Raw genomic sequence first — 230,686 nt, 5'->3', positions numbered from 1 at the left:
CATTTCGCACCTGCCTGATCCAATTGGAGATTAACTGAGCACGCAGATGTGCGCTCGTGGAGATATGGTCCGAATAAACTGGGGCATTCACAGTGTCGAGTGCGTTTTTGAGATTATTGGGAAGGCTGGGAGAAATCGGATTTTGGAGCGCCGAACGTGCGCTGATCTCCTGCCCTTCATCTGAGGCTGCATACTGCACAAATTTTTCCGCTAATTCAGCATTAGGTGCGTTGCGGAGTCGTGAGATACCGCCGATCTCATACCCAGTTCCATCACTTGGGTACACTGTTTTGATCTTAGCGCCCCGCACTCGTTCACGTTCGCAATAGGGAGCGAAGGTAATGCCAACGTCGGCTTTCTTGCGAGCAACCAATTTTGCTGGTGCAATACCTGAGTCGGTGTACGTAGATACTTTCTGGTCAAGCTGTTGTAGAAAACGGTTCATTTCGGATTCTGAGTGTATCCGTAAGTATTGCACCCAGAGCATTGTGCCGGCAGTGCCTGATGTTGCAGGATTAGGTGCTGCTAAAGAGATGGAATCGGTGCGAACCAGCTCTTCCCAGCTCTGCGGAGCGTCGATTGAATCAGATACGCAAAATGCCAAGATTCCGCCATAGATACCCACCCATGTTTGGCTAAGGCCCTGCACATTACTCGCAGCAAGCAGTCCGGCTTCATCGGCCAAAACGTAAGATTCAGTGGGGCCGCCGAACCATACGTCAAAATCATTTTGGTATCGCACGTTTTTCAAGTGAGCAAGAGCTTCTGAGGTAGGCAAACGCACGATGGAAACTTTGGTACGGGTCTTTTCTTCAAAGGAATGTGCCAAGGCTTCGCAGGAATCGAGATTATTGGAGCAGATAACGTTGAGATCGGCGCCAGTTGGGCGTGCCACAATACCCAGCACCAAGAAAAACACCAGCACTACACTCGCGATGGCAAAACGCGGAATCATAGATTGGAGCCAGCGGGACTTGACCATATTCTCAAACGCTCCTCCCTATTAGTTGCCGAATGAAGCCAATATTTCGCTATGCCACACTGATATTTCGCCAAATCAGACCAGTATTTCACCGACCGAAATCGACATTTTGAGGTGCCGTGTGGCCCAACACCTCATTGCTCATGCGCCCGCACTGATATTTATTCGCAAGTCTACCTCTACGCAGTTACTTCGCGATTGGCCAACCAACCGGCTGAGTATACGGTCTACCGCGTTCGGTTGCCTTTTTCGCAAAATAATTTGCTGATTCGATATAGGTTTCAGACTGCTTTCGCATGAGCTCCTCGTGGCTCCACGCTGCAGTATCAGGAAATTTTCGGAGCATCGCACCGAGTACCCGCAAAGTGACAAGCACATCAGCTTCAGCATTGTGGAAGGAATCATCATCCCAGACGCCATAGTGTTGAGCGACGAGTTCAAGGGTACGTTTTCCTTTTCGCCACCGATCGAGAGTTTTGTCGAGAATAAAAGGATCAACGACAGGGGAAAGGGGGCGTTCAAGCCGTTCTTCGAGCGTGGGCAGACCATGCCGTGCGAGTTCAGTTTCAATAAGCGTTAAATCATAGGATGCATTGAATGCCACAATGGCGTGATTTTGCTGGAGGTGGTGGTGAAGGAGTTCAGCCAGTTCGCTCAAGACTTCACGCACTGGCCGGCCCTCTCGCTGCGCTTTTTCAGTGGATATACCGTGCACATTTTGTGCATTCAAAGGAATCTCAACGCCCGGATCTGCCAGCCAGTAGTGTTTCGTGATGCGCTCGTCGTCAACGATCACCACCGACGCAGTAACAAGCCGCGCTTCGGTAGGATCAACGCCGGTAGTTTCAGTATCAAAACCTACAATTGGATTGTGTGACCACATGATTCCTCTTTCTTTTCGTGTATGTAATTATACGCCGCAGCTCCCGCCAAATTTCATTGCCGATGATCTCAGTGCCTTGTTCTTACTTATCAAACCTCGTTATTGCCGCACTTCTAACTGCCATATCTCCGCCTTTCTAACCTCGTCATCTCCACTTTTTCCCACGAAAACGATAGGCTAAAGATGTGAGTAATGAAGTTGAAATCGGCCGCGGGAAACGCGCCAATGTTGGATATTCTTTCGACGACATCGCCGTCGTTCCTTCTCGACGCACGCGAGACGCCGCAGACGTTTCGGTATCTTGGCAGCTTGATGCCTATCTTTTGGACGCGCCTATCATCGCAGCTCCAATGGACTCGGTTACTTCGCCTGCGACTGCAATTGCCATGGGCAAAATGGGTATGGTGGGAGTTCTCGATCTCGAGGGAATCTGGACGCGTTACGAGGATCCTGAGCCTTATCTCGAGGAGATCTCTACGCTGCCTGAGGAGCAAGTTTTCCAACGTATGCAGGAGATTTACCGCGAACCAGTGAAAGCTGAACTGATCTCAGCCAGACTCGAAGAGATCCGCAACGCAGGCGTGCCGGTGGCGGGAGCGCTCTCGCCGCAACGCACACAAGAGTATTGGCGTACGGTGGCCGACGCTGGCGTCGATCTCTTCGTCATTCGTGGCACAACAGTTTCGGCTGAGCATGTGTCGTCCAATCGCGAGCCGTTGAACCTCAAGCGATTCATTTACGAACTCGACGTACCGGTTGTTGTGGGCGGCGCGGCGTCTTACACTGCGGCTTTGCATCTGATGCGCACCGGAGCTGCTGGAGTTCTCGCCGGTTTCGGAGGCGGGGCGACGACGGCAAATCGCCGTACCGTGGGCGTTGCTGTTCCGATGGCGACGACGGTGGCTAATGTTGCGGCTGCCCGTCGGGAATATATGGACGAGACTGGTGGTAGGTACGTACACGTTATTGCTGATGGGCAGATTTCCACGTCGGGTGATTTGGTTAAGGCTATTGCCTGTGGCGCAGATGGCGTGATGCTCGGTACGGTGCTGGCCCGTGCAGATGAAGCGCCTGGTCGAGGGTATCATTGGGGTGCGGAGGCGCACCATAAGTCTCTGCTGCGTGGCGAACGAGTCAAAGTTGAGCAGGTGGGAAGTTTGGAGACCATTATTAATGGTCCTTCTCAAGATGCGTCAGGTACTACGAACTTGATTGGTGCATTGCGGCACGCCATGGCGATGACTGGTTACTCGGATGTGAAAGAATTCCAGCGAGTGCCAATCTCGGTGGGGCAGTAAGATTCTGAATAAGGGGCAGTAAGGGGCCAGCATAAGCAGAGTTCTGCTGAAGCTGAACTCTGGATCAGACCTAAAACTAGGGGCGATTTTTGCAATATCGCAACATATATAGAGATGTTGCTCAAATCGCCCCTAGTTTCGTGCGCTATCGCGCCTTAGGCTACATACCTGGACGCTTACCTAAGGTCACGCTGATCTCTTGGGATCCGGCGAAGAAGTCGTTGCCTTTGTCATCTACCACGATGAATGCTGGGAAGTTCTCAACTTCAATGCGCCAAACAGCTTCCATACCAAGCTCTGGGTACTCAAGCTGCTCAACTTTCTTGATGCAATCCTCAGCGAGCTGCGCTGCTGGGCCGCCGATTGAACCGAGGTAGAAACCACCGTGCTTGTGGCAGGCGTCCGTAACTTGCTGAGAACGGTTTCCTTTGGCGAGCATCACCATCGAACCGCCCAGAGCCTGGAACTGATCTACGTATGAATCCATGCGCCCTGCCGTGGTTGGACCAAACGAACCAGATGGCTTACCTTCTGGTGTCTTGGCTGGTCCGGCATAGTACACAGGATGATCTTTCAGATACTGTGGCATACCTCCACCGTTTTCGATGCGCTCGCGAATCTTCGCGTGAGCGATATCGCGTGCCACAATCATCGGACCATTGAGCGAGAGTCGCGTCTTAACGGGGTATTTGCTCAGCTCAGCAAGAATATCTGACATCGGCTGGTTCAGGTCGATAGTCACCACGTCATTGCTCTCGGCGTGCCCGATCTCAGCATCCGTAGTAGCTGGCAAGAACTGCCCAGGATTGTGCTCAAGTTCTTCGATGAAGATTCCCTCTGGGGTGATCTTTCCCTTGGCTTGGCGGTCTGCCGAGCAGGACACCGCGATAGCTACTGGCAGTGAGGCGCCGTGCCGCGGAAGGCGAACCACTCGCACGTCGTGGCAGAAATACTCGCCACCAAACTGTGCGCCAATTCCAATCTTGCGTGTAATATCAAGAACTTTTTCTTCCATCTCGAGATCGCGGAATCCATAGCCTTCTTCGCCACCACAGGTTGGAAGTTCGTCTAGGTACTTGGCAGATGCATACTTCGCTGTTTTGAGCGCAAACTCCGCCGAGGTTCCGCCAATAACGATGGCCAAGTGGTAAGGCGGGCAAGCGGCGGTGCCGAGGGAACGAATCTTGCCTTCGAGGAATGGCATCATCGAATCAGGATTCAAAATAGCTTTTGTTTCCTGGTACAGGTACGACTTGTTCGCTGAACCGCCGCCCTTAGACATAAACAGGAAGTGGTATTCGTTTTCGTGACCTGGGTGAGTGTCCGCATAGAGTTCAATTTGAGCCGGAAGGTTTGTGCCGGTGTTTTTCTCTTCAAACATCGTCAGCGGAGCATTTTGAGAGTAGCGCAAATTGTACTTCTCGTAGGTGTTCTGTACGCCTTGCGAAAGCGCTTTCTCGTCGACGCCGGGGGTGAGCACGCGCTGTCCGCGTTCGCCCTTGATGATGGCAGTGCCGGTGTCTTGGCACATCGGCAATTCTCCTTGCGCAGCGATGTTTGCGTTGCGAAGTAGCGTTTTTGCCACGAAACGATCATTTGGTGAGGCCTCTGGATCCTTGGTAATCTTGGCAACCTGCTTGAGATGTTCAGTGCGCAGAAAGTGGTTGATCTCGTAGAAAGCCGTTTCCGCAAGTAATTCAAGCGCGCTTTCCTCAACTTTGAGGAAAGTCATACCATCGGGGCCTTCCACAGTGCTCACGCCCTCAGTAGAAATGAGGCGGTACTGCGTTTTATCCGGACCAACCGGAAGCATATCCTTGTACTTGATTTCAGTCATGGAACTCTCCTGATGACGATACATTTATTTCATATACAAGAATAGTGATGGGGCGGTTGAAATACTGGGTACAACCGCCCCATCACTAGAGAAATTTTGGCTCGAAAGGTTGAAATCTAGCCGTTATAGCGATAAACGTTAGTCTCGCGTTGCGTAAAACCAGCACGCTGATATAAGCGATTTGCGGCTTCACGGCTTGGGCGCGAGGTGAGGTCTACCGACTTCACGCCTTTCTTCTGTGCGAGATCGATAGCCGCTTCCACAAGCTGCTGGCCAGCGCCCTGACCGCGAGCTGCTTCATCAACGACCACGTCCTCGATCCATGCCCGCCAGCCAGTAGGAATCTCGAACGTCACCAAAGTGAGCATTCCGAGAATCGGTTTGACGACGGCGTCGCCGCGCTTGCTCTCAGCCGGAAGGTTGCGAGCGTCGTCGTGAGCTTCGCTGGGCTTCTCGCCGCGATAGACGAACAAGTAGATGTTGTCTTGCGCCAAGAAATCCTCAAGCTGTTCGATGTTCATCGGTGACGATGAACGTGAAAGCTGGGGGATAAGCGTGGCGAATGCGGCTTCAAGCTCTGGTGAAGCATCTTCGACTAATTCGACCGGCATGTTAATCCTTTCGATCTACGCAATCAGATGAGTTCCATTGCCTGCTGAGCGATAGCAAGCTCTTCGTTCGTTGGAACGACCATTACGCGCACCGATGAATCTTCGGTGGAAATCGTGCGTGGCTCCTTCGAGCGTACCGCATTCGCGGAGTCATCGATAGCGATTCCGAAGCTAGCTAGGCGTTTGCACACAGCTGCACGGAGGCGATCGTCGTTTTCACCTGCGCCGGCGGTGAAAGTGATGACGTCGAGTCCGCCCATGACCGCAGTGTATGCGCCAATGTAGTGGAGTAGGCGGTGTACGTACACCTCGAGAGCTTCTACTGCGTTAGCATCGCCCGAATCGGCGCGCTCCCACACCTTGCGCATATCATTATCGCCGGTGAGGCCCTTCAGGCCCGACTTCTTGTTGAACAGGGTGTCCACCTCGTCGGTGGACATTCCTGCCACACGCTGCAGGTGGAATACAACCGCCGGATCAATATCGCCGGTACGGGTGCCCATCACCAAGCCTTCTAGCGGCGTCAATCCCATCGAGGTATCCACTGCGTGGCCGTTGACGACGGCGGAAACGGACGCGCCATTGCCCAAGTGCAACACAATTTGCTTGAGGTCATTGCGGCCGAGGATTTCGCTAACTTTCTCCGAAATGTACTTGTGCGAGGTGCCGTGGGCGCCATAGCGGCGGATTTCGTATTTCTCTGCCACTTCGCGGTCGAGTGCATATACAGCGGCTTCTGCAGGAAGCTGCTGGAAGAAAGCGGTATCAAAAACGGCTACGTGCGGCACATTGAGCAGCTCGCGAGCAACTTCGATTCCCTTCAAGTGGGCAGGGTTGTGAAGCGGCGCGAGCGGGCAAAGCTCTTCAATCTTGGCTTGCACAGCGTCGTCGATTACGGCAGCTTTGCTAAAGTACTTGCCACCTTGCACAACACGGTGACCCACAGCCTTGATATTGGCATCGGCAAGTTTTGGTCCTACCGAGTCGAACAGATCGAGAACCTTGCGCAGACCATAACCATGATCTGGGATCGTTTCGTCAATATTGATCTCTTCGCCATTGTATTTATGCTCGATATGGCCAATTTCTTCGCCGATACGCTCAACGAGGCCGGATGCGAGGGAAGCTCCAGATTCAGGATCAACAAGCTGGTACTTGATGGAAGATGAACCCGAGTTAATAACGAGGACAGTCATGAACACACTTTCTATTTTTCTCAGCCTTGCGCTTGAATCGCAGTAATGGCAACAGTATTGACGATATCTTCAACGAGCGCTCCACGGGAGAGATCGTTGACAGGCTTATTGAGACCTTGCAAAACAGGTCCGACGGCGACTGCGCCAGCAGAGCGCTGCACAGCCTTGTATCCGATATTTCCAGCGTTGAGGTTCGGGAAGATGAAAACGTTCGCCTTGCCCGCAACTGGGGAATCAGGGAGCTTGGTGGCTGCAACTTTCGCGTCCACAGCGGCGTCGTACTGGATCGGACCTTCGACAACGAGATCGGGACGACGCTCACGCACGATCTTGGTGGCTTCGACGACGGCGTCCACGTCCGGTCCTTTTCCAGACGTACCCGTGGAGTAGGACAGCATGGCGATACGCGGATCAACACCGAACTGAGCTGCGGTTTCTGCCGAAGAAATAGCGATTGACGCAAGCTGTTCCACCGTTGGGTTCGTGGTGACGGCGCAGTCTCCATAAACGTAGACGCGATCTTCCATGAGCATCAAGAAGCAGGAGGATACGAGATCGGCGCCCGGCTTCGTCTTTATGATCTGGAATGACGGAACGATTGTGTGAGCAGTGGTATTGATAGCACCAGAAACCATGCCATCGGCGTCGCCCATGTGAACCATCATGGTGCCGAAGTAGGAAAGATCCTTGACAGTCTCATAAGCCTGCTCGTAGGTAACGCCCTTCTTTTCGCGCAGACGGGCAAATTCTGCCGCATACTTATCCAGCAGCTCAGGATCGTCGTTTGACACGATAGTTGCCTGCGTCAGATCGAGCTTGAGTTCTGCGGCGCGGGCGTGGATCGCTTCTGCATCGCCAAGTAGCGTAATATCAGCGACTTCGCGGGCAAGCAGTTCGTCGGCTGCGAGCAAGATACGATCGTCTGTCGATTCAGGCAAGACGATACGCTTGCGGTTTGCGCGGGCGCGCCCAATGAGGGAAGCGGTGAAGCTCAGCGGAGTAATCACGTCTGAACCATGTTCCATAGCTGCTTTGAGTGATTCCACAGCTTGTTCGTCAAGTTCGCGTGGACCGCCGTCAGGGAGCGAGATCACCGTATTGTGATCGACGTCGTGCGGAGTCTTATTCGTGAAATCGGCAGGGGCGTCGGTGATGATCATGCCTGAAATTGGAGCGTGCTCCTCAGAAATTTCATTCGCGACCAAGTGTGCAATGGTGCCGATTTGTTCGCTCGAGCGAAGTGCGCCAGAGAGGATGGGAAGAACCGAGGTGCCCAAATTAGCTGCTGCGCGGCCAGTACGTGCAAGTACACCAGGGAATAGCGGATCGCCGTCGAGCACACCAACGATGAGCACAGCATCGTAGTTGTGGGCGAAATCGGTGTAGCGCTTGACGAGGGTGTTCATTGCTTCGTTTTCGTCGGCAGCCAAAGCCTGACGAGTGCTTCCCCATGCAACACCAAGATCTTCGGTACGGCCAATGGTTTCAAGGAGCTCGCGGAATGCGATATCGTCCTCAATTGGACCGTTGGTGAAAGCGCGGAATACGCCCAAATTTTCGTAGTGCTCATTGAGTTTTTCGAGGCATGCTTGAACTACTCCGCGGGTTCCAGCATTTCCTTCTGCCGCGGTCAAATAGACGCTCTTCGTCACGAGATTTTCCTCCCTGAAGCGGGATCCGCTTCAATAAATGTGAAACCGCGGGTAGCTTATGCACACTCCTTGTGCACTGCTGGCAGCTATCTTGCGCTGCTGGTCGCCGCCACTGCGCATGTGCGGTGCGAGTGGTGAAGCTACGCTCGGCTTCCTATTTCTCTTCCATCTTCGCACCAATGTCCTAGAAAATGTGTGTTAAGTTGGAAATTCTGTGGTTTCTCACGTATTGCGTGTGATTTGCGTGATACGCTTCGGTGGAGTTTTGAAGGGGAGAGTATGCGTAAAAAGCGGAATTTGCGGCGTTCTCGCAGGCTACGTGAGGTACGACCGCCATTGCGGGGCGGTGTTAATGCATCGCGGATTGTGTTGCCCGAAGGGGACTGGCAAACGCTGGGGCAATGGGCACATTTTCGCTTTGGCGACGACGTGTGGGAGGCCTTTCGTCACGGGGATTTTCTTGCCGACGGCGGAGTGGTTTTGGGTCCGGATGAGCCTTACGTGGCGCGTTCCCGAGTGTGGATATTTCGGCCGGTACTTGATGAACCTGATGTGCCGATTGAGCTTGACGTTGTTTATGAAAACGAACGTTTTATTGTGGTGGACAAGCCGCATGGGATGGCGACGATCCCGCGTGGCTCGCACGTTGCTAATACCGTGACTGTAGCCGCGCGTCGACAGTTTGCCAATGATGAGCTGGTATGCGCGCACCGTTTAGACCTCGAAACCGCAGGGCTCGTGCTACTCACAAAGAAAATTGAGTATCGCAGCCTGTATCAAGATATGTTTCAGCGCAGAGAAATCGCAAAAGAATACGAGGCGATTGCGCAGGCTGGTGAGTTGTTTGCGGATCGTCAGTGGCATCATTTTCAGTTCCGACTTGATCGGCCACAGGGGCAAATGCACGTTGACGTAGTTGATGATTGTGCTCCGCTTGGAGTGGCAAACGGCGTTACTGACGTGCGGATGCTTGATTATGTTGACGATGAACACCGTTACGCCCGTTTTGTGTTAAAACCGACGACGGGTTACACCCATCAACTGCGCACTACAATGAACCATGTGGGAGCGGCGATTTTTGGCGACCCACTCTATCCAGTGAGATTGAGTATTGAAGATGAAGCGAATCGTGGTCACTTTTTGAAGCTCTTAGCTGCGCGTTTGAGTTTCGTTGATCCGGTTGGTGGGCGAACGTGTAGCTTTAACTCTCGGCAGGAGCTGACGTTGTTGGCGGAAGAAATAGCAGGTTTGTCATGAAGAAAATTATTCATGTAGTTGGTGCAGTATTTATTCGTGACGGAAAAATACTCGCAGCTCAGCGTGGTGAGGGGCGTTCTCTTGCAGGATACTGGGAGTTTCCGGGCGGAAAGATTGAAGACGGCGAGACTCCACAGCAAGCATTGGTGCGCGAGCTGCGCGAAGAACTTCTGACAGACGCCGAAGTTGGCGATTTCGTGGCGCGTTCTGAGTATGAGTACGACTTCGGCGTGGTGCGTTTAGATGCGTATTTATGCGCGATACTTGGCACTGCGCCCCGCCTGACCGAGCATCAAGCAATCCGATGGCTCAGCGCAGCTGAGATTTTCGACGTGCAGTGGGCGCCGGCCGATATTCCGATTATTGAGGAGCTGCGGCGGAGACTTGAGGTTAGCAAGACGGCGAAGGCTTGAGGCTGGCAAGACGGCGCAGACAGCTTGTCAAGACGCCGTAGCCCAGCTGAAACCCAAGGAAGACGGCGGGTCATCCACCTTGTGACACAAAACCAAGTTCACATATGAGATTTTGCGAAATTATTTCGCACTCGTCGGTGGCCTCCGATAGGCTAGTTCTGTGAATTTAGATGAACTTCGCCCAGTTGTAGTGGTTGATAATGGCGCCCAATACGCCCAGTTGATTGCACGCCGCGTGCGTGACGTTGGATATTACTCGGAATTGGTACCGCATTCGTGGCCGGTTGAAAAAATTCTCGCCAAGGATCCCGCAGCGATTATTCTTTCTGGTGGTCCGGCATCGGTTTATGCCGAGGGGTCACCTGCTCTTGACCCGCAGCTTTTGCAAGCTGGCGTGCCTGTGATGGGTATTTGCTACGGTTTTCAGCAGATGGCGCAAGCCCTTGGCGGCGTCGTCGCCCAAACCGGACAGCGTGAATACGGTGCCACCGAAGCGAACGTCGTCGCCCCTAACGTATTGCTTCCGAGCGACGACGGCATCGAAAACGTGTGGATGAGTCACGGAGACGCCGTCACGGTTGCGCCGCAGGGTTTCACCGTCATTGCGACGACGCCGGGCGCTCCCGTTGCGGCCTTTGAGAATGTTGACGCGAAGTTGTTTGGCGTGCAGTGGCATCCTGAGGTCGTCCACTCTGAGCGCGGCAATGAGATGATTTTGCGCTTCCTGCGCGATGGCGCCGGATTGGAACCGAACTGGGATTCGTCAGGAATTATTGAAGACCAGATTGAGAAAATTCGTGCTCAAGTGGGGGATTCGCTCGTGATTTGCGCACTTTCGGGTGGTGTGGATTCCTCAGTTGCGGCAGCGCTCGTGCATCGTGCGATTGGCGATCAGCTCACCTGTGTGTTTGTTGATCACGGTTTGTTGCGCGGCGGTGAAGCTGAGCAGGTCATTAATGACTATGCAGAAGCTCGTGGCATGAAGATCATGGCCGTGGATGAATCAGAGCGTTTCTTGACTGCGCTCGCGGGCGTAACGGAACCTGAGGAAAAGCGTAAGATTATTGGCCGCGAGTTTATTCGTTCGTTCGAAGCGGCGCAGCGGAAACTGATTGCGGAAGCCGGTGCGGAGGGACGCGAAGTTAAGTTCCTCGTGCAAGGCACGCTTTACCCAGACGTTGTTGAGTCTGGTGGCGGCGAAGGTACAGCAAATATTAAGTCGCACCATAATGTGGGCGGTTTGCCAGAGGATCTTAACTTTGAACTGGTTGAGCCATTGCGTGATCTTTTCAAGGACGAAGTTCGTGCCATTGGTGCTGAGCTTGGGCTTTCAGAGAAGCTGGTGTGGCGTCAGCCGTTCCCAGGGCCTGGTTTGGGAATCCGCATCATTGGCGAAGTGACGCGCGAGCGTTTGGAGATTTTGCGGGCTGCAGATCTGATTGTGCGTGAAGAACTGACAAATGCAGGGTTGGATCGCGAGATTTGGCAGTGCCCAGTGGTATTGCTTGCGGATGTGCGATCAGTGGGTGTGCAAGGTGACGGACGTACTTACGGGCATCCCATTGTTTTGCGGCCGGTGTCGTCTGAGGATGCTATGAGTGCCGATTGGAGCCGTTTGCCTTACGATCTTCTTGCCAAGATTTCGAATCGTATCACCAATGAGGTTGCCGAAGTGAACCGAGTGGTGCTGGACTGCACGTCCAAGCCGCCAGGGACAATCGAGTGGGAGTAGGTTGCTCGTTAGTATTAATGCCATGCTGAACGCATGGCATTAATACTATGTGGGCCTTTTGCAAGCGGTGGGGGAGTTCTTGCGGGGCGTGAGACGACGCGAATCCTCCGAAAAAGTGTTGCAATTGTAGGTTTATAGCCTACAATTGCAACATGGGTAATTCGAATCATGTGAAAACTATTACACACCTCTCGGAGTCTGAGGGGGTCTTCACGACTGCCCAAGCTGAGCGTATGGGAATACCTCGCGATGCGCTACATGATGCCGTGGAAGCACATCTTATCGTGAGGATTATGAGAGGAGCCTACCGTATGGTTGGATCTGGCTTTTCGTATACAGATGAGCTCGCAGCGGTATGGAAACTTACCGCACCGGAAAAATTTACCCACGAGCGGATGGGTGTTGCTGAATGGGATGGTATTGCTGTTGGCGGCTCCACAGCGTCGTCTCTGCTTGAAATTGGTGACTTGCACCTATCTCCGTATCGCCTTTATACGCCGAAGAGAATTAATACGAGAAAGCTCACGGTAAGCTTTGCTAAACGTGCCGTTCCACGCAGTGATGTGATGTTTGTTCAAGGTTTGCCTGTGACACGCCCCGAACGTACAGTATTTGACCTCGTTGTTGATGACGAAGATCTTTCTCTCGTGGCTGACGTGCTGCGGGATGCTTCATATGTAAACCGCGATTTCGACTTCAATAAGCTCTTAAACCTCCTGAAAGACCACTATGAAGAAGGTGAAGCCGTCGAGATCTATCGAGGACTACTTGTGGACTCAGGACTACAGGGTAAGGGGCGGCAAAATGGTGTATAAAAGCGCTGCGGCACTTGAGATGGCTGTCAAGGCTACTGCTTTGACATCTGTCCAGGATACTGGCCGTGTCATTTCATCTTTCTATTTTCATAGATTTCTCTGCCGCATATTCAATGATGGTAATGATTCGTTTATACTCAAGGGCGGACAGTCTTTGCTAGCTCGTACCGCCGATGCAAGGATGACGCGTGACATTGACTTGCTTGGGATACAGGATGACCTCGATGCGGCGTTGGAAACTCTCGTTGGATTGGCTGAAACTGATCTTGGTGACTTTCTAACATTCGAGTTTGTGAGTGCGCATCCAATCAAAATGGATGACGAGTATCGTAGTGGTCTCGCTGTGAAGTTCATACCGGTTCTTGGGGTTAAGCGTATGCAACTGATCTCTATTGATCTTGTCGTTGACGCCCTGTCTCTTGAGACTGCAGAATTAGTTACCCCTGCTGATCGAATTGAAATCGATGGGCTTGTCACGTGTGACTATCTAGTTTACGCCGTTGAAAACGCGCTCGCGGACAAGCTCTGTGCTTTAACTGAAATAACGATGGACGACCCTCATCGCGTGTAAAGGATCTCGTTGATATCGCCGTCTATGCCACTACGTGCTTGGTTGATGCTCATAGACTCAAGGAATGTGTAAGCCGTGAAACTAATGTGCGAGGAATTACATTGCCGAAAATGTTTGGCGTTCCGCGTGAGTGGGGAATTGCCCAACAACGGCAGTTTACAAAACTCTGTGCTCAAACGCGGTTGCCGAGTTCGTTTAGAACAATTTCCGCAGCATCAGATCTGGCCCGTATGCTATATGAACCCATTTATGGCGAGTATTTAGAGAACGGAGTTTGGGATCCGTCAGAATTAAGGTGGACAAGGAAATAATAGTTCTTAGTTCACGTTTTATTCGCAGAGCCCCAGTGGCAATTAATTACTTTGAACCCTCCACGAACAGCGAATCAAACGGATAAAATGAACCCAAACGTACCGAAGAATGGAGGATAGGTGAGTCTTCGCAACGTTATCAAAGGAGAACAGCCGCTCTTCATCAAAATCAAAGCCTCCATCGACAGAGGAAAAACTGTAGACACCGGTGAAATTGGCGAGTACCTCATAGAATATGCCTTAGAGAAAGGTTCTGTGCCTGGGCGGTATCGTACATTTTGCAATATATACGTTCCCCATCGTGGACGTATGGCGGAAATCGACGTGATCATGCTGCACGAAAAGGGCATCTTCGTATTTGAAAGTAAGAATTACTCAGGGTGGATTTTCGGCTCCGAGAATCAAACGCAGTGGACCACCAGTCAAAGCAGCAGCACCAAGCACCGATTCTATAACCCAATCAAGCAGAATCGATCCCATATAGAAGCGCTCGCTTCCGGTCTGGAAATCGACAGAGAAAGCTTTCATTCCGTCATTGTGTTCTCTGAGCGATGCGAACTAAAGAAGGTTCCGCAGAATACTGAATCGTTCACCATTATCCAACGTCAGCATACAGTCCGAACGATGAAGATGTTGCTCGAGAGCCGGGATATTTGTTTCGACGATGCCCAATTCGAGAAAGTTGCGGCAAAGTTGGAGACGATGAAGAAGACGGATGACGTCGCTGCCAAGCATCTCGAAGTTGTCCAAGCCATCCAAGCCGGACAGGTCTGCCCGTGGTGTGGTGGCGAACTAGTCGAACGTAATGGACGCAACGGCACATTCCGCGGCTGTTCAGGGTTCCCTAAATGCAGGTACACGGCCAAGATCAAATAGTCCTTGGGTAGCACTCACCCGACTGCATCAACCCACTTTTGCACGAGCTCGGCACGCACCGGGCGGTCAAAACTCCCGCCGTCACGCACTTTGGATCCGACGTGGAAGTCGCGATAACCCGCCTCGAGCAGCGACGGTATAAACTCAAGACTTAGCCCACCGCCAACGAGCACGCGTTGGGCAGCCCAAGGGTTCGTCTTTGCAAGGCTGAGCAGATTATTCATTCCTGCCGCGACTCCGGCTGCTGAACCAGCTGTGAGCACAGTGTCGGGAGCAAAGTTCAAGCTCTCGAGATCTTCCCATGCTTGCTGATAGCTGCGTGCATGATCGATTGCCCGGTGGAATGTAAACGTTGGATTTTCACTGTCAACCGAGCTCAGCAAAGCATCAATACGAGTGCCGTCTACACGACCATCCCGCAGGAATCCGAGCACGAGCCCTTGTGCACCGGCGTCGTAAAAATCTTGTGCAAGAGCAGCGAGCTGTGCAACCTCCGCGCTCCCATCCACATCGAATCCATCGCGGGTACGTAACATAACACGCACCGGAATGTCGACGGCGGAGCACACCTCACGTACTAGCTGTGGACTTGGCGAAAGGCCGTCCATCTCCATTGTTCCAACTAGTTCGATGCGCTGAGCATCACCTGCTTGGGCAGCAATCGCATCCGTACTATTGAGGCAAATAACTTCGAGCATTTGGGCTCACCTTTCTCGCCGTTTGCACCTACTGCAACGTTGCGTCCACCCAAGCGGGTTTTCACACCGGCACGATGCAGCTCGCACATCTACAAACGCGCCGAATCCTACAACATGCTGGCAAATAACGAGTATAGCTGCTGATCGTCGTCAAGCTCGGGGTGGAAAGTAATACCAATCTGATTCTTGTATTGAACAGCCACGGGCGTACCGTCAGCTAGGCTCGCAATAGTGTCCACACCGTCGCCAATGTCGGAGATATGGGGTGCGCGAATGAAGGTCATGGGAATGGAGACTTCCTCTGATGAACCCGACGAACCCGAACTGTGCAGTACGCCAGTAGCGTGGAAACTTCCCAGCTGGCGGCCGTAAGCGTTGCGAACCACCGTCACCGGCAGACTCGCGAAACTTGTGATCGGTACGCGAGACGTCGTCGTCGCACGTTCCAAGCCGCTCCCGTTGCCGTTTTCCACCTTGTGTGCGAGCAAAATCAGCCCAGCACACGTGCCAAGCACGGGTGTTCCATCCGTGATTTTCGCGCGCAGTGGGTCAAACATGCCCAGCTCGTTTAAGAGCTTGCTTTGCACAGTGCTTTCGCCGCCTGGAAGAACGAGGCCGTCTAAATCTTGCGCGGCATCGGTATGATTTCGCAGTTCAACTGCGTCGAACCCCATGTCTTTCAAACGGTGACAATGCTCTATGAACGCGCCTTGTACAGCGAGTACTCCAATCCTTTTCACGCCAACTCCTAGTAAAAATAACGAACTCCGGTTGCGGGAAGTGCTGCGAGGCTGCTTTTAGTGCTGGATATAGCGTGTTATACCCGGCGCACTATCCAGCTACCTAGCGCAATACCCAACACAATATCCAGCACTTTTGCGTCACTTCCCGCATAAACTGCTAAACGCTTGTGGCTCTACTTGCCACGTTCCGCCATGAGAAGTTCAATCTCGGATTCGTTAATGCCCACCATCGCTTCGCCCAGATTTTCCGAAAGCTGCGCGATGAGCTTGGCGTCCTCGAAATTGGTCACTGATTTGACGATCGCTTGTGCACGTTTCGCTGGGTCGCCGGACTTGAAAATGCCTGATCCTACAAAAACTCCCTCAGCGCCGAGCTGCATCATCAATGCGGCATCGGCAGGAGTGGCCACGCCGCCAGCGGCAAAGTTCACCACTGGGAGCTTGCCGTTTTCATGCACAAATCGCAGCAATTCAACCGGCACTTGCAGCTGCTTGGCCTCTTCGAAGAGCTCGTCAGCGCGTAGGCTTTGCACTTTGCGCATTTGGGATTGAATGAGGCGCATATGCGTAACTGCTTGTACGACATCGCCGGTACCAGGCTCTCCTTTGGTGCGGATCATTGACGCGCCCTCGGCGATGCGGCGCAATGCCTCACCAAGATCTTTGGCGCCGCATACAAACGGCACTTTGAAGTCTGTTTTATTGATATGGAAAACATTGTCGGCAGGGGAGAGCACTTCAGATTCGTCAATATAGTCGATTTCCAGCGCTTCAAGGATCTGAGCTTCCACAAAATGCCCGATTCGCACCTTTGCCATCACAGGAATGCTCACGGCGTCTTGTATTTCTTTAATTAGGCGCGGATCGCTCATACGGGAAACGCCGCCAGCTGCACGAATATCTGCTGGAATACGCTCAAGTGCCATTACGGCGCAGGCTCCAGCTTCTTCAGCGATTCGTGCCTGCTCCGAATTGGTTACGTCCATAATGACGCCGCCTTTGAGCATTTGTGCGAGCTGTTTGTTGAGTTCATAACGTGACTGGGTCATGGTGCACTTCCTTGTGTTGAGTTAGTACGTCATGTTGTGGCAGTGCGGAACACAAACAACTGATCGCGTTGTCGCCGTCATGACGTACATAGGGAGGGAAAACTCGCGCGGATACGCGATACCGATACCCGCAATCCTATATATAAACTGATCTTGTAAAAAGATTCAGAATAGATAGAATTTATAGGGTCAGATATAAGACCAGACTCTTGAGTTCAGGTGAATAATTCGGTGGCAGAACGGCAAATACTTACCTACACGCTCGAAGAACGTGGTGCAGAGAGTCTGTATTCTTTTCTCTATAACCAGATTAAGTCTGACATTCAACGAGGGAGGATTGCCGCAGGTCAAAAGTTACCCTCGAAGCGGCGGCTCGCACAGCATCTTGGCGTATCTGTGATTACGGTGGAAAATGCCTATGCGCAACTAGTCGCTGAAGGATACGTGGATGCGCAGGTGAGACGTGGATATTTCGTCAATTCGCTCGGAAATTATCTGGATTCTCCAGCTAACCACCAATCCAATAGTGTATCGTCACGTGCTCGCCTCTTGAACTATGCTGAGAATGACGACGACGCTGCGCGAGCGACGTCGGATACCGCAGGGAAAAGCGTGGAAATACGTGCCGATCTGTGCTCAAATACCATGCCCACCGGTGTCTTCCCGTATAAAACCTGGGCAAAGACGATGCGTGAGGTTGTTGCGCAAACTGAGGAATGTGAAATTCTCGCGCAGCTCGATCCATGTGGAGCGCCTATCTTGCGGGAGCGAATCGCACAGTATCTCCACGAATTCCGTGGAATGGAGGTCGATCCGCGTCAGATAGTGGTAGCGGCAGGTGCTCAGACCTTATATAACCTACTCATTCAGCTATTGGGCCGGAATCAAGCCTACGCGGTTGAAGACCCTGGTTACTCGCGGCTTACCGATATTTACCGTGCCAACGATGTGCAGCTTGCGCATGTTCCGCTCGACGACGACGGCATCCGCACCGATATTCTCCAGCTCATGGGTGCCAATATTGCGCATGTGATGCCTTCACACCAGTATCCAACTGGCATTGTTACGTCGATCAGTAGGCGTTATGAGCTGCTGGCTTGGGCGGCGCAAGAAGGCCGCTATCTCATTGAAGATGATTACGACGCCGAGTTCAGGCTTGCGGGCAGACCGATACCGAGTCTCTTTGGTATGGATACCACTGATAGCGTGATATATATAAATACTTTTTCGAAGAGCTTGGGTGCGATGTTTCGAATGGGCTATATGGTGTTGCCAATGCACTTGGCACAGCGCTTTCGTCATGAGCTGAGTTTTTATAGCGGCACGGTATCGACCATAGAGCAGCTCACCTTGGCGCGCTTCATTCAGACGGGTGCTTATGACCGCCATATCAACCGGCTGCGCAGTATGTATCGAACGATACGCGATTCTTTGCTCGGTGAACTCGGTGCCAGTGGGCTTGGTGATCTGTGTGGTGTCAAAGGGCAGGATGCAGGTTTGCACTTCGAGCTGCGAATAGAGGTACTCGCCGCAGAGGATGCTATTTGTGAGCGGATGTTGGCGCGGGGGATACGGTTGATGCCGATGAACCGCTTCTATCAAAAAATAGACGATAACCAGCGCGAATCTAGGTTTGTTGTGAGCTATGGAGCCTTGGTGGCGAGTGAAATACCCTATGTGGTGAATTGCTTGAGCGAAGTAGTACACGAGCTCCAAAACGAACTAGTCCACGGAGTGGCCAAAATCTGACCGAGTTTTGAGACGTGAGGAAAGTCCGGTGTGCTTCGATTAGCCTTTTCGATGTGCTCATCGACTCCTACACGCTAAGAGGTAATCTATGAACGGCGACGGTCTCCTCACTCATGTGCTTGATCCCAGTGATAAAGGTCAGGATGAATGTGGAGTGTTTGGCGTTTGGGCGCCGGGCAAAGAAGTAGCACATTTGGCATATTTTGGTCTTTATGCGCTTCAACATCGTGGTCAGGAAGCGGCCGGAATTGCCACGAGCAATGGTGAAAATATCCTCATTTACAAGGATATTGGCCTGGTATCCCAAGTTTTTCACGAAAAAGCCCTCGCCTCGCTTGATGGACATTTGGCCATTGGGCACGTCCGATATGCCACCACAGGTCAAGGATCATGGGTAAATGCCCAGCCTACCTTGGGAGCAACTGAATTTGGCACAATTGCTTTGGCTCACAACGGCAACCTTGTAAACGCGCCAGAGCTGATCTCGCTAGTCAAAGAGGAATCAGGCGCGGATTTGCGCGGAGAGATTGGCCATGGCTCCTCAACCGACACCGCCGTCGTCACTGCTCTCTTTGGAGCGACGCGCGGTGAGGCGAGTATCGAAGACGTGGCGATGAAAACTTTACCGCTGCTCAAAGGCGCGTTTTCACTCGTTTTTATGGACGAACACACGCTTTACGCCGCGCGAGATCCGCAAGGTTTCCGCCCTCTGGTGCTCGGAAAAATTGACGACGGGTGGGTAGTTGCGTCCGAAACTGCAGCGCTTGACATCGTGGGGGCGAAATTTGAGCGCGAAATTGAGCCAGGTGAGTTTGTGGTTATTGACGGCGACGGCGTGCGCTCGCGTACCTTTGCGGCGTCGAAACCGCGAGGTTGCGCTTTCGAATACGTGTATCTTTCCCGCCCTGACACCGTGATTTCTGGACGAAACATTAATTCGGTTCGCAACGAAATGGGCAGAATTTTGGCGCGTGAGCACAAAGTTGATGCGGACATCGTCATTGCAACTCCTGATTCGGGAACGCCTGCCGCGATTGGTTATGCACAAGAATCTGGAATTCCCTACGCGCAGGGCTTGGTGAAAAACGCCTACGTTGGGCGCACGTTTATTCAGCCCACGCAAGAGATGCGTCAACGTGGAATTCGGCTCAAGCTCAATCCGCTGCGTGAGGTCATCCAAGGGCAGCGCATTGTGGTGGTTGACGATTCGATCGTGCGTGGTAATACACAGCGCGCTTTGGTGAAAATGCTACGTGAAGCTGGAGCAGCGCAGGTGCATGTGCGCATTTCTTCGCCACCTGTGCAGTGGCCGTGCTTCTTCGGTATCGACTTTCCAACTCGCGCTGAGCTCATTGCGAATTCTTTGAATCTTGACGAAATTTGCGAGCAGATAGACGCCGATAGCTTGGGTTATCTCTCGCATGAAGGTATGGTTCGGGCAATCGGTTTACCCGCAGAAAAGCTTTGTTTCGCTTGCTTTAACGGGGATTATCCTATTCCTGTTGACGTGCACACTGCGCGCATTTCTGGTTGCTAGTACAGTCGCACGCAAAATTGGCGGGAGCATTAGCGTAATCTTGTAGTTGTTATGAACGATTCACACAATTCTCAAGATGCTTTTTCGGCTGCGATGGAACGGCTTCGTGCGCGCGTTGCGGCTGCTCAGGAGGCGGCGGAGCCGTCGTCGTCAGGTATTGGGGTTAATGCTAGTGCCAGCTCTTCGGTAACGCAGGGGCAGCCGGGCGTTTTGAACTCGAATTCGGCTGTAAACGCCGCACATGGCGACGGCGCTGGTGGCGAGAGCTGGCGTACGGCGTGGCAACGCGGAGAGCTTTCACATGCTCAACAAGAACATCTTGAGAGTTTATTGGCAGGGCTCAATTCGCGTCAACGAGAAGCTGTGGTTCACACTGGCGGGCATTTACTGGTGATCGCAGGTGCAGGATCAGGAAAAACACGTGTGCTCACTACACGTATCTCCTACCTCATCGCTACTCGGCAAGTGGAAGCGGGGGAAATCCTTGCGATCACCTTCACAAACAAAGCCGCCAAAGAAATGCGCGAGCGCTTGGAGACGATGCTCGGTCCGGTAGCGAACCGAATGTGGATTTCCACTTTCCATTCTGCGTGTGTGCGAATTTTGCGTGCCGAGCATAAAGCTATCGGCATGCGCTCTACTTTTACTATTTACGATGCTGCTGATTCGCAGCGGTTGATGAAAATGATTTGTGCTGAGGAAAATATTGATACCAAGCAATTTCCTCCCAAAACACTCTCGCATAAGGTGTCGGATCTCAAGAATGAGATGATTGGTCCACACGAATTTGCTCAGCAGGCTGTGGATCGTGATGAGCTCGTGCTTGCCCAGGCATATATGGCATATCAGCAGCGGCTTCGTGCTGCTCATGCGATGGATTTCGACGATCTCATTATGCAAACTGTTGTTTTATTGCGGGAAAATCCGCTGATCGCTGAGCAGTATCGACGCCGATTCCGGCATATCTTGATTGACGAATATCAAGATACCAACACTGCGCAGTACCAGTTGGTGCGCGTATTGGTGGGAGACGAAAGCGAAGCGATTCACGGGGAGCTCACGGTAGTGGGCGACGCCGATCAGTCTATTTACGCATTTCGTGGTGCCACAATCCGCAATATTGAGAGCTTCGAAGAAGATTTTCCCAATGCCACCACTATTTTGCTTGAACAGAATTATCGCTCCACCCAAAATATTCTCACTGCGGCTAACTCAGTGATTGCACACAACGAGAGCCGGCGGGTGAAAAAACTGTGGACTGATTCGGGCGATGGGCACAAGCTGGTTGGCTACGTGGCGGACGCAGAATCAGATGAAGCAAGCTTTGTAATCGACGAAATTGATCGTTTGCATGAGGAGGGCTATAAATACTCTGACATGGCAGTTTTCTATCGAGCGAATGCGCAGTCTCGTTCGATAGAAGATTTCTTGGTAAGGTCCGGCATTCCTTATCGGGTAGTGGGTGGCACAAAGTTTTACGATCGCAAAGAGATCAAGGATGCTGTTGCATATCTTCAAGCGATTGCGAACCCAGACGACACCGTTTCCTTACGGCGCATCATTAATGAGCCCAAGCGAGGTATCGGTGCAAAAGCGCAGGATATGGTGGCTTTTCATGCAAATCGTTGGCATATATCTTTCGGTGCTGCTCTTGGTGATATTGTGCGGCCCGATCCGCAGCGAGGAGAAGTCGGCGGTTTAACACCGCGCGCTCGTAACGCAATGACTGCATTTGTTACGATGCTTGAACAAATGCGTGATAAGGCAGCGGCGGGCGGCGCACCAGCAGATATCCTTGACGAAGTCATGGATGCTTCAGGATATTTGGAAGCCTTGCAGGCTTCGGCTGATCCGCAAGATGAAGTTCGGGTGGAGAATCTCGCCGAACTGCACTCGGTTGCTTCTGATTTCCGAGTGCTCAATCCTGATGGCACGCTCGGCGATTTCCTCGATCAAATTTCCTTGGTGGCAGATTCTGATCAACTTCCTGATGAAGCGGGTGAATTTGAGGGCGAAGTCGTGCTGATGACCATTCACACTGCTAAAGGCCTCGAATTTCCAGTTGTATTTGTGACGGGAATGGAAGACGGAACGTTCCCGCATATTCGTTCCTTGGGGTCAAGCCTAGAGCTTGCCGAAGAGAGGCGTTTGGCCTATGTGGCGTTGACTCGTGCACGGCAACGCTTGTATATATCGAGGTCAGCTACCCGCTCGCAGTGGGGTGCTCCACAAGAGTTACCGCCGTCGCGATTCCTCGAAGAAATTCCTGAGTCAGTAATTGAGTGGAAGCGGGAAACGTCGTCGCTGGACTCGCTGCGAGGTTCGGGCTACGGCTCGTGGGGAATGCGCTCTGGAGGCGGTTACGGCGGCGCTGGTAGTTACGGGAGAGGAAAGTCGGCTCGATTCTTGGACGACGACGATTTTGCACCTCCGGTGGGAAGCGGGAAATTCGTGCCAGGTAAACTTGGCGAAGAAATTGAAATCCACGCTGCACGTGCGGATCGCGCTTCTGATCAAACTACTGACAGTGCGAAATTAACGGATTCTGCCCAAGGGCCTGACAGCGGCGCAGAGCGCACTGGAGTTATTGACTCAGGCGGACTCAGCGTTGGCGATAAGGTGCGTCACAAGTCGTTTGGTGAGGGCATCGTTATTGCATTTGAAGGACAAGGAAAATCCACCGTTGCCAAAGTTAAGTTCAAGAATGGAGCTACAAAGCGCTTGATGTTGCGCTTTGCCCCACTTGAAAAGTGCTGAGTGATGGGAGGAATTCCGAAACTCACAGAAGAAACATGCGAAAAACTCCCAAAAGTTAGGCAAAAAGTCCTATGCTATAAGTGTTGAACGGTTGAACTCATGTGGGGAATGCCGCCTAGACGTAATGTAGATCGGAAGGAATATCCGTGGATTTATACGAGTACCAAGCCCGCGATCTCTTCGCGGAGTACGACGTTCCCGTTTTGGCAGGCATCGTTGCCTCCACAGCGGACGAAGCAGCTCAGGCAGCGCAGCAACTACTGGAAAATAGTGATCTGGTTGTTGTAAAAGCACAGGTGAAAACCGGTGGGCGTGGAAAAGCTGGGGGAGTGAAGTTAGCTCGATCAGTGGAAGAGGCTCGCGAGAAAGCTCAGGAAATCCTGGGTATGGACATTAAGGGCCATACGGTGCACAAAGTCCTCATCGCTGCTGGTGCTGATATCGCCGACGAATACTATTTTTCGGTGCTTCTCGATCGATCAGAACGACGCTATCTCGCTATGTGCTCCAAAGAAGGAGGCATGGAAATCGAAAAACTCGCTGTAGAGCGACCTGAGGCTTTGGCGAAGATTCCTGTTGATCCACAAGTGGGCATCGATCGGGCGAAAGCGGAAGAGATCGTTTCCCAGGCTGGTTTCGAGGCGGACTTGGGCGCCAGGATTGTGCCAGTTATCGAGAAGCTCTGGAACGTTTACACTGGCGAAGATGCCACGTTGGTGGAAGTAAATCCACTGGTGCAAACGGCGTCGGGCGAAATTCTTGCGCTCGATGGCAAGGTGACTGTTGACGACAACTCTCGCTTCCGCCACGAAAATCATGCACAGCTCGTCGATAAAGCCACCGAGAATCCGCTTGAGGCCAAGGCAAAGGCATTGGGCTTGAACTATGTGAAACTCGATGGTGGTCAGGTTGGCATTATTGGCAACGGAGCTGGCTTGGTGATGTCTACGCTCGATGTGGTTGCTTACGCAGGCGAGAAATACGGCGTCGGACCTGCAAACTTCCTCGATATCGGCGGTGGCGCGGACGCTACCGTGATGTCCAATGGACTTGATGTTATTTTGAACGACGACGACGTTCACTCAGTTTTCGTCAACGTTTTCGGTGGCATCACAGCCTGTGATCAGGTGGCTGAAGGAATCGTCAAGGCGCTTGAGATCTTGGGCGACGAAGCGAAGAAGCCAATTGTGGTGCGACTTGATGGAAATAACGTAGAGCATGGGCGTGAGATTCTGGCACAAGCTAATCATCCGCTCGTCACTTTAGTCGATACAATGGACGGTGCCGCTGCTAAAGCCGCCGAATTAGCTGCGAAGTAGGGTGAAGTAACGATGGCAATTTTCCTATTTGAGAACGATAAGGTAATCGTCCAGGGTATGACGGGATCGGAAGGTTCGAAGCATACTCGCAGAATGCTTGGTGCAGGCACCAAGATCGTGGCTGGAACAAATCCGCGCAAAGCTGGCACATCTGTAGATTTTGAGGTTGAGCCAATCGGATATGGCAAGGAAAACCGTACCGCTGGTGTTGTGTCCGTGCCGGTCTATGGCACGGTGGCTGAGGCAAAGGCTGCAACTGGTGCGGAAGTCTCAGTGATTTTTGTGCCCCCGGCTTTCACCAAGGCTGCAGTGACTGAAGCTGTGGACGCCGGTATGCGGCTCGTCGTCGTCATTACGGAAGGCGTTCCGGTCAAGGACACGGCTGAGTTTTTCGCGTATGCGCAGGCACACGGCGTGCAAATGATTGGACCAAACTGCCCTGGAATCATTTCGCCAGCGCAGTCAAATGTGGGAATTACTCCTCCTGATATTACAGGTCCAGGAAAGATTGGGTTGGTGTCTAAATCCGGCACGCTCACCTATCAGATGATGTATGAGCTCTCGGATATTGGCTTCACTACCTGTATCGGTATTGGCGGAGATCCTGTTATTGGCACAACGCATATTGACGCTTTGCAGGCTTTTGAAGACGATCCAGACACAGAGCTCATTGTGATGATTGGTGAAATCGGGGGCGACGCCGAAGAGCGAGCCGCCGCCTACATTAAAGAGCACGTGACTAAGCCTGTGGTGGGCTATGTAGCAGGCTTTACAGCTCCAGAAGGGAAAACGATGGGTCATGCAGGGGCAATTGTTTCGGGATCTTCTGGAACGGCTGCTGCCAAGAAAGCTGCACTTGAAGCTGTGGGAGTACGGGTTGGAAAAACTCCTACTGAAACAGCCAATCTTGCTCGTGAAATCCTGAATAAGAGCTAAAAATAGCGGCTAGGTAGTGCATTTACTGCACGAGAATATGCTTGCTTCGGCTTGGGTGGGGTGCGAGCGCGTCGGGATATTTTGAAGCGTCCCGCGCTCGCACCCCACCCCAATTGCTACTATTGAAGCTAATAGCAGCACTCATCCACTGTGAATGTTGCCGTTTGTTGCCGTGCTGGTAGGAGAGCTTCTGGCAACTTTTGGCAACATCATTTTCTCCTTTTCTCACCATGTAAGGATTGTTGGCAACAGGGCACACACAGCTGTGAACTGCCCTAAGTCGATCAATACTACGCATCGAGCAGTGATGCTCACTTCTAGCTAACCACCATAGACGGTGAATTCAGGAGGAAGAGGATGGCAACTACGCCGGCACTCAACGGACGCACTATTCGTCCCTTTGGTTTCCGAGACAAAATCGGCTACATGTTTGGCGATTTCGGAAATGATTTCACGTTCATTTTGCAGGCCATGTTCTTCATGGTTTTCTACACCACAGTGGTGGGCATCAATCCAGCTCATGTTGGCACATTGCTGCTCGTTGCTCGCATTGTTGATGGCTTTACCGACGTGGGAATGGGCATCCTCGTTGATCGCCTCCCAGTCAAAGATGGCGGCTACAAATTCAAGCGGTGGATCAAGTACATTGCAATTCCTGTAGCTGTAGCTTCGGCATTGATGTACATGTCGTTCGTTGGTGATTTCTCAAGCTACACCCTCAAGCTGGTGTGGATGTGTGCAACATACTTCCTGTGGGGATCTATCTTCTACACTGCTATTAACATTCCTTACGGCTCAATGGCTTCAGTGGTTTCGGCTAACCCAGATGATCGCGCACAGCTGTCCGTTTACCGTACCACTGGTGCCACACTTGCACAGCTGGTGATTATGACGGTGCTTCCTTTGGTTGCATTCACTAAGAACGCCAAGGGCGTTGCCGTGATGGATGGAAGCAGCATGACGGTTTCCGCAGCTATTTGTTCCGTACTCGCAGTGGTGTGCTACGCCCTGTGCTATTTCAACGTCGAAGAGCGTGTGCCTTCAACTGTGAAATCTAAGTCTGAAGGTGGCAATGGCATCGGTAAGATGCTTTCGGCAATCTTCACCAACCGCGCACTGCTCGGTCTCATTGTGGCAGCCCTGCTCTTGCTGGTTGCCAACTTGTTCCTCGGCGGAATGCTCTCGTTCTTGTTCATGTCGTACTTCGGAAACGGCAAAATCCAGTCTGCAGCTACGTTAGTTGGTTTGCTTCCAGCGCTGTCACTAATCTTTATCGCGCCATGGGCTTCGAAGAAGTGGGGAAAGACCGAAGTAGGCGCAGTTTCCATGCTCATTGCTGGAATTGTCTTGGTGTCTGCCAACTTCTTGCATATCAAGAGCGTAACGGTTTGGATTATCTTCTACGGTGTGGCGATGTTCTTCATCTCCGTGTTCAACTACTTGGTGTGGGCATTCATCACCGACGTAATTGATTACCAAGAGGTTCGTACTGGTCAGCGCGACGACGCCACGGTCTACGCCGTCTACTCGTGGGCACGTAAGCTCGGGCAAGCACTTGCCGGTGGCCTTACCGGTTGGGCGCTGGGTTGGATCGGATACAATGCTGAAGCCGCTAAATCGGGTGTTGCCCAAGCTCAAGATGTGGTTGATGGTGTTTACACCGCAGCTAACCTGATCCCAGGTATTGGCTGCATCTTGGTCGGTTTGGCACTTATCTTCCTCTACCCATTGAAGAAGAAGCAGATTGACGCAAATGTGGCGACGCTCAACGAACGTCGTGCAGCTGCCGCAGGGAACGCCGTCGACTAATAACACTTGGGAGGGTCGGTGTGAACGAGGAAAAGTTCATGCCGCCCTCCTTTCACTTTTCTGAGATCCGCAACTACCTAGTAATTCCTACATTTCCAAAGGAGCAGATGATGGTAGATTTAACTGCCAAGCCGTTCAATTTAGACGACGACGCGATCGCTTGGGTGCGTTCGACGATTGATGCCATGAGCATCGAGGAGAAAATCGGCCAACTATTCGTCAATATGGGCGCGCAGCGAACCGAAGAATACCTCACAGGAGTGCTCGACAATTACCATATCGGTGCAGTGCGCTACAATCCTGGTTCTGCTGAGGAAGTGTGGGAGCAGAATTATATTCTGCAAACCAAATCAAAGATTCCACTGCTTATCGCTGCTAACACTGAGGCTGGCGGCAATGGTGCATGTACCGATGGTACGTATGTGGGCTTTGAAGTGAAGGTTGGTGCGACTCACGATCCGAAGTGGGCTTATGAAATGGGCCGTGTTTCGGGAGTTGAGGCGAGTGCAATTGGCTGTAACTGGTCGTTTGCGCCCATCGTCGATATTATGCGCAACTGGCGCAATCCGATCATTTCGAATCGTTCCTTTGGATCGGATCCGGATCTCGTTTTGGAGATGTCACGTGCCTATATGAAAGGCATTATGGAATCGGGGATTCTTCCTGCGGCCAAGCATTTCCCAGGTGATGGCATCGATGAACGTGACCAGCACTTGTCTGCATCAGTAAATTCTTATTCCACTGAAGAATGGGATGCCACTTTCGGTAAGGTTTATCAAGGACTGATCGACGACGGATTGCCATCATTGATGGTGGGCCACATTATGTTGCCGAGCTACCAGCAGCACTTCAATCCGCAAATGACGATTGATGATCTCTTGCCAGCTACATTGAGCAAAGAGATTTTGACGGACCTGCTACGCGGGAAGCTGGGCTTTAACGGCGTCGTCGTTACTGATGCTTCGCATATGGTTGGACTCACTGGAGCGATGCCGCGCCGTGAACTCCTTCCGACGGCTATTGCTGCTGGTTGTGATCTCTTCCTGTTCTTCAACGATCCAGATGAGGACTTTGAGTGGATGCTCGATGGCTACCGCCGCGGCATTATCACCGAAGCACGCTTGCAAGAAGCGCTGGAGCGAATCCTCGGCTTGAAGGCGCGGTTAGGACTTCATTCGACGCCGCGTGAACAGATTCTTCCTCCAAAAGCAGAGGCTATGCAGCGTATTGGTATGCCACAAAACGTCGCTTTGGCTCGCGAGCTTACCGATCAGGCAATCACGCTCGTGAAAAACAAGCAGCCACAGAACTTGCCGCTCAGTCCGAAGACGGCGAAGCGCGTGCTTGTTGTGTCGGTTTCCGGTCCGAGTAATCCGATTTCTCGAGCTTTTGGCGGCGGTGGTGAGAGTGAACATCCAGCTGATCGTGTGGCACAGAAGCTTCGTGAGCGCGGCTATGACGTGACGCGTCACGAATCATTGCTCGACAAACTTGCCGCGATGAGCCCAGAAGAGCAGGCAACAGCGGTGAAGAACGTTTACGCTGGTAAGGCGCCGATTGCTGATCTCACTGAGAAATACGACCTCGTGTTGCTGATTTCAAAGATTGACGGCATGATGCAGCCAACAGAGCGGGTGATGTGGCCAGCTACAAAGGGCACAGTGGACATTCCATGGTATGTTTTTGAGATTCCGACAATCTATGTGTCAACCGCGACGCCTTATGCTCTCGTTGATGTTCCGCAGGTCAAGACGTATATCAATACCTACGACGACAAAGATTTCACTCTCGATTTGTTGCTAGATAAGCTCGAAGGTAAATCTGAATTTATTGGTATCAGCCCTGTTGATGCTTTCTGCGGCAAGATTGATGCCCAGATTTAAGGATCAGAATTAAGACTCCGATATTTGCTTAGGATAAACGCTCAAATTGAACACTCAGATTAAGGATGCGCAATGACTATTCCAGCTGCTGCTCAAGTGCTTGTTGATTTCCAACCGGAGAAGGACTTCTTCATCGGGATTGATTCCGATGGTTGTGCCATTGACGCGATGGATATTAAGCACTACGAGTGTTTCACTCCGTGTTATATCAAGTATTTTGATTTGCAGCCGATTTCGACTCTGGTGCGTGAGACGGCGATTTTCGTCAATCTTCATTCCACCACGCGCGGGAAGAATCGGTGGGTGACCTTGGATCTTATCTTTGATCGACTCAAAGAGCGCCCCGAGGTTATCGAGCGAGGTGTGGAGCTTCCAGATGGTCGGGAATTGAAGAAATTCCTGGCATCGGGTCTGCCGCTTTCTGCTGATGGCATTGAAGAATTTGCGAAGCACAATCCTTCCCAAGAAATTGACCGCTGTATTGCGTGGGGCAGAGGCGTCAACGAACTTGTGGCGTGGATGGTTCATGGTTGTGCTCCGTTTCCGGGGGTGCGTGAGGCATTTGAGGAGATGACGACGGTGGCGGACTGTATGACTGTTTCAGCAGCGTCGATGCAGTTCCTCGAGCGGGAATGGGGTGAGCACGGGCTTGATGCGTATATGAAGGTGCTTGCTGGGCAAGAGATGGGTACCAAGGCACAACACCTCGAGTATGCGGCTAAGGGTAAATACCGTGATGATCGTATTTTGCTCATTGGCGATGCGCCGGGCGATCGTGATGCAGCTTTTAGCCAAGGAGTGCTGTGGTATCCCATTAATCCTGGCGGCGAAGCACAGTCGTGGGCCCGGTTCAAAGATGAGGCTTTGGAGAAGTTCATTTCTGGCACTTACCGCGGAGCTTATATGGATGCCTTAGTGGCAGAATATGAGGCCTTGTTGCCGGCAGCGCCACCATGGCCAACCATATCGGCCAGCTGAACGCTCATTGTGTTGGTGGGAGGGAGATGCGTTATCTCCCTCCCACCAACACAATTGTGCAGTACTTAAACTTAACTTAGTACGCAGCGCATCGCTCTACTTAGACTGCATATATTTCTATTCTCCCTATTGGTGCGGTTGGTGCTTCATACGCAAGGTGAGTAACTCTTGCACCGATTGTTGGGATGATGCCATCGCAGCTGGAAATCGCCCGTTAAGATCCCCTGAGGGAGCTTCTTCGGACGTGAAGAACTCAGGCAGAATTTTTTGGGCAATTTTTGTGTCGTCAAATACTGTGCGCAGATGATTTGAAAGTAGCTCCTCAGCCTTGCCTAGATCCTTGGCGCAGATGCGGTCGAATATTTCGCAGTGCTGTTCGTAGAAACTGATAGGGGGAGTCGATTCTTGATAGCCCAGGTAGCGTGCCCGATCAAGATGAGGCTTCGTTGTGGCAATCACGTCCCACGAACGCCTATGATTCGCTAGCTTCATCAAGCTAGCATGAAAAACTTCATCAAGCGTGAAGAATGCGTGAGAATCATGGGATTTAGCCGCCAATTCTTGCTGCGCAAGATTATCGCGAATTTCATTAAGTAACTCGGGATCAAGGTCAGCGGGAATTGAACGCAACGATGCGATTTCGATGGCTTCGCGAACGAACTGGGTTTCGCGAACCAAGTCAAGGTTAATTTTGGTTACGAACGTTCCTTTGCGGGGGAATACTTCGATCAGGCCGTCTTTGTCCAAGAGCACGAGTGCTTCACGTACTGGCGTGCGAGATACGTTGAGTTGAGCGGCGAGTTCAGTTTCAGACAGTGCCATTCCAGGTAAGAAGGTAAGATTGATAATCCGTGTTCTGATTTCCTGATAGACCGATTCGCGGGTGGATGTAGTCTGTTTCAACAAATTATGCTTCCTAGGCTGGCTCAAGTTTGAGTGATCGCAATATTCTTTGCGTTGAAGAACCTTCTCTACGAAGAATATTGCCAATGAAGGAAATATACCAATGAGATTGACAATTAGAACGCAATTTCATAGCATACAAGCTATGCATACAAGATTTGTATGCAAGGTATGTTTGAGTTTTATTCGAGCTCACAATAGTCATCCGTAGTTTGCAAAGGAGCGAACATGGCAACATCTCAAGTCAACGAGACCGTAACCGAAACTACTATTACGGACGATCCTTACGCCCTTGATCCGAAGAACATCCAAGAGCCGCCATACACTCTCAAAGGATCCTTAAAATTCTTAGGACCAGGCATGATTACCTCAGCGGCAGTTGTTGGTTCTGGAGAACTGCTCACAGCCACTACTCTCGGCGCTAAAGCAGGATTCATCCTTTTCTGGTTAGTGTTCGTTTCGACTTTCGTCAAAGTCTTTGTGCAGATCGAACTCGCACGGTGGTCGATTTCTACCGGCAAGCCTGCCATCACTGGATTCAACGAAATGGGTCCAAAGGTCAAAGGTCACGGTTGGATGGTTTGGCTCGTATTGGCGATGTTCATTCAGTTCGCGATTGGTCAAGCGGGTGTGCTCTCGGCAGCAGCTTTCGCATTCTCAGCTCTTATGCCTATCGGCGGAGATCCTTTCTCGCTGTTGTCTATTGGAATTTGGGTGGCAATCTTAGCGAGTATTGCCATCGCAGTGCATTGGTTTAACAGGTATTCAATGCTCGAAAAAATCTCAACAGTGCTCGTTGTACTTGTAACGGTATTTGCCGTCGCCGTCGTCTTCTCGCTTTTCGGTACCGAATACTCGTGGGGACTAACGGAAATCTCGCAAGGCATGCGCTTCCAAATCGGTGCTGGTTCTTTCGGAATCGCCTTGGCGATGTTCGGACTCACTGGTGTTGGTGCTGGTGAAGTAACTACATATACATATTGGATCGTCGAAAAAGGCTATGCTGCGTGGGCCGGACCAAATGATGGATCTTCCCAGTGGGTTGATCGCGCTCGCGGCTGGATCAAAGTCATGAAAATTGACGCATGGGTTTCGTGGTTTATTTACACGATTTCCACAGTTGCCTTCTATATTCTCGGTGCCGCAGTGCTCAATCCGCAAGGTCTCGTTCCACAAGGCAACGAAGTAATGACAACCATCTCCTCGATTTTTGAAACAGTGGTCGGCTCGTGGGGTGGAGCGCTGTTCATGATCGGTGGTGGCGTTGCACTATTCAAGACAATCTTGGCGAATGTGCCTGGATTTGCTCGTTTGACGACGAACACGCTCTCTGCGCTGGGCGCCTTTAACTGGAACGACGCCGCACGCCGCGATCGTTGGATGCGCGTCACCATGGTGATTTTGCCAATTAGCTGGGCGATTTTGGGCACAGTTGCCAAATCGCCACTTGCATTGCTGGTATTAGCAGGCGTATTGAACGCGATATTCCTAATGGGCGTTGCTATTTCGACTCTCCAGTTGCAGCGAGTGCAAACCGACAACCGAGTCAAGGACGGAACAATTTTCCAAATCCTGCTCATCATTTCGGCGTTCGCGATTTTTGCTTTGGGTCTCTACTCCCTGTGGGGTCAATTGAGCAGCCTTATGTGAACATACGAACGATCTAAATACTGAAGACGACATTGATAAGGGGCGAATAATGAAAGCAGTAGTAGTGCACGGACCTCAAGATCTCCGCATTGATGATGTGGCCGATCCAGTGTGTGGACCAGCTGATGTGCTGGTTCGTATGGAATGGGGAGGTATCTGTGGATCAGACGTCGCGTACTGGCGCTCAGGAGTTTCTGGTACCGCTATTTTGCGTGATCCGCTGATTCTTGGGCACGAAGTTGCCGGATATGTTCACGCCGTAGGATCCGAGGTTAGTGGAGTCGAGATCGGCACCAAAGTAGCGCTTTATCCTGCGAGTTTGGTAGGAGACTACCAGGTGCCTGAGGATATGCGTGCTCGAACTAATCTCTGGCCCGAAGTGCGCTATTTTGGCTCTGCCGCATTTTTGCCACATGAACAGGGCGGATTTTCAAAATTCCGCATTGTTCGCCCCGATCAATTGCGTGTCTTGCCGCAGGGAGTGACGACGAAGGCGGGAGCTTTAGCTGAGCCTTTCGCCGTCGCTATCCACGCGGTACGACGGGCCGGAAATGTTGCAGGTAAGTCGGTACTTGTGAACGGTGCTGGGCCCATCGGCTCGTTAGCAGTAGCGGCAGCGAAATCTTACGGTGCTCATCACGTGACTGTTGCTGACCTCAATGACAAAGCCCTAGGCGTCGCTCGTGCTATGGGCGCCGATCGGGTTGTGAATCTGTCTCAGGGTGAGGAATTACCGCAGGACGTCGATGTCGCGATTGAGGCATCAGGTGCGCCTGGCGCGATTGGTGGGGTTGTTAGCGCAACTCGCCGCGGCGGGATCGTGGTGCAGGTTGGTAATCTTCCTGGTGGCGATGTGCGTGCCGCCCTCGGTAACATCGTCACGCGCGAGATTGAGTACCGGGGCTCATATCGTTTCGCGGACGAAATGGATGAAGCTATCAGATTGCTTGATGGGGTAGTGGATGTTTCGCCGCTCCAAACTCACGAATACGATGTTGCGCAGGCCTGCGAAGCCTTTGCGGTAGCTACCGATAGATCGAGTGGTTCGTCAAAGGTAATGCTGAAACTGTCATGATTTCGTGTTTGATCTGGTAAAGGGCAATAAATATCTAATGTTGGCAACTTTAGGCAACTAAACGGAAGCTTGAGTTGCCAGCATTAGAATTTAGGTAACAGACAAGGTTGTTGGTATTTTCTGAAGGCGAGGGCGCAAGAAAATGCTCAATCTTCGAATCAAAATCGCAATCGAGGAAAGATGCAACTCAATTTAGAAAATCTTGATTCCTTGGACCAGCTCGCACCACAGTTTGATGTGGCGCAGATGCAGGCAAAAGGGAAAGAAACGCCGCGGTGGATTCACATTGGTCCGGGAAATATTTTCCGTATTTTCATTGCGCGGATTGCCCACGATCTGATTGCGGCAGGTCATCACTGGCCAGTAACCGCCGTCATTCCTATGGATCCGGTTGAGCTCGATGTGCAACTCGCCAAGCATGACCTAATGACCTTGGGCGTTACACTCAATCCTGATGGTGAACGCGATATTAAAGTTATCGCAGGCATGAGCGAAGGTTTGGCTACACGCCGTCATGAGGATTTCGAGCGCTTAGTTGAGATCATGAAGCGTGACTCGGTATCGCTGATGAGCTTTACTATCACCGAAAAAGGCTATGCGATTCACGATGCACAAGGTCAGTTACAGGCAGCAGTTGAAGAAGAGATCGCATCCGATCCAGCTGGATACCATGCGCACACCATGGCTTTGGTTGCCGGACTGCTGTGGCATCGCTTTAATGCTGGTGGTGCACCAATTACCTTGCTCTCCACCGACAATTTCTCGCACAATGGCGATAAATTGCGTGAATCGGTTCTGACCATCGCCCGTGGATGGGAACAAGCCGGTTCAGTGCCAAAGCAATTCCTCACTTGGCTTGAGGACGAGACGAAGGTGGCGTTCCCAATTTCAGTGATCGATAAGATCACTCCGCGTCCGAATGAGTCGATCTCGGCTGAACTGGCCCAGATGGGGTTCACAGACATGGCGGTGGAAATCCCAGCTCGTGCGCCCTATGCAGGTTTCGTTAATGCTGAACCTACTGAATACCTCATTATCGAAGATAAATTCGCTGGTGAGCGCCCGCCGTTCGAGGAATTCGGTGTGAGTATCGTGGACCGAAAAGTCTGCGATGACTTCGAGAATATGAAGGTAACTACCTGCCTAAATCCGCTGCACACGGCTTTGGCAGTAGCGGGATGTTTGCTTCGCTTCCCAACCATTGATTCGGAAATGCGCGATGAGGCTCTCGCGGCGCTCGTCCACCAGCTGGGCTGGAACGAAGGCCTGCCCGTCGTCGTCGATCCCGGTATCGTGAAACCGGAAGACTTCCTGCGCGAAGTGCTCGAAGTGCGCTTCCCGAACCGCTATCTGCCAGATGATCCAGCGCGTATCGCGATGGATACTTCCCAGAAGATTCCGATTCGCTTTGGTGAAACAATCAAGAAGTACATCGAGCGCGACTTGGATTTGGACTCGCTACATGCGATGCCGCTCGTCTTTGCCCTGTGGTGTCGGTACCTGCTTGGAATTGCCGACGACGGCGAGGAACTTACGCTTTCGCCAGATCCTTTGCTTGAGGAGTTGCAAGCGCATGTAGCACATATCCGCTTGGGCGAAGAAACTGACGTTCATGCAGCTCTTGAGCCTATTCTTTCGAATAAACAAATCTTTGGTGTTGATTTATATAGCACACCACTCGCAACTAAGGTGGAGAAGCTCTTCGCCGAACTGATTTCAGCCTCTGGCGCGGTGCGCGCTACGCTCGACAAGGAGATGAACACCAAATGAAAATGACATTCCGCTGGTACGGCGAAGGATACGATCCAATCCCATTGCAGTACATCAAGCAGATTCCAGAAATGACCGGAATTATGGGTGTGCTCTCTGGTAAACAAGCGGGTGAAGTTTGGGAAGAAGCTGAAATCGGTGAGCTCATAGGTGGAGTCAACGATGCTGGTCTCGAGTGTGAAGTGATCGAATCGGTCAATGTGCATGAGGACATCAAGCTCGGTCTGAGCACGCGCGATGAGTACATCGAAAACTACAACAAGAGCCTTGAGAATCTTGCGAAGTTTGGCGTGAAAGTTGTGGTTTACAACTTTATGCCGGTATTCGACTGGCTGCGCACCGAGCTTGCGCACGTCACTGACGATGGCTCGAATTGTCTTTACTACGATCACGCACAGATCGAGGGCATGACCCCGCGCGATATCGTTGAGATTACGGCGAAAGAATCGGGCGGACTCACGTTGCCAGGTTGGGAGCCAGAGCGTTTGGAGCGCCTCGATGAAGTGATGCGTCTGTACGAAGACGTCGATCACAACAAGATGCGTGATAACTACCGTTACTTCCTTGAAGGCATTATTCCGACGGCGGAGAAGGTCGGAATCAAGATGGCTTGCCATCCTGATGATCCAGCCTGGGATCTCTTTGGTTTGCCCCGTATTTATCGCAACCGCGACGATATGGATAAGATCGCAAATCTTTACGATTCGCAGTACAACGGTTTCTGCATCTGCTCTGGATCGCTCGGTTCGAACCCAGATAATGATGTGCCAGCTATTTTCCGTGAATTTGGTGAGCGTGGCTTGATGAATGCCGCTCACGTGCGCAACGTGAAGTACTTAGGGCCGAAGAAATTCCACGAGGCTCCGCACCCGTCGTCTACCGGAGATCTGGATATGTTCGCGATTATGGAAGCTATCTACGACACCAATCCCGATGTGCATATCCGTCCAGATCACGGCCGTATGATTTGGGGCGAAACTGGACGCCCGGGCTATCCGCTCTACGATCGTGCCCTCGGCGCCGTGTATTTGAACGGCTTGTGGGAATCAATTCACAAGATGAAGACTCGTAACTAGGTAATTTGCAACTAGGAAAGAAGAAGAAAATGGCTATCCCATCTGCTCGTCCGTTCTTGGAAAAGAATCCGATTGTGCCGGTAGTGGTGTTGGATCGAGAAGAAGATGCGCTCCCTACCGCGAAAGCGCTGGTGGCAGGCGGTATCACATCGGCTGAGGTCACCTTTCGCACGCCAGTAGCTGCGCAAGCAATTGCGCAGATGGCGCAAGTGGAGGGAATCACTGTTGGTGCAGGTACGGTGATGACTCCTGAGCAGGCCAATCGTGCGATTGATGCCGGTGCGCAATTCTTGGTCTCGCCGGGCTTTTCTGCCGACGTAGCGCGAGTTGCGAGCGAGCGGGAGGTGGCATTCTTACCCGGCATCGCTAATCCCACTGACATCATGGCAGCCTTGGCGTTCGACCTTGACGTTATGAAATTTTTCCCGGCTGTTCCTTTGGGAGGTTTGCCATTGGTTAAAGCGATGGCAGCTCCATTTCCGCAGTTGAAGTTCATGCCGACGGGTGGAATCGGTCCCAATAATATTCGCGAGTGGTTAGCCACCGATGTGATTGCATCAGTTGGCGGGTCCTGGATGGTTACGCGTCAGATGGTTGCCGAAGGCCGATTTGATGAGATCACCCGCCTTTCGGCCGAGGCGATGGAGATTGTTGCGGAGGTGCGGTCATGAGCGCTTTGCAACTTCGGCCAGCACAAGAATGCCGCTACGACATCGTCTCTTTGGGTGAGGTGATGTTGCGTCTTGATCCAGGCGAAGGACGTATCCGTACAGCGCGTTCTTTCAAAGCCTCTGAAGGAGGCGGCGAATACAACGTGGCACGTGGAATGCGTCGTTGCTTCGGGAAGCGAGCCGGCGTCGTCACCGCTCTGGTAGCGGACGAAATTGGCAAACTTGTTGAGGATTGTATTTTGCAAGGTGGCGTGGACACGTCATTCATCAAGTGGGTGGAGTCCGACGGCGTTGGGCGCACCGTTCGTAACGGCCTGAACTTCACTGAACGAGGATTCGGGCTACGCGGGGCAGTAGGAAATAACGACCGTGGCAATACCGCCGTTTCCCAAATGCAGGCGGACGACGTGGACTGGGAATACCTCTTCGGTGAGCTCGGCGTGCGTTGGTTCCACACAGGCGGCATTTTCACTGCGTTGTCTGAAAGCGCTGCTGATGTGGCGAAAAAGGCGATGGCAACTGCGAAGAAGTATGGAACGGTGGTTTCGTACGATCTCAACTATCGCCCCTCACTGTGGAAGTCCATTGGTGGGCAGGAAAAATGCCAAGAAGTGAACCGTGAGCTGGCGCAATACGTTGACGTGATGATCGGCAATGAGGAGGACTTCACCGCCTCACTGGGATTCACCGTAGAAGGCGCGAATGAGAATCTAGATAATCTAGAGGTTGAGTCCTTCAAGAAAATGATTGAGACAGCAGCTGCTGAGTATCCAAATTTCCAGGTAGTGGCGACGACGATGCGACAGGTTCGCACCGCCACAGTCAATGATTGGGGAGCGATTGCGTGGGAGCGTGAGCAGGGATTTGCTCAGGCTACGCAGCGCGACGAGCTAGAGATTTTAGATCGCGTGGGCGGTGGCGATTCTTTCGCATCCGGTTTGATTTACGGGCTGATGGAATTTGGCGAGGTAGCTAAGGCTGTAGAGTATGGAGCTGCACATGGAGCTTTGGCAATGACCACACCTGGCGATACGTCCATGGCGTCTTTGCCAGAAGTTGAACGGCTTGTGGGCGGCGGCAGCGCTCGCGTGCAGCGATAGAGGCAGGAGAGGTACTGTGAAAACGCCATTGACTCTAGATCCTGATCGGCTATTTCCGGTTGAACCACATGTTCGTGATATTGCACGCGACTTGTACGCGAGCGTGGCTGATGAACCGATTATCTCGCCGCATGGGCACGTTGATCCGCGACTTTTGCTTGACAATGAGCCTTTTTCTGATGCTGCGAATCTCTTCTTAACTTATGACCATTACGTATTTCGGCTGCTCAATTCGGCCGGAGTTGATTTGCATGAGTTAGGTGTGGGGAAATCTGATCCAGTTGATCCACGGGCTGCTTGGCGGATTTTCTGCCGGAATTGGCGGCTCTTTGACGGAACTTCCTCTGGATATTGGCTCACTCATGAGCTTGTGACGCTGTTTGGGATTGACTGTGAGCCCAGTGAAGAGACAGCGGATGAGATCTTTGATGTAATCCAAGCGAAATTGGCTCAGCCCGAGTTTCGCCCGCGTGCATTATTCGATTCGTTCCCGATTTCTTTTTTGGCGACTACCGATGATCCACTCGATACTTTGGAGCATCATGCGGCTTTGGCAAAAGATCCGAGCTTTTCCGGGCGCGTGGTTCCTACCTGGCGGCCAGATGCTTATGTTAATGCGCGCAAACCTGAATTTAGAGCGCGGGTAGAAGCACTGACGGCATCGGTGAATGTCCCAGTAGACAGCGTGAAAGGGTATCTGGAAGCTTTGCGCGCTTCACGGGCACGATTTATCGAACACGGTGCTGTTTCTGCAGATTTTGGTGTTGCGCATCCGCTTACAGTTGATCTCGATGATGCAGAGCTTGAGCTGCTGTATCGCAAAGCTGTGAATGGTAGTTTGAACCCTAGCGAAGCAGATGCGTTTGAAGGAGCAATGCTGCTGCGTTTCGCCGGTATGAGCGTTGATGATGGGTTGGTCATGACGATCCACCCAGGAGTTTTCCGCAATCATCACACCGAATCTTTCGCGAATTTTGGAGCCGATACTGGGCATGATATTCCGGTGGCTACTGAGTTCACAAAGGCTTTGCGTCCGATGCTCGATAAGTATGGAAGCAATCGCGATTTGCACGTGGTGCTCTTTACGCTTGATGAGACAGTGTACTCACGTGAAATTGCACCGCTTGCTGGTTTCTACCCGAGCGTATTTATCGGAGCACCGTGGTGGTTTATCGATGCGCCAGATGCGATAGGAAGATTCCGTGCAGCGACTACCGAGACTGCTGGGTTCTCGCGGGCTTCTGGATTTATTGACGACACTCGCGCATTCTTGTCGATTCCTGCACGTCACGATATGTCTCGACGGGTAGATTCCTCGTTCTTGGCACGTTATGTGGCTCAGGGTCGTCTCACTTTGGCAGCTGCTGAACACTGGATCAAGCAGCTCACTGTGGACCAGCCAAAAAAGGTTTTCAAGATCGATTGATCAGATTCGGGCAGTTAGTAGCCACTCGTCCGATGCTAAGTCGAACTGTGCCGGCGGCGTATTGAGAGCAACACGCCGCCGGCACTTCTTCGTAAAAATGCGCATTTGCGAAACTATTAAAGTGATGCAAGAAAAAACAATTGACCTCAGATCAGTATTTCCAGTGTTTCGCGCCGTGAATCAACCACTTGTTTTCACGTGGCTTGGCGCAGTGCTATGCGCAGTCTTTTTCTATGCGATCACTGCATCGTCACCTCTGCTGGGTAATATTGCTTGGAGCGATGCTGCACGATTTGGCACCCAATGGTGGCTCACGTCGTTCGGTGCGCATCTGAGTGTTGGCCAAGGTACGCTCTCGCTGATACCGAGCCTATATACTGCGATAATTGTTTTTTCTGCATATTTTGCCATGCGTCGAATTGGTATTTTTGCGTGGTCTGACGTGGCCTTCGCTGCCGGTTTTACCGCACTCACTATCGCCGTCATCGGTCTTATTTCCTCTGCTCAGGGACCGTGGTGGATCGCAATTATTGGCGGCGGGATCAGCTTTGCTGCGGTGGCCACATGGGCAGGGCGTGAAGAACTCCTGGTGAATTTGCCCTGGTGGCCCTATCTCACCCGAGCTTGGCGAATCTTGCGGGTATTGCTTATTGCCACAGCTCTAGCAACCGTCACAGTATTTGTCATTGCCTTTATTGCAGGGATTGGTAACGTCCGCCAAATCAACGATTCCTATTTCCAGAACGCTATTGGCACTGCGAGCATGGTACTCGTACAACTCATGTACCTGCCAGCTTATTTGCTATGGACGCTCGCATGGATATTGGGTGCCGGTTTCTCCGTAGGAGTAGACACGAGTTTTGCCATTACCGGCAACTCGCTTGGCCCGCTTCCGGCTATCCCTGTTTTCGGTGCTCTGCCGGGTTATACCACCGGATATTCATGGCTTATTATCCTTCCGATCCTCGCGTATGTGGTGCTAGGCGCAGTGGCAATGCGCCTAGGCTGGTTAATTAATGAACAGTCGGCGGAGTCCGCTAGTAACGAATCCGTGAGCGGCACTTCTGCCAGCGACGCCTCAACCAATAGCGCATCGGCACAGCAGGCCGAGCCCGTAACTTCCACACTAGGCCGTTTTGCTCTGAATGCAGTTATTGCCGGTGTACTCTTCGTCTTTATATGCTCGCTTTCCGCGCTCGTAGCGGCGGGAAGTATTGGCCCTGGTCGGATGACTGTGGTTGGCTCGCAGTCAACAAATGTTGCGGCATTTTCGCTTTTAATTGCCTTGCTCCCTTTCGCGTTGGGTGCCGTTATCGCACACCCAGCAACGATCGCTCAGCTCAAAACGCTCACTAAGGGTGGTGTTTTGGGCAAAGTCACGTTGATGCGCAAACGCGAGGCGGACGCCGGGGCAACTGGGTCGACGCCGGATACATCGGTTGCGGAGTCGTCGCCATCTGAGGGGGAACCGGTTGCGGCGCAGCCGGTGGCAGGGGAGTCGGAGCCGGCATCGTCACAAGCCGCCACCACAGCACCTGACGTCGTCGCCACAACACCTGATGCCGGCGACGAACCGGGCGTTCCCGCCACGCCCGACGTCATAAGTAAACCGGACGCAGCAACTAATAAAGCCGCACCAACTAATGAACCGGACGCACAAACCACGCCCACCACTCCGGCGTCTCAGGATTCGGAAGAAAAACGCGCGAATGCTGATACAAAACCTGAGACGGCCAGCGCCGATTCTTAATAGCTCCTAAACTGGAGAGGTCAGAACTACCAGAAGTGCTTGTGACCACCAGAAATAACAAGGAGCCAGGTTCATGAAAATCCCTTTCAAACGTGCAATTCTTTCGGTCTACCACAAAGATGGCATAGTTGAACTGGCAAAAGCGCTTGCGGAATCTGGGTGCGAGATCATTTCTACTGGCTCTACTGCGGCTACGATTTCTGATGCTGGTCTTCCCGTTACACCAGTTTCGAGCGTCACCAATTTTCCTGAGTGCTTCGATGGGCGCGTTAAGACTCTCCATCCGATGATTCATGGTGGAATCCTCGCCAATCGTGACCTGCAAACACACCAAGATCAGCTTGTCGAGCTGGGAATCCAGCCTGTCGATCTGGTTGTCGTAAATCTCTATCCTTTCCAAGAGACGGTGGCTTCCGGTGCCTCGATTGCCGAATGCGTTGAGCAAATCGATATTGGCGGCCCGACGATGATTCGTGCGGCGGCAAAAAATCACGCCTCCGTAGCTGTGATCGTTGATCCAAGCCGCTATCAAGACGCAATTGATGCAACTCGTGAGGGAGGTTTCGACGCCGCCGCCCGCCGTCGTCTGGCAGCTGAAGCCTTCGCACACACAGCGCAATACGACGCCGCAGTGGCGCAGTGGACCTCGCAAACGCTTATCGGCGCTGACGTGCCCGAGTATCAGGGAGGTGCGTGGCTCAAGAAGGCAGACTTGCGCTATGGCGAAAACCCACACCAGCGTGCAAGCCTCTACACTCGAGCAGGTGCAAGCGCTGGTCTTGCCAACGCCACCCAGCTCGGCGGCAAAGAGATGTCTTATAACAACTATCAAGACGTGGATGCGGCAATTCGTGCAGCCTACGATCATGATGAGCCGGCAGTGGCAGTAGTCAAGCACGCCAATCCTTGTGGAGTGGCAGTTGCACCTACCATTGAGTTAGCACACGACCGCGCTCACGCCTGCGATCCACAATCTGCTTATGGCGGTGTGATTGCCGCAAACCGCGAAGTGACTGTGGCGATGGCGCAACAAGTCAAGCCTATCTTCACGGAAGTTATCGCTGCTCCAAGCTACGATCCAGCTGCGCTGGAGCTTTTGCAAACCAAGAAAAATCTGCGCATTTTGGCAGTTGAGCCTGAAACCGTGAAAACTGAGGTTAAGGAAATTTCTGGCGGTATTTTGGTGCAAGATCGTGACACTCTCGACGCCGCTGGCGACGATCCGCACAATTGGACTCTCGTAGCAGGCAAGCCAGCCGATCCAGCCACGATGCGTGATTTGGAATTTGCTTGGCGGGCGATTCGTTCTGTGCGTTCCAATGCCGTTCTGCTCGCGCACGACGGCGCAACCGTCGGTATCGGAATGGGTCAGGTTAACCGGGTGGATTCGTGCCGACTCTCAGTTGAGCGGGCCAATACGCTCGGCGTGAATGTCACGAGCGACGTCGAAACTGCAGGTGGCGCGGCAGCCAATAGCGACGACGCTGGTGAGGCGGGCGGCGCTCCAGAACGCGCGCGCGGTTCGGTGGCTGCTTCTGACGCATTCTTCCCCTTTGCTGACGGTTTCCAAGTGCTTGCGGATGCAGGTGTACGTGCAGTGGTGCAGCCTGGAGGCTCGATTCGTGACGACGAAGTGATCGAAGCGGCGAAAGCGGCTGGGGTCACAATGTATTTCACTGGAGCTCGGCACTTCGCACACTGAGCAGTAAACCGATAAAGTGGAGTTGTGAAAGGCTTACCCCCGGTTGGTTACTATATAGCGATGCTTGGAACGCTGGCGCTTGTGCTGGTTGTTGGCATCACCTTTGGTGTGCAATCTGCAGCGCTCGTTCTTTCAGGTGCTTTGGTGCTGTTAGCATGCGTGCGAATGAGTAGCTTGCGCCGTCTTGTTCCCTGCATTCGCTCAACTGCGATAGATGTGCTCACCTTGTGCGTTTTGGCAATTGCGCTGGCATACTTTGGGATGTGGGGCGATACGCCTAATATTGTTCAAATTTCGGGGGTTATGTGAGTCCGCTGCTGACGAATATTGTTTTCGTACTCGTTTTTACGCTGATCGGTTCGTTTTTCGCCGCATCCGAAATGGCGCTCGTTTCCCTGCGCGATACACAAATCGAGTCAATGGCCTTCCGCTCGCGCTCTGGAAAGAAAATTCAAGCACTCACCGCCGATTCCAACCGTTTTCTTTCAGCTGTGCAAGTGGGCGTTACACTGGCTGGTTTCTTCTCGGCATCGTTCGGTGCTGCTGAAATTGCGCCGCTCATAGTGCCCTGGCTCGAAAATTACATGGGCACAAGCGCTGCCAATAACACGGCATTTATCGTCACTACGATAGTTATTTCCTATTTGTCGATTGTCTTTGGTGAGCTGGTGCCCAAGCGTTTGGCAATGCAGAGCGCCGAAACGTTTGCACTAGTAGTGGCTTATCCGCTGAGTATTATCACCTCTTTGTTGCGGCCTGTTATTTGGTTCTTGGGACTTTCTACGAATATTGTGTTGCGCTTGCTCGGTCGCGATCCCAACGAAAAGCGTGAAGAGATGGACGCCGAAGAACTACGCACGTACGTTGCAGGTTACGAGGCCATTCCAGAGACGGAACGCTCTATGGTGGTCGATTTGCTGTCGGTGGGTACACGCTCGGTTGAAGAAGTGATGACGCCGCGCACCGAAGTCGATTTCCTCGATGCAAGCACTACGATTGCACAGGTGCAAGCCAAGGTCAACGAGTTGGAACACTCGCGTTATCCCGTTCGCGACAATTCGAACGACGACGAAGTGATCGGCTTCATCCATATTCGCGATCTTATTGCTCCTGATCCGCAGATCAAGACAGTGCGCGATATTGTGCGGCCAGTAATTTTCTTTCCAGAAGGAAAGCCTGTACTCGCTGCACTCACCGAGATGCGCAACCAAAATGCACACCTAGCAATTATCGTCGATGAATATGGTGGCACCGATGGCCTTGTGACCATTGAAGACGTAGTCGAGGAGTTTGTTGGCGAGATTAACGACGAATACGATTCTGAATCAACGGCGATGGTGGAGATCACCGCTGGTGGTGAGGTTTCTGGTTTGCTGGGGCGGGCAGAAGTAAACAAGTACATTAACCTAGAACTTCCTGAGGGTCCGTTTGATACGCTTGGTGGTTTCATCGTTAATGAGCTGGGAAGAATGCCTGAAGTTGGCGACCAAGTGGAGCTTGACGGCGTACGCTTCACAGTTCGTGCCATGGATCAACGCCGGATTGATCGGGTTTATGCCGAAATCATCAAGGACGAACCTGGCGCGGAAACAGAATCTTAACTATTCAATTGCGTAGCTATGGGTACACCGCCGGAATTTGGTGTGGATTTTGCATGGTCTCGATATATGTGGAGATGTTTGCGAAATCGCCCCAAAAAGTGAGGGGTAAAGGGGTAAAGGCCAGAGCGTTGTGCTCTGGCCTTTAAACCCGATTGCTCGCCGTGAATTGTTAATCTTCAATCACCAGCGGCAATGTGCCAATTTTCTTATCAAAATGCTGATCAGCCATCACATAGAGCACATCTTTAAGATCGTGCCACCACGCCTCGTAGGGCAATCGTGATTCCATATCAATGAGGTCGGGCATGTGCGAAATAGGGAATGCCTCAATCACGCCGTCGTGCTGACCTACGTGGATTGCGCCGTCTTTTCGCTGCTCAAACTGCTCGTACAAAACGTCAATAGCCTTGTGCATCATGCGCACAGCCAAGGTTCGATCAAAGGGAGTGGGATTACCGCCTTGCTGCATGTGCCCAAGAATCGAAGAGCGCACATCAAAGAGTCCGCCACCTTCTTCTTCAAAAATTCGTGAGATGAAATCGGTGGTGTAGTACTCTGAGGCGTCTTCGTTGCGAATCACCAAATAGAGATTGCGTCCGCCCTTGAAAGCATTAATCATACGGGCGGTATCCTCGGCGAGTTGAGGCAAGGTAATGCCAGTCTCGGAAAGGTATACCTGCTCGGCTCCGGTAGTGATAGCGCTCATCAAGGCGAGGTAGCCACAGCGGCGTCCCATCGTTTCGGCCACAAAACAGCGCTGCGATGCCGAAGCCGACTGTTTAATCCGGTCAAGAATCTGAGCGTTGTTGTTCAAAGCGGTGTCGGCACCGATTGCTAGCTCAGAACCTGGCAAGTTATTGTCGATGCTGGCAGGAACGCAAATAATAGGGATACGGAAAGCAGGGTAGCGGTCGCGCTCGCGCACCATTTCGTAGGCAGCCTTGTAACCTTTGAATCCACCGATCACAATGAGCGCATCAATTCGGGCGTTTTCGATACCGCGTGAGAGCTGGTAAAACTGATCCACAGACGCAATTGTGCGTCGGGTACCAAGCTCGGCACCGCCGTCTTCCACCCAACCTTCAACATCGCCCCAGTTTAACTCGCGAACTTTGGCGTCAAGCAAACCAGGAAAACCGCCTTCAACTCCAAGCATGGTGAAACCGCGGTCAAGTCCAAGCTTGACGGCGGCACGCGCGGCAGCATTCATGCCTGGTGCTAAACCACCAGCGTGAACAATAGCAACACGTGGTGACGTGGGTAGCGAGTACTTCGGCGTCGGCACGGGCCACGAAATTGTCTCGAAGATATCGATCATTTCGCGGTAGCCTTTTCCGCGCGATGCGATGGCGGCATCCCAGTTACCTGCGGCTAAGTAGTCTTTTACGGCGCGCGTATTCTTGATCGTTTCCATCATTGGCAGGCGCACAAGGCGGTTGCGTTGCGTTCCAATGATGACCGGCTCGTTCGAGTCCGAAGCGTGAATGACGTCGTGTGCCGCAGTGTATCCGAGCAGCGTAGGCATCCAGCGGTCGTATGCTGACGGCGTTCCACCACGTTGTACATGACCAAGCGAAGTTACGCGAGCGTCTTCACCGAGTTTCTGTTCCAGAATTTCTTTCACCATCGTGGCAGTGATCGGATTTCCTGCGCGGTCAGTTGCGCCTTCCGCCACGATCACCATCGAGTCGCGTCGGCCATGAGCACGTCCGATTCGCAGCTTCTCGCACATGGCATCCTCCCAGCCATCAGCTGGTGGGAGCTCTGGAATGAAAACATAATCGCAGCCACCAGCGATGGCGCTCATCAAGGCGAGGTAGCCACAGCGGCGTCCCATCACCTCAATCACGAAGGTGCGTTGGTGAGAAGCAGCTGTTGATGAGAGTGCATCAAGGGCTTCGACAATGCGATGAAGCGCCGAGTCGGCACCGATCGTCATATCAGTGCCCACGAGATCGTTATCGATAGAACCCACCACGCCGGCAATATGGAGTTTTTGGTGCTCATGCGCTAATTCAGCAGAAATTTCGCCTTCCGTAGCAAGCTCGGCAAGGAGCTCTGGCCACAGTTCGCGTAATTCGTCTGCTCCGGAGAGTGTGCCGTCTCCACCGATGATAACGAGACGGTCAATGCCATGCTCTACCAGGTTCTTTACGGCTTGCTTAATTCCGGCGCGTTCACGAAACTCTGCGCAGCGCGCGGTGCCAATATGGGTTCCACCAGCAGCGAGAATTCCCGAAACGTCATTCCACGACATCTCTTGGATAAGATCGCCGCCGAACACAGCGCCTTTCCACCCCTCACGAATGGCAAATGGGATGGCACCTTCATGTAATGCTGTACGTACTACAGCACGCACCACAGCGTTCATTCCCTGAGCATCGCCACCAGATGTGAGCACTCCAATTCGCACTGCGTTATCCGGCGTCTGATGCTGGTGATCAGTGCTGGTCAATGGAAAATCAGAATGCTGCACAGAATGATCAACTTCGCTCATCTGCCTGCTCCTCTTCTTGCGCGGTATTGGATACGCGGTAATAGTTACGCGATAGCGGTCAGCTGCAGTTACAGCCGTGGGCAACATACCCCACAATATGATACGTGATTTAGATCAGCTTATTCTGATCTGGGCAGGGCTGATTCCGGAAAATTGGAAAGCGTGCAATCGTCGTGAACGATCGGCTCGTGAGGGGCGAATAGCTCGTGGACTAGTTTGCGTGTGAGAGGCGAACATCTCTAGACGATCTGCTCTGCGAGCAAAGCACTTTGCAGGACGTTGGAATGGTTTCACAGTGAGGGTGGCGGGTAACATATTTTGTGCGGCAACAACACACTGAATATTTCATGTCGCATATTCCATTTTTGAGGAGTTACGTCTATGGCCATGCCAATTGATGCCACACAAACACCTGCTTGGGCGAAGCTTGCGAAACTTCGCGATGAGCTGCGAGTAGATTTTCGTACGTGGTTCGAGACTGATCCTGAGCGCGCAGAGCGCCATTCGTATCAGGCCGGCGAGTTGTTTGTTGACCTTTCGAAGTCATACATAACCGACGAGATCAAAGAGGCTTTGCTTGAGCTGGCGCGCGATGTTCAACTGAGCGAGCGTCGTGATGCTATGTTTGCAGGCGAAAAGATCAACGTAACCGAAGGTCGCTCTGTTCTGCACACGGCTTTGCGGCAACCAGAGGGAAATTCGGTATATGTAGACGGTGCCGACGTAGTCCCTGGCGTGCATGAGGTACTCGCACGTATTTTTGATTTTGCTGATCGGGTGCGGTCAGGGCAGTGGCGTGGCATTACTGGAAAGCCGATCACCACGATCGTCAATATCGGCATTGGTGGTTCGGATCTGGGCCCGGTGATGGCGTACGAAGCACTCAAGCCTTATGTGCAAGACGGGCTCGAATGTCGGTTCATTTCTAATATCGATCCAACCGACTTGGGTGAGAAGCTGCGTGGTGTTGATCCAGAAACAGTGCTCTTCATCGTGGCATCCAAGACGTTCACCACGCTCGAAACACTAACGAATGCGCGGCAAGCCCGAGCATGGCTTCTTGAAGAACTGCAAGCTGCAGGGATCGACGCCGAAGGAGCTGTTGCTAAGCATTTCGTGGCAGTGTCTACCAACTTGGAGAAGGTGGCCGAATTTGGCATTGATCCGCTCAACGCTTTCGGATTCTGGGACTGGGTGGGCGGACGCTACTCGGTGGATTCCGCCGTCGGCACCTCGCTCGCGATTGCTATTGGACCACAAGGATTTGCGGATTTCTTGGGCGGATTCAACACAATGGATGAGCACTTCAAGAATGCTGTTGATGAAGAAAATGTGCCACTGTTGATGGGCTTGCTCAACATCTTCTACTGCAATTTCATGGGCGCTGCCACACACGCAGTGTTGCCGTATGCACAGTACTTGCATCGCTTCCCGGCTTATTTGCAGCAGCTCACGATGGAATCGAATGGCAAACGGGTGCGTTGGGACGGTTCAGACGTGACGACGACGACCGGCGAGGTGTTCTGGGGAGAGCCAGGAACGAATGGCCAGCATGCCTTCTACCAGCTGATCCATCAGGGTACGCAACTGATTCCGGCAGATTTCATCGCATTCTCCAATCCAATATACGCACTGAAAGACGGCGAATTCGATCAGCATGAGCTGTTCCTTGGTAACTTCTTCGGGCAGACGAAGGCGCTCGCATTCGGAAAGACTGAGGAAGAAGTTCGGGCGGAGGGTACGCGCGAAGAAATCGTATCGGCACGTGTTTTCCCAGGCAATAAGCCGACGACGTCGATCATGGCACCAGCGCTCACTCCCGCAGTGTTGGGCCAGCTCATCGCACTATATGAGCACATTACCTTTGTGCAGGGCATCGTGTGGGGTATTGACTCTTTCGACCAGTGGGGCGTTGAGCTTGGAAAACAGATGGCTAATCAGCTCACGGCCGCAGTTGCGGGAGACGAAGCAGAAATTGCCAAGCAAGATCCTTCAACGCGCGCGTTGATCAATTTTTACCGCGATACCCGTTTCTAACCTGCTTGGGAACCTTTTTATCGATGAGCTTAAAGCACTTTAGTCATAGGTAAAGGTTCCAAATAAATAGTAGGGTAGGAGTGTTTCGTGGATCACCACATTTGACAAAACATAGGAGTTGAAACACATGGCAGAACTCAAGAAGCCAGTTACAGTAACAGTAACCGGTGCTGCTGGAAATATTGGATATGCGCTACTTTTCCGTATCGCATCTGGCGCTCTGTTGGGATCTGATGTTCCAGTTCGCCTCAATCTGCTCGAGATTCCGCAGGCAGTTGCTGCGGCTGAGGGAACAGCTATGGAATTGAACGATTCCGCATTCCCGCTTCTCGAATCTGTAAACGTTTATGACGACGCTAACGCAGCTTTCTCTGGAACAAATGTTGCGCTGCTCGTTGGTGCACGTCCACGTACCGCTGGTATGGAGCGTGCTGATCTTCTTGCTGCTAACGGTGGAATTTTCGGTCCACAAGGCAAGGCTATCAACGATAACGCTGCAGACGACGTGCGCGTTCTGGTTGTTGGCAACCCAGCAAACACCAACGCAGTTATTGCTGCTCACTCGGCACCAGATGTGCCAAAGTCGCGTTTCACAGCAATGATGCGTCTCGATCACAACCGCGCAATTTCTCAGCTTGCAGAAAAGACTGGTGCTCGCGTGGCAGATATCAAGCGCATGACGGTGTGGGGTAACCACTCCGCAGATCAGCACCCAGACATCAGCTGGGCAACCGTTGCCAGCAAGCCTGCTTCCGAGCTGGTTGATGACGCTTGGCTCAACGATTACTTCGTGCCAACCGTTGCTAAGCGCGGTGCGGCAATTATTGAGGCTCGTGGAGCTTCATCGGCTGCTTCGGCTGCTTCTGCTGCTATCGACCATGTGTACGACTGGGTAAATGGCACCGAGGCTGGCAACTGGACCACACCAGGTATTTGGTCGGATGGTTCGCATTACGGCGTTCCAGAAGGCTTGATTTTCGGTTTCCCGGCTGTTGCTGAAGGTGGCGAATGGAAGGTTGTTGAAGGTCTTGAGATCTCCGACGCAACCCGCGCTGGCATTGAGCGAAACATCAAGGCAGCTCAAGAAGAACTTGACGCTGTTCGTGCACTCGGCCTCATCAAGTGAGCCATTCATAAATTTAGCGGTAAAGCATAGCCGTGTGGGTCTGCTTATGCTGTGCAGTGGGTGATCTGGCACAGTGTTGATCTGCCTATGCTGAACCAAACGGGGTGGGGAGTATTTGATTCACATTTGTGAATCAAATACTCCCCACCCTCTATTAGTATCGCTGACGTATGCCTTAGAGCTTGGACGTTACTTCGTCTTGTGTCATATCAGTTGTGGCGTCAGTCGTAGCATGAACAGTGCTATCGGTTGTAGCCTCGTCCATTGCTGGTGTCTCGTGTGAATCACTTGATTCAGTCGAGCTTTCGAGCGCTTTCTTGTCGCGATTGCTCTTGATGAATGCGCCAATTCCAATCAAAAATGCAAAGGCCAGTAAAATAACCACTAGGCTGATTCGAGCATCAAACTTGTATCCTTGGCTGAACACGATCGTAAGAATTCCCGCTGTTGTTACAAACAGGCCAAAAATGCTGGTAGAAAGTCTCATTTGTTGCCTCCTTCATTGGTTCCCTGTGGTGCAGTAGGTGCAACAGGGGCAGTTGTTCCAGTAGGTGCACTTGGTGTTCCTGGTGCAGGTGGTGCTCCCGATGTACTTGGTGCGTTTGGATCGGGTTGCACATTAGGATCGCCTGTCATATTCGGTGCACCTGGGGGAGGCGTTAACCCTGCTGGACGATCCGAGGTGGGTCCACCCATGTGAGTAGCAGGATCAAGTGCCGTGGCATCTTTAATGACTATTCGTCCAACTGTGAAATCAAGGCGAATATGACGTGCTTTGCTTGGATCCTTCACAGCAGCAGGGTTTGCTACGCTCATCGAACCAGCGATTTCGATGCGCAAAGAGCTTTTACGCATGTTTCCCTGCATTTCGTTTTGCTCTTTGTCAGGTTGTTGCGCCTGAAGCTCTGGTTGCTGTTTGCCTTGATGCTGTGCCTGCTGGGCTGGTTGCTGTTCGTCCTGAAGCTTTGCCTGTTCTTTACCTCGAGATTGGGCGTCTTCACGATCTTTTTGTTCGTCTTTGCGCTTCTCAGCTTTCTTGTCTGCTGAAGCCTTCTTCATCATCTCTTGGTTATCCAAGCTCAGCACTGGCTTATTGTCTTCATTGAGCACGCTCCATCCCATCGAGTTCTGAATGGAAAGCTCTCCGTAGCCATTGAGCTCGAAGATCACCGGCTCATTATCAGAAAGCACAAATTTCATATCTGAAATCATGGCAGAAATATCTGCATTCTGTTCGCTCGTATCTTTGGAGATGTTTATCGTGCTGGTATTAAAAATCGACGAGGTGTTATTGCTATCTGCCAGCGAGGACGTGAACACGAACGTCCGATAGTTCGGATCTTTGAGCATATTGCTTGGCGTGGCGATACCCAGAATAAGCGCTCCAGCAGCAAGAGGTGCCAAAAGCCAGGCCAATACGGTGAGCCAGGTTGCGCGCAGTCCACGTGCGCCTGCCACTGCGATTCCGATACCGAGAATTACGACGCCGGCGCCAATAGCAGCAAGGGCGCTTCCGATAGTTCCTCCTGCGAGGAGCACAATGGCGGGTATCGCAAGGGCAAGTGCCACTACACTGGCGATATATGTTCCAGATGCCGCAGGAGTTTTCACTTTTGCCACTTTTGGAGCAGCCTCATACGGGGCAGTGGGATTCACTGGGCTGGGCGCAGAATAGTAGCCATTGTTATTGCCAGCAAAATACGCATTCTGTTGCGAATAATCAGACTGCTCGGTGGGAGTATCTGATGCCGATGGCCAAGCAGTATTTGCGTCGTAAGCTACTCCTTCAGACGACGGCGCAGCAGGGTTTTCGTATACGCCGTAGGAATTTCCATACGGCGACGAAGCGCCTGGCGTTTGGTCAAATGGAGGCTGAGGACGGTTTTTCTTCGAACCCCACACAATGATTGCCCAAACAGCGAATGCCACTACAAGAAGTGGTATCAGCATCATGAGTAGCCCAATTGTGAGGGCTTTTGCGATATGTCCCAGTGAAGAAATGCTCACTAGCCCAAGGAATGTCATGATTCCTGCCACTAGAGTGCTACCTTGCGGATTGCCACGGAGTGTTTGCTCAAGTGAGATCTTATTTTCTGGATATGTAGGCACTAGGAGCCACAAAAGACCATAGATAAAGAACGAGAGACCGCCGAACAAGAGTCCGAGCGCGAAAAGGATTCTGATGAGAATGGGGTTTAGCCCCCAGCGGTGTGCGATACCGGAGCATACGCCACCGAGTATGCCGTCATGTGTACGGCGAAGCGGATAACCGCGAACTGTATTAAAGAATTTGTCCATACTTGAATTCTGCCCGCATTGGCACGCGAATCTGTATCAGGAAACCCCCTGAAAGAACCCTGATTTATCCTCATGAAAAACCCTGATTTATAGCGATCACCTTTCTATTCATGCTATTTCATGGGAACATCTTGAATGTGAACATTTTGCACGATCCTAACCATGATTCGGCATCGGAAAAATACGATTTTTCGGAACTGCGAGATCCGCGCGCTCGCCAACGACCAGTGCTTGCGAGGCGTAGACCTGCGGTTATTGCCGGAGTGTGTCGAGGGCTATCGGTTCATGTGGGTGGGCACGTTGCCATATGGCGACTCCTGTTCTTCGCATTGATCCCGTTTATGGTTAGCCCGATTATTTACCTGGTGCTTGCCGTGCAGTTGCCGCGTTACACACCTGCGTTAGACATTCCGGTTGAACAGCAACGGATCGTGCGCCCGCTTGAATATGTTGTAAACACCAAGCGTGAGCAGCGAGAACCGCGCAATAGCATCTCCACCCATATCGTGCTCATTCTTCTTTTAGTACTGTGCGCTGTTGCAATCGCATTGAGCGGTCTAGATGTATTTGGAACCTGGTCGTACCCGGTTCTGTTTATGCTCCTGATTCTCGGTGGTGGCTTGATCGCCTGGGCAGGACCACTCACCGATGGAACGGTTTCTTTTTCGACTGTTCTTATCGGCGCCACGATTTCCGCCATTGGCGCCGTGCTATTGATTACCTACAGCGGCGGGATTTCAGCGATTGCTGCTGGGTTCCTTACTGGAATTGCCGTTTTAGCAGCTATTGCACTCGTCATTGCTCCGATTATGGCGCAACTGCGCACCAATCTGATCCACACTAACGAAGAAAAAATCCGTGAGGCTGAACGCGCCGATATTGCAGCTCACTTGCATGATTCGGTATTGCAAACGCTGTCGTTAATCCGCGCGCGGGCTCATGAGCCTGATGTTGTGAGTATGCTGGCGCGTTCTCAAGAGCAAGATTTGCGCCGGTATCTGTATGAGGACCGGCCAGAAACAGGCACGTCGCTCGCAACCGAATTGCGTGATGTGGTGCAAGAACTTGAGCGCCGATACCAGCATGAGGTGGACATCGTCGTCACTGGTGACGCTTCGCCGTCGCCCGCTCTGCACGCGCTCGTGGCTGCCGCTGGCGAAGCGATAACAAATGCGTGTAAGCACGGCGGAAGTCATCCCGTTTCGGTGTATGCCGAGCTGAGCGATGCGGAATCGGCGGTGTGGGTGCGTGATCGCGGTGAAGGATTCGATCTAGATAATATTGGTGAAGATCGCGCTGGTATCCGCGAATCGCTTATCGGACGCATGGAACGCGTAGGCGGACACGTGAAAATTCGCACCCCGCTGCCCAATGGTGGTACAGAGGTCTATATGAGCTTAATAAATAATGAAGGTGAGAAATAAGTGGATATTATCATTGTTGATGATCACGACCTCGTGCGGACCGGGGTTTCTATGCAGCTCAAAAATGCTGAGCCTGATTTTAGAATTGTGGGGGAGGCCGCCGACGTCGGTTCGGCTGTGGATACAATCCGCACTGTGCCCTGCGACGTCGTGCTTCTCGACGTTCACTTGCCCGGAGGAAACGGTGGTGGCGGTGCTGAGGTTGTACAACGAATTTTGGCGCTCGGGCTCGAGCACACCCCGCGTTTTCTCGCGCTATCTGTTTCTGATGCGGCCGACGACGTCGTATCGGTTATTCGCGCAGGCGCTCGCGGTTACGTGACCAAATCGATCAATACTGATGAGCTGGTAGAAGCTGTTAAACGTGTGGCTGGTGGCGACGCCGCGTTCTCACCTCGCCTAGCAGGTTTCGTTCTTGACGCATTCGGTGGTGCAGGACCAACGCATGGCTCGGCCGATCCTGATCTCGATGCGTTGTCAACGCGCGAAAAAGAGGTTATGCGTTTGATTGCGCGCGGCTATACCTATCGAGAGGTTGCCACTGAACTGTACATTTCAATAAAGACGGTGGAAACGCACGTGTCTGCGGTACTAAGGAAATTGCAGCTCTCGAACCGGCGCGAGCTGTCACGCTGGGCGGCCGCGCGCGGGATTAACTAGCTGAAAATAACCGTGCGGCTACCGTTCATGAGTACGCGGTGCTCAGCGTGCCAACGTACTGCACGGGAGAGAACTTGCCGTTCGACTTCCGCACCTTTGGCAACGAGGTCGTGAAGAGTGTCGTTATGAGCCACGCGAACCACGTCTTGTTCGATAATGGGGCCTTCATCTAGATCCATTGTGACGTAATGAGCTGTAGCGCCGATGAGTTTCACGCCGCGTTGATGAGCCTGCGCATAGGGGCGAGCTCCTTTGAACGACGGTAAGAAAGAATGGTGAATGTTAATAACATTCCCCGCCAAAATTTGGCACAGCTCGGGAGAAAGAATCTGCATATAACGAGCCAAAACTACAAGCTCCACTTCCCGCTCACGCACGATATTGAGGAGCTCTTGTTCGGCTTCTTGCTTTGATTGCGCTGTAATCGGGATATATATGAATTCTTGTTCGTAAAACTCGGCGATTGACCGCAGATCTTCGTGATTTCCCACTACAGCGGCAATGTCAATCGGAAGGCGCCCGTCGCGATGTTTTGCCAACAAATCCGAAAGGCAATGGCTCTCTTTTGTAACCATAATGAGGGTACGAACTGGCTTATCAATTTCCGCAATACGGAAGTCCATTGAATAGTTTTGGGCGAGCTGCGTCATAGCCGCTTCAATTGTGCTTTTGCCACCTGGAACAAAAGCTTCGATTCGGATGAAAAACCGGCCCTCGGCGTCGTCATTGTACTGCTGGGATTCGAGAATATTGCCGCCCACGGATGCGAGCAGACCTGTAACGGCGTAAACAATTCCGGGTTTATCGGGGCACGACATTGTCAAGACGAGTTTCTCTGAATTCATTCTTCCAGCATAAAGCACGCAAAAAATGTTCGCGCGTGTGCTCAGAGTATGAAAAATGACGGCGTCGCGTAAATACTTGCTCAGAAAATCGTCTCAGAAAGAGGAAGCTGGAGCATTTTCACATTTCCGAATGATGGATCACACTGTTGCCTATGCGGAAGTGGGATAGAATGAACTCATCCGCAACTGGCGCCTGAGGTGGTCACCACCGGGGAGCGGACAAACAGAGGATCGCTAGTCGCTCGCCTGGGCAAGTGATCGAACAGTGCAGCTTGCACGCGCACTGCCACTAGAAACACTGCAGGAGGACAGCCAGAATGGCATCGAACGATTTGCTCAATCAATCGCTCGCAGAACTTGATCCAGATGTAGCTCGCGTACTTGATCTCGAATTAGAACGCCAGCGTAATACTCTGGAAATGATCGCGTCAGAGAATTTTGTGCCGCGAGCAGTGCTCCAAGCACAAGGCTCAGTGCTTACGAATAAATATGCAGAGGGCTATCCTGGGCGTCGCTATTACGGCGGGTGTGAGCACGTTGATATCGTAGAGAATCTTGCGCGTGATCGGGCCAAAGAAGTTTTCGGCGCAGGATACGTTAATGTGCAGCCACACTCGGGCGCACAGGCAAATGCAGCGATTTATCATGCACTAGTCAATCCAGGCGATACCGTGATGGGCTTGGAACTTGCACACGGTGGACATCTCACCCATGGAATGAAGCTCAACTTCTCCGGCAAGAATTTCAATATGGTAGCTTACGGTGTTTCGGAGAAGGACTACCTCATCGATATGGATGAGGTGCGTGCCAAGGCACTCGAAACGAAGCCAAAGCTTATTATTGCCGGTTGGTCCGCTTATCCACGCCAGCTTGATTTTGCTGCATTCCGAGCCATCGCTGATGAAGTTGGCGCATATTTGTGGGTAGATATGGCGCATTTCGCAGGACTCGTTGCGGCAGGTCTGCATCCAAATCCAGTGGATTACGCCGACGTCGTTACCACGACGATCCACAAGACCATCGGTGGTCCACGGTCAGGCATGATTTTGGCAAAGGAATTTGAGCCGCTTGGAAAGAAACTCAATTCGGCAGTATTTCCTGGTCAGCAGGGTGGACCGCTCATGCATGTGGTGGCAGCGAAAGCTATCGCAATGAAGATCGCGGCTACGCCTGAGTTCAAAGATCGGCAAGTTCGCACGCTTGAAGGCGCTAAGATCCTCGCAAATCGACTGATGCAGGCCGACGTCGTAGAAAAGAATATTGCCGTGGTATCGGGCGGAACGGATGTGCATCTTGTGCTTGTTGATCTGCGTAATGCGCAGATGAATGGGCAAGAAGCCGAAGATTTGCTCGATGAGGTTGGTATCACTGTCAACCGTAACTCAGTACCATTTGATCCACGTCCACCGGCTGTTACCTCCGGTTTGCGTATTGGCACTCCGGCGTTGGCCACCCGTGGTTTTGGCGCTGCTGAGTTCACGGAAGTTGCCGATATTATCGCCACTGCTTTGCGTGACGGCGCATCTGCTGATATTCCTGCTCTGCGAGCTCGCACGGCGAAGCTCACCGAGAAGTTCCCGCTGTATCCTGGCCTTGATCAGACTCATCTAGCATGAACGCGATCAGACTTGATGGAAAAGCTGTAGCTTCGCAAATCAAGGATGAGCTCCGACTTCGGGTGGAAGCCCTCAAAAACAAGGGTGTGCACCCGGGATTAGGGACAATTCTCGTCGGCAGTGATCCCGCTTCAAAAATTTATGTTGGAGGTAAGCATCAGGACTGTGCTGATGTGGGGATCGCTTCGATGCGCATTGATTTGCCTGAATCTGCTACCAAAAATGACGTGCTGGCGGCCGTTCGGGATTTGAACGACGCACAAGAATGTACTGGCTATATCGTGCAGCTTCCCTTGCCGCCCGGTATTGATGCCGACGACGTTCTGGCAGCCATCAATCCGGCTAAAGACGCCGATGGCTTGCACCCGTATAACCTTGGAAAACTCCTGCTAAACAACGATAAACCCTTCACGAGTCCGATCCCTTGTACACCACGAGGAATTGTGGAATTGGGTCGACGCGGGGGAGTTACGTGGGACGGTGCCAATGTGTGCGCGGTAGGACTCGGTAGCACCGTAGGGCGGCCGCTGTCTGTGTTGCTATCACACACCTCAATCAATGCTACGGTGGACGGATGTCATATCGGCACCCGTGACCTTGCTGAACACACCAAGCGTGCGGATATCGTTGTGGTGGCAACCGGCGTCGCTCACCTGCTCAAACCTGAGATGGTACGGCCCGGAGCTGCTGTATTCGACGTGGGAGTGACGCGCGAGCGCAACGAATCCACCGGCAAATCTAAAATTTTAGGTGATGTGCATCCAGATGTTGCACGTGTTGCTGGTTGGCTTTCTCCAAATCCGGGCGGGGTCGGGCCAATGACACGAGCAATGCTTCTGGTAAACGTAGTGGAAGCAGCGGAAATGCTTCCTGCTACTTCATAAGGGCTTGGAAGTTCTGGAGTTGAATAAACTCTGAATGCCGTAATGCTCACTTCAACGTGTGCTGGGTGGTTCACCGCTGAGGGCGAAAACCACCCAGCACACGTTTCTGCTTTCGGTAGAATTGGCATAACCTCTTTCTCACATGTCTGGAGTGTCTATGCTGATTGCGACCTGCAATGTTAATGGCTTACGTGCCGCAGTTCGAAAAGGAATGCCGCAGTGGCTTTCTGACGTTCAACCTGATGTTTTGTTGCTGCAAGAAGTGCGCGCTCCTGAGGAGCTGGTTCCGGATCTGCTTGGTGGGCAGTACGCCGTCTACCAGCAAGCCTCTTTGCTCGCCGGACGTGCCGGTGTCGCCGTCGCAGTAAAGAACACCGTGGAGGTTTCGGCGGTGCGTTTGGGGATCGCCGAAGGTTTGGACGACGGCGCAATGGAACTTCCCGTGGATACTGGACGTTGGGTAGAAGTAGATATTCCCCAGTTCAACACCACTTTTATCAGTGCATATCTCCATTCTGGTGTGGCTGATAAGCCAGAGAAAATGGAAGCGAAATACGCCCATCTGGACCGCGTCACTGCACGCCTCGAACAACTCAAACAATCGCGAGAACTAGCACATGTGCTGGTGGGAGGCGATTTTAATATTGTGCACACGGAGCGTGATATTAAGAATTGGAAACCGAACCACAACAAGACTGCCGGTGTTCTCGATCCGGAAATTGCATATCTTGACCGTTGGTTTGGAGAGCTAGGTTATGTGGATACGCAGCGAGCTCTCGTGGGCGATGAGCAAGGTCCATACACGTGGTGGTCACAGCGCGGGCGCGCTTTCGATAACAATGTGGGCTGGCGTATTGACTATCAGATGACCAATCCCGAACTTGCCGATTGTGCGCAGTGGCAACGGGTTGATAGAGCGCAAGGGCGCGATCAACGCTGGTCGGATCATGCTCCATTAATCATTGAATACCGAGAGAACTAAGGGGCAATCATGGGCACTATGACAAGCAAAACTAAGCGCAGTTCGGTGGAGCAGGGTACGGATGTGCAGGATTTCGAGGCAGTGAATCGAGATTTGGAAGGGGCGCTTGACGCCACTGCCACCTGGGAGAACGAGCAGGCTAAGCACCCAGACGATGACTCCCTCATGTCAAAAATTAACCAAATTATGGCATACGTGAACGGTTTGCGGATCATGCGTGCACTGCAACGCTACGGAGCAGTGCGAGGCGCTTTACTCGCCGGCGGACTCGCATATTCTGCTCTCTTTGCGATTGCTGGAGCTCTCACCATAGCTTTTACCGCCTTCTCAGTTATTGTGGGCGGAAATAAGGCGCTCTTCGATAAAATTGTGGAGGCTGTCAATACCTCGTTACCAGGGATTTTGAAGACTGAATCAGCGCCGAAAGGTCTGATTGATCCACAGTCGCTCATCGTCGATAATCCATTCAACCTCATCACTTTAGTGTCGATATTTGTGCTGCTGTGGTCGGCGTTGTCGTTGATGGCAGGTTTGCGTACTGCTATTCAAGCGATGTTCGGCTTGGCTCGCATCCCAACGAATTTTGCGAAGGCAAAACTGCTGGATTTGGCAGGTTTTGTGGTTATTGGATTAGGTGTACTTACGTCAGTGGGTCTGAGCACCGTAACGGCCTTTTTCTCAGAGCAGCTCTTTGATTTGATCGGCTTGCCCGATAGCTGGGGCAATGTGATTCTCAATGGCGGTACGTTCATCATCGGTCTGGTTATTGACACGCTTGTCTTTATGTTCATCTTCCGTTATATGGCCGGCGCACGCGCACCACGCCGCGATCTGTTACTTGGTTCAGCACTGGCCGGTTTCGCTTCGTCGGTGCTGCGTATCATAGGTACGACGGCAGTATCGTCCGTTTCAAATAACGCTTTACTTGCTCCTTTTGCTGCTATTGCTACGATCCTACTGTGGGTGAACCTGATTGCGCGTGTTACCTTACAGGCAGGTGCATTCATTGCTAATCCGCCTGAGCAGCTTGCGATCACTAAGGCTTACTACCCGCATATTGACGAAACTCCGAATTACGTTACCAAGTCGGATCTATATACTCTCGATTGGGAGCATGATCCGATTTCGGGAATTGTTTTGCCTGATTTGCGCCGTGGCTTGATTGACAAGCTCAATACAAAGGCGGCTGGAAAAGCGAAAGAGATGGCGAAAGCAACCGAAAAAGAAGCCAAAGAACAGGCTAAAGACTCGGAACAGGTGAAAGAGGAAAAGGGTAATGAGCCAAAGCCATCACGCTGAGGAAACTAATTGGCGCGAGCCTGCCGGTGGTATGCATGAGCGTGACGGCGGTACACACCAGCCTGTCTGCGAGTCGCAAGAACCAATTCAGGATTTTTACGCCATCATTCCAGCAGGTGGAGCCGGTACTCGGCTTTGGCCGCTTTCACGGGCTCGGTCGCCAAAATTCTTGGCTGATCTCACGTCTTGCGGGCAAAGTATGTTGCAATCAACCGTGCAAAGACTCAAGCCACTCGCCGAGGATCGCGTATTAGTGGTGACTGGTGAAGCCCATCTGGACGCTGTACAATCCCAGCTCACGCACTTACCATCAACACAGTTCATCGCTGAGCCATGCGGACGCGACTCCATGGCGGCGATCGGTTTGGCAGCCGCCGTCTTACAGGAGCGGCATGGCTCTATAGTCGCAGGCTCCTTCGCAGCCGATCATATGATCGCGCGTGAAGATGTGTTTATTGCTGCAGTGAAATCAGCAATTGTGGCAGCTCGCGATGGGAAAATTGCCACCGTTGGCATCGAACCTGAGTATGCTGCAACAGGTTTTGGTTACATTCACCTAGCAAAGCGGTGCAGTTATCAATCTCCACTCACCGTGTATGACGTTTCGGAATTTATGGAGAAACCGAACCAGGATCGGTCCCGGGAGTTCGTGGCAAGTGGGCAGTACATGTGGAATGCTGGAATGTTCGTATTCCGCACGGATGTATTACTTGCTGCCTTGCAAGCCTTTGAGCCACAGTTGTACGAGGGGATATTGAGCATAGCCCGTGCGTGGGATACTCCGCAGAGAAGCTCAGTGATGGATGATCTATGGGTAAATCTCAAGAAGATCGCCATAGATCATGCTATCGCTGAACCGTTAGCGCAGCGTGGGGGAGTCGCCGTCGTGCCTGCGAGTATGGGCTGGTCAGATGTGGGTGACTATCGATCACTTGGAGAGGTTCTCGCTGAAAAGAAAAGTGCTTGTGATTCGAGCACTTATTGCGACGCTGAGGCGATTGTAAGCGAATCGTCTGGTAGCAACGACAAGGATGGCGACGCCGTCGTACAGATTGCTCCGGGAGGTTCGGTGCAACCTGTTGTAACGGATGACGCGAATGGAACGATCGTTTATACACACTCAAAACCAGTGGTCATCGTGGGTGTTCCGGATGCGATCGTAGTTGAAACAGCGGACGTCATATTCGTGACTTTGAAAGAACAATCCCAGCGAGTAAAGGACGTAGTCGGGAAACTACCAGAAGAACTTCGCTAAATGATGTGCAGATAGCCGAGCAAAGTTGTAAGATGCAGGGAAGAGTCTATTGCAGGTAACGTGAGACGATAATTTTGGCGACGATAAGGGGATTGCGACCGCCATTGTTATTCTCGACTGGATTTTTATCTGAAATAGACTAAGTTTGATCGTGGTTCTATTTTCGAAGTCGAAAATATTCCGAACACACAATTTACACTCAGGAGAAAAACGTGAAGAAGATTACTTCATTGGCCGCAATCGTCGCGGCTTCCGCACTCGCTTTGAGCGCATGCTCGGGCGGCGACAGCAAGAGCGTGGGTAGCAACTCGGATTACAAGGCCTGCTTGGTTTCGGATCAGGGCGGCTGGGACGACAAGTCCTTCAACGAGTCCGCGTTTAACGGCCTCAAAGTTGCTGAGAAAGATCTTAAGGTAAAGACAGGCACGAGTGAGTCGAAGGGCGTTGCCGATTTCGGTCCAAACGTTGACGCACAGGTTGCGGACGGTTGTAACTTGATTATTGGCGTTGGCTTCATGCTCGCTCCAGCAACCCTAGCTGCCGCTCAGAACAACCCAGATATCAACTTTGCGTTGATTGATTCCGCATTCACCGACAAAGACAACAAGGTTGTTCCGCTGAAGAATGGCCGTCCACTCGTATTTAACACTGCTGAAGCAGCATACCTCGCAGGTTACGCTGCAGCTGGCATGACCAAGACCGGCACGGTTGCAACCTTCGGTGGTATGCCAATTCCGTCGGTTACAGTGTTCATGGATGGTTTCGCTGATGGTGTGAAAGCATACAACGAGGCAAAGGGCAAGAATGTTAAGCTCCTTGGCTGGGATAAGGCTGCACAAACTGGTTCATTCACCAACTCGTTCGAAGATCAGAACCTTGGCAAGACCCAGACTCAGCAGTTTATCGATCAAGGTGCAGACATCGTGATGCCAGTTGCAGGCCCAGTTGGACTTGGTGCAGCAGCTGCGGCGAAGGCTGACGGCAAGACCCTCATCGTTGGTGTTGACTCCGATTGGTACGAGTCCACCCCCGACTACAAAGCAATCGTTCTCACCTCTGTGATGAAGCAGATCGACAAGTCGGTGATTGACACCGTTAAGATCGGTAGCGAAGGTAAGTTCACCTCCGAACCATACATTGGAACTTTGGAAAATGGCGGCGTATCGCTCGCTCCATTCCACGATTTCGATTCGAAGGTTCCTGCTGATCTGAAGGACGAGATCAAGAAGCTCTCCGACAAGATCAAGTCTGGCGATCTCAAGATCGAGAGCAAGAGCTCTCCAAAAACCAAGTAATTGGTGAACTATATTGTTTGAGGTCCGGTTTCATTCGAGGCCGGACCTCAACTATTCTTAATGCGGATGCATAAAATTAATCGCGAAAGGGGTCTGGCGTGAAGCTGGAGCTTAAGGGGATCACAAAACGATTCGGCCCCCTCGTGGCAAATGACCACATTGACCTCGTTGTTGGAGAAGGGCGTATCCACGCACTTCTGGGCGAAAACGGCGCAGGTAAGTCAACACTCATGAATGTACTTTATGGGTTGTATGATCCAGACGAAGGAGAGATTCTCCTTGATGGACAGCCCGTCAAGTTTAATGGACCGGGCGATGCAGTTGCCGCTGGCATTGGCATGGTTCACCAGCATTTTATGTTGGTTCCCGTATTTACAGTAGCTGAGTCTATTGCGCTGGGATACGAGCCCACCAAAAAAGCTGGTGTGATTGACATTAAGAAAGCTCGTGAAACAGTACGTGAGGTTTCGAAAAAATTCGGTTTTGACTTGGATCCAGATGCGCTGATTGAAGATCTCCCAGTGGGAGCTCAGCAGCGTGTTGAGATCGTTAAAGCGTTGTCGCGTGATGCAAAAGTGCTCATCCTCGACGAGCCAACGGCGGTGCTCACACCACAAGAAACCGATGAACTCATGGCTATCATGAAGCAACTCGCTGCTTCGGGCACGTCTATCGTGTTCATTACTCACAAATTGCGTGAAGTGCGTGCAGTATCAGATGACATTACGGTGATTCGCCGCGGCGCCGTCGTCGGTGAAGCGAGCCCAACGGCAACGGAAGCCGAGCTTGCAACGCTCATGGTTGGACGACCTGTGATGATGCGAGTGGATAAGAAACCAGCCGAGCCGGGCGAGATTGGCTTGGAATTGCGAGATGTTTCGGTATTAAACGACGCCGATATTCCGGTACTGTCTCACGTGGACTTACAGGTTCGCCGTGGTGAAGTGCTGGCAATCGCCGGTGTACAAGGTAATGGCCAAACTGAGCTGGCGGAAGCTATTCTTGGTCTTGAGCCTATTGCAGAGGGAGCTATTCTCCTTGATGGCAAAGACATCAGTGGTCAGAAAGTTCGCGCCAATATCGATGCTGGTATCGGCTTTGTTCCCGAAGATCGCTCTAAAGACGGCATTATTGCTTCGTTCTCGATTGCCGACAACCTGATTCTTGATCAGTACCGGAATGCTCCGTTTGCGTCTGGGCCGCTCATGAAGGGCAGCGCTATTACGCAGAATGCAAATGACAAGGTAGCCGAATACGACGTTCGTCTTACTTCGATTAATGACGCAATTTCGACACTTTCGGGTGGAAACCAACAAAAAGTCGTTGTGGCGCGCGAGATGTCGCGCGACTTGCGCCTGCTCGTTGTTAATCAGCCAACTCGTGGTGTCGATGTGGGCTCAATTGAGTTCATTCATAAGCGTATTGTGGCCGAACGTGATTCTGGTACGCCGATTTTGTTGGTGTCGTCGGAACTCGATGAAGTTGTGGCGCTTGCCGACCGTATCGCTGTGATGTATCGCGGACGTATTATTGGAGTTGTGCCTGCAGATACCTCGCGTGATGTGCTTGGTTTGATGATGGCCGGTGTTCCTGAGGATGAAGCCTTCGCACAGGCTGGGCATTCTCATCCTGGAGTGTTAGGGGATGTGCACTGATGTCCGAAGTGACGACAAAAAATGAATTTCAGCCGTCTGCAGCTGTGAAAATGCGCGCGGTGCTGCACACTGCCCTACGTTCTGGCTGGGTTGTAGCGATTCTTGCGGTAATTTTGGCGTTCGTTGTAGGCGCTATCTTGATTGCCATCAGCGGAGCAAACGTTGGTAACGCCTATTATGCGATGTTCCGAGGTGCGATCTTCGATCCCGGAGCTTCAACGTTCCAACGCCAAATCATGCCGTTGACCAAGACTGCCTTTAATGCCGCACCTTTGATTCTTGCCGGTCTCGGGCTTGGTCTTGGATTCCGTGCGGGTCTATTCAATATTGGTGGAACTGGTCAGATCGTTTTTGGTGCGATTGCTGCAATCTGGGTTGGGCTCAATCTCCAGTTGCCAACAGGTATCCATATGATTGTTGCGATCCTTGCAGCAATGCTTGCCGGTGGACTTTATGCTGGTATTGCCGGCGTCTTGAAGGCGAAAACTGGTGCGAACGAAGTTATCGTAACCATAATGCTCAACTCGATTGCGGCACTTGTGCTGGGCTACTTGTTGTCGTTGTCATCGTGGAAAGCTCCAGGTTCGAATAACCCGCAAACGCCGCATGCTGCGCAATCAGCTTTGTTCACGCCTTTGCTTCCAGCACCATTTAAGCTGCATATCGGCATCGTGATCGCTGTGGTTGCCACGTTCGTTTATTGGTGGATTCTCAAGCGTTCGACGTTTGGATTTGAACTACGCGCTGTAGGAGCAAATCCACATGCTGCTCAAACTGCAGGTATGTCTACTGCAAAGGTGACGATCCTGACGCTTGTTCTATCGGGCGTTTTCTGTGGTCTTGCTGGAGCAAATGAAGCCTTGGGCACGATGGGTTATGTTACCGAAGGTATTGCAGGATCGATTGGATTCGATGCAATTACGGTTGCGCTGCTTGGCCGTAATACGCCGCTGGGAATTTTCTTCTCAGGTTTGTTGTTCGGTGGATTCAAAGCTGGCGGATACGTGATGCAAACTCAGGGCGTGCCGATCGACATGATCCTTATTTTGCAGTCGATGATTGTTTTGTTTATTGCTGCGCCGGCGCTCATTCGGTGGATGTTCCGTTTGCCGAAACCGGATGGAAAGTCCGTGCGGGAATACGTGGCATTGCTATCAGAGAAGAAACAAGCAGCGACTAAGGGGGCACAAGCATGAGTGCTGTAGCGGTAGAAACAACCTCACCAAGCGCGAACGTGCTTGGTAAACTCAGCTGGAAGATTCCGGTAACTTTCGGTTTTGCTTCTGTGCTCTTGTTATTCTTTGCGATGCAAGCACAAGGTCAAACCCGTTTTCGTTTGAACGATAAGTCTCAAAAATTTGATATTCCCGATTTTTCGTTTAGTGCTTCAGCGGTGCTGTGGGCGTTTTTCGCGGTGGCGTTGCTTGGTACAGCGTGGTCGGTAATGTCGGTGCTTTCGCGTGGTAAGTACGCGAAAGCAGGCAGAATCTTAGACGCAGTGGTGATGGCAGTTATTGCTTTCATGACTGTTCTCGGTTTCATGATTTTTGCCGGTGCAGGCTCAGAGTCAGCAGTGACTGTTACCTCGACTCTCGTTTCAACTGTAGCTATCTCGACTCCGCTCATTTTTGGTGCGCTGTCTGGTGTAGTTTGCGAACGAGTGGGCGTGGTCAATATTGCGATTGAAGGACAGCTCCTCTTCGGCGCTTTCGCAGGTGTGGTTGCGGCGTCGTTCTTCAAGAATGCGTTTGTTGGTTTGCTCATTGCACCGTTAGCTGGCGCGTTCGTAGGTGCTTTGCTTGCGCTGTTCTCAGTGAAGTATGCAGTCGATCAGATTATTGTTGGCGTCGTGCTCAACGTACTTATTCTGGGCTTGACTACATTCTTTGCAGGAACTTTGCTCACGCGTAATGCGCAGATGCTCAACACTAATCAATTCTCGTTGACGCCGATTCGCATTCCGTTGCTTGCCGATATTCCAGTGATTGGTCCGGCTCTTTTCAATCAAACTATACTTGTGTACTGCATGTATGTTGCGGTAACGCTGCTCACGATCTTCCTCTTCCGCTCGCGGTGGGGATTGCGGCTACGCGCTTGTGGTGAGCATCCACGTGCAGCGGATACAGTGGGTATCAACGTAAATCGCACTCGTTTCCGTAACACAGTATTTGGTGGTTCGCTAGCGGGACTCGGTGGTGCTTTCTTTACCATTGGATCAGGTCTTGCATTCACGGATAATATGTCGGCAGGAAACGGATATATCGCGCTTGCTGCCATGATCTTGGGCAAGTGGCATCCACTTGGTGCTGTAGCTGCTTCGGTGATGTTTGGCTTTGCAAAGGCATTTGCCTTGCTCGTGCCAAACCTGACTAACGCTATCCCGTCGCAGATGGTCAATATGATTCCGTACATCGTGACTATCATTGCTGTGGCTGGATTTGTTGGTAAATCTCGTGCTCCTGCAGCTGAGAACGTGCCATACGTGAAGTGATTGGGTGTCGTGGTGGTTTCGGCCACCACGACACTAATCTTTTCTATCGAGAAAGTTTTGATATGGAAACTATTGATTGGGAAAACCTCAAAGATGTAGCTTGTGAGGTTATGCAGCATGCATACGCACCTTATTCAGGCTATCCCGTTGGCGCGGCTGCCATTGTGGACGACGGACGCATCGTTAGCGGTTGCAACGTCGAGAACGCTGCGTACGGCGTCGGTCTGTGTGCAGAATGCGGAATGGTTTCTGAACTCACAAAAGGTGGGGGAGGACGCCTCGTTGCCTTCGTCGCCGTCAACGGAAATCGAGAGGTCATTGTGCCGTGTGGGCGTTGCCGCCAGTTGCTTTTTGAACACGGAGGCAAGGCGCTCAAAGTACTCATGCCACACGGCGTCATGACTATGGACGAAGTGCTGCCCTACGGATTTGGACCAACTGAGCTCAATGAAGTGGAGAGCGCAGTGAAGGTTGATATGCCTTATGCACTCCAAGAAAACGTGCAATAGAACAAGAAGTAGATAACAAAGGGGATATGATGGCTGAAAAATTTGACGTGGTGGACGTTATTCGTCACAAGCGCGATCGACTCAAGCTGAGTTCAGATGAGATTGCGTGGACGATTGATGCTTATACACGTGGGGTAGTAGGCGACGAGCAGATGGCTGCACTCGCTATGGCGATTTTCTTGAATGGTATGGATCGTCAAGAAATCGTGGAGTGGACGAACGCGATGATTGAATCCGGCGAGCGCATGGATTTCTCCGGTCTTGGCCGAGTTACGGCTGATAAGCACTCAACGGGCGGTGTAGGCGACAAAATCACGTTGCCGCTCGCTCCACTCGTAGCGGCTTTCGGTGTGGCTGTTCCACAGCTTTCGGGCCGCGGACTTGGACACACAGGTGGAACGCTCGATAAGCTCGAAGCTATCCCAGGGTGGCGTGCGAATTTGTCGAATGAAGAGATCATGCATCAACTTGGGCTTGAGGGCTGCGGCGCCGTTATTTGTGCAGCTGGTTCAGGTTTGGCTCCAGCGGACAAGAAGTTGTATGCGCTCCGTGACGTGACCTCTACGGTGGATTGTATTCCGCTCATTTCTTCGTCGATTATGTCGAAGAAGATTGCGGAGGGTACTGGATCGCTGGTGCTTGACGTCAAGGTGGGTTCTGGCGCGTTCATGAAAGAGCTGGAACAGGCTCGCGAGCTTGCACAGACGATGGTGGACCTGGGCACTGATGCGGGCGTGCACACTGTGGCGCTTTTGACCGATATGAGCACCCCACTTGGTCTCAAGGTTGGCAATGCGCTTGAAGTTGAGGAATCCGTGGAGGTTCTCGCGGGTGGCGGTCCTGCCGACGTCGTTGAGCTCACCTTGGCGCTTGCCCGCGAGATGCTCAGCGCCGCTGGTCAGCCTGATGCTGATGTGGAAGCAGCTCTCAAGGACGGTCGTGCTATGGACGTGTGGCGTCAGATGATTGTTGCGCAAGGTGGCGATGTCGATGCGCCGCTTCCGGTGGCGAAGCATTCGCATGATGTTGTTGCGACCGAGAGCGGTGTGCTTGAGACGCTGGACGCGCTGTCGGTTGGCGTGGCTTCTTGGCGTCTCGGTGCCGGCCGTGCATTCCAGGGTGAGCCAGTGCAGGCAGGAGCAGGCATCGAGCTGTTTGCCAAGCCAGGCGAAGAAGTGAAGAAGGGGCAGAAGCTCATGACCTTGTTCACCGATGAAGAGGCTCGCTTTGAGCGTGCGCTTGAGTCCTTGGACGGCGGCGTCGTGATCGGCACTGCAGCTCCGGCACAAAATTCCGTGATTTTGGATCGCATTACGCGTTCATAATTCAAAGAGCTGGTGATATGAGCTCGAAGAGTTTTCTATACCAGCTGATCCGCACTGCGGATACTAGTAGAATAAGTGGTGTGTGGGCGCGGTGGCGCTCACACACCCGCAGGCATTATTGCCAATGAGCTGTTGCTCGTTGGTGCTGTCGAGATAAACAAGGAGAATACTGTGGCAACACGCGAAGAAGTCGCCCAGATGATTGATCACACCCTGCTCAAGCCGGAGGCGACGTTCGACGACGTTCGCGCACTGGTGGAAGACGCGAAGCGAATCGGTACCTATTCGGTATGTATTTCGCCTTCCATGCTTCCGCTTCCTGAAGACATTGATCTTGGGGACGTGCATCTTGCGGTAGTGGCGGGTTTCCCATCCGGAGCTGTGGCACCGTCGATTAAGGCTGCGGAAGCTGCATTGGCTGTGGCTGCCGGTGCAGATGAGGTCGATATGGTGGTGAATATTGGTCTCGTTAAGGAACACGATTGGGACGGCGTAGCACTGGATATTGCATCGGTTCGCGACGCTATTCCTTTTGCTGTTCTCAAGGTCATTATTGAGTCGGCGGCTCTCACTGATGAGGAAATCATCAAGGTGTGCGAGATCGCGCATGAGCTGGATGCTGATTTTGTGAAGACCTCAACGGGCTTCCACCCAGCAGGTGGCGCTTCGGTGCACGCTGTTGAACTTATGAAGAAGACAGTTGGCGACGATCTTGAAGTTAAGGCTTCAGGTGGTATTCGTGACGGTAAGTTTGCTGCTGAGCTTATTGCTGCTGGTGCAACTCGTCTCGGTCTCTCGGCTTCGCAGGCGGTGCTTGATACGCTCGAATGAGTGAAGCGGCTTGCTAGGCTGAACGAAAGCGAAGCTAGCTAGGTTGAACGAAAGCGAAGCTAGCTAGGTTGAACGAAAGCGAAGCTAGCTAGCAAGGACCAAGTGATGAACTGGCCATCGGCTTTGATTTGAGTTAGTTCAAAAATTAGCGCTGGTTCGAATTATTGCTGGTTATAGCGGTGGGGGCTTCCAGATCAATCGATCTGGAAGCCCCCATTTTGCTTAGCTTGAGCTAAAACTAGTCAAGTTTGAGAACCTGAGCCATGTCTAGCTTGAATTGAGCAAGGCGTGCCGCAGCGCGTTCCTTTGCCGCAGGCAGTGCAGCCTCATCAGCCACCGGCTCAATCACTTCTAGGTAACATTTGACCTTGGGCTCAGTGCCGGACGGACGAATAATCACTCGATCATTAGCCTGCGTGTGAATCATAACTGCATCTGTTGGTGGTAAGGAGTCAGTTCCGCGTGAAAGATCGACAATGGAGGTCACCGGCGATCCAACCAACTCTGTGGGCGGGAACTCGCGCACTTTAGCCATCGTCGCAGGAATAATCGAGAGATCCTCAACGCGGATAGTTACCGGCCCAGAGAGATACAGCCCTTCACGAATCGCAATTCGATCAAGGTCGCCTTGTAGATCAGTGCCGTTCTCGCGTAAATGTGCAGCTAGCCAAGCCAAAAGTACGGCAGCAGAGATGCCATCTTTGTCTTTTACTGCTTGCGGCTTGACACAGAAACCAATTGCCTCTTCGTACCCGAAAATGATTTCAGGCGCACGTGCAATCCACTTGAAGCCCGTGAGGGTAGCTTGATAGCCGAGCCCGTGCGAATGAGCGATTTTCTCAAGCAAGCGTGAGGAAACGATCGATGATGCGAGGTTACCCTGCACGCCGTCGCGCTCAGCTCCGATTGCGACGCATTCACCCAGTAGCGAGCCGATTTCGTCGCCCGATAACTGCCGCCACTCGCCGTCGCCCGTCGGAATTGCGGCCGAACAGCGATCAGCGTCAGGGTCAGACGCGATCACAATATCGGCATTTTCTGCTTTTGCCAGCGCGATTGCGAGGTCAAGAGCACCGGGCTCTTCCGGATTTGGGAACGCCACTGTAGGGAATGCTGGATCGGGTTCGATCTGCTCTGGCACTCCTACGACCTGCGTAAATCCTGCTTTAGCAAAGACTTTCATCATGGTTTCCGTGCCCACGCCATGCATTGCGGTGTAGACGATCTTCACATCGCGCGATCCTGGCCCAGCCATTTGGGAAACGCTATCTACGTAAGCATCGATGACCGTTTCTGGCACCGTATCCCACCCAGATTCCGCGAGTGGAATTTCGTCCGCGTGAGGTGCCGCATCAATCTGTGCAGCGATCTCGGCATCAACAGGTGGCACAATCTGCACGCCATTGCCACTGGCATCAATCGCACGCCCACCCAGATATACCTTGTAGCCGTTATCCTGCGGTGGATTATGTGAGGCGGTAACCATCACGCCCGCGTCGGCACCCAGATACCGTACTGCAAAAGCGAGCACTGGTGTAGGAAGGTTGCGTGGCATGAGAATTGCTCGCGCGCCAGCAGCGGTGACGATAGCTGCAGTGTCGCGTGCGAAATCGGCTGAGTGATAACGTGCGTCGTAGCCGATAACGACGACGGCGTCGTCGCCCACTCGCGTCCGCAACCATGCAGTCAAACCGGCGGCAGCCCGACGTACTACCGCACGATTCATGCGGAAAGGTCCGCCGCCCATCGCCCCGCGCAGACCGGCAGTGCCGAACTGGAGCGTGCCTTGGAAACGATCCGCTAAATCAGCAGCAGCGGCTTGATCTCCTGCTTCAGCAGCAGCGAGAATAGCTGTGAGCTCTTCGCGCGTTTCTTCTTCTGGATCGTGGTTGATCCACTCTCGAACTTGTTCAGATGAATAGTTCATTTTTCCCCTTTGAACTGAGTATGTGTGGACATTGCGACAGAGAAGCGACGTTCACACATGATAATTTGAACGGATCCTATTGCAGTTCCGTTTCAGAAATCTTTCCAATAATATCGGCCAATAGGCGTGAGATGCGAGGTCCGGCAGCGCGGCCAGCTTCAAGCACTTCCTGATGATTGAGATTGCCTGGTGCGAATCCTGCTGCATGGTTCGTGACCAGCGAGATTCCCAGCACTTCCATTCCAGCTTCGCGGGCTGCAATCGCTTCGAGTGCAGTGGACATTCCCACCAGATCGCCACCGAGCGTGCGTGCCATACGCACTTCAGCAGGGGTTTCGTAATGCGGGCCAGGGAACTGTGTGTAGACGCCTTCTGGCAAATCAGGATCGACTGAGCGCGCGATTTCACGGAGTTTGCTCGAATACATATCGGTAAGATCAACGAAATTGGCGCCCTCAATCGGCGAGGTAGCAGTGAGGTTGATGTGGTCCGAGAGTAGCACGGTGGTGCCCGGGCCCCAGTCTTGCACGGTGGATCCACAGCCGTTGGTGAGGATACAGATTCGTGCGCCGGTGGCAGCCGCGGTACGCACACCATGGGCGACGGCGCGCACGCCCTTTCCTTCGTAGAAGTGCGTGCGTGCTCCCAAGATGAGTGCGTAATGACCCGAGCGGAGTTTGATCGAAGTGATCTTTCCTCCGTGACCGACGACGGCGGGTGCCGAGAATCCGGGGACGTCGGCGGCATCGATTTCGGCAACGACCTCACCAATGAGGTTTGCAGCGCCAGCCCAGCCTGATCCGAGGGTGAGCGCAATGTCGTGGTGGTTTACACCGGACTTTTCGGCGATAGTGCTTGCAGCTACTGCTGCTAGTTCTTGATAATTTTCAATAGACATAATCCAAGACTACTCAACTTTTTGGGCTTAACATAACTCCTGTTCACTCATAGTTATATTGCTGAAATTTGTGGCAATAAACGATACGGTGTGAGTGTGAAAAACAATGATATACAGTACCGCAAAGGGCCGATTGTTCTGCGCGGAGATCAGATTCCTGATCAGACGACGGATGCTCGATTACTCGCTCCCATTCAAGACACAAGTTTTATACACTCAGATCCTTGGCGAATCATGAGGATACAGGCAGAATTCGTGGAAGGCTTTGGCGCCTTGGCAGATATTGGGCCAGCGGTGTCTATTTTTGGTTCGGCGCGCACGAAACCGGGAACGCCGCACTATCAACTGGCGGAAGAAATCGCTGCGAAGCTCGTTGATCTGGATTATGCGGTTATCACCGGCGGTGGGCCTGGAATCATGGAGGCAGCCAATAAGGGCGCCATTGAAAATGGGGGAGTGTCTGTTGGATTGGGAATTGAGCTTCCCTTCGAACAGGGCATGAACGAGTACGTGAATCGTGGGATCAACTTCCGCTACTTCTTCGTGCGAAAGCTTATGTTCGTCAAGTACGCACTTGGATTCATTGTGTTGCCCGGTGGGTTTGGAACGATGGATGAGCTATTTGAGGCTTTGACGCTTGTGCAAACGCGCAAGATTTCGGGCTTCCCAGTTGTGCTGGTAGGGCGCGATTATTGGAGTGGCCTGAAGACGTGGATCGATCAGACGATGGTCAATGAGGGCATGGTGAATGCAGTAGATCCGCAACTTTTCACTGTTGTTGATACGGCAGATGAAGCAGTTGAAGCTTTGCAATTAGGTATTCACAAATTGGCATCGCAGCTCAGAGAAAGCGGGCACAATGGAGAATATGAAGCCTGAGCGAGGAAAATGAGATTACCCGCGCATTGCTTCTTAAAATCCCCTAGAATAGAGGCTAGGGTGCGCAACAAGGTGTACGTTTGCACCGAGGGAGGAGAAGGATATGGCTGCAATGAAGCCACGGACCGGTGATGGTCCTCTCGAAGCTGAGCGTGATAACCACGGTGTTACGCTCAAGATCCCGCTTGAGGGCGGTGGCCGTTTGGTGCTTTCTCTCACCGATGACGACGTTTCTGAGATGGTGAGCGTTCTCGAAGCGATTAAAAAGTAGTTTTATACGGTGTATGGGTGTGGGGAGCATCTATAAACATACGAGGCGCAAAGATTAAGTGTGAGTAAGCGCTACTGAAATCTCTAGACATCCCTTGTCGGTGGTCTATACGATATGTAAGAAAGAGAGGAGGGGAACATGCAGCGTTCGGTTTTTGAAGTATCGCGGGACATACTAAGGCTTTCATGTCTAGAGGAAATGCCTGTAATTAAGCTACAGAAATTGGTCTACTATTCTTTTGGTTGGTATGGGCGTCTCACGGGAGCAGAACTTTTCGGGCAGACTTTTTACGCCATGAAGCATGGCCCCGTTGTTAGCGAACTCCTCTCTTTACACGCTGGCAAAAAGACGATCACGCGTGATCTCATAGAGTCTGCAAGCGATGATTTTGAAGATACAGTGAAAGAAAGCGATCCGTATTACGAAGCTGTACTTGAGGCAGTGCTCGCCACATACGGAAAGCTTAACCAATGGGACTTACGCGATGAAACGCACAAAGAAAAGGTGTGGATTGACGCGTGGGAGTCGCGTAGCGAAGAGCGTGCCTATATTGATCGTCTGGATGTAGTCGATTATTTCCTCCAACGAGATGATGTTCCTCGGGATCTGGCGATGCGTCTTCCTGAGCCGCAGGTGACGTTTATTAGCGAGATGGAGTATGAGCGGATCGAATCATCACAGGGTGAGTATCCTAGTGAGTTTATTCGTTCCCTTCTAGGAACGCTTGTGTCATGAAGATCGGAAGCTATACGCTTGCGCAAATTTCCGATCAGCACTTTTTAAGCGATTTTGATTGTAAACATGACGATAACCGTTTGGGTGAATGGCTTAGTAAATATGCCTACGATGAGGATCTGAAAGATCTATCACGTGTATGGATTCTTGCCAAAGAAGAGCAACCTGGCGTGCCTGTCGGATATTTTTCGCTGAGTGATCATCAGCTACTCTCTAGCGAAGTTCAAAAGAAATATCGAACGGGCATTTCAAAAACTCGTGCCCATCCTGCGCGCCTATTAGGAAAATTCGCGGTTGATTATCGCGAACAGAAATCTAACGTTAGCAATATTTTGATGGCGGCAGTATTTCTCACTTATCTAAATGCGAACGAGTACAGCGCTGCACGGTTTCTTGTACTCCACACTCAAAAGCCTCGTCTGGTTGAGTATTATCAACGTTTTGGTTTTGTCAAATTTGAGAGCAACTATGAAGGCTCGAGTCTTCTTATCTCAACTGAGAACATTAAGACGTACTTGAGTGAAGCCGGGTTATACGAAGAAGATTAAGCGAGCGTGATCTTTCTAAGATTAGTTGTGTCATCGAGAAATTTGCCGCGTACTTTTCGCAACGAAGCTCACTGACATTCTCTTTACTGAGGCTTTGATGACTCCCGTAGCTATTCAATAGGTTGCCGCTACAGGCGGTTTTCCACATTTTTATTTTCTTACGCTATGATAATTTTTACTAGATGAAAGGGAATAATTATGTCTGGTGGAGAGGATACTCCCTTGCAAGGGATCGTGCCTGATAAGGAAACCGATAGTACTATCCTCACGCAAGGGGCAGGCGTGAGCAAAGAAACGAATACTACTACCCCTAAGAGGGGTGTGTCTCGTAAGGCGCTCGCGCTCATTGTTGCGGGTGTGCTTGCGGTCGTTGGGCTCGGTGGGGTTGGTATCTATAACGCTAATGCTGATACTCGCACTGCTCGCACCGCCTACGATAATGCTATCGAGGCTCAGGACAAGGCTCTCGCCTCCTACACTAAGGCCTACGAGGGTGCTGCGGTTCTCGCTAAAGATTGTGCCACCCAGGTAGCTGACACCGCTGTGTGTGATGAGCTCACTCAGGCCTTGGGTACTAAGCTCACGGGTGTGGGTGTGCTTAACGATAAGGCGGGCTATGACTCGTTTATCAAGAACACACCTGTGATTACTGATAACGCTACGGGGCTTGATAAAGCAACCAAAGCGCTCGGTGATCTCACCGCGCGCGTGAATGCCTCTATTGACCTTAAGGCATACAATACGTTTACTGCTGCGTGGGCAGCTCACGAGCAGTCGTTGAATGCTCTCAATGGGGTGTTGTCTGCCACTGCCGGTAAGGTTGCCGATGCTAACGCCTATACTAACGCCACCGTTGCGCGTGATAACGCTACCCATCTGCGTGAGGTTAAGCCTGAGGGACGTGCAGCCCTGCTCAAGGCTGCATCCGATCTTGATGCTTCGCGTGCCTACATGGATCAAAACGCGGCAGCGGTTTACGCCACCCATCAGGCATGGGCGCAGGCTCAAGCCGAGGCTCAAGCAGCACAGGCTGCGCAGGCTTCTACGCAACAGCGCGCATCGACGCCAACGGCTACGAAACGCACCGCGCGCACGGGCTCGGGTTCGGGCTCTGGTGGGTCTAGCGTGGGATCGGGGTCTAGTGGATCGACTGGGGGCTACACGCCACCAAGCGCGCCACGAACGACACGCAATATTGGGGGTACCGCACCTGTCAAGAGAGCTGAGCCAACCTGTGTTGATGGACAACGAGGCGGCACTGCGGATACTTCTATCCCAGGATACTCTCTGTGTGTCAATGGTCGCTGGACCTATGTTAAGCCTTAATTTGTAACTCGGTTCTTTCCTTTAGGGAGCGTCAGTCACTTTGGTGGCTGGCGCTCTTTGTTTTTCTTAGGGTGAGTTGGCTGTTTCGGTAGTCAGTGTTCTTTTTACTTCGTCAACATCATTGTTGGTTGCTAGTGTTTTGGTCATTGTTCCACTCCTCGCAATCGTGGTCTATCGCCTTACACCTAAAGAGTGTGTGCAAAAAATTGTTTCGTAACACCAGCTCCCACCAGCATTTTTCCTTCGTATTCTCATTGTAGAGGGTGCCTCCCGCTAAAAATCGTGCCCACCCAAACACCACGCTACTCCCTTGCCTATGAGCGCTCGTGAGCGTTTCCTTTTCTACCCCTCAAATCCGGGGGAGTATGTCTTTTCATTCCTGCGTGAGAGAAAAAGATGATCCGCACACTAAAAAGGACGATTGGGTAAAGGCTCAATTGCTGCTTGGTCAGTAGCCCAAAAACTTTCTAGGCAGTAACGCACACTAAACGGGTGTCCACACAACGTGGATACCGCTTTCTCGCAAAGGGATAAAATTATGAAACCCAAGAAGAGCCGAATTATCGGCACTCTCGCAGCGCTATGCAGCGCAACCCTTCTCACGAGCCCTCTCGCCTTCGCAGGCAATGGGGCAGGCACCGCCGGAGGCGGAGCCATCAGCCGTTACGGCGCAGACCAATCTTTTGTATGGTACGCAGAAGATCAGTTCTTTCCAAACGTTGCTCCTACCCAAGGTTGGGGTCAAACCTCGATTGACTACTTCGCTACCAAGGTGCTCGCCAACTCCGGTAAGTCCTCGTTTGGCACCAGCGCGCCTGGCTACTACCAAGAAGCATGTACTAATGCGATTAACGAAGCTATTGCTCGTGGCGCGAACGACCCTATTCCCGCGACTAAGGCGCGCGTCGTCTACCTGGGTATGTATGACTACACCCTCGCCTCAGCACCCACGCTGTTTGGTGGCGGCTATGCCCGAGCCAACGATGATGGCATCACCCAATACAATTTGTCCTGGAACACGATTATGGGTAGCTGGAACAGCTACTTTATGGGGAATAGCGACACCCTAGATACCACCAACGAGCTGCGTGCTCTTGGTCAGTCCAAGATCGACGCGATGGGCTCAGGCACTCTCTCAGCAGTATGTATCGCCCGCAACGATAAAGAACCCGGGGGCGCGCCGTTGCCTGACCCGAACCCGAACAAGGCATGGGTACTCGACTCTAATGGTGCTCTGGTTACCTCGGACCCTAACAAAACTAACGCTGTGGGAGCAGACCAAAAACTCTTCCTCCACGGCGATAAGGTAGGCTCCGTCGTCACCGGCTCTATCCCAAACGGCATCACCGCCCCACTCACGGACTACCAGATTGCCGATGACTGGTCAGGAGCTGCGAAATACGTGGACTTCACCAATACCGGGGTAGCGCGCGTCTACCGTGACGGGGTGGACGTCACTAGCCAGTTCACCATCACTCTCAATGGTACGACCACGATTGCGACCGCGAAACCAGAGTTTTTGGCCACCACTGCGGGCTTGTCTCAGCCAGCGGTGATGAAACTCTACATTGCCGGTGCGTTTAAGCCCGTCACCCCAGAAACCGACACCAACGGTCAAACGGTACAGCTCACCAACAAGGGTTGGGAGAAATACAACGACAAAACGGTGCCGACCAATGAGCCACCGGTCTATGTTTGGAACCCTGACCCACACAAGGACATCGTGGGCTCGACCAAGCAAGACGGTAACCAAACCTCAATCAACTCCACGATGGTGTTCCCAGGACAATGGGTACAGTACGTGATCACCCTCGACACGAACCTGCCTGCCCAAACCGCCAAGGCCTACCCCATCACCACCTTCGGTGTGGAAGATGTCTACTCGCCACTTATTTATGATGTATTAGTGGTTTTGTTCTTCTCCCTGCTGGTGAAGCTGTGCAAGTGGTTGAAGAAAACTGTGAAGCTGCTGGTGAAGCTGTGCAAGTGGTTGAAGAAAACTGACATAAAGTTAGCGAGCGAACTGCTCGATACTTTTGATCAATAATTCTTTAACCTTCTCAAGGAATCTCCCCTGTGCTTAACTTCAGACACAGGGGATTCCTTATGGATTCATGTACAGAGGGGGACTTGAACCCCTACTCCCACCGGAGCCGTTACTTTGCCAACAGATGCAGCTCATGAGCCACATCTGATCGCAACTGCCCACGTATTCCATACACCTCTAGGTTGGCTTTAATCTCCTAATTCTTCACTCCGAAGAGCAAGCCGTCACCTAGTGGCAGCAAGGAACACGAAATTTCCTCTGATTCCATAGCGATATGCCCCAGATTGCGCAAAGCTACCGTGGTTTCATCACGGCGCGCCGGATCAGCTACCCGGTCGTTGTTGAGAGCATGTGCAATCACGATCATGCCGCCTTTGCGCAACATACGCACAGCTTCGTGGAAGTCACCTTCTGCTTCGAGTGGGTCGCCGTCGAGAAGAACCAAATCGTAGGATTCTTGTGCCAAGCGCGGTAATAGATCCACGCTGCGACCATTGATAATCCGATAGCGTGAGGTGCGAAGTCCCGCTTTGGTGAAGAAATCGCGCGCGTAATTCTGTGCCTCAGACTCAATATCGATCGTAGTCAAAACCGCATCTGCGCTAGCGCAAAGCATATATAGACCGCACAAGCCGGTACCAGTGCCCACCTCAGCTATCGTGCTCACCTGCGGCATTCTTGCCAAGGTGGCGAGAAACTGCCCTGTAGCTGGGGAAAGGGACGTTATTCCAAGCTCGGCTGCTTCGAGTCGTGCCTGTGCCATGAGCTCTGGTTCAACCGCGATATCCTCGGCGTATGCCCACGAGGAGGCTTTATCATGCGTCATTATTCATCTCCAAGAGTGATCGTGCCCGCCAGTAATCATACCGGTTTGCACGATTACGCGGGGGAAACTCCGAGGGAGCGTCCGGAAAGTCCACGTGCGCGCTTCGCCAACGAAGCAGCAGCTTCTCGAATAGCAGTTTGCGCCGTTGACTCGCCTTCTTGAATCGCCAGTGGCACGCCGGCGTCGCCACCTTCACGCAAAGGCTGTTCCAAGGGAACCGTAGCAATAACGGGCACGTCGTAACCCAGCGTATTCGTGAGCTGCTGTGCGACGGCGTCGCCACCACCTGCACCGAAAATCTCCATCCGGCTACCGTCTGGCATCGCGAGGTAAGACATATTCTCGATCACGCCCACCACGCGTTGCTCGGTTTGGCTTGCCATCACGCCTGCGCGCTCAGCGACTTCCGCGGCAGCAGACTGTGGCGTGGTAACAACAACGATTTCTGCACCTGGAATGAGCTGGGCAACCGAGATTGCAATATCGCCTGTGCCTGGTGGAAGGTCAATGAGCAGGGCGTCTAGATCGCCCCAGAAGACGTCTCCGAAGAACTGCTCGAGCGCGCGGTGGAGCATAGGCCCGCGCCACACTACCGGCGAGTTGTCCTGCAAAAACATGCCAATCGAGATTACCTTCACGCCGTGTGCCACTGGCGGGATAATCATTTTGTCGATCACCTGTGGAGGAGTGGTTACGCCCATCATCTGTGGAATCGAGAAACCATAAATATCGGCATCCACGATTCCCACTTTGAGCCCTGATGCCGCCATTGCGGTTGCGAGGTTAACAGTCATCGATGACTTGCCCACGCCGCCTTTACCAGAAGAAATAGCGTATACGCGCGTCAAGTTGCCAGGCTGAGCAAAGGGGATTACCCGTTCGGGAGCCCCGCCGCGCAGCGTTTCGCGCAGTTTTGCTTTCTGTTCTTCGTCCATGACGCCCATGACGACGTTCGTGCCGATCACACCGTCAAGCTCACCCAAAACCTTCTTCACATCTGCGGCGATTGTGTCGCGCAAAGGACATCCAGCGGTAGTCAGATCAATATGCACCGTAACTTTGCCGGTATCGTGCACTTCAACAGAACGCACCATGCCCAGTTCAGTAATAGGACGGCGAATTTCAGGATCGATAACTTTTGCTAGCTCAGCAGTAATATTCTCAACGCTTGGTAATGTCATGCTCCCCATTTTAGCGTTGAAGTATGCGAAACAATATTTCTAAGACTAATGCGTGAGAATAGTTGCTTTCGGTACTACTTGAGCATAGGATTATTCTCGACTTTACCCCATCGGGTGTTACTGATAATGCAGGCATTACCGGAAGGGCGCGTAAGGCTTACTTTCGTGCCCGCTCAATGAGGAGCCTCCGTGGATGACCAAGCCCATCACATAGTGCGAGTGTTCAACAATAACGCTGTACTCGTGCGTAATAATGACTCTGAACACATCATTGTGGGCAGGGGCATCGGTTTTGGGCGCCGTCCTGGGGATTCTATAGAGCATGGTGAAGCACACCGCCACTATGTAGAAGTGAGCGCACAACGCATTCAGTTCCTCAAGCAAGCGCAAAACTTGCCTGAGCAAGCGCTTGATGCCATTTCGGGTGGTATTGAACTCGCAGCTGATATTTTGGGGGAGTTGCATCCCTCCGTGTATCTCTTGCTTTCAGACCATCTGATTTTCGCAATGCAGCGCCTGCACGACGGGCAAGTTATCCGCAATAACTTGATGACTGAAATTCGTGCCGTTTTCCCGGAAGAATTCGCAGCAGCCGAAGCCGTGCTCACCTACATAAATACGCATTCGGGAATTATTCTTCCCGCCGACGAAGCTGCTTTTATCGCACTTCACCTTAACGCTGCGCGCAGCGGCGTTACCGTGAAGCAGCCTTTAGAGCAGGCAAATCGGCTTGCGACAATTATCAACGACGCCGGTCAGTCGCTTGGCATTGTGCGTGAGGTGCCCGAGGAGGTGAGTGCATCTATTCTCGCAACGATGCGGCGGATCGAGAGCGGAATGTTCCGCAAGAATGATGCACTGCGTGCTATTTCTCGGGATTTACCACAAGAATTCGACGTAGCTCAGCGAATTATTGCTCAGCTTCTCCAGGTGGACGCCGTTCCACTGCTCGCGCTTGGGGAAGTCGCGTTCTTGTCGGTCACCTTGCATGCATGGCGACAGAGCGACGGCGTCATCCATCCATTCAAACAGAAGGAAAGTCAGTGAAAGACACAATCGTAGGAGCCTTACAAAGGTTCGGACGTGCAATTATGGGTGCTGTGGCAGTGATGCCGGTAGCAGCCATCCTCATGGGAATCGGTTACTGGATTGATCCAACCGGTTGGGGAGCAAACAGCGTCACTGCGGCTATTCTCATTAAATCGGGACTCGCTGTACTCGATAATCTCGGCTATGTATTCGCAATCGCGTTGGCTTTTGGTCTGTCGCGAGACAGCAACGGTGCTGCTGCTCTCTCCGGCTTCTTGGGCTTTACAGCGGTTAAGTTGCTACTAGCTCCAGCGGCTATCGCGAGCTACCGTGGTATTGCAGATTACAAAGCGCTCAAGGGCGATGCAGCGCTTGAATGGGCATCCCAAGGCTGGGAGGCGGTCAACGAAAAGAACGTACTGATCGGTATCCTCGTTGGTATTTTGGCAGCATGGTGCTATAACCGCTTCCACCAAACCAAACTTCCAGACTTCTTGGCATTCTTTGCGGGCCGTCGCCTTGTTCCAATCGTGACGATGGGCCTGTCGATCGTTCTAGCAGGCGTTCTCTACCTCGTTTGGCCATTCGTATACAATGTTCTCTTCCAGTTCGGTCAGTCGATTCAGGGTCTGGGCGCTGTTGGTGCTGGTATTTACGGTTTGGTAAACCGCCTGCTTCTCCCAACTGGTCTGCATCACGCTCTGAACTCGATCTTCTGGTTCGACGTTGTGGGCATCAACGATATTGGTAACTTCCTCAAGGGTGGCGAAACCATCAAGTCCGCTGCTGCTGCTACTTCCGCTGCAACCTGCCCTGGTGTAGGAGTCTGGAATGGCACTACATGTACTGTGGTTGGTGAAATTGGTAAGTACCAAGCTGGATTCTTCCCAGTGATGATGTTTGGTATGCCTGGGGCTGCGCTTGCGATCTACTTGCGTGCAGATAAAGCTAAGCGCAAGGTGGTTGGATCGCTTATGCTTGCAGCTGCTCTTGCTGCATTCTTCACAGGTGTGACTGAACCCGTAGAATTCTCCTTCCTCTTCGTTGCTCCAGCGCTCTACTTGATCCACGCTATCTTGACAGGTATTTCCCTGGCTGTGGCTGCTTTCTTCCACTGGACGGCAGGCTTCGGCTTCTCGGCTGGATTTGTGGATATGTTCCTCTCCTCGCAAAACCCATTGGCTAACAAGTGGTGGATGCTTCTCTTGCTCGGTGTTGTTTACTTCGTCATCTACCTTGGTGTGTTCTACTTCGCCATTGGCAAGTTCAACCTCAAGACTCCTGGCCGTGGCGATGATTCCGATGCCGGTGCAAGCCTTGCTGAAGATCGTACCTATTCAAGTGTTGCGTCCCAGGTTATCGCTGGTCTTGGTGGGCACGCCAATATCGATCTTGTCGATTACTGTGCAACTCGTCTGCGTGTGTCGGTCAAGGATCACCTTCTCGTTAAGGAGAACGATATTAAAGCAGCTGGTGTTGCAGGTGTGATTCGTCCATCGCAGAAATCTGTGCAGGTTATTATTGGTCCGCAGGTACAGTTTGTGTATGACGAAGTTGCGCGCCAACTTCAAGGCGAATCAGTTGCTTTACAAGGAGAGCAGGAAAATTAATGTTTGGTTTGAGCAAGAAAGCTGAACTTCACGCTCCATTTGCAGGCAATGTGGTGGACGTGTCGCAGGTACCTGATCCGGTATTTTCTCAAAAAATGCTGGGTGAAGGTTTCGCAGTTCAGCCTGACGACGGCGATGAGCTTACGGTTCTCGCGCCGGTTGCGGGCGAGATTGTGAAAGTTTTCAAAACCGGGCACGCTTTTGCAATGCGCACCGATCAAGGCGTTGAAGTGTTAGTTCACATCGGACTTGAAACGGTTGAACTGAAAGGTGAGGGCTTTAATGTGCTCGCCGAGTCCGGTCAATCGGTGCAGGCGGGTGAGCCAATTGTTAAAGTCGATGCAGCTCGTGTAAAAGCTGCCGGCTATAACCTCATCACGCCGGTAGTGCTCACCAAGAGGGGGCAAACAAAAGACGTGAAAGTCTCGGCTGTTCACGCTCAAGCTAATGAAGCAGTTTGTTCATTCAAGCTGTGCTAACTGCTAACTTAGCGCGGCACGAACTTGTGCTGTGCTAGACCTTCGGGGGTGTGGGCGCCACTCAACAAGAGTGGCGCCCACACCCCCGAAAAAATACCGTTAAACTAATCGTTCTGAGTATTATCCAGTTGCTCAGATTCCAGTTTTGCTATGCGTTCTTCAAGCTCAGCAATACGAGCATCGCGCTGTGCGATTTCAGACTCGATATTAGTAAAATTGCGGTCTTCCATTACATCGCGCAGTTCAGACCGGATAAAGTCACGAGTTGCAACTTCACCAATTGCAAGGCGCAGTGAAGCGATCTCGCGAGTGAGATATTCGGTATCAGCGAGGTTCTGAGCTGCAACTTGCCGATCTCGCTGCGCTGTAACGCGGTCACGATCATCTTGCCGATTTTGTGCCAACAGAATTAGTGGCGCAGCGTATGACGCTTGAAGCGAAAGCATCAAGGTGAGAGCCGTAAAACCTATCTCGGCCGAATCAAATTGCCAATCTTTAGGAGCATAAGTGTTCCAACCAATCCATACCACCACAAAAATCGTGAGATAGATGAGGAACGTTGGTGTGCCTGTAAATCTGGCAATACGTTCAGAAATCCGGCCGGTGGTTTCGCCATCCCAGCGCGATTTCTTAATACGACGTGCACCTTTATCCAGTGGCTGATCGAAAGACTGTGGCATGGCTATCCCACCTCTCCGCGCATCTCATCCGTGCTTGCCGGCAACGGTTCGCCTTCGCGTGGTAATTGCGCCTCGCGATTTTCCGCTTCAGCAGCGCGTTCTTCCAGTTCTTCAGTGTCAGAGTCGTAGTTCTCATTGACCGTCTGATCCAACAGAGTTTCGTCGTACTCACGCCAATGCTCAGGGAGCAAGTGGTCAAGCACGTCGTCCACGGAAACCGCGCCGATAAGCTGGCCTTCGTCGAGCACGGGGATAGCCGTCAAGTTATAAGTAGCGAGTAGCCTGGTCACTGTGCCAATTCCGTCGGTGGGTTCGAGCGGCTCGACGTCGTTATCCACGATACTACCGAGCATTGTTGAAGGCGGTTCTCGCAGCGCACGCTGTAAATGCACAACCCCTAAGAAACGACCCGTAGGCGTTTCCAGCGGTGGTCTACACACGAATACCATGGTGGCAAGAGCTGGTGGAATATCAGCTCGTCGGGCATGAGCTAGGGCAGTGGCAACCGTTGCATCTGGCGGCAGCACGATTGGTTCGGTCGTCATAAGACCACCAGCGGTACGCTCGCCGTACGACATCAAGCGCCGCACGTCGTCGGCCTCATCAGGTTCCATCTTGCTCAACAGCATCTCCGCCTGCATAGTGGGCAAATCTGCAACGAGATCGGCGGCGTCGTCGGGCTGCATGATTTCCAAAACCTCAGCGGCGCGATCGACGTCCAAACCAGAAACGATAGCCACACGATCTTCGTCACCAAGTTCTTCGAGCACGTCAGCGAGGCGGTCGTCCGAAAGCTGATTGGCGACGGCGAGCACACGGTCGTCGGGCAGCTCACGCAAGACGTCCGCGACGTCGGGTGCTTTGAGATCGTCAAGCTGGGCGATGAGCGCATTAGCTGCTTGATTAGCAATCTTTGAAGCCAGACCCGTCACTTCGTTGATTGGCACGATAAGGGTGTTGCCAGCGTCTTTGTAACCTCGCTTCATACGAACGTACAGCTGCGTGAGCCTCCATTCGCGCGATCGCGTCATTTCGATAGCGACGTCTTCAACGAGGGCCACACCTGAGCCGTCCTTGAAGACAACTTCGCGGTCGAGAATTTCGCCAACCACCATTGTCTCTACTGGGCGTTGTGAAAAACGGCGAATATTGACCAAGCCAGTAGTGATCACCTGGCCGTTTTCAATCGCCATAACGCGAGTTAACGGCACAAAAACACGTCGCTTGGCGGCAACTTCAACAACCAAACCTACCGCGAGCGGCTCGTGTTTAAGTCGAAAAACCACGACCACGTCTTTTACTTTTCCCACACGATCCCCAATGGGATCGAAAACGTCGGTTCCTGCCAACCTGCCTACGAAAATACGAGAATTCGTTGCATGTTTGCTCATGGTTCACCTCCATAAATCACAGAGTTTTCGACTTTGAGCTGGGTGTTTTGCACGCAACTCAGCGTTCAACAGCGCTCTATTAAGCGAGCTTATTCATTGGTTTTGTTCGCGCTTCGTGCCCTAGTTTTCTTGCACGCGGGCAATCCACGCTTCCACATCTTCAACTGTACGCGGAATGTCTTCAGAAATGCGCACTGCGCCGTTCTTTGTGACAACAACGTCGTCTTCAATTCGCACACCAATCCCGCGGAAGCGTTCGGGTACTTTGAGATCGTCAGCACGGAAGTACAGGCCAGGCTCAATAGTGAAGATCATGCCAGGTTCGAGCACGGCGTCTTGGTAGAGCTCGCGTTTGGCTTGAGCACAGTCGTGGACGTCGAGGCCAAGGTGATGCGAGGTGCCATGCGGCATCCAGCGCCGATGATATTGTCCTTCAGGTTTGAGGGAATCTTCGGCGCTCACCGGCAACATTCCCCAGTTATCGAGGTGCTTGGCAATAACTTCCATGGCAGCTGCGTGTACGTCGCGGAAGCGCACTCCGGGTTTCGACGCCGTTTCGAGTGCGTATTCGCAAGCCTCAAGAACTGCTTCATACACTTCGCGCTGAGCAGGGGAGAACTTTCCATTCACTGGCAAAGTGCGGGTGATATCTGCCGTGTAGAGAGAATCGACTTCGGCTCCGGCGTCTACCAAGACGAGATCGCCTTCGCGCACGGATCCGTCGTTCGAGATCCAATGCAAGGTATTGGCATGGTTGCCCGAGGCAGCAATTGTATCGTAGCCAAGACCGTTTCCTTCTTCGCGAGCCTTGGCTCCAAAAGCGCCCTCAATCACTCGTTCACCGCGCCAATGACCAATAGCGCGCGGGAGATTGCGCAAAATCTCTTCGAAGCCCTGCGCGGTAACTGCAACAGCTTTCTTCATCTCCTCGATTTCCCACTCATCTTTGATGAGGCGGAGTTCCGACGCTGCTTCAGCAAGTGCAAAGTCAGCGGAAGCGGTGTTCTCGCTGATGCCGTTTTGAGCTCGCAATTCTCCTACGAGTGTTTCAATGTGCGGATCGGAATTGGGAATTACTCGAATTTGTACCGAACCGAGATCTTTGGCAAGGTCATCACGCAAGGCGTCGATGTGCTTCACGGCAATGCCTGTCATGGTTTGCATTTCCTCAGCGCTGAGCCGGGCACCTACCCAAAATTCGCCATGGCGAGAATCAGCATAGAACTCCTCTGAAGAACGCGAAGCGCGTGGATGGAAGTAGAGCGTTGCTTCATGCGTATCTGCGTCTGTAACGTCATTAGAGCGTTGCGAATCGATAGGGTTCAATACCAGAACTGCTGCGGGTTCATCCTCACCGCCCAAGCCAGTGAGGTGGGCGAAAGCGGAGTGCGCACGGAAGCGGTAGTCGGTGTCGTTTGACCGGACTTTGAGGTCGCCAGCAGGGAAGACGAGGCGTTCTCCTGGAAACAGGCTGCCGAGGGCAGCACGACGAGCTGGGGTATAATCTGCAACTTCTGCGCGCGTTGGGCCGGTTGGTCGTTCACCCCAATCCTCACCAATGAACTCACGAAATGCACTTCCGCTGGGTCGCTGAGTTCGGTTATGAGCTCGTTCTTCAATCTCTTTGTCGAGCTTATCGCTTAGGTTTGGAGTTTCGTTTGCGTTCTCATGTACGTTTTCGCTCATCATGCCTTTATTATTCCACTGAATGAGCGAGAAATGCACACTCGCTCTCGAACGGTGAAATGTCTGTTACCCGCAAATGATGCCGTTGCTACAAAAAGGAGTACGCGGGGTTAAGCTATAATTATGCGAATCGATCTGCATACTCATACAAAATTCTCTGATGGCACCGACTCTCCGCATGAACTGATGCTCAAAGCGGCACAAGCACAGTTAGACGTGGTGGGCATAGCGGATCACGACACCATCATGGGATGGGATGAGGCTGCAAAATCGGTGAATAAAACCGGCGTCTCTCTCGTACGTGGGATGGAGATTTCGTCGTCGTACGACGGGCACGACGTGCATGTTTTGGGTGTCCTCTTCAACCCCGCAGATCCCAAAATTCAACTGCATATAAATACAATGAAAGGCTCTCGCCAGCGCCGCGCGCAGCTGATCGTGGAGCGCTTATCCGTTGATTTCCCGATAAGCTGGCACAACGTGCTCGAAGCGGCAGGAAATAGCACCTCGATTGGACGTCCGCACATCGCCGATGCCTTGGTAGCTCAAGGTGTGGTTAAGGATCGAAATGAGGCATTTGCGCAAATACTGCACACGTCGTCGCCCTACTACGTGCCCCAAATCGCACCTACAACCGTCGAGGCGATTGCCATGATAAACAACGCTGGGGGAAAGGCGATTCTGGCGCATCCGAAAGCAGTAAAACGTGGTTTTAGCTTGAGTGATGCCGCTATCGAAGAATTTGCGCAGGCAGGATTATTTGGGATCGAAATTGACCATCGCGACAATCCGCCCGCACAGCGTCCAGAGCTTATCGAACTCGCAAAAAGATTAGGTCTAGCACGTTTTGGGGCAAGTGACTATCACGGCGCTGGGAAACCTAATACTCTAGGTGAGGGACTCACCGCCGCCGCAGTATTCGCAGCAGCTATCGAGGGAACGTATTTGGAGGTATTGTATCCGTGAGCTTTGATTTTGCATTGTATGGCTCGGCTTTTGCCACACTATTCGTGATTATTGATCCATTCGGAAATTTGCCGGTATTTATGTCGCTCACCTCGCGTATCTCTGAAAAGGATCGGCGAAAAGCTGCGTTTGTTTCAAACTCGATTGCATTGAGCATCTTGCTGATATTCGGATTTTTCGGTTTCCAAGTGTTTGGTGCGCTCGGCATTACCACTCAAGCTTTACAGATTTCTGGTGGACTGCTGCTTTTGCTTGTGGCATTGCAACTGCTCACGGGCGAAGAAGAGGATCCTGGTCGCGAATCAGGAAGTATCAATGCCGCTGTAGTGCCGCTCGGTACGCCGCTTCTGGCCGGACCAGGAAGTATCGTTGCGTTCATGATTTTGGTGGACGACGCCGGGAAGTCGTTTTCTTCGATTCTTGCAGTGAGCTTGGGGCTAGTGTCCGTCCTTGCCCTTTCCTTTGTAACCATGCGTTTTGCAACGCCGATTATGCGGGTTATGGGCAAGTCCGGTGTTATGCTTCTTACGCGTCTATCTGGTATGCTCCTGGCAGCCATCGCAACCCAGCTGATTATTGCGGGTGTAGTGACTGTTGTGCACGGTTTGTGATAACCGTGCACACTCTGTGATGCACAGCCAATTCCTGATTTGCAACAAAATCAGTTCTGTGGCTGCCAGTAGCAAAATCAGTTTTGTGGCGCAGCGTCTTTCTTGATGCGTCGACGCTGGCGGGGAGCACGAGGCCGCGAATCGGACTGCTGTGCATTGTTGCCTTCGCGACCGCCGTCGTCATTCCTGCCGCGACCTTGACGCCCACCGCGGCCGCTCTCGCTACGATTGCCGCGCTGCCGTCCGCCGCGCGTCCGATCATCACGTCCACCAGCGCGGGAGCGTGAATTGGAGCGGGAATGACGCTTACCAGTCTCGCCAAGATCTTCGATCTCTTCGGCGTCGAGTCCAGCGCGGGTGCGCTCAGCCTTGGGTAGGCGTCCGTTCACGCCTTCTGGAATATCGAGATCCGCAAAGAGATGCTCGGAGGTATGGTAGGTTTCCACTGGCTCTGGGAAATTGAGATTCAAAGCATGGTTGATAACCGACCAGCGTGGTGTATCTTCCCAGTCGACGAAGGTGACCGCAGTACCTGATTGACCTGCGCGTCCAGTACGTCCGATGCGGTGGAGATAGGTTTTCTCGTCCTCAGGACACTGATAGTTAATCACGTGGGTTACGTTATCGACGTCGATGCCGCGGGCCGCTACATCTGTGGCCACGAGAACATCGATTTTGCCATTTCTAAATGCGCGCATAGCCTGCTCACGAGCGCCTTGGCCGAGATCGCCGTGGATTGCACCTGCTGCAAAGCCACGATCCTTGAGTTCATCAGAGAGCTGGGCGGCTGTGCGCTTCGTGCGCGTGAAAATGATGGTCAAACCGCGTCCACGCGCTTGCAAAATGCGTGCCACAACTTCCGATTTATTCATCGTATGGCAACGGTAAATCACCTGTGTAACGCTTTGAACAGTGCTCGAATCATCGTCAGGTTCTTGCGCGCGAATATGCGTAGGTTTTGACATGTACCGGCGTGCCATAGCAACTACAGGGCCGGGCATCGTTGCTGAGAAAAGCATTGTGTGGCGGTTGGCAGGCGTGGCGCTAAGCAGCGTCTCTACATCTTCGAGGAAGCCGAGATCGAGCATTTCGTCCGCTTCGTCGAGCACAACTGTGCGCACGGCGGAAAGGTCGAGGGTGCGATTCTTCTTCAGGTCAATGAGCCGTCCTGGTGTACCAACCACGATTTCAGCGCCCTTTTTCAGCGCTTCGACTTGTGGCTCGTAGGCGCGTCCGCCGTAAACTTCAACGATGCGAACGCTACGATAAGCAGCGGCATTACGCATATCGTTGGCAACCTGTTTGGCGAGCTCGCGCGTGGGAACCACGATCAGTCCCTGCGGGGAACCCTGGTGTTCGACGTCCTCCCACCCTGGCTCACCTGGGCCAATGCTGTTTTCTAACACGGGCAGGCCAAAGCCAAGCGTTTTTCCGGTGCCAGTTTTGGCTTGGCCGATAATATCGGCGCGTTTGAGCGCAACTGGTAGGGTGAGCGCCTGGATCGGGAATGGGTGCGTGATACCACGCTCTGACAGGGCCTTGACGATGGACTCTGATACGCCAAAATCAGCAAAAGTGCGTTGCGTGAGATTGAGTTCCTCAGCAGAGCCTTCAATATCAGCTTTTACCTGCGAAATCTTCGGAGCAGAGGCATTTGAGGCATCAACGATGCCAGAAGTATTAGTCATTCAATTGTGCTTTCGTCTGGTGGCGCGCAGTGAAATATTGCGCCAACTTTGGCAGCCGATCGCGAATTTCTTTCAGCTTCACCGAGACGACCGGGCAACCGCTAACACTGCCACTCTACAGTAATGTGGTGTCGAAGCTGGGTTATTTAGGAGCAGAGTATATCCGAAGTCACGTTATCGTGCGGTTTCCGGGTGATAACGTGAATGGACGAGGTTGCGAATTTTGGTGCGTATTTGACAACATCTCGATATATATCGACTAGTTGCCAAAACATCACCAAGAATGAACAGTCTGATTGGCAATCGTCCTTTTTGAAGCTTGTGATGCTTGACCTTTTAGGCTGCTTGCCCTCATAAAAAGTAAAAAGCGGACATCTTTGTCCGCGTCTTCATGAGGATCGTCCTCATCTATCAGATGTTTAGGAATTCCGACATCAGTTCGAGCTCACGAGCTTTCGCTTCGTAAACATAACCGCTGGTGGCAGACTCATTGCGCTTGAAGAAATTCTTCAAAATTGCCATTCCTCATTCACCTCCTCTATTCAATTGTTTACAGGTGAAAGTCTACGCCGGTATTGCTGTGCATGCGAGAAAAAGGCGCGAAATGCTGGGAAAATAGTCCTAACTCACAGTGGGGTGCGCGGTAACCTGAAGGGCTAACGCGGTTGTAGCCGAACTTGGTTGACGGGAGAGCGCTACTGGTTAACCAAGAAAAACGCTACTGGTTAGCGGGAAAACGCTCTTGTTTAGCTGGAAAGAGGCCTTGCTTAGCTTGAGAGACGCTGCGCGAGTTGTGCAGCGCTTTCAGGTGTGTCGACGTCGAAGCAATCATTGCGTGTATCGAGTATCGTTTCGAGGTGCAAACTTGCAAATCCCCACCTTATTGAGCCGTTTCTTTGAAAGGGAAGACGGCGCAGTGCGCCCATTTTATACAAGCCGTGTGTATATTGAAGCGCGTTAACGCCGTAGCGGTTCGGTGTCACGCTGTCGTCCTTACTTGCGGGGACGATGACGGCGTTCGTTCGTAATGCACCGTGGTACGTAGACGCACTGCTCTCGTTACTTGCGGGGACGACGCCGTCGCAAACGAAACTTTGATCACTACTTTGATGTAAAACGGCCGTTAAATCGGGTAGTAACCGAGGCGATAGGGGAGCGTCGCACGTAGTGAGGAACACGGCGTCGTCGTCTGAAAGGCTCGAAAGGGAATGAACACCTGCGGCGATACCTGCTAGGGGGCCACCAAAAGGTGGATCTTCCAAGGTGAGGATTGCATTGGGCGGAACGCTAAGCTCAGGGGGACCGACCACACTTATAATCCCGTTATATCCGGCGCGTTTGAGCTCGTCAAAGAGGATGTCAAGAAGTCGCGTTCCTGCGATCGGATAGTCTGGCTTTGACACGCCACCGAGGCGACGTGCAGTTCCACCAGCTAAAACAATTGTTCCTTTGACGATGCTAATGCACTCACTGGGCGTAACCATGAGCTTGCTAAGTGTGCCGGAAATGATATTTCGCCTGTATAGGGCAGATCTGGAGTCTTTAGACGAAACCGAATCCGACGCGACGCTGTTCTTCTTTAGCGATGCGGACGTATCCGAACGACGCTGCAGGTACGAAAAGAATCGTGCCATCGCTACCGTCGAGTTTAACTGGCGAGTTGGATTCAAGGGAGGACGTGATCAGGTTCATGAGCTCGTCGGCGGACATATCAACGTCGAGGTTTACTGGGGAAACTGCATCTCGAATGCCAATGGTGATTTCCATAGTTGTTCCTTTGGTTTTGGATGATCGCGTCGCGGCGAAATCCTAGTACGTATTAATTCTGACCCTATTTTAACCTGTTTAGGTGCATGTTCGATAACGCGTTGGCGGTGATTTCGTTGCTGGAGGAACTGGACGGAGTGCGCGGCAACGGAAATTGGCGGGAGGCTTCCGATACTCTATTAACAGTAAGAAATCTGGAGGTTGGCAATGACGACTCACATATTCGATCAGTCGCAGCAAGCGGTGCTCGATAATTGCGTAGCTCCGTGCGCGCTTTCGGTTATCGGTGCGCCAGGTTCGGGCAAAACGGAGCTTCTTAAGCGAGCAGTGTTGCACGTTGCTGCTGAAAATCCGCGCGCCCGGATTGCAGTGTTGAGTCCGGATCGACGCGCTGCAACACAGTTGCGAAATGATTTGTCGATTGCACTTGGGGGTCTTACTGATGCTATCGCTGTTCAATCTATTAATGCTTTTGCCTTCAAAATTATTTCTGAATATGCGCAGTTACATGGAAGGTTAGAGCCGCAGCTGATTTCGGGTCCTGATCAAGATGTGATTTTGAAAGAAATCTTTGATCTTGTTGATGAGGGCATGCTCAGTGTTGCGGATTTAGACTTTGTTGACGACGACGCAGCGCAATTGCCAGCTTATCGTGCCGAATTTCGTGATTTGATCACTCGTGCGGCGGAGCTCGGTCTTGGGGTAGATGAGCTGCGTGATTTAGGCGAAAAGCACAATCGACCAGCATGGATTCGCGGCGCGCAAATTATGGCTGCTTATGAAGGGGCTCTTGCCGCGCAGGCAAGCGCACATTCTACTAATCCAGATCGTATCGATCACGCTCGACTCATGAGTAATGCTGCAGGTGTGCTCCACGCCTGGGACGATGTCCATCTCGAAACAGTGGGAAAAGCCGTGGAAAAACCGCGGTGGGATTGGGTGTTTGTTGACGACGTTCAAAACGCCACGTTGAGCGTGCTCAAGCTATTGAATCAATTGCAAGACGACGGCGCTTCGGTTGTTGTGTTCGGCAATCCAGATTTGGCTGTGCAAGGATTTCGAGGAGGAATAGCGCAATTACCCACCATGCTTTCGCGGGCTCAACGCGATATGGGAATTGGCGCGCAGCAGCTGATTCTAAGCAGCGTTTATCGAGGTAACTCGGAGTTGCGAAGACTCGCGCGGCGAATCGAATCTGGTATCCATGTGGCGGGGGTGGCGAAGCATCGACGCGCTGAGATGAATGCTGAACATCATGCGGAGATCTGTGGTGAACTTGGCACGGATATGCAGGCGAAAGGTGAATGTGCCGGTGATTCAGCAGCTCCTATCACATTATTGGCTGCTGCGACTTTTACCGCGCAGATGGAGGAAATCGGCGCCGAATTTCGGCGTCTGCATCTCCATGAGGGTGTTCCCTATGGCGAGATGGCGATAATTACCCGTTCCCACAGTGTTCATAGTGCGATCAGGCGTGCTTTGGTGCGAATGGGTGTTCCCGTTGAGGCTATTAGCTCGGCAATTCCGTTGCGGGAGCAGCCAGCAGTGCGTGCATTATTGGATTTATTACACCTTGCTCTCGACGATCCAGCCGAAATTTTGGTTGCGGACATTGAACGGGTATTAGCTGGACGGCTCACCGATATTGATTCGGTTCAGTTGCGCAAGATACGCAGAGAACTGCATGGGTGGGAACTCTATTCTGGCGGTGTTCGCACTGAACAAGAGGTTCTGATGCAACTCGTGCGCAACCCGAACGATCAGGTATTGCGCAATATTTCGAGCATCGGAAACATTGCCAATGTGATTGTGCGTATCCGCAAGGCGAAAGTCGCAGAAAGAAGTGCCGATGAAGTTCTGTGGGAAGCTTGGAACTCGCTTGGTATTGCTGAGAAATGGCGTGCTGATGCTTTGGGCCAAGGAGTGCTGGCTGATGTTGCCAACGCAGATCTTGATGCGGTGATTCAACTCTTCCGAGTAGCCCAGCGCTTGAACGACCGAAAAATACAGTTTGCAGGAATTGACCGTTTTCTTGAAGATATTGAGCTACAAGATTTGCCGGAGGACTCAATCGCGCGCACTGGTGTGGGCGGCGACGAGGTGTCGCTTGGAACGCCGTCGTCCGTGATTGGAAGATCGTGGGATCATGTGGTGATTGCCGAAGTCAATCAAGGTGTATGGCCCAACACTCGGCTGCGAAATCCGATCAGCCGAGTTCCTGAATTGGTGTCAGTAGTGGTTGGGGCCGTGCTATCGGGTGGCACTGTTGTGGCGGAACAATCGCAAAGCGAAGTCTTAGACGACGAGCTTCGTATGCTGCTACAGGCAGTGTCGCGTGCTAAGAAAACTGTGACGATCGCTTTTGAAAGCAACTCAGATTCTATGCCTTCTAGCTTCGTTGAATGGCTGTGCAGGAGTGAGAATTTAGAGGTTACGTCGGTTACGCGAGACAAAGAAGTAATCTCGCATGTTGATGCTGTGGTGGGTAGGTTGCGACAGATTTCGCAGCTTAACGACTCAGAAACGGCAGGACGAGCCCAGGTACTCCTTGATCGTTTGAAAGATTCGGGTTTCCGTGAAGCGGATTCTGATACGTGGGTTGATCTGATGGCTTTGAGCACCGATGCCGAGGTTATCGACGGCAAATCTATTATTTCGCCTTCGAAAGTAGAAGGTGTACTTCGGTGTCCGATGCGCGAGTTTCTCAGTGGCATTGGGGCGCAGTCGACAGAAGACATGCTGGCTGCTGATCTGGGAACTTTGATTCATAAGATTGCTGAAGAACATCCCAACGGCTCAGAAGAAGAGTTGCGCCAAGCTATGGATGACAACTGGCATATTTTGGATCTGGATGATGAATTGCTTAGTAGCCAACGTTTGAGAAGCCGTGCCGAGATGATGATCAGTAATCTTGCAAAGCACATATCTGAGGCGCCGAGCGAAGTGCGGGTGGAAGTGCCGGCATTCTACGAAGCGGACGATTTTGTGGTGCGGGCGCGAATTGACCGACTCGAGTTTTCCCCTGATTCTCCACATAAAGTTAGTGTTGTTGATCTTAAGACAGGTAAAACTGTTCCCACCAAAGCCGAAGTTTCTGTGCATCCACAGTTGCTCACTTATCAATGGCTCGTAAACAAAGGTGCGATTGCGGGTCAAGATGCTGATCGTCCACCGAGCGAAGTGGACAAGGCTCAGTTGATTTTCCTCGGCTCAGCTCGGAAGACATTTCCTATCCAAGAAGCTGCGAACGAAGAAATGCTTCAACTCGCAGAACAGAATGTAGAAACGGTTGCGCGACTCCAACGCGGTCCAGATTTTCCGGCTCGTCTCGGAGAGTTTTGTGGTAACTGCGATTATCAAGGGATTTGCCCAGCACTTGAGGGAAAGAGAGTGTTTTCATGAGTTCTGAAATCGCCTACGAAGACTTTATTGAAATCTTCGATTTTCCGCCCACGCAAGAACAAGAAGAGGTGATTCGTTCTACCGCCCCAACGATTCTTGTGCTCGCTGGCGCTGGCGCTGGAAAAACTGCCACAATGAGCCAGCGCATTGCTTGGCATATCGCGGCAAAGAATGTCACCCCACAGGAAGTTCTGGGCTTGACCTTCACCAAAAAAGCGGCTGGTGAGCTAAGCGAACGAGTGGATTCATATGTGCGCAAAGTGCAACGTAAATTTCCTGAGCAGCAGGCGGGATTTCGGGTAACCAGCAGCGATTATAGTGATGCCGCAGTTGGTGGCGAATCAGTGAGCGATCTCGAATATTCCTTGGAACAAGCTAGCTTTGCACACAAGGAGTTTGAGCGACCAACGATTTCTACATATAACTCCTTTGCATCCGAGATTGCGATGTCGTATGCCATGCTTATCGGGGAAGATCCCCGTGCACGTCTCATTACTGACGGTGAGCGGTGGCAGATTATGCAGTCAATTGTGGCGAACTGGGGAGCCGATCAGAACAATCTCGGAGATTTCGATTTGGCGGAATCCTCAATAGTTGATACGGCGCTGTCTATGGCTGCCGCGATCATCGACAACAAATGTAGCCTTGATGAAGTACGTAGTTTTTTCCTCAATGAATCTCAAGCAATTGAGGATATCGATGGTGGGATGCGTCTTGTAAAAATGCCATTTAAAGGTACAGAGGCTACGGAAGGGTTTACGCAGTTAAAAAAGGCAATCAAACCTTTACAACAACGTGCAGCGATTGTTGATGTTGTTGAAGCATATTTTGATTATAAAAAGGCGAATTCCTTGATAGAATATGCCGATCAAGTGGAGTGGGCTACGCGTATTCTCAAAAAGGTGCCACAGATCGGAGAAGAGCTACGCGCAAAATACCGACTGATTTTGCTAGACGAATATCAAGATACCTCAATCAATCAAGCTGAATTTATTGCTGCTGCATTCCTTGGTGCCGAATCTGTGTGTGCAGTGGGCGATCCAAATCAAGCAATTTATGGATGGCGTGGCGCGAGTGCGAATGCTTTGGCTGATTTCAGAGAAAAATTTGCGGTGAGCGGGGAGAATACACTGAGCCTTTCGGTGGCATTTCGTAACTCACGCAGTATTCTTCATGCGGCTAACGTCATTACGAGCGATTTTGACGATCGGCACTCGTCGGAGCAGATTGATGATCTTGACGATGCCGAGTTTGAGCGGCCATGGCGTAAAATTCCTGCGGTTCCGCCGGTATCTTCGTCGCTAAAACTCCAACAACTCCAACCGTCACCTGTTGCCAAAGACGGGTCCGTGATCCATGTGCATAGGCACCTGCGTGAAGATTCTTACCGCAGTATTGCACAGCAGATTGCTGAAATTTTTAACTGCAATGCACAAGGCGAAACATCATCGTTGCGGGCAAAATCAAATGGTCTTTCAGCAGCTATATTGCTACGGAAACATAAATTTGTGCCGGATGTTATTGCGGCGCTTGAAGAGCACGGACTCAATTATGAAGTCATTGGTGGCGAACAAATTATTTCGTTGCCGGAGATCCGATTGCTACGTGCAATACTCACGCTTATTTCAACGCCGGCACGTAATGATGCCCTTATGGTGGTTTTGAATTACTACGCCATAGGAGCACGCGACCTGCGAATTCTCTCCGATTTTGCGTACAAATTACGCAAAGAGCAGGAGATGAATCTTCTTGGGAACGACCGCCACGGGCAGTACCCACGTGCGTTACAGCTCAACCTTATCGAAGCGATTTCTTATCTCGAATCCGCTGATCAGCTTGCAGAGTTCGGAATGTCACAAGCTGGAGCTAGACGGATCATGGAAGTTGCCGCAACGCTTAAAGATATACGCTCATACATAAACTTGCACCTACCCGAGTTGGTGTTGAAAGTTATTGATGCGTTGAACCTTTATACTCTCGTGGAAGCACGATATAGGGGAGCTAAGCGGCTCAAATCTGCATTTACACAATTTGTTGATCTAGCTTCCGATTTTGCCAACAACAATCCCCAATTGGGAATTGGCGATTTTTGCCGGTGGATTGATGCTGTTGAGAACAAAGAGCGTGGTGGATCAGAAGAGAGCGATCAAGACATACCTGTTTTTGAGCTGCACAAGGAGGTAGTGCCTCAAGCCAATGTGGTGCAAATCTTGACGGTTCACGCCGCAAAAGGCTTGGAGTGGGACATTGTTGCCGTGCCAGAACTTGTTTCTGGCGAGTTCTCAAATACTGTGGAAAGGCCTAAATCATGGCATTCGCAGACCAAACTATTTCCTTATCCTTTGCGAATCGATCGGAAATATCTCCCGATTTTCTCCGCGCAGGATATGTTAAAAGACAGCCCGTACGAGGCGATGATCAAGGAGAGCGGCAATTCAGCATATTTTCGCAAGGGAATAACTGCCTGCATATTCCACGATTATTATAATCGGATGCTTCCTGAGTACGAGTCAGATGAAACTCGACGTCTGGCGTACGTTGCATTCACACGGCCAAAATCCTATCTGATACTTGGTAGCTACGACTTCAAGGATCTGGAGAAAGTCAAGCAAGCTTACGATGCAAATATTGAGCGTGCGTCCGAAGAACAGTCTCTTGAGAAAACATCTGTTACACCAAGCGTGTATCTAGACGACATGTATCGTGCCCAAGCCAGAACAGGGCAGATCATTTTTACTCCGAAAGCTCAGCTAGATCCGGGCATCTATGAGCAGTCCTTTGATACCGTTGAAGAATTCCTGAGTTGGGCACAGCCACTTGTTCCAGCTGATGACGGATCAAGCATGAGTTCCCAGAACAACGATGAAATCATGTGGCCGCGCGATGTGGACCGCCGCCTTGACTCTCAACCGGCAATTGATCAAACTGCCAATATCAACATGACTGCACTCGCACGTAGCCTTGACGAAACAGAAAAAGTTATTGAACTTCTGATTGCAGAAAAAGAAGCAGAGAATTCTGCGGCAGGTTTTGACTCTGAACATTTGACTGCTTCGGGAATCGTATCCCTGTTGAATGATCCACGAGAATTTCTCATGGATCAGATACGCCCGATACCCCGAAAGCCACTTCGTGCAGCGCGAATCGGAACGGACGTGCATTCTAAAATTGCACAATATTTTGGTGCACCGAGTACCTTAGATATCGATTCGGTAGCTTATCCAGGAGAAATGCCAATTGATGACGACGTTCTTGCCGACGAGCCGCGTATAAAAGAACTACTGGGACGCTTTGAAAACTCACGTTTTGCCCAGTTACCGCAATTAGCGATTGAACAAGCAGTGGAAATCTCCTTGCTTTCAACACCGATTCGCTGTGTTATTGACGCAGTCTTTGATACTTCACAGGTTGACGGGCAAAAACCAATCACTATCGTCGATTGGAAGACAGGGCGGCGTCCAAGTGCGAAAGACATTAGTTCACGACAGTTCCAGCTTGAGCTGTACCGTCTGGCGTGGTCGCACGCTTATAACGTTCCACTCGATTCGATTGCTGCCTGCTTTTACTACCTCGGAGAAGACGACCAGAAATTGCGCGAACTGCACGCGCAGAACCTTGATCGCGAGAGGATTGAAGAAGTAATAGCCCAGAAAATCAAGGAAGGAGAGCAGCTTATTTGAAGCAAGCAGAACACCATATTCAAGAAAACTAACGCTTGATTGCTCGGCCGGTGCAAATGCTTGATCATTCGGCTGATGCAGGAGTCTCAGTAGTGAATGAGGCTTCTTCAGCAGAATCTACCGAAGCATCAGGCATCAATGTATCTACCTGCCAAGATGGGCCAAAGGAGAGTTCTGGGTCAGCTTCAATATCGGCAGCGAGATCATTGAGCATCTGTGTTGCATCATCGATAATGGATTGATCCTGCATACGAATGCCAAAGAGCAACCAACGCAATAGTGCCAATTCGCTCATGAGAATTGAACGGTTGAGGAAGTTCTCATCAACTCGATGATTCAAAGCGTTCTGGTATGACTCAAACACTGCGTCGAATTCGTCTTCGGGAAGAGACGACACAAGCGAAGCAAAGTCCAAGGCAGGATCGCCAACTTGCGATTCGCCAAAACCGAGCACGCAGGAAATTGCACCCTCAGACCATAAGAAGTTTTCTTCAGCAACGTCACCGTGAATAACTGTAGGCACGAAATCCCACAGTAGCTCGTTTTCCAAAGCGTGCTCCCAGCGCTTACGCAGCACAACAGGGATCGTCGCCACTTTGTCGGCTTCACGTAACTCGGTGAGCAAACGGGTACGCCAAGTGTACGGATCATAATGCGGAAGTCCGGCTCGATCTACCACCACAGTGTCGAGGGAGTGGATCGAGGCCAAGGTTCTGCCCAGCTCATGTGCTGCGGCTGGAGAAATCTCATCGAAAGAACGCATCTTGCCCAAGGGCGCGGGATAAACTAGTGCCCGACCGTGCGTCATCGGAGCAAAGCCAGCTGGTCGAAGTACATCAAAAGGGAGATTTCCTGATCGCAGCTCTTGCAATAAGGAATGCGCAAGCGCAGCCTCGGCTTCAAGAGTCGTTCCAGCATGCGCGTGAAGAGGGTACTTCACCACCCAGCGTTTACCAGATTCATCAAGCACACCCGTGTAGTAGAAGTCAGAAGTGCGCATAATAGGTTCGCGCGTTCCCACGGGACGTAGACCGTCAACAGCAACGACGGCAAGAGCTGCAAGATGAAGAGGCGTAACTTTCACATCTCAAAGTTATCGAGAAATGAACAAAAATAACATTTCACACTCCGCACAGGCCTGTAATGCTCGGATCACACCCTATCTTTGTGATTCTTTCAGGGCTCAAAAGGTCCCTGGTCTCGCGTGCAGAATCGCCACGTTCGCTGGCGAATTGGTCGGGGTCGGCAAAATCCCCTGTTCCTCGCATATGGATTAGTACTGTATCTGTTCATTCGCATCTGGGTCAGGTATCGCAGATGTTCAGAAAAAGCGTGACAGGCGCAAATATTTCTGACAGGCTCGGCGCTCAGCAAACGTGCCAGCCAAGGCGTAAGCGCTTTCACGGCCTTCCTTGCAGAGCAATCGCAATCAATGAAGTAGACTATTGAATCGTGGCCACTGATTATAACGTTGAAATTGATAAGCTCCGCCGAACCTATACGCAGATCGAGGCGGTAACTGACGTACCTAAACTTACCGAGCTCATTGAAAAACTCACTGAAGAATCCTCGAACCCTGAGCTCTGGAATGATCCAGAAGCCGCTCAAGCCGTAACCTCCAAGCTCTCTCATGCGAAATCGGTGCTGGAAAAAGTTGAACAGATGAAGTCACGCATTGAGGACATCGAAACTCTCGTCGAAATGGCACAAGAGGAATCGGTCACCGATGCCGACGCCGGCGCAGAACTTTTCGCCGAAGCGGACGAAGAACTCGCCAAAGTTTCAGCTTCCCTAGCTGACCTTGAAGTGAAAACGCTCCTTTCTGGAGAATACGACGAGCGAAACGCCGTCGTCACTATTCGTTCGGGAGCTGGCGGCGTGGACGCGGCGGATTGGGCGCAAATGTTGCAACGTATGTACTTGCGCTGGGCGGAGCGTCATGGCTACGCCACCAAAGTGATGGACACCTCCTACGCTGAAGAAGCGGGTATCAAATCCACAACGTTTGAAGTCTCGGCACCTTATGCCTACGGAACGCTTTCCGTTGAGGCGGGCACGCATCGTCTCGTGCGTATCTCGCCGTTCGATAACCAGGGACGACGCCAAACGTCCTTCGCCGCCGTCGAAGTTATTCCGCTGATCGAAACGACCGATCACATTGAAATTCCGGAATCGGAACTCAAAATCGACGTGTTCCGTTCCTCTGGACCGGGCGGACAGTCGGTGAATACTACGGACTCCGCAGTGCGTATGACCCATATCCCTACCGGCATCGTGGTGTCGATGCAGGATGAAAAATCGCAGATCCAAAACCGTGCGTCTGCCTTGCGAGTGTTGCAGTCTCGCCTTTTGCAACTGCGCCACGAAGAAGAGCAGGCAAAAAAGAAGGAACTAGCTGGCGATGTCAAGGCTTCGTGGGGCGATCAGATGCGCTCCTACGTCTTGCACCCTTATCAGATGGTGAAAGACCTGCGTACGAACTACGAAGTGGGCAACACGGATTCTGTGTTCGACGGCGATCTTGACGGTTTCATTGACGCGGGCATCCGTTGGCGTCATGGGCAACTCGCACAAGAGCAATAATATTCCTGCCTGCGCTGGCGTTGTCGGATCCGCAGAAGAAGCCTAAGTCAAAATTGTGATGTGATGCGGTATATGCGTTTTTTGCTATACGTATCGGCGCGCCTTTTTCCGTCCAAAATAAATAACAATAGGGTAACTATTGACAAATACCCATTGCTAGGGCGTGAAAACTGATGATCAATTTTGAAAACGTTACAAAACTTTATGCGAAGGGGGCTGCCCCTGCGCTCGATCAAGTGTCTCTCACCATCGAACGCGGAGACTTTGTGTTCCTCGTGGGAGCATCTGGATCGGGAAAATCAACAATGCTGTCGTTGATTTCTGCAGAGACGGCTCCGACCTCGGGCAAAGTTTTTGTGCTTGGCAAAGATCTCGCTGGTGTTTCTGCACGTCGAGTGCCGTTTTTGCGCCGGCAAATCGGTTACGTTTTCCAAGATTTCCGCCTGCTTTCGGAGAAGAACGTCTTCGATAACGTGGCATTAGCAATGCAAGTGCTTGGAAAGCCACGCCACGCGATCCGCAAAGAAGTGCCCAAGGTGCTTGAATTGGTCGGACTGGACGGCAAAGAGAACCGCCGCATGTATGAACTTTCGGGCGGTGAAAAACAGCGCGTGGCTATCGCGCGGGCGATGGTCAATCGCCCGGAGCTTTTGCTGGCAGACGAACCGACTGGAAACCTCGATCACGAAACCGCGCTCGGTATCATGCGCCTCTTGGATCGGATTAATCGTCAGGGCACCACAGTGGTGATGGCAACGCATGATCGTGCCATCGTGGATCAGCTACGTAAACGTGTGGTCGAATTATCGGATGGTCGCATTGTGCGAGATCAAGAGCGTGGAGCATACGGAGGAACGCTGTAATGAAGTTACGTTTTATACTTTCTCAGACTTTCAAAGGTCTACGCGGCAATCTCGCAATGGCATTCTCCGTAACCCTCGTGACTTTCGTGTCGCTGCTTTTCATCGGCGCTGCCGTGTTGTTACAGATCCAGATCGGAAACCTTAAAAACGACTGGTACGACAAGGTGGAAGTCTCGGCGTTTATGTGTCCGCAAAATTCCCAGCGCGCGCAATGCGCTGCTGGTGAAGCATCGCAGCAGCAGATTGACGATATCGCTGCATTCCTCAAATCGAAGGATATGAAGCCTTACGTTGATGAGGTTTACTTCGAGTCGAAGGAAGATGCTCTCAAGGCTTTCAAAAAACAAATGGCGGACTCTGCCTGGGCCGATGCTATGACTGCCGATCAGATGCAACCTTCGTATCGAGTCAAACTTGTCAATCCACAAGAATACAAGGTTGTTGCAGACGCACTTGAAGGGCGTGCCGGCGTGGAATCCGTCGTCGATCAGCGAAAACAGCTCGAGCCCTTATTCAGAACGCTTAACAATTTCACCTTAGTTTCTGGTGGTCTTGCTGTGGTGATGGTACTTACCGCTGTGTTGCTGATTCCATCAACTATTCGGCTCTCGGCAATGTTCAGGCGAAACGAAACCGAAATTTTGCGCTATGTGGGTGCCTCAAACAAGATGATTCAGTTCCCGTTCATTCTTGAGGGAATTATTGCTTCGCTGTTCGGAGCGGTGTTGGCAATTTTGAGTTTGTGGGTTGTGGTTGAATTCCTGATTAAGGATTGGTTCGGTTCAACATGGGTGCAAATCGTTAGCACCAAAGATGTGTTGATACTGGCGCCGCTTTTGCTTTGTGCGGCAATCTTGATTGCTTCCTTTGCCTCATTCTTTGCACTCAGAAGGTACACGCGAGTCTAGCGGCTATGAGCAACTAGTAAAGCGACTAGTAAAAGGTGCGTATTGTTATGAGGAAGAAATTTTCAGCAGCTGTGGCGGTGGTTGCTGTAGCGATGTCCGGATTTTATGTGAGTGGTCCGGCCAATGCTGCGGATCGTGACGACCTCGTCAACCAGCAAAACGAAAAAGAAAAACGTATCGAATCCTTGGTGTCTCAGCTCGAGGGTGTAGACGTTAATATCCAAAAAACGTACCTTGATTTTGAAAAAACTCGCTCGCAGCTTCCGGCTGCCGAACAAGCAGTTCTCGACGCACAGAATCAGCTTTCCGCCTCGCAACGTGAAGCAGAAACTAATGCGGCAATGCTCAGCGCTGCCCAGACGGAATTGAAAAATATTTCGCGCGATATCGACAAAGCGAAAGAGGCCGCGGAACAATCGCGCCTCTCACTAGGGGAGTTTGCTCGCGCAACCTATCGGGGCGAGACTGGCCCAAGCGCCGTCGACCTCGTATTCGGTTCGAGTTCCGCGCAAGATTTCGTCGATTCTTATCGCATAAATTCTGCCATCTCTCGTACCCAAACCACCGCTTTGACTGCCCACGAGCAGGCGACGGCGAGTGCCAAGAACCGCCAAGCTCGCCAGAGCGCCGTGGAAAGTACGATCGCGGAGCTCAAGGCCAAGGCTGACGCATTGGTAGCTGAGAATAAAGCGCGAAAAGCTACTGCCGATCAGAAGCGCAAAGAACTTGACGCTCTATTGGTGAACATCGACCAGCAGCACCAGGCGCTTGAAAATCTGAAAACTGTAACGAATGCTTCGATTCTGCAAACTCAAGCAGAACAGCAAGCAATTGCTTCTGAAATTGCGAAAATCGATGCAGAAAACCGGCGAAAAGCTGCTGAAGCAGCTGCGGCGGCTGCGGCAGCCGGGCAAAACGGTGGCGGAGATGCAAATACCTCCGGTGGTGCCTATTGGCTACACCCGCCGATTCCTGCTCCGATGTACGTTACGTCCCCAATGGGTAGGCGTTACCATCCGGTGACGGGTTCATGGACGTATCACGAGGGCGTGGACTTGCGTTCGCCGTGTGGCGAGGTTCAGCGTGCAGGCGCGGGCGGCGTCGTCGTGAAAACAGTGCCAGCATCGGTAGGTGGCTTCGGCGGAAACCAAGTGTGGATCAACCACGGCGTGGTGAATGGGTCGTCATGGATTACTGTGCACCTCCACCTTACGACTATCGGTGTGCAGGTAGGGCAGCAGGTGAGCCAAGGTCAGGTGATCGGTACGACTGGTCAGACGGGTCGCGTGACAGGTTGCCACGTTCACTACGAAGTATGGAAAGACGGCGTCGCTATCGATCCGATGACACTTCCGGGCTTTACGCAGCGCGACTACTGACACGTGGTGCGGTTTTGCTGACGTGCTGCGTGAGCACTGGGTTGTGCGAGCGCTAGGTTGTGTGCGGGAGCGAATGTCTAGCGCGGTGAGTGATTGCGTTGCGTGGTAGTTGCACACATGGAAGGTGCGTAAGTGGCGCGTGCGCAGTTCGACGCGCGGGCGCTTCTGTTGTTAAAGTAATGCCTAGTATTTTATTGCAGCACGTACGCTGTATGAAGATGACTTTACATGCATTGAGGAGGAGATTCGCATGGCTAAGAAGAGTCAATCTGCGCCGAAACTTACTCCTGCGCAGAAGGCTAAAGCGGAGGCCGATGCCAAACACGTGATCGCGCGCAATAAGAAGGCGCGCCACGATTATCACATCGATAAGGTTTATGAAGCGGGGCTGGTGCTCTCGGGCACGGAAGTCAAGGCTTTGCGAATGGGTAGAGCTTCGCTTACCGAGGCATGGATCGAGTTTGACCGTCACGGTGAAGCGTGGCTCATCGGCGCCAATATTCCGATCTACGCGATGGGTTCGTGGACCAATCATCGGCCGACTCAAAAGCGCAAGCTTTTGTTGCATCGGGATGAGATTCGCTCGCTCGCCTTGAAAGTGCGCGATAAGGGCACAACAGTGGTGCCTTTGGAGCTGTACTTTATTCGCGGACGGGCGAAAGTCGAGATTGCGCTGGCACGTGGAAAACACGAATGGGACAAGCGTGAGACGTTACGACGTCGTCAAGACAATCGTGAAGCGGAGCGGGCGATGTCTGAGGCGCGTAAGAATCAGCGGTATTAAATACGTAGCAGGGTGCTAGCGGGTACTGAGCAAAAGGTGCGTAGCAGGTCACTGAACAGGGTACTTAGCAGGGAACTTAGTGCCCAAAGAGTGAGTTGTGGCGTAAAACAGACGACACTAGATTTTTTGTTGCAAACACGGTAGTGTAAGTGCATAGTTTCGCATGACCTCGGGTGATGCGGTTTGAAAACTAAATATGGGGATGATCGGTTTCGACGGTAGTGACTGCCGAAGGGAAGCGGGTAGAGGATGTAGAGTCATCTCTTTAACGATTCTCTGCAAAAAATTAGTTGCCAACAAGCAGCATTCTGACTTCGCCCTCGCCGCCTGAGCGAGCGCCTAAGTCCGTCACACTAGCGTTGCTTTCGCGCTAGATTCGTGGCGTCGTTTTTGAAAGCCGCTGTTTTGCCCGCTCGTTAGTGGTTGGCAAAACATATTTAGCTAACTAGGTTCGTCAGCGACTTGTTTGCGTGAGTGCTGGAGCCGAAAACAACGTTTAGCAAACTGCACCCGGAGAAGACTTGGGTTTTGCGCTATCGGACCAGGGTTCAATTCCCTGCATCTCCACAGTAACGAAAGCCGAACGGTGAACAAGCCGTTCGGCTTTCTCATTCGTGAGGCTGAGTAAGTTGTGCTGGTAAGCTTGCTATGCATACTTACCGGCACTTGAAGGGCGCTCATTTTGATATAAAGTGGGCGTCCTTTTTGCTGTCTTGGGAAGCGTATTTTGGCTTGTGAACGCAATAATCTGAGCGTTCTCGAGCACAGAAGTTACTAATCTACTGGCCAGACGATTGTAGAAAGGACTCTTAATAGGATGAGCGCGACGATGACGGAGGCTATCGATGCGGCAACTATACCGAGCACGCTTGGCCACTTGACGTCAGGGTTTTTGCGCAGCTCATCTTGGCAGATATAAAGCGCAGCAATCTGCGGGACGATAAGGGCGAAGAAAGGGATGCTCAAAAGGCCGACGATCATCCCCGTCCAATACATTCGTTTCGGTTCTATACTCATCATAATTCACCTCACGACGTTATGGCCCTGTTGTTATGGCACTGTTCGCCTCTAAAGGCTCTTTGACGAAGAGCCTAGCACAGTGATATTCGGGCTTCATATGCCGGGGTGTTTAATGTCCTAATTTCACTCATCATCTGACCCCATCTCTATAAATTGGGGATTATAATCGCCACAAATTTAGGATTATCGCTGCCGAAATTTTAGGACTTGACTCGAAAAAGCAACCCTTTTCCTTTGTAAGAAATATTGCAAAATCGTAACGTTACGAGAGTCTGGGTATCTTGGCTCAAACCATATTACGTATAGTGAGCAGTGATGAAACGCCGATATGTTATCGCCCTAGTAGGTGCCGCAATCTTAGTGCTGGTGGCGGTGCTACTCGCCGTCGTTAATCCGCTGCGTGTACGCGTAGAACTGCGCGGCGAAGCCGAAATCAACGTTGGTGTGGGGCAGAAATTCACTGATCCGGGCGCTTCCGCTCATATAGGGGCGAAACATTTTCCGGAGTCGATCGCTGAGTTGCCAGTGTCGGCGTCGGAGGAAGTACGTACCGATCGCGTGGGTGACACTACCATCACGTATTCAGCGAGCTGGGGCTGGTGGCACGGTGAAGCGACTCGCACTGTACACGTCGTTGATACCACGCCGCCCGAGTTGAAGTTGAACGGCGAAGCCGCACCAACGCTGGAGGCCGGCTCAGATTTCGTTGATCCGGGCGTAACAGCGCAGGACGACGTCGATGGCGATTTAACGTCGGAAGTGAAGGTTTCTGGCGCCGTCGATTCGCATACACCTGGAAAATATGTTGTGACGTATGAAGTGACGAATAAAGCAGGGAAGTCGGCGAGTGTAAGCCGCGAGGTCACGGTGATACCGCCACGCGTGACTCAGGTGAGGCATAAGGTTGTGTACCTGACCTTTGACGACGGGCCAAGTAACCAAACTGCGCGTCTGTTGGACGTGTTGAAGGCGCATAACGTGAAAGCGACGTTCTTTGTCACCGGCTTCGGTGATCTGTCGCTCATGGCGCGCGAAGCTCACGAGGGACACACAGTAGCGATTCACACCCTCACGCATAACTATCGGCAGGTCTACAGTAGTCTCGATGCCTATATGGCGGATTTGGATGCCATCAATAATATTATTGAAGCTCAAACCGGCAAGCGGTCGAATCTAGTTCGCCTTCCGGGCGGTAGCTCCAACACGGTGAGTCGCTTTAATCCGGGAATTATGACGACGATTACCAACGAATTGACCAAGCGTGGTTTTTACTATTTCGATTGGAACGTTGAAAGTGGCGACGCCGGTAGCGTACACACAGCCGACCAAGTATTTACCAATGTGGTGCAAGGTATTGCACGACATGATGTGTCGATGGTGCTTCAACATGACACCAAATCCTACAGTGTGGATGCCGTGGCGCGGATAATCGAATGGGGTTTGGCGAACGGTTACACGTTCCTACCCATTGATGCGACCAGCCCTGGCATGCATCATCCGCTCACAAACTAGAATTGTATGAGCCTCGCTGGATCTTTTTCAGCATACCTAGACGATATTGCTAGATAAATGAGCGGTTAATCGGTGGATAATTAGGTGGTTACGTTCTGGATCATCGTCAGATCATATTGTTCCGTATGTTCTCTGCCCGTATGTTTTCTGAGTGCGAAACTAAAAACGTGAAAGCCAACGCACTCTTCCGGTAGGGTCACAACGTGCCCAAAGTGCACCAAGGCGTCGTCGTCGGGACAAATCCCAGTGGCGTAGCCTCCGTCTACCAGATAAAGAATGATGAAAGAAACTGCGAAACGCTTACACGACCTGCTGGGACTACGAACTTCACCTGGGATCTTTTTTGGATCTGCCTTTGTGGTAATTCTGTTTACTGCGCTCATGGCGATTTTCCCAGGGCCGGTGCAAAAATTCTTTGGGCATCTTGCCACGTTTATCCGCTACGACCTCGGCTGGTTTTTCACCCTGTCGGTCACGCTTCTCGTGATTTTTTCGCTTGTGCTCGCCGCCTCCCGCTATGGCCGCATCAAGATTGGCGACGACGATTCCAAACCTGAGTATTCAGGCGTGGCATGGTTTGGCATGCTGTTTGCCGCCGGAGTTGGCGCTGTGCTGATGTTCTGGGGCATCGCCGAGCCAATGACTCATTATGCGAAGCCTCCGCTCGAGGGTACCGCGGCCTTCAGTGATCGCGCGTTGTCTGATGCTATGGCGATTGCCAATTTCCACTTTACCCTGCATATGTGGGCAATTTTCGTCGTCCCTGGCTTGGCATTCGGATACTTCACATACAAGCGCAAACTTCCGCCGCGCGTTTCTTCGGCCTTTCAGCCGCTACTCGGCGACGGAATCCATGGCCCTGTAGGCAAAATAATCGACATTCTAGCGATTGTCGCAACCGTGTTCGGTTTGTCGGTGTCGGTAGGTTTTGGCGCGTTGCAGATCAACTCGGGCGCAAATTATGTGCTCGGAGTCCCGGTAGCTCCTTGGGTACAGGCTCTAATCTTGGCGATTATCACTGGTGTAGCGCTTGGATCTGTGATCGCGGGTATGGACAAAGGCGTCAAACGCCTGTCGTACATCAATATCGTACTTGCCACCATCTTGATGATCTTTGTGCTCCTTTTTGGCTCCACAATGGGCACAATGCGAGCGATGGTGGAATCCATCGGTGGGTATATTTCGCACCTGCCCACGCTGTCATTCTTTAACGACTTAGGTGGTAATGGTCAATGGTCTGGCCAATGGACTGTGTTCTACTGGGCTTGGACTGTTACTTGGGCGCCGTTCGTGGGAATGTTCGTGGCTAAGATTTCCAAAGGGCGTACAATTCGGGAGTTTGTGCTGGGTACGATGGGCGTGCCAAGCATCTTCGTGATGATCTGGATGGCAATCTACGGCTACAACGCCGTTGTGCAGGATCGCGCTTCAGCTCCTACTTCCGGCACAGGTGGCGCGCTCGCGAAGACGATTGTTGACGAGGGAAACGTTCAAGCAGCGCTGTTCCAGTTTTTGCACGGCTTCCCGTGGTATCAGGCGACGGCGGTGCTCGCGCTCGTCGTCGTCCTTCTGTTCTTTATCACCTCGATTGATTCGGGCGCATTGGTGATGGACGCGATGGCGAATGGTCATGAAGATTTGTCGCCACTGAAGCAGCGGGTGTTCTGGGGACTTTCCATTGGTGGCGTATGTGCCTCGATCCTGCTCACCGCTGGAGAGAATGGTCTAACCGCACTTCAAGAAGTGATTATTGTGGTCGGTTTCCCAGTGGTTCTTATGACGTTCGTGCAGATGCTGATGGTTATCCAAGCATTGCGTGAGGACGCAGGTGCAGCGAAGCCGATTCGTACGCGCCAGTGGAAGCGTGTTCTTCCTGCTGAAGAGTATGAACGACGCGCGGAAGATCCCGACGAAGATGTGGAAGGTTTCGTTATCTCTCCAGAGTTCGAGCCTGGCACCGAACCCGAATTTGAGACTCATACCCCGACGACGGCAGCAGTGCTCGAAGCCCAAGCGGGAATGCCAAAACTGCGAATCGCCGTCACTGGCGGTGCGGCAGCCGGAGCTTCTTTGGTTGCTGATGAGCTAGCGAAACTCGGTGCGGTCGTTATTGACGCAGATGAAATCTCGCGAGATGTCTTAACGAACGACGAGCAAGTGCAAGATGAAATCCGAGCAGTCTTTGGTGAGGACATTGTCTCAGCTGATGGTGAAGTGGATCGTAGCGCGCTCGGTCGGCTTGTGTTCGCTTCGCGTGAGGCTCGATTGCGGCTTGAAGAAATCATGCATCCGCGAATCATCGACGAGATTGACCGCATTTCGCGTGAAATCGGCGAAGAAAGCGTTGCGGTAGTGACCGTGCCGCTCCTTGTCGAATCGGGGTTGGCGAGCCGTTTTGACCAAGTGATTACGGTGTCTGCACCCGTCGAACGACGCGTGGAGCGCTTGATGGAGGAGAAAGGTCTTTCCCGAGAAGATGCTTGGGCACGTCTTGACACTCGGATTACTGACGAGGAACGCGAAGAGGTAGCAGACTATGTATTGCATAATGACGACGATATCGAGTCCTTGCGCGCTGCTACACGCGAGTATTGGGATGAGCATGTGGCGCCGTCATTGAACGAAGTCTAGGTGACCGAAGGGAATTGCGGGAACTGGTGTTGCATAGCTAGTTTCGCCCATTCCATGTGGATCGATACGGTGCTGTGCGAGAATACGGATAGAGACGCGAGTAGTGAGTAGGGGAGTGACAAATGGGTATAGATGCCGTTCGTCGGATTTTGGCAGATCTCGATGCGACTCGTTCGCAGCGCGAAGAGCTGTATAAGTATTTCCATCAACACCCCGAGCTTTCTATGCAAGAGACACTCACTAGCCAGAAAATCGTGGAAGAGCTGGAATCTTATCAGATACCGTACCGCAGGATTGGTCGCACAGGTATCGTTGCCACTATCAATAATGGCGACGGCGCAGTGGTCGCTTTTCGTGCGGACATCGATGGTTTGCCTATCAAGGAGACATCGGGTAAGGACTATGCCTCTCATGCGGTGCAGGAAGATGAAAGTACTGGCGCACTTGTGAGCACTTCCCATGCTTGCGGGCATGATTTCCACATCATGAGCTTGCTTGGTGCGCTACAAGCTTTAAATTCCCACAAAAATGACTGGCAAGGTACGTTTATCGGTATTTTCCAACCGGCAGAAGAGATAGCTGCTGGTGCTCGAGACATGCTCGAAAACGGCGTCGCACAAGAGCTTCCGCGTGCCGATGTTTACCTCGGACAACACGTTTTGGCGAATTTGCCTGGCGGACACGTGGGGACGCGAGTTGGTGCGGTACTTTCAGCTGCATTTTCGCTAAAAATAGAGCTAACGGGGCGTGGCTCTCACGGTTCAATGCCGGAGCTGAGCGTGGATCCTGTGCTACTTGCTGCGAATATTATTACGCGGCTACAACAGATTGTTTCGCGCGAAATTGCGGCATCGAATAGCGCGGTACTCACGGTCGGGGCAGTGCATGCCGGAGCGAAGTCCAATATTATTCCGCAAACTGCCGAGTTGCTGATCAATACGCGGGCTTTCAATCAAGACGTGGCCAATCATCTCAAAGAAGCAATTGAACGGGTTGTGAATGCCGAATGCGAAGCTGCGCGTTGCCCTGAACCTGCTCGATTTACGTATTACGATGAGTATCCTTTGACCAGCAATGACGCCGAAGTCACTCATCGGGTGCGCGCGGCTTTTGACGAGTATTTTCCGGGCGAAACCCACGATATGGATCAAGTTCCGGCATCGGAAGATTTCTCCATTATTCCGTCAGCCTTGGGAGTTCCTTACACTTTCTGGGGCTTGGGAGGATTTGCTGATCCAGATTCAGCGCCGGGTAATCACAACCCAGCATTTGCTCCCGACCTTCAGCCGACTTTGGATCGGGGGCTAGAAGCTGCGGTGGTTGCAGCATCGGCGTGGTTAGTTCCGTAAACTATAAACTGTTCACGGTGGATTCCTCACCGCAAGAGAAAGGTTCTTCTCATGGTAACTCGGCTTATTAGCGCAAATTCTTCTGAAATACTGGCGATGGATGCAGCTCAACTTATGCAAAGCATTAAGGCTTCTGAAGGCCGTGTGGTGCTTTCTGAAAATATTGTGGTGCATCAACCGAGCCTGCCTGATTTGACCAATGCTGAGATCGCGCACGCTTTTGGCGCAGATCTGATTTTGCTCAATCTGGTGGACGTGTTTTCCCCACAAATTCACGGGATCAAGGATCAGATGAACTTTGTGGATGAGCTGCATAAACTAGTGGGCTGTCCAATCGGAGTGAATCTCGAGCCTGTTGATTTCGAAGCCTCGATGCTCGAAGAACGCACACATATTTCGCAGGGGCGCACCGCAAATGTGCAGACCTTGCAGCGCTTGGAAGAGCTCGGTGCAGATTTCGTATGTTTTACGGGCAATCCGGGCACGGGTGTAACTAATAGCGCTATCATCGATGCTACGAAGATAGCAAAAGAACATTTTAGTGGACTCATTATTGCTGGAAAGATGCACGGAGCCGCTGTTGATGAGCCCGTCGTTAATGCGCAAACAGTACAAGCGTTGGTGGACGTCGGAGCTGACGTGATTCTCGTGCCTGCGGTGGGTACAGTACCTGGCTTCACTGATGTCGAGCTGCGTGATGCGGTGCTGGCGGCTCACCGCGCTGGGGCGCTGGTGATGTCAGCGATAGGTACGAGTCAAGAAAGTTCTCAGCCAGAAGTAATCGTTGATATTGCGATCCGAAACAAGGTGTGCGGAGTGGATATTCAGCATATTGGCGATTCCGGCTATGGTGGCTTAGCTCCGGTTGAAAATATCTTCGCGCTCAGCAAAGCGATTCGCGGGCAGCGACACACGGTTTCGCGAATGGCGCGTTCAATTAATCGCTGAATTATAGCAACGCCACGTACAAGATCGGCTCAATACGTTTTCGCGTATTGAGCCGATCTAAGTATGTACCAACTAAAGATTAGCGAACGAGTTGTGATTCATTGACACTTGGCGATTGAGCTACCACAGGTTGTGTTGCCAATTTCTCAGCCGAATTCGATTTCTTGCCACCCTTAAGAATTCCAACGATCACTGGAATCCCTGTTACTACTACGAACACCAGCATGATGCGTTCGATAGATTGAGTGACTCCTGGAATCTGCCCAATGAGCACGCCAATAATCACCATCGAGAACACCCAGGTGATTGCGCCCATGACATTCCAGAACACAAAATGGCGATAACGCATGGAGGAAATCCCTGCTCCAAGCGGCACATAGGTGCGAACGAATGCTAAGTAACGGCCAAGAACTAACGCTAGTGGTCCGTATTTGGCAAAGAATTCCTCTGCCTGGTCAAGCCGTTCGGTTTTCAGGATTTTGGCATCAGGCGAAAAGAGTTTTCTACCATAACGACGCCCGAGCCAAAAGCCAACCTGATCTCCTGCAATAGCGGCAAGGCAAGCCACCAATACCATCACCCACAGGGGGTAGCCGAGGGCATGGTGGAGCACGGCCATAGTGATGAGGAGAGAATCGCCAGGTAGGAACGGAAACAGAACACCCGACTCAATAAATATAATGATGGCGATTCCGAGCAACGCGTAAGCACCGAAATGCGCAATGAGGGCAGCTGGATCCGAAAGTTGGTGTATCCAATCAATGATTCCCATGAGTTCCTCTTGCTATTGATGTGCCCCAAAAGCGCAACGGCTTTTAGGCTGTTATGGATCTTTGCAAACTAAATAGGCATTTATAACCAAGAGCCATTCTAATTCAGAATGGCTCTTGGTTCGCTGGATTTTGTACTCCTGTGGTATGAAAAATCCTGGCCCAAGCAGGAGGGAAACGTGAAATATTAGCTATGTGTAATATGTCGTATTTAGTAGGGAAAGGACCAAGATAGCGGCATTATTGCCATTGAGCTGAGTCAGGATCGACCCCATGTGCGTGCGCATTAGAATCGATTGCCGCTTTCAACCACCCTGCCAAGCCTGGAGCGATTTCGTTGTAGTAGTTAGCAAATCTTGGATCGCCTACATAGCCTCGCGCAATAATCACGTGCTTAGCGTGGCTAACTGGGAACCACTCCGAGAGTAACTCGCGGTGTTCCTCAGCAAGTGTTTGAGCGAGTTCGCAATCGGCTTCAACTCCCTTTTGCATGGCTTGAGCAAGTCGCGCATGTAGTGACTCTGTTTTAGCTTTGTAATCAGCCCATTCGCCGGCAGTTTTCTGCTGTGCGCGTTCTTGGCTGATTCGCCAATCTTCGGTTTCGCCCCAATTATGCTCAGCTTCCTCCTGATATTGTGCAAACTGGGTGTCCCCAAGAATCTGCGCAATCTCGTGTGTTGAGAGTTCATTCTTGTCCATGGCATCCTCCATAATTAAGTCAAGAGCTGCAATCATATTGTGCAGTTCGGTTTGTTTCTCTATGAGGAGATCACGCTGGCGCCGTAGATGACGCAAGGGATCGACGTCGTCCAATACTTCGGCAATCGCATCCAAAGGCATGCCTGCGGCGCGGTATACCAATACGTGCTGTGCACGCCGCACGTCGTCGTCACTGTACAAGCGATAATTAGTCCAGCTCCGCTCGGCGGGCACAACAAGTGAACGCTCCTCCCAGTGATGCAAGGTGCGCACAGATACTTTCAGAAGTTTTGCAACTTCGCCTACGGTGAGTAGTTCACCGCTTTCTTTTCTGCTCATGGCATTTATCATTGTGCCTCACCTTGCGTGAGGGGCAAATGCGTAGTGACGACGTCGGCATGTAGCGTAATGAAGTCGGTGTGTAGTATGACGACGCCCAAATGGACACACCATGAACTTAAGCAAAATGAAGCTCTGCGAAAACATCCTAGCTTGGTCTCGCAGAGCTTCACGGTAGTTTACATTGTATTTGGCAATGCGTTCTACAAAACTATCTCCAACTGAGTTTGTCTCAGCATTGCTGAATAGTTCTACCTATTTATTTGGTGTTGTTTTCGACCCAAGGGTTGAGAGTCGTGCCCTTGAGGACGATTTCGCGATGTGGAACTAGTGGCAGACCCTTTTGGTTGATGATCGTCCACCACGGATCCCATGCGAGTCCAGTTCCTTCACCTGCAACTACTCGGATATTTCGAGCGTTGGCCGGCAAGTGGATCGTTTCGCGGAATCCGGCAGTTCGGGCTTTCCAGTTCCCGCTCCACTTCATTGGTGTGCGGATTTCGTTTCCTTTGGCATCGAAGCTGATCTCGTCCCAGGTCAGATCGAACTTTGCAACATACCCGCCTGCATGACGAAGCGTGATTGCGCCAGCGGTGTAGGTGGTTGCAGTGGTTTCAATGTAGTCTCCACTGTTTTGAACAGTTGCTTGTTGATTATCCTTTAGGAAGTTCACGGCATATGAGACGGGTACTGCTGGTACGTTGGTTGAGAAGGTGCTTTCTTCCTTAATGATCCTCTTAAGATCTGCGATATTGCCAGTAGCAACTTCCACACCTCGTTTGGCACTTCCGCCCATGACGTAAACGGTAGCGCGCGTGTTCTTCAAGATATTCGCATACTTTGTGTCCACATCCGTTTTGACATTACCGAAACTTGCCTTAAATACGCCATTGAATGCCGCTTTGACATCGTTGGAGGTGGATGTGGTTTCGAGCTTTACGAATATTTGTCGACCATAGCTAACGCTGGATACATAGCCTAGCGGATTCTTATTGTTCACTCCACGTGCTACAAGATCATCACGGGTAACGTTCGGCGCGAATACCTTATGAGGATTTGTTGGCGTATCCATAGCTACGGTGTAATAGATCTGCCTGAAGGATGCAATTGCAACTTGCCGTTCATGCTTGTGAATAGCTTCGAAATTTACATTGAGCTTAGCCGCGATTTTTTCAAATCCAAGTCCAAACTTCGCCTTGAGTTGTTCTTTAGAAGTGACCATCGACTCGTCGTAAGACATCTTTGCTGCATGCTCTGGATAACTATCGTGGCGATCCGTCCAACGCTGTAGAAGATCATTAATTCCTTGTTCAACGGTGCTCTTGGAAGGATTTTGGATAGTGATCCGGTTGCTACCACGTGTTGACCCGGGCAAATCTACGCTGATAGTCTGAGGAGCACGATCAATTCCTACTGGTATTGGCGTTCCTTTTGCCAAGCTTTGGTTCGCCAATACCAATGCGCCTGGGAAAATCGTGGCATTGTTAGCTTCTAATGCTGCAATATCTGATCGCAGATTATTAAAGCTCTTGCGTTCGTGCTTGAATACAGTATAGGTGCCATCTTTGAACTGGTCGCGAGTTACCGGAACAGTTTTGACGGATTCGCCTGGAACTGCTAAGACGCCTCGGGGATCATATTGGAGGCCGCGAATATACTGATCTACTCCGTTTGCAATCTGCATATTAGGTGCCATAGTTGTGATGAATTCCGAGGTTGGGGGCGTGATGAGGGCAGAGTCTCCGAAGGAACTTGCGAGAGCCGTTGTAGGCAATATTGCAGTTGCTACAAATGCACCGCTTACTACTGTTGCAAAAAATTTCCTTTTCATGGTCTTGCCTGCCTTAGTAGTGACAAATTGTTATTAATATGATCCACGTCACTTTGTGGTCATGTTTTAATTTTGTATCATCGCACAACATAACACAAATTCGGTTTAATATTTAACTACATGGGCTGGGGGAATGTGTAGTTTCTTATGTGAATAGTAGCTTGTATTATTTTATACTGCGAGTACTATTTAATGGAATAGAATCGTAATAGCGCGCAAACCGCCCGATGTTGCACGTTTGTAGCGAAAAAGTAACCTTTGAGCAACCTTGTTGTGATACAAATTAAGTATGAAATCATGGTTGATAGATATGGATGGAGTCCTCGTTCACGAGGGCAAGGCAATCCCTGGCGCTGCTGATTTTCTCGCGCGCCTCCAAGAAAAAGAAATCCCTTACTTAATCCTCACAAACAACTCAATCTTCACGGGTCGTGATCTTGCGGCACGTCTTGAGGCATCTGGATTAGAAGTTCCAGAGAACCGTATTTGGACTTCTGCTTTGGCTACGGCCCGTTTCCTTGCGCAGCAGACGGAAACTCGCCGTGCTTATGTGGTGGGCGAAGCCGGTCTCACCACAGCCTTATATGAAGAAGGATTTATTATGACGACGGCGGATCCAGAGTTCGTCGTATTGGGTGAGACACGCACCTATTCCTTTGATGCCATCACGCAGGCAATTCGTTTGATTCAAAAAGGCGCACGTTTTATTGCTACGAACCCAGATAACTCGGGTCCATCTGAGCATGGAGATATCCCCGCAACTGGTGCAGTGGCAGCGCTTATTGAAAAGGCTACGGGCCGTTCGCCATTCTTTGTTGGCAAGCCGAATCCGGTGATGTTGCGCAATGGTCTGAATAAGATTGGCGCACATTCGGAAGAAACTTCCATTGTGGGAGATCGTATGGATACAGATGTGCTTGCCGGTGTAGAGACTGGTCTTGACACTCACTTAGTGCTCACTGGTTCCACGCGACGCGAGGATATTGAGAAGTATCCATTCCGCCCGCACTATGTGCATAACTCTATTGCTGACGTGGTAGATCTCGTATAACACTACTCGTATAGCGGTTGCCGCTAACAGCGAAATGAACCCGTGGAAGGGTGAAAATATGTACATCCTTCCACGGGTTCGTCACATATGTATCAGTTGTGCGATATTATGAACCTTTCATTACTATTTGCTTGCAAATTGGTTTTTCGGACTGATGTAACAAGCATTTCCGCCTAATGAAGGGGTTATATGGATACCGATGGTACTGAAGCAAAAGCCGTGAACTCGCGCGTAAACGATTCCCAGAACGCAATCGCAGGGAATGAACCGCACTCCAACAACGGGCGCACATTCTTCGGTCAACCGTGGGGTCTAGCAAACCTTTTCGGCGTCGAAATGTGGGAGCGTTTCAGTTTCTACGGAATGCAAGGCATCCTTCTTTATTACATGTACTACGCCGTCACCGACGGTGGCCTTGGTATCGATCGCGGCGCTGCGACGTCGGTAATGGGAGCGTACGGCGGTCTCGTCTACATGGCCGCTCTCGTCGCCTCGCTTGTGGCTGACCGTCTCCTCGGCTCTGAACGCACGTTGTTTTACTCGGCAATTCTGGTAATGGTTGGACACATCTCCTTGGCGGTAATACCTAGTGTGCCTGGACTAGCTCTCGGACTCACCTGCATCGCCGTCGGTTCCGGCGGTGTAAAAACGAATGCTCAGGTAGTGCTGGGGCAATTATACGAACGCACCGACCCTCGTCGTGACGCAGGCTTCTCGATTTTCTATATGGGCGTCAATATTGGAGCTCTTTTTGGTCCGCTCCTCACCGGATGGATTTGGGGAATGAAGGGCTTTCATTGGGGATTTGGACTCGCGGCAATCGGTATGGCTGCAGGCCTGATCCAGTACATGCTCATGCGTAATACCACGATTGGTGCGGCTGGTCATGAGATTCCAAATCCGCTTCCACGTTCGCAGTACGTTCGGTGGGGTGCAATTGCGCTCGCGACGGCGGGCGGCGCCGTCGTCCTCATTGGAACCGGAATCATTCCGCTCGAGTACCTTGCGGTGTTAGTTTCAGCGCTCGCACTGGTGGCTGCGGTAGTGATGTGGTTGCATATGTATCGTTCGCCATTGACGACGACGGACGAAAAGTCGCGTTTGATCGGTTTCGTGCCGCTATTTATGTCGGCGGTAGTATTTTTCGGGATATTTCAGCAGCAGTTTACGGTTTTGGCGATTTATTCCGACGTGCGGCTCAACAGGAATATACTTGGGTTTGAAGTGTCGCCAGCTTGGGTGCAGGCGATTAACCCACTGTTCATCATCGTATTCGCGGGTGTTTTTGCCTCGATATGGACGAAGCTGGGCGAACGGCAATGGTCTACCCCTATCAAATTTGCAATAGCTAATATCGTGATTGGAATTTCCTTATTCTTCTTTATCCCGTTCTCTGGAGGTGCGGAAAATTCCACGCCATTATTGGCAATCGTGTGGATTCTGTTCCTGTTCACGCTCGGTGAGTTGCTGTTGAGTCCGGTTGGAAATGCCCTTGCTACGAAGGTGGCTCCCAAGGCATTTCCCTCGACGATGATGGCGGTGTGGCTCATGGCAATCGCGATGGGTACATCGCTGGCTGGAACGCTCGCCGGATATTACCATCCGGAGGATATCCGGGCAGAAAATACCTTCTTTATTGTGTTAGGAAGTGCCTCTATCGTTCTCGGATTGATGCTTCTTGTTGCTCATAAATGGATTGAAAAAAGGTTTGTTGACGTGCGTTGAGTGTGTGCATGATCTACACGAACGTTATCTATTTGCGCACAAAACGGTATGGCTTTAATTCTGCTGTTGTGAAACATGATGAGTCTTGATTTGATGTAGCTATGTACGCAAATAAGAAGCGAGCGAAAGACACAGTGCTATTTGAGGTCCGATCCACCGAGGCCTCAAGCAAGAACAATATCGGAGTGTTGGTAGCACATGTCTAAGCCTCGCACTCGCCGCTTGCGTGACTTCGTCGCTCTATTTTGGATGCTTTGTGCCGTCTTTGTGGTGTTCGGGCGTTCAATATTTCCTGGATATGAATGGCTTGCCATCCATATGATTTTATTGGGTGCAGTGAGTCATTCTGTGCTGGTATGGTCAGAATATTTTGCCCATACGTTGCTCAAATCGCCGCCTACTCAGCGAGAAAATAAATGGCAAGATGCGCGAATCCTCGCCTTTGCAGCTGGAGCGTTGGCGGTATTTATTGGCTATCTGGCGAAAATATGGATCTGCGTACTAGTCGGCGCTGTTCTCGTTGTGATTGCTGTTATATGGCATGTTGTCCATCTGGAACGAAAAATAAGAACGTCGTTGCCGGGACGTTTCTTAATAGTGGTGCGTTACTACGAAATCTCTGGGATTCTATTGCCGATTGGAGCTACCTTTGGCGCGCTTTTAGCTTGGGGTGTGAGTGACGAGTGGCGAGGTCGATTGCTTATTGCTCATATTTCAGTGAATCTCTTGGGCTGGGTGGGCTTTACGGTGATTGGTACGCTCATCACGCTTTGGCCCACGTTATTGCGTACGCGAATGCACGATTCAGCTCAAAAATGGGCTAAGCAGGCGTTAGCCCCGTTGTGTTGCGGTCTTTTTGTAATTGTTTGTGGGGCATTGAGTGGTTACCGACTGATCACAGCAATGGGCTTAGTTGTTTATCTGGTAGGACTACTGTGGTGGGGGCGTAGCCTTATCTCTCCCATGCGGGCAAAAGGAATCCGCGAGTATGCACCTGCTGCGGTGGCTTGCGCAGCGCTGTGGGCGCTACTTGGCCTCGGCGTCGTCGGTTGGGCACTCGTTACATCTCCTAGCTGGGGTGATGTAACGCAATACTTGCCTTTTATTGGTGTGCTTTTTGCTGCTGGGTTCGGAATCCAGATTCTCATTGGCGCACTGAGCTATCTCATTCCGAGCTTGATCGGGCAGGGGCCGGCAACAGTGCGAGCTGTGCAAGCCCGGATGAATTTTGCCGCTACTTTTAGGCTTGTTACCCCGAACGTGGCATTGCTGCTGTGGATTTTCCCAACGGAAGACGGCGTGCGCGCGGCGCTCATGGCACTCACAGTACTAGTCTATGCAGCTTTTATTCCCGTTATGATGTCGGCGATATTCACTGGACTTCGAGTACGGCGCGAATCTGGCGAAAATAGAGCATTCTTCGTCGATCCTGATCCGCACCGGCGGCAAAACCTGCTCCAAGGAAATAAAAGTTCTGTTGGAAGTGGATCGAAAGAACGTCACGGACAGGTGGCAAAATAATATGGAACCAATGAATACGCCGCATAACGCTGAGAATAGCTTCGCACATGGCACTAGCGCACAAAGTGATGAAAAGGTTGCCACATCGCGAAACGAGCAAAAGAAGCCATCCATTCCCAGCGTATGGACGCAGACAGGTGCGATGTGGGCTACTCTTGCGATACTGTGTGCTGTGGTGTTTGGCTTAGTTTTCGAAACAACACCGCGTGCATCTGTAAATCTTGCAACGCCCAGCAGCGGGGAATCACAAAATGCGAATATACTTCCTACCGGCGAAACCACCGAAGTAGAAGTTCAGGCCCGTGCGGATATGACGTTCTCACCGAACCGGATTGAAGTTCCAGCTGGTAATGAGCTTATCGTAACTTTGGTAAACACGGATCCGGTATCGGGCCATGATCTCGTTATTGGTGATTCAGCCACACCTAGAGTGCAACCAGGAAAATCTGCGCAGCTAAATGCTGGGGTGATGCGTGAATCAACGATGGGACATTGCTCGGTAGCCGGTCACGAACAAATGGGAATGACGCTCGAAATTGTGGTGACCAGTGCGTCGTCGGCAAAGAATGAAAGCATGGGGGATAGCCACGATCATTCCTCGACAGCGAATAGTGCCAGCGGCGCTCATCATGCGATGCCTGTTAATATTGCCGATGTCTCTGGGGCGAAGTTAAGCCATCATATTGACCCGATGCTCAAACCACTTGAGCCTAATACTGGATCACAGACGCGCAAAGTCACTCTTCGCGTCCAAGAAGTCAATCTGGAAGTCTCGCCTGGCTTGTACCAGCGCCGTTGGACGTTTAATGGAGAATCGGTAGCGCCCACGCTACATGGAAGAGTTGGGGACACTTTCGTTGTGACGCTCATCAACGATGGTTCGATGGGCCATTCGATTGATTTTCATGCTGGCGCTGTGGCACCTGACCAGCCAATGCGAACCATTAAGCCTGGTGAATCGCTCGAATATGTGTTCAAAGCAGAGCGGGCTGGCATTTGGATGTATCATTGCTCGACGATGCCGATGTCAACACATATTGCGGCAGGTATGCACGGTGCTGTGGTGATTGAGCCGCCAGACCTTGAGCCGGTAGATGCGTCGTACGTGTTGGTACAGTCCGAGGTATATTTGGCCAATGCGGCGCATAACGCCGAGTCAGCGAAAGAGCTGGATGCACAAAAGATTCTTGCCGGTACACCCGATCGCGTGGTGTTTAATGGCATTTCTGACCAATATCTACAGTATCCGATCCAAGTAAAACCGAATCAACGAGTAAGATTCTGGGTGCTTAATGCCGGACCAGATCAGAATCTCGCTTTTCACGTGGTTGGTGGGCAATTCGACACTACCTGGACCGAGGGTGCATATCTGATCCATCGAGGCGTAGCGAGTAGCGTGGGATCAGTGCCGGCTCTGCACGATGTCGGAGCACAAGTGCTGCCGCTACAACCAGCTCAAGGAGGATTCGTTGAACTGACATTTGCGCAGACGGGTCACTATAAGGCAGTGAATCACGTGATGTCGGTAGCCGAACGCGGTGCGCGGGTGACGATTGAGGTACAGGATTGACGCTTGGCTGTGTTTCCTCCCACAGGTAATTCTTCTTGCTGAACCGCACGATCCTAGTTTTCCCTTGTAAATCGCTTATTTTGGATGATTGAAGTGCCATTTTGCAGTTTCACAATATGTGTGGGTGCTCGGCGCATAAAAATCTTGTGCTATAAATATGACGGCTTGACGGGCTGCTCACACATTTTCCTGCATGAGCAATGTTAAAGGGATCTTATGAAAACGAAATTAAATGCTGGTGAACTCGCACTAGTTTCCAGCACATTATTCGGCTTGTTTTTCGGAGCTGGAAACCTTATTTTCCCAGTTCATCTTGGGCAACTTGCCGGAGCGAACGCATTTTGGGCGCTACTTGGCTTCATCGTGAGCGCTGTTGGCTTGCCCATCCTCGGCGTCGTGGTGATTGGCGCTACCCATTCAAGTGGCCTGCAAGAACTTTCCTCTCGTATCAGTCCACGTTATGCAAAAATCTTCACCGCTTTGCTCTATCTGACCATTGGTCCGTTTTTTGCAATTCCGCGCACAGCAACAACCTCCTTCGCAATTGGTGTGGAACCGCTGGTGAGCGAGGCATCTGCCAAGAGCGTAGCGCTATTAGTTTTCACTGCGGTATTTTTTGCCGCGGCGCTGTTCTTTTCGTTGCGCCCGTCTGGAATCGTCACCTGGATCGGAAAGATTCTGAATCCAATTTTCCTTGTTTTCCTTGCGATTCTTGTGGTGGCGGCACTGTGGAATCCTGCGACGTCGGTGGCGAACGTAACCCCGGACGCCACGTACCAATCCGGCGTCTTCTTCAAGGGACTTCTCGATGGCTACAATACGATGGATGGAATTGCGTCTCTCGCTTTCGGAATCGTAATCATCAACGTGATCACTTCGGCTGGCATTACAGACGAGCGTGCTATTGCTCGCTCCACGCTCAAGGCCGGAGTTTTTGCAGGACTCTTGATGGCATTCATCTACGTACTTATCACTATCGTCGGTGTACAAAGCCGCGGACTTTTCGAGACGTCAGAGAATGGTGGAATCGCCCTCGCGCAGATTTCAAGCCACTACCTAGGTAATGCGGGCGCGCTGGTGCTGGCACTGACGATCACTTTTGCCTGTTTTAAGACAGCGATTGGCCTGATTACGGCATGTGGTCAAGCTTTTGAGCCGCTTTTGAAAGGCAAGATTAGCTACAACACCTTGGTGACCATTTTCTCGGTGTTCTCATTCTTGATGGCAAATGTAGGGCTCACTGCGCTCATCGCCTATGCCATTCCGATGTTGATGCTGCTCTATCCCTTGGCAATTTCGCTAATTCTTCTAGCATTAGTGGATGTCTACGTATCCGTGCCGCGTATTGTGTACGTCTGCGTGACTCTTGGCGCAGCTATTGGTGCTATCTTCGACTTCATCAAGACCTTGCCATGGGGGATTGATGTGAGCTGGGCGGGAAGTTTCCTGCCGATGTTCGATCTTGGTTTGGGATGGATTGTTCCAGCAGGTATTGGAGCCGTGATCGGTGCGGTATTGTTCGCACTGAATGGTTCAAAGCGCGTGCATGCGTAACATGCATAATGCTCAAGGGAGCACTTCAGTTTGGTGGAGTTGGCAATGATGCGACGCTCAATCAAGTGTATGTGCCAGCTGATGGAGTGTATGAACTCTCGCTCGAATATCGCAGTGGCGAACCGCGTTCGGTGACCGGTTATGTAAACGACAATCAAACGGTTGTGCTGAGTAAGTTGAGCACGGGGAGTTCTAGTGGATTTGCCACTGAGAAGTGTGGAGCGCTGTTGAAGCAGGGATGGAATACGGTTCGTTTTCTCACGACGGCGGTCCGGCACCTGATCTTGGCACGCCCACGGTTTGAGTTGCGCCGTAGGGAGAGTTGCGCTTGATCCTTGCGTCTTGGAGTGACGACGGCGTACTGGCCAGATGTGTCCAGGCGGTGTCGCGTGTTGCTGTGCGGCGTCGTCGCCACCGAGGCGTGAATCAATAAGCTAAGATGAAAAATTGTATTTATTTATAGAGGTTGTAAAACTGCTGTAAATGTAGCCGTATTTGATAAGTAATTGCTTGCAAATTTTATAGACGTGACATAGTGAAGTGGTGTCAAATTAAATTACTTCTCAAAACTAGTCTGATGTCTGACAATTTTTTGTTATCCTAGTGATTAAGAATTTTGCTAAGCCAAAGGGGGAAATATGCAAATTCTTCGCCACTTCAAGGAAGAAGAGTCTTTCAAGAAAGACAAAAATTATTCAATTCGCACACGTCGATTCCGTCGAAGCGGAGCGATGGTTACTGCAGTTTTGTTTGCCATGACTCCGGCGGTAGCTGCCCAGGGTGCAGACGATACTGCACATAACGGTGCTGCTGAGAGTACCGGCGTCGCACGTGCTGAACAGACTGCGCCAGCCGCGGCGACGTCTGCGGAGCAACAGTATTTGCGAGTTGAGCTCACACGCAGTGATTCGCTGGGGGACAAGGTATTTGTGGGGGATACGCTCACATATCGCGTTCGCTACACAAATTTGTCAACGCAACCACTTACTGCATATCCTGCAGAAACGAATCTGAGCAATGTACGAGTAGGTGACGCAAAAAATTGTCGTTGGAGCGATCTTGCTGCAGGGGTTACGAAAGAATGCAATTTTGCCCAGCATCGCGTAACTACTGAAGACCTAAATCAAGGATCGTTCTCGGCATATTCCGTTTGGAAAGCCACTAAAGACCGTGATGGCAAACAGATTCTCCAAGACAATATTCGGGTTGAGGCTTCTGTGGTCAAGGTGGTGTCCGGCGAACGTCCAGTTGCTCCTGATCCAGCCACGATCCCCACAGTTCGCAAAGAAGGCGAAACGGTAGTGCTGGGCACGCATAAATCTGCTGGTTTCAATTGTCATCGTATTCCGGCTATCACGATGGCTCCGAATGGTTGGTTGTTGGCTGCATGGGACGGACGTCCGAACGATTGTGCTGATGCCCCGCAAGCCAACTCGATTATTCAGCGTATTTCCAAAGACGGTGGAAAATCTTGGGAACCAATCAAGGTGATTGCTGCTGGTAAACAAGGTGGAAGCGATTATTATGGATATTCCGATCCATCGTATGTGGTAGATAGTGAAACTAATACAATCCATATGTTCTTCGTCAAGAGCTTTAATAAACGCTTCACTGAGTCACTACCGGGAACTGATCCTTCGGATCGTAATGTTTTACATGCTGCCACAATGTCTTCAACGGACAACGGTGTGACTTGGACAACCCCGCGTGTCATTACTAAAGACATAACAAAGGATTCCGCTATTGCCAGCCGTTTTGCGGCATCTGGCCAAGGAATCCAGCTTAAATATGGAACTCATAAAGGGCGTCTAATTCAGCAGTACACAGTTCGTAAGAATGGGAAGAACCAAGCTGTGTCTGTTTATTCGGACAATCACGGCGCAACGTGGCAGAGTGGTGAACCATTCGGCACCGACATGGATGAGAACAAGGTAGTGGAGCTTTCCAATGGCTCGGTAATGCTCAACTCGCGTTCTTCCGATTCTTTCACTAAGGCACGTAAGATTGGCATTTCGCATGATGGAGGCCACACATACGCCAATCTTCCCGGTGAGACTAGGAAAACCTCTGTTGATGACACTTTGATCGACCCGAACAATAATGGTGCGATTATTCGTGCATTCCCGAATGCGGAGCAAGGATCGCCAGAAGCGAAGATTCTGTTGTTCACCAATGCGGCATCAAAGACGGCACGTGAAAAAGGTACAGTGCGCATTAGTTACGATGATGGCAAGACTTGGTTGCAGTCGAAAGTATTCGAGCCTAACAGAATGGATTATTCGACGCTCACACCGCTGGCAAAGCCGGGCACCTACGGATTGCTCTTCGAAGGTCGTGACGGCACTGGTGGAGATGGCTACCAGATCAAGTACACCCAGATTTCACTTGATTGGATCGGCGGTCTACCGGTAATTGCGCAGGCTGAACCGGCCGTCGTTCATCGCGGGGCATCAGAGATCACGGTGCGTGTATCGAACCTTGGCTCAGCGGTCAAAGGAGCAAAAATCGTGCCAACCCTACCTAAAGGATGGTCGTTGACGCGCCCCGTTTCGGTTGATCTTGAAGCCGGAAAAACCGTAGATGTTAACGTACCGATTACGGTTGCGGCTAACGCAAATCCGGGCAAGGTTCAGATTCCTTTTGTGGTCAAAGCTGGAACTCGTGAATCTCAATTCACCGCCGAGCCTGAGGTGCGTCTCTACGTTGGCGAAAAAGGCATCGATTCTGTTCCAGTCAAGTTAGTTAGTGATCTACCTGCAGAAACAGTCAAAGAAAATGGAGCTTTTTCCAATATTCTCGATGGTAAACTCGACACCATTTGGCACACACCGTGGAGCAAGGCCATGAATTTTCCGCTCGATATCGACTTCACTCTTAAGAAGAGTCCGTCCGAGGTGCGTTCAGTACAGTTCATCAACCGGCAAGATTCAGAAAACGGCCGGATTGCTGAGTACGAACTCTATGTCGGCACGAGCAAAGATAACCTCATTAAGGTCGCTCACGGCACGGCAGAGAATTCTGGCGCTGAAGTCGATATTCCAGTAGACGTTGCCGCTGCGTTAGCCAAGCAATCTGAAGGTTCTGGTTCGGCAACTCCGTCCAAGCCAATGGCAATGCGACTCGGCACTGGAGCCGGTAAAACGTTCGGCAACGCTCGGGTAGTGCGGATGATGGATCTTCCTTCGCTCACGCCTGACGCATTAAATTCGAAAGAAACGTATGTGCGTTTGCGGATCATTTCAACTTATGGTCCCACACGCAGCACTCTTGCTTCGCTTTCAATTTTGAAAGCATTTGCAGACGTATATGGAACTGATCATCGCTTAGAAACAGCAGATCTCGCGTCGACGGCATTGGCAGCGACAGCTACCGCAGTGCCACCGACGCCGGTGCTTACGTTGGATCAAAAGAACTCCGTTAAGATGGGGACGGCGGCTGGCGATCCACAACTTGCCCGCACTGGCAGTGATCTGATTGCCCCTGTTTCGTGCTTTGTGTTGTTCCTGTGTGGAGGTGTAGCAACTCTCTTTGCGAACAAAAAAGGAAGGGGACGCAAAGTTAGAAGCGAGACCATCTAACGAAAGTTAGAAAACAGGTGTGGGGTGTTGGAACGCGGTAGCGTTCCAACACCCCACACCATATTAAGCACCGGCAAAAGCGGCGTTTGATCGTGCCATATTAGCGGATTGAGAACTCTGATGGCACTAAGCTGGCTAGCTCAAGGTTTTCTTGAGTTCAGAAATTGCCCGTGGCAAAGCTGCTGCGATTCGATCCACTTGCTCTGCTGTATGAGCTGCGGATACAAACCATGATTCAAATGCAGATGGCGGCAACATAATTCCCTCATCTAACATGGCATGGAAGAACGCGCGGTAAGCTGCCACATTTTGTCGTTGTGCCTGCTCATAATTGACCACGCCATGTTGGGCTGGCTCTTCGCCAAAGAACACGCTGAAAAGATTTGCCGCCCTATTGATCCTAAAAGGTATGCCTGCACTGTTCAGAGCCCCGCTTATTAAGTCAATAAGAGAATCTGCAGTTGCATCAATGTGACGATACGCCTGCTCATCTGCAAGCTTGAGAGTGGTCAAGCCTGCTGCGGTAGCGAGCGGGTTACCTGAGAGAGTACCCGCTTGATACACCGAACCAAGCGGAGCCAGATGTGCCATAACCTGTGCCGATCCTCCTAAAGCTGCGAGCGGCATGCCACCGCCCACCACTTTGCCAAAGGTGAAAATATCGGGCACGTAAGTTAGCCCTTCCAACTCGTTTGCTACCCATGTGCGGCGAGCTTGTGCATCTACCGTTGCGGCTTCAGGCAAGCCAAGCGTGCGATTACGTGCGCTCAAGCCGGTTTCGAAGCCCCAATAACCGGATCGTGAACACCTAAATCCAGTAAGCACTTCGTCCATAATCATCAAGGCTCCAGCGCGCTGAGTTTCTTGCCTGATCACGGTATTGAAATCGTCAACAGGTGGCACTACACCCATATTGGCAGGTGAGGCTTCAGTGATTACTGCCGCGATTTCAGAGCCACGCAAGGCAAAAGCTTCGCGCAAGGCAGCGGCGTCGTTATACGGAAGAACTATCGTATCGGCGGCTGTACCAGCTGTGACGCCGGCAGAACCCGGCAAGCCTTGGGTGGCGACGCCTGAACCAGCAGCGGCGAGCAATGCGTCAGAGTGTCCATGGTAGCAGCCAGCGAACTTGATAATGAGGTCGCGCCCCGTGACGCCGCGAGCCAAGCGGATCGCCGTCATTGTAGCTTCAGTGCCGGTGGACACCAGTCGAACTTGCTCAGCAGCCGGAACGCGCTCGGTGATCGCATTTGCCAGATCAGTCTCGCGATCAGTGGGCGCGCCGAAACTCAAGCCTTGAGCAGCCGTTTTTTGCACTGCCGCAATAACTTCTGGATGGGCATGTCCCAAGAGAGAAGGTCCCCAGGTGCACACCAAATCGACGTACTCACGCCCTTCATTGTCGCGCACATAAGGTCCGTAAGCAGCGGCAATAAAGCGTGGATCACCGCCAACCGAACCAAAGGCGCGAACAGGAGAATTTACTCCGCCAGGGATAGCGATATTTGCACGTTGAAAGGAATCGTGGGAACTCATCGTCGTCTTTCTAACTCGTATTCTAGGCTCGTTAACAGCTGATTTAGGCTCAGTTTGAGCAAAAGTTTCTAAGAGCGCCGAGCATATTCTAATGCCCAGTAGCTCAAAATCACATCTGCGCCCGCGCGGGCAATCGACACGAGTGATTCGTCGATGGCCGCCTCCCGATTGATCCAGCCATTGCGGGCAGCGGCTTCGATCATCGCATATTCGCCGCTCACTTGATACGCAGCAACTGGAATATCTACCACCTGAGCTACATCTGCAAGCACATCAAGATAGTGGCTCGCAGGCTTGACCATCACAATATCTGCTCCTTGCGCGGCGTCTAGGAGCGCCTCGCGCACTCCTTCTTTGCGATTGGCAGGATCTTGCTGGTAGGTTTTTCGATCGCCACATAACGTTGAAGCGACTGCCTCACGGAAAGGACCGAAGAAGGCTGAGGCGTATTTCGCCGAGTACGCCATAATCGACACATCAGTGAAGCCGTGTGTATCAAGCACGGTGCGGATATGTTCTACTTGTCCGTCCATCATTCCCGACGGACTTACCATATGTGCGCCTGCCTGGGCTTGCGCGAGTGCCATCCGCGCGTACAGATCAAGTGTTGCGTCGTTATCGACAATCCCTTGATTGTTGAGGACGCCGCAGTGTCCGTGGCTCGTGAACTCGTCTAAGCAGGTATCCGCACAGATCACAAGCTCGTCGCCGACTTCGGCCCGCACCGCCTCAATGGCGCGATTCAAGATGCCCGCTGGAGCCCAAGCTTGCGATCCAGCGGCGTCTTTATTGACTTGATCAGGCACTCCGAACAAGTCGATCCCGCCAACTCCGGCCTCAACAAGTTCGCAGGCAAGAGCCCGAATCGAATCGAGAGTGTGCTGAAACTGCCCAGGCATAGCAGTGATCTCGGTAGGATCGCCGTCTCCTTCACGCACAAATGCCGGATATATCAATTGCTGAGGTAGTACGTGCGTTTGGGCCACAAGTGCACGCATTGCTGCAGTAGTACGAAGACGGCGGGGACGATCTTTCATTTCTTCACTTCCTTTGTGTCGTGGCTGGTGTTATGGCTTGTACTGTTGCTGCTCGCGCGATTGTTATCGCTACTCACATTGCCGAGTGACGCAGAATTGGTATGGGATAATTTCGAAAAGTCTAGAATCTCGAACGCTCGCTTTAGCGCTTCATAGATGCCCAGCGCATCGGGCGAAGAAGCTACAGCCGCGAGCGATAATCCAGCGGCTTCGCAGTCTTGAGCAGTTTGCTCGCCGAGCGCAATAACTGGAGCAGTGGCGGACTGCTCATAATCAAATTTTGCCGAGTTGAGCTGGGCGTAAGCTCTAGCTGCTGAACCGGACGTCACCACCACCACATCGGCACCAATGTATTGCGGCGGTGACTCAGTGCGTGCGTATGGGCGGTACACTGGGGTTTCGATTACGTTGTATCCGGCAATCTGTAAACCGTGTGCGAGAGTGCGCTTGCTCGCTTGAGAACCTGGCAACCACACAGCGTGCTCCATTGCAGATGCTTCTGGTGCTGTTGTTGAACACAAGAAAACATCAAGGAGGCTGCGTGCATTGTGTGCGCTTGGAATACTGAGCTCAATCCCGAGTTTACACAGTTCCATTTCGGTACGTTGACCGACGCAGGCAAAACGAGTTCCGTGCTCAGCAGCACGCACAAGTGCCGACCTTTTATGGGCGGGCATTAGCTCAATTGTGCGGGCAGAAGTGATGAAAATCCAGCTCAATGGGGTGCTTGGGATGTCAAAATCGAGTGCTTCAAAGCTGGTTAGTCCAGCATGTAACACTGAAAAATCATTGCCAGTACTGGCACCGAAACTGGCGGTAGCAACGGCGTCGGTAGAAATGCCAGATCGTTTTTGTGCTCGCTGTGAGTGTTCGACCAAGAGCGGTCGTTCAGCCAGGAGCTGCTTAAGCTCCTTGGCTAAACGCCCCGAATCTTGAGTTAGAAGGATTTTCATTGCGCGATACTCTCACTCATGCACGGAAACATCAGCGCCATCGTCGTTCGGTCCACTGATCCCAGGGCGCCATAGAGATTCGGCATCGTGGGCGCCATCCATCCCACGCGGCTTGCTCGCTTGTAAATCAGTGACGTCGCCGGCGCCTTTCTTGCGCAGCAGCTTTGCGGCCTCCAAACCACATTCGCGTGCATAGTGGTCCGATTCTGCGATAGAAGAATCGACCGAAACTGTTGCCATATCGCACGAGAGCGTCACGCACACCTGAGCACCGCCGTCGGGAGAAAACACTGCTGCCGTGAGTGAAGAATCGTGGTAGCGAACTGCTACCGGAGCAGCGCATCCAGCCTGCAAGCCTTCCAAAACGGCGCGCTCAGCTACCGCAGCGAATCGCGATTGCGGATCGTTGAGCTCGCCCAAGGCGCGTGCCAAGTCGGAATGAGAATTCCACGGCGCATCAGCTTCTCGGCACTCAACTGCCAGGCGTCCCTGTGCAGCAGCGGGCAAAATAATGAGATGTTCAGTGATTGCACCTGTTTTACCGAGCCGGTCCAGACCGGCATAGGCGAGCACCACGGCGTCTAGATCCCCAGGCACCGTGCGTGACATTCCTTTGACGCGCGCCAAACGGGTGCCGATATTGCCACGAATATCGAGAAGTTGAAGGTCAGGGCGAATCGCGCGAATCTGTGCAGCTCTGCGGGGCGATCCGGTACCTACTGAGGCGCCAGCTGGAAGCGTGGCAAGGGTGAGCGAATCGCGAGCGCACAGCACATCATGGTTGGAAACTCCTGAGGGGACAGCGGCAATCGCAAGACCAGGTACCGGAGCTGTAGGTAGATCCTTGAAGCTGTGAACAGCAATATCGCACGATCCATCCAAAAGCGCGTGGCGTAGCGCGGCGGCAAAAACTCCGACTCCGCCAAGCTGCGAGAGTGAGCGCGCTGACTCGTCACCGTAGGTTTTTACGATGCGTAGCTCTACGTCAAATCCTTGTTCACGCAGGGATTGTGCCACCATTTCGGACTGGGTGCGGGCGAGTTCGCTCCCACGGGTACCTAAAAGAATTTTAGTCAATGTTTTCACCAATCTTGTATGCGTGCGGAATTACTGAGCCGAGTCCAGTGCCTGCAACCCATGCTCCCGTAACAGCCAAGCCCAGAACATCGTCAACACTGCGCAGGAAAGATTGCACATTCTTCTTGTGCTCAGGGCTGTGAGCGATTAACGACGGACCCCATTCGATTATTCTGCCTTCGATCAATGCATGACGCTTGATTGCGACGCCGAACAGCGCGCTCGCGTCCTGTAGGGCTTGGTCAATTGTTGGGCTCGGGGAAGGTTCGCCCGGACGTCCATACGATAGCCGCAATAGGTGTACGTGTTTGCCGCCATGTGCGCGAGCTAATTCTTGGGCAGCCCACGGCCATTTCATCGAGTAATGTGTGAGTGCCTTGACTGGCAGTGACGAGCCCGGCTTCACCAATACGCCCGAACCGAGCGGGGCTGGATCGAGACGTTCGTCATCGATAGCCAAAATAGCTGTTGAAATCGGGTCACTATGCGGGATCGTCCACTCGTAGTCAACGCCGGTTGGTGGCGTTGGAAGCACCGGAGCTACCAGCGCGCGGGCGTGAGGTCCGTCCAGCGCAACGACAAGCCGTTTTGCAAATACTACTTCTTCGGTACCAGGGCAAGGCTGGGGATTCTTTTTGTCGCCGTCACTGCGGGCAAGGAGGATTCCGAAAGGCGCGGGGGAGTCCGAAGCAGAAGGTGAGGAGGATCCCGTAGAGCTGCTCACAGGGGTGCTCGTTTGGGAGCTAGCAGCTGAATCATCGTACATAAGATCAATTGCCATGTGCCCGGTGACGATTGACGTACCCATTGCCTGGAGTTGCGCCGACAAAGCATCCACGAGTGCATTGATCCCGCCAACGGGCTGGACGATACTAGCTTGTTCCTCACCACGCTGTGAATGTACTGCCTTGATGAGTGAGCCTTCGTGAAGTAACGCCTCACGTAAACCAGGCGCCACCGCATCAAGGTCAAGTTTCTCAGGGGAAATACCATGAATTGCACCAGCCACCGGCTCTACCATTTTAGTGAGCACTGCCTGACCTAGGCGCACCCGCACTAGCTCAGCCAAGGTATGCGCTTGACTACCGTAACTAGAAACTGTGGAATCAAGTTTGCGTGCCGTATCAAGTTCTTCTGCGCTAAGCACCGTGAATGCTGGATCGTCCCAACTGCTCGGAATACCCCAGATACCGTGGGCGATAGGTGAGGCGACGCCGTCGTCCCACACCCAAGAACTCCCATGTGGATAGCGAACTTCGACTCCAAGTTCGGCGCAGAGCTCAAGAATTTTTGTTGAGCGCAGCGTGAAGGATTCCGCACCCAAATCAATCCTGACACCAGCAATGCTCCCACCTGCGGCAAGACCACCGAGACTCATCCGAGCTTCGATCACTGTGGAGAGAATACCGCGCTTTGCCAGAGCATATGCCGTGGTGAGACCAGCTATCCCACCGCCAAGAATGACTGTTTCGTGCATTGTCTAGCTTTCGTGTACACGCGCGACGAGGCGGGTGAGAACGTCGGGATCGGTGTCTTTAGGCACGCCGTGGCCAAGATTGAGGATGTGGGCATCGGCTTGCTTGCCGGCGCTAAGAACGGCATCGACGTGTGCATCGAGAATCTCAGCAGGACATGCCAGTAATGCAGGATCAATGTTGCCTTGTACTACGAGCGGGTTCGGACTGTTTGCTGCTCGTAGGCGCTTGATTGCTTCGGCGAGATCGGTTCGGTAGTCGATACCTACACAATTGGTATGGCGTGCGAATTCTTCGAGCATAGCTGCCGTTCCAAGCCCGAAGTGTATCGAAGGAACGCCGAAGTCATGCTTGAGTATTGATGCCGACGACGGTGCACAGAAACGTAGGTAGTCGCGTTTCGAGAGTGATCCTGCCCAAGAATCGAAAAGCTGGAATGCCTCGGCGCCGCCTTTTATCTGCGCTTTGAGAAATTCTATAGAGATTTTGGCGCACCAGTCGGCAAGCGCGAACCACGAGTGGGGGTCGGTGTGCATGAGGCTTCGGGCTGCGAGGTGATCGCGGGAGGGCTTTCCCTCAACAAGATACGCTGCTAGAGTGAATGGCGCTCCGGCGAAGGCAAGCACTGGCACGTTTAACTCGGCGCAGGCGAGTTCAGCTCCAGCGGCAACGGCGCTGGCATCACCAGGATCATGGGCGATCAGTTCGCGTATATCTGTGGCGCTTCGGTAAGCTTTGTCCATTACGGGTCCCACGCCGGGTTTGATTTCAACGCCTACTCCCGCAAGCTTGAGCGGGACAGTGATGTCGCTAAAATAAACTGCCGCATCTACACCGTGCCGACGCACCGGTTGGGCGGTAATTTCCGCCGCGAGTTCTGGGATTAAACAAGACTCTAGCATGCTCGTTCCGGCACGGACTTTTCGGTATTCTGGCAAGGATCGTCCGGCTTGGCGCATGAACCAAACAGGCGTAATCTCGGGTCGTTTTCCGGCGAGTGCTGAGAGAAAATTTGAAGTCACAAAACTATTGTCTCAGACATTCATTCCTAGCGGGTAATCTTTAGGGTGTAATCTAAAATTGAGATGTTCGGATATATCTGTTTGAATGGGGTGCTGTGGTAATCATTAGTGCATCGGTGCGGCATAACATACATGGACTTTCGCAAGTGGCGGAAGTTTCGCGCCGACTTGATGGAATATCGCGCCGCCTTCTCGAACATGACTCTATCGACGCAGCTATTGTGCTCACTACCTGCAATCGTGTGGATATTTATGCTGACAGTGCAAAGGGTGTGCCCGCAGCAGAAGCTGAATGTGCTATCGCGCGCGAACTCAATGCGCTCCCAAGTTTTTTGCATGGTAAGGCAGCGATCACACACATTTTCAGTGTGGCGGCCGGCTTAGATTCCATGGTGATAGGCGAGCGCGAGATCAGCGGACAATTGCGCAGAGCTCATCGCCAAGCTATCAATATGCACACCACGAATAGCGACTTATCGCGGGTAGTTGATAGTGCTTTGCGCATCTCCCGTAAAGTGGCTCATAGTACCGGCCTTGCGGGAACAGGGCGGTCAATTGTTTCACTAGCTTTGGACTGCGTGGCTGAGCGGTGGCAGGACGCTCCAAACGAAGCACGTGTTCTGTTGATCGGCACAGGTGCCTATGCTGGAGCCACGGTGTCGCAGCTACGCGGGCGGCAAATAGAACAAATCAGTGTGTATTCGCACTCTGGCCGCGCGCAATCTTTTGCCCAAGCCCATGAACTTGTAGCTGTGGACGAAGCAGATTTCGTATCGGCTCTCGCTCAGGCAGACATCGTTGTGGCATGCCGAGGGCTTGGCAATCCCATCATTACGGCTGAGCTGTTAGCACAGGTAATGCCGATGCGAGATACAGAGCTAATCATTTTGGATTTGGCTTTGCAAACGGACGTACAGAGCGACGTGGGCACAATGGCAGGAGTTCGCTTAGTAATTTTGGAGGATATCCAGCGTGTGGCTCCAGACGCGGCGCAATCTCACGTACACCGTGCGCAAAAGCTCATTAAACAAGGTGTTGATGATGTTATCGCGCAGATGGATTCACGTCGTATCGATCCGGTAGTGGTAGCCTTTCGTGAGCATATTACTGATTTATGCACCGGCGAAGTAGATCGTTTGCCTGCGAAAGAGACTTTCACCAAGGAAGAAGTAGCGCGTGCCTTAGGTCATTTTGCTTCGCGTATTGCTCACACACCGAGCGTATTGGCGCGTCAAGCAGCCGAAACAGGAAATGACTGGGAGTATGTGCGTGCCCTCCACTCCGTATTAGGTATCGATGTATCACAAGCTGCCCGCGAAGCCAATATTCGCCCGGCTCAACTATCATCGGGCGGCAAATGCCCGCTGTCGGCATTCTTGAATCGGGACGTCGATGTAAAAGGAAGCGGACACCATGAGCTTTGATGCCATCATGTTGTGCAGCTACGGCGGACCACGTGGGATGGAAGACGTTCTGCCATTCATGCGTAATGCCACCCGTGGGCGTGGAATACCGGATGAACGGCTGTTGCAAGTAAGTGAGCACTATAAACTTTTCGACGGCGTGAGCCCGATTAACGCCCGAAACGAAGAGTTGCGTGCTGCGATCGCCGAGCAAGTTGACGTGCCAGTGGTGATTGGCAATCGAAATTGGTCGCCGTATTTTGCACAGACTTTGACTGAGCTCGATCAGCGCGGCCTCCATCGGGTTTTATGTGTGTTTACCTCAGCTTTTGCGTCATATTCAGGGTGCAGGCAATATCGGGAAGATATCGCGGCTGCGGTTGCGCAGATCGGTGCGCAGGATCGTTTTCGATTAACAAAGATTCCGCCTTACTACGGATCAGAGGGTTTTTTAGCGGCGAACGTTTCGGCGGCGCTCGCGGCAATGGAGGACGACGACGTCGCTCACCTTCTGCTCGTGACTCACTCGATTCCGGTGGCTATGGACGAAAATTCGGGACCGGCATCGGCACACAAAACATACTTGGTGCAACACCAGGAACTTGGGGAAAAAATTTGCGCTGAATTGAGTGACAAGCTGTGCAGAAAGATAGCCGCTGATCTGGTGTTTTGCTCACGGTCAGGATCGCCGCATCAAAAATGGCTAGAACCGGATGTCAATGACCGGATTTCTGAATTGGCCAGCGCGGGAGTGCAATCGGTGGTGGTGCTGCCAATTGGCTTTATCACTGACCATATGGAGGTTGTTTACGACCTTGACACGGAGGCCCGCAAAACTGCCGCTGAACTGGGGATTCGATATCGGCGGGCTGCCACTGCTGGCACACATCCTGAGTTTGTGAAGTCGCTGGTTCAACTCATCAACGACGCTGCAGAGCAAGACAGGACGGCGCAGCGTGGTGAGCAGCAGGGCGGAGAGGTGTCGTGGCCTGCGCGCTGCGAGACGAGCTGCTGTTTGCCTTGCGATGGATACCAGTTGCGCCCAACCGAATTTGACCAAATATCAGCACCAGATCCACGAGAACGGAAGAATCATGTCTGATTTAGCTCACCCCAATGCTCACAAACCTGCTTATGTGCGAGATCCACGCGATGCGGCAGGAATCAACCCTGACGAAGTGAATGAAGCGAGTAATTTTTCTTTACAAGCAGTGTTTCGCACGGCAAAAGCCTTGCCGGCAGCAGAACTTGACGATTTTGTGTCGGATTTAGAAGCGGACTTGGAGCGTACCGGAGTAGAGATCCGCGGGTGGTACGACGTCGGCGGATTCCGAGCAGATGCTGATTTGATGGTATGGGCTTTGGCTGATTCTACTGAGAAATTGCAAAGTGCTTATCACGCGATTTTGCAATCGAATCTTGGGCGGATGTTGGAGCCAGTGTGGTCGGCGATGGCGGCACATATTGCGGCGGAGTTCAATCAGCGCCATTTACCAGCGTGTTTTGGTGGGGTAGTGCCTCGCCCTTATGTGGCGGTGTATCCGTTTAATCGTTCGTGGGATTGGTACTATCTTCCACCGGCGCGGCGCTCAGCGATGTTGCGTGAGCATGGCATGAATGGCCGCGATCATCTTGACGTGCAGATTTCTACGCTTGCCGCCTTTGCTTTAGGGGACTACGAATGGACGATTGCCCTTGAGGCTGATTCGATCGGCAGAATCATGAGTGTGCTGCGCAAACAGCGTGAGGCAGAGGCGCGACTTTACGTGCGTGACGATACGCCGTTCTTCACTGGGCCACGTGTGGAGCTACGAGAATGGGCTAATAGACAGCAAATGGATTGACTGGGGTACGCTTGTATCATTTGATACAGGTGGAAGGAATAAATTGGGCGAGATTTTACAGTCGTCTCCGCTACTCACAGTGTTTCTCGTGGTGTCGTTAGGTGCCGCATTGGGAATCATACCTTTTGGTCCGATAAAGCTCGGCGCTGCGGGTGCTCTCTTCGTGGGGCTCTTCGTCGGAAATATTGTGCCTGAGCTCGGCGGAAAGTTAGCGTTGGTACAATCGCTCGGTTTGGGGCTTTTCGTGTATACGGTAGGTCTTTCTGCCGGTCAGACCTTTTTCGCTGACTTACGTAAGCAGGCAAAGTTGATGCTCGGCTTGGTGTTTACGCTGGTGATCGGCGCGATAGCCACTATTGTCGGCGGTAAATTGCTTGGTCTTGCACCAGACATGGCCGTAGGTGTTTTTGCTGGCGCGCTTACAACCACACCTGCATTGGCTGCAGCCACCCAAGCTACACATTCAGGAGTGCCGGGCGTTGGGTACTCCTTGGGGTATCCAGTGGGTGTGATTGTAGCGATTATCGCTGTATCCATGGTTGTTTCGCGGCGTTGGGAAGGCAAAAACGATGTTGAGTCTTTTGCTGGAAAATCCCTGTTTGCGGGTACGGCGTTAGTAAAAGAGGGGATGTCGATTCGCTCAGTTCCTGGATGGAAAGAGCAGAAAATTCGAGTTTCCTATCTCGAGCGCGCTGATGTGACCCGTATCTTCGTGCCAGGTGAGGAGCTGCTCAAAGGTGATCGTATTGTAATCGTCGGAATGGAATCTGACGTTGAGGCGGCAGCTAGCGCAGTTGGTGAGTTAGTTGATGATCATTTGGCTGATTATCGGGCGAAGATAGATTTTCGATCGTTCGTTGTTTCGGCTAAAGAAGTGGCAAGTAAAACTGTTGCTGCCTTGAATGTTACTGGACGGTTTGGCGGCGTCATTACCCGTATCCATCGCGGCGACCTCGAATTGCTGGCACAAGACAACTCGGTTATCGAGCTTGGGGATCGTCTGATGGTTGCGTTCCCACGCGAGGAGTACGACGCCGTGGAGCGTTTCTTCGGTAACTCTGAGCGTCAGATTTCGCAGGTTGACGCCATTGCGATGGGACTTGGCATGGTGTTGGGCTTGCTGCTGGGGATGGTAGAGATTTCTCTGCCTAGTGGGTCAACTTTTAGTCTCGGAGCTGCTGCGGGGCCGCTTATCGTTGGCACAATTTTGGGAGCGCTTCAAAAAACTGGTCCGCTTATGTGGCAGATGCCGCAGGCAGCAAATCAGACGATTCGGCAGCTTGGATTGTTGCTCTTTTTGGCTGCTGTTGGGATTGCGTCTGGTCCGGCATTCGCAAAAACTGCTTTTACCGAAACTGGTTTGCTTGCTTTGATTTTAGCGTTTGTCATCGCTGTTATTGTATTGCTCTGCGCTGCGGTTGTAGGGAAGCTGCTAGGAGTATCGGCTCAGCGAACTGCTGGAGCGATGGCTGGGGTTCTGGGGCAACCTGCAGTACTGGCTTTTGCTGCCAGCAAAGAGCATGATGAACGGATCGAATCTGGTTATGCGGCCATTTTCGCTCTTGGCATTACGGTGAAGATTATCCTAGTTACGGTCATTGTTGCTTTTGCGTGATTTTTCTTTTTCGTTCTCTAGATCGCTGTGACCAGCGGTTTAATTCTGTTCATATTTGTGTGAACAATGGTGCAGATTGGTATAGATGTGACAGAAAAACGTGGCAAATTTGGCAACACACAGCATAAATTGGTGTTTAGCCTAGGTTTTCAGTTAGATTTCTAGGTAGCGACTCAAATCGAGTCCAAAGAAACATCGTTTATTCGAGAGGAAAGCAATGTCCCTCAATCGTACTGAGCTTATTGCAAAGATTGCCGCTAAGGCAGAGATCACCAAGGCAGATGCTGACAAGGCAATTTCGGCTCTCCAGTCCGTGCTTGTTGATTCCCTCGCAAAGGGTGAAGCAGTGAAGATCACTGGTCTTATGTCTGTTGAGCGCACCGAGCGTGCAGCTCGCAAGGGTCGTAACCCACGCACCGGCGAAGAAATCGAGATTCCTGCAGGCTACGGAGTTAAGATCTCTGCTGGCTCCACCTTGAAGAAGGCTGTTGCTAAGTGATTTTGCCGTTCAGGATTAATATTCACTGAACGTCAACATTGACTAACCAAAGTGTGGCTCCGATTGGATACCCAATCGGAGCCACACTTTCGTGTGCTAGACCTGATGCTCGCTTAATCTTGGTGTGGATCGAGCAACATCTGAATATATATCGAGATGTTGGTCAATCCACACCAACTTTTCGAAAAACGAGCAGTCCTTAATCACGATTCTTGCGACAAAATAAGACATTTCTCTTGAGTAAAGACAATTTGAAAGCCTAGAATTTTGAAAAGGCTCGCTTGAGTATTGGAGGAATCAATGGTGCGATATCGTCGTGTTCGAGATTTCGGAATCCTCATGACTTTTACTGGGATTTTGTTGCTGTTCTTTTCGATTCAAGGTTGGGCTACGCCGTGGAAAATCGCGGTGATTACTTTACTTCTCGGCATTGGAGTCCTCGGCTATGCCTATCTGTTCCTTAAAGCAAGAGCTTTCGACGATGAAATTGATGAATGACAGCGATTGTAGGGAGCTATTTACCCAAGTTGGTTTGCAAGTGCAGGACTGCTTTCCACGTAATACAAAGAATTCACGTAGAAGTACCGTTTTCCATATCAAACCGATCAACGACAACGTCTGGTGGATTCGGCTAAAGATTTTCCATTCATCTTCCAAAGTAGGTTTCTCTATCCGTTGCCGTTATAAGGTACATGGTGCAGGCTACACATGTGTTGTGAAGCTGTCTCACCGTGATGCTGGCAGCAAACAACACCCGGCTCTGGGTACACAGCAAGTAGCCGAACAATGCATGCGTGTATATGAAGAGCTAAATCATATTTTGTGGTGCATTGTGAACGAGCAGATCTATGTGCGCCGTGTAGACAAGAAGTTTTCTTTAGCTTTTCCAATGGCGCCTGGATCGGATAGCTTCGTTGTACAAACACGCACCTGGCGAAGCAAGTATGTCGATTTTTATCAGGATGCATTCGAAGTTGTTGAAAGCGATCCGATGGAGTTGGGTTTTGAGCGGATCCTATTATTCAATCCGACGGAGGAAGACGTAGACGCTGGATCTGAGGCTGATCGTGATAGGAGCGCCGCCACGTTCAAGAATGATGGTTTGCCCACGCCGCGGGAAGATCAAAAAAAGAAAGGATTTATTTTTGGCTCATATCGCCCAAAATCTTCAATCGCATTTGAAATTTTTTTGTTCTTTTGGCTGCTGTTGTGGATGGTCATCTTGAAACCTTTTGTTACCGAATTCTTTTCAATGTAGAACTTATCGTTCGTCAATGTGGGATTGACCGCTCGCACGCCAGATGAATTTTTCAGATCCCAAGCACTACACTTGAAGCATGAGTATTGACGATCCGTATTCCGCTCCGCAGAGTCCGTCGGCACCACAAGGACCAGACGCTGCACAATCGGCTGGCACCCAATTACTCGAACGCACAGAAGAGCAGCAAAGCCCGGGCGATAACGAGCGTTATGCCCATTACGTGCGCAAAGATCGGATCACTCAGTCAGCAGTAGAAGGAGGTCCCGTAGTCGCCCTGTGTGGCAAAGTGTGGACACCGATGCGAAATCCGGATCGTTTCCCCGTGTGTCCAACGTGTAAAGAGATTTACAAAAATCTCAATGGCGGCGGTTCAAATTCATGGCCTTTCGGTCCCGACGCTCCGGGCGGTAACCAGTGAGTGAGGCGGTAAAGCGCCACCACCAACCTCCACAATCAGTTTCAGTTTCCGCAGCCGAGAATCTCTCGCCGGCGTTCCCACAGCGTGCTGCGTGGGGAACTGCGGGACACTTGCGTGCGTGGCAGGCAGAAGCGCTCAATTTATATCTGGAGAACACTCCACGTGATTTCTTGGCAGTTGCAACGCCTGGAGCTGGTAAAACTACCTTTGCGCTCCGTATCGCAACCGAGTTGAAATCCCGAGGCTTAGTTTCGGAAATCACTGTGGTTTGCCCAACTGAACACCTGAAATATCAGTGGGCCGAAGCTGCTGCCCGAGTGGGATTGCAGCTCGATCCGGATTTTTCAAATGCGCAAAGTGGTTTAGGTTCCTCGTTTAACGGCGTATGTCTCACTTATGCGCAGGTTGCTCGCGCTCCTATGTTCCACCGTCATCGCAGCTCAGCCAATGCTACCCTGGTGATCCTCGACGAGGTTCATCACGGCGGTGATAATCTCTCGTGGGGGGACGCTATCCGGATCGCTTTTGATCCTGCCAAGCACCGCCTGTCGCTCACTGGTACGCCATTTCGTTCTGATACCGCGGCAATTCCGTTCGTTCAATACGAACCGGATGGCGACGGCGTCTTCCGCTCGCGCTCAGACTATTCCTACGGTTACGCGGATGCTTTGCGTGACGGCGTCGTACGCCCAGTGATGTTTATGTCGTATTCGGGGCAAATGCGCTGGAAGACGAAGCATGGCGACGTCGTTTCGGCCACGCTTGGTGAACCGCTCACCAAAGATATGACGGCTCAAGCTTGGCGCACCGCGCTTGATCCGGCAGGCGAGTGGATCCAGCAAGTGCTCGCAGCTGCCGACGAGCGTCTTAGCGTCGTGCGCCAGAGTGTTCCCGACGCTGGTGGGCTCGTGATTGCCACGGATCATAAGACGGCGCGGGCTTATGCACAGATTCTTGCAGCGGTATCGGGCGAGCAACCAGCAGTGATTCTTTCTGACGATCCAACAGCCTCGGACAGGATCGCCGAGTTCTCCCAAGGCACATCGCGCTGGATGGTTGCCGTACGCATGGTGTCCGAGGGGGTGGACGTACCGCGTCTTTGCGTGGGGGTTTATGCGACATCGACGGCGACACCGCTGTTCTTTGCGCAGGCTATCGGTCGTTTTGTGCGTGCGAGGAAACGTGGGGAGACGGCGTCGGTATTCTTGCCATCGGTTGAGAACCTGCTTGGGCTAGCCGGCGAACTCGAGGCTCAGCGAGATCATGCCTTACAGCGTGAAGAATCGGAAGAAGGTTGGGACGACGCCGCGCTTGAGCAGGCGCAACGCGAGGAACGTGCCTCAGATGAGCTAGAAGGCGTGGGCTTCCAGGCTCTTTCAGCTGATGCCACGTTCGATCGAGTGGTCTATGACGGATCAGATTTTGGCATGTGGGCAGAAGTTGGCTCAGATGAAGAAGCGGACTTTCTTGGAATCCCTGGGCTATTAGAGCCTGAGGAAGTGACGGAGCTGTTGCGATCTCGTCAGGCTTCACAAGCTAAGCAGGGCAAAGCGGATCCGGCAAGCAAACCGATGCTCGACTCGCGAAAGCGCAGGCAGAAGCGGCAAGAGCTCTCGAAATTGGTGTCTGCTTATGCATCTAAAACAGGACGCCCGCACGCCTTGATCCACACGGATCTGCGCAAGGCATGCGGCGGCCCCGAAGTTGCGCGCGCCTCGCTTGAGGAAGTCGAAGCACGAATTAGCAAACTGCAAAACTGGTTCGTAGGGCGCACATAAAGCAAGAACCAGCTTGATAAAGCCGAGAACCAGCTTGCCGATTGTTAACTGAGTGTATTTACGCTGTTATTGACGGCTGTCGGCGAAGAATACCTGGTGATGAACGCTTACACGCCGAGGCAGTAACGGGCTGTTAGTTGTAGTAACAACGCGTTGGTTGCAGCAACGAACCGTTAGTCGTCTCCTTCGAAAATATCAACCAGCTTGGTAGGAATTCCTGGCTCGCCTTCAGACAACCGCCAAGCCGCGTAGGGAAGTGCTGCTCGTGAATTGCGGTGCCGCTCGGCAGCGGCAGCGAGGGCTTTCGCCTCTACAAACTGCGGATCAACCTCACCGTTGTTCACAAACTGAACTTGCAACGGACGTGCGCCGTGCTGATCGAGATATGCATGACCCTGCTCCCAAGACTGCGCAGAAACAACGAGCTCACCAGTTGCACGCCCGGTTTCATCGTGTGTGCGCCCTGCTACTTTCAAACCGCCGATGGATTGCTTGGCACTGGATTTTTTGGCCACTTCGTGCATGTTGCCGTGTGAATCTTCGCGCGCTACGAGCTTGTACACCATTTGCGCAGTGGGGAATCCCGAGCCAGTCACAACTTTTGTTCCTACACCGTAGGAATCAACGGGTGCCGCGTTGAGCGCGGCGATGGCGTATTCGTCGAGGTCAGAGGTTACAGTGATCTTGGTGCTCGTGGCGCCGAGTTCATCTAATTGGGCACGCACTTGGAAGGCTTGTGCCACCAAATCGCCAGAATCGAGGCGTACAGCGCCCAATTCGCCACCGGCTGCGCGCGCTGCTTTCACGGCGCGTTCCACGCCCCGCGTTACGTCATATGTGTCTACCAATAGCGTGGTATTCGGACCCATGGTAGCAATCTGAGCTGCGAAGGCGTCGTCTTCCGAATCGTGAACCAGGGTGAAAGAATGCGCCGAGGTACCAATCGTGCGTATGCCGTAGGATCTGCCGGCCTCCAGATTTGACGTTCCAGTGAAACCTCCAACCACGCAGGCGCGAGCAGCAGCGACGGCCGCCATTTCGTGGGTACGCCGGGATCCCATTTCAAGACACGGACGGTCGTGAGCAGCGATAGTGATACGTGAAGCAGCAGTTGCTACAGCTGAATCGAAGTTCAAAATCGATAGGAGCACGGTTTCGAGCAGCACACATTCGGCGAAAGTGCCCGTCACAGTCATTACTGGCGAATGCGGAAAGTAGCATTCGCCTTCTGGATAGCCGTAGATATTGCCCGTGAACTGGTAGTTTTCTAGCCATGCAAGGGTTTCGTCCGACACTATGTGCGTCTCGCGCAGATAGTCGATTTCTTCTGCGGTGAAGCGAAAGTTTTGTACAGCTTGGAGTGCGCGCGCAGTACCAGCCACCACGCCGTATCGGCGATTGCCGGGAAGACGGCGTCCAAACAGCTCAAACACTGACTTTCTGTTCGCCATGCCCGATTTGAGGGCAGAGTCAATCATCGTCAGTTCGTACATATCAGTGAGCAGCGCAGTGCTCATGTAAGAAGAATTCATAGTTTAACGTTAGCTGTGTGAGCAGATATTAGCCACATAAAATAGGTGAACGCCACAGAAACGTAGAATCACGTGGCATATTGCAGGTGTTGTTTTAGAATTTGAGAGTGTTTAGTTCATTCGCGTATGGAAATAATAATCATGAGGTACTGGTGAATAACCAGGAGCCTGAAACCATCGTGAGTGGCGACGTACGTGCCGATGTAGAGAACAGCGCGTTATCGGCGTCGGGATGGGTGACTGTGATTCACAACGATCCCGTCAATCTCATGAGCTACGTGCAATGGGTATTTGAATCCTATTTCGGTATGAGCCCTGAAATAGCCCGAAAGAAGATGTTGCAAGTTCACCACCGTGGACGCAGCGTTGTTGCTGCTGGCGGCCGTGAACAGATGGAAAAAGACGCCCAGGCAATGCACGGTTTTGGTTTGTGGGCAACGATTGAACCGGAGATCAGCGCACCATGATGGCATTTCAAATTATTCGAGGTGGCTATTTAGCGCGCGCGAGTGAAGACGAACGGCAAATGCTCGGTGGTCTGGCTCGTGACCTCGTGTTTATGCTCGGTTCCGATATGGAGCACGAGATTGAAAAGCGCAGTCGTGATCTCAATGATGACGACGATATTTTCGCTGCGTTCGAAGACGAGCTAAATGGCATTGCCGATATGGTGGAGGCCGAATTTGCCCAGCAAGACGACGCCGATTCCTCACTGTTTTTTGACGATGCCCTTTCGCGTTTGCTTCCTGATATGAGTGAAGATCCTGAGTTGGCTCGTGAACTGCGCGCATTAACAGAAGAGTCGGTGAGCAGGCTCAAAATCGATCATCTCACCACGTTTTACCTCGGTATCTCTAAGGAACCAGAGAACAACGACATCGTTGTCGTGAAGAATGATGACGCCGTGGCCTGGATGGCGGCTTTGAACGATATTCGCCTGGTGCTCGCTTCCCGGCTGGGAATTTTTGATGAAGAATCTGGCGATTCCGTTTATGAGCGGGCAACGCTGTTTACTACGCAGCGAGAAACTGCGCCGGAGGATCTGCCAGAAATCGAGACGCCAGAGGACATGATGACGGTGCTCTATGCCATGATCTCGTGGTGGCAAGATTCACTGGTACTTTCGGTTCGGAATAAAGCTTTGCGCGGTTAGAGTAACACTATGCACGATGCACCCATTGGTATTTTTGATTCTGGAGTTGGCGGGCTTACGGTTGCCCGTGCAATTATCGACCAGTTACCCCATGAATCGATCTCTTATATTGGGGATACAAAATATGCGCCTTATGGTCCACGCCCGCTCGCACAAGTGCGCGAGTTGGCTTTGGACGTGATGGATCAGCTCGTCGAATCTGGAGTGAAGATGCTGGTGATTGCGTGTAATACGGCGTCGTCTGCGGTGTTGCGCGATGCCCGTGAGCGCTATACCTATTCTCGAGGTATTCCGGTTGTGGAGGTTATTCAACCTGCTGTGCGGCGTGCAGTGCGTTCTACGCGCAATAAGCGCATTGGCGTGATCGGCACGCAAGCAACGATTTCTTCACGCGCATACGAGGATTCGTTTGCAGCCGCGCCTGATCTTGAACTTACGATGGCTGCCTGCCCGAGATTCGTTGAATTCGTGGAAAAAGGTATTACTAGCGGCTCGGAACTTCTCGATGTTGCGCGCGAATACTTGGAGCCAGTAAAAGCGGCACAGGTGGACACTCTCGTTCTTGGTTGCACACACTATCCGCTGCTTACGGGCGTTATTTCCTATGTGATGGGCGACGGCGTGACCTTAGTTTCGTCCGCAGAAGAGACTGCGAAAGACGTGTATCGCCAGCTGGTGGCCAATGATCTCACTCGTGACAATAACGCTCCGACTCCTTGCCATAGCTTTTCGACGACGGGCGACACCCAGTACTTTGAGGTGCTCGCCAAGCGTTTTCTCGGGCCAGAGGTGAGTGCTGTGCACGGAGTACACATACACGACGACGTTAACGACGTCGGCTCGGTTGGTAGCATTACAGGCACCGGAGGCGAAAAATGAAGCTGACGATTGTGGGCTGTTCTGGGTCAATGTCTGGTAAACGCTCGGCGGCGTCGTCGTATTTGATCCAAGCGAAAGAGCACACCAGCGAAGCTGAACGTGATTCGGCTCGCACGTGGTCGGTGGTATTGGACTTCGGTCCGGGAGCGATGGGGCAGCTGCTCAACTACCTTGATCCGGCCATGCTTGACTCAATTATCGCTTCGCATCTGCATGCTGATCATTTCGCCGATATCGTAGGTATGCAAGTGTATCGGCGTTGGTATCCTGAGGGAGCTTTAGCTCGGATTCCGGTTTATACACCGGGCGATGGCGCGGCTCGCACCCGCGGAATTTCAGATGATCCAGCTGATGAAGATTATGCTTCGGAGTTTGATTTTGTGCGAGTTCAGGCCGGATCAACTGTGGAGATCGGCCCGATGAAGATTGAGTTTTTCCAAGCGTTGCACACAATTCCGGCTTTGAGTATCAGAATTACTGGTCCTTCGGACGCTCGGCCAGGAGAGGACGTTGTATTTACCTATTCTGGTGATACTGATACTTGTGACGGCGTTATTGCCGCAGCTGCTGGAGCTGATCTTTTCTTGTGTGAGGCGGCTTTTGAAGAGAGCCGCGATACTGTGCGTGGCGTGCATATGACTGGCCTGCGTGCTGGTGAAGTCGCTCAGGCTGCGCAAGCTCAGAAGCTTTTGCTTACGCATCTGCAACCGTGGACGTGCCCGGAGAAAACGACGTCGGACGCACAGCGTGTATTCGACGGCGAGGTACATGTGGTTCAAGCAGGTGAAGAATACATCTTCTGATCGCGGTAGTCTTGTATCATGACTACTTTTACACGAGCAGATGGACGCGCACACGATGAACTGCGCCCGGTAAAGATTACCCGCAATTACCTCGCTCAGGGCGAGGGATCCGTATTGGTGGAGTTTGGCAACACAAAGGTACTGTGTGTGGCTTCGTTTACCGCGGGAGTGCCGCGGTGGCGCAAAGATTCCGGTCTCGGATGGGTAACGGGCGAATACGCCATGCTACCGCGAGCTACGGATACGCGAAATCAGCGTGAATCAGTGAAGGGTAAGGTCAGCGGGCGCACTCAAGAAATTTCGCGTCTGCTTGGGCGTTCATTGCGGGCAGTTGTTGATATGGCTGCCTTGGGCGAAAATACGATCGTGCTCGATTGCGATGTTTTGCAAGCTGATGGTGGTACGCGCACGGCGTCAATCACGGGTGCTTATGTTGCGCTCGCCGATGCTATTGCCTGGGGGATTGAGCAAGGTCTCGTTACTGCGCGGGAAGGAAAGCCTGTGCTTCGAGATTCCGTGAGTGCCATTTCGGTAGGAATCATTGACGGGCATCCGTGCCTTGATCTGCCGTATGAAGAAGATTCGCGCGCCGAGACTGATATGAATGTGGTGATGACTGGATCGGGTAAGTTCATCGAGGTACAGGGCACTGCCGAAGGTGAGGCTTTTGACCGCGACGAGCTGAATATTCTTTTGGATTTAGCTGCTCATGGCAATTCTTTGCTTGCCGAGCGTCAGCGAGCGGCTCTTGGTGGATGATTGTGGATTGCGTGTGACGAATAAAATGCGCAATTGCCACAATGATTGCTTGATGAATGAGGAAAAATGACTACAAAGCTTGTGCTTGCCACTCGTAATGAACACAAGGTAGAGGAGTTGCGACAGATCCTCAAGGCTCAGATTCCGAGTCTTGATGTGGCTGAGATCCAATCGGCGCGTTCTTCCGATCTGCCAGAGCCAGTTGAAGATGCGGTAACTTTTGCTGGAAATGCACTCATTAAGGCGAGGCAAATAGTGGCTCATACTGGGATTGCTGCGGTAGCTGACGATTCGGGTATTTGTGTGGATGTGCTCGGTGGGGCACCTGGTATTTTCTCCGCGCGTTGGAGTGGGAGACATGGCGACGACACCGCCAACCTCGACCTTTTGCTCGCTCAGTTAGCTGATGTGCCGAGCGAGCATCGCGGAGCGAACTTTACTTGTGCTGCTGCATTAGTGCTGCCCGATGGGCGTGAGTTTGTAAAAATCGGACAGGTGTTTGGCGCTTTGCGGTTTGAGCGCGCTGGATGCGGAGGATTTGGATATGATCCAATCTTCCAAGCTGAGGGTATGGATGTGACGCTCGCAGAACTTGATGCGGAGCAAAAGAATCAGATCTCGCACCGTAATAATGCGTTTTCGCAAATTGCCCCACTGGTAGCGGAGCTAATAAAAGACTGAAGGTATATAACCCTGCACATAATGAGCACATTGTGCTAGAAGCAAGTCAGATGAGCGAGAGCCCGGCGCAAGATGCGCGCCTGGCTCTCGCTCATCTCGGCTTGTAACTCTGGAGTTGCAACTTCGCCCGGTGTGAACCAAGAAAATTCCAAGGCGTCGTTTTGTGGGGTGCAGTCGCCGTTCATCGGAATCACATACGCCAACGACACTGCATGTTGGCGAGGATCGTATAGAGCATCGCCAGGGGTGGGGAAGTATTCTCCAACAGTAAAAGGCACGATTGACGTGGGAAGCTGAGGCAAGGCCATCAAACCCAAATCTTTATCGATATGCCTCACCAGCGCATCGCGGATGGACTCGTGGTACAAAACGCGACCGCTAACAAGGGAACGGGAGAGAACGTCGTCGTTCATGCATAGGATTAATCCAATTGCTTCGATGTGACCGTCTTCGTTCAGCCGAACTGGAACGATGTCTACATAGAGCATTGGCACCTTGTTGCGCACAAACTCGAGCTCTTCAGGCGAGAGCCAGGGTTCCATATCTCCTGGAGCGATTTCGTTCATAATTCGATTGTGCCAGTAACGATGCCGTGAGAGGTAGATTCCCGCTGATATTTGGCAGCTAGTGAACGGAAGTGCGTTTTTGTGAATTTGGTGTGCTAATTCTATGGGCGCTATGGCAGAGTGAATATGTGAAGAAATATTTGGTGCCTTTGCTTGGCGTTTGCGTGGCGTTTTCGGCAATTATGCTCGTTTTGGGTGTTATTACCGTTGTGAGAGCAGGGCTTGAACCGGCGTCGGTTGGAGTGTCGATTATGGGCTTGGCAGCTTTTGGTGTCACGCTCTTTGGCGCACGAACCGGGCGGCCGATGCTTTGCGCTGCTGGTGCGCTCGCGATGGGACTCGTGGTGCCGACGTCGTTCGGGATCATTCCGATGATCGCTGGATTTATTATTTTTGTGCTGGTTATTAGCTTGCAGCTTTATATAACAACATTCACTGAGTAGTTAAGGAGAATACGATGCCTCAATTGACAGTCGGGGACAAGGCGCCTGATTTTACGCTTCCGACGCTTGACGGCGGTCACGTCACGTTGAGCGAAGCTCTCAAGGCGGCCGACGCCGGTGTGATCGTTTACTTTTATCCGCGGGCGATGACTCCAGGTTGCACCAAGCAGGCCTGTGACTTCCGCGATTCAGAGAGCTCACTGGCGAGTGCGGGATATAGCGTTATTGGTATTTCGCCTGATAAAATCGAGTCTTTGCAGAAATTTACCGATAAAGAATCGCTGAATTTCCCACTCGCTTCTGACGCTGATAAGGAAGTGATGGAGGCATGGGGAGCCTATGGTGAAAAGAAGAACTATGGCAAGCTTGTCCGTGGTGTGATTCGTTCCACTGTGGTGATCGGTAAGGACGGTACTGTGAAACTCGCGCAGTACAACGTTAAAGCTACCGGGCACGTTGCGAGGCTCCGTAAAGAGCTCGGGATTGATAAATAGCAACACATCAGTTGTCCGGTTTTTGCATATTGCGATTTTATCGCTACACTTAACGGTGTTCGATTCTTAGGTTGGAACAGTGTTGGCAGTGCTGACCTTGGATCATATGCCGCGCGCGAGTGGCGAAATTGGCAGACGCGCTAGATTTAGGTTCTAGTGTCTTAGGACGTGAGGGTTCAAGTCCCTCCTCGCGCACCAGTTAGAATGGCTTGATAGAGCCAAAAGGTCAGGCGGGCAAAATCCCAGTGACACCAAACGTGACATAAGCGTTCCATCTTGTCATCGTATGTTGGTGCAGCTGGATCTCCCCAAAATTTGTGCGTTACGAACGGTGCATCATCCAGCAATATTAGGCACTTTATCAAGAATCGCTAGGATTTTGGCGCGCAGAGGGCGTGCCAGCTCGGTGAGCTCCTGCTGTGCTTGGATATATTGTGCTTTACCCGCGGAAGTTTCAATCTGGATTGGGGCCAAACCGAGCGTTGAACAATCATATGGCGAAGCGGCCATATCAATCGTGCGTGCCCGTAACGCTAGGTCGTAGCTTTCGATTAAAAGCTCGCCAGGAATAAGCGGCCCAAGCTGGATACAGGCGCGCAACAAGTCCATACTCACGTGGATGCATCCGGGCTGCTCGAATTCCAAAACTGAATCGTAGGTTGGTTTAACCGTGTTGAGCTCTACAGCTGCTGGACTAAAAAACTGATAAGCGTCAAAATGCGTGCAGCGAATGTGTGCTTGCTCCACGAGCGTATTTGTCGTCTCAGTGCCGAGACGCAAAGGGAGCGGGTGCCGCAGAGTGTCGATTTTGTACGCCATAGCCCGTTCGTGCCAGCCCAAACATCCAAAGACTGGCTGAGTATCTTGCACTTTTCTCAGCAATGTGCGCAGAAAACTGATCCCGTGCGCTCTGTGCTGCGTGAACGCTTCGAGGTCAAGGTAACAGTACGTTTCGTCGTCGGAATGGCAAAACCAGCGCGATTGTACGATTTTGCTCCAGTATGCGCGTGCATCTGAAAGCGACGACGCCGGACGCTGGAGCGCTACTGCACCGTCGTCGTCAATACCCGGATACCACGTATGGAAACGACCGGGGCGAAGCGGATAGTAGTTCCACAAAAAGTCCTCTAAGGGATTCTTTTCGCCGCGCTTGCGACGCGCGATGTGGTCCGCAGTTCGGGCGCGGCTCTGCTCATCATGGTGTAACCAGCGGGGCATCCATTCGTCGGGAGATAAAATATTCACATGGACATTGTGGCATACGTGCACTTGTGGTTTAGGCTTGAAACATGAAAATTGCGCGACTCTCATTAGAACAAGGCCCACGTTTTGCTGTTATTGAGGAACCAGCTCAGCGCTACCACGTGATTGCTGGCGATCCTCTCTACTCAGGAATTGAACAGACAGGGCAGATTTTTAACAGCGACGAAGTGCGCCTGGTGGCACCGATGCTTCCGCGTTCAAAGGTGGTGGGGAGTATCGGAAGCTTCGAGGAAAACATGGCGACGCCGTCGTCGGCAGGATTCTACCTCAAGCCGAATACGGCCGTTGTGGGTGCAGACGTCCCGGTGGTACTGCCTCAGTGGGTAACCCAGGTGACCAGCGCTCCTAACCTCGCTGTGATTATCTCGCGTCCGTGCCGTGATGTTCCGGCGGAACGTGCGAAGGAAGTAATTTTCGGTTACACACTTGTTAATGCGGTGTCGGCACCCGAATTTACATCACATTCGCCGGCTCAGGCCTTCGGTTTTGACACATCGTGTCCGCTTGGCCCGATTATCGATACGAATTTGGCCGCGGGAGAATACGAAGTGATTTCGGAGATCAACGACGCCGTCACGCGCGCCACGATCTCGGTAGACTTCGATAAAGTGGTTGCGTATGTGGCGAAAGTTTCCGAGGTCTTCAGTTTGCTTCCGGGGGACGTTGTGCTGCTAGGAGACGCTATGGAGCCGCTGACGATTTCCGCTGGAGACGACGTCGTCGTGACTATCGGCGATATGGGGGATTTGCGCAATCCGGTGGTCGCTTCGTAGTAAAGTTTCGGCGTCGCAACCGAACCGCCGCCTCGCAATTGACGTGATCGATTGACCAGACATACCAAAATAGGAGCTCGCTCCCAAATAGGAGTAAACTAAAAGCGATGAATACTGTAGCTTTGACGGGCGAAAACGTCCGCGTTCGATTTTGTCCTTCGCCAACCGGAACTCCCCACGTAGGGATGGTGCGTACCTGCCTTTTCAACTGGGCATATGCGCGTCACACTGGTGGCACATTCGTTTTCCGTATTGAAGATACCGATGCGGCACGTGACTCACAGGAGTCCTACCACCAGATTATCGACTCTTTGCGCTGGTTGGGCTTGGACTGGGACGAGGGCGCTGAACTTGGTGGTCCACACGAGCCATATCGACAGTCGCAACGCATGGATATCTACCGCGATGTAGCAGCTAAATTGCTCGAAGCGGGCTATGCTTATGAGTCTTTCTCCACACCGGAGGAAGTGGAGGAGCGTCACCGCGCAAAGGGTGAGGATCCTAAGCTCGGCTATGACGGCTTCGATCGTGACCTCACTCAGGAACAGAAGGACGCTTATCGCGCCGAAGGGCGTGAACCTGTGCTTCGCATCCGTATGCCTGACGAGGACATCACCTTCACCGATCTCGTGCGTGGAGATATCACGTTTAAGGCAGGATCGGTGCCTGATTATGTGATCGTGCGAGCCAATGGCGATCCGCTTTACACTCTTACCAATCCGGTTGACGACGCTTTGATGGAGATCAACCATGTGCTGCGTGGTGAGGATTTGCTTTCCTCGACACCGCGTCAAATCGTGTTGTATCGTGCGTTGCTCGATCTCGGCATTGCAAAGCAAATGCCGCTTTTCGGACACTTGCCTTATGTGATGGGTGAGGGAAACAAGAAGCTCTCAAAGCGCGATCCTGAGTCTAATCTGCTGCTACACCGTGATCGTGGCATGATTCCTGAGGGTTTGATTAACTATTTGGCGCTGTTGGGCTGGTCTATTTCTCCTGATAACGACATCTTCTCCCGCGAAGAAATGGCACAGGCGTTTGACGTGACCGATGTTAATCCGAATCCGGCTCGTTTTGACGATAAGAAATGTATCGCAATTAACGCTGAGCATATTCGCCGGTTGGACGTCCTTGACCTGCGTGATCGCCTCGTTCCGTTCTTGCATCGCGAGGGTCTAGTAGCTGCTGAGCGTTACGAGGATCTCGACGCCGAAGCCCAGCGTTTGCTTGACGGTGCGGCTCCATTGGTGCAAACTCGCATCCAGCTTTTGGGTGAAGCTCCGGCGCTCATGGCGTTCTTGTTCAAGTCCGCAGATGAGTTGGAATACGACGAAAAGGCTGTTGCGAAGTTGAAAGACACCACTGCTGCTGTGCTGGATAAAGCTGCCGAAATCTTTGCGAACGTAGAAGATTTCACCGCTGAGGCTATCAAGGAAGCATTTGACGCTGAAGTTGTGCAGGGTATGGAAGTAAAACCACGCTTTGCATACGCACCGCTTTTTGTGGCGATGACTGGAACAAATGTGTCGCTTCCGGTGATTGACTCAATTGCTTTGCTTGGCAAAGAAGAAGCTGTGAAGCGCATTCGACGCTTCAGGGAAGATCTTTCTGCGTGAGTACGCTCACGTAGCCTGTGGTTTGCGTCTAGGTGGGTTTCTGCGTAAGATAATATTCCGTTGCAGTTCACAAGACTGCAAACCACCATGGGGTATGGTGTAATTGGCAGCACGAAGGTTTCTGGTTCCTTTAGTCTAGGTTCGAGTCCTGGTACCCCAGCGAAGAAGATGATTCTTCCGCGTTTTTCGCGTTTGGCCCCGTTCGTCTAGCGGCCTAGGACGTCGCCCTCTCACGGCGGTAACACCGGTTCAAATCCGGTACGGGGTACGAATTCTCAATACTGCCTTGTTGGTGTTGGGGATATAAATATCGTGGCAAGTTCACGATCATATAGGCCCCGTTCGTCTAGCGGCCTAGGACGTCGCCCTCTCACGGCGGTAACACCGGTTCAAATCCGGTACGGGGTACAGCGCATGAAGTGGGCTCAAACTTTGAAGATAAGTTTGAGCCCACTTTTCGCGTACCTGAAACTTGGAGGTCTCGAAAAGTTGGTGCGGTTTTCGCAACTTCTCGATATATGTGCAGTAGTTGCGGGTTTTGCACCAAGAATTGCGATTGATGCTGGCGATGTCCTGTTTAGAAGCATGTTGTTGCGGGGCAGGTGACGTGTGAAATACTGTGCAGAAGGAGCGTTTTCCCACCTGCCCTTAAAGCCGCATTCGACGCAGTAAAACATGAAACATAAGGATTCTGCTCGAATCTTTGCATTACAAGTTGAACATAAACGGTGTATGCAACTTTGCTTCGCTAATTCGGGCACGTACTGTCACCTCCTTCACAAAGAATTTTTCTATACGTAACTGTCGAAGTAGCACCAGAGGTCGAAGCATAATCACAAGATATGGGCGCAGATCCAGTGTGAATGATTACAATCTCTCACTCTTGGTACGCTCCCAATTTTCTCTCGCACTGTGCTGAATACGTCCCGTTAACCACTACATTCCTATGGTGCAAAAGAGCTGATTGGTAAGGTGATGACGCCGTCACCCACACTCATTGTTGGCCCATTTGCCGTAACGACCGCGAGAAAAGCTGGTGATCCGGTCTTATCTACGTCAATAGTTTGAGCAAACTTGAGAAGAGAGTTCTTTCCAGCTTCTACTTGCCGTTGCCCTAGCTTCACTTCGAACGCACCCCATGATCCGTCGGGAAGCATCACAATAGCGTCTGCTTCTCGTCCAGATTTGTCTCGGTAATGCAATACTCTGCCACGTATCGGTTCAGCGAAAACTCGCAGATGTTGGACGACCCACGATTCAAACCACTGCCCGGCTGTCTCAAGATCAGTGAGGAGCTTGTCGACGCCGACACCAAGGGCCGCAGCAGCTAGGGCTGGATCAACGAGGTGAATCTTCGGACTGGTACGTACTGCGTATCGTGAGCGAATGTGTGGAGCCCAAGCATCTTGGTATTCTAAGAGGAACAGCCGCTGGAGAGTATTCAGATATGCGACAACTGTTTCCGGTGTAATCGGAGTAGTTGCAGCTATATCTCCAGCAATAGTCGTATACTGAACTTCTGTTCCAACATGGCGAGATAAGGATCGGAAGAGCTCCCACATCCGTATAGGGTCACGACGAGGTTCATTATCGAGACGATCGAGATCGTTAGAGATAACCTCGTCAATGTATGCCTGTAGACCATCTTGAGCTTGAGCAACAGATTTTCGTAAATCACCTGGCCAACCACCATGGATAAGTTGCTCGAGTACGTCACGGATATCAATATCAGGCTCGAGATTCGTTTCGAAAGCACTACCACGAAAGAGGCCTTCGAGGCTCACTTTTGCGGTTCCCATCCCTCTTTCATAAAGAGTCATCGGACGCATCCGCGTCTTCATAATTCGATGCGAACCAGGGTGTCTCCGCTCGTTATCTGCTGGAACTGCAGACCCTGTGAGAATAAACTGCCCAGGTTTTCCGCGTGCGTCTATTTCTTTCCGAATGTCATTCCACAGTAGTGGCTCAATTTGCCACTCATCAATTAGACGTGGAGTCTCTCCTTGAAGAACTAAGCTCGGATCAGTCTCTAATGCAGTGCGAATACCAAATGACGATGAATCAAGTGCGATTTCCGACGACGCATGATGCCTGCCTGTTTCAGTTTTTCCACACGCGCGTACGCCTTCTATAAGCACTCCACCGAATCCGTCTAGGTGCCGAGCAACAACTGAATCTAATACACGCGGCAGATACATGGCTTTCCTTCGTACGGTTACAGTTAGGTACATACAAGGATAGGGCAATCCGGGTTTCGGCGCCATAGTAATCCGGGTTTCGGCGCCATAGCAACCCGTGTTTTGGCGCCATAGCAACCCGTGTTTTGGCGCTGGGCTAAGTATGTTTACGGCACAGCTGTAGCAGTCCCGTGTTTACTATCCGTGCTGCCGATGTCGGTACACTCACGGCTCGCCGTAAGAATGCATAAACCACAATAACTCCCTCTGAATTCCTTGGTAGTCACGCATACTGCGTGAACACATAAAACTATGTCAACGTGCGTGGCTACCAGGGGTAGAGGAGAACAACACTTGGGTGTTCACTAAAACAAACACACACATGAAAACACTCAAAACAAAAACTGTGGGCTCAGTTCCTCAAGTAATTTGAGGAACTGAGCCCACAGCCATGCCGAGTCGGAACTATACCATTGAGCAAGAATGGCACGCGCCAACCACGAGCAGAGTTTTAAGCTAAGCCACGGCGTTCCAAGATAGCTTCTGGGCGAGGATCGCGTCCAAGCAAAGCACGGAAAGAATCCATTGGAGCACGGGAGTTTCCGCGCGCAAGGATCTCAGATCGAACGCGTTCACCAGCGGCACGGTTCAGACCACCGTCGCCGTCCACAGCAGCCGACGTCTTAAACCAGTTCTCAATATCTGCTGCTAATACCTCAGCCCAGATATAGGAATAGTATCCGGCGTCGTAACCGCCTCCGAAAGTATGGTTGAAGTATGTGGAGCGATAACGCGGCGGAATAAGCTCGCAATAAACCCCATACTCTTCCAAAGCTGCCTTTTCGAAATCCTCCACGTTAGCCGGAATCTCTTGTGAGGAAATCCGGTGCCAAGCCTGATCCAATAGCGCCGACGCAAGCAACTCCGTGGTTTCAAAAGCCTGACCAAAGGTCTTTGATTCAGCCAGAGCAGTAACGAGATGCTCTGGAAGCGGTTCACCAGAGCGGTAATGCACAGCATAGCGAGCTAGTACCTGCGGGTTATAAGCCCACATCTCGTTGAGCTGGGACGGTGTCTCCACGAAATCACGCGGAACGTGAGTGCCCGACGTCGAACGATACTTCGTATTCGTCAAGATGCCATGAAGCGCATGGCCAAACTCATGGAATACAGTGACCACGTTGTCCCACGTGAGCAGACACGGCTCACCAGCTGGCGGCTCTTCGAAATTGCAGTTGTTCATGATGAGTGGCTTCTTGCCGCTCAAACTCGAACCAGCCACGATTTCGTGCATCCATGCACCACCGTGCTTGCCCTTGCGGCGATAAAAATCTGCCTGGAACAAAGCGATCCCAACGCCGTCGTCATTCACAACTTCCCACGTGCGCACGCTGGGCAAATAACCGTGGAGATCGGTACGTTCCACGAAACTAATGCCGTAGAGCTCATGTGCGGCAAAGAAAATACCATTCTCTACCACGTTCTCTAGCAGGAAATATGGTGCCATTGCGGCGTCGTCAAGACCAATATCAGCGCGGAGCTTCTCCTGATAGAAAATCCAATCCGCGGCTGAAAACTCTTCCTCTTGCCCCGCGTCGTGTGCCATGCTCTTAAGCTTATCGGATTCCACCTTGACTGCCTCCACAGCAGGTTTCGCAACCGAGATGAGCAGCTGCAAGATAGCCTCGGCGTCCTTTGCCATTCCTTGCTGGGCAACGGCTTGGGAATGATGCGGGTATCCAAGTAACTCGGCGCGTTGTGCACGCAACTGGGCAATTTTCAATACGAGATGGCGAGTATCCGAACTTTCGTGTTCGCCAAACCCTCGGTTCATCGATGTTGCGAGTAAGGCGGTGCGGGTGTCGTGATTGAGCAATTCCGTTTGTAATGGCTGATTAGTGAAATTCTCCAGTGGAAGTCGGATCGTGCCGTCGTCGCTCGTATATGATGCAATCTTCTCTTCGCTCAAGCCCGCGAGCAACGATCGGTCAGTGACAAGAAGCTCATTATCGCTCATCGCCTGCACAACGCGCTGACCAAATGCAATCTCGGCTTCGGAAAGGTCGGTGTCCAACTGGCGCAATATGCTCTTTTGCTCAGGAGACAGCGCCACACCGCGCTGCTCGAACTCTGCCAGCAGTTCAGTTACGAAATGGCGCGTTTCAGCATCTGCATCATCGAGATTGAGCTCGCGCAACCGGTGATAAATTCGTTCATCGAGATAGAAAGCGTTGAAATGTTCAGCCATCATAGGCCCCATCTCGGCTTCGATCTTCTCAAAGGCTTCGCCGCCAACTGAACTAATCAATGTGAAGCTGGTGTTAAGAACCGATTCGATCAGTTCTCCTGCGTTCTCAAGCGCTTCAACAGTGTTTTCAACTGTTGGAGTAGAAGTATCCGATGCAACGGCTTCCCAAGCTTGGCGTTGCGTTGCGATTGCATGTTCCAGTGCGGGAATGATGTGTTCGGGCTTGATTAACTCCCAATCGGGGAGCTCATATGGCAAGTCCGATTTTTGTAGTAATGGGTTATTTTCTATGGTCATGTGTTTATTCTACAGGGTTGAAACTGGATTTTTTCGGCGGCCCATTTGGGTCACTGATAACGCGTGCCCTAACTTAGGCGAATCTTTGGGCATCGGCCAATTTTGGCGGCACTTGAATAAAAATCGCCAAAGTTAGGGAAAGTGCTCCGCTAACTAGCCATTCAATAATCCTAAAACTAGCCAGTTAATAACCCTAAGAGAGCAGCTGCACCAGCGGCCGCGCCACATCACACCAGCGCCAATGCTCATCAACCCATGCCAAACCAGCTGTGCCCATCGCTTCGGCACGTTGCGGGTCTTCGAGCATATATTCAACTGCTTGCCTGATCGCGCCCACTTCCCGGCCATTGACCACAATTCCCGTGTGCCCATCAAGCACAGCTTCAGGAGCGCCACCTGAATCTCCAGCAATCACTGGCAAACCAGCAGCATAAGCCTCTAAATAAACGATCCCCAAACCCTCAATGTCGAGCCCACCACCACGAGTTCTGCATGGCATCGTAAATACATCGCCTACCGAATAATGCGCCGCCAACTCTGAATACGGGATCTCGCCAGTGAACACGATTGAATCCCGCACCGCTGAGTTTGCAGCTAGTTCCTGCAGTTTCTCGCCGTACGGACCTTTACCTACGATGAGTAGTACGGCATCTGGGAAACGTTGCACAATTCGATCCCACGCCATAATGAGTTTGTCTTGGCCTTTGCGTTCAACGAGGCGCGAAATGCACACTACTACCTGTGCGTTTTCATCAATTCCATAACGCTGGCGCAAATTCTCACGCGCCTGCTTATCAAATGCAAATGCCTCAGGATCTATCGCCCCGTGGAGCTGCATGATTCGTGTATCGCCGATGTGGGGGCGTAGCCGTTTCAACGTCGCCTCAGTGAGGTAGGTGACCACATCGGCGTCGTGAAAAACTTTGCGCAACAACGCACGGGCGCCCGGAATCATCGACCACCCAATTTCATGCCCGTGCGTGGTGGAAATGACCTGCTGAGCTCCGGCTTTGCGCGCTGCGTTTGCCATCAATCCCAAGGGTGCTGCGGCACCGAACCACACATTATGAATTGCGTGCTCAGCGATAAGTTCCTGCATTTTTTTCTGTACAGCAGGGATCGGCAACATCATCGTGCCTGGATAACGCACTACCTCATACGGTACAGACGCATCGTAACGCGCAGCGGCGTCGGCTCCCGATTCAGATTCGGTATCTGGGGGAGTCGAGGCATAAACCACGAGCTGAGCTGGGTCAAGCTCACCGACGAAGCCCTCCAGGAATGTTTGAATTCCACCTGCGCGTGGCGGAAAGTCATTGGTCACTAAGAGGGTTTTCTTCATGGTTTAGATACCTTCGGTGCGCTTAAGTACTTCTGTGAGGCGGTTTGCTGCGGTGACGACGGCGGCAGCGTGCTGGCGTCCAGGCTGGCGCCCCATGCGTTCAATCGGACCTGAGATTGAGACGGCTGCAATCACGCGGCCAGATGGGCCACGTACAGGGGCGGAAATTGATGCCACGCCTGCCTCGCGTTCGCCAACCGACTGCGACCATCCACGCCGGCGTACTGCGGAAAGAACGGTAGCTGTGAATTGAGCACCGTGCAATCCCCGATGGAGACGGTCAGGTTCTTCCCACGCAAGAAGAATTTGCGCTGCGGAACCAGCTAGCATCGACAGTGTTGCGCCAACTGGAATTGAATCGCGCAAGCCCATCGCGCGCTCGGCTGCGGCCACGCAAATTCGCTGGTCGCCTTGACGGCGGTAGAGCTGAGCTGATTCGCCAGTATGATCGCGCAAGGCAATCAGTACCGGATTTGCGGCGGCGAGGAGGCGATCTTCGCCAGCCGCCGAGGCAAGCTCAGTAAGACGTGGTCCAAGCACGAAACGTCCTTGCATATCGCGCGCTACGAGACGGTGATGTTCAAGCGCTACAGCGAGACGGTGTGCCGTGGGGCGTGCTAAATGTGTGGCTGTGACGAGCTGGGCAAGCGTTAATGGCCCTGCTTCAAGCGCACCAAGTACCATGGCGGCTTTGTCCAATACACCTACACCACTGCCAGAATCAATTGCGTCCATGTAATGATATTGCCATCCCAAACGATGAGACGCAAGTGTGACACATAAAAAATTTTACCAGTCTATGTGTAAGGGATACATGCAAACCTAAGAAGTGGGGAAATATGGCTCGAACACTCGCAGAAAAAGTGTGGGATCACCACATAGTAAAGCGCGGCAGCGATGGTGCTCCGGATCTATTGTATATCGACCTGCATCTATGCCATGAGGTGACGAGTCCACAGGCATTCGAGGGTTTACGTTTGGCAGGGCGTACAGTGCGCCGGCCCGATCTCACCATCGCAACCGAAGATCACAACACTCCAACTGTGAATATCGATCAGCCGATTGCCGATCCAATCTCGCGAATCCAAATCGACACGCTGCGCAAGAACGCGCAGGATTTTGGGGTGCGCATTCATTCCTTGGGCGACGCCGATCAAGGAATCGTGCACGTCGTTGGCCCACAGCTCGGTCTAACCCAACCAGGCATGACTATCGTGTGCGGAGATTCCCACACTTCAACGCACGGTGCTTTTGGTGCACTTGCTTTTGGTATTGGCACCTCTGAAGTGGAACATGTGCTCGCCACTCAGACACTCCCGCTCGCTCCCTTCAAAACCATGGCGATAAACATTCGCGGAGAACTAAAACCTGGCACAACCGCCAAAGATATTATCTTGGCTGTTATCGCTAAAATAGGTACCAATGGTGGTCAAGGATACGTGCTCGAATATCGTGGCGAGGCGATCCGAAAGCTGTCGATGGAAGCTCGCATGACTATCTGCAATATGTCGATTGAAGCAGGTGCGCGAGCCGGAATGATCGCACCCGACGTCGTCACCTTTGATTACATTAAAGACAAGCCTCATGCGCCGCAGGGCGAGCAGTGGGACGAAGCTGTTGCATACTGGCAAACCTTGTGTTCCGACGACGACGCCGTATTTGATGCCGAAGTGGATATCGACGCTGACACCTTAGAGCCTTACGTTACGTGGGGAACGAACCCTGGCCAGGGCGTTCCGATTTCCAGCACTGTGCCAGATCCCGCCGATATCGCCGACAAGACGAAACGTCAGGCGGCTGAGCGTGCGCTCGAGTATATGGGGCTGGTTCCGGGCACTCCGATGAAGAATATCCCTGTAGACACGGTGTTTATTGGATCGTGTACGAACGGGAGAATTGAAGATTTGCGGAGCGTGGCCAAGATTATTGAGGGTAAGCGAAAGGCCGACGGCGTTCGCGTGCTGGTGGTTCCAGGTTCAGCTCGCGTCCGTTTACAGGCAGAAGCTGAGGGGCTTGATCGAATCTTCAAAGACTTTGGAGCTCAGTGGCGAAACGCTGGGTGTTCAATGTGTTTGGGTATGAATCCAGATCAACTCGCGCCAGGTGAGCGTGCGGCGTCGACCTCGAATCGAAATTTCGAGGGGCGCCAAGGTAAGGGCGGACGAACGCATCTCGTTTCTCCACTGGTAGCAGCGGCGACGGCGATTCGTGGCATGTTGGCAACGCCGTCGGATCTCGCAGATGCTGCGCCGTCAGAGATCACCTTCACGACGCCGTCAGACGTAACCGAAACGAACTAGGAGCAAGTGACACGAATGGAAAAGTTTATTTCGCACACTGGCATTGGAGTTCCGCTGCGCCGCTCCAACGTTGATACAGATCAAATCATTCCAGCGGTATATCTCAAACGCGTTGCGCGCACCGGCTTTGATGACGCGCTTTTTGCTGCCTGGCGCAATGATCCTGAGTTTGTGCTCAACAAGCCTGAATACAAGCAGGGAACGGTGTTGATTGCCGGAAACGATTTCGGCACTGGTTCCTCGCGCGAACACGCCGTCTGGGCACTGAAAGACTATGGTTTCAAAGCGGTATTCGCGCCGCGATTCGCTGATATTTTCCGAGGTAATGCGGGTAAGCAGGGCCTGTTAGCTGGGGTGCTGGCGCAAGAGGATATTGAGCAACTGTGGAAGATACTGGAGACTGAGCCTGGCATCGAGGTGCAGATCAATCTTGAGAACTGCACTGTTGCGGCAGGACAATTTGTGGCCACGTTCGAGATTGATGAATACACGCGCTGGCGATTGATGGAAGGCCTTGATGATATCAGCTTGACCTTGCGTGACGCCGACGCAATTGCAGATTTTGAAGCAAAGCGGCCGGCCTTTATGCCACGCACGCTTCCGGCGCGTCATCTTCCTTCGGTACCGATTGAATCTGCGCGTCCGAGTGACGGCGACGAAGCGGCAGGTGTCTGACGGCAACGTAGCATTGCCTCCGAAGCGGCAGGTGTCTGACGGCGAGGCGTTCACTAGATGACGACGCAGTACCATGTACCTTTCTCGCAGTACGTGGTAGACTTAGCACTCTTTCTGTGCCTAATATCGGCATTTAGCCTGTATTGTGGTATTCAGTGTTCGCTTGAGGGGTTCAAGCGAAGAAGGAGTAATGAATGTCTAGTGGCGTTTTGAAGGTAGTGGGCGGGCACCCACTCCAAGGCGAAATCACGGTTCGTGGTGCAAAGAATTTCGTTTCTAAAGCCATGGTTGCCGCGCTCCTCACAGAGGAAACGTCCGTTTTGCGAAATGTACCGCTTATTCGTGATGTCGATGTGGTGAGTCAGCTGCTGCGCGCACACGGTGCAGAAGTTAATTACGACCAAGAAGCCGGAGTTCTCGAAATCACTCCTGGCAAGATTCATCTACCAGATCCTGCAGAAGTGGAGGCGCTTGCTGGCTCGTCTCGCATTCCGATTCTGTTCTGCGGTCCGTTGCTGCACGCTTTAGGCGAAGCATTCATTCCTGACTTGGGCGGATGCCATATTGGAGATCGTCCAGTTGATTTCCATTTGGCGGTTTTGGAAGATTTTGGGGCGCGTCGTTCGGTTGAGGATCTTGGCTTGCACCTCACGGCTCCTCATGGGTTGAAAGCGAAGAAAGTGCATTTGCCGTATCCGTCGGTAGGTGCCACGGAACAGACGCTACTTGCAGCTGTTCGAGCCCGTGGAGTTACCGAACTGACCGGTGCCGCTGTTGAACCAGAGATTATGGATCTTATTGCAGTATTGCAGAAGATGGGTGCCCTGATTACGGTAGACACCGATCGCACGATCCATATCGAGGGTGTTCGTGAGCTGCACGGCTATCGACACACCGCACTGGCTGATCGCATAGAGGCTGGCTCGTGGGCATGTGCTGCGCTTGCTACCAAGGGTGATATTACTGTGCGTGGTGCGCAACAAGAATCGATGATGAATTTTCTCAACGTGTTCCGCAAAGTTGGGGGTCAGTTCGATATTTACGACGACGGCATCCGCTTCTGGCATCCAGGCACGGAATTGAAGTCTCTACCGATTGAAACGGATGTGCATCCTGGATTTATGACCGACTGGCAGCAGCCGATGGTGGTGGCATTGACGCAGGCTGTTGGTGTGTCAATTGTGCATGAAACTGTTTACGAGAACCGTTTTGGCTTTACTGAGGCACTCAATCAGATGGGCGCTCATATTCAAGTGTATAGCGAGTGTTTGGGATCAAAGCAGTGCCGTTTCGGACGCGAGAATTACTTCCATTCTGCGGTTATTCAAGGCCCTACGCAGCTCATAGGGGCCGATATTGAGGTGCCAGATCTGCGCGGCGGATTCTCTCATTTGATTGCGGCCTTGGCGGCTGAAGGTGAATCAACCGTGCATGGCATCGATATTATCAACCGTGGTTATGAGCATTTCATGCATAAACTGCATGCTCTCGGTGCCAACGTCGAGAAGGCGTAGTCATAGCGAGTAAATGCGATTGATGCGTTGAGAGTCATTGTGGCGAGCGAGCTATGTTGATCGTTTCATTAAAATTTTTACAACGGTAGGATTGAATCCATGACCAATGAACCGCAAAAAATTCGCATTGCCTTAATCTATGGAGGATCATCAGGCGAGCACCCAATTTCCTGCGCGACCGCAGGTGCTGTAATGGCATCCCTTGATTCGCAGCGCTACGACGTCGTCTCCATAGCAATTCGCAAAGATGGAACGTGGGTGCCAGGTGAAACTGATCCGGAGAAATTGCAGCTTAACAGTGCATCCACGGAGGTTCCTCCGAGTGACGAACGTGTGGTTTTGGCCCCGGGTGATGGCTCGCAAGAGCTGATGGTAGTTGCGGCTGATAGCGGCGAGGTAGTGCGCTCTTTGGGAGCCGTTGATGTAGTGTTCCCGCTGCTCCACGGCGCTTTTGGTGAAGACGGCACTATCCAGGGGCTGCTAGAAATGGCAAATATTCCTTACGTGGGCTGTGGCGTGTTTGCGTCGGCAGCTGGCATGGATAAGGGATTCATGAAGGTCGTATTGGAATCGGCGGGAATTCCGGTGGGTCCGTACGTGGTTGCGAACCGACGCCGTTGGAGCACGCAGCGCGCCGCCGTCATTGATGATGTGTCCAAACTGCAATTCCCAGTGTTTGTGAAGCCTGCGCGTGCTGGTTCCTCGCTCGGGATTTCGCGCGTCGATACGCTCGACGAGCTTGAGATTGCTGTGGAGCGCGCTCACGAAGTTGATCCGAAGGTAGTGATTGAACAGGGGATTAGCGGGCGAGAAATCGAATGTGCAGTGCTTGGTGGGCACGGAGATGAGCCGACTCGTGCCGCAATGCTTGGTGAAGTAGTTTTATCGCAGCAAGATGCGGCTTTTTACGATTTTGAGCACAAGTACGTCGACACCGCAGGTTTGCGTATGCAAGTGCCTGCCGAGGTAGACGCACACACTACTGAGCGTATGCGTGAGATGGCGGTTCGAACCTTTGATGCCTTCGAGTGTGAGGGTCTAACTCGCGTAGATTTCTTTTTAACCAATGATGGCGATATTTTGATCAATGAGATCAATACAATGCCCGGATTCACGCCGTTTTCCATGTATCCGGTGATGTGGGAAGAGGCTGGGCTGAGCTACGCTGAGCTCGTAGACGAGCTTATTTCTTTGGCTTTGGAGCGTGGAACGGGTCTGCACTAAGCCAGATTGGTGCGACATATTGCCCTGCAATTGAGCAAGTGATTTACTGTAAGCGAACAGAAGAATTAATAGTTGAATATTCAACTATTAATGGGTAAAGTGAAATTGCCAGTGAAGATAAGTCCCACTGGTACAACGTTCAAAGGGTATGTGAAAGTTATGAAGATTGTTTACATTGTGGGATCTCTCGCCGAGGATTCAATTAACCGCCGACTCGCAAAAGAATTACACGATTTGGCGCCCGAAGGGGTAGAGATGGTCGAGGCATCGATCAAGGATCTCCCGCTATACAGCCGCGATTATGACGGCGATTTCCCGCAGGTAGCGCGCGATTTCAAGGCTTTGCTAGGTAGCGCTGACGGCGTGGTATTGGTAACGCCTGAGCACAACCGGAGCTTCTCGGCAGCACTGCACAACGCAATTGAGTGGAGCTCGCGTCCTTATGGAGAATGGGCGCTTGGTGGAAAGCCAATTGCTACTATTGGTGCATCGCCTTCGGGTATTGGTACCGCAGCGGGTCAGCAAACTTTGCGGGCTATGCTCCAGTTCTTCAACGTGAAGCTCATGGGTCAGCCGGAGGGCTATATCAATGCTCTCACCACAGGCTTGGCAGAGGGCGAAGCTAATGCCGATGCCAAGGAATTCTTGAAGTCCTGGATCGGGGCATTCGCAGAGTTCGTGAAGGAAAACACCAAGTAACATTTTGTGAGATGTGAATCTTGCTCTTGTGGCTCGCGCCGAAACGGTGCGAGCCACAAGTCGTTTTGGCATGATTAACATATGCGTGTAAGTGAACTTTCCGAAGATGAGATCATTGCTAAATTAGTAAATGTGTTGCCACAAGCTGCGAATATCGTGGTTCCAAGTGGTGATGATTGCGCAGTACTCGATTTCGCCTATAAAACCGCCATTTCAGTTGATCTTCTTAATGAAAATGTGCATTTTAGAACCGATTGGTCTACTGGGTATGACGTAGGCTATCGCGCTGCAACCCAGAATTTAGCCGATTCGGTAGCCATGGGTGCCCTACCACGCACGTTAGTTGTAGGACTCGCTTTTCCAAGTAGCACCGAAATGGAATGGCTGCTTGATTTTGCGGCTGGTATGCGCGATGCGTGCGAACCGCTCGGTGTTGGTGTTGATGGTGGCGACCTCGTGAGCGGTGAATATATTTCCATATCAGTAACCGTGCTCGGAGATGTGGAGCAGCCGATCCTACGCTCAGGCGCCCAACCAGGTGATTTGCTCATTCATACTGGTGTGTTGGGGCACGGCATGGCTGGTCTTGCCCTGCTTGAGGCTGGGTATACTCGTGAAACGGTTGAGCCAGAATTAGCCGCTCTTATCGATGACTTTTTGCGGCCGAAACCTCCGTTGGAAACGGCTTTAGCAGCAGCAAAAGCTGGTAATTTGACGGCAATGATGGACGTCTCGGATGGGTTGATTAAGGATTGTCGGCGAATAGCGCACCGTTCGCGGGTGTGGATCGATATTGACGATCGTGCTTTGGGAAAGTACCTCGGCGATTTGGGTAAGGCAGCTGGGAGAGTCGCGGCAGACCGGCGTCATTGGCTCTGTGAGGGAGGGGAGGACCACGGCTTCTTGGCAACGATGAAAGCTGGCACTCCGGTTCCCGATGGGTTCACTGTGATTGGGCAGGTGAAAGGTCCGGATGTGGATGGCCGAGTGAGCATCAACGGCATAAACTACGGTGCTGCGGGCGGCTGGGATCACTTTCATAAATGACGGAATCGTTTCCATGAATGATACGTATTGTCCGTAGGCGAGAGAAGGGGAGAATCTCTCGTTTCCGCAAATAAAACTTGCCCCTTTAAGTCGAGTTCTGCCCCTCACTTCGCACTGTGTGGATATATGAGGGGCAAAACTTTGTTCTGCAAGGTTGCTTTGTAGCTCAAGAAGTCGCATGCACGCCATGCGACCTCACAATTTTGTCAGAACTGGTGGTGGTATTTGAGAACGTGATTACTGGGAGTCTGAGTCACTACCGATCTGCAAAGGTGCAGGTTCTGGCAGATCTCGAACTGCATTCACTATGAAGTATGAGAACATCAAGATCGCCAGGTACGGTATGCCGGCACTCCATACAACAGGAAGTAAATTGCGCAGGGCAATGAAGATTGCGATGCACGCTGCAATCACCACGACGTTAATGACAGGGGCTCCGAGCAGACGCGCTGGTGGACGGGGGAGTCCGCGCTCGTCCCAATGCTTGCGGAATTTGATATGCGTAAGCATCACGAGTATCCAGGTAACAAGGATTCCAACCGTTGCTGCGCCATAGAGACTCATAAATGCGGTGTCGGGGCTAAAGATCGCCAATGCCGACGCAATAAAGAAGCACAGAGTGGCAAGAAGAACAGCACCACGAGGCGAACCTTGATCGGTGGTGCGTGCCGCAAAACGTGGCGCCATACCATCGAGTGCGAGTGAATGAATCATGCGTGAACCGGTGTAAAGGCAACCATTTGCTGCGGAAAGAGCAGCAACAATCAAAATCGCGTTCATCACGTGCCCTGCTCCAGCAAAGCCTGCAGAGTCAAGAACTTTAACAAAAGGTGAAGAGTCTGCGTGTCCAGATTCGGCAACTGTGGTTGTCCAAGGTTGGAGTGCCACGATCACTGCGATTGCGAAAATGTAGAAGATGAGCAGGCGCCAGATCATCGTAGACGCTGCACGCGGAATATCTCGCTCAGGATTCTCGCTTTCAGCTGCGGAAACGGATACATTTTCCACTCCACCAAAGCTGAAGACTGCCATGCATGAAGCGAGTAGAATGCCCGTGACGCCGTGTGGAGCGAAACCGCCGTCGACCGTGAGGTTTACAAAGCCGAGTGGCTCATTTTGGCTAGGCCAACCGGTAAATACTACGGCGAGACCAAGGATAATGAAGACGACGATGGCCGTAACTTTAATCATCGAAAACCAATACTCAGAGCTGCCGTAGAGGCGGACTGTGGCGAGATTGAGTGTGACGATGAAAAGAGAGCAAAGCGCTGTGCCGAGACCCAAATTAAGATTCGGGAACCAATATTGGAAATAGGTTGCGGCAGCCGTAACTTCGGCTCCAACGGCTGTGAGCATAGTAATTGCAAAGTTCCAGCGCGTCACATAGCCACCGAGTTTGCCGAGATGGGTGGCTGCAATGGCTCCGTGCCCGCCAGGAACCGGATGTGCGCTCACCATTTCCGCCAGCGCCCACACCACAGAAAGTGCCAAGCAACCTGCTAGCGCATAGGAAATGATGGTAGCAGGTCCTGCGTGTGCGATTGTTGAGCCTGCACCAAGAAAAAGTCCAGTTCCAAGTGCTCCTGAAAGAGCGATCATTGAGATCTGAGCGCTCGTGAGCCGGCGTTCGAGCTGCGTGTGCTCGTGTACTTGTGAATGCGAGTGCATGGTAGTCCTTTGACCTGCAGTGAAATGTATTTTCGGTGCTACAAGTCTATTACGAGCGTCAGATATCGAGACCAGAGTTTCATTTTTTGGGACGACGCCGTTATACGCGTGTGGATGCGGCGCGCCTTCCTGCGTGCTTTCGGAATTCAATAACCGTCTGGACTCCGAATAACGTGATGCCTACAAAACAAATGAGGCAAGGGACTGTGACTGCCTGAAAATTGTCAGCTAGTAGAGAGGCTGTGTCCTTACTAGACCTGCTCGCGGCGATAACGCCCGCCGAGAAAAACAATCCAGCAACACAGAATACGAACTGACTTAGCCGAATGTAGAAAGCGCATCGAGTGAAGTGTTGGAAGATAAGGGAGACGTTGAGAACTGTGGTTACAGTGATTGCAATGCCTGCTGCGATGGTTGCTACCCGAAGTGGAGTTGCTTCAAGGGTGAAAGTAATATACCACGCCCAAATTACGAATAGTATCCACGGAATGCCTTGAGTGAGAACTTTGTTGAACTGCTCATGCATGATGACCTCCACTAAAATAATCTTGGCTAAACTTCTTTGTTGTAGTATTGCGAAGCGATATCAAACATCAATGTTTAATTCTAACCAATATAGCACATGAGTATGTTGTGCGAAATAAACTTTTGGGGGTTAACCCGCTCTTTTCGTCCAAAACCAGACTTAAAGCGACTTAAAGAGCAAAAACAAGACCAAGCTGTAAGAAAAACAAAAAGCCCCGCTCTTGAGCGGGGCTTTTAGCGTTTATTCGCAATCAGATATTGCGGGTTACCTTACCAGCCTTGAGGCAGGAGGTGCACACATTCAGACGCTTAGGAGCACCCTTAACGAGTGCGCGAACACGCTGAATGTTCGGGTTCCAGCGACGGCTGGTACGCACGTGGGAGTGCGAGACGCTCTTGCCGAAGCCCGGGCCCTTGCCGCAGACGTCACATACAGAGGCCACGGTTTTCTCCTTCGTTCGTTTTATCGGACGCGATCGTCGTCCGGTACCAAAATGGCAACTGAAAAATACTATCGCAAAAGCTGATGATTAACCAAGCGGGCGAACCAGTGGTATTGGGCACGTTCGTCACGATTATCATGTTCGTTACGAATACCGCGTTCACAATGAGTATCCGTTCACTACAAGCATGAGGAATGTTAAAGCCACTGAATCACCAAAACAGCGTTTCGCTAGGTATCCTTGAAGTGTGAAAGAAAAGGCCGTGAATGATTACAGTTCTTCCGCATTGCACTGTGAAGAACAGGGGCTTCTTTCCGCACCGCTCGAACGCTATCTTGGAAAGCGATCGGCAAATGCGCTGGCGAAACTCAACCTACACACTGTGCAGGATCTCGTTTTTCATATCCCTTTCCGTCTTGCCAAACGTGGGGAGTTGATGCCAATACAGGCGGTCAACGAAGGAGACTCAGTGACCGTTGTAGCCCGCGTCCTTTCGTCACATATTCGGCCAATGAATAACCGGCGCGGTTTCATTCTTACCGTGATGATCGGTGAGGGCATGCACGAACTTGAACTCACTTTCTTCGCCAAGCACGAACGCCCGCTCAAATTTCATGCCATGAAGCTGGAACCAGGTGCATTAGCGATTTTTTCTGGAACAGTGTCGTCCTATCGCGGTGCCTTGCAGCTCACTCACCCAGAATATGAATTGATAGATGATGGGGCTGCGGTTGATCCACAGGAGCTTGCGCGACCAATTCCGATCTATCACGCTGCTCAAAAGGTTCCGTCATGGCAAATTGCCCGTGCGGTGGAGGTTCTGCTCCCGCAGCTGAATGAAAGCATTTTGCCAGATCCGCTGCCCAAAGGCTGGCGTGCACAGAACAACCTTCCCAGCCGTCTCGATGCTTTGCGCTGGCTCCATCAACCGCCCACGGAAGAGCATTGGCGCACTGCTCAGCTGCGAATGAAGTACGAAGAGGCAGTTTTGCTCCAAACCGTCTTGGCTCGAAGAGCGCACCGGGCACGCGTTTTGCCTGCGCCTGTGTGCAAGCGAAGGGAAGACGGCGTATTACAGGTTTTCGATTCGATGTTGCCATTCGATCTTACAGCAGGTCAGCGCCAGGTAGGCGAGGAAATCGCGAGCGACTTGGCAACCGAGGTTCCCATGCGTCGTCTTCTGCAAGGCGACGTAGGAGCAGGCAAAACTGTTGTAGCAGTGCGAGCTATTCTCCAAGCAATTGACGCTGGTAAACAAGCTGTTTTGCTCGCCCCCACAGAAGTGCTGGCGCAGCAACATTTTAATTCGGTGAAAGCTCTCATGGGCGAGCTCGCTGACGGTGGTCTGCTCGGCGCGTCTGAGAATGCGATAACGGTCGAACTCCTCACAGGGTCAATGAGTGCGAAAGAAAAACGAGCCGCGCTATTACGGATTGCTTCTGGTCAGGCACAGTTCATCATTGGCACGCATGCCTTGATCCAAGATCGGGTGCAGATTCCTTTTCTCGGCTTGCTTATCGTCGATGAGCAGCATCGTTTTGGAGTTGATCAACGCGATAAATTGGCACAAGGCGTGCATATGCTGGTGATGACTGCTACGCCTATCCCGCGCACCGTGGCCATGACTACCTTCGGGGATTTGTCCGTTTCTACCTTGGCTGAATTACCCAAAGGTCGCGCACCGATTACCACGCAGCTCGTGCCAGCGTGGAAAGAAACTTGGATTGATCGAATTTGGGAGCGTGCGCGTGAAGAGATCGATTCGGGTGGGCAGGTTTACGTAGTCTGCCCGCGCATCTTGGCAACGGATACGGAAGACGACGGCGATGAGCAGTACGTTAGCGACGAGCACCACGGTGGCACCGGCGTCGTACAAGCTTTGGCCGCCTTTGAAACTGATCCGCAACGTGAGCTCAATTCGGTGGAGAAAATATTTGGTGAGCTGCGGGAAAAACCGCAGTTGCAGGGCATCAATATTGCCGCTATTCACGGGCAGATGGCAGGCGCGGAAAAAGAACGGATCATGGCGGATTTTGCCAACGGGCAGGTGCAAATGCTCGTCTCTACCACAGTGATCGAAGTGGGCGTCGACAATCCGCGTGCATCACTTATGGTTATTATGGACGCTGATCGTTTTGGTCTTTCACAACTTCATCAGCTGCGCGGACGAATTGGGCGTGGAAGCAGACCAAGCTTGTGCCTCGCGGTACATTCCGCCTCGGACGGAACGGTAGCACACGCGCGTTTAGCAGCTTTTGCTCACACAACCGACGGTTTTGAACTGGCGCGTGCAGATATTGAATTACGCTCGGAAGGCAATGTGCTGGGATCACAGCAGTCTGGACAGCGCAGCTCCTTACAATTTCTTAGTGTGCTTAAAGACGAAAATATCATTACGCAGGCAAAAGAATTTGCAGTTAAGCTGATCGCCAGCGATCCTGATCTAGTTAGGAATGCCCAGTTAGCGCACGAAGTTCGTGAACTTGAGGGTGCGTCTGAAACATCTTATTTAGAGAAAGGCTGACGATGACTCGCATTGTGTCTGGTACTGCAGGAGGGCGTAACTTGCGTGTGCCAAAAAGCGGAACTCGCCCTACCTCTGAGCGGGTGCGTGAAGCGCTGTTCTCGCGGCTCGAGCACTTCGGATATATTCGTGATTGTGCTGTTCTTGACCTTTATGCAGGCTCAGGTGCGCTCGGACTTGAGGCTCGCTCGCGAGGTGCTCAACGCGTCGTCTGCGTGGAAGCAGCCAGTTCGGCAGCGAAAGTGATTGTGGAAAATGCGCGTCTTACTGGACTTGACGTAGAGGTTCACAATCAAAAAGCGGAAACTTATCTTGCAAGCCAAGGTATCCCAACGTTTGATCTCATTCTCATTGATCCGCCCTATGCGCTCTCCGAAGACGATCTCTCCCTGGTGTTAGGCCTGGCAGTGATGCATCTCGCGGACGACGGCATGCTCGTCGTCGAACGCGACAAGAAGTCACCAGAGCCGCTGTGGCCCGCCGGATATGAATTGGACGATGATCGCAAATGGGGCGACACCAGAGTGTGGAGTGCGATTCGTTCAGAAATAGGGCATAACATAGAAATATGACCATAGCTGTTTGTCCAGGATCTTTTGATCCCATCACGTCGGGGCACGTTGACGTGGTTCGACGCGCCCGAGGAATGTTCGACGAAGTGATTGTGGCTGTTGCGCGCAATGCCCATAAGAAGTACTTTTTTTCCGACGACGAACGCTTGAGTTTGGCGCAAGGTGCGGTGAGCGATATTCCCGGAGTGAGCGTTGAATTCGTCGATGGTCTCATCGCTGATTTTGCAGCTGAACGTGGCGCGGCGGCGATAGTTAAAGGTCTGCGTGGCGCGGCAGATTACGATGCTGAACAGGCAATGTCTTTGCTCAACCGGCATTTGTCGGGTATCGAAACGATCTTTATCATGGGAGATCCTGCGCTAGGGCACGTCGCGTCGTCGTTCGTTAAGGATATTGCCTCGCATGGTGGACCGATTGCGGATCTCGTTCCGCACAATGTTGCTTTAGCACTCAAGAAGAAAGTGGAATCACAATGACCTCACATAATATCGATGAAACGGGAGCGTCACTGCTGGAGATCTTGGAGGAGATCACTGGCCTAGTCGAAAACGCGAAAGCTATGCCACTTTCGGCTTCTGTGCTCGTCAATCGCAGTGAAATCTTGGATCTTCTCAGCACTGCTCGGGATATTGTGCCTTCGCAGATCGTTGCAGCTGACTCGGTGCTTCAAGATGCTGCTGCAGTCTCAGATGAGGCGCGCGAGCGTGCTGAAGAGATTGTGGCACAGGCTAATGTGGAAGCCGATCAGATTTTGGCTGAAGCACGTGAGCAGGCTTCGCGTCTTGTGTCACAAGATGCGATTACGATTGCGGCAAAATCGCAGTCGGCGCGTATTCTTGATGAGGCGAAATCTAAGGCGGATCGCGTTAAGCGTGGCGCCGATGAGTATTCCGATGCGGCATTGGAGAATCTCGCTCAGGAGCTCGTGACGATCCAGAATAATCTCGATACGATTCAGCATCAGATCGCGGCTGGACGTGGCTTGATTGCTGATCGCCGGGACGACGACGCTGCTCGCGATGCCTACGACGAGGATGGCGATTTCGAAAACGAATAGGCACAATACGATTTAGGCACAATACGATTATTGAGAAAGGGGCGCTACCGTGGATCTACGATCTCCTTTTGTGGTGTCGATAGTGGATTTACCTCGTCAAGAGGGGTCGATTCGGCATCATGACTACGTCTTTGAGACGCCACAAGATTTTGGTATTGAGCTCATGGAAGTAATTCCAGGTAGCGAGTTGCGAGCTGATTTGTCTTTCCAATCGGTGCAAGAAGGCGTGCTCGTGCAAGGTAGCGTTGATGCGCAGCTACAGGGGCGTTGCTCGCGGTGCCTTATTGATTTGCACGACGACGTTCGAGAGTCTGTTGCTGAACTGGTGTTTTATCCTGAAAGTGCAAAGGCCTTGGAAGATGAAGGCGATGAGGAAGCTCATGATCTTCCACTTATTGAAGACGATCATATAGATTTAGAGCCAATCTTGCGCGATGCTCTAGTGCTCAGCATGCCTTTTACTCCCTTGTGTGAGCCTGATTGTGATGGATTGTGTCAAGAATGTGGTGAACGCTGGAATGACTTGCCTGCTGATCACGCCCATGAGTTTCTTGACCCACGCTTTGACGGCCTTGCTACGCTCGCCGCTGAACTCGAAGTAAAAGAAAATAATGCATAAAAAAGATCGTTCTCCGCTACTTGCCAAATGGGGCGTCGATATTGCTCCTGACTTGTTAGAGCTAGCTCTGACGCACCGCTCCTGGGCTTTTGAACACGAGTCTTTGCACAATGAGCGCCTCGAATTTCTCGGCGATTCAGTGCTCGGTTTTTATGCCGCGGATCGGATTTTTCAGGATTTCGACGATTCCACCGAAGGGGATATGTCGAAAATAAAATCTGCCGCTGTTTCAGAACGAGCTTTGGCTGAGGTAGCCCGTGAGCTCGGAGTGGGTGACTATGTGCGACTTGGAATTGGCGAAGAGCGCAGCGGTGGTCGCAATAAAGACTCGATTTTGTCTGATACGGTCGAGGCGCTGATCGCAGCCACTTATCTCGATCACGGCATCGATGTGACGCGTGAGATCGTCGAACGGCATATTAACCCAAAGATCGCAGATGCCACGAAGATGGGACCTGCTTTGGACTGGCGCACCGCCGTCGAAGAAAAAGCGCGTGCCATGGGTATCCGTGAGGAAATTTCATACCGCATGGAAGGACGCGGCCCTGACCACGCCCGCGAATACACCGCCTTCGTGTATTTTGGTGAGAATTTGTGGGGAAGTGGAGAAGCGACGTCGCAAAAAAATGCTAAGCTCGCTGCCTGCCAAAACGCCTACTTCGTACTTGACGGCGGAGAACCGCTCGGTCATGCCTGAATTGCCGGAAGTCGAGACGATTCGCCGTGGTCTTGAGCCTCATGTGCTCGGCAAACGGATTTTGAGTATCGAGACTTTTGGTACACGGGTGATTCGTCATTCCCCACAAGGCCTCGCTCATTTGACAGGAAGTCAGGTGACGGCTGTAGTGCGGCGTGGAAAATTCTTGTGGTTCGATTTGGGCGAACGTTGCTTAGTGGCTCATTTGGGAATGTCGGGCCAATTTCGTATCGGCGGTGGAGATTTTAAGCATCGACGTGCCACATTCCATTTCGACGACGGATCGGCACTCGATTTCGTTGATCAGCGTACGTTCGGTTATCTCAGAGACGATGAATTTGCGCCTACTTCTGACGGATACACTGGTGGTTTTGGAAGCGAGCGTAAGGAAATCCCTATCTCGGCTACTCATATAGGGCGTGATCTCCTTGATCCTAATTGTGATTTTTCCGCTTTGGCTGCCCGCGCCCGCCTCAAGAAGGTTGGTATAAAAACTCTACTTCTCGATCAGAGTTTTGCCTCAGGGGTTGGGAATATTTACGCTGATGAAGCACTATTTTTGGCGAGCGTACATGGAGCATTACCAGCATGCGATTTGCCAATTGACAAGATCCGTGAGGTTTTTGACGCCGGCGCGCAATTAATGAACCGTGCCGTTGAAGTGGGTGGCACTTCTTTTGACTCTCTTTATGTGAATGTGAATGGATCGTCGGGATATTTTTCCCGATCGCTGAATGTTTATGGTCGAGATGGGCATGCTTGCCCAAGGTGTGGCAAAATTTTAATCAGAGAAAAGTTTATGGGAAGATCATCGTATTCTTGCCCAAAGTGTCAAACTCGACCATAGTTAGGAAAATCTGTGACTGAAGAAAATGGCGTAGTCAATGTGATGATTATCGACGATCACGAAGTTGTGCGTCGCGGTATCGCTGAAGTGGTTGATCGTGCAGAAGGATTGAAAGTTATTGCAGAGGCAGGAACGGTTGCTGAAGCTGTGCGCCGTGCAGAACTGATGAATCCTGAGGTTGCACTTGTTGATCTTCGTCTCCCAGATGGCACGGGCATCGATATTATCGAGCAGCTCAGCGAGCGTTCTCCGAGCACTCGTTGCATCGTGCTCACCTCTTTTGACGACGACGACGCGCTGTCAGAATCTTTGGAAGCAGGAGCAAAAGCCTACCTGCTCAAATCAGTGCGCGGTGCAGAGATCACCGAAGTGATTCGAGCGGTTGCTAACGGTCGAGTTCTCCTTGATGAGCGCACTGTGACGCGCCGTCGTGCGGACCATGACGATCCAACGGCTGAATTGACTCCTTCGGAGCGCAAGGTTCTCGACCTCATCGGTGATGGACTCTCCAACCGTGAAATCGGCGAAAAGCTTGGCGTAGCAGAGAAAACAGTGAAGAACCACATCACGTCGTTGTTGGCCAAGATGGGTATGCAACGCCGCACGCAGGTGGCTGCTTGGGTGGCAGGTCAGCGTGCAGCAGGATGGCGTAATCAGGCAAATTGATTTCTACCTCAAGGACGCTTGCCAGCACATCTTGAGTTTGCCTGTTTCCGGATCAGGTCCGATTTCAAAATCTCCATGATGACGTCGCGCTCGAGCCGCCAAATTGGAAAGACCAGAGCGGCGCGAGAGCGATGGCGCGAGCCCCACGCCGTCGTCAATCACACAAACCTGGATCACATCGGCGGTGACGCTTACCTCGACTGACACCGACGAGGCATGCGCATGTCGCGCCACGTTACTCAAGCCTTCGCGAACTACCGCCACGACGTCGTCCGAAACATCTGAGCCGACTGCGTTATCGATGCGTGTGACATCGAAATCTTCGTCAATCGTCTCCCCATGCCAAGTGATGAGCAACGATGGGGCAAAACCAAGGGACTGCAAGGCTACCGAAGTTTCGTGTTGGAGACGATCCACGAGTGCCGCTGGCGAAGAATCGTCGCGTAGAGACTGCACGATCTTACGGATCTGCGATACAGATTCATCAATTGCCCAGATGGCATTATCGAGGGCTTGGGAGATTTCTGGCGAATCAACCTTTTCGCCGAGATCCTCTTTTACAGCGGTAATATGCATGCCCGAGGCAAAGAGCTGTTGAATCGCAAGATCATGCAGATCGCGCGAAATGCGTGCTCGCTCGTCAAGCTCTGCCGCGAGCTCTTTGGAGTGGCGGGCATCTGCAAGTTCAAGCGCGATAGCAGCCTGCTTGGCCACATTTTCAGCCATGGAAAGATCGTGGAGATCAAATTCGCTTTGCCCTGGTTTGCGCAACAGAATAATGACGCCGAGTCCGATACCTTTCGACACGAGCGGTGCGTATAGGGCCGCACCAAAACGCCGCAATTGTTCTACTCGTACTACTGAAAGGCGTTGCATCGAATCAATAACCACGCCTGCCTGCTCGCGAATGACAGTTTGAGCTCGACCTGAGCGAGGGAAGTTTACGCCGAGGAAATCACTAGCTCCTTCACCTGCCACGATTTCGCACACCCATGTGTCTTGGATAGAGGGAAGAATCATAAGTGCATTATCTGCTTTAGCTGCAATTCGCATTTGCTCAGCGATAACCTGGAGAGCCTCTTCTTCGTCGGAACCTTCTAGAAGCGAAGAAACAATGTTTTGCGAGGAAGCAAGCCATCTGGCTCGGTTTTGGGATTCAGCATAGAGCCGCGAGTTTTTCACAGCAATGGCGGCAGCTTGGGCAAATAGCTCCATATTTTTTCCGTCTTCATCAGTGAAACCGGATTCCTTATCGGCCAAATAGAGCCGACCCCAAATCTGCTCGTTGACAGGAACAATGACGCCAAGAAAATTCCGCATACGCGGATGCCCGTCTGGGTAGCCAGAAAGGTGCAAGTACTGGACAAGATCGTTGATTTTTAGGTAGCCGTGTGCAGGAATATCGGCGAATAACCCGTGCCCGCGTGGTGGCTGGCCGATTGATCCAACTAAGGTATCAGGAAAGCCGGATTGGAAAAATTCTACTGTCTCGCCATGTGAATCAAGCACGCCCAACGCGGAATACCGTGCGCCGGTAAGCTCGCGGGCGGTATCGACAAAATACTGAAGTGCCGAGCGTCGATCCAGCTTTCCGGTGAGTTCAAGAGCTTTCAGTAAAACATCTGATATCGAACAATGAGTCATAGGGGATCACTCCTCTTCCTGCTCAACAGACCACCGATAAGTATCAATGGTATTGAGCAATTCTTCGTGTGTGCCACGGGCGATAATCTGTGCTGGGGAATTACCTAATAAGATCACTTCATCAGCACTATTGAGGGCGCTGAGTCGGTGCGTGACGAGTACGATTCCTGTGCTATTTTCAGTTTTGCTGGTTTGAAGTAAATCATGGATGAGCGCGTCGGCAGTATCGGCATCGAGATGTTCGCCAGGCTCGTCAAGTAACAAGAACTGGGCGCCAGAAGCGAGCGCACGCGCCAGAAGCAACCGGCGTCGTTCTCCACCAGAGATCGTCTGTGCATCGGTACCGACGACGGTGTGAACGCCGTCAGGAAGGTCTGCCAGCCATTGTGCTAGACCTGCTCTTTTCAGCAAAGCGATCGCTTCTTGCTCATCCACATCAGCTCTCGCCACGCGAATATTTTCGAGCACGGAAGTCTCGAAGATATGGGCATCCTCAGCGGTGAGAATGAGGTGGCGTGAAATATCTTCGCGCGCAATCTCGTGAACAGGCTGACCATCCAACGTAACAGTCCCTGCATGGGGAGTGAGCATTCCCGCCAAAGTATAAAGCAAGGTAGATTTGCCAATCCCTGAGGCTCCCACGATTGCAATAGACTTTCCTGCATGCAGCTCAAGTGATATAGGGCCAGCAATATCTGCGCCATCTTGCCAACCGACGATAAGGTCTTGGGCGGCGAGGCTGCCAGCGTTCGACGACGTGTATGACGTCGTTGCGTTGCGTTTAGTTGCATCAACGTTGGTGTGTGCTCGGTTGAGGAGTTCCATCACGCGAAGTGCAGCTTGAGCTGATCGCACCAGCTGAATTCCTGCATCCGAGAGCTTCTGAGTGGCTTCAAAGGCCGCAAGGGGAGTGAGAGTGCAAACCACGAGGTTAATGGTTGAAAGCGCGCCTTGTTGTACTTGTATAGTGCCTATAACAAGTGCACTTACGATAGAAATCCCCATCGCAAGAATTCCGATAATTCCAGCTAAAGCCTGTGGCTTAGCTGATGCATCACGATTCTTTTGAATATCGGCTTCGATGGACTGCTGTGTGCGTTTGGCATCGGCAAGTTTTCCGTTCACGCGCAGCTCAGCAGCGGATTCGAGCATCGTCAGTGCTGAGGCATTGAGACGTGCACGATTTTGAATCTGATCGATTTCAGCTTGCCGAGCTCCACGCATGGAAAGTAACGGAGCGATCACACCGTCGGCAAGGAGCATTAAGGCCAGAATCACGCCGATGAGCGGCGATAATGAGGCCACGATCGCAACTGCGATGATACTGGTGAACACTGCAACAGCTGCAGGAAGTAAAGATTTTACTACCACATTTCCTAGCTCGTCGACGTCCGTTCCAGTGCGTGCGAGAAGGTCACCACGCCTGATTGAAGTGACGACATCGGTTGGTGAATTGGCGAGCTGTGAATAAACTTCGGTGCGGATACGTGCCATACCGTTGAGTGCAATCCAATGCGAAGAAATACGCTCAACATAGCGAAATATTGCTTTCCCAACGCCGAATGCGCGTACGCCGGTGGCAGCCACTGAGAGATCGAGTACTGGAGGAAGTTGGGCTGCGCGCGCAATAAGCCAAGCCGATACGGCTCCGAGCCCGATTCCTGAACCAACGGCGCCGGTGCCGAAAAGTGTAGAGAGCGCAAAGCGTTTTTTGTCGATATCAAGCAGTTTGAGGGCATCTTTGAGGGCTTGGCGTTCGGCCTCGGTAATGGCTTTGTTTCCTTTGGATAGTGATTGCATCAGTTCTGCCCCTCATTTTCCCAGGCTTGCGGGAGCGCGTAATCGATTTTTCGCACTGCTTGAGCATAGACGGAGGTGTCGCGTTGTTCTTGCAGCTCCAAGGCTAGTGTCGCATCGATATTTCGGCTGGCACTCTGAACTTCGATGACTGAATCGGCGATTTTGGTGAGACCTGCGCGGTGTGCGATTACGAGTACGGTTTTTCCTTGTGCTTTTAGACTTTCGATCACATGACGCACATATTCTTCACTTGTGGCATCAAGGTGCGCGGAGGGCTCGTCGAGAATCACAAGCGGCGTTTCGTTCAGCAAAGCTCGGGTGAGCGCCAAGCGCTGACGTTGTCCTACCGAGAGACCCACTCCGCCCTGTCCGATCACGGTGTTCCACCCATCGGGAAGCGAGCGAACGACGTCGATGAAACCAGTTTGTTGGGCGGCGTTTTCGAGCTTTCTAGTATCGGAGGAAGTCGATGAATTGATGGGCTTGGAGGCATTGGAAGGGACGGTGGAACTCGACGATGAGGTGAGTGATGGACGCGAAGTGAGTGATTCGGCGTCGAGATTTTCAAGGATCGTACCTGGTACGAGCACAGGTCGCTGTGGTACCCACGTAATTTGCTCCCATAACGACGAAAGATCGATACGGCTCAAAGGCACCGAGTTGACAGTGATCTCTCCTTCGTCAGGACTAATCATGCCAAGCAGGGCATGCACAGCAGTTGTTTTTCCTGCTCCGGACGCTCCTCGCAAGATGGTAATAGATCCAGGCTCAATCACCGCATCGAGATGCGCAGGTGCCACCGTAGCTCTGCCCGGAGCATAGATGCCGAGATCACCAAACGAAATTTGACTACTGCTAAGATCAGGGCACTGGGTTGTACGTTCCGCCGGTGCTAAATCTTCTTCGAGAATGGTAAATGCCTGTTCAGCAGCAGCGATGCCGTCAGCTGAGGCGTGGAACTGGGTGCCAACTTCCCGCAGCGGTTTGAATACTTCTGGGGTGAGCATAATTACTACAAGGCCGGTGAAGAGCAGCACGTTGCCGCCCACCATGCGGAATCCTATCTCGACTGCAACGATCGCGGTGGAGAGGGTGTCCAAAAATTCGAGCGCGGCACCTGATAGAAAAGCCACGTAGAGCGTTTGCATAGTTTTTTCGGCGAAAGCCTCACCGAGCATCTTTACGCGCTGGCGAGGTCCTTTTTCTCGTCCAAGTGCTTTGAGCGTTGACAAACCGGCGAGTAAATCCAGAAGCTGTGTGCCGAGTTTTTGCATGGATTTTAGGCGCTGGCTCGAATATTTCGAGGTGAGCTTGCCGATGAGGATCATAAAAATTGGAATGAGTGGGATACACAGCACGATGGCGATTGCAGATAGCCAATCGAGATAGAAAATTATCGCAATGAGTACCGGGATTGTTGTTACGCACAGGAATAGCTGGGGGAGGAAGGATACGAAATAGGCTTCAAGATCATCGAGACCGCGCGTGGCAAGTGTGACTACTCGGGCAGTGTTTCCTTCTGAGAGCCAGCGGATGCCGAGTTGGCCACTGTGATCAAGCACAGCTGTGCGTAAGGAGGAGATCACGCGAATAGCAGAGCGGTGACCGTAGGCTCTTTGTAGATAGTCAAGACCGGCACGAATGGCGAAAATAATTCCGATCCAAGCGATATAAAATGCGGTGTCCGTGATAGTTCCCGTGCCATAGAAAATTGGGCTCAAAGCTGCTGCCAGCAAAATAGTTTGTGTGGCAATCAGGAGAGTTTGTACGAAACCGACGAGCACCAGAAAGAGAATATAACTTCTCGTTTCTTTGGCGTATTTTATTAGCCGCGGGTCAAATGGCCTCACAGGTGTCTCCTCACGTGGATAGCTTTGCTATGACAATGGTAGTTCACAATTGTGGGGAGCAACCCATCTTGGGCTGCTCCCCACAATCCTAGTTGGATGAATTCAATCAGACATGTGCATTTTCAAATTCACGGATCTTCTTGAGGTCAAGACCAGCGTGCTCGTCTGGGATGTTGTCAACCGACATCCGCTGCGAGAACTTCAGATATGACCACACCGTGTAGCCGAGCACGATTGGCACGAACACAACTGCCGCTACGAGCATCACAGTATGTGTTGGAGCAGTAGCTGATGCCTGTACCAAAGTGAGGTTATAAGCCTCGTTAATTGAGGACTTGAGGGCATTTGCTCCGAAGGTGGAGAAAATGTACACAACGGCCATGGCAAGTGCTCCAAAATGCAAGAAGAATGCCAGCTTCTCGTTACCTTTCAAGGTGACGAGTGCCGAGGCGATCAACAGCACGGCAGCAAGCGCGAGCGGAATGAGCGATAGCATCGGGGATACCGAGTAGGCAAAGTTGCCCCAAAGCGCCCAAACCGCAGTGATACCAGTAGATACCAGTGAGGACTTCTTTGCAAAGTCAAGTGCTCGCTGACGGTAGTCTCCGCGTGTCTTGAGTGCAAGCCAAAGTGCGCCGTGGGTCAGGTACAGAGCCACGAGCATCACTCCACCAAGAATGGTGAATGGAGTGAGCAAGGAGAAGAAGCCATCGGTCAAGAAGTGCTTTGCTCCCGAAGAAAGAGCAGAATCAATGCCGTTTGGATCAGCTGGTACGAAGGTACCGGCCTTGTAATGACCAACCTGAATTGCCATACCCTGCACGAGATTAGCGAAAGCCACGCCCCAGAGGAACGTTACGAGCCATGCTGATCCGCTGTGGAGGTTATCCCAGACATTGCGCCACTTGGCAGAATTTACCTTTCCACGCCATTCGATCGCTGAGATACGAATGATGAGGAGTACGAGCACGAGAACGAGTGCCATGTACATTCCGGAGAACATCGTGGCATACCATTCGGGGAATGCTGCGAAAGTAGCACCGCCAGCCGTGAGCAGGAATACTTCGTTTCCATCCCAGTGCGGGCCGATTGTGTTAAGTGTGAGCCGGCGTTCCTTATCGTTCTTTGGGAGAACTTTGAGAAGCATACCGGTACCGAATCCGAATCCTTCCAGAGTGACGTAGCCAATCCAGAGAACGATGATGAGGATGAACCAGATAAGTTGCAAGAAAGAAAGTTCCATTGTTCTTTTCCTATCCTCAGTAGACGAAGCTCAGTTTGGCGTGCGGATCAGAAGCGTCAATCACGTCGGTGTTGATTACCTTATGTGTATTGATGCCCTCAACCGCATAGCGCTTGACCAAGATGAACCACACAACACCCAAGGCTGCGTAGAGCAAGGTGAAGATGACCATGGAGAGCAGAACTTCGATTGGGAGCACGTTTTGTGACACGCCAAAGTCGGTGAGCTGGCGAATCATCTGCGACGGCGCCGTGTTCGGCTGAGCTTCAAAGTTCGGGTACACTACCCAAGGCTGACGACCCATTTCTGTGAGGATCCAACCAAATGTTGAAGCCAAGAATGGGAATGGCATCGTCCACACAAAGAGCTTGGCTAAACCAGCAGAGGTGGTGAGCTTATCCTTGCGGGTGATCCACAATCCGAGGATCGACAACACTGCCGAGGCGAAGCCTAGAGCCATCATGATGCGGAAAGAATAGAATGCCACGAATGGGTTCGGCATATAGTTCTGATCAGCGGAGTAAGTGCCATCACTCGCAAAGAACTTCTGGTACTTCTCGTTAATTTCTTTTGCACCAATCAACTTGGACTCTGGTCCAGAGAAGTGATTGGTAACCATGAAGGATTCAAGACCAGGGATTGGCACTTCAATCACTGAACCTTCTTTAAGCTCGGTGCTCGTCATGAGAAGTCCGAGCTTCGCAGATTCAGTTGATTCAGAAATTCCCATGGCAGCGATCATCTTCGTAGGTTGCACTTGATAGATGTGCTGACCCATGAAGTGACCAGTTGAAATTACTAAGATGCTGGCAATAAGCATGGTGACAAAACCAAAGCGGGCTGCCGGCTTCCAGTACTCATTAGCCTCGGCAACATTTCCAGCCTTAGCAGTGCGAACGAGCCACCACATGGACACGCCTGCGATGAGCGAGCCCGCAACGAGAAGCGATGCCGTAATCGTGTGTGCAAAAGCGTAGAGCGAAGTTGTTGAGAAAATAACTTCGATGAAGCCCTTAGCGCCGTTGAGTTCTGCACGGCCAGTTTCTGGGTTGAACACAGCGCCAACTGGATTTTGCATAAACGAGTTAGCTGCCAAAATGAACATAGCCGAGAGGTTAGTTCCAATGGCGAAGAGCCAGATGGACAGGGTGTGTGCCTTTGGACTAATGCGACCACGGCCGAAAATCCAAACACCTAGGAAGGTTGATTCGAGGAAGAATGCCAGGAGAGCCTCAAAAGCTAGTGGGGCACCAAAGATGTCTCCCACATAGCGCGAGTACTCTGACCAGTTCATTCCAAACTGGAATTCTTGGACGATACCGGTAGCAACACCGAGTGCAAAGTTGATGAGCAGAATCTTTCCAAAGAACTCGGAGAGCTTGAGCCACTTAGTGTCTCCGCTCTTGAGCCATTTGGTCTGCATGATAGCGACGAGTGGGGAAAGTCCGATAGTCAACGGAACCAAAATAAAGTGATATACCGTTGTGATACCGAACTGCCACCGTGCGAGGTCGAGGGCTTCCACCTTGTTAACCTTTCGTGCGACCTAAACTGACAGACGATTTGTAACTGTTCATACTCTTTGGAGAACGCACATTCTGAACAGAACCGAAGTTCACCAACGAATATTTACAGTTACAACGAGTAGCATGCACCGAATCGGTCAACCACAGTTCCGCTCGTGCCGACCAAGGCTTTGGGCGTTGCACAATGCTTCCGTGATGAACCTAATAAGGTCTAGCTAACCTTTCTTTAATCATGGCCTAAAGTCATGGTGTATTTCTACTTTTTGTTGCCGTTTCTCTAGGCCTTACGCCTTATTATTCCAATAAACCCACACTTAGTGGCGGATTTTAACGAACAACGTGTCGCGAAGTTATTTCGTAAGGAATAAATGCCGTATATGTAAACGGTAAGTTTTTCTTAACGATCTGCGGTCTACGGTCATACGGTGCACCATTTGTTGGTACCTATTCCACCTTATTCAAATATCCGTGTAGAATATATGTAGAACGAATCATGCATCGATTCGTCAAGCCCTTAGTAACCTGTGCGCCGCATGTGCGTTGCTGCCGGACTAAGGTCGATCATAGATTTCCGCAACTTGCGGGTTGCGGCCTACATAATTGCAACGCGTTGATGAAGATGCACATCTTGCGTTTGCGATAGGAGAGTGTTCATGGCTGAGGAAAACGAAGCTCGCGAACCAGAAAACAATGCTTTAACTGAGAAGAGTTCGGCTCAAAAGAAGACCACAACGCGTAGTCGCTCTACGCGTACGACGACGCGCACTGCGTCGAAAAAAGCTAGCGCGAGCACTGCAAGCGGGGCAAAGCCGAATAAACCTACCCCCGAGCAAGCATCTGAGTCCGTTGCCGCATCTCTGGCGGAACTTGCCTACGCAAAAAGTCATGGAACCGATGTGACTGAGGTTGAGCATACTGATCTGGGTATTGTTTTGCCAGCTCAAAAGCGTAAAAATGTTGCGAAGAAAACAGCGGTGAAGAAAACCGCTGCGAAAGATGAGACTCCCTCAAGCTCAGACGCAGAAGAATCTGGTGCTACTAAGACTCGCACGCGGACTGCTAAGAAAGCTGCAGCGCCGCTCGTCGTCACTTTCTCTTCAGGAGAAGAAGTAGAGCTACCTGCGCGCGTAGAACCGGTTGCTCCAATGACGACTCTCTTGTTCCAAGAACCGGACGTTACGCGAGCTGTGCAAGCGCGTCGCACCCGTCGTCAAAAGACTGAAGACCGAGATGAAACTATCTCGAACGAACAAAACCAAACGAACACTGAAAAAACCGAGCCAACAGCGCCTGAAAATGGGCGTAAGTCACGGCGTGGCACTCGTGGTGGACGTTCCGCCGATGAAGCGAATGCTAAGGCTACAACAACGGAAGAATCGGCGGTAGAAGCGACTGAAGAGCCAACGAAACGCACTCGGCAGCGTAAGCGTGCAACTACTGCTGAGCGTTCGGGAGGCGCTGAGAAGGCAAAGAACGAAGCGACGTCGAGCACGGATGACGTTCCGAGTGAAACATCAGCGAACGCGAGCGAAAGTACGTCTACGGTACGACGCCGGCGTCGTCGTTCGTCTGCAGAAACCTCAGATGAAGTGACTGCACCACGCGGTTCAACGCGACTCGAAGCGAAGCGTCAGCGCCGCAAGGAAGGCCGCGAGGCAGGGCGTCGTCGTCAGTCGATTTCTGAGTCAGAGTTCCTAGCTCGGCGCGAATCTGTAAATCGTGAAATGCTCGTGCGCGAGCAAAACGGACTCAACCAAATTGCTGTGATTGAAGATGGTGTTTTGGTCGAGCATTACGTGGCGCGTCATACCCAAAGCTCGATGGTCGGCAATGTGTACCTCGGTAGAGTGCAGAACGTGTTGCCGTCGATGGAAGCTGCCTTTGTGGATATTGGCAAAGGCAGAAACGCTGTTCTTTATGCTGGCGAAGTCAATTGGGAAGCCGCTGGTATGGACGGCAAGCCTCGCAAGATTGAGGATGCGCTCAAATCTGGCGACACCGTATTGGTACAGGTAACGAAGGATCCAATCGGGCATAAAGGCGCGCGTCTTACTGCCCAAATCACCTTAGCGGGACGTCATCTTGTGCTGGTACCTTGTGGCGCAATGACGGGTATTTCGCGCAAGCTTCCTGAAAAAGAGCGTATGCGCTTGAAGAAGATCCTCAAGGAAGTTGTGCCACCTGAGCATGGCGTGATCGTGCGTACCGCTGCGGAGGGCGCGAGCGACGAACAATTGCGCAACGATGTGGATCGATTGAGTAAGACTTGGGAAGACATCCAGGCCAAGGCTAAGAACACCAAAAATGCTCCTTCACTACTTAAGGGTGAACCTGAGCTCGCAGTACGCGTTATCCGCGATGTCTTCAATGAAGACTTCAACGCTCTGAAGGTTGAAGGCGATAACGCCTGGAACACTATTCACGAGTATGTATGTGAACTCTCGCCCGAACTCGAAGATCGACTCGTGCATTGGGAGGACAAGCAGGATATCTTCTCGGTGTATCGCGTTGATGAGCAACTTGCGAAGGCATTTGATCGCAAGGTATTCCTGCCGTCAGGTGGATCGCTTGTGATTGATCGTACCGAAGCAATGACCGTTATTGACGTCAATACCGGTAAGTTCACTGGTTCCGGTGGAACGCTGGAAGAAACTGTGACTCGAAATAACCTTGAAGCTGCCGAGGAAATCGTGCGCCAGCTACGCTTGCGCGATATTGGTGGAATCATCGTGATCGATTTCATCGATATGGTGCTCGAAGTGAATCGTGACCTTGTGTTACGCCGTCTGATCGAGTGCCTGGGACGCGATCGTACCCGCCATCAGGTAGCCGAAGTTACCTCACTTGGGCTTGTGCAGATGACTCGTAAACGAGTCGGGCAAGGGCTTGTGGAGGCGTTCTCTACCACCTGCCAGGTTTGCGAAGGGCGTGGGTATATCACACATGATAACCCGGTTGAAAAGGGCGAGAACCCAGATATCGAGCCAGAGCCACGCAAGACGACACACAAGAAGTCAAAGGTTGAGCCGAGCCCTGATCCTAAGCAGGCAGAAGTAAAAGCCGCTTTGGCTAATATTGCTGCCGCTGCGCACAAGCACGACGACGATCGGTCTGGCACGAAAGAAGGCACAGATAGCGTTGGGGGCGAGTCGGTATCGGACGCTGCCGCGAACGTAAAACAAGCAGGAAAGGCGCGTAAACAACGCGACACCAAGTCTAAGGAGCGCACGCGTAAGTCGAGCAGTTCCTCGCGTGAGATGGACTCGGTGGCTTCTGATATGCAAAGTGGGGCAGCGGCGTCAAGCGGTAAGAGCATGACGGCAGCTAATTCCGCTGGTGACTCGGTCACTAAACCAACTACTCGCACGCGCAGAAGGGTGACGTCGTCGGGGACCATTACGCCCAGCACGTCGCCAACATCAGCAATAATGAGCTTCCCAGTTTCCAAAAAAGACTAATTTTGATTAAACTGGGCTAGTTAAAACATTGGCTTGGTAACTTTGCCAGGAGTGCAAGTTTGATAATGTGGCGATTATCGCCCTTTCTGAGCTTGTTCTCTATGGTGAAGCTAAGTAAGCTGGTGTGTCGGCGCGTTGTTTCGTGCCGATAAATTTTCAAGTGCATTCCACTAGTGAATGCAGCCGTATCGACAGAGATGAGCAGAACGTGGTTTACGCGATTGTGAAGGCAGGCGGCCGCCAGGAGAAGGTGTCCGTCGGATCTATCGTCGTTGTGGACAAGATGGCAGGCGAAGCTGGCGACAAGGTCGAGCTAGAGCCGATCATGCTCGTCGACGGTGACAAGGTCACCACTGCCGCCGATGGTATTTCCGCTAAGGTTACCGCTGAGATTGTTCGCGATGAGAAGGGTCCAAAGATCACCATCATCAAGTACAAGAACAAGACTGGTTACCGCAAGCGCCAGGGTCATCGCCAGAAGCTGACCCGTCTTAAGATCACCGGCATTAAGTGATCTGGATCTTTCGGGATCATCCGTTCAACGAGCTTAAAGTAAGAGAGCAGGTCAGGAAACATGGCACATAAGAAGGGCGCCAGCTCCTCGAATAACGGTCGCGACTCTAATGCCCAGCGACTCGGTGTGAAGCGTTTTGGCGGTCAATTCGTCAACGCTGGTGAGATCATTGTGCGTCAGCGCGGTACCCACTTCCACCCGGGTGCCAATGTTGGCCGCGGCAAGGACGACACCCTTTTCGCGCTCGCCGAGGGAACCGTGGAATTCGGTGTTCGCCGCGATCGCAAGGTTGTTAATATCGTTTTGGCAGATGCCTGAGCGACTGAATTGACCTGAGAGGTCGATCAAAACTCTAGGGGTGGAGGGCAGTGCTCTCCGCCCCTTGTTTTTATATTTAAGGATTGAAGAATGGCAAGCTTTGTAGACAGAGTAACGCTCCACCTCGAAGCAGGAAAAGGCGGCAATGGTTGCGCTTCGGTGCACCGAGAAAAATTCAAGCCGCTTGGTGGCCCCGACGGCGCTAATGGCGGGCACGGAGGGGATATTATCCTGCGCGTTGACGGGCAAGAAACAACGCTTCTCCATCTTCATCACAGCCCACATTTGAAGGCTGAAAACGGCGCTCCTGGTGCAGGCGATATGCGCCATGGCAAACGCGGTGAAAATCTTTATGTGAGTGTTCCCGATGGAACCGTAGTCAAAGACCGCGACGGTAATATCTTGGCCGATCTAGTGGGCATTGGTGCAGAGTATATCGTTGCTGAGGGTGGGCAAGGAGGCTTAGGTAATGCCGCACTTGCCTCGCCAAAGCGCAAAGCTCCAGGATTTGCCCTGCTTGGAGAAGAAGGCGATATTCTCGACGTCGTACTCGAACTGAAATCGGTAGCCGACGTGGCACTGGTTGGCTTCCCATCGGCGGGAAAGTCCTCGCTGATTGCGGCAATGAGCTCTGCTCGCCCTAAGATCGCCGATTATCCTTTCACTACGCTCGTTCCGAATCTTGGTGTTGTTGAAGCAGGCGATTTACGCTTCACCATCGCTGACGTACCGGGATTGATTCCTGGAGCTTCGGAGGGCAAAGGTTTAGGCCTCGAATTTTTGCGCCATATTGAGCGTTGTGCAACGATTGTGCATGTTCTCGATTGTGCCACGCTAGAGCCAGGCCGTGATCCGATCTCTGATCTGGATACGATCGAAGCTGAACTCGCGGCATATTCGAAGCAGATTCCACCGATTGAGGGTCGAATCCCGCTCATGGAGCGTCCGCGAGTCATTGTGCTGAACAAGGTAGATGTGCCGGAGGCACGTGAGCTCGCTGATTTCGTGAAAGATGAGCTCAAGGCACGCAAGCTTCCTGTGTTCGAGATTTCGGCGGTATCACGTGAAGGCCTGCGCGAACTTGGTTTCGGTTTAGCAACGATTATTAATGCAGTGCGACAACGTGAAAACGAAGTTATGCAGCATAATGAGCGACCGATTATTCGCCCTACTTCTGGCAAAGAAGCTGCTGGTTTCACCATCACAAAGCGTCATAAGGACGGCCAAGACTTCTATCAAATTCGCGGCGTGAAACCTGAGCGTTGGGTGCGCCAGACCGATTTTTCAAACGACGAAGCGGTGGGATACCTCGCTGATCGCCTCAACACGCTTGGGATTGAGAAACAATTGATGGCTGCGGGTGCGCGAGCAGGCGATATGGTGGTCATCGGTTCAGAGACGGACGGTATGATCTTCGATTGGGAGCCAATGATGTCCGCTGGTGCTGAATTGCTCGGCCCGCGTGGTACGGATCTGCGTCTCGCTGAGAACCAGCGCGCCACTCGAAAAGAGCGCAAGGCTGCATATCACGAGATGATGGATGCGAAAGAAGCTGCCCGCCAAGAGCTTTGGATGGAGCGTGAAGCTGGGCACTGGACGGATCCAAATTCCGACGACGAATAACACGTGCCATTAGTTCGATTGCCTTAGATTTCTTAGGCGAGGGCCTTCAAATTTTCCCAGGAGAGAACCTTCAAAAGATCGGCGATGGGCGTATCAACGATCTACTAACTGCACATATGAGATAGGAATAGGCAATGAAACCGCTACTATCTAATCGGAAACTGCTGGGTGCAGCGTCCCGGATTGTGATTAAGGTTGGTTCTTCGTCTTTGACGGCGCGCGATGGTTCGCTTGACGAGACTCGGCTCGCGGAGTTGGTTGACGTCGTCGCTTTGGCTCGAAAGCGAGGTCAAGATGTGCTTTTGGTGTCTTCGGGAGCGGTGGCAGCGGGCATCAAGCCTTTGGGTTTCAATTCGCGGCCGAAGAACGTGCGTGACCAGCAGGCGGCGGCGATGGTGGGGCAGTCGCGGCTTATGCACGCTTATGCAACGAAGTTTGCAAGTTATGGGATCACCATTGGGCAGGTACTTTTAACTCCGGACGACGTGATCGACCGGCGTCATTATGCGAATGCGCAAGGCTCCTTGCGGCGACTCTTGCACCACGGCGTCGTGCCGATTGTCAACGAAAATGACGCGGTGGTCTCCGATGATCTGCGTTTTGGCGACAATGATCGACTTGCAGCATTAGTGGCGCATTTGGTTGATGCTACTGCGTTAGTGCTGTGTACGGATGTGGACGGCCTATTTTCGGGGCCGCCAAATCTTCCCAGCTCAGTGCTTATCAGCGAAGTGAGCGATCTTGCTCAGCTTGAGAATTTGCGAATCACTGGTAAGGGCTCAGATGTAGGGACTGGTGGAATGCGCACGAAAGTCGCTGCGGCAGATATCGCCACTGCTGGCGGCATCGGTACTCTGTTGGTTTCCACTGATTCCTTGCGTTCAGCTTTGGAAGGCGAGCAAGTAGGAACGTGGTTTGTGCCGCGTGGACGACGCACCAGCGCGCGGTCATTGTGGATGAAGTATTCGGCGCGTATCAGTGGAACTTTGATTGTAGACGACGGCGCTGCGCACGCTTTGCGTAGTGGGGGCGCGTCATTATTGGCAGTGGGAATCCAAGCGGTACGAGGTTCATTTGCGGCTGGCGACATGGTGGAAGTCTGTGAAAGCACAGGTGAGCGTGTTGCAGTGGGGATGGTGGCCTTCTCCGATGGGGAAGTTGAAGAGTTTGCCGGCTTAGTTCAAGGAATGTCTTCTGTGCGTGCGCCAAGGCCTGTAATTCATGTGGACGATCTCGTTTGCTAGAATTACATTAAACTCGGGGATATTTCTAGTGTAAATGGGGAGAAAGGATCGAGATGACTTTAGAGCTTCCTGTTACCGCTGATCATTTTATTGAAGAATCTATGTCACCTATAGACGGTGAACTTTCGGTCGAAAAGCGTGTGGTGACTGCTTGGATCGGAATTGATTTGTCGATGCTGGGTGCGATGCCGAGCGAGATTCTCGATGAGTATGGGCATGACGTGGCTGTTGATCACGTTAATTTTCCACGCCTTGCTTCTTCAGTAAAAGCTGCGCTTGAAGGCGGCCTAGATTTTATTACTCTTGATCGTTCATTCCATACGTCCTCGGATCAGCAACACGATCGTGCATTAGATGGTGTGAAAGCTGCTGCGAAGTTGATGAGTGTGGTCTCTGGTGGCGTTTCTGTGGAAGTTCCGCCGTTGTTGAAATTTGTGGAAGCTGGCACCCAGGCACTGGCAGGGGAGTACGAGCGCTGTTGTGCGCTAGAACTGCTCGTTAACGCTAACTCTGATTTCACAGAACTGGCTAAGATGACGAAGAGTGCTAGTGAAGCTGGTGTAAAAGTTGTGGCAATTACGGACGACCCAGCTTTTGCGCTAGGCCATGCCAAGGAGATTGTGGCTTTTGCTGATATTGTACGAATCAAGACTACCGAGCCGTTAGCTGCGCAAAAGTTGCGTGCTCAACTGCATGAGCAGGCTGCAAAGAAGCAACGCGAAGTTTTGGTATTTGTTGATCTAGGGATTGTAATTTCGGCGTCTCGGCAGGCTGCACAAGAACGCGCTGTATTAATTGCAGATATCAACCACAAACCCCTCTTTGATGGGATTTCATCGGTGACTGGCACTGTTTACGATGTCGCTGATGCAATCGAATCATGGGTTGTGACTGGTGCTGCAGACGGCATAGTGTTTGTACCTGCGTCTTTGCCGACCGATTTGGCCTCGGTTTTGCGCGGTGTACTTCCGCTGATGAAGGAACGTACCAAGATGGAAGATGAACTTCCAAAACTGAGTAATTTCCACACCTTTGACGAACAATAGTGGCGCGCAATCTACTAGCAAGAGTACTGCTCACCGCTTTATATAGCGGCAAGTTTTTGTGGTTTTAAGTATCTGGCAGTTGTTAATTGTACTGGTGGGCGGTAATGCATCATGCATTACCGCCCACCGATCTCATACCATCCACAAACAAGTACTATTGCCAGATGAGGTGTCTATTGTTTGAAAGACTCACTCATTTACCTGATGCGTTACATTATTAGTGCGGTAGCGCAGACCCCAAACAAGGAGTGAACCGATGAGCACTGCACCAATAATGAACCAAAGACCAGCGAGCTTGTTACCTGTTGATTGTTCGAGGTAGCCCATCACAGTTGGCCCGAGGAAGCCGCCAGCTAATCCACACATATTCATGAATGCCACGGCCGCTGCTGCAGTCGCGCCGGAGAAGCGCTGCTGTGGGAATGTGAAGAGGATTGACTGAATAACGAAGAGCTGAGAGGCTGCAATGAAGAAGCCGATCACTGCGATCCAGATATTTGTTGACGTGAGCGCGGCAATCGTGAGGCCAACAGCCACAGTGACGAATCCGGCTGATGCCATCATCTTTGACTTCTTGAGGCCGACGGCGTAGCGCGGCAAGAACCAAGAGCCGAGCGCTGCTGCGATCCAAGGGATTGCCGTGATGAAACCGACCGTAAGTGTGCTCATATGCGAGTCATAGGACTTAATCATGGTCGGCAAGAAATAGGACAACGAATATACGGCGATTTGGTGAGTGAAATATGCGAGCACTACGAGCCAGATAATCGGGTCGGACACAACTGGACCAAGCGAACGAAGATCGTTGTGCTGGGACTTTTCTCCGACGTCTTCGGAAGCAATAATGCGCTCAATGAAGGACTTATCATCATCGCTGAGCCATTTTGCTTCGCGAGGAGAATTGGGCAGAAGTTTCCAAACGAGGAAAGCCAAGAGCACGGCTGGTGCGCCTTCGATAATAAACATCCATTGCCATCCATGCAATCCACCGATGCCATCCATCTGGAGTAACATGCCAGCGATAGGTGCGCCGACGATATTTGCGATCGATACTCCTAGTAAGAAGATTCCGATTGCTCGGGGGCGGAATTTCTGTGGGAACCAGTAGGAAATGTAGAGGATAATACCTGGATAAAGGCCAGCTTCAGCTGCACCAAGGAGTATGCGCAAGACGTAGAATGATGTATCGTTCCAGACGAGTGCCATCGCCATAGAAATGATTCCCCATGTGATCATAATGCGCGTGATCCAGAACCGAGCGCCTACTTTGTGCATAATCAGGTTCGATGGGATTTCTAGCACTGCGTAGCAGAGGAAGAAGAGGCCTGCACCGAGGCCGTATGCGCCGGCGGAGAGCCCGATATCTGCACCGAGTGCCTCTTTCGCCATACCAATATTGGTGCGGTCAATGAAGCTAATGATGTACACGATGACGAGCAGCGGCATCAGCTTTCCAAAGTTGGTTTTCGTGAGCTTTTCGATGCGGCTAGAGTCGCCACTTCGAAGCTCCTGCGTTGCAGGTGTCGAATGAGACATGGTGATCTCCTTGTGTAGAGAGTTAGCAGTGGAGCGATCATGGATTCGCTACTGCTGAACGTTGATGGTGTATTTTTGTTCAGTTCGTCTGCCACAAAAACGTGATGACTCATCATTGAGTATTGGAGCTTCACGTTTAAGTTGTGACCAGACTCTCAACAAGCGTGCGATTAAGCAATGTTAAGTAACTGAAATTTCAATGAACTAATCTGTGTTCAGTACATCCTCATCGTCGCTCGTTGCTCTGAACTGGGAGATCGTGAGACTAGGTGTTGTTAAGGGGAAAACTTAACGGCGGGGTTCAACAACCCAGTCAGTTGTTGAACCCCGCCGTATTGAGTCAGGATTGGAGGGCTTAGCTTTCAGCCTGCTCGCTTTGAGCGATTTGCTTGCGAACTTCGTCCATATCCAATTTTTGCGCCTGCTCGATTAAGTCGTCGAGCGCGTTCTTATCCAATGCGCCTGCGCCTTCATAGATGCGAATGCCATCACGGAAAACCATGAGCGTAGGAATCGACATAATGTTGAACGCCTGCGCAAGTTCCGCTTGTGCTTCAGTGTCGACCTTGCCAAACTTGACATCCGCGTGACGCTCTGATGCATCTTCGAAAATAGGTCCGAATTGTCGGCAAGGACCGCACCATGCTGCCCAGAAGTCGAGAAGTACAGTGCCTTCCTCAACGGTTTGTGCAAAGTTCTCGCTTGTAACTTCGAGCGTTGCCATATATTCCTCTCGTAGGCGTAATGTATCGAAAGCGTACTTGTGTAGCCTTCGTTACTTTTATCATGAGTTATAACGCATAGATAATTCATCTATTCCATTAAAATTGAGCTATGGAAGAAACTACCTCTCACGCATACCAAGTAGAACAGCAGGTTGGTGACGTTGCGAGTCGTGCCAAATCTGCCTCAATTATGCTTCGGTCAATGACTACAGAGGAAAAGAATGCCCTGCTCGCTCATATTGCAGATCAGCTTGTGGCAGATGCAGAGCATATTGAATCAGCGAATGCCCGTGATATGGCAATGGGACGTGAAAACGCGATGAGCGAGGGGTTGCTGGATCGGCTCTATCTCGACAAAAATCGCATTGAATCCATTGCACGCTCGGTTCGTGACGTTATTGATCTTCCAGATCCGGTTGGAGAAGTCGTCAGTGAATCTATCTTGCCAAACGGACTCCACCTGACGTGCAAACGTGTGCCGATCGGCGTCATCGGAATGATTTACGAAGCGCGTCCCAACGTGACGGTGGATGCGGCTGTGCTTGCGATCAAATCCGGAAACGCCGTCGTCCTACGCGGGGGCAGTGCGGCTCTGCACACAAATGCGGCACTCGTTACCTCAATGAAAACTGCGCTTCGAAACGCCGGCGCCGATCCGGACATCGTCAATACTGTCGATGAATTTGGACGCGAGGGCTCGGTAGCTTTGATGCGTGCACGTGGTCTTGTTGATCTCGTGATTCCGCGCGGTGGAGCTGGACTTATCAAGACTGTTATCGAGACGGCTACTGTACCAGTGATCGAAACTGGCGTAGGAAATTGCCACGTTTATGTGGACAAATCCGCCGATCTCGACAAAGCTCTCGCAATTGTTCAAAATTCCAAGTTGAATCGTGTGGGTGTATGTAACGCCGCCGAGAAATTGCTGGTGCATACCGATGTAGCTCAGGCATTTTTGCCACGTATCTTCGACGTGTTTGCCAAGAATTACGTGACGGTGCATGCCGACGTCGAAGCCGCACGTTTGGCTCCGAAGTCACTCAAGCTCATTCCAGCTCGTGTGCGAGATTGGGAAACAGAATATCTTGCCAAAGAAATTGCAGTGCGAATCGTAGGGAATGTGGACGAAGCGATTGAGCATATTCGCACGTATTCTACGGGGCACACCGAAGCGATTATTGCACAGGATCAAGAGACGATTGATCTCTTCGTTAGCGGAATGGATTCAGCGGCGGTGATGATTAACGCCTCCACTCGTTTTACCGACGGCGGGCAGTTTGGTTTCGGGGCGGAAATTGGTATTTCCACGCAGAAACTGCATGTGCGTGGACCGATGGGGCTACCGGCTCTCACCAGTACAACATGGATCGTCAAGGGGGATGGGCATGTCCGAGATTAGCGAAGGAATGGACACTCCGCGGCGTCGGATCGGAATTATGGGTGGTACCTTCGATCCCATCCACCATGGGCATTTAGTTGCTGCTTCTGAGGTACAACACAGCTTTAACCTCGATGAGGTGGTGTTTGTGCCCACCGGAACTCAACCGTTCAAAAAAGATCGGCGGGTGACTGCTGCAGAACATCGGTATCTCATGACTGTTATTGCGACGGCGAATAATCCACGTTTTTCGGTGTCGAGAGTTGATATTGATCGTGAGGGAACCACCTATACCATTGACACGCTGCGTGACCTAAAGAAATCCTATCCGGATGCAGATCTGTTTTTTATTACCGGTGCTGACGTCTTGCCGCAGATCCTGCAGTGGAAAGATCAAGATGAACTGTGGGATCTTGCCCATTTCGTCGGTGTTAATCGTCCTGGACATGAGCTTGACACGTCTGGGTTGCCGCAAAATGGAATCACTTTACTCGAAGTTCCGGCGATGGCAATTTCCTCAACTGACATCCGAAATCGGGCAAAATCGGGCAATCCGGTGTGGTATTTGGTGCCAGATGGGGTAGTTCAGCACATAAACAAGTATCATTTATATAAAGAGGATCAAGCTACCACGACAAGTTTGGTTCGCGAACAAGATTCGGTTGAGGATTTCAGCCATGCTCGTTATGAGGGAACTGGGAAGGAACTGGTATGAGTGAGACTCCACGCTTGAGTCGAAAAGAGTTGCGTGAGCTGGGTAAACTTACCACGCGTGAAAGCGACTCGCCCTCGTTGAGCGAAACCGCTGAACTGCGTTTACGGCGTCCCTCGCGTAAGGAGCTTCGCGAAGCTGAGCGGAGCAATGCCACTGCCGAAAAGGTGATCCTCGAAGAATTTACTGCACACAAGGCAGCTGTTGAAAATGCGAAACGTAGCGATGATTTGGCAGTAGAGTCACCAAGCTCACATGCCATGGAAGCGGTAGCTCATGAAGATGTGAAGGCTACCCAAGAACCTACTCCGTCGCCAATCGAACGTGTGTCGATAAAGCGTGCCCGTGGCGCCCATTCAGCACCGAGCGCGGTGAGCGCAACAAGCGCGATCAGTGCCGAGTCGGCAGCTCAGGTGTCAAACTCTGTTGCCGATGAACGCCCGAAGCAGGTATCGACCTCTGATCAGCCGATTCGTACTTCGGTATTCAATCGTTTCGACAACGATGAAGAGCCTAAGCAGCCTCGTTCCTTGCGTGAGCGTCTGCTTGAGCGCACTCGTCGTGACAGCGAAATCCTTCCCAGCACCGAAGCTCGGATTGATGAGCCTGCTACACCAGCTGCATTCGCTGATGGACACGATCATGAGAGCGCAAAAAATGTTGTTGTAGCGGAGGATACGAAGCCGCCTGCTGCTGAGGAGAGCCTGAGCTCAGGTAACAAATCGCTTCTCGCTTGGGGGAGCGTTTCCGAGGATGACGTTCAGCCCGCAGAATCGAAGCTTGCAGTTGCTGAGGAAAATGTTGCGAAAGATGAATCGGTAGCAGTGGATGAGGCTGGTGCGATTGAATCCGACATTGCAACACCGGAAAGCGATGCTGTTGTAGAGCCAGAGCAATCCCAAAAAGCAGTCGTCACTGACGCGGTTGAAGAAGAATCTTTGGTATATGAGGAGAGCGGAAAGCGCAACTGGATTGGCTTAATCCTTCTCATCGCCATCGGTGCACTTGTGGGATACCTCGTTGGCTCGTGGGTATCGGCATCATGGCTCTCCTTGGGTGCAGATTTGCACGTGATCGCCGTCGGCACCACCGTATTCCAACTTTAAGTAGACCTTAAACCTAATCCTGCTACGAAAGGCAATTGTGAGCGCTTCTGCTACTTCTATTGAAATGACCATTGTGGCTGCACGTGCGGCTGCAGAATTGAAGGCAACGTCGATTACCGCTATTGATGTATCGGAGCGGCTTGTTCTCACGGACGCATTTTTGGTGGTTTCGGGTTCTTCTGAGCGCCAGGTACGAGCGATCGTCGACGCCGTTGAGGAAGCTGTCGAGAAGGAAGGTCACGATCGCTTGCGCCGAGAAGGTCTCGACGGTGAGGCACATTGGGTGCTACTCGATTTTGGTGATCTCATGGTGCATGTGCAGCAGGACGAGGATCGCGAATTTTACGCTCTTGAGAAGCTGTGGGGCGACTGCCCAGAAATTGAATTGCCTGCCGATATTGTTGCTGATCCTGAGTACCAAGAGTCGTCAATGTCGCAATATTTTGATTTTTCGGATTTGGGTACTGAGTAAGGAAAATTTGTGCCGGTACAGCAGATTGTATTTTGGCGTCATGGGCAAACCGATCTGAATCTTCAAGGTAGAATCCAAGGATCTTCGGATATTCCCTTGAATGAAAAAGGACGTTTACAGGCGCAGACGGTGGCTCCGGAGTTGGCGAAGCTAAATCCAGACAAGATTTACGTGTCTGATTTGGGACGCGCGCAAGAAACTGCACAGTTTCTTAGCGATCTGACGGGAATTAGGCCGCAGGTTAGTACGCAATTACGCGAGCGGTGCTACGGCGTATGGGAAGGCATGACTTCTGCGGAAATTCGCGATAAGTGGCCCCAGCAGTGGCAACAATGGCGTTCGGGCAATGAACCGCAGGACGTGGGAGTTGAAACCCGCGAACACTGTGGTATCCGCGTGAAAGAACTTGTTGAGGATGCCGTGCGTGAAGCTACCGACGGAGAAACTTTGGTATTTGTGGCTCACGGTGGTTCCATTGTGAATGGAATCATGGCTTTGCTTGGGATGAATCCAAGCGTGTGGGCAGGCATTCAAGGGCTTGATAATTGCCGGTGGGCAGTTTTGAAACCACGTGAAGGGGCAAATCCTCCGTGGCGATTGTGCTCGTATAACCTCAGTGAGATGTCCAGCGATGAATTGGAAAATGTCTGGCGCTAACGTGGCTGGTGACTGACGGCACGTGGCTACTTACGGTGGTTCGCTTGGTTGATGTTTGATTGGGCGGTGCTCACGTGCTGTGACTGTATGTCACGTGAGCTGATTCACCACGTATTGCGGAATCAGAAATTGGCAATTAGCGGCTTAGCTGAGTAGTATGGATCAAGTCCGCGGGGCATTGGCGCAGTTGGTAGCGCGCTTCCATGGCATGGAAGAGGTCAGGGGTTCGAATCCCCTATGCTCCACAATATGAAGGTCTGAATGATTAAATCGTTCAGACCTTCGTTGTACCTAGCGTATTTACTCAGCTCATCGAGGTTCTAGCGTCAAATATTTAGGGTCTGGGATGCTTCGGACACAAGCGATCTTTCCGTCACCTGAATTTCTGGCGCACGGGCACGGTGACCGTGATCGATTGGCCCACAGCCTCGGCCCACAGCAAGAGCCTCACCATTGCTAATTGATTCTTCGAGCCACGACGTAACCCACTCCAAGGCCTGCGCCGGTGTTTCTCCACCTGCTAAGCGCGTTGCCAAAGCACTCGACATCGAACACCCCGTTCCGTGCGTCGCCGTAGTATCGATGCGCGGTGCCTTCGAAATAGCCAACACCTCTGATCCATCAACAATACAGTTCGTCACCATCGGTTCGCTCAGGTGTCCTCCCTTAACGACGACGTGCGCGCCCGTCGTCGTCGAGAGCTTTTGAGCTGCGTTGATAGCGGTTTGGGTGGAAGTGATAGCGCCGCGACCCATTCCACACAGAATTTCTAGCTCGGGGATATTGGGCGTCAGATACATGGCTTGTGGCAAGAGATTACGTAAGGCAATAATATTGTGGCTATCCGTGAGGACGTCGCCTGAGGTGGCTACCATCACCGGATCCAAAACCACGATCGGTGAATTTTGTTCATGCAGCCATTGGTCCACCACCTCGCAGTAATCGCGGCGGCCAAGCATTCCTATTTTTACAGCGTCAATCTCAACATCGTCACTTATTGCGTTGAGCTGTGCTGCTAAAACGTGACTGGGAGGGAAGAACACATCTCGTACGCCGCACGTATTTTGTGATACAACTGCGGTGATTGCGCTCATTGCATATCCACCTGCAGCTTGAATCGCCTTGATATCGGCTTGAGCGCCTGCACCACCAGTTGGATCGGTGCCGGCGATTGATAAGACGCGCGGAACACCCATATTATCCTCGATTCTCATTCCATTGCAGACACATGGCGTGTGCCATGCGATAAGGGTCTAATGCAGTGGTGATTTCGGAAACTACTGCGGCATTGTGGATGCGGCTACGTGCTAGATCAGGTATATCTGCACTGGTAATTCCACCAATCACCACCACCGGAAGCGGCATTGATGCCGAGATATTTGCGATCTTTTCAATTCCCAGAGGTGGGGGAGCGTCAAGCTTTGTGCTGCTTGGATGTAGAACGCCAACTCCCACGTAGTCGATGATCGCTTGGAGGGCTGTGCAAGCATTGAGTTCTTCGGGAGTAGACGCCGACACCCCGAGTATCGCCCTAGCTCCGACAAGAGTGCGCACAGTGCGTGGATCGAGATCGTGTTGTCCAACATGAACACCGTCTATGGGGATCCCTAGCGTGCGCGCAGCCAAGAATACGTCAATTCGATCATTGATTATCAGCGTGCAAGCTGGGCCAACGCGCTGCCGCACCGCCTGGGCAAGATCGAGCAAATGCTGAGCTGGACAGTTCTTCCAACGCAACTGTACGATTTCCACTCCAGCTGCTACTACGTCGCTGCATAAACGCGCTGTGTACTCCACCATCACAGCTGGGTTGCGCGCTACCGGAAAGCCGGAACTAGGATGTGAACTCTGCACAGTCAATTCAGGATCGGTTACATAGTAGATCCCGCTTGGAATTCGGGGCTGCATCCTACTGAACTTTCGCGTATGCGGCGATAGCGTCGTCGTCCAACGAATAGAGCGTGTCGATAAACGCGGGCACAAAACTTCCTGGACCACTACTGCAAGCGGCGGCGCGCTCTGCTGCCACCCCGTAGCAGATATGCGCAGCAACTACGGCAGCGAGATTGCTCGTTTCCTCAACAGCGAGAAATGCGGCAATGAAGGCTCCCAACGCGCAACCCGATCCAGTGACGATACTTTGCCACTCATGTCCATTACTGCAGAATATAGTGCGATCACCGTCGGTAATCACATCGCATGGTCCTGACACCGCTACAACAGTATTGTGGTGTGCGGCTAAATCTTCGGCGTAGGCTTGGGCCGCGATCACAGATTCGCGAGAGTCAACACCTGCGCCGGAACTATCTCCGCCAGCGAGTGCGATAATCTCAGAGGCGTTTCCACGCACGCAGGTAGGGTGATAGGTGAGAAGTTCGTGTGCAATCCTGGTTCGCACTGGTAAGACGCCGATTCCCACTGGATCGAGGACCCACGGCCTCCCATGGGCTTGCGCGCTTGCTGCGGCCTCATGCACCGAGATTTGTTGGGCAGGTGCCAAGGTTCCAAGATTGATGAGCGAAGCACTAGCGTAGCGTGCGAATTCCCCAGCTTCCCAAGGTATATCGATCATTGCAGGAGACGACCGTGTAGCAAGCAGAACGTTGGCTGTGAAGTTTTGAACCACTGTGTTCGTGATGCAATGGATTAATGGGCGTTCGCTCCGGATAAGATTCCATGTCGAGATCGCATGGTTGACAAAATAACTGGTTGTAGGCTGCGCCTGGGCAGTCATGACTATTCCTCCGCTCGCATTATCGAGATCAGGTGTTCGGGTATAATCTCAGCCTAATGAGGGCACCCCGTGTCTTCATGACTAGGATAGTGCAGTAAATGTGATTTGTTAAGCGAATAGGTAAATGCGGCAGGTCATGATTGTGGTTGAGAATAAAATTATGGCACTCTAAGAGAATGTTCACGCTCTATTCAATAGTCGATGTACCGCTTCTGACGCAGGTTCACTTTGACCCTGCCGTGCTGGTTGCCGAATCTGGTGCGGATCGGATCGGTTCACTGTACTCTGCCCAAGTGATGGAGATGGATATCCTCAATGACGTGGAAAACCTTGAGGAATCTGCAGGTGTAGCTATTGGACAAGAGCTAAAATATGCTATCGCCCGGCGCGTATTGCTGTGGGTGGCTGTAGTTGAAACAGAGCGTGTTGAGCGTCTTCAAGCAGTGTTCGGTCACGATATTGTGCGCGTAGCGGGCGATGCCGTTGCGGTTCCGGAACACCTTCGTCACCGTTTCCCACATGCAACGCTACTTACGCCCGTCGTCGTAAGCCCAAGTAAATTCTTGAAGAAATTGCTCAATGGCACCGAATCAGAGCGTGAATGGGTGCGCAACCATCTCGAAGGAATTGACTCGAAAGGGATCGCTTCAGAACATTTCACTCTGTTGCGCAGCAGTGGCGTGAGCATCGTCGAGCGTTCGCTGTTATTCCGTATGTTCAGATCGCCCAAATTCATCGCGTATCTTGTTGTGTTTATTTATTCGAGTTTGCGGGCACTGCCAGTGGTGTTTGTGCCACACTTCCACGGTAGTGTATGGGTGCTGTGGTCGTTGGACGTGTTTACCGCGGTGCCGTACACCTGGGCGTTGATCGAGATGTTTGCCGGGCGTACATGGCTACGCAGATTTGCTGGTCTTGTGGTGGCATTGGCAACCTTTGTGGCGCCCTACCTGTATTTTTGGGCGAATGGAAAGCATTATCCGCCGATTGTGAATGCAATCGTTATCGGATTCATTGTTGCCGCAATTCTTATCGAAGTGTATCGCTGGGGTCGAGATAAAGCGGTGGCAAAAATCGTCAGCGAAGGTTAGTTTTCCTGCGGATCTTGCCCAAAGATTGTTCTGAGCATGCCGGTGAGCATAAACCAACCGCCGCTAATCCAGAACAAAGCTAGTAGCCATGTTGGAGCTTTCGGATACATCGCCACGAGCGCTGCCACACTAGCAATCCAAATGCTGATAGCGGCGATATTGTATGGCATGAGCTTTTTGACCCGGAATGGGTGCGTGTAGTGGGTTGGTACCAATGTGAGAATTGCCAGAACGATAGTGACGCTCGCATTAAATGCCCATCCCGTTTGCAGGATATAGAGGATTACCGCAACGATATTCCACGCGGCTGGGAATCCAACGAAGTAGTAATCGCTTGATTTCCACTGCTTATTGGCATAGCAGAACATTGACGAAACGACGATAAGAATCATCAGCGCCATTGCCAATGGTTTAGGGCCAAGCGGTAAGAACAAGTACATGAATACCGCCGGGATAAAGGTCCACGTGAGGTAGTCAATGGCGATGTCTACGATCCCGCCGTCGAACCATGTAATGACTTCTTGAACGCGAGCCTTTCGCGCGAAGGTGCCGTCAATCGCGTCAATGATCATGGCAATCCCAAGCCATAGCCACATCCACGTAATTTCGCGATCAATGAGTGAGAGTGTTGCCAAGCAGGCGAACATCAAACCGGAGAGCGTAAAAGCATGAACGCCCCACGCTGCGATTCGCTGAGAAATTGTGTGCGGTGCCTGGCTCGGCATATAAACTCCCTGTGTTTGCAGTTAGATACCCGGACGGACACAAGCTATTTAGCGTGCATTCTAAATTCCGTCACTAGCTGTTCAATACTACCAAGTAGAGTTGGATTCTGATAAAAGTGTGGTCAATCTGGGATTTTCCTCGCGTCCCCAAGCGAAATAACAAGGTGTTTTAGTGTGGAAAAAAATATTGCAATGGGGCATTCTTGAGGTAGCGGAACATTCAACAATGAGTGCAATGCAATCACATAACTTGTCGTGTGACCTTTTCTTCACTACAAAGGAGTTTCTATGAAGAAGCTTATTAATTCCCCAGAAACCGTTGTTTCTGATGCTCTGAAGGGAATCGAGGCATCTGATTCAAACGTTCGTGTCGATCACGAAAACCGTGTGATCTATCGTTCTACCAAGAAAGACGCCGGTAAAGTCGCGTTGATCTCGGGTGGAGGCTCCGGACACGAGCCACTTCATGGCGGATATGTTGGATTTGGTATGCTCGACGCTGCGTGTGCTGGTGAAGTTTTCACCTCTCCAACGCCGGATCAGATGCTGGCTGCTACCACGGTGGTAGACGGCGGTGCTGGCGTTTTGCACATCGTAAAGAACTACACTGGCGATATTATTAACTTCGAAATGGCTGCTGAGCTCGCGGCAGATACCGGCGTCGAGGTACGCACGATTGTGGTGGCAGACGACGTCGCCGTCCAGGATTCGCTGTACACCGCGGGTCGTCGTGGCGTAGGTGGCACGGTACTTCTCGAAAAGATTGTAGGTGCCGCTGCTGAAGAGGGAAAGAGCCTCGATGAGGTTGCTGAGCTTGCGCAGCGCGTTGCTGATAACGTTCGCTCGATGGGAATGGCGCTCACTTCTTGTGCAGTTCCAGCTGCAGGAAAACCGACTTTCGATCTACCAGAAGACGAAATGGAAATCGGCATTGGTATCCACGGCGAGCCAGGGCGTCACCGTGAGAAGTTCACCGATGCTAAGGACATTGCTCGCCAGTTGGTAGAACCAATTCTTGCTGATCTGGACTTCACCGATTCTGAGAATATCGTGATGGTCAATGGCATGGGTGGCACACCGCTACTTGAACTCTACATCGTCTTTGCAGAGGTCAAGGCATTGCTTGATGCTGCTGGCGTGAAGATTTCTCGCAATCTCGTAGGTAATTACATCACCTCGCTCGAGATGGCAGGATGTTCATTGACAATTCTGAAGGCAGACTCTGATATGGTGAAGTACTTTGACGCACCAGTAGTAACCGCAGGAATGCGGTGGGGAGAATAGACCGTGATTACAACTGATTTTGTTACCGCATGGATTACTCGTTTTGGCGAGCTCATTCAAGAAAACCAAGCTATGCTCACTGAGCTTGATTCACCGATCGGCGACGCTGATCATGGTGGAAATATGGCACGTGGTATGAGCGCTGCAGTGCCCGCCTTGACTGAGGCAGCAAATCTTGAGGCACAGCTTAAAGGTTTGGGAATGACGATGCTTTCGAAAGTGGGCGGTACGTCGGGTCCGCTGTATGGCACGTTCTTCTTGAAAGCAGCCAAGGAACTAGGTTCGCAAACTGAAGTTTCAGATGAGGTATTCATTAGCGCTCTGCGCGCTGGACTCGATGGATTGATCGGCCGCGGCAAAGCAGAGCTTGGTGACAAGACAATGGTTGATGCCATCACACCAGCGATTGAAGCTCTCGAAGCTGCTGGTGACGTTGAACATGGTGCCACAAAGGCTTTGGAAGCTGCTGAGGCTGGTCGCGATGCTACCACGCCGATGCTTGCAAAGAAGGGCAGAGCTTCCTATCTTGGTGATCGTTCAATCGGACACCAAGATCCGGGAGCTACGTCGGCAACTATGCTCTTCGAAGCACTTGCAGGAGTTGTGGCATGAGTGTTGGCATAGTGGTTGTTTCCCATTCGCGTGCGCTCGCAGAAGCTGCAGTGGAGCTGGCTAATATTATGGTGCATGCTGATGCTCCTAGTATCGCCATAGCTGCTGGTTTGGACGACGGCGGTTTTGGAACCGACGCAACCCAGATCATGAGCGCTATCGAAGAAGTTGACGGTGGCGACGGCGTCGTAATCTTTGTCGATATGGGCTCAGCTGTGATGAGCGCACAGACGGCGATTGAGTTGCTCGATAGTGATGCCCGCATTTTGTCTGCTCCTTTTGTCGAAGGTATTACGGCAGGAATGGTGGCTGCTGCAACCGGAGCTGATTTGGCTCAGGTTGTGAAGCTTGCTGAAGGAAGTTTGAATGCCAAAGCGCAGGCTGTTGGAGATGATTTCGCTTCGGAGTCGGGTGAAGGGTGCTGTGGAAATGGTGGCTGTTGTGCCGCTGATAATTCCACGGCAACTTCGGTGCCGGTGCCTTCTAGTGCTACGAGTGTGCACGGCTCTGAATCTGCTGCTTGCGAAGCTGACGTTGAAATCATTAACGAGATTGGCTTGCATGCACGTCCTGCTGGAAAGCTTGCTCAGCTGGTGTCAGAATATGATGCTGTTGTTGAGATTAGCTGTGACGGGCGTGAGTCGGTTGAGGCTGATTCGATGATGGATTTGATGGCTCTCGGGGCAACTTTCGGGCAGACATTGCATGTTCGGGCATCTGGTGCTCAAAAAGAAGAAGCGCTTGCTGCTGTGCTTGAGTTTGTTCGATCTGGAATGGGCGAATAAGCGGATCATAGGTTAGGTGTCAACCAGCTGTGTGATACAGCTGGTTGACATGAAGCTTAATCTCGTGTGGGCGAGGTGGTTGAGAACCACCCCGCCCACACCCATATTTCGGCCTTGATTCGTTCGCGCGTAATGAAATTTTGCTACAGATGAAGAACTTGATGGAACGGATTATGAATGCTTGCGGAAGGAAAATATTAGAAATAGTGTGATAATGATCGCAATTAGCAATTTGGTAAAGGGGCCTTAAGTGTTTAAACGATTCACAAAGAAACTCACTTCAGTTCTAGCTACTTTAGGAATGGTTGCGGTGAGTATGAGCTTTAGTACAGGAAGTGCTGCTGCGGCTGACATTACCTCGTCAGATGGGGTAGGTGTCACCGAGCATTTGTCCACAGGTGTGTTCGACCCGAGTATTTCTACTCGAGAAGCTGCTGGTCAATACTATTATTTTTGCACGAATTTAGGTGTTCAGTACCCTGGAATCCGCCAGCGACACCTAGTTCTTGTCCTGGTTGGTTGGATGCTTACATTGGTGGTCGGCAGGTCGCCCATGTGAATATGGGAACTCTTAATAGCCAAGGCGTGCAAGTGAACGTTAAATGTGCGGTTAGCGTGGGTTGGACGATCTTGACTTTAGTTCTCCCTGGCGGGGCATTAGTTTCAGGAGGGCGTATTGCGGCTGGTATCGGTCTTGCCAGTGTTGGTATTTCAATAGCGACCTGTTAAATGTAGCTTAGAGATAGGGAGGCGCATATGACAATAAAGGAACGAAACGCTGCCACTTTTACTACCGTTACAACTTGGCTTCTTCTGGTAATTTTTTACCATTCAGACACGACCAAGACAGTTTTCATTACTCTCGCATTTTTCTTCCTAACTGCTGTTGCGTGGTTTGCTTGGTATTATTCCGAGAAGAAATCCAAAGATGTTGCTCGATCTTCGGAGCAACAAAGAGAAGGTCAAAGAATGAATGACAGTGGGAACTGAGTCTTGCCAACCAGCTGTGTGATGCAGCTGGTTGGCATGAAGCTTAATCTCGTGTGGGCGGGGTGGTTCACAACCACCCCGCCCACACCCATATTTCAGCCTTATATTGCGCTGTGGTTGGCGCAGTGCGTCAAGATTGTCTCCTACCTTACAAAAACTTGCGGTTGAACTTCGAACTAATGTAGAACTGACTAGTCAGTACAAAAACAATTTGATGGAGAGAATCGTGACTGAATCAGAAATTTTTCCTCTGATCGAAGGGCGATCTGTTTTACTCAATGGGCCACGTGGTGCCATTATTGAACCACTTGACTTCAGCATTGAACCCGGCACACTCACTATATTCCTTGGCCATGCCGGTTCTGGCCGAACTTCCTTACTTCTAGCTCTCACTGGCAGACTCAAGCTTTCCAAACAGTCCCAGCTATACGTACTCGGATACGAACTCCCAGACGATATGCGTGCAGTGCGCAACGAGTCAGAAATCATTGGAGTCAATGACCTCGACCGACTTGACGAACAAGTAACCGTTGGTGCCACTGTTCGAGAGCGTCTATCGCTCTATGCGCGGGCATGGACGCATATTCCGCGGGTTACCGATGCAAAAGTTAACGAAATATTGGCACCCATTTTCGGCACACGACCGATACCGCAGGCCAGGGATCTCGTTTACGAATTGAGCGAATTAGACAATCTCCTTTTCCGGATTGCCTTAGCGATGATTTCGCAGCCAAAACTGCTCGCCGTCGACAATATTGACTCGCTACATGAAGATCAAGACCGCGCGGTGCTACTCGAAATCCTTAACAAAGTGGCATCCACCGGAGTAACCGTGGTGGCATCGGCTACTGGAGAAGAAGCCCTGCGCGTCGTCGTCGAAATGCCACACAACATCGTTATTTTGAACAACTCGAGTGAGGAACGTTAATGTTTGCATGGAATTCACACGGCACAGAACTCAAGCGTTTCCTACGATTGCCGCTTACACGTGCAGCTATTGTTGCTATTTTGCTCATTCCATTGCTCTATGGAGCAATGTATGTGTGGGCTTTTTGGGATCCAACTGAACGCCTGCGCGACCTTCCAGTCGCCGTCGTCAACAACGATATTGCGGCAACGACGGCGGATGGAAAGACCGTGCATATCGGTGACGACGTCGTCGCAAACTTGCAAGAAGAGCAGCCGTTAGACATTACGGTAACGAACGACGACGATGCCAAACGCGGAATCGAAAGTGGCAAGTACTACTTCATGATGAAAATTCCCAAGGATTTTTCGTCTGATATCGTCTCGCTCGGAACCCAGAATCCGGATCAAGCCAAGATTGATGTGGTCTACAATGACGCCAATTCTTTCCTTGGCTCAATTCTGGGACAAAACGCTATGAAAGAGCTGCGTACACGCTTGACTGCGACGGTCAATGAAGAAGTTTCGAGCAAGATGCTCAACGGTCTGAGCCAAGCTCATGATGGACTGAACCAAGCCCACGACGGCGCAGCCCAGCTCAGTGCTGGAACGCAGCAGTTGGGTGAGGGGAATGGTCGTTTGGCCGACGGCGCGCACGAGCTCAACTCTGGAGCGATTCGCCTCGCGACTGGTGCCTCACAGCTTGCCTCGGGTGCGACTCAACTCAAAAACGGTATCGATGCGGCCTACGATGGCAGTCTCGCAGTAAGTGTGGGAACGGGTAAGATTGCTGGTGGCGCTAACCTTTTGGCGCAAGGTTCTCAGCAGCTTACCAACGGCATCACAAGTGCCGGCGCTGGATCAGCAGCTCTCCATAATGGAACTACGCAGTTGCTCGGAAAAGTTACGCTTCTTGCCAATGGAGTAAAGCAGCTTTACTACGGTGTGCACGGAGTGCCTGGGGATCCTAGCAACCCAGGATTGCAGCCGAGTTTGACGCAGGCGAGTGCCGGTGCACAGCAGCTTGCCGCTGGTGCAAAGACACTGGCAGATGGATTGTCCGCTATGCAGACTAACTCGCTCGATACGCTCATCGCTGCCCTTGAAAATGGTGATCCACTCACCAAGCAGATTGCTGAAGCTAAATTCCGAGCTGCGATTGCCCAAACGACTCAGGGAGCACAACAGCTTTCTGATGGTCTCAATGGCACCTCACAAACCCCGGGTCTTGCTCCATCATTAGCTGCAATGAGCAGTGCTGTGGATACCAAATTGGTTCCAGGCGTTGATCAGCTTTACGCAGGAACGAATTCAACAACGGGTGAAAATCTCGTTACGGCAGTATCCAAGCTGGATGCTGGTGCCGGAGCGTTGAATAACGGTTTAGTTCAGCTTCAAGGGGGCTCACAGACACTGACGCAGAAACTTGGTGAACTCTCTAGCGGAGCTCAAACTTTGAACCAAGGTACAGTGCAGCTGAGCTCGGGACTCGATAAGTTGAGTTCTGGTGCACAGCGAGCTGAAGATGCTGCGGGTCAGCTGGCTCAAGGATCGGAGAAACTGCGCGATGGTTCGGCAACTTTGGCCGACGGCGCAACACAACTTGCCGATGGATCGAAACAGGCTGCGGATGGCGCAGGGGAACTTGCTAATAAGCTTGCCGAAGGTGCAGGAAAACTCCCTGCTGCGTCGTCGGACGTGATAAAAGTGCAGGCAAGCACCATATCGCAACCAATCGCGCTCGAATCGCACAACAATAACCCAGCTGATTCATGGGGTGAGGGCTTTGCACCATTCTTTATGTCGCTTGCATTGTGGGTTGGATCGTTGATTACGTGGTTGCTGTTGCGCCCACTGCCTTCGCGATTGATGCTTACCTCGGCATCGAGCTGGCGGATTGTGGCATCCGTGCTTCAGCCAGCCTTGGCATTGCTCACTGGACAAGTTCTCATCATGCTCGGCGTGATGCACTGGGCAGTTGGAGTGGACTACACACACTGCTTGGGAACCATCGCGTTCTCAATGTTAGTTGGCGTTACGTTCATGACTATGCAACATGCAATTCAGGCAGTTTTTGGCGCTGCGCCTGGAAAGCTCATCGCAATTGTGCTGCTTATGTTGCAACTTGCTTCGGCAGGTGGAACATATCCGGCGGACGTCACTCCACGATTCTTCCAAGATGTGCATTCGTGGATGCCAATGACGTATGCAGTTGAGGGATTGCGTGAAACGATTACCGGAGGTGTCGAAACCCGCCTCGTAGTTGCTATCGTTGTATTGGGGCTTGTTACTGTGGCTTCTATTGCCACGAGTATAATTGCCACATCGCGACGTCGGGTGTGGAACGTGAGTACCCTGCATCCGGCGCTTGCTCTCTAGAAATATTTAAGGAAGGTAGCGCAATGTCTGCGAAGTACACTGATGGTCGAACCGCTCGGCGTGGTGACACTCGGGAAGCTGTATTTGAAGCTGCTCTAGAACTATTTGCCGAAAAGAGCGTTTCGTCCACCTCTGTCGATGACATTGCTGCTGCCGCCGGCGTTGCCAAGGGAAGTATCTACTACAATTTCGGTTCGAAGTCCGGACTTGTTGATGCCTTACTCAATTACTACTTGGAGAGTATGCGTGATCGACTTGCTGTGGCAATAGGCGAAGAAGAAGGCTGGCAAGCAGTTTCGACGACGATCGTTGAGCTACTTCGGGTGGTTCGGGATCAAGAAAAAACTGCGAAGCTGCTTGCTGCCGAATTCTTCCGAACCGATCGATCGTGGTATGAGACCACCCGAACATGGCATCGGAATATCTCAAGGCTGATCGAAGAAGCGCTGCTCAAGGGGCAGGAAAAAGGCACCGTTACGCTGGACATTGACCCCTCAATTGCGGCAAATAGCGTGTTAGGTGCGACTTTGATGGCTGGATTGGCGTGGCGACTTCACTCCACTGAGCGTTCGCTCGAAGAAATCGCCGCTTCGATTCGAGCAGTGGTGATTGTGGGGCGGGCATAGGTAACTTTTGCCTGATCACGGAAGATATTGTGAGTCGGACATGAGTGTGGGGTTGATTTTGGCAGTTGCCAAAATCAACCCCACACTTGTGGTTTAGCATCTCACTAGAAGTAGCTACTTAATGAGTCTCGGAGTAGCCACTTAATGAGTAGACTCTCAGAAAGCCGGAATGATTTCACCATTCGGGTACTTTTCTTTGATGAATTTTGCAACTTCTGGGCTGTGTAGCAGCTTTTCAAGCTTCGCAATTGCTTCTGCCTTCTTGGAATCCTTATTCCATGCGAGCACGTTAGCGTAAGGGTTGTTCTCGCCAGATTCGATGGCGAGCGCGTCCTTTGCCGGTACGAGTCCTGCCTCAAGTGCGAAGTTTCCATTAATCACAGCCGCATCGGCGTCGGGGAGCTGCACTGGAATAGCCGGAGCTTCCGATTCAACTACCTTGGCATTGATTGGGCTCGAGATGATATCCAACAATGTAGGGTTCTTCGAGTCCTTCAGTTTGATCAAGCCCTTCTGCTCAAGCAGACGAAGTGCGCGTGCTTGGTTCGATGGGTCGTTGTTTACGAGGATGCGAGCACCGTCTGGGATGTCGTCTACGCGCTTATACTTCTTTGAGAACAATGCGTAAGGTTCGATATGAACTCCATTGCCATGTTCAAACTTGTAACCTTTTTCTTTGACTTCAGCATCGAAATAAGGCACGTGCTGGAAGAAGTTAGCATCCAGTTCACCGGCGTCGAGCGCAACGTTTGGTTGTACGTAATCGGTGTACTCTTTGATCTCTAAGTGGATACCAGCGTCTTTAGCGAGCTTTTCGTCGATGAAGCGCAAGATATCTGCGTGTGGAACAGGCGAGGCGCCAACGGTAAGTGTTACGACGCCGTCGCCATCTGCAGCCTTGGAATCTTTAGTATCAGTGGAGGAGCAAGCTCCGAGTGCTAGAGCAGCTGCTGCACCAATAAGTGCAATTTTCTTGAAGTTTCGCATGATTTTTCCTTTGATGGGTACGCTTCACCCGTGTAGGTGAAAGAATATTTTTCTATTCAGGTCTCCAGAGCATATAGAGCTGTGCTCTGGCTGTGATTCCGGTTAGCGGTTCCTTAACGGTGGTCCACTAACCGGCTGAGCATGTCTCCGATCATTTGAATGATCTGGACGAGAATAAGGATTACCACTACAACAATGACGATAACATCAAACTGATAGCGTTGATAGCCGTAGTTAATGGCTAGAGCGCCGAGTCCGCCGCCGCCAACCGCCGAAGCCATCGCAGAATAACCGATGATGGTGATCGTAAGGATCGTGATCGACTGGATAATCGACGGTAAGGATTCGCGAACCAGTACACCCCACATCACGGTGAAGCGCGAAGCTCCCATCATCTGCGCTGCTTCAACTTTTCCAGATTCGACAGCGAGCACGTTCGACTCAACCATTCGTGCGAAATACGGTATCGCGGAAACAACGAGAGCGATAGTAAATGCCTGCCAGCCAATCGCCGTCAGCCAAGGGAGATGTAGCGCGCGGATAGCAAACAATACAACGATTGCCAAAATGATGAATGGAATTGCGCGGCCGAGGTTAATAACGGTGCCGAGCAATTTGTTCACCACAACGTTCTGGACAACTCCACCTTTTCGTGACTCTGCTAGCAACACGCCTAGCGGGAGTCCAATCACAACCGTGAAGAATGTTGCTACAAAAATCATTAACAAGCTTTCGATTGTTGCTGGAAGCAACATCTGCTTGACAGCTGGATTATTGAACCACGTATTATCGGAGCTCAAGAACGGTTGAGTTCCGAAAACTAGTGCGGGGGATACGCAAATAAAAGTGCTCATGCCACACGCACCTTTGCATAGATATTGTGATCTGCGAAAGCTTGAAGTGCCGCGGGAACTTTCGTGTGCGGCAACGTCAATGCAAGACGCGAAACCTGCGTAGATCCCACTGTTTCAAATAATCCGGCTGCGATGTCTGCTCCGAGCGCCGATCCAAGTCCGATCACCTTGGAACCAGCAGGTTCACCTGGATGTGCAGTGAAGAATACGTCAATCACGCTTTGTCCAGCGAGCGTATCGTGATCGACCGTAGGCATCGGAACAAGTTTCAGGCTCAGTGCTGACTCAGGTGCGGCAACTGCATCCGACAAGCTTGCCGACTCGAGGACTTTTCCAGAGTCGAGGAGAGTCACGGAGTCACAGATTTTTCTCACAACCGACATCTCGTGCGTAATCACGACGACGGTGACGCCGGTGCGGTCGCGTACGCTTTTGAGCAGGTCAAGTATTTGCTCGGTCGTTTCCATGTCGAGAGCGGATGTTGGCTCATCGGCGAGCAAGACTGCGGGCGCGTCTGCAATTGCGCGTGCAATTCCGACTCGCTGGCGTTGCCCGCCAGAAAGCTGTGACGGATATGAACTCTCGCGACCGGCCAGCCCAACGAGGTCGAAAAGTTCCTTCACGCGCTCTTTGCGTTCGGCAGCAGGGATACCAGCCAGTTTGAGCGGATACTCAACATTTGCACCCGCAGTGCGCGAATCGAGAAGATTTGCACCCTGAAAGACCATCCCAATATTGCGGCGTGCTTTGCGGAGATCTTTTTCAGAGAGTTTGGTCAGATCCTGTCCGTCGACTTCAATAGAACCCGATGTTGGACGTTCTAATGCGGTCAAACAACGAATAAGAGTCGATTTACCGGCACCTGATTCGCCAACAATTCCATGAATAGAGTGAGCTGGTACCGACAGCGATAAATGATCCAGTGCCACTACGGAATCTTGCCCCTTGCGCGGGTAGATCTTCGTTACATCGTGTAGCTCTATCATGATTACTCCCATCGATCTCGGCATTAGCACCCGTCTCAACGGGTTGCTGCAGCTTCTTCGAGCCGAGTCTCTCTGCTGCTCTGGATGAACAACTTTACTTTCGCATGCTCATTGGTCATCGTGCAACTTTAGTCCCGAGCATGTCACATACTGAACAAAATCTGTGTGAAAAGAATCGGGTAAACGGCGATATGAACATGGACGTTAGATTTGACGTGCAGGAACGCGTTTTTGGCGGGAGATGCCTTGCATAATTGAACCATGGATACAAACGTGAATTGCAATAAAAAAGTTAGCTGTGAATACCAGCAAGGGTTCAATGTGATAACCCTCATAGCGCCTATACCGGTGCTTGAGTTACCGTTCACAGATTTTCCTGACCGCGTGAGAATTGTGATGAGGCGTAGGCTTAATGAGAGGAGTTTTGGTTGGTAGGGAGGGGAGAAACCCAAATTTGCTCGGCAACTGCTAAAGGAAGCTGTATAACTTGAGCGTTGACAGTAACAGACATCAAGCCAAGAGTTGTGGCACGCTCAGCGATAGTAACAATTGCGCCTGGAACAAGTCCGATATGTGCAACGTAGGTGAGTAGCTCTGGGTCGTGATCCGCTACGCGTACAACTTCACCTGTGATACCGATAGGCTGTTGGGCTAGACTTTCGGCGCAGATAGCCGCTGTAGTGCCATCTGCGCGTGGAATTGGATCCCCGTGTGGATCTTGTGTGGGGAAACCAAGTAATTCATCGATTCGAGTAATGAAGAAATCGGACACTGCGTGTTCAAGCGATTCTGCCTCGGTATGAACTTCTTCCCAAGCATAACCGAGTTCTTCAACAAGAAATGTCTCGATAAGCCGGTGCTTGCGGACCATTTCAACGCCGATCATCTGTCCATCTGGAGTTAGAGTTACATCTCCATAACGATCGTGGAGTACGAGGCCCATCGTAACGAGTCTTTTGATGCCCTCAGACACTGTTGATGGACTGAGCGAGAGCTGTTGCGCAATATCTTTGGGAGCAACGTGACCAGAATTTCTTTCAGAGATCATCCATATTGCTTTGAGGTAGTCCTCGTGGCTTGCGGAAAGATTCATTTCTTCTCGACTGTCTTTCGATATCTAAACTCTGTGGATTCCTCGTGCCTCCCAGCGCGAACAAGATCAGCTTATCAACAGAAACAAAATTCCGGCTAATAGATGTGCTTTACTGTGTGGGAAGCTGGTCTAAAAAGGGGTGAATGCCTAAGTAGCCGCTTTGCTGGAGCATAGTAAATGCTCCAGCAAAGCGGCTACTGGCCAGCGCTTATTTCTTCGCACATTTACATCTGCTCAGGCACTGCACAAGTATTTGCTTACCCACAGCAGAAGAACTTGCTTAGGCACAGCACAAATACCACGAAGAAGTAGGCGTTGAATGTTCGTTAATTAATCAGCGGTGTTAGTTGATTATCAGCAGTGGGCGGCTGCTACTGCCAACTTAAGAGCGCGTTGGAAGTTGTTCTCTCGCTCTTCGGCACTCATATCGGCCGAAGAATCAAAGAGATGATCGGAGACAGTCAGAACAGCAAGCGCTTGCTTACCATATTGAGCTGCAAGACCATAGAGCGCGCCAGCTTCCATTTCCACTCCCATGGTGCCAGCATCAGCGAGAGCTTTATTCTCGGCCATATCGACTCCATAGAAACGATCACGGGATACAACTGGAGCTACTACAACATTCTCGTCACCTGCGGCTGCGTCTGCAGCAGCACGAACGAGCTGGTAATCGGCGACGGCTGAGTAATGGATATTTGGCGCAATATAGGTGTTGATCACGCCCTCGTAGTGCGCTCCGTTGGCGATAACGACATCGCCGACTTTGACTCGCGGTGACAAACCGCCGCACGTACCAACGCGAATAATGCGTTCGACGTCGTAGTGCATGAACAATTCATTGACATAGATCGCCAACGAAGGTTGTCCCATGCCGGAAGCCATCACCGAGAGTGGTTTTCCATTTACAGTGCCGGTAAACCCTAAGATTCCGCGCACGTCCGTGACCAGCTTGGCGTCATCCATAAGCTGGTGGGCCATCCGCTCTGCACGGCGTGGATCGCCAGGCATAAGGACGGCGGGTGCAAAGTCTCCTTTTTCTGCACCAATATGTGGTGTTGCCATAATAAGTTCCCCTTCGAATATAGAAATGGCTACTTTCGTGGCACGAAAGTTACAAAGTAGCGTATATACAGGTTACTGGGTGTTTGCTTCTTTCGGTAATTTGGCGCGTTTAGCTGCCCGCTTTTCCTTTGGAGATAGGTGCTGGGCAACTTCGGTGTCGAAATGATGCCAGAATTCAGCGGTGTAATGCTCAAAATCTCGGCGTGGACCACCCGGACGATCCTCCCACTCATCGAGATAGGGGAAAGTGTCGTGGCCCTTAAGGAACAAAATCGCAGTATTAAGTGCTGCTGCGATTGGCACCGAGAAAAGTGCGCCCACAATACCAGCCATCGCCGAACCTGCTGCGACCACAAATACCACTGCAAGTGCATGCATATTCAGCGCATTTCCTTGCAAAATCGGCTGTAAAATATTGCCTTCAATTTGCTGAATCACCAACACGCCTAAGAGCATGCCCAACGCCATCCAAATTGATCCGGTGTTCACCAAAACTACGAGCACAGCTACAGCGCCGGAAAGAAATGCGCCCACAATTGGAACGAAAGCTCCGAGGAAAACGAGCGCACCGATCGGGAAAGCGAGAGCAATCGGCGTGCTTAACAGCACGGCTGTGGTCGCGATACCCAAGGCATCAACAAAAGCGACGATTGCCTGGGTACGAGTGTAGTTTCCTATCGTCACCCACGCGCGGATGCCAGCTTCGTTGGCATTCGTGCGGTAAGGAATCGGAAGCAAGCGCACGAACCACTGCCAAATTTCTCGCCCATCTTTGAGGAAGAAAAACAGAGTGAAAAGCACCAAGATGGCTCCGGTAAGGAACTCTGTAATTGACGAGCCCAGCATCATCACGCCGCCAACAATCTGACCTGAATTCTGCTTGAGGGTCTCTTGAAGAGAAGTCCATGTTTGAGAAATTTGGTCTTGGGCATTCGGGAACGAATCGTTAAGTCTGTCGACGATCGTAGAAATACCCGTTTCTAGGTTGCTACCGAGATCGGAAAATCCTTGGTAAAGCCCTGTGCCCGAGCCTGCCACAATACCGGCAAGAATAAGGAAAAGACCAAGAACCGTCACTGCAGCTGCCGCAGCCGGTGGGAAGCCAAGCTTCTTCTTAAACCACGTCGAAACTGGCTCCGCAATCACAGCCATAAGCAGCGATACCAGCAAGGAAATAAGCAGTGTACTGAACGTCATGACCATCCAGCCGGCAGCCCAGATAGCGGCTCCAATGGCGAGGATGCGCCAAGACCATGCTGCAGCAGTTCGAACTTCTGCCGTGACGCGGCCTGCCCCGGCAGGAACTGTAACGAGTCCGCCTGGGAATTCTGGAACGTCGTCGGGCGCGGTAATAGTTTCGAGATGTGAAGTCTTTTCAACGTGCTCGATTGAGTCCTCGCGAGAAGAAAATGCAGGCGAGTTTTCGTTCAGTTGTTCCTTTGCGTTAGCCATGGCATCCTCGTGTAGTGGAAATATATGTGGTCTTATCCTAAACTTCGAAGGGCTTAGGGTGCACCTCGTATTCGCCCCAATCGAAAGAAAGCCGCATATCTATGAAGAACTACCAGCTAGTAGCATTCGACCTTGACGATACTCTTGCTCCCTCAAAATCTGCGCTTCCGCCTGCAATGGCGCAAGAGCTGAAGAAACTGCTTGAGGTTGCGCAGGTGTGTGTGATCTCGGGTGGGAATTTTGAGCAATTCGACAAGCAACTTTTGGACAATCTTGGTGCGAACTCTGAACAACTCGCCCAACTCCATCTCATGCCTACGTGTGGCACTCGCTATTTGCGCCATATTGCAGGGGAGTGGTCGCCTATCTATGTGCGTGATTTGAGTGACGACGAGCGGGCGCGTGCGCTTGCTGCTCTTGAAACGAATGCAAAAGAGCTCGGCCTTTGGGAAGAGCAGACGTGGGGAAATATTCTCGAAGATCGGGGCTCACAAATTACTTTCTCTGCCTTGGGTCAAGAAGCGCCATTGGAAGCAAAGAAAGCTTGGGATCCAACTGGTGAGAAAAAAGAGCGCTTGCGTGCTGCCGTCGCCCCTTTGCTCCCGGAGCTTGAAGTGCGAGGTGGGGGATCGACGTCGGTTGATATCACGCGAAAAGGCGTGGACAAAGCCTACGGAATTTCCGAGCTTTCTAAGCAAACTGGAATTGATATTGCAGAAATGCTGTTCGTTGGCGATCGGCTTGATGAAGGCGGCAATGACTATCCTGTATTGCGCCTTGGAATTGATACCCATGCTGTTACTGGCTGGGAAGATACGGTTGCGTTTGTTGGCGAACTTGTGGAGACCTTGCGGCAATTGCGAGCCTAACCACGGGTTATGTAACGGTTTGCCTGGTGTCTCGCAGTAGTGGGGTAGTGGTTAGTGGGCGGGAAGTTGCTAACGAAACGCTCGTTTATCTGTATTATGTAAGAAATTAATATCGTCTATGGCGTTAGATCGACAGGTGAAGACCATGAACCACGAATTGAGCGAGTCCGAAATCGACCGCAGGTTGGCGCAGTTGCGTGGCGACGCCGATACCCATCAGCGCGAGGGCGGTGCACACCGCAGCACTGCTTGGGTGCTTTGTATTGCATCTGCCATTGCTTTCATTGCAGCGATGGCTTTGATGATGTCTGAAAAGGCGAAACTTGAAAATCCGAGCAGCTCACTCGTATGTGATGTGAATCCGCTTATTGGATGCGGAAAATGGGTGGGTACGTGGCAAAACGAAGTCGTTTTCGGTATCTCAAATTCGCTGTTGGGTGTGGCTTTCTTCGCAGCTCTCCTCGCACTGTCGTTATCGCTGCTCACAGGTTCAAAACTGCACCGCGCGATGTGGATTGCTTTGAGCGGTGCCATGCTATTGGGCGCAGTATGGGTAATTTGGTTCATGTACCAATCTTTGGTGGTTGCCCATTCGATTTGTCCATTTTGCATGATTGTGTGGTTGTGCATGATTCCATTGAGCATCACGATCTGGGGGCGTTCCGCACAAGCCGGGCATTTGGGCACGAGTTGCGAGACTGCGGGCCGATTTATCGTCCGAAACAGGTTTGTTATCGCAGCGATTGCTTACGCGGCTTTGATTACCTTACTTGTGGTGTGGTTCTGGGCTGATTGGCAGCTGCTTTTCTAGCGAAGTTAAGGGAACCATACTCAGGGAACAATTTTTAGGACTTGCCGAGGGAATTCATCTGCGCGGGTACAAACTCGCCATATCCAAGCTCTCCGAGCGCGACACGCAGCTTAGTCATAGCCTCGTCAAGTTCCTCTGCAGGGGCAGCTTGTGCTTTCCCTAACTCACCTGGGGTATGCGAATTTGCTGGTACAACGTGGATATGGGTATGTGGCACATCAAAACCGAGAATGGAAACAACCGCGCGTTCAGTGTGAAAAGCGCGTTCTTGCGCGCGACCTATAATCTGTGCCACGTTCGCCATTCGTGCGAAAATTTCGGGATCGACGTCGGAGAATTTATCTACTTCTTGGCGCGGAACGATTAAAACGTGGCCTGGAGCAACTGGCTCGATGGTTGCGAAGGCGACACAAACGTCGTCGGCAAAGACGAATCGACCAGGTAATTCACCGTCAATGATCTTCGAAAAAATACTCATGGCAACCAGTATATTGGCTAAGGACGGCGAAAAACAGGCGTACATGCGTTGTGCCTTGGTGAATTGTGCTTCAACCCGTGAACGTATGTGAAGTCAAGGCCAGCACTGGTCTATCATTAGTAACGTATTGGAACAACTCAAGGAGAACTATGAGCAACGAGGCAGCACCAGCAGCGATTCCATATCGATACACTGCTGAACTCGCTAATGAAATCGAAGCTAAATGGCAAAATTACTGGGATGACCACGGCACGTTCAATGCGCCGAATCCGGTTGGCGACCTAGCCGATTCTTCCCAAGATCTATCCGCTGAGCCTTTCTTCCTCCTTGATATGTTCCCCTATCCATCTGGAAAAGGCCTGCATGTGGGGCATCCGCTCGGCTATATTGCGACCGATACGGTGGCTCGATTCCAGCGTATGCAGGGCAAGAGCGTGCTTTACACCATGGGCTACGACGCCTTTGGTCTGCCCGCCGAACAGTATGCGGTGCAAACTGGTGCGCACCCACGCGATACTACGGAAGAAAATATCGCTAATATGCGCAAGCAGTTGCGTCGCCTCGGCCTCTCGCACGAAAAGCGCCGCTCCTTGGCTACCACCGATGTGGATTATATGAAGTGGACGCAGTGGATTTTCTTGCAGATCTTCAATTCCTGGTACGACGACGATGCCCCTGGTCGCATCGAAGGTACGAAGGGTCGTGCTCGCCCAATTTCGGAACTGATTGAGGCATACGCCGCTGGAACAATCCCCACACCGCAGGGTAAAGCCTGGACGGATATGAGTGTTGCAGAGCGCAACGAGGCGATTAACGCACGTCGTTTGGCATATATCGACTACGCACCCGTGAACTGGGCACCAGGTTTGGGTACTGTGCTTGCTAACGAAGAAGTCACAGCTGATGGACGTTCGGAGCGCGGCAACTTCCCAGTGTTTAAGCGTGAGCTACGCCAGTGGATGATGCGCATCACCGCCTACGCAGATCGTCTTGCCGGTGATCTCGATATGGTGAATTGGCCCGATAAGGTGCGTTCGATGCAGCGCAACTGGATTGGCAAATCTCACGGCGCTGAGGTGGACTTCTGTGCCCACCATGAAGGCGGCGACGCCGTTCTCACCGTTTTCACCACGCGTCCCGATACGCTCTTTGGTGCTACGTTCATGGTTATTTCGCCAGAACATCCAATGCTCGTAGAGGAAAATATCCCTGCCGTTTGGCCAGACGGCGTTAAAGCTACGTGGACTGGTGGTGCACAATCACCTCGAGAGGCAGTTGCACAATATCAGCGTGCAGCGTCGATGAAATCAGACCTCGACCGTAGCGATTTGGATAAGGAAAAGACCGGCGTCTTTACTGGTATCTTTGCTACGAATCCGGTAAACGGCGAGCAGATTCCCGTGTTTACCAGTGATTACGTGATGATGGGCTACGGTACTGGTGCTATTATGGCTGTTCCGGCACATGACGAACGCGATTTCGCTTTTGCAACGAAGTTTGAATTGCCCATCGTTCGCACGATTGAAGCCCCTGCTGATTTTGCTCGCGATGAGGCGTGGACGGGTGATGGACTCATCATTGATTCGGCCAACGCGGAAATTTCCTTGAATGGATTAGATAAAGAAGCAGGAAAAGCGCGGATTATCGAATGGCTCGAGTCGAAAGGCTTGGGGCATGCCACGGTTTCCTTCCGCTTGCGTGACTGGCTCTTCAGCCGCCAGCGTTACTGGGGTGAGCCATTCCCAGTGGTTTACGATGCCGATGGACAGGTTCACGCTTTGCCTGAGTCGATGCTTCCGGTTGAGTTGCCTGATACTCCTGATTATTCGCCGCGCTCTTTCGATCCTGATGATGCGGAATCGGAGCCAGAGCCTCCATTGGGCCGTCTGCAAGATTGGGTCAATGTGGAGTTGGATTTAGGCGATGGCAAGCAAACATACCAGCGCGACACAAACACCATGCCTAACTGGGCGGGTTCCTGCTTTTATGAGATGCGCTATGTGGATCCAAATAACGATAACGCCTTGATCGCACCAGAAAATGAAGCGTACTGGATGGGGCCACGTGACGGTAAACAAGCCGGTGGTGCTGATTTGTACGTGGGTGGCGTTGAACATGCTGTATTGCATTTGCTCTATGCGCGTTTTTGGCACAAGGTGCTTTTTGATCTTGGCCACGTGTCGTCCTGTGAGCCTTTCTACACTTTGTTCAACCAAGGTTACGTGCAGGCCTATGCATACACCGATGCACGTGGTCAATATGTGCCAGCCGATGAAGTTGAGGAAGTTCCTGCTGCTGATGGCTCGGGCGAGGTAACTTACAGCTGGAAGGGTGAGCCGGTTCAACGCGAATACGGCAAGATGGGTAAGTCGCTCAAGAATATTGTGACCCCAGACGATATGTGTGCGCTCTACGGTGCAGATACCTTCCGCTTGTACGAAATGTCGATGGGACCACTTGACGTATCGCGCCCATGGGAAACTCGCGCGGTGGTTGGTTCCCAGCGTTTCCTCCAGCGTCTATGGCGAAATATTATTGACGAAACAACCGGCGAGGTTGTGGTTGTTGATAAGCCGGTTGAAGGCGAAACTGCGAAGCAACTGGCGCGTACCATCGCTGATGTGACGGTCGAATACGCAAATATGCGTGTCAATACGGCAATTGCGAAGCTTATCATGTTCAACAACTACCTCACCGGAATCGAAGTTCCGCGCGAGGCCGCCGAGGCTATCGTGAAGATGGTTGCTCCGGTAGCACCGCATATCGCAGAAGAATTGTGGGCAAAACTCGGGCATGAAGATTCGATCACCCACGTTCCGTTCCCAGTGGTTTGGGATGAATGTTTGCTGCGCGACGACGCCGTGACCTGCGTCGTCCAGGTGCAAGGTAAGGTTCGTGACCGGCTTGAAGTGCCTGCGGATATTGACGAGGACTCGTTGGTAAAACTGGCATTAGAATCTGAGCGCGTGCGCGCTTTTGTTCCAGGTGAGCCGCGCAAGGTTATTGTTCGCGCGCCAAAGCTTGTGAATATCGTTCCGTAAAATCGGTCTGATAGTGCGTCGGTGAGAGACTTTTCCGTTTTCGCCGCGTTCCTAACGGCATCTCGCACTTCTATCCGTGTGTTTCAAAGCGAAACGGTGGTTCAGTCCATCTATTGGACTCAACCACCGTTATACGCCCTGTTTCAAAAGTATGCAGTAAGCTAGAATGAGTTCACTTAAAGATATATAAGAGGAGGTAACCGGATATGGCTAGTTCGCATATTGCGCATATTGAGCAAACTGATTTTGACGGGATGCCGGCATGGCGCATTGAGGCTAGCTCGGGTGCTCGTGCCATCGTGGCAGAGCGTGGGGCTACGCTCATTTCATGGCAGCCGCGTGCAGGAGTTGAAATTATCGACGGTTATCAGTCGAGCCAAGAATTAACTGACGTGGTGTCTTCGCGCAGTCGAATCCAGGCACCGTGGTGTGGGCGAATCAAAGATGGTCGTTACAGTTTCGACGAGAATACCTATGAGCTTGCGCTGAACAACGACGGTGAAGCCTTACATGGACTCGTGGGTGACAAAGATTTCTCGGTCATCAACGCTAGTAATACACTCACCCTTGGATATGAATTTCCTGGTGCGGATGGTTACCCATTCAGTTTCGCTTTAGAAGTTACTTTCTCGCTCGAATCAGGTGCAGATGGCGAAGAGCATTTGTCGGTGACAATCACTGCGAAGAACACCTCTGACACCGACATTCCATTGGCGGTCGGATGGCATCCATATCTCAAACTCCCAGGAAATAAGACTATCTCTAACACGTCTTTGGAAATTCCTGCACGCACAAAGATTTTAGTGGACTCCGCTTTAATTCCGCGGGCAGGTGAAGCTGCTTATGCTGGTGTCAAAGCGCCGGTAATTATCGACTATATGGGATCGACCAAGCTTGATACCTCGTTCCGTGGTTTGATTCCCGATGACGACGGCGTAGTAGCTACCACTGTGCGTGACTTATCAGGTCAAGGATGGGTTTCTCTCACTCAGGAGCCTGCTGATGCGCCGGTTGTGCACGTGTTTACTGCTGATGGATTGGTACGCGATTCACGTGCGTCAATTGCCTTGGAACCGCTCTCGCATGTTCCCGATGCGTTTAACCGTGCGGATTCTAAAGCTAGTGTGCGTCTTGCACCTGGAGCTTCTCGGCAGCTTACAGCGACGCTTACGTACGGAGTATAAACGCAAAAGCTAAGTGCCTGCTTGTGGTGTGGGGCTTCCAGATCTCTTTGATCTGGAAGCCCCACACCACAACTAACTTCTACGCCAAGGCTCGAAGTCTTACAAAATTATCGACGTCGAGTTCCAAAGAGCGAGCGAGTGATTTCGCGCGTGATTGTGCGAGCAGCTGTTCTTACAATTGAGTCGATCAAGGAATCACGACGTCGTGCTGCCCGCTTTTCTTCGGCCGCTTCTTCGCGCTGGGCCTGTTTTAGTTCAGCTTCAGCAGCTTTCTTCTCTGCCGCAATCTGTGCTTCGAGTTCTTCTAGCTGGGCTTTTTGTTCAGCTTGTTTTTGCATACGCGATTCAAGAAGTTCAGTCGCAGATTCAGGGTCAACGGCATCTTTGTATTTCACATACAGCTCGGAGGCAGTCACTTTAGCTTGAACTGACTCCGGATTTGCCGTTCCCATATTGGCACTGGGAGCCCAGAGGCGGATCGGTGCCACCGGCGTCGGACGCCCCTTCGGATCGAGCAAAGTGACGACGGCTTCGCCAGTTCCGAGTGAAGGAAGTAACTGTTCCAAATCAAGCGGCGAGGTGGGGAAAGTTTTGACAGTCTCACGTAGCGCTTTTGCGTCGTTGGGTGTGTGGGCGCGCAGAGCATGCTGAACTTTCGCACCCAACTGAGCCAAAACGTCGTCGGGAATGTCTTTTGGAGTTTGGGTAACAAAGAAAATTCCCACGCCTTTAGAGCGAATCAGGCGCACTGTTTGTATAACCTGTTTAAGGAATTCTTTGGTTGCATCGGTGAAAAGTAAATGCGCTTCGTCAAAGAAGAACACAAGTTTTGGCTTGTCAAGATCGCCAACTTCAGGCAGCTCGTGGAAAAGTTCAGCCAACAACCACATAATGAATGTCGAGAAAAGCGCAGATTGACCTTGGATATCTGGCAATTCTAGCGAGGAAATAACGCCGTGCCCTTCGCTCGTGGTGCGCAAGAAGTGGCTCACCTCGAAAGCAGGTTCGCCAAAGAAAGTGTCTCCACCTTGGGATTGGAGCTCAGCTATTTCACGCAAGATTACGCCAGCAGTTGCCGGAGCAATGCCGCCAATCGAGCTGAGCTCCGCCTTTCCTTCATCCGAGCTCAAATAGCTCACCACTGATTTGAGGTCGCCCAAATCAATTAGCGCCAGTTTATTTGTGTCAGCCCAATGGAAAATGAGCGAAAGTGCGGATTCTTGGGTGTCGTTGAGCCCTAAAACTTTTGCGAGCAAAATAGGGCCAAAATCGGTGACGCTCGTGCGAATTGGAATGCCGGTGCCTTGACCACCGAGACTGAAAAATTCTACGGGATGCGCAGCAGCTTGCCAGTCTTGACCGAGCTCTGAGACTCGCGCGAGGAGTTTATCGCTTGCCGTGCCCGGCTCCATGAGTCCGGTCAGATCACCTTTAATATCTGTGATGAATACCGGTACTCCATTCGTCGAAAGACCTTCCGCTAGCAGCTGTAGCGTGCGAGTCTTTCCGGTACCTGTAGCACCAGCGACGACGCCGTGGCGGTTGAGCATCGCCAATGGCAAGGATACGCGCACGTCCGGGTTCACCGTGCCGTTGCTCAAGTAGCTTCCAATCGTCATCGCAGACGTGGGGAAGGTGTAACCCTGCGCGATCAACTGGGCGTATTCATCCTCGGCTTTTGGCGATTCTGATGGAGTTGGTTCAGCAGTAGCCTGCTTATTAGGAACTTCCTGCTTATCGGACGCAGATGACGACGGCGTATCCGTGGCCGTCGTCGTTGTTTCAGATGGCTGTGCGGATGCGCTAGCCATTGCGGCTTCAAGTTCTGCCTGCGCGGCAGCGGCACGCGCTGCGGCAGCTGCAGCTTGCGCGGCGAGCGCCTCGGCTTTTAAGCGGGCTAATTCGGCATTTTCTGGGTTGGTCATAATGCTATCCTACCGGCGTGCATGGGTATTCAGCGAGAGAAAAAGAATGTTCGCAAGCGGGATTTTACCGATGTCCACAACATCGCGAAACGTGTTGTTGATCCACAAGTTTCGACTGTCTTCTTAAAATGAATTTCCCCATTGGGCAAAATGAGCCTATGAATCAGCCGCCTCCTAGAATAATAAGAACTTCGAACGCTCGTGAACACGGGCTTTCGAGCAGCGTAACTGGCATCGAGGATTGCTCTGTTGTTGCCCCACGGCGTATTTCTGACGGTTCTGCAACAACGCAGCAAAAGCTCGTTGGTTCGTACAAACGTGCAGCTTTTAGTGCTTCTTTGGGCGACGAAGCTGCTTTATTGATGCAGTCAGCTCCGAAATCTCGCTTTGTTATGTCGGGGTCATCGCTCAAAGTGTTTTTGGCGGTGCTGGTCATTGCCATGGCGATAACGATTATGCGGGCAGTTGCAGTGAGCGGAAATGCAGTGCATGAAATTCCGTCCACGCCAAATAATACCGATGAATCTGCTCGCGGCGGTGCTACGAACGAGAAACCAGGAACAGGTTACAGAGCAGACATTGCGGAAAAGCAGGTAGAAGCGAACAAAATAGTTGTTTATGTAACCGGAGCAGTGAATAAGCCGGGTTTGGTGACGCTCAATGAGTCAGCCCGGATGAATGATGCTGTGGAAGCTGCGGGTGGATTGAGCCAGAATGCCGATACGAAGGAGGTCAACCTTGCGGCGCAGATCAATGATGGCGAACATATCCACATTCCTGTTCAAGGTGAACAAGAAATGCCTGCAAGCAATACTGCGAATAGTAGTTTAGCGAAAGGGAATAATAACGATCCGCCGTCGACAACGACGAAAAAAGTATCGCTCAATTCAGCATCAGTGGACGAATTAGATGCTTTGCCTGGAGTTGGTCCAGTGACGGCGCAACAAATCGTGCAATGGCGCCAACAACATGGGAAGTTTTCTAGTATTGACCAACTTGGACAAATTAGCGGAATAGGAGCAAAAACTATAGAAAAACTGCGTCCCTATCTGAGCTTATGATGCACGATTCTGTACGTGTGGATGCCTTTCCAGCTCTTGCGATAATTTAGTGTTTGGCTTGACGAGATTGAAGTGCTGATATGCATGATTATCGCTTAGTGCTTCCGGCTGCAATACTGTGGGCGCTCACCGTGATAGGAGTGGATGCAGAAGATTTCCGACGCTGTGGCGGTATATCTGACGGTACCGTCGTAGCACTCGTACTCGTTGTACTCGCAGTGCTCTGCATGCGCGGAGCGGTTATCGCTTTGACAGGGCGCTCTGGAAATAATAACCAGAAGCGCGCCGCAGTCAGAACAAAAATTGGCGCGGTAGTTCTACTTTCTATCTGCGTGTCTAGCATTGCCATAATCAACAACTCTGTGCATGCCTATCTCTACAAAACTGATCCATTTGTACAGGTAGCTGTACAACATCACGATGTTGATGTGCGCGCGGTGATTGTTGGTAGGGCGCAAGAAATGCGTGGATACACCACCTATAACATCGCATATATGTCTGTCAACGGGCTCGAATCACGGGAAAATGCGTGTGTACAGATTCCTCGAAATTCTAGTAACACCCTTGAATATGGCGATCCAGTCCAATTTCGTGGGCATGCATCGATTCACACAGATAAACAAAATTGCGAGCTGATGATCGAGGCTGAGGCAATAAAAATCATTGGTGAACAAACCCTGATGCATGCATTTGTCAATCGAGTTCACCGGGATTTTTCTGCTGTGCTCACACAGGTCGAATCGAACGAATCGGATGCAAAGGCCCTTGTCCAAGGAATCGTCTTGGGAAACGATGCCAACCTATCTCATTCGCTACGAAGCGATATGAAGAATCAGAGTTTGTCACATTTAACAGCTGTGTCCGGTTCCCATATTTCGATTCTGCTCCTTGCTGTCTGTGCAGTTCTTGGGTGGCACCGTCCGTGGATATCGGCAATTTTGGCTACGTTTACGATAGCGCTACTTACCCTTATCGTTGGGCCAAGTCCGTCAGTGGTACGAGCGGTATATATGGGGCTTTTCGTTGTACTTGGGATAGGCGCAAAACGGCCACGCGATGCTGTTGCACTCCTTGCCACCACAGTTATATTAGTGTGTTTCGTCGATCCAAAGCTCAGCGCAGAACTTGGCTTTATTCTCTCGGTTCTCGCCGCTTTCGGGATCGTAAGCTGCGGAGGCTTGTTATCGAAACATATTGCGCAGATTATGCCCAAGTGGTGTGCCGAATTAGTGGCGATTCCGCTCGTCGCCTCGCTTTGGACTTTTCCCGCGATCGCAACGGTGCAATCCGACGTCTCCATCTGGGGTGTCGCGGCGAATATAGTGGTAGCGCCGGTGGTTGCGCCGATTACCGTATGCGGTTTAAGTGCGCTGCTCACTATAAACATTGCTCCGGTCATTGCACGCCTTTTTGTCTGGGGTGCATGGACATGCTGTAAATGGATCGTGCTCATGGTTGGGGTGATCCGTGATTTTCCCGCTTCTCACGTTCACCCAGCTATTGTATTTGTTCTGAACTTGTTGCTGCTCGCGGCGTTAATCAGCATGCCACGCTTATTGCCTAAGCTGGCCTTTTATATACGGAAGCGAGCGAGGAAGAAACTGAGATCACTGAGCTTCGCTTTTCTCTCCCTGCGTTCGCGGCATACGCATATGACCACCACTGTCAGTAGGCGCAGGTATATTTCCGCGTCCACAATACTTGCTGCATCACTGGCAATCATGTGCGCGTTGCCGGTGAACAAGCTTGTTGTTCCAGATAAACAAACTGTCTTGAGCGATTGGGAAGTTGTGCAGTGCGACGTCGGGCAAGGATCTGCGTTGTTACTGCGGTTTGGTACCGATACGGTACTCGTTGACGTGGGACCCGACGAGACGAAAATATCGAAATGTCTGAACGACAATTCGGTTACCAAATTAAGTCTGCTCATATTGAGCCATTTCGATCTCGACCACATTGGGGGAGCGTCAGCAGTAATCGGGAAAGTTGAC

Annotated in this window: 193 protein-coding genes, 5 tRNA genes, 1 other RNA gene and 2 riboswitches (3 of these 201 cut by a window edge); of the genes, 134 read left to right on the top strand and 65 right to left on the bottom strand. The window is 51.8% G+C overall.

All coding sequences use genetic code 11. The features are described from left to right. On the bottom strand, positions 1 to 3 hold the beginning of the coding sequence (locus EZJ44_RS05055) for an ABC transporter permease subunit (protein WP_131280873.1). Its footprint begins 1,614 nt before the window's first position; only the first 3 of its 1,617 coding nucleotides appear in the window; its start codon is at positions 1 to 3; its stop codon lies beyond the left edge, outside the window. Then, on the bottom strand, positions 1 to 982 hold the 5' portion of the coding sequence (locus EZJ44_RS05050) for a substrate-binding domain-containing protein (protein WP_131280871.1). The gene continues 11 nt to the left of window position 1, outside the view; 982 of the gene's 993 nt are visible here — the first part of the coding sequence; it begins with the start codon at positions 980 to 982; its stop codon lies beyond the left edge, outside the window. Before EZJ44_RS05050 ends, EZJ44_RS05055 begins: the two co-directional genes overlap by 14 nt. A 187-nt stretch (positions 983 to 1,169) precedes the next feature. Continuing rightward, entirely contained in the window at positions 1,170 to 1,865 is a 696-nt protein-coding gene (locus tag EZJ44_RS05045; protein WP_131280868.1) for an exonuclease domain-containing protein, read from the bottom strand. 185 nt (positions 1,866 to 2,050) lie between these two features. Here EZJ44_RS05045 and EZJ44_RS05040 point away from each other — a divergent pair, with 185 nt between their 5' ends. Further along, positions 2,051 to 3,163: a GuaB3 family IMP dehydrogenase-related protein gene (locus EZJ44_RS05040; RefSeq protein WP_131280865.1), complete on the top strand. Its 1,113-nt coding sequence runs from the start codon at positions 2,051 to 2,053 to the stop codon at positions 3,161 to 3,163. A gap of 160 nt (positions 3,164 to 3,323) precedes the next feature. Here EZJ44_RS05040 and EZJ44_RS05035 read toward each other — a convergent pair whose 3' ends face one another. The 4 genes from EZJ44_RS05035 to pta all read right to left on the bottom strand — a co-directional run bounded on the left by EZJ44_RS05035 (position 3,324) and on the right by pta (position 8,459). After that, positions 3,324 to 5,000 carry a fumarate hydratase gene (locus tag EZJ44_RS05035; protein WP_131280863.1) on the bottom strand — a complete coding sequence of 559 codons (1,677 nt, stop codon included), beginning with the start codon at positions 4,998 to 5,000 and terminating at the stop codon, positions 3,324 to 3,326. 116 nt (positions 5,001 to 5,116) lie between these two features. Further along, complete coding sequence (locus EZJ44_RS05030) at positions 5,117 to 5,611, bottom strand: GNAT family N-acetyltransferase (RefSeq protein WP_131280860.1); 495 nt, start codon at positions 5,609 to 5,611, stop codon at positions 5,117 to 5,119. Positions 5,612 to 5,634: 23 nt separating this feature from the next. Next, positions 5,635 to 6,807 carry an acetate/propionate family kinase gene (locus EZJ44_RS05025; RefSeq protein WP_131280858.1) on the bottom strand — a complete coding sequence of 391 codons (1,173 nt, stop codon included), beginning with the start codon at positions 6,805 to 6,807 and terminating at the stop codon, positions 5,635 to 5,637. 20 nt (positions 6,808 to 6,827) lie between these two features. Next, complete coding sequence (pta, locus tag EZJ44_RS05020) at positions 6,828 to 8,459, bottom strand: phosphate acetyltransferase (protein ID WP_241658599.1); 1,632 nt, start codon at positions 8,457 to 8,459, stop codon at positions 6,828 to 6,830. Positions 8,460 to 8,738: 279 nt separating this feature from the next. Here pta and EZJ44_RS05015 point away from each other — a divergent pair, with 279 nt between their 5' ends. The 6 genes from EZJ44_RS05015 (at position 8,739) to EZJ44_RS04990 (ending at position 14,434) form a co-directional block, all read left to right on the top strand. Then, positions 8,739 to 9,716: a pseudouridine synthase gene (locus EZJ44_RS05015; RefSeq protein ID WP_131280855.1), complete on the top strand. Its 978-nt coding sequence runs from the start codon at positions 8,739 to 8,741 to the stop codon at positions 9,714 to 9,716. Then, positions 9,713 to 10,129, top strand: a complete 417-nt coding sequence (locus EZJ44_RS05010) for a (deoxy)nucleoside triphosphate pyrophosphohydrolase (RefSeq protein WP_131280853.1) — start codon at positions 9,713 to 9,715, stop codon at positions 10,127 to 10,129. Before EZJ44_RS05015 ends, EZJ44_RS05010 begins: the two co-directional genes overlap by 4 nt. Before the next feature lie 160 nt (positions 10,130 to 10,289). Continuing rightward, the gene (gene guaA / locus EZJ44_RS05005; protein ID WP_131280851.1) at positions 10,290 to 11,861 is read left to right on the top strand and encodes a glutamine-hydrolyzing GMP synthase; all 1,572 of its coding nucleotides are present in this window, start codon (positions 10,290 to 10,292) and stop codon (positions 11,859 to 11,861) included. 152 nt (positions 11,862 to 12,013) lie between these two features. Then, on the top strand, positions 12,014 to 12,676 hold the full coding sequence (locus EZJ44_RS05000; protein ID WP_131280849.1) for a type IV toxin-antitoxin system AbiEi family antitoxin domain-containing protein: 663 nt from the start codon (positions 12,014 to 12,016) through the stop codon (positions 12,674 to 12,676). Further along, entirely contained in the window at positions 12,666 to 13,247 is a 582-nt protein-coding gene (locus EZJ44_RS04995; protein ID WP_241658598.1) for a nucleotidyl transferase AbiEii/AbiGii toxin family protein, read from the top strand. The genes EZJ44_RS05000 and EZJ44_RS04995 overlap by 11 nt, the downstream gene beginning before the upstream one ends. Positions 13,248 to 13,678: 431 nt before the next feature. Continuing rightward, complete coding sequence (locus EZJ44_RS04990; protein WP_131281076.1) at positions 13,679 to 14,434, top strand: NERD domain-containing protein; 756 nt, start codon at positions 13,679 to 13,681, stop codon at positions 14,432 to 14,434. A gap of 14 nt (positions 14,435 to 14,448) precedes the next feature. Here the strand turns inward: EZJ44_RS04990 and EZJ44_RS04985 are convergent, their stop codons facing one another. The 3 genes from EZJ44_RS04985 to pdxS form a co-directional block, all read right to left on the bottom strand. Continuing rightward, on the bottom strand, positions 14,449 to 15,132 hold the full coding sequence (locus tag EZJ44_RS04985; RefSeq protein ID WP_131280848.1) for a copper homeostasis protein CutC: 684 nt from the start codon (positions 15,130 to 15,132) through the stop codon (positions 14,449 to 14,451). Between the two features lie 107 nt (positions 15,133 to 15,239). Continuing rightward, positions 15,240 to 15,872 carry a pyridoxal 5'-phosphate synthase glutaminase subunit PdxT gene (pdxT, locus tag EZJ44_RS04980; RefSeq protein ID WP_131280845.1) on the bottom strand — a complete coding sequence of 211 codons (633 nt, stop codon included), beginning with the start codon at positions 15,870 to 15,872 and terminating at the stop codon, positions 15,240 to 15,242. A 176-nt stretch (positions 15,873 to 16,048) separates the two neighbouring features. Further along, positions 16,049 to 16,924 (bottom strand): pyridoxal 5'-phosphate synthase lyase subunit PdxS, encoded by an 876-nt coding sequence (gene pdxS, locus EZJ44_RS04975; RefSeq protein WP_131280843.1) that lies wholly within the window; start codon positions 16,922 to 16,924, stop codon positions 16,049 to 16,051. Positions 16,925 to 17,155: 231 nt separating this feature from the next. Between pdxS and pdxR the strand changes: the two genes are divergently transcribed. From pdxR to EZJ44_RS04935, 8 genes are all read left to right on the top strand, one after another. Then, positions 17,156 to 18,673: a MocR-like pyridoxine biosynthesis transcription factor PdxR gene (pdxR, locus tag EZJ44_RS04970; protein ID WP_165496114.1), complete on the top strand. Its 1,518-nt coding sequence runs from the start codon at positions 17,156 to 17,158 to the stop codon at positions 18,671 to 18,673. 88 nt (positions 18,674 to 18,761) lie between these two features. Beyond that, on the top strand, positions 18,762 to 20,210 hold the full coding sequence (gene purF, locus EZJ44_RS04965) for an amidophosphoribosyltransferase (RefSeq protein WP_131280838.1): 1,449 nt from the start codon (positions 18,762 to 18,764) through the stop codon (positions 20,208 to 20,210). Positions 20,211 to 20,261: 51 nt separating this feature from the next. After that, positions 20,262 to 22,967, top strand: a complete 2,706-nt coding sequence (locus EZJ44_RS04960; protein WP_131280835.1) for a UvrD-helicase domain-containing protein — start codon at positions 20,262 to 20,264, stop codon at positions 22,965 to 22,967. A gap of 146 nt (positions 22,968 to 23,113) precedes the next feature. Further along, on the top strand, positions 23,114 to 24,286 hold the full coding sequence (sucC, locus tag EZJ44_RS04955) for an ADP-forming succinate--CoA ligase subunit beta (RefSeq protein WP_131280832.1): 1,173 nt from the start codon (positions 23,114 to 23,116) through the stop codon (positions 24,284 to 24,286). A gap of 12 nt (positions 24,287 to 24,298) precedes the next feature. Further along, positions 24,299 to 25,222 carry a succinate--CoA ligase subunit alpha gene (gene sucD, locus EZJ44_RS04950; RefSeq protein WP_131280829.1) on the top strand — a complete coding sequence of 308 codons (924 nt, stop codon included), beginning with the start codon at positions 24,299 to 24,301 and terminating at the stop codon, positions 25,220 to 25,222. Between the two features lie 357 nt (positions 25,223 to 25,579). Further along, on the top strand, positions 25,580 to 27,031 hold the full coding sequence (locus tag EZJ44_RS04945) for an MFS transporter (protein ID WP_131280827.1): 1,452 nt from the start codon (positions 25,580 to 25,582) through the stop codon (positions 27,029 to 27,031). A 110-nt stretch (positions 27,032 to 27,141) separates the two neighbouring features. Beyond that, a complete protein-coding gene (locus tag EZJ44_RS04940) occupies positions 27,142 to 28,914 on the top strand; it encodes a glycoside hydrolase family 3 protein (protein ID WP_206661846.1) in 1,773 nt (590 codons plus the stop codon). A gap of 72 nt (positions 28,915 to 28,986) precedes the next feature. After that, entirely contained in the window at positions 28,987 to 29,892 is a 906-nt protein-coding gene (locus EZJ44_RS04935; RefSeq protein ID WP_131280824.1) for an HAD family hydrolase, read from the top strand. Between the two features lie 126 nt (positions 29,893 to 30,018). Here EZJ44_RS04935 and EZJ44_RS04930 read toward each other — a convergent pair whose 3' ends face one another. After that, positions 30,019 to 30,795 carry a GntR family transcriptional regulator gene (locus tag EZJ44_RS04930; RefSeq protein WP_131280821.1) on the bottom strand — a complete coding sequence of 259 codons (777 nt, stop codon included), beginning with the start codon at positions 30,793 to 30,795 and terminating at the stop codon, positions 30,019 to 30,021. Between the two features lie 228 nt (positions 30,796 to 31,023). On the opposite strand from EZJ44_RS04930, the gene EZJ44_RS04925 reads away from it, so the two are divergent. From EZJ44_RS04925 to EZJ44_RS04875, 11 genes are all read left to right on the top strand, one after another. Next, positions 31,024 to 32,445 (top strand): Nramp family divalent metal transporter, encoded by a 1,422-nt coding sequence (locus EZJ44_RS04925; protein ID WP_131280818.1) that lies wholly within the window; start codon positions 31,024 to 31,026, stop codon positions 32,443 to 32,445. Between the two features lie 49 nt (positions 32,446 to 32,494). Next, positions 32,495 to 33,520 (top strand): L-idonate 5-dehydrogenase, encoded by a 1,026-nt coding sequence (locus tag EZJ44_RS04920; RefSeq protein WP_131280815.1) that lies wholly within the window; start codon positions 32,495 to 32,497, stop codon positions 33,518 to 33,520. Between the two features lie 180 nt (positions 33,521 to 33,700). Continuing rightward, complete coding sequence (locus EZJ44_RS04915; protein ID WP_131280813.1) at positions 33,701 to 35,290, top strand: mannitol dehydrogenase family protein; 1,590 nt, start codon at positions 33,701 to 33,703, stop codon at positions 35,288 to 35,290. Continuing rightward, complete coding sequence (locus EZJ44_RS04910) at positions 35,287 to 36,366, top strand: mannonate dehydratase (protein WP_131280811.1); 1,080 nt, start codon at positions 35,287 to 35,289, stop codon at positions 36,364 to 36,366. Before EZJ44_RS04915 ends, EZJ44_RS04910 begins: the two co-directional genes overlap by 4 nt. A gap of 29 nt (positions 36,367 to 36,395) precedes the next feature. Beyond that, positions 36,396 to 37,037 carry a bifunctional 4-hydroxy-2-oxoglutarate aldolase/2-dehydro-3-deoxy-phosphogluconate aldolase gene (locus EZJ44_RS04905; protein ID WP_131280809.1) on the top strand — a complete coding sequence of 214 codons (642 nt, stop codon included), beginning with the start codon at positions 36,396 to 36,398 and terminating at the stop codon, positions 37,035 to 37,037. Beyond that, positions 37,034 to 38,137 (top strand): sugar kinase, encoded by a 1,104-nt coding sequence (locus tag EZJ44_RS04900; RefSeq protein WP_131280807.1) that lies wholly within the window; start codon positions 37,034 to 37,036, stop codon positions 38,135 to 38,137. The genes EZJ44_RS04905 and EZJ44_RS04900 overlap by 4 nt, the downstream gene beginning before the upstream one ends. Before the next feature lie 16 nt (positions 38,138 to 38,153). Next, complete coding sequence (gene uxaC, locus EZJ44_RS04895; protein ID WP_131280804.1) at positions 38,154 to 39,563, top strand: glucuronate isomerase; 1,410 nt, start codon at positions 38,154 to 38,156, stop codon at positions 39,561 to 39,563. Positions 39,564 to 39,687: 124 nt separating this feature from the next. Next, complete coding sequence (locus tag EZJ44_RS04890) at positions 39,688 to 41,313, top strand: cell division protein PerM (protein WP_241658605.1); 1,626 nt, start codon at positions 39,688 to 39,690, stop codon at positions 41,311 to 41,313. Positions 41,314 to 41,386: 73 nt separating this feature from the next. Further along, the gene (purH, locus tag EZJ44_RS04885) at positions 41,387 to 43,015 is read left to right on the top strand and encodes a bifunctional phosphoribosylaminoimidazolecarboxamide formyltransferase/IMP cyclohydrolase (protein WP_131280799.1); all 1,629 of its coding nucleotides are present in this window, start codon (positions 41,387 to 41,389) and stop codon (positions 43,013 to 43,015) included. Positions 43,016 to 43,075: 60 nt separating this feature from the next. After that, the gene (locus tag EZJ44_RS04880) at positions 43,076 to 43,324 is read left to right on the top strand and encodes a hypothetical protein (protein WP_206661845.1); all 249 of its coding nucleotides are present in this window, start codon (positions 43,076 to 43,078) and stop codon (positions 43,322 to 43,324) included. Continuing rightward, entirely contained in the window at positions 43,321 to 44,616 is a 1,296-nt protein-coding gene (locus tag EZJ44_RS04875) for a hemolysin family protein (protein WP_131280794.1), read from the top strand. The genes EZJ44_RS04880 and EZJ44_RS04875 overlap by 4 nt, the downstream gene beginning before the upstream one ends. Before the next feature lie 169 nt (positions 44,617 to 44,785). On the opposite strand, the gene EZJ44_RS04870 is transcribed toward EZJ44_RS04875, so the two are convergent. Further along, a complete protein-coding gene (locus EZJ44_RS04870) occupies positions 44,786 to 47,113 on the bottom strand; it encodes a 6-phosphofructokinase (protein WP_131280792.1) in 2,328 nt (775 codons plus the stop codon). Positions 47,114 to 47,494: 381 nt separating this feature from the next. Here EZJ44_RS04870 and pgi point away from each other — a divergent pair, with 381 nt between their 5' ends. Together pgi and EZJ44_RS04860 are read left to right on the top strand one after the other, a co-directional pair. Then, a complete protein-coding gene (pgi, locus tag EZJ44_RS04865; RefSeq protein WP_131280789.1) occupies positions 47,495 to 49,150 on the top strand; it encodes a glucose-6-phosphate isomerase in 1,656 nt (551 codons plus the stop codon). Positions 49,151 to 49,277: 127 nt separating this feature from the next. Further along, positions 49,278 to 50,276 carry a malate dehydrogenase gene (locus EZJ44_RS04860; protein ID WP_131280787.1) on the top strand — a complete coding sequence of 333 codons (999 nt, stop codon included), beginning with the start codon at positions 49,278 to 49,280 and terminating at the stop codon, positions 50,274 to 50,276. Between the two features lie 175 nt (positions 50,277 to 50,451). Here EZJ44_RS04860 and EZJ44_RS04855 read toward each other — a convergent pair whose 3' ends face one another. Further along, a complete protein-coding gene (locus EZJ44_RS04855) occupies positions 50,452 to 50,763 on the bottom strand; it encodes a hypothetical protein (protein ID WP_131280784.1) in 312 nt (103 codons plus the stop codon). Then, a complete protein-coding gene (locus tag EZJ44_RS04850; RefSeq protein WP_131280782.1) occupies positions 50,760 to 52,574 on the bottom strand; it encodes a PspC domain-containing protein in 1,815 nt (604 codons plus the stop codon). The genes EZJ44_RS04855 and EZJ44_RS04850 overlap by 4 nt, the downstream gene beginning before the upstream one ends. Before the next feature lie 137 nt (positions 52,575 to 52,711). Between EZJ44_RS04850 and EZJ44_RS04845 the strand changes: the two genes are divergently transcribed. Together EZJ44_RS04845 and EZJ44_RS04840 are read left to right on the top strand one after the other, a co-directional pair. Continuing rightward, positions 52,712 to 53,998, top strand: coding sequence for an ATP-binding protein (locus EZJ44_RS04845; protein ID WP_165496113.1), 1,287 nt, complete (start codon positions 52,712 to 52,714; stop codon positions 53,996 to 53,998). Further along, on the top strand, positions 53,999 to 54,658 hold the full coding sequence (locus EZJ44_RS04840) for a response regulator (RefSeq protein ID WP_277751393.1): 660 nt from the start codon (positions 53,999 to 54,001) through the stop codon (positions 54,656 to 54,658). It begins immediately after the preceding gene. On the opposite strand, the gene purU is transcribed toward EZJ44_RS04840, so the two are convergent. Beyond that, complete coding sequence (gene purU, locus EZJ44_RS04835; RefSeq protein WP_131280778.1) at positions 54,655 to 55,503, bottom strand: formyltetrahydrofolate deformylase; 849 nt, start codon at positions 55,501 to 55,503, stop codon at positions 54,655 to 54,657. The two genes, EZJ44_RS04840 and purU, sit on opposite strands and share 4 nt — an antisense overlap. Before the next feature lie 172 nt (positions 55,504 to 55,675). Continuing rightward, positions 55,676 to 55,762, top strand: a riboswitch (ZMP/ZTP riboswitch). Between the two features lie 58 nt (positions 55,763 to 55,820). Between purU and glyA the strand changes: the two genes are divergently transcribed. The 12 genes from glyA to deoC all read left to right on the top strand — a co-directional run bounded on the left by glyA (position 55,821) and on the right by deoC (position 69,645). After that, positions 55,821 to 57,119: a serine hydroxymethyltransferase gene (gene glyA / locus EZJ44_RS04830; RefSeq protein WP_131280776.1), complete on the top strand. Its 1,299-nt coding sequence runs from the start codon at positions 55,821 to 55,823 to the stop codon at positions 57,117 to 57,119. Further along, the gene (locus tag EZJ44_RS04825) at positions 57,116 to 58,003 is read left to right on the top strand and encodes a bifunctional methylenetetrahydrofolate dehydrogenase/methenyltetrahydrofolate cyclohydrolase (RefSeq protein WP_131280774.1); all 888 of its coding nucleotides are present in this window, start codon (positions 57,116 to 57,118) and stop codon (positions 58,001 to 58,003) included. Before glyA ends, EZJ44_RS04825 begins: the two co-directional genes overlap by 4 nt. Positions 58,004 to 58,160: 157 nt before the next feature. Continuing rightward, a complete protein-coding gene (locus EZJ44_RS04820; RefSeq protein ID WP_131280772.1) occupies positions 58,161 to 58,985 on the top strand; it encodes an exodeoxyribonuclease III in 825 nt (274 codons plus the stop codon). Between the two features lie 9 nt (positions 58,986 to 58,994). Beyond that, positions 58,995 to 60,284, top strand: a complete 1,290-nt coding sequence (locus EZJ44_RS04815) for a YihY/virulence factor BrkB family protein (RefSeq protein ID WP_131280770.1) — start codon at positions 58,995 to 58,997, stop codon at positions 60,282 to 60,284. Further along, positions 60,262 to 61,539, top strand: a complete 1,278-nt coding sequence (locus EZJ44_RS04810; protein ID WP_241658597.1) for a mannose-1-phosphate guanylyltransferase — start codon at positions 60,262 to 60,264, stop codon at positions 61,537 to 61,539. The genes EZJ44_RS04815 and EZJ44_RS04810 overlap by 23 nt, the downstream gene beginning before the upstream one ends. Positions 61,540 to 61,751: 212 nt before the next feature. Further along, a complete protein-coding gene (locus EZJ44_RS04805) occupies positions 61,752 to 62,834 on the top strand; it encodes a BMP family lipoprotein (protein WP_131280768.1) in 1,083 nt (360 codons plus the stop codon). A gap of 98 nt (positions 62,835 to 62,932) precedes the next feature. Next, on the top strand, positions 62,933 to 64,489 hold the full coding sequence (locus EZJ44_RS04800) for an ABC transporter ATP-binding protein (RefSeq protein WP_131280766.1): 1,557 nt from the start codon (positions 62,933 to 62,935) through the stop codon (positions 64,487 to 64,489). Next, on the top strand, positions 64,489 to 65,685 hold the full coding sequence (locus EZJ44_RS04795; RefSeq protein WP_376988696.1) for an ABC transporter permease: 1,197 nt from the start codon (positions 64,489 to 64,491) through the stop codon (positions 65,683 to 65,685). Before EZJ44_RS04800 ends, EZJ44_RS04795 begins: the two co-directional genes overlap by 1 nt. Then, entirely contained in the window at positions 65,682 to 66,980 is a 1,299-nt protein-coding gene (locus EZJ44_RS04790) for an ABC transporter permease (protein WP_131280764.1), read from the top strand. Before EZJ44_RS04795 ends, EZJ44_RS04790 begins: the two co-directional genes overlap by 4 nt. A 62-nt stretch (positions 66,981 to 67,042) precedes the next feature. Further along, entirely contained in the window at positions 67,043 to 67,489 is a 447-nt protein-coding gene (locus EZJ44_RS04785) for a cytidine deaminase (RefSeq protein WP_131280762.1), read from the top strand. A gap of 29 nt (positions 67,490 to 67,518) precedes the next feature. After that, on the top strand, positions 67,519 to 68,814 hold the full coding sequence (locus EZJ44_RS04780; protein ID WP_131280760.1) for a thymidine phosphorylase: 1,296 nt from the start codon (positions 67,519 to 67,521) through the stop codon (positions 68,812 to 68,814). A 171-nt stretch (positions 68,815 to 68,985) separates the two neighbouring features. After that, a complete protein-coding gene (gene deoC / locus EZJ44_RS04775) occupies positions 68,986 to 69,645 on the top strand; it encodes a deoxyribose-phosphate aldolase (RefSeq protein WP_131280758.1) in 660 nt (219 codons plus the stop codon). Between the two features lie 238 nt (positions 69,646 to 69,883). Here the strand turns inward: deoC and EZJ44_RS04770 are convergent, their stop codons facing one another. Then, a complete protein-coding gene (locus tag EZJ44_RS04770) occupies positions 69,884 to 71,572 on the bottom strand; it encodes a phospho-sugar mutase (protein WP_131280756.1) in 1,689 nt (562 codons plus the stop codon). 76 nt (positions 71,573 to 71,648) lie between these two features. Further along, positions 71,649 to 72,470 (bottom strand): purine-nucleoside phosphorylase, encoded by an 822-nt coding sequence (locus tag EZJ44_RS04765; RefSeq protein ID WP_131280754.1) that lies wholly within the window; start codon positions 72,468 to 72,470, stop codon positions 71,649 to 71,651. A 96-nt stretch (positions 72,471 to 72,566) separates the two neighbouring features. Here EZJ44_RS04765 and EZJ44_RS04760 point away from each other — a divergent pair, with 96 nt between their 5' ends. The 6 genes from EZJ44_RS04760 (at position 72,567) to EZJ44_RS04735 (ending at position 78,276) form a co-directional block, all read left to right on the top strand. Beyond that, on the top strand, positions 72,567 to 73,349 hold the full coding sequence (locus EZJ44_RS04760; RefSeq protein WP_191088402.1) for an LOG family protein: 783 nt from the start codon (positions 72,567 to 72,569) through the stop codon (positions 73,347 to 73,349). A gap of 103 nt (positions 73,350 to 73,452) precedes the next feature. Then, positions 73,453 to 73,620: a DUF3117 domain-containing protein gene (locus EZJ44_RS04755; RefSeq protein WP_131280752.1), complete on the top strand. Its 168-nt coding sequence runs from the start codon at positions 73,453 to 73,455 to the stop codon at positions 73,618 to 73,620. Positions 73,621 to 73,818: 198 nt separating this feature from the next. Beyond that, positions 73,819 to 74,355 (top strand): Panacea domain-containing protein, encoded by a 537-nt coding sequence (locus EZJ44_RS04750; protein WP_165496112.1) that lies wholly within the window; start codon positions 73,819 to 73,821, stop codon positions 74,353 to 74,355. Then, positions 74,352 to 74,903, top strand: a complete 552-nt coding sequence (locus EZJ44_RS04745) for a hypothetical protein (protein WP_131280748.1) — start codon at positions 74,352 to 74,354, stop codon at positions 74,901 to 74,903. The genes EZJ44_RS04750 and EZJ44_RS04745 overlap by 4 nt, the downstream gene beginning before the upstream one ends. Positions 74,904 to 75,101: 198 nt before the next feature. After that, positions 75,102 to 76,229, top strand: coding sequence for a hypothetical protein (locus EZJ44_RS04740; RefSeq protein WP_131280746.1), 1,128 nt, complete (start codon positions 75,102 to 75,104; stop codon positions 76,227 to 76,229). A 538-nt stretch (positions 76,230 to 76,767) separates the two neighbouring features. After that, entirely contained in the window at positions 76,768 to 78,276 is a 1,509-nt protein-coding gene (locus EZJ44_RS04735; RefSeq protein WP_131280744.1) for a hypothetical protein, read from the top strand. A gap of 196 nt (positions 78,277 to 78,472) precedes the next feature. On the opposite strand, the gene EZJ44_RS04730 is transcribed toward EZJ44_RS04735, so the two are convergent. Together EZJ44_RS04730 and EZJ44_RS04725 are read right to left on the bottom strand one after the other, a co-directional pair. Then, positions 78,473 to 79,102: an O-methyltransferase gene (locus tag EZJ44_RS04730; RefSeq protein ID WP_131280742.1), complete on the bottom strand. Its 630-nt coding sequence runs from the start codon at positions 79,100 to 79,102 to the stop codon at positions 78,473 to 78,475. Positions 79,103 to 79,155: 53 nt separating this feature from the next. Further along, positions 79,156 to 80,283 carry an Mrp/NBP35 family ATP-binding protein gene (locus EZJ44_RS04725; RefSeq protein WP_131280739.1) on the bottom strand — a complete coding sequence of 376 codons (1,128 nt, stop codon included), beginning with the start codon at positions 80,281 to 80,283 and terminating at the stop codon, positions 79,156 to 79,158. Between the two features lie 189 nt (positions 80,284 to 80,472). On the opposite strand from EZJ44_RS04725, the gene EZJ44_RS04720 reads away from it, so the two are divergent. The 3 genes from EZJ44_RS04720 to EZJ44_RS04710 are packed head-to-tail and all read left to right on the top strand — an operon-like array spanning position 80,473 to position 83,401. Continuing rightward, complete coding sequence (locus EZJ44_RS04720; protein WP_131280735.1) at positions 80,473 to 81,330, top strand: PRD domain-containing protein; 858 nt, start codon at positions 80,473 to 80,475, stop codon at positions 81,328 to 81,330. Next, positions 81,327 to 82,922 (top strand): N-acetylglucosamine-specific PTS transporter subunit IIBC, encoded by a 1,596-nt coding sequence (gene nagE, locus EZJ44_RS04715; RefSeq protein WP_206661844.1) that lies wholly within the window; start codon positions 81,327 to 81,329, stop codon positions 82,920 to 82,922. The genes EZJ44_RS04720 and nagE overlap by 4 nt, the downstream gene beginning before the upstream one ends. Then, a complete protein-coding gene (locus EZJ44_RS04710; RefSeq protein WP_131280730.1) occupies positions 82,922 to 83,401 on the top strand; it encodes a PTS sugar transporter subunit IIA in 480 nt (159 codons plus the stop codon). The genes nagE and EZJ44_RS04710 overlap by 1 nt, the downstream gene beginning before the upstream one ends. A gap of 104 nt (positions 83,402 to 83,505) precedes the next feature. Here EZJ44_RS04710 and EZJ44_RS04705 read toward each other — a convergent pair whose 3' ends face one another. The 3 genes from EZJ44_RS04705 to EZJ44_RS04695 form a co-directional block, all read right to left on the bottom strand. Next, entirely contained in the window at positions 83,506 to 84,081 is a 576-nt protein-coding gene (locus EZJ44_RS04705; protein ID WP_131280728.1) for a DUF1003 domain-containing protein, read from the bottom strand. A gap of 2 nt (positions 84,082 to 84,083) precedes the next feature. Then, positions 84,084 to 85,472 (bottom strand): magnesium transporter MgtE N-terminal domain-containing protein, encoded by a 1,389-nt coding sequence (locus tag EZJ44_RS04700; protein ID WP_131280726.1) that lies wholly within the window; start codon positions 85,470 to 85,472, stop codon positions 84,084 to 84,086. 120 nt (positions 85,473 to 85,592) lie between these two features. Next, a complete protein-coding gene (locus EZJ44_RS04695) occupies positions 85,593 to 87,161 on the bottom strand; it encodes an aminopeptidase P family protein (protein WP_131280724.1) in 1,569 nt (522 codons plus the stop codon). A 120-nt stretch (positions 87,162 to 87,281) separates the two neighbouring features. Here EZJ44_RS04695 and EZJ44_RS04690 point away from each other — a divergent pair, with 120 nt between their 5' ends. Together EZJ44_RS04690 and EZJ44_RS04685 are read left to right on the top strand one after the other, a co-directional pair. Beyond that, the gene (locus EZJ44_RS04690; RefSeq protein WP_131280722.1) at positions 87,282 to 88,124 is read left to right on the top strand and encodes a PHP domain-containing protein; all 843 of its coding nucleotides are present in this window, start codon (positions 87,282 to 87,284) and stop codon (positions 88,122 to 88,124) included. Next, entirely contained in the window at positions 88,121 to 88,735 is a 615-nt protein-coding gene (locus tag EZJ44_RS04685) for a MarC family protein (RefSeq protein WP_131280719.1), read from the top strand. Before EZJ44_RS04690 ends, EZJ44_RS04685 begins: the two co-directional genes overlap by 4 nt. Before the next feature lie 77 nt (positions 88,736 to 88,812). Here EZJ44_RS04685 and EZJ44_RS04680 read toward each other — a convergent pair whose 3' ends face one another. The 3 genes from EZJ44_RS04680 to EZJ44_RS04670 all read right to left on the bottom strand — a co-directional run bounded on the left by EZJ44_RS04680 (position 88,813) and on the right by EZJ44_RS04670 (position 92,190). Then, the gene (locus EZJ44_RS04680; RefSeq protein WP_131280717.1) at positions 88,813 to 90,423 is read right to left on the bottom strand and encodes a DEAD/DEAH box helicase; all 1,611 of its coding nucleotides are present in this window, start codon (positions 90,421 to 90,423) and stop codon (positions 88,813 to 88,815) included. A 767-nt stretch (positions 90,424 to 91,190) separates the two neighbouring features. Then, entirely contained in the window at positions 91,191 to 91,907 is a 717-nt protein-coding gene (gene mobA / locus EZJ44_RS04675; RefSeq protein WP_131280715.1) for a molybdenum cofactor guanylyltransferase, read from the bottom strand. A gap of 58 nt (positions 91,908 to 91,965) precedes the next feature. Continuing rightward, positions 91,966 to 92,190: a DUF3107 domain-containing protein gene (locus tag EZJ44_RS04670; protein ID WP_131280713.1), complete on the bottom strand. Its 225-nt coding sequence runs from the start codon at positions 92,188 to 92,190 to the stop codon at positions 91,966 to 91,968. A gap of 207 nt (positions 92,191 to 92,397) precedes the next feature. Between EZJ44_RS04670 and EZJ44_RS04665 the strand changes: the two genes are divergently transcribed. Together EZJ44_RS04665 and EZJ44_RS04660 are read left to right on the top strand one after the other, a co-directional pair. Next, positions 92,398 to 95,592, top strand: a complete 3,195-nt coding sequence (locus EZJ44_RS04665; protein ID WP_131280711.1) for a UrvD/REP family ATP-dependent DNA helicase — start codon at positions 92,398 to 92,400, stop codon at positions 95,590 to 95,592. Continuing rightward, the gene (locus tag EZJ44_RS04660) at positions 95,589 to 99,272 is read left to right on the top strand and encodes an ATP-dependent helicase (protein WP_131280709.1); all 3,684 of its coding nucleotides are present in this window, start codon (positions 95,589 to 95,591) and stop codon (positions 99,270 to 99,272) included. The genes EZJ44_RS04665 and EZJ44_RS04660 overlap by 4 nt, the downstream gene beginning before the upstream one ends. 64 nt (positions 99,273 to 99,336) lie before the next feature. Here the strand turns inward: EZJ44_RS04660 and EZJ44_RS04655 are convergent, their stop codons facing one another. Then, a complete protein-coding gene (locus tag EZJ44_RS04655; protein ID WP_241658596.1) occupies positions 99,337 to 100,356 on the bottom strand; it encodes a phosphotransferase in 1,020 nt (339 codons plus the stop codon). A gap of 368 nt (positions 100,357 to 100,724) precedes the next feature. On the opposite strand from EZJ44_RS04655, the gene prfB reads away from it, so the two are divergent. The 6 genes from prfB to ssrA all read left to right on the top strand — a co-directional run bounded on the left by prfB (position 100,725) and on the right by ssrA (position 106,359). After that, entirely contained in the window at positions 100,725 to 101,855 is a 1,131-nt protein-coding gene (prfB, locus tag EZJ44_RS04650; RefSeq protein WP_131280707.1) for a peptide chain release factor 2, read from the top strand. A 173-nt stretch (positions 101,856 to 102,028) separates the two neighbouring features. Then, positions 102,029 to 102,718: a cell division ATP-binding protein FtsE gene (gene ftsE / locus EZJ44_RS04645; RefSeq protein ID WP_131280705.1), complete on the top strand. Its 690-nt coding sequence runs from the start codon at positions 102,029 to 102,031 to the stop codon at positions 102,716 to 102,718. Beyond that, positions 102,718 to 103,626 (top strand): permease-like cell division protein FtsX, encoded by a 909-nt coding sequence (gene ftsX, locus EZJ44_RS04640; RefSeq protein ID WP_131280703.1) that lies wholly within the window; start codon positions 102,718 to 102,720, stop codon positions 103,624 to 103,626. Before ftsE ends, ftsX begins: the two co-directional genes overlap by 1 nt. 47 nt (positions 103,627 to 103,673) lie before the next feature. Continuing rightward, entirely contained in the window at positions 103,674 to 105,005 is a 1,332-nt protein-coding gene (locus EZJ44_RS04635) for a peptidoglycan DD-metalloendopeptidase family protein (protein WP_131280701.1), read from the top strand. Positions 105,006 to 105,255: 250 nt separating this feature from the next. After that, on the top strand, positions 105,256 to 105,789 hold the full coding sequence (smpB, locus tag EZJ44_RS04630) for an SsrA-binding protein SmpB (RefSeq protein ID WP_131280699.1): 534 nt from the start codon (positions 105,256 to 105,258) through the stop codon (positions 105,787 to 105,789). A 198-nt stretch (positions 105,790 to 105,987) separates the two neighbouring features. Beyond that, positions 105,988 to 106,359: a transfer-messenger RNA gene (ssrA, locus tag EZJ44_RS04625) on the top strand. A gap of 204 nt (positions 106,360 to 106,563) precedes the next feature. Here the strand turns inward: ssrA and EZJ44_RS04620 are convergent. Next, the gene (locus tag EZJ44_RS04620; protein ID WP_165496111.1) at positions 106,564 to 106,806 is read right to left on the bottom strand and encodes a hypothetical protein; all 243 of its coding nucleotides are present in this window, start codon (positions 106,804 to 106,806) and stop codon (positions 106,564 to 106,566) included. Positions 106,807 to 107,124: 318 nt separating this feature from the next. Here EZJ44_RS04620 and EZJ44_RS04615 point away from each other — a divergent pair, with 318 nt between their 5' ends. Continuing rightward, entirely contained in the window at positions 107,125 to 108,321 is a 1,197-nt protein-coding gene (locus EZJ44_RS04615; protein ID WP_131280695.1) for a polysaccharide deacetylase family protein, read from the top strand. A gap of 80 nt (positions 108,322 to 108,401) precedes the next feature. Here EZJ44_RS04615 and EZJ44_RS08715 read toward each other — a convergent pair whose 3' ends face one another. Next, complete coding sequence (locus tag EZJ44_RS08715) at positions 108,402 to 108,704, bottom strand: hypothetical protein (RefSeq protein ID WP_165496103.1); 303 nt, start codon at positions 108,702 to 108,704, stop codon at positions 108,402 to 108,404. Here EZJ44_RS08715 and coaE point away from each other — a divergent pair. The 3 genes from coaE (at position 108,703) to EZJ44_RS04600 (ending at position 113,249) form a co-directional block, all read left to right on the top strand. Further along, positions 108,703 to 110,952, top strand: a complete 2,250-nt coding sequence (gene coaE, locus EZJ44_RS04610) for a dephospho-CoA kinase (protein WP_241658595.1) — start codon at positions 108,703 to 108,705, stop codon at positions 110,950 to 110,952. The genes EZJ44_RS08715 and coaE overlap by 2 nt on opposite strands. Before the next feature lie 122 nt (positions 110,953 to 111,074). Further along, positions 111,075 to 112,301: an amidohydrolase gene (locus tag EZJ44_RS04605; RefSeq protein WP_131280693.1), complete on the top strand. Its 1,227-nt coding sequence runs from the start codon at positions 111,075 to 111,077 to the stop codon at positions 112,299 to 112,301. A 51-nt stretch (positions 112,302 to 112,352) separates the two neighbouring features. Next, positions 112,353 to 113,249, top strand: coding sequence for a DUF7916 family protein (locus EZJ44_RS04600; RefSeq protein WP_131280691.1), 897 nt, complete (start codon positions 112,353 to 112,355; stop codon positions 113,247 to 113,249). A gap of 79 nt (positions 113,250 to 113,328) precedes the next feature. Here the strand turns inward: EZJ44_RS04600 and EZJ44_RS04595 are convergent, their stop codons facing one another. The 3 genes from EZJ44_RS04595 to EZJ44_RS04585 all read right to left on the bottom strand — a co-directional run bounded on the left by EZJ44_RS04595 (position 113,329) and on the right by EZJ44_RS04585 (position 116,888). Then, positions 113,329 to 114,021: a DedA family protein gene (locus EZJ44_RS04595; RefSeq protein WP_131280689.1), complete on the bottom strand. Its 693-nt coding sequence runs from the start codon at positions 114,019 to 114,021 to the stop codon at positions 113,329 to 113,331. 238 nt (positions 114,022 to 114,259) lie between these two features. Continuing rightward, complete coding sequence (locus EZJ44_RS04590; RefSeq protein WP_241658594.1) at positions 114,260 to 115,057, bottom strand: MerR family transcriptional regulator; 798 nt, start codon at positions 115,055 to 115,057, stop codon at positions 114,260 to 114,262. A 259-nt stretch (positions 115,058 to 115,316) separates the two neighbouring features. Beyond that, positions 115,317 to 116,888, bottom strand: coding sequence for a thiol-activated cytolysin family protein (locus EZJ44_RS04585; RefSeq protein WP_131280685.1), 1,572 nt, complete (start codon positions 116,886 to 116,888; stop codon positions 115,317 to 115,319). 289 nt (positions 116,889 to 117,177) lie between these two features. Between EZJ44_RS04585 and EZJ44_RS04580 the strand changes: the two genes are divergently transcribed. From EZJ44_RS04580 to EZJ44_RS04550, 7 genes are all read left to right on the top strand, one after another. Next, the gene (locus EZJ44_RS04580; RefSeq protein WP_131280682.1) at positions 117,178 to 117,939 is read left to right on the top strand and encodes an HAD-IIA family hydrolase; all 762 of its coding nucleotides are present in this window, start codon (positions 117,178 to 117,180) and stop codon (positions 117,937 to 117,939) included. A gap of 189 nt (positions 117,940 to 118,128) precedes the next feature. Further along, positions 118,129 to 119,664 carry a peptide MFS transporter gene (locus EZJ44_RS04575; RefSeq protein ID WP_131280680.1) on the top strand — a complete coding sequence of 512 codons (1,536 nt, stop codon included), beginning with the start codon at positions 118,129 to 118,131 and terminating at the stop codon, positions 119,662 to 119,664. A gap of 198 nt (positions 119,665 to 119,862) precedes the next feature. Beyond that, positions 119,863 to 121,185: a hypothetical protein gene (locus EZJ44_RS04570; RefSeq protein ID WP_131280678.1), complete on the top strand. Its 1,323-nt coding sequence runs from the start codon at positions 119,863 to 119,865 to the stop codon at positions 121,183 to 121,185. Position 121,186: 1 nt separating this feature from the next. Further along, a complete protein-coding gene (locus tag EZJ44_RS04565) occupies positions 121,187 to 122,755 on the top strand; it encodes a multicopper oxidase domain-containing protein (RefSeq protein WP_131280676.1) in 1,569 nt (522 codons plus the stop codon). A gap of 216 nt (positions 122,756 to 122,971) precedes the next feature. Continuing rightward, positions 122,972 to 124,309 (top strand): branched-chain amino acid transport system II carrier protein, encoded by a 1,338-nt coding sequence (gene brnQ / locus EZJ44_RS04560; RefSeq protein WP_131280674.1) that lies wholly within the window; start codon positions 122,972 to 122,974, stop codon positions 124,307 to 124,309. A gap of 8 nt (positions 124,310 to 124,317) precedes the next feature. Beyond that, positions 124,318 to 124,641, top strand: coding sequence for a carbohydrate-binding protein (locus EZJ44_RS04555; RefSeq protein ID WP_131280671.1), 324 nt, complete (start codon positions 124,318 to 124,320; stop codon positions 124,639 to 124,641). Positions 124,642 to 124,947: 306 nt separating this feature from the next. Continuing rightward, complete coding sequence (locus tag EZJ44_RS04550) at positions 124,948 to 127,887, top strand: exo-alpha-sialidase (protein ID WP_131280668.1); 2,940 nt, start codon at positions 124,948 to 124,950, stop codon at positions 127,885 to 127,887. A gap of 135 nt (positions 127,888 to 128,022) precedes the next feature. On the opposite strand, the gene hemL is transcribed toward EZJ44_RS04550, so the two are convergent. From hemL to hemE, 6 genes are all read right to left on the bottom strand, one after another. Continuing rightward, a complete protein-coding gene (gene hemL / locus EZJ44_RS04545) occupies positions 128,023 to 129,423 on the bottom strand; it encodes a glutamate-1-semialdehyde 2,1-aminomutase (protein ID WP_131280665.1) in 1,401 nt (466 codons plus the stop codon). Positions 129,424 to 129,491: 68 nt separating this feature from the next. Next, positions 129,492 to 130,460, bottom strand: coding sequence for a porphobilinogen synthase (hemB, locus tag EZJ44_RS04540; protein WP_131280662.1), 969 nt, complete (start codon positions 130,458 to 130,460; stop codon positions 129,492 to 129,494). Then, positions 130,457 to 131,413 carry a uroporphyrinogen-III synthase gene (locus tag EZJ44_RS04535; protein WP_131280659.1) on the bottom strand — a complete coding sequence of 319 codons (957 nt, stop codon included), beginning with the start codon at positions 131,411 to 131,413 and terminating at the stop codon, positions 130,457 to 130,459. Before EZJ44_RS04535 ends, hemB begins: the two co-directional genes overlap by 4 nt. A 12-nt stretch (positions 131,414 to 131,425) precedes the next feature. Next, entirely contained in the window at positions 131,426 to 132,499 is a 1,074-nt protein-coding gene (gene hemC / locus EZJ44_RS04530) for a hydroxymethylbilane synthase (protein ID WP_131280657.1), read from the bottom strand. Beyond that, positions 132,483 to 133,967, bottom strand: coding sequence for a protoporphyrinogen/coproporphyrinogen oxidase (locus EZJ44_RS04525; protein WP_131280655.1), 1,485 nt, complete (start codon positions 133,965 to 133,967; stop codon positions 132,483 to 132,485). The genes hemC and EZJ44_RS04525 overlap by 17 nt, the downstream gene beginning before the upstream one ends. Positions 133,968 to 133,970: 3 nt before the next feature. Then, the gene (hemE, locus tag EZJ44_RS04520) at positions 133,971 to 134,987 is read right to left on the bottom strand and encodes a uroporphyrinogen decarboxylase (protein ID WP_131280652.1); all 1,017 of its coding nucleotides are present in this window, start codon (positions 134,985 to 134,987) and stop codon (positions 133,971 to 133,973) included. Between the two features lie 95 nt (positions 134,988 to 135,082). Here hemE and EZJ44_RS04515 point away from each other — a divergent pair, with 95 nt between their 5' ends. The 9 genes from EZJ44_RS04515 to EZJ44_RS04475 all read left to right on the top strand — a co-directional run bounded on the left by EZJ44_RS04515 (position 135,083) and on the right by EZJ44_RS04475 (position 143,805). Next, the gene (locus tag EZJ44_RS04515; RefSeq protein ID WP_165496110.1) at positions 135,083 to 136,411 is read left to right on the top strand and encodes a glutamyl-tRNA reductase; all 1,329 of its coding nucleotides are present in this window, start codon (positions 135,083 to 135,085) and stop codon (positions 136,409 to 136,411) included. Then, positions 136,401 to 137,492, top strand: coding sequence for a ferrochelatase (locus tag EZJ44_RS04510; RefSeq protein WP_131280647.1), 1,092 nt, complete (start codon positions 136,401 to 136,403; stop codon positions 137,490 to 137,492). The genes EZJ44_RS04515 and EZJ44_RS04510 overlap by 11 nt, the downstream gene beginning before the upstream one ends. Next, positions 137,485 to 138,234, top strand: a complete 750-nt coding sequence (hemQ, locus tag EZJ44_RS04505; protein WP_131280645.1) for a hydrogen peroxide-dependent heme synthase — start codon at positions 137,485 to 137,487, stop codon at positions 138,232 to 138,234. The genes EZJ44_RS04510 and hemQ overlap by 8 nt, the downstream gene beginning before the upstream one ends. 43 nt (positions 138,235 to 138,277) lie before the next feature. Next, positions 138,278 to 139,849, top strand: a complete 1,572-nt coding sequence (locus EZJ44_RS04500) for an aspartate:alanine exchanger family transporter (RefSeq protein WP_131280643.1) — start codon at positions 138,278 to 138,280, stop codon at positions 139,847 to 139,849. A 217-nt stretch (positions 139,850 to 140,066) separates the two neighbouring features. Beyond that, positions 140,067 to 140,348, top strand: a complete 282-nt coding sequence (locus tag EZJ44_RS04495) for an HU family DNA-binding protein (RefSeq protein WP_131280641.1) — start codon at positions 140,067 to 140,069, stop codon at positions 140,346 to 140,348. Positions 140,349 to 140,651: 303 nt separating this feature from the next. Continuing rightward, positions 140,652 to 140,846 carry a hypothetical protein gene (locus EZJ44_RS04490; RefSeq protein WP_131280639.1) on the top strand — a complete coding sequence of 65 codons (195 nt, stop codon included), beginning with the start codon at positions 140,652 to 140,654 and terminating at the stop codon, positions 140,844 to 140,846. Further along, the gene (locus EZJ44_RS04485) at positions 140,839 to 141,606 is read left to right on the top strand and encodes a hypothetical protein (RefSeq protein ID WP_131280636.1); all 768 of its coding nucleotides are present in this window, start codon (positions 140,839 to 140,841) and stop codon (positions 141,604 to 141,606) included. The genes EZJ44_RS04490 and EZJ44_RS04485 overlap by 8 nt, the downstream gene beginning before the upstream one ends. Positions 141,607 to 141,685: 79 nt before the next feature. Further along, positions 141,686 to 142,027 carry a DUF3039 domain-containing protein gene (locus EZJ44_RS04480; protein ID WP_131280634.1) on the top strand — a complete coding sequence of 114 codons (342 nt, stop codon included), beginning with the start codon at positions 141,686 to 141,688 and terminating at the stop codon, positions 142,025 to 142,027. Beyond that, positions 142,024 to 143,805, top strand: coding sequence for a DEAD/DEAH box helicase (locus tag EZJ44_RS04475; protein WP_131280632.1), 1,782 nt, complete (start codon positions 142,024 to 142,026; stop codon positions 143,803 to 143,805). Before EZJ44_RS04480 ends, EZJ44_RS04475 begins: the two co-directional genes overlap by 4 nt. Before the next feature lie 173 nt (positions 143,806 to 143,978). Here EZJ44_RS04475 and EZJ44_RS04470 read toward each other — a convergent pair whose 3' ends face one another. Continuing rightward, complete coding sequence (locus EZJ44_RS04470; protein WP_131280629.1) at positions 143,979 to 145,337, bottom strand: nicotinate phosphoribosyltransferase; 1,359 nt, start codon at positions 145,335 to 145,337, stop codon at positions 143,979 to 143,981. Between the two features lie 176 nt (positions 145,338 to 145,513). Between EZJ44_RS04470 and clpS the strand changes: the two genes are divergently transcribed. The 6 genes from clpS (at position 145,514) to rdgB (ending at position 149,612) form a co-directional block, all read left to right on the top strand. Then, positions 145,514 to 145,804: an ATP-dependent Clp protease adapter ClpS gene (gene clpS / locus EZJ44_RS08830; RefSeq protein ID WP_241658604.1), complete on the top strand. Its 291-nt coding sequence runs from the start codon at positions 145,514 to 145,516 to the stop codon at positions 145,802 to 145,804. Continuing rightward, positions 145,801 to 146,490 carry a DUF2017 family protein gene (locus EZJ44_RS04460; protein WP_131280626.1) on the top strand — a complete coding sequence of 230 codons (690 nt, stop codon included), beginning with the start codon at positions 145,801 to 145,803 and terminating at the stop codon, positions 146,488 to 146,490. Before clpS ends, EZJ44_RS04460 begins: the two co-directional genes overlap by 4 nt. A 9-nt stretch (positions 146,491 to 146,499) precedes the next feature. Next, positions 146,500 to 147,369 (top strand): glutamate racemase, encoded by an 870-nt coding sequence (gene murI / locus EZJ44_RS04455; protein WP_131280624.1) that lies wholly within the window; start codon positions 146,500 to 146,502, stop codon positions 147,367 to 147,369. Then, positions 147,366 to 148,172 (top strand): MBL fold metallo-hydrolase, encoded by an 807-nt coding sequence (locus EZJ44_RS04450; protein ID WP_131280622.1) that lies wholly within the window; start codon positions 147,366 to 147,368, stop codon positions 148,170 to 148,172. Before murI ends, EZJ44_RS04450 begins: the two co-directional genes overlap by 4 nt. Positions 148,173 to 148,190: 18 nt before the next feature. After that, a complete protein-coding gene (gene rph / locus EZJ44_RS04445) occupies positions 148,191 to 148,931 on the top strand; it encodes a ribonuclease PH (RefSeq protein ID WP_131280620.1) in 741 nt (246 codons plus the stop codon). Between the two features lie 66 nt (positions 148,932 to 148,997). After that, positions 148,998 to 149,612, top strand: a complete 615-nt coding sequence (gene rdgB / locus EZJ44_RS04440; protein ID WP_131280618.1) for an RdgB/HAM1 family non-canonical purine NTP pyrophosphatase — start codon at positions 148,998 to 149,000, stop codon at positions 149,610 to 149,612. Positions 149,613 to 149,647: 35 nt separating this feature from the next. Here the strand turns inward: rdgB and EZJ44_RS04435 are convergent, their stop codons facing one another. Next, positions 149,648 to 150,178 carry a DUF4916 domain-containing protein gene (locus EZJ44_RS04435; protein WP_131280615.1) on the bottom strand — a complete coding sequence of 177 codons (531 nt, stop codon included), beginning with the start codon at positions 150,176 to 150,178 and terminating at the stop codon, positions 149,648 to 149,650. 128 nt (positions 150,179 to 150,306) lie between these two features. Here EZJ44_RS04435 and EZJ44_RS04430 point away from each other — a divergent pair, with 128 nt between their 5' ends. From EZJ44_RS04430 to EZJ44_RS04420, 3 genes are all read left to right on the top strand, one after another. Continuing rightward, entirely contained in the window at positions 150,307 to 150,621 is a 315-nt protein-coding gene (locus tag EZJ44_RS04430) for a hypothetical protein (RefSeq protein WP_131280613.1), read from the top strand. A gap of 14 nt (positions 150,622 to 150,635) precedes the next feature. Next, positions 150,636 to 151,115: a thioredoxin-dependent thiol peroxidase gene (gene bcp, locus EZJ44_RS04425; RefSeq protein WP_131280611.1), complete on the top strand. Its 480-nt coding sequence runs from the start codon at positions 150,636 to 150,638 to the stop codon at positions 151,113 to 151,115. A gap of 113 nt (positions 151,116 to 151,228) precedes the next feature. Further along, positions 151,229 to 151,313 (top strand) — tRNA-Leu (locus EZJ44_RS04420). A gap of 138 nt (positions 151,314 to 151,451) precedes the next feature. Here the strand turns inward: EZJ44_RS04420 and EZJ44_RS04415 are convergent. Then, the gene (locus EZJ44_RS04415; RefSeq protein ID WP_131280609.1) at positions 151,452 to 152,360 is read right to left on the bottom strand and encodes a 3-methyladenine DNA glycosylase; all 909 of its coding nucleotides are present in this window, start codon (positions 152,358 to 152,360) and stop codon (positions 151,452 to 151,454) included. Positions 152,361 to 152,404: 44 nt separating this feature from the next. Here EZJ44_RS04415 and EZJ44_RS04410 point away from each other — a divergent pair, with 44 nt between their 5' ends. The 5 genes from EZJ44_RS04410 (at position 152,405) to EZJ44_RS04390 (ending at position 155,175) form a co-directional block, all read left to right on the top strand. Then, positions 152,405 to 153,151 carry a fumarylacetoacetate hydrolase family protein gene (locus EZJ44_RS04410; protein ID WP_131280607.1) on the top strand — a complete coding sequence of 249 codons (747 nt, stop codon included), beginning with the start codon at positions 152,405 to 152,407 and terminating at the stop codon, positions 153,149 to 153,151. A 107-nt stretch (positions 153,152 to 153,258) separates the two neighbouring features. Then, positions 153,259 to 154,767, top strand: coding sequence for a glutamate--tRNA ligase (gene gltX, locus EZJ44_RS04405; RefSeq protein ID WP_131280605.1), 1,509 nt, complete (start codon positions 153,259 to 153,261; stop codon positions 154,765 to 154,767). A gap of 88 nt (positions 154,768 to 154,855) precedes the next feature. After that, positions 154,856 to 154,927: transfer RNA gene (locus tag EZJ44_RS04400), tRNA-Gln, on the top strand. Positions 154,928 to 154,962: 35 nt separating this feature from the next. Continuing rightward, positions 154,963 to 155,035, top strand: a tRNA-Glu gene (locus tag EZJ44_RS04395). Positions 155,036 to 155,102: 67 nt separating this feature from the next. After that, positions 155,103 to 155,175: transfer RNA gene (locus tag EZJ44_RS04390), tRNA-Glu, on the top strand. Between the two features lie 536 nt (positions 155,176 to 155,711). On the opposite strand, the gene EZJ44_RS04385 is transcribed toward EZJ44_RS04390, so the two are convergent. From EZJ44_RS04385 to EZJ44_RS04370, 4 genes are all read right to left on the bottom strand, one after another. After that, on the bottom strand, positions 155,712 to 156,965 hold the full coding sequence (locus EZJ44_RS04385) for an ATP-binding protein (protein ID WP_131280603.1): 1,254 nt from the start codon (positions 156,963 to 156,965) through the stop codon (positions 155,712 to 155,714). 490 nt (positions 156,966 to 157,455) lie between these two features. Continuing rightward, complete coding sequence (locus tag EZJ44_RS04380; protein ID WP_131280601.1) at positions 157,456 to 159,489, bottom strand: M3 family metallopeptidase; 2,034 nt, start codon at positions 159,487 to 159,489, stop codon at positions 157,456 to 157,458. Between the two features lie 193 nt (positions 159,490 to 159,682). Beyond that, complete coding sequence (locus EZJ44_RS04375; RefSeq protein WP_131280599.1) at positions 159,683 to 160,831, bottom strand: glycosyltransferase family 4 protein; 1,149 nt, start codon at positions 160,829 to 160,831, stop codon at positions 159,683 to 159,685. Between the two features lie 3 nt (positions 160,832 to 160,834). Beyond that, positions 160,835 to 161,566 carry an IclR family transcriptional regulator gene (locus tag EZJ44_RS04370; RefSeq protein WP_239538967.1) on the bottom strand — a complete coding sequence of 244 codons (732 nt, stop codon included), beginning with the start codon at positions 161,564 to 161,566 and terminating at the stop codon, positions 160,835 to 160,837. Between the two features lie 104 nt (positions 161,567 to 161,670). Here EZJ44_RS04370 and leuC point away from each other — a divergent pair, with 104 nt between their 5' ends. From leuC to thiL, 6 genes are all read left to right on the top strand, one after another. Beyond that, a complete protein-coding gene (gene leuC / locus EZJ44_RS04365) occupies positions 161,671 to 163,131 on the top strand; it encodes a 3-isopropylmalate dehydratase large subunit (RefSeq protein ID WP_131280596.1) in 1,461 nt (486 codons plus the stop codon). A 15-nt stretch (positions 163,132 to 163,146) separates the two neighbouring features. After that, complete coding sequence (gene leuD / locus EZJ44_RS04360; RefSeq protein WP_131280594.1) at positions 163,147 to 163,806, top strand: 3-isopropylmalate dehydratase small subunit; 660 nt, start codon at positions 163,147 to 163,149, stop codon at positions 163,804 to 163,806. Between the two features lie 194 nt (positions 163,807 to 164,000). Continuing rightward, on the top strand, positions 164,001 to 165,320 hold the full coding sequence (murA, locus tag EZJ44_RS04355) for a UDP-N-acetylglucosamine 1-carboxyvinyltransferase (RefSeq protein ID WP_131280592.1): 1,320 nt from the start codon (positions 164,001 to 164,003) through the stop codon (positions 165,318 to 165,320). Between the two features lie 99 nt (positions 165,321 to 165,419). Continuing rightward, the gene (locus EZJ44_RS04350; RefSeq protein ID WP_131280589.1) at positions 165,420 to 166,544 is read left to right on the top strand and encodes a D-alanine--D-alanine ligase family protein; all 1,125 of its coding nucleotides are present in this window, start codon (positions 165,420 to 165,422) and stop codon (positions 166,542 to 166,544) included. Positions 166,545 to 166,634: 90 nt separating this feature from the next. Next, the gene (locus tag EZJ44_RS04345) at positions 166,635 to 167,243 is read left to right on the top strand and encodes an NADPH-dependent FMN reductase (RefSeq protein WP_241658592.1); all 609 of its coding nucleotides are present in this window, start codon (positions 166,635 to 166,637) and stop codon (positions 167,241 to 167,243) included. Between the two features lie 81 nt (positions 167,244 to 167,324). After that, a complete protein-coding gene (gene thiL / locus EZJ44_RS04340; protein WP_131280587.1) occupies positions 167,325 to 168,290 on the top strand; it encodes a thiamine-phosphate kinase in 966 nt (321 codons plus the stop codon). Between the two features lie 237 nt (positions 168,291 to 168,527). On the opposite strand, the gene EZJ44_RS04335 is transcribed toward thiL, so the two are convergent. Together EZJ44_RS04335 and rpmB are read right to left on the bottom strand one after the other, a co-directional pair. After that, complete coding sequence (locus tag EZJ44_RS04335; protein WP_241658591.1) at positions 168,528 to 169,958, bottom strand: amino acid permease; 1,431 nt, start codon at positions 169,956 to 169,958, stop codon at positions 168,528 to 168,530. Between the two features lie 776 nt (positions 169,959 to 170,734). Continuing rightward, positions 170,735 to 170,926 (bottom strand): 50S ribosomal protein L28, encoded by a 192-nt coding sequence (gene rpmB, locus EZJ44_RS04330; protein WP_084707328.1) that lies wholly within the window; start codon positions 170,924 to 170,926, stop codon positions 170,735 to 170,737. A gap of 247 nt (positions 170,927 to 171,173) precedes the next feature. On the opposite strand from rpmB, the gene EZJ44_RS04325 reads away from it, so the two are divergent. The 8 genes from EZJ44_RS04325 to EZJ44_RS04290 are packed head-to-tail and all read left to right on the top strand — an operon-like array spanning position 171,174 to position 177,908. Continuing rightward, entirely contained in the window at positions 171,174 to 173,450 is a 2,277-nt protein-coding gene (locus tag EZJ44_RS04325; RefSeq protein WP_241658590.1) for an ATP-dependent DNA helicase RecG, read from the top strand. Positions 173,451 to 173,452: 2 nt separating this feature from the next. Further along, positions 173,453 to 174,022 carry a 16S rRNA (guanine(966)-N(2))-methyltransferase RsmD gene (gene rsmD, locus EZJ44_RS04320; protein WP_131280585.1) on the top strand — a complete coding sequence of 190 codons (570 nt, stop codon included), beginning with the start codon at positions 173,453 to 173,455 and terminating at the stop codon, positions 174,020 to 174,022. After that, entirely contained in the window at positions 174,019 to 174,498 is a 480-nt protein-coding gene (gene coaD / locus EZJ44_RS04315; protein WP_131280583.1) for a pantetheine-phosphate adenylyltransferase, read from the top strand. Before rsmD ends, coaD begins: the two co-directional genes overlap by 4 nt. Next, entirely contained in the window at positions 174,495 to 175,079 is a 585-nt protein-coding gene (locus tag EZJ44_RS04310) for a hypothetical protein (protein WP_131280581.1), read from the top strand. The genes coaD and EZJ44_RS04310 overlap by 4 nt, the downstream gene beginning before the upstream one ends. A 49-nt stretch (positions 175,080 to 175,128) precedes the next feature. Next, positions 175,129 to 175,698 carry a YceD family protein gene (locus EZJ44_RS04305; RefSeq protein WP_241658589.1) on the top strand — a complete coding sequence of 190 codons (570 nt, stop codon included), beginning with the start codon at positions 175,129 to 175,131 and terminating at the stop codon, positions 175,696 to 175,698. After that, the gene (gene rnc, locus EZJ44_RS04300; protein WP_131280579.1) at positions 175,691 to 176,395 is read left to right on the top strand and encodes a ribonuclease III; all 705 of its coding nucleotides are present in this window, start codon (positions 175,691 to 175,693) and stop codon (positions 176,393 to 176,395) included. The genes EZJ44_RS04305 and rnc overlap by 8 nt, the downstream gene beginning before the upstream one ends. Beyond that, positions 176,388 to 177,242: a bifunctional DNA-formamidopyrimidine glycosylase/DNA-(apurinic or apyrimidinic site) lyase gene (mutM, locus tag EZJ44_RS04295; protein WP_131280577.1), complete on the top strand. Its 855-nt coding sequence runs from the start codon at positions 176,388 to 176,390 to the stop codon at positions 177,240 to 177,242. The genes rnc and mutM overlap by 8 nt, the downstream gene beginning before the upstream one ends. Positions 177,243 to 177,284: 42 nt before the next feature. After that, positions 177,285 to 177,908, top strand: a complete 624-nt coding sequence (locus EZJ44_RS04290; RefSeq protein ID WP_131281047.1) for a response regulator — start codon at positions 177,285 to 177,287, stop codon at positions 177,906 to 177,908. A gap of 3 nt (positions 177,909 to 177,911) precedes the next feature. Here the strand turns inward: EZJ44_RS04290 and EZJ44_RS04285 are convergent, their stop codons facing one another. The 5 genes from EZJ44_RS04285 to EZJ44_RS04265 form a co-directional block, all read right to left on the bottom strand. Then, positions 177,912 to 179,552 carry a GAF domain-containing sensor histidine kinase gene (locus EZJ44_RS04285; RefSeq protein WP_131280574.1) on the bottom strand — a complete coding sequence of 547 codons (1,641 nt, stop codon included), beginning with the start codon at positions 179,550 to 179,552 and terminating at the stop codon, positions 177,912 to 177,914. 6 nt (positions 179,553 to 179,558) lie between these two features. Further along, complete coding sequence (cydC, locus tag EZJ44_RS04280; RefSeq protein ID WP_131280572.1) at positions 179,559 to 181,352, bottom strand: thiol reductant ABC exporter subunit CydC; 1,794 nt, start codon at positions 181,350 to 181,352, stop codon at positions 179,559 to 179,561. Next, the gene (gene cydD, locus EZJ44_RS04275; RefSeq protein ID WP_131280570.1) at positions 181,352 to 183,202 is read right to left on the bottom strand and encodes a thiol reductant ABC exporter subunit CydD; all 1,851 of its coding nucleotides are present in this window, start codon (positions 183,200 to 183,202) and stop codon (positions 181,352 to 181,354) included. The genes cydC and cydD overlap by 1 nt, the downstream gene beginning before the upstream one ends. A 106-nt stretch (positions 183,203 to 183,308) precedes the next feature. Continuing rightward, positions 183,309 to 184,445, bottom strand: a complete 1,137-nt coding sequence (gene cydB / locus EZJ44_RS04270; protein ID WP_131280568.1) for a cytochrome d ubiquinol oxidase subunit II — start codon at positions 184,443 to 184,445, stop codon at positions 183,309 to 183,311. Positions 184,446 to 184,461: 16 nt separating this feature from the next. Continuing rightward, a complete protein-coding gene (locus tag EZJ44_RS04265; protein WP_131280566.1) occupies positions 184,462 to 185,970 on the bottom strand; it encodes a cytochrome ubiquinol oxidase subunit I in 1,509 nt (502 codons plus the stop codon). A 654-nt stretch (positions 185,971 to 186,624) separates the two neighbouring features. Here EZJ44_RS04265 and EZJ44_RS04260 point away from each other — a divergent pair. The 6 genes from EZJ44_RS04260 to EZJ44_RS04235 all read left to right on the top strand — a co-directional run bounded on the left by EZJ44_RS04260 (position 186,625) and on the right by EZJ44_RS04235 (position 194,174). Beyond that, the gene (locus EZJ44_RS04260) at positions 186,625 to 189,429 is read left to right on the top strand and encodes an Rne/Rng family ribonuclease (protein WP_131280564.1); all 2,805 of its coding nucleotides are present in this window, start codon (positions 186,625 to 186,627) and stop codon (positions 189,427 to 189,429) included. A 208-nt stretch (positions 189,430 to 189,637) separates the two neighbouring features. Then, entirely contained in the window at positions 189,638 to 189,943 is a 306-nt protein-coding gene (gene rplU / locus EZJ44_RS04255) for a 50S ribosomal protein L21 (RefSeq protein ID WP_131281045.1), read from the top strand. Between the two features lie 60 nt (positions 189,944 to 190,003). After that, positions 190,004 to 190,261: a 50S ribosomal protein L27 gene (gene rpmA / locus EZJ44_RS04250; protein ID WP_131280562.1), complete on the top strand. Its 258-nt coding sequence runs from the start codon at positions 190,004 to 190,006 to the stop codon at positions 190,259 to 190,261. Between the two features lie 90 nt (positions 190,262 to 190,351). Further along, positions 190,352 to 191,884, top strand: coding sequence for a GTPase ObgE (gene obgE, locus EZJ44_RS04245; RefSeq protein WP_131280560.1), 1,533 nt, complete (start codon positions 190,352 to 190,354; stop codon positions 191,882 to 191,884). A 134-nt stretch (positions 191,885 to 192,018) separates the two neighbouring features. Beyond that, complete coding sequence (proB, locus tag EZJ44_RS04240; protein WP_131280557.1) at positions 192,019 to 193,128, top strand: glutamate 5-kinase; 1,110 nt, start codon at positions 192,019 to 192,021, stop codon at positions 193,126 to 193,128. A 53-nt stretch (positions 193,129 to 193,181) separates the two neighbouring features. Then, positions 193,182 to 194,174: an LLM class oxidoreductase gene (locus EZJ44_RS04235; protein WP_131280555.1), complete on the top strand. Its 993-nt coding sequence runs from the start codon at positions 193,182 to 193,184 to the stop codon at positions 194,172 to 194,174. Positions 194,175 to 194,363: 189 nt separating this feature from the next. Here EZJ44_RS04235 and EZJ44_RS04230 read toward each other — a convergent pair whose 3' ends face one another. Then, positions 194,364 to 195,710, bottom strand: coding sequence for an MFS transporter (locus EZJ44_RS04230; protein ID WP_131280552.1), 1,347 nt, complete (start codon positions 195,708 to 195,710; stop codon positions 194,364 to 194,366). Between the two features lie 355 nt (positions 195,711 to 196,065). After that, positions 196,066 to 196,434, bottom strand: coding sequence for a thioredoxin (gene trxA, locus EZJ44_RS04225; RefSeq protein ID WP_131280550.1), 369 nt, complete (start codon positions 196,432 to 196,434; stop codon positions 196,066 to 196,068). A gap of 110 nt (positions 196,435 to 196,544) precedes the next feature. Here trxA and EZJ44_RS04220 point away from each other — a divergent pair, with 110 nt between their 5' ends. From EZJ44_RS04220 to EZJ44_RS04195, 6 genes are all read left to right on the top strand, one after another. Next, the gene (locus tag EZJ44_RS04220) at positions 196,545 to 197,834 is read left to right on the top strand and encodes a glutamate-5-semialdehyde dehydrogenase (protein WP_131280548.1); all 1,290 of its coding nucleotides are present in this window, start codon (positions 196,545 to 196,547) and stop codon (positions 197,832 to 197,834) included. Continuing rightward, complete coding sequence (gene nadD / locus EZJ44_RS04215; protein WP_241658588.1) at positions 197,821 to 198,528, top strand: nicotinate-nucleotide adenylyltransferase; 708 nt, start codon at positions 197,821 to 197,823, stop codon at positions 198,526 to 198,528. Before EZJ44_RS04220 ends, nadD begins: the two co-directional genes overlap by 14 nt. Further along, a complete protein-coding gene (locus tag EZJ44_RS04210) occupies positions 198,525 to 199,631 on the top strand; it encodes a hypothetical protein (protein ID WP_131280543.1) in 1,107 nt (368 codons plus the stop codon). Before nadD ends, EZJ44_RS04210 begins: the two co-directional genes overlap by 4 nt. 37 nt (positions 199,632 to 199,668) lie before the next feature. Further along, positions 199,669 to 200,103, top strand: coding sequence for a ribosome silencing factor (gene rsfS, locus EZJ44_RS04205; RefSeq protein WP_131280541.1), 435 nt, complete (start codon positions 199,669 to 199,671; stop codon positions 200,101 to 200,103). A gap of 9 nt (positions 200,104 to 200,112) precedes the next feature. Beyond that, complete coding sequence (locus tag EZJ44_RS04200; protein WP_131280538.1) at positions 200,113 to 200,760, top strand: histidine phosphatase family protein; 648 nt, start codon at positions 200,113 to 200,115, stop codon at positions 200,758 to 200,760. Positions 200,761 to 200,932: 172 nt separating this feature from the next. Continuing rightward, positions 200,933 to 201,005, top strand: a tRNA-Ala gene (locus EZJ44_RS04195). 81 nt (positions 201,006 to 201,086) lie between these two features. Here EZJ44_RS04195 and thiD read toward each other — a convergent pair. The 3 genes from thiD to thiM are packed head-to-tail and all read right to left on the bottom strand — an operon-like array spanning position 201,087 to position 203,494. Next, the gene (gene thiD, locus EZJ44_RS04190) at positions 201,087 to 201,974 is read right to left on the bottom strand and encodes a bifunctional hydroxymethylpyrimidine kinase/phosphomethylpyrimidine kinase (protein ID WP_206661842.1); all 888 of its coding nucleotides are present in this window, start codon (positions 201,972 to 201,974) and stop codon (positions 201,087 to 201,089) included. Then, positions 201,958 to 202,668, bottom strand: coding sequence for a thiamine phosphate synthase (locus tag EZJ44_RS04185; protein WP_131280536.1), 711 nt, complete (start codon positions 202,666 to 202,668; stop codon positions 201,958 to 201,960). The genes thiD and EZJ44_RS04185 overlap by 17 nt, the downstream gene beginning before the upstream one ends. 1 nt (position 202,669) lies before the next feature. Then, complete coding sequence (thiM, locus tag EZJ44_RS04180) at positions 202,670 to 203,494, bottom strand: hydroxyethylthiazole kinase (RefSeq protein ID WP_131280533.1); 825 nt, start codon at positions 203,492 to 203,494, stop codon at positions 202,670 to 202,672. 176 nt (positions 203,495 to 203,670) lie between these two features. On the opposite strand from thiM, the gene EZJ44_RS04175 reads away from it, so the two are divergent. Beyond that, complete coding sequence (locus tag EZJ44_RS04175) at positions 203,671 to 204,585, top strand: hypothetical protein (protein ID WP_131280530.1); 915 nt, start codon at positions 203,671 to 203,673, stop codon at positions 204,583 to 204,585. Here EZJ44_RS04175 and EZJ44_RS04170 read toward each other — a convergent pair. After that, positions 204,582 to 205,310 carry a CDP-alcohol phosphatidyltransferase family protein gene (locus EZJ44_RS04170; protein ID WP_131280527.1) on the bottom strand — a complete coding sequence of 243 codons (729 nt, stop codon included), beginning with the start codon at positions 205,308 to 205,310 and terminating at the stop codon, positions 204,582 to 204,584. The genes EZJ44_RS04175 and EZJ44_RS04170 overlap by 4 nt on opposite strands. A 288-nt stretch (positions 205,311 to 205,598) precedes the next feature. Here EZJ44_RS04170 and dhaK point away from each other — a divergent pair, with 288 nt between their 5' ends. The 6 genes from dhaK (at position 205,599) to EZJ44_RS04140 (ending at position 212,892) form a co-directional block, all read left to right on the top strand. Beyond that, on the top strand, positions 205,599 to 206,594 hold the full coding sequence (gene dhaK / locus EZJ44_RS04165) for a dihydroxyacetone kinase subunit DhaK (RefSeq protein ID WP_131280524.1): 996 nt from the start codon (positions 205,599 to 205,601) through the stop codon (positions 206,592 to 206,594). Positions 206,595 to 206,597: 3 nt separating this feature from the next. After that, the gene (dhaL, locus tag EZJ44_RS04160) at positions 206,598 to 207,206 is read left to right on the top strand and encodes a dihydroxyacetone kinase subunit DhaL (RefSeq protein WP_206661841.1); all 609 of its coding nucleotides are present in this window, start codon (positions 206,598 to 206,600) and stop codon (positions 207,204 to 207,206) included. After that, the gene (gene dhaM, locus EZJ44_RS04155) at positions 207,203 to 207,991 is read left to right on the top strand and encodes a dihydroxyacetone kinase phosphoryl donor subunit DhaM (RefSeq protein ID WP_131280521.1); all 789 of its coding nucleotides are present in this window, start codon (positions 207,203 to 207,205) and stop codon (positions 207,989 to 207,991) included. The genes dhaL and dhaM overlap by 4 nt, the downstream gene beginning before the upstream one ends. Before the next feature lie 1,216 nt (positions 207,992 to 209,207). Continuing rightward, positions 209,208 to 209,909 (top strand): ATP-binding cassette domain-containing protein, encoded by a 702-nt coding sequence (locus EZJ44_RS04150; protein WP_165496108.1) that lies wholly within the window; start codon positions 209,208 to 209,210, stop codon positions 209,907 to 209,909. Continuing rightward, the gene (locus tag EZJ44_RS04145) at positions 209,909 to 212,266 is read left to right on the top strand and encodes a YhgE/Pip domain-containing protein (RefSeq protein WP_131280517.1); all 2,358 of its coding nucleotides are present in this window, start codon (positions 209,909 to 209,911) and stop codon (positions 212,264 to 212,266) included. Before EZJ44_RS04150 ends, EZJ44_RS04145 begins: the two co-directional genes overlap by 1 nt. Before the next feature lie 23 nt (positions 212,267 to 212,289). Next, positions 212,290 to 212,892, top strand: a complete 603-nt coding sequence (locus EZJ44_RS04140) for a TetR/AcrR family transcriptional regulator (RefSeq protein WP_131280514.1) — start codon at positions 212,290 to 212,292, stop codon at positions 212,890 to 212,892. A gap of 156 nt (positions 212,893 to 213,048) precedes the next feature. On the opposite strand, the gene EZJ44_RS04135 is transcribed toward EZJ44_RS04140, so the two are convergent. The 6 genes from EZJ44_RS04135 to EZJ44_RS04110 all read right to left on the bottom strand — a co-directional run bounded on the left by EZJ44_RS04135 (position 213,049) and on the right by EZJ44_RS04110 (position 219,326). Then, positions 213,049 to 213,879: a MetQ/NlpA family ABC transporter substrate-binding protein gene (locus EZJ44_RS04135; protein ID WP_131280512.1), complete on the bottom strand. Its 831-nt coding sequence runs from the start codon at positions 213,877 to 213,879 to the stop codon at positions 213,049 to 213,051. Between the two features lie 113 nt (positions 213,880 to 213,992). Beyond that, positions 213,993 to 214,733 (bottom strand): methionine ABC transporter permease, encoded by a 741-nt coding sequence (locus tag EZJ44_RS04130; RefSeq protein WP_131280510.1) that lies wholly within the window; start codon positions 214,731 to 214,733, stop codon positions 213,993 to 213,995. Further along, entirely contained in the window at positions 214,730 to 215,719 is a 990-nt protein-coding gene (locus EZJ44_RS04125; RefSeq protein WP_131280508.1) for a methionine ABC transporter ATP-binding protein, read from the bottom strand. The genes EZJ44_RS04130 and EZJ44_RS04125 overlap by 4 nt, the downstream gene beginning before the upstream one ends. A gap of 5 nt (positions 215,720 to 215,724) precedes the next feature. Further along, positions 215,725 to 215,810, bottom strand: a riboswitch (SAM riboswitch). A 318-nt stretch (positions 215,811 to 216,128) separates the two neighbouring features. Further along, positions 216,129 to 216,812, bottom strand: a complete 684-nt coding sequence (locus EZJ44_RS04120) for a metal-dependent transcriptional regulator (RefSeq protein ID WP_131280506.1) — start codon at positions 216,810 to 216,812, stop codon at positions 216,129 to 216,131. A 354-nt stretch (positions 216,813 to 217,166) separates the two neighbouring features. Beyond that, positions 217,167 to 217,874, bottom strand: a complete 708-nt coding sequence (deoD, locus tag EZJ44_RS04115) for a purine-nucleoside phosphorylase (protein ID WP_131280504.1) — start codon at positions 217,872 to 217,874, stop codon at positions 217,167 to 217,169. A gap of 72 nt (positions 217,875 to 217,946) precedes the next feature. Continuing rightward, complete coding sequence (locus EZJ44_RS04110; protein ID WP_131280502.1) at positions 217,947 to 219,326, bottom strand: AI-2E family transporter; 1,380 nt, start codon at positions 219,324 to 219,326, stop codon at positions 217,947 to 217,949. A 101-nt stretch (positions 219,327 to 219,427) separates the two neighbouring features. On the opposite strand from EZJ44_RS04110, the gene EZJ44_RS04105 reads away from it, so the two are divergent. Together EZJ44_RS04105 and EZJ44_RS04100 are read left to right on the top strand one after the other, a co-directional pair. Next, the gene (locus EZJ44_RS04105; RefSeq protein WP_131280500.1) at positions 219,428 to 220,195 is read left to right on the top strand and encodes an HAD-IIB family hydrolase; all 768 of its coding nucleotides are present in this window, start codon (positions 219,428 to 219,430) and stop codon (positions 220,193 to 220,195) included. Positions 220,196 to 220,340: 145 nt separating this feature from the next. Continuing rightward, positions 220,341 to 221,006 (top strand): vitamin K epoxide reductase family protein, encoded by a 666-nt coding sequence (locus tag EZJ44_RS04100; protein ID WP_165496107.1) that lies wholly within the window; start codon positions 220,341 to 220,343, stop codon positions 221,004 to 221,006. A 34-nt stretch (positions 221,007 to 221,040) separates the two neighbouring features. Here EZJ44_RS04100 and EZJ44_RS04095 read toward each other — a convergent pair whose 3' ends face one another. Continuing rightward, entirely contained in the window at positions 221,041 to 221,484 is a 444-nt protein-coding gene (locus tag EZJ44_RS04095; protein WP_131280496.1) for an HIT family protein, read from the bottom strand. 149 nt (positions 221,485 to 221,633) lie between these two features. On the opposite strand from EZJ44_RS04095, the gene leuS reads away from it, so the two are divergent. Both leuS and EZJ44_RS04085 read left to right on the top strand, forming a co-directional pair. After that, positions 221,634 to 224,525: a leucine--tRNA ligase gene (gene leuS / locus EZJ44_RS04090; protein WP_131280494.1), complete on the top strand. Its 2,892-nt coding sequence runs from the start codon at positions 221,634 to 221,636 to the stop codon at positions 224,523 to 224,525. Positions 224,526 to 224,731: 206 nt separating this feature from the next. After that, positions 224,732 to 225,709, top strand: a complete 978-nt coding sequence (locus tag EZJ44_RS04085; RefSeq protein WP_131280492.1) for an aldose 1-epimerase — start codon at positions 224,732 to 224,734, stop codon at positions 225,707 to 225,709. A 107-nt stretch (positions 225,710 to 225,816) separates the two neighbouring features. On the opposite strand, the gene EZJ44_RS04080 is transcribed toward EZJ44_RS04085, so the two are convergent. Beyond that, entirely contained in the window at positions 225,817 to 227,634 is a 1,818-nt protein-coding gene (locus EZJ44_RS04080; RefSeq protein ID WP_131280490.1) for a helicase HerA-like domain-containing protein, read from the bottom strand. Between the two features lie 158 nt (positions 227,635 to 227,792). On the opposite strand from EZJ44_RS04080, the gene EZJ44_RS04075 reads away from it, so the two are divergent. Both EZJ44_RS04075 and EZJ44_RS04070 read left to right on the top strand, forming a co-directional pair. Beyond that, the gene (locus EZJ44_RS04075; RefSeq protein WP_165496106.1) at positions 227,793 to 228,695 is read left to right on the top strand and encodes a helix-hairpin-helix domain-containing protein; all 903 of its coding nucleotides are present in this window, start codon (positions 227,793 to 227,795) and stop codon (positions 228,693 to 228,695) included. Positions 228,696 to 228,775: 80 nt separating this feature from the next. Next, positions 228,776 to 230,686, top strand: partial view of a ComEC/Rec2 family competence protein gene (locus EZJ44_RS04070; RefSeq protein WP_131280486.1) — the 5' portion only. The gene runs 513 nt beyond the window's last position; the window shows 1,911 of its 2,424 coding nt (coding positions 1–1,911); its start codon is at positions 228,776 to 228,778; its stop codon lies beyond the right edge, outside the window.

Source organism: Arcanobacterium bovis (assembly GCF_004331995.1).
Taxonomy (GTDB): domain Bacteria; phylum Actinomycetota; class Actinomycetes; order Actinomycetales; family Actinomycetaceae; genus Arcanobacterium_A; species Arcanobacterium_A bovis.
Note: the sequence above shows the minus strand (reverse complement) of the source record. Positions and strands in the feature narration are given on the sequence as shown.

What these genes read in the sequence shown, in the direction of transcription:
- EZJ44_RS05045 (WP_131280868.1), bottom strand. Translation starts at nt 1,865, where the DNA reads ATGTGGTCACACAATCCAATTGTAGGTTTTGATACTGAAACTACCGGC.
- EZJ44_RS05035 (WP_131280863.1), bottom strand. Translation starts at nt 5,000, where the DNA reads ATGACTGAAATCAAGTACAAGGATATGCTTCCGGTTGGTCCGGATAAA.
- EZJ44_RS05030 (WP_131280860.1), bottom strand. Translation starts at nt 5,611, where the DNA reads ATGCCGGTCGAATTAGTCGAAGATGCTTCACCAGAGCTTGAAGCCGCA.
- EZJ44_RS05025 (WP_131280858.1), bottom strand. Translation starts at nt 6,807, where the DNA reads ATGACTGTCCTCGTTATTAACTCGGGTTCATCTTCCATCAAGTACCAG.
- EZJ44_RS05015 (WP_131280855.1), top strand. Translation starts at nt 8,739, where the DNA reads ATGCGTAAAAAGCGGAATTTGCGGCGTTCTCGCAGGCTACGTGAGGTA.
- EZJ44_RS05010 (WP_131280853.1), top strand. Translation starts at nt 9,713, where the DNA reads ATGAAGAAAATTATTCATGTAGTTGGTGCAGTATTTATTCGTGACGGA.
- EZJ44_RS05000 (WP_131280849.1), top strand. Translation starts at nt 12,014, where the DNA reads ATGGGTAATTCGAATCATGTGAAAACTATTACACACCTCTCGGAGTCT.
- EZJ44_RS04995 (WP_241658598.1), top strand. Translation starts at nt 12,666, where the DNA reads ATGGTGTATAAAAGCGCTGCGGCACTTGAGATGGCTGTCAAGGCTACT.
- EZJ44_RS04985 (WP_131280848.1), bottom strand. Translation starts at nt 15,132, where the DNA reads ATGCTCGAAGTTATTTGCCTCAATAGTACGGATGCGATTGCTGCCCAA.
- pdxS (WP_131280843.1), bottom strand. Translation starts at nt 16,924, where the DNA reads ATGACCCAGTCACGTTATGAACTCAACAAACAGCTCGCACAAATGCTC.
- purF (WP_131280838.1), top strand. Translation starts at nt 18,762, where the DNA reads ATGAACGGCGACGGTCTCCTCACTCATGTGCTTGATCCCAGTGATAAA.
- EZJ44_RS04960 (WP_131280835.1), top strand. Translation starts at nt 20,262, where the DNA reads ATGAACGATTCACACAATTCTCAAGATGCTTTTTCGGCTGCGATGGAA.
- sucD (WP_131280829.1), top strand. Translation starts at nt 24,299, where the DNA reads ATGGCAATTTTCCTATTTGAGAACGATAAGGTAATCGTCCAGGGTATG.
- EZJ44_RS04945 (WP_131280827.1), top strand. Translation starts at nt 25,580, where the DNA reads ATGGCAACTACGCCGGCACTCAACGGACGCACTATTCGTCCCTTTGGT.
- EZJ44_RS04940 (WP_206661846.1), top strand. Translation starts at nt 27,142, where the DNA reads ATGGTAGATTTAACTGCCAAGCCGTTCAATTTAGACGACGACGCGATC.
- EZJ44_RS04935 (WP_131280824.1), top strand. Translation starts at nt 28,987, where the DNA reads ATGACTATTCCAGCTGCTGCTCAAGTGCTTGTTGATTTCCAACCGGAG.
- EZJ44_RS04925 (WP_131280818.1), top strand. Translation starts at nt 31,024, where the DNA reads ATGGCAACATCTCAAGTCAACGAGACCGTAACCGAAACTACTATTACG.
- EZJ44_RS04920 (WP_131280815.1), top strand. Translation starts at nt 32,495, where the DNA reads ATGAAAGCAGTAGTAGTGCACGGACCTCAAGATCTCCGCATTGATGAT.
- EZJ44_RS04915 (WP_131280813.1), top strand. Translation starts at nt 33,701, where the DNA reads ATGCAACTCAATTTAGAAAATCTTGATTCCTTGGACCAGCTCGCACCA.
- EZJ44_RS04910 (WP_131280811.1), top strand. Translation starts at nt 35,287, where the DNA reads ATGAAAATGACATTCCGCTGGTACGGCGAAGGATACGATCCAATCCCA.
- EZJ44_RS04905 (WP_131280809.1), top strand. Translation starts at nt 36,396, where the DNA reads ATGGCTATCCCATCTGCTCGTCCGTTCTTGGAAAAGAATCCGATTGTG.
- EZJ44_RS04900 (WP_131280807.1), top strand. Translation starts at nt 37,034, where the DNA reads ATGAGCGCTTTGCAACTTCGGCCAGCACAAGAATGCCGCTACGACATC.
- EZJ44_RS04890 (WP_241658605.1), top strand. Translation starts at nt 39,688, where the DNA reads ATGCAAGAAAAAACAATTGACCTCAGATCAGTATTTCCAGTGTTTCGC.
- purH (WP_131280799.1), top strand. Translation starts at nt 41,387, where the DNA reads ATGAAAATCCCTTTCAAACGTGCAATTCTTTCGGTCTACCACAAAGAT.
- EZJ44_RS04880 (WP_206661845.1), top strand. Translation starts at nt 43,076, where the DNA reads ATGCTTGGAACGCTGGCGCTTGTGCTGGTTGTTGGCATCACCTTTGGT.
- EZJ44_RS04870 (WP_131280792.1), bottom strand. Translation starts at nt 47,113, where the DNA reads ATGAGCGAAGTTGATCATTCTGTGCAGCATTCTGATTTTCCATTGACC.
- pgi (WP_131280789.1), top strand. Translation starts at nt 47,495, where the DNA reads ATGGCCATGCCAATTGATGCCACACAAACACCTGCTTGGGCGAAGCTT.
- EZJ44_RS04860 (WP_131280787.1), top strand. Translation starts at nt 49,278, where the DNA reads ATGGCAGAACTCAAGAAGCCAGTTACAGTAACAGTAACCGGTGCTGCT.
- EZJ44_RS04855 (WP_131280784.1), bottom strand. Translation starts at nt 50,763, where the DNA reads ATGAGACTTTCTACCAGCATTTTTGGCCTGTTTGTAACAACAGCGGGA.
- EZJ44_RS04850 (WP_131280782.1), bottom strand. Translation starts at nt 52,574, where the DNA reads ATGGACAAATTCTTTAATACAGTTCGCGGTTATCCGCTTCGCCGTACA.
- purU (WP_131280778.1), bottom strand. Translation starts at nt 55,503, where the DNA reads ATGAATTCAGAGAAACTCGTCTTGACAATGTCGTGCCCCGATAAACCC.
- glyA (WP_131280776.1), top strand. Translation starts at nt 55,821, where the DNA reads ATGGCATCGAACGATTTGCTCAATCAATCGCTCGCAGAACTTGATCCA.
- EZJ44_RS04825 (WP_131280774.1), top strand. Translation starts at nt 57,116, where the DNA reads ATGAACGCGATCAGACTTGATGGAAAAGCTGTAGCTTCGCAAATCAAG.
- EZJ44_RS04820 (WP_131280772.1), top strand. Translation starts at nt 58,161, where the DNA reads ATGCTGATTGCGACCTGCAATGTTAATGGCTTACGTGCCGCAGTTCGA.
- EZJ44_RS04815 (WP_131280770.1), top strand. Translation starts at nt 58,995, where the DNA reads ATGGGCACTATGACAAGCAAAACTAAGCGCAGTTCGGTGGAGCAGGGT.
- EZJ44_RS04810 (WP_241658597.1), top strand. Translation starts at nt 60,262, where the DNA reads ATGAGCCAAAGCCATCACGCTGAGGAAACTAATTGGCGCGAGCCTGCC.
- EZJ44_RS04795 (WP_376988696.1), top strand. Translation starts at nt 64,489, where the DNA reads ATGTCCGAAGTGACGACAAAAAATGAATTTCAGCCGTCTGCAGCTGTG.
- EZJ44_RS04790 (WP_131280764.1), top strand. Translation starts at nt 65,682, where the DNA reads ATGAGTGCTGTAGCGGTAGAAACAACCTCACCAAGCGCGAACGTGCTT.
- EZJ44_RS04785 (WP_131280762.1), top strand. Translation starts at nt 67,043, where the DNA reads ATGGAAACTATTGATTGGGAAAACCTCAAAGATGTAGCTTGTGAGGTT.
- EZJ44_RS04780 (WP_131280760.1), top strand. Translation starts at nt 67,519, where the DNA reads ATGGCTGAAAAATTTGACGTGGTGGACGTTATTCGTCACAAGCGCGAT.
- EZJ44_RS04770 (WP_131280756.1), bottom strand. Translation starts at nt 71,572, where the DNA reads ATGAACTATTCATCTGAACAAGTTCGAGAGTGGATCAACCACGATCCA.
- EZJ44_RS04765 (WP_131280754.1), bottom strand. Translation starts at nt 72,470, where the DNA reads ATGTCTATTGAAAATTATCAAGAACTAGCAGCAGTAGCTGCAAGCACT.
- EZJ44_RS04755 (WP_131280752.1), top strand. Translation starts at nt 73,453, where the DNA reads ATGGCTGCAATGAAGCCACGGACCGGTGATGGTCCTCTCGAAGCTGAG.
- EZJ44_RS04750 (WP_165496112.1), top strand. Translation starts at nt 73,819, where the DNA reads ATGCCTGTAATTAAGCTACAGAAATTGGTCTACTATTCTTTTGGTTGG.
- EZJ44_RS04745 (WP_131280748.1), top strand. Translation starts at nt 74,352, where the DNA reads ATGAAGATCGGAAGCTATACGCTTGCGCAAATTTCCGATCAGCACTTT.
- EZJ44_RS04740 (WP_131280746.1), top strand. Translation starts at nt 75,102, where the DNA reads ATGTCTGGTGGAGAGGATACTCCCTTGCAAGGGATCGTGCCTGATAAG.
- EZJ44_RS04735 (WP_131280744.1), top strand. Translation starts at nt 76,768, where the DNA reads ATGAAACCCAAGAAGAGCCGAATTATCGGCACTCTCGCAGCGCTATGC.
- EZJ44_RS04730 (WP_131280742.1), bottom strand. Translation starts at nt 79,102, where the DNA reads ATGACGCATGATAAAGCCTCCTCGTGGGCATACGCCGAGGATATCGCG.
- EZJ44_RS04725 (WP_131280739.1), bottom strand. Translation starts at nt 80,283, where the DNA reads ATGACATTACCAAGCGTTGAGAATATTACTGCTGAGCTAGCAAAAGTT.
- EZJ44_RS04710 (WP_131280730.1), top strand. Translation starts at nt 82,922, where the DNA reads ATGTTTGGTTTGAGCAAGAAAGCTGAACTTCACGCTCCATTTGCAGGC.
- EZJ44_RS04705 (WP_131280728.1), bottom strand. Translation starts at nt 84,081, where the DNA reads ATGCCACAGTCTTTCGATCAGCCACTGGATAAAGGTGCACGTCGTATT.
- EZJ44_RS04700 (WP_131280726.1), bottom strand. Translation starts at nt 85,472, where the DNA reads ATGAGCAAACATGCAACGAATTCTCGTATTTTCGTAGGCAGGTTGGCA.
- EZJ44_RS04695 (WP_131280724.1), bottom strand. Translation starts at nt 87,161, where the DNA reads ATGATGAGCGAAAACGTACATGAGAACGCAAACGAAACTCCAAACCTA.
- EZJ44_RS04690 (WP_131280722.1), top strand. Translation starts at nt 87,282, where the DNA reads ATGCGAATCGATCTGCATACTCATACAAAATTCTCTGATGGCACCGAC.
- EZJ44_RS04680 (WP_131280717.1), bottom strand. Translation starts at nt 90,423, where the DNA reads ATGACTAATACTTCTGGCATCGTTGATGCCTCAAATGCCTCTGCTCCG.
- mobA (WP_131280715.1), bottom strand. Translation starts at nt 91,907, where the DNA reads ATGGTTACGCCCAGTGAGTGCATTAGCATCGTCAAAGGAACAATTGTT.
- EZJ44_RS04670 (WP_131280713.1), bottom strand. Translation starts at nt 92,190, where the DNA reads ATGGAAATCACCATTGGCATTCGAGATGCAGTTTCCCCAGTAAACCTC.
- EZJ44_RS04665 (WP_131280711.1), top strand. Translation starts at nt 92,398, where the DNA reads ATGACGACTCACATATTCGATCAGTCGCAGCAAGCGGTGCTCGATAAT.
- EZJ44_RS04660 (WP_131280709.1), top strand. Translation starts at nt 95,589, where the DNA reads ATGAGTTCTGAAATCGCCTACGAAGACTTTATTGAAATCTTCGATTTT.
- ftsE (WP_131280705.1), top strand. Translation starts at nt 102,029, where the DNA reads ATGATCAATTTTGAAAACGTTACAAAACTTTATGCGAAGGGGGCTGCC.
- ftsX (WP_131280703.1), top strand. Translation starts at nt 102,718, where the DNA reads ATGAAGTTACGTTTTATACTTTCTCAGACTTTCAAAGGTCTACGCGGC.
- EZJ44_RS04635 (WP_131280701.1), top strand. Translation starts at nt 103,674, where the DNA reads ATGAGGAAGAAATTTTCAGCAGCTGTGGCGGTGGTTGCTGTAGCGATG.
- smpB (WP_131280699.1), top strand. Translation starts at nt 105,256, where the DNA reads ATGGCTAAGAAGAGTCAATCTGCGCCGAAACTTACTCCTGCGCAGAAG.
- EZJ44_RS04620 (WP_165496111.1), bottom strand. Translation starts at nt 106,806, where the DNA reads ATGAGTATAGAACCGAAACGAATGTATTGGACGGGGATGATCGTCGGC.
- EZJ44_RS04615 (WP_131280695.1), top strand. Translation starts at nt 107,125, where the DNA reads ATGAAACGCCGATATGTTATCGCCCTAGTAGGTGCCGCAATCTTAGTG.
- coaE (WP_241658595.1), top strand. Translation starts at nt 108,703, where the DNA reads ATGGCGATTTTCCCAGGGCCGGTGCAAAAATTCTTTGGGCATCTTGCC.
- EZJ44_RS08715 (WP_165496103.1), bottom strand. Translation starts at nt 108,704, where the DNA reads ATGAGCGCAGTAAACAGAATTACCACAAAGGCAGATCCAAAAAAGATC.
- EZJ44_RS04605 (WP_131280693.1), top strand. Translation starts at nt 111,075, where the DNA reads ATGGGTATAGATGCCGTTCGTCGGATTTTGGCAGATCTCGATGCGACT.
- EZJ44_RS04600 (WP_131280691.1), top strand. Translation starts at nt 112,353, where the DNA reads ATGGTAACTCGGCTTATTAGCGCAAATTCTTCTGAAATACTGGCGATG.
- EZJ44_RS04595 (WP_131280689.1), bottom strand. Translation starts at nt 114,021, where the DNA reads ATGGGAATCATTGATTGGATACACCAACTTTCGGATCCAGCTGCCCTC.
- EZJ44_RS04590 (WP_241658594.1), bottom strand. Translation starts at nt 115,057, where the DNA reads ATGAGCAGAAAAGAAAGCGGTGAACTACTCACCGTAGGCGAAGTTGCA.
- EZJ44_RS04585 (WP_131280685.1), bottom strand. Translation starts at nt 116,888, where the DNA reads ATGAAAAGGAAATTTTTTGCAACAGTAGTAAGCGGTGCATTTGTAGCA.
- EZJ44_RS04580 (WP_131280682.1), top strand. Translation starts at nt 117,178, where the DNA reads ATGAAATCATGGTTGATAGATATGGATGGAGTCCTCGTTCACGAGGGC.
- EZJ44_RS04575 (WP_131280680.1), top strand. Translation starts at nt 118,129, where the DNA reads ATGGATACCGATGGTACTGAAGCAAAAGCCGTGAACTCGCGCGTAAAC.
- EZJ44_RS04570 (WP_131280678.1), top strand. Translation starts at nt 119,863, where the DNA reads ATGTCTAAGCCTCGCACTCGCCGCTTGCGTGACTTCGTCGCTCTATTT.
- EZJ44_RS04565 (WP_131280676.1), top strand. Translation starts at nt 121,187, where the DNA reads ATGGAACCAATGAATACGCCGCATAACGCTGAGAATAGCTTCGCACAT.
- brnQ (WP_131280674.1), top strand. Translation starts at nt 122,972, where the DNA reads ATGAAAACGAAATTAAATGCTGGTGAACTCGCACTAGTTTCCAGCACA.
- EZJ44_RS04555 (WP_131280671.1), top strand. Translation starts at nt 124,318, where the DNA reads ATGCTCAAGGGAGCACTTCAGTTTGGTGGAGTTGGCAATGATGCGACG.
- EZJ44_RS04550 (WP_131280668.1), top strand. Translation starts at nt 124,948, where the DNA reads ATGCAAATTCTTCGCCACTTCAAGGAAGAAGAGTCTTTCAAGAAAGAC.
- hemL (WP_131280665.1), bottom strand. Translation starts at nt 129,423, where the DNA reads ATGAGTTCCCACGATTCCTTTCAACGTGCAAATATCGCTATCCCTGGC.
- hemB (WP_131280662.1), bottom strand. Translation starts at nt 130,460, where the DNA reads ATGAAAGATCGTCCCCGCCGTCTTCGTACTACTGCAGCAATGCGTGCA.
- EZJ44_RS04535 (WP_131280659.1), bottom strand. Translation starts at nt 131,413, where the DNA reads ATGAAAATCCTTCTAACTCAAGATTCGGGGCGTTTAGCCAAGGAGCTT.
- EZJ44_RS04525 (WP_131280655.1), bottom strand. Translation starts at nt 133,967, where the DNA reads ATGCACGAAACAGTCATTCTTGGCGGTGGGATAGCTGGTCTCACCACG.
- EZJ44_RS04510 (WP_131280647.1), top strand. Translation starts at nt 136,401, where the DNA reads ATGAGCTTTGATGCCATCATGTTGTGCAGCTACGGCGGACCACGTGGG.
- hemQ (WP_131280645.1), top strand. Translation starts at nt 137,485, where the DNA reads ATGTCTGATTTAGCTCACCCCAATGCTCACAAACCTGCTTATGTGCGA.
- EZJ44_RS04495 (WP_131280641.1), top strand. Translation starts at nt 140,067, where the DNA reads ATGTCCCTCAATCGTACTGAGCTTATTGCAAAGATTGCCGCTAAGGCA.
- EZJ44_RS04485 (WP_131280636.1), top strand. Translation starts at nt 140,839, where the DNA reads ATGAATGACAGCGATTGTAGGGAGCTATTTACCCAAGTTGGTTTGCAA.
- EZJ44_RS04480 (WP_131280634.1), top strand. Translation starts at nt 141,686, where the DNA reads ATGAGTATTGACGATCCGTATTCCGCTCCGCAGAGTCCGTCGGCACCA.
- EZJ44_RS04470 (WP_131280629.1), bottom strand. Translation starts at nt 145,337, where the DNA reads ATGAATTCTTCTTACATGAGCACTGCGCTGCTCACTGATATGTACGAA.
- EZJ44_RS04460 (WP_131280626.1), top strand. Translation starts at nt 145,801, where the DNA reads ATGATGGCATTTCAAATTATTCGAGGTGGCTATTTAGCGCGCGCGAGT.
- murI (WP_131280624.1), top strand. Translation starts at nt 146,500, where the DNA reads ATGCACGATGCACCCATTGGTATTTTTGATTCTGGAGTTGGCGGGCTT.
- EZJ44_RS04450 (WP_131280622.1), top strand. Translation starts at nt 147,366, where the DNA reads ATGAAGCTGACGATTGTGGGCTGTTCTGGGTCAATGTCTGGTAAACGC.
- rph (WP_131280620.1), top strand. Translation starts at nt 148,191, where the DNA reads ATGACTACTTTTACACGAGCAGATGGACGCGCACACGATGAACTGCGC.
- rdgB (WP_131280618.1), top strand. Translation starts at nt 148,998, where the DNA reads ATGACTACAAAGCTTGTGCTTGCCACTCGTAATGAACACAAGGTAGAG.
- EZJ44_RS04435 (WP_131280615.1), bottom strand. Translation starts at nt 150,178, where the DNA reads ATGAACGAAATCGCTCCAGGAGATATGGAACCCTGGCTCTCGCCTGAA.
- bcp (WP_131280611.1), top strand. Translation starts at nt 150,636, where the DNA reads ATGCCTCAATTGACAGTCGGGGACAAGGCGCCTGATTTTACGCTTCCG.
- EZJ44_RS04410 (WP_131280607.1), top strand. Translation starts at nt 152,405, where the DNA reads ATGAAAATTGCGCGACTCTCATTAGAACAAGGCCCACGTTTTGCTGTT.
- gltX (WP_131280605.1), top strand. Translation starts at nt 153,259, where the DNA reads ATGAATACTGTAGCTTTGACGGGCGAAAACGTCCGCGTTCGATTTTGT.
- EZJ44_RS04385 (WP_131280603.1), bottom strand. Translation starts at nt 156,965, where the DNA reads ATGTATCTGCCGCGTGTATTAGATTCAGTTGTTGCTCGGCACCTAGAC.
- EZJ44_RS04380 (WP_131280601.1), bottom strand. Translation starts at nt 159,489, where the DNA reads ATGACCATAGAAAATAACCCATTACTACAAAAATCGGACTTGCCATAT.
- EZJ44_RS04375 (WP_131280599.1), bottom strand. Translation starts at nt 160,831, where the DNA reads ATGAAGAAAACCCTCTTAGTGACCAATGACTTTCCGCCACGCGCAGGT.
- EZJ44_RS04370 (WP_239538967.1), bottom strand. Translation starts at nt 161,566, where the DNA reads ATGGACGCAATTGATTCTGGCAGTGGTGTAGGTGTATTGGACAAAGCC.
- leuC (WP_131280596.1), top strand. Translation starts at nt 161,671, where the DNA reads ATGGCTCGAACACTCGCAGAAAAAGTGTGGGATCACCACATAGTAAAG.
- leuD (WP_131280594.1), top strand. Translation starts at nt 163,147, where the DNA reads ATGGAAAAGTTTATTTCGCACACTGGCATTGGAGTTCCGCTGCGCCGC.
- murA (WP_131280592.1), top strand. Translation starts at nt 164,001, where the DNA reads ATGTCTAGTGGCGTTTTGAAGGTAGTGGGCGGGCACCCACTCCAAGGC.
- EZJ44_RS04350 (WP_131280589.1), top strand. Translation starts at nt 165,420, where the DNA reads ATGACCAATGAACCGCAAAAAATTCGCATTGCCTTAATCTATGGAGGA.
- EZJ44_RS04345 (WP_241658592.1), top strand. Translation starts at nt 166,635, where the DNA reads ATGGGTAAAGTGAAATTGCCAGTGAAGATAAGTCCCACTGGTACAACG.
- thiL (WP_131280587.1), top strand. Translation starts at nt 167,325, where the DNA reads ATGCGTGTAAGTGAACTTTCCGAAGATGAGATCATTGCTAAATTAGTA.
- EZJ44_RS04335 (WP_241658591.1), bottom strand. Translation starts at nt 169,958, where the DNA reads ATGCACTCGCATTCACAAGTACACGAGCACACGCAGCTCGAACGCCGG.
- rsmD (WP_131280585.1), top strand. Translation starts at nt 173,453, where the DNA reads ATGACTCGCATTGTGTCTGGTACTGCAGGAGGGCGTAACTTGCGTGTG.
- coaD (WP_131280583.1), top strand. Translation starts at nt 174,019, where the DNA reads ATGACCATAGCTGTTTGTCCAGGATCTTTTGATCCCATCACGTCGGGG.
- EZJ44_RS04310 (WP_131280581.1), top strand. Translation starts at nt 174,495, where the DNA reads ATGACCTCACATAATATCGATGAAACGGGAGCGTCACTGCTGGAGATC.
- rnc (WP_131280579.1), top strand. Translation starts at nt 175,691, where the DNA reads ATGCATAAAAAAGATCGTTCTCCGCTACTTGCCAAATGGGGCGTCGAT.
- mutM (WP_131280577.1), top strand. Translation starts at nt 176,388, where the DNA reads ATGCCTGAATTGCCGGAAGTCGAGACGATTCGCCGTGGTCTTGAGCCT.
- EZJ44_RS04290 (WP_131281047.1), top strand. Translation starts at nt 177,285, where the DNA reads ATGATTATCGACGATCACGAAGTTGTGCGTCGCGGTATCGCTGAAGTG.
- EZJ44_RS04285 (WP_131280574.1), bottom strand. Translation starts at nt 179,552, where the DNA reads ATGACTCATTGTTCGATATCAGATGTTTTACTGAAAGCTCTTGAACTC.
- cydC (WP_131280572.1), bottom strand. Translation starts at nt 181,352, where the DNA reads ATGCAATCACTATCCAAAGGAAACAAAGCCATTACCGAGGCCGAACGC.
- cydB (WP_131280568.1), bottom strand. Translation starts at nt 184,445, where the DNA reads ATGGAACTTTCTTTCTTGCAACTTATCTGGTTCATCCTCATCATCGTT.
- EZJ44_RS04260 (WP_131280564.1), top strand. Translation starts at nt 186,625, where the DNA reads ATGGCTGAGGAAAACGAAGCTCGCGAACCAGAAAACAATGCTTTAACT.
- rpmA (WP_131280562.1), top strand. Translation starts at nt 190,004, where the DNA reads ATGGCACATAAGAAGGGCGCCAGCTCCTCGAATAACGGTCGCGACTCT.
- obgE (WP_131280560.1), top strand. Translation starts at nt 190,352, where the DNA reads ATGGCAAGCTTTGTAGACAGAGTAACGCTCCACCTCGAAGCAGGAAAA.
- proB (WP_131280557.1), top strand. Translation starts at nt 192,019, where the DNA reads ATGAAACCGCTACTATCTAATCGGAAACTGCTGGGTGCAGCGTCCCGG.
- EZJ44_RS04235 (WP_131280555.1), top strand. Translation starts at nt 193,182, where the DNA reads ATGACTTTAGAGCTTCCTGTTACCGCTGATCATTTTATTGAAGAATCT.
- EZJ44_RS04230 (WP_131280552.1), bottom strand. Translation starts at nt 195,710, where the DNA reads ATGTCTCATTCGACACCTGCAACGCAGGAGCTTCGAAGTGGCGACTCT.
- trxA (WP_131280550.1), bottom strand. Translation starts at nt 196,434, where the DNA reads ATGGCAACGCTCGAAGTTACAAGCGAGAACTTTGCACAAACCGTTGAG.
- EZJ44_RS04220 (WP_131280548.1), top strand. Translation starts at nt 196,545, where the DNA reads ATGGAAGAAACTACCTCTCACGCATACCAAGTAGAACAGCAGGTTGGT.
- nadD (WP_241658588.1), top strand. Translation starts at nt 197,821, where the DNA reads ATGTCCGAGATTAGCGAAGGAATGGACACTCCGCGGCGTCGGATCGGA.
- EZJ44_RS04210 (WP_131280543.1), top strand. Translation starts at nt 198,525, where the DNA reads ATGAGTGAGACTCCACGCTTGAGTCGAAAAGAGTTGCGTGAGCTGGGT.
- thiD (WP_206661842.1), bottom strand. Translation starts at nt 201,974, where the DNA reads ATGAGAATCGAGGATAATATGGGTGTTCCGCGCGTCTTATCAATCGCC.
- EZJ44_RS04185 (WP_131280536.1), bottom strand. Translation starts at nt 202,668, where the DNA reads ATGCAGCCCCGAATTCCAAGCGGGATCTACTATGTAACCGATCCTGAA.
- thiM (WP_131280533.1), bottom strand. Translation starts at nt 203,494, where the DNA reads ATGACTGCCCAGGCGCAGCCTACAACCAGTTATTTTGTCAACCATGCG.
- EZJ44_RS04175 (WP_131280530.1), top strand. Translation starts at nt 203,671, where the DNA reads ATGTTCACGCTCTATTCAATAGTCGATGTACCGCTTCTGACGCAGGTT.
- EZJ44_RS04170 (WP_131280527.1), bottom strand. Translation starts at nt 205,310, where the DNA reads ATGCCGAGCCAGGCACCGCACACAATTTCTCAGCGAATCGCAGCGTGG.
- dhaK (WP_131280524.1), top strand. Translation starts at nt 205,599, where the DNA reads ATGAAGAAGCTTATTAATTCCCCAGAAACCGTTGTTTCTGATGCTCTG.
- dhaM (WP_131280521.1), top strand. Translation starts at nt 207,203, where the DNA reads ATGAGTGTTGGCATAGTGGTTGTTTCCCATTCGCGTGCGCTCGCAGAA.
- EZJ44_RS04145 (WP_131280517.1), top strand. Translation starts at nt 209,909, where the DNA reads ATGTTTGCATGGAATTCACACGGCACAGAACTCAAGCGTTTCCTACGA.
- EZJ44_RS04140 (WP_131280514.1), top strand. Translation starts at nt 212,290, where the DNA reads ATGTCTGCGAAGTACACTGATGGTCGAACCGCTCGGCGTGGTGACACT.
- EZJ44_RS04135 (WP_131280512.1), bottom strand. Translation starts at nt 213,879, where the DNA reads ATGCGAAACTTCAAGAAAATTGCACTTATTGGTGCAGCAGCTGCTCTA.
- EZJ44_RS04130 (WP_131280510.1), bottom strand. Translation starts at nt 214,733, where the DNA reads ATGAGCACTTTTATTTGCGTATCCCCCGCACTAGTTTTCGGAACTCAA.
- EZJ44_RS04125 (WP_131280508.1), bottom strand. Translation starts at nt 215,719, where the DNA reads ATGATAGAGCTACACGATGTAACGAAGATCTACCCGCGCAAGGGGCAA.
- EZJ44_RS04120 (WP_131280506.1), bottom strand. Translation starts at nt 216,812, where the DNA reads ATGAATCTTTCCGCAAGCCACGAGGACTACCTCAAAGCAATATGGATG.
- deoD (WP_131280504.1), bottom strand. Translation starts at nt 217,874, where the DNA reads ATGGCAACACCACATATTGGTGCAGAAAAAGGAGACTTTGCACCCGCC.
- EZJ44_RS04110 (WP_131280502.1), bottom strand. Translation starts at nt 219,326, where the DNA reads ATGGCTAACGCAAAGGAACAACTGAACGAAAACTCGCCTGCATTTTCT.
- EZJ44_RS04105 (WP_131280500.1), top strand. Translation starts at nt 219,428, where the DNA reads ATGAAGAACTACCAGCTAGTAGCATTCGACCTTGACGATACTCTTGCT.
- EZJ44_RS04100 (WP_165496107.1), top strand. Translation starts at nt 220,341, where the DNA reads ATGAACCACGAATTGAGCGAGTCCGAAATCGACCGCAGGTTGGCGCAG.
- EZJ44_RS04095 (WP_131280496.1), bottom strand. Translation starts at nt 221,484, where the DNA reads ATGAGTATTTTTTCGAAGATCATTGACGGTGAATTACCTGGTCGATTC.
- leuS (WP_131280494.1), top strand. Translation starts at nt 221,634, where the DNA reads ATGAGCAACGAGGCAGCACCAGCAGCGATTCCATATCGATACACTGCT.
- EZJ44_RS04085 (WP_131280492.1), top strand. Translation starts at nt 224,732, where the DNA reads ATGGCTAGTTCGCATATTGCGCATATTGAGCAAACTGATTTTGACGGG.
- EZJ44_RS04080 (WP_131280490.1), bottom strand. Translation starts at nt 227,634, where the DNA reads ATGACCAACCCAGAAAATGCCGAATTAGCCCGCTTAAAAGCCGAGGCG.
- EZJ44_RS04075 (WP_165496106.1), top strand. Translation starts at nt 227,793, where the DNA reads ATGAATCAGCCGCCTCCTAGAATAATAAGAACTTCGAACGCTCGTGAA.